General features: G+C 64.3%; 218 protein-coding genes, 1 other RNA gene and 2 pseudogenes (2 of these 221 only partly in view). 84 read left to right on the forward strand and 137 right to left on the reverse strand.

Annotated elements, in window-relative coordinates; translation table 11 throughout:
• Positions 1-37, forward strand: the end of a protein-coding gene (locus tag ABIB06_RS04715; protein WP_247343240.1) for a hypothetical protein. 257 nt of this gene lie to the left of the window's left edge; only the last 37 of its 294 coding nucleotides appear in the window; its start codon lies beyond the left edge, outside the window; its stop codon occupies positions 35-37.
• Between the two features lie 109 nt (positions 38-146).
• Here the strand turns inward: ABIB06_RS04715 and ABIB06_RS04720 are convergent, their stop codons facing one another.
• The gene (locus ABIB06_RS04720; RefSeq protein ID WP_354068590.1) at positions 147-704 is read right to left on the reverse strand and encodes a DUF4112 domain-containing protein; all 558 of its coding nucleotides are present in this window, start codon (positions 702-704) and stop codon (positions 147-149) included.
• Between the two features lie 63 nt (positions 705-767).
• Entirely contained in the window at positions 768-1,193 is a 426-nt protein-coding gene (locus ABIB06_RS04725) for a DUF5413 family protein (protein ID WP_247447536.1), read from the reverse strand.
• A gap of 143 nt (positions 1,194-1,336) precedes the next feature.
• On the opposite strand from ABIB06_RS04725, the gene ABIB06_RS04730 reads away from it, so the two are divergent.
• The 3 genes from ABIB06_RS04730 to ABIB06_RS04740 all read left to right on the forward strand — a co-directional run bounded on the left by ABIB06_RS04730 (position 1,337) and on the right by ABIB06_RS04740 (position 2,384).
• Complete coding sequence (locus tag ABIB06_RS04730) at positions 1,337-1,582, forward strand: hypothetical protein (RefSeq protein ID WP_354044991.1); 246 nt, start codon at positions 1,337-1,339, stop codon at positions 1,580-1,582.
• 36 nt (positions 1,583-1,618) lie between these two features.
• Positions 1,619-1,849, forward strand: coding sequence for a hypothetical protein (locus ABIB06_RS04735; protein WP_247447535.1), 231 nt, complete (start codon positions 1,619-1,621; stop codon positions 1,847-1,849).
• 259 nt (positions 1,850-2,108) lie between these two features.
• Positions 2,109-2,384, forward strand: coding sequence for a hypothetical protein (locus tag ABIB06_RS04740; RefSeq protein ID WP_247343230.1), 276 nt, complete (start codon positions 2,109-2,111; stop codon positions 2,382-2,384).
• Between the two features lie 81 nt (positions 2,385-2,465).
• Here the strand turns inward: ABIB06_RS04740 and ABIB06_RS04745 are convergent, their stop codons facing one another.
• Both ABIB06_RS04745 and ABIB06_RS04750 read right to left on the reverse strand, forming a co-directional pair.
• On the reverse strand, positions 2,466-4,085 hold the full coding sequence (locus ABIB06_RS04745) for a hypothetical protein (protein WP_354044989.1): 1,620 nt from the start codon (positions 4,083-4,085) through the stop codon (positions 2,466-2,468).
• A gap of 36 nt (positions 4,086-4,121) precedes the next feature.
• Positions 4,122-5,414, reverse strand: coding sequence for an adenylosuccinate synthase (locus ABIB06_RS04750; RefSeq protein WP_247343225.1), 1,293 nt, complete (start codon positions 5,412-5,414; stop codon positions 4,122-4,124).
• 426 nt (positions 5,415-5,840) lie between these two features.
• Between ABIB06_RS04750 and ABIB06_RS04755 the strand changes: the two genes are divergently transcribed.
• Positions 5,841-6,773, forward strand: a complete 933-nt coding sequence (locus ABIB06_RS04755; RefSeq protein ID WP_354044987.1) for a DMT family transporter — start codon at positions 5,841-5,843, stop codon at positions 6,771-6,773.
• Positions 6,774-6,786: 13 nt separating this feature from the next.
• Here the strand turns inward: ABIB06_RS04755 and ABIB06_RS04760 are convergent, their stop codons facing one another.
• Positions 6,787-7,176 carry a DUF1330 domain-containing protein gene (locus ABIB06_RS04760; protein ID WP_456649760.1) on the reverse strand — a complete coding sequence of 130 codons (390 nt, stop codon included), beginning with the start codon at positions 7,174-7,176 and terminating at the stop codon, positions 6,787-6,789.
• A 105-nt stretch (positions 7,177-7,281) separates the two neighbouring features.
• Between ABIB06_RS04760 and ABIB06_RS04765 the strand changes: the two genes are divergently transcribed.
• Both ABIB06_RS04765 and ABIB06_RS04770 read left to right on the forward strand, forming a co-directional pair.
• Positions 7,282-8,217, forward strand: a complete 936-nt coding sequence (locus tag ABIB06_RS04765; protein WP_247343218.1) for a DMT family transporter — start codon at positions 7,282-7,284, stop codon at positions 8,215-8,217.
• 98 nt (positions 8,218-8,315) lie between these two features.
• A complete protein-coding gene (locus ABIB06_RS04770) occupies positions 8,316-9,293 on the forward strand; it encodes a Bug family tripartite tricarboxylate transporter substrate binding protein (RefSeq protein ID WP_247447529.1) in 978 nt (325 codons plus the stop codon).
• A gap of 142 nt (positions 9,294-9,435) precedes the next feature.
• On the opposite strand, the gene ABIB06_RS04775 is transcribed toward ABIB06_RS04770, so the two are convergent.
• Entirely contained in the window at positions 9,436-11,121 is a 1,686-nt protein-coding gene (locus ABIB06_RS04775) for a methyl-accepting chemotaxis protein (RefSeq protein ID WP_354068592.1), read from the reverse strand.
• A 251-nt stretch (positions 11,122-11,372) separates the two neighbouring features.
• Here ABIB06_RS04775 and ABIB06_RS04780 point away from each other — a divergent pair, with 251 nt between their 5' ends.
• The 4 genes from ABIB06_RS04780 (at position 11,373) to ABIB06_RS04795 (ending at position 15,834) form a co-directional block, all read left to right on the forward strand.
• A complete protein-coding gene (locus ABIB06_RS04780) occupies positions 11,373-12,416 on the forward strand; it encodes a C-terminal binding protein (RefSeq protein WP_354044981.1) in 1,044 nt (347 codons plus the stop codon).
• A gap of 86 nt (positions 12,417-12,502) precedes the next feature.
• A complete protein-coding gene (locus tag ABIB06_RS04785) occupies positions 12,503-13,846 on the forward strand; it encodes an ABC transporter substrate-binding protein (protein ID WP_354068594.1) in 1,344 nt (447 codons plus the stop codon).
• A gap of 139 nt (positions 13,847-13,985) precedes the next feature.
• Complete coding sequence (locus ABIB06_RS04790) at positions 13,986-14,942, forward strand: carbohydrate ABC transporter permease (RefSeq protein WP_247343201.1); 957 nt, start codon at positions 13,986-13,988, stop codon at positions 14,940-14,942.
• Positions 14,935-15,834 carry a carbohydrate ABC transporter permease gene (locus ABIB06_RS04795; RefSeq protein WP_456661626.1) on the forward strand — a complete coding sequence of 300 codons (900 nt, stop codon included), beginning with the start codon at positions 14,935-14,937 and terminating at the stop codon, positions 15,832-15,834. Before ABIB06_RS04790 ends, ABIB06_RS04795 begins: the two co-directional genes overlap by 8 nt.
• Positions 15,835-16,086: 252 nt before the next feature.
• Here the strand turns inward: ABIB06_RS04795 and ABIB06_RS04800 are convergent, their stop codons facing one another.
• Positions 16,087-17,769: a mucoidy inhibitor MuiA family protein gene (locus ABIB06_RS04800; RefSeq protein ID WP_247343199.1), complete on the reverse strand. Its 1,683-nt coding sequence runs from the start codon at positions 17,767-17,769 to the stop codon at positions 16,087-16,089.
• Positions 17,770-17,948: 179 nt separating this feature from the next.
• Positions 17,949-18,569 (reverse strand): response regulator transcription factor, encoded by a 621-nt coding sequence (locus ABIB06_RS04805; RefSeq protein ID WP_247343196.1) that lies wholly within the window; start codon positions 18,567-18,569, stop codon positions 17,949-17,951.
• Between the two features lie 200 nt (positions 18,570-18,769).
• Here ABIB06_RS04805 and ABIB06_RS04810 point away from each other — a divergent pair, with 200 nt between their 5' ends.
• Positions 18,770-19,786, forward strand: coding sequence for an AraC family transcriptional regulator (locus ABIB06_RS04810; protein WP_354044977.1), 1,017 nt, complete (start codon positions 18,770-18,772; stop codon positions 19,784-19,786).
• 13 nt (positions 19,787-19,799) lie between these two features.
• On the opposite strand, the gene ABIB06_RS04815 is transcribed toward ABIB06_RS04810, so the two are convergent.
• Genes ABIB06_RS04815 through ABIB06_RS04825 form a run of 3 tightly spaced genes read right to left on the reverse strand, consistent with a single transcriptional unit; the run spans position 19,800 to position 21,835 of the window.
• Positions 19,800-20,435 carry a GNAT family N-acetyltransferase gene (locus ABIB06_RS04815; protein WP_354044975.1) on the reverse strand — a complete coding sequence of 212 codons (636 nt, stop codon included), beginning with the start codon at positions 20,433-20,435 and terminating at the stop codon, positions 19,800-19,802.
• Between the two features lie 23 nt (positions 20,436-20,458).
• Positions 20,459-21,109, reverse strand: a complete 651-nt coding sequence (locus ABIB06_RS04820; RefSeq protein ID WP_247343187.1) for a CoA transferase subunit B — start codon at positions 21,107-21,109, stop codon at positions 20,459-20,461.
• An 18-nt stretch (positions 21,110-21,127) separates the two neighbouring features.
• Positions 21,128-21,835 carry a CoA transferase subunit A gene (locus tag ABIB06_RS04825; protein ID WP_247447521.1) on the reverse strand — a complete coding sequence of 236 codons (708 nt, stop codon included), beginning with the start codon at positions 21,833-21,835 and terminating at the stop codon, positions 21,128-21,130.
• Positions 21,836-22,108: 273 nt separating this feature from the next.
• Here ABIB06_RS04825 and ABIB06_RS04830 point away from each other — a divergent pair, with 273 nt between their 5' ends.
• The 4 genes from ABIB06_RS04830 (at position 22,109) to ABIB06_RS04845 (ending at position 27,446) form a co-directional block, all read left to right on the forward strand.
• Entirely contained in the window at positions 22,109-24,037 is a 1,929-nt protein-coding gene (locus ABIB06_RS04830; protein ID WP_354044973.1) for an AsmA family protein, read from the forward strand.
• Between the two features lie 207 nt (positions 24,038-24,244).
• Entirely contained in the window at positions 24,245-25,630 is a 1,386-nt protein-coding gene (locus tag ABIB06_RS04835; protein WP_247447518.1) for an ABC transporter substrate-binding protein, read from the forward strand.
• Between the two features lie 95 nt (positions 25,631-25,725).
• On the forward strand, positions 25,726-26,598 hold the full coding sequence (locus ABIB06_RS04840; protein WP_354044971.1) for a carbohydrate ABC transporter permease: 873 nt from the start codon (positions 25,726-25,728) through the stop codon (positions 26,596-26,598).
• Complete coding sequence (locus ABIB06_RS04845) at positions 26,595-27,446, forward strand: carbohydrate ABC transporter permease (RefSeq protein WP_247343175.1); 852 nt, start codon at positions 26,595-26,597, stop codon at positions 27,444-27,446. Before ABIB06_RS04840 ends, ABIB06_RS04845 begins: the two co-directional genes overlap by 4 nt.
• An 81-nt stretch (positions 27,447-27,527) precedes the next feature.
• Here ABIB06_RS04845 and ABIB06_RS04850 read toward each other — a convergent pair whose 3' ends face one another.
• The 4 genes from ABIB06_RS04850 to ABIB06_RS04865 are packed head-to-tail and all read right to left on the reverse strand — an operon-like array spanning position 27,528 to position 30,656.
• Positions 27,528-27,737, reverse strand: coding sequence for a hypothetical protein (locus ABIB06_RS04850; RefSeq protein ID WP_354044968.1), 210 nt, complete (start codon positions 27,735-27,737; stop codon positions 27,528-27,530).
• An 18-nt stretch (positions 27,738-27,755) separates the two neighbouring features.
• Entirely contained in the window at positions 27,756-28,568 is an 813-nt protein-coding gene (locus tag ABIB06_RS04855; RefSeq protein WP_354045087.1) for an ABC transporter permease, read from the reverse strand.
• Between the two features lie 4 nt (positions 28,569-28,572).
• Entirely contained in the window at positions 28,573-29,487 is a 915-nt protein-coding gene (locus ABIB06_RS04860) for an ABC transporter permease (RefSeq protein WP_354044967.1), read from the reverse strand.
• Entirely contained in the window at positions 29,484-30,656 is a 1,173-nt protein-coding gene (locus ABIB06_RS04865; RefSeq protein WP_354044966.1) for an ABC transporter ATP-binding protein, read from the reverse strand. The genes ABIB06_RS04860 and ABIB06_RS04865 overlap by 4 nt, the downstream gene beginning before the upstream one ends.
• Before the next feature lie 123 nt (positions 30,657-30,779).
• Here ABIB06_RS04865 and ABIB06_RS04870 point away from each other — a divergent pair, with 123 nt between their 5' ends.
• Together ABIB06_RS04870 and ABIB06_RS04875 are read left to right on the forward strand one after the other, a co-directional pair.
• A complete protein-coding gene (locus tag ABIB06_RS04870) occupies positions 30,780-31,010 on the forward strand; it encodes a hypothetical protein (protein ID WP_247343162.1) in 231 nt (76 codons plus the stop codon).
• A complete protein-coding gene (locus ABIB06_RS04875) occupies positions 31,007-31,306 on the forward strand; it encodes a type II toxin-antitoxin system RelE/ParE family toxin (protein WP_354044964.1) in 300 nt (99 codons plus the stop codon). Before ABIB06_RS04870 ends, ABIB06_RS04875 begins: the two co-directional genes overlap by 4 nt.
• On the opposite strand, the gene ABIB06_RS04880 is transcribed toward ABIB06_RS04875, so the two are convergent.
• Positions 31,307-32,767, reverse strand: coding sequence for a glycerol-3-phosphate dehydrogenase (locus ABIB06_RS04880; protein ID WP_354045085.1), 1,461 nt, complete (start codon positions 32,765-32,767; stop codon positions 31,307-31,309).
• Positions 32,768-32,802: 35 nt separating this feature from the next.
• Positions 32,803-35,490, reverse strand: a complete 2,688-nt coding sequence (locus tag ABIB06_RS04885) for a sensor domain-containing protein (RefSeq protein ID WP_354044963.1) — start codon at positions 35,488-35,490, stop codon at positions 32,803-32,805.
• A 202-nt stretch (positions 35,491-35,692) separates the two neighbouring features.
• Between ABIB06_RS04885 and ABIB06_RS04890 the strand changes: the two genes are divergently transcribed.
• Positions 35,693-36,808 (forward strand): NAD(P)/FAD-dependent oxidoreductase, encoded by a 1,116-nt coding sequence (locus ABIB06_RS04890; protein ID WP_247447512.1) that lies wholly within the window; start codon positions 35,693-35,695, stop codon positions 36,806-36,808.
• Positions 36,809-36,900: 92 nt separating this feature from the next.
• Here ABIB06_RS04890 and ABIB06_RS04895 read toward each other — a convergent pair whose 3' ends face one another.
• Positions 36,901-37,080: a YdcH family protein gene (locus ABIB06_RS04895; RefSeq protein WP_247343151.1), complete on the reverse strand. Its 180-nt coding sequence runs from the start codon at positions 37,078-37,080 to the stop codon at positions 36,901-36,903.
• A gap of 335 nt (positions 37,081-37,415) precedes the next feature.
• On the opposite strand from ABIB06_RS04895, the gene ABIB06_RS04900 reads away from it, so the two are divergent.
• The 3 genes from ABIB06_RS04900 to ABIB06_RS04910 all read left to right on the forward strand — a co-directional run bounded on the left by ABIB06_RS04900 (position 37,416) and on the right by ABIB06_RS04910 (position 38,234).
• Positions 37,416-37,622, forward strand: a complete 207-nt coding sequence (locus ABIB06_RS04900; RefSeq protein WP_247343148.1) for a YdcH family protein — start codon at positions 37,416-37,418, stop codon at positions 37,620-37,622.
• A gap of 118 nt (positions 37,623-37,740) precedes the next feature.
• Positions 37,741-37,959 (forward strand): hypothetical protein, encoded by a 219-nt coding sequence (locus ABIB06_RS04905; protein ID WP_354044961.1) that lies wholly within the window; start codon positions 37,741-37,743, stop codon positions 37,957-37,959.
• Between the two features lie 23 nt (positions 37,960-37,982).
• Positions 37,983-38,234: a hypothetical protein gene (locus tag ABIB06_RS04910; RefSeq protein WP_354044959.1), complete on the forward strand. Its 252-nt coding sequence runs from the start codon at positions 37,983-37,985 to the stop codon at positions 38,232-38,234.
• Positions 38,235-38,236: 2 nt separating this feature from the next.
• Here ABIB06_RS04910 and ABIB06_RS04915 read toward each other — a convergent pair whose 3' ends face one another.
• Positions 38,237-38,974: a GGDEF domain-containing protein gene (locus ABIB06_RS04915; RefSeq protein ID WP_354044957.1), complete on the reverse strand. Its 738-nt coding sequence runs from the start codon at positions 38,972-38,974 to the stop codon at positions 38,237-38,239.
• Positions 38,975-39,115: 141 nt separating this feature from the next.
• On the opposite strand from ABIB06_RS04915, the gene purE reads away from it, so the two are divergent.
• Positions 39,116-39,604, forward strand: coding sequence for a 5-(carboxyamino)imidazole ribonucleotide mutase (gene purE, locus ABIB06_RS04920; RefSeq protein WP_354044955.1), 489 nt, complete (start codon positions 39,116-39,118; stop codon positions 39,602-39,604).
• The gene (locus ABIB06_RS04925) at positions 39,601-40,707 is read left to right on the forward strand and encodes a 5-(carboxyamino)imidazole ribonucleotide synthase (protein WP_354044953.1); all 1,107 of its coding nucleotides are present in this window, start codon (positions 39,601-39,603) and stop codon (positions 40,705-40,707) included. Before purE ends, ABIB06_RS04925 begins: the two co-directional genes overlap by 4 nt.
• 36 nt (positions 40,708-40,743) lie before the next feature.
• On the opposite strand, the gene aqpZ is transcribed toward ABIB06_RS04925, so the two are convergent.
• Positions 40,744-41,466 (reverse strand): aquaporin Z, encoded by a 723-nt coding sequence (gene aqpZ / locus ABIB06_RS04930; RefSeq protein ID WP_247343127.1) that lies wholly within the window; start codon positions 41,464-41,466, stop codon positions 40,744-40,746.
• A 261-nt stretch (positions 41,467-41,727) separates the two neighbouring features.
• Here aqpZ and rpsU point away from each other — a divergent pair, with 261 nt between their 5' ends.
• Complete coding sequence (gene rpsU / locus ABIB06_RS04935; protein ID WP_007614218.1) at positions 41,728-42,042, forward strand: 30S ribosomal protein S21; 315 nt, start codon at positions 41,728-41,730, stop codon at positions 42,040-42,042.
• 126 nt (positions 42,043-42,168) lie between these two features.
• Positions 42,169-42,819 carry a tetratricopeptide repeat protein gene (locus ABIB06_RS04940; protein WP_354044950.1) on the forward strand — a complete coding sequence of 217 codons (651 nt, stop codon included), beginning with the start codon at positions 42,169-42,171 and terminating at the stop codon, positions 42,817-42,819.
• 27 nt (positions 42,820-42,846) lie between these two features.
• On the opposite strand, the gene ABIB06_RS04945 is transcribed toward ABIB06_RS04940, so the two are convergent.
• The 10 genes from ABIB06_RS04945 to ABIB06_RS04990 all read right to left on the reverse strand — a co-directional run bounded on the left by ABIB06_RS04945 (position 42,847) and on the right by ABIB06_RS04990 (position 53,249).
• Positions 42,847-43,827, reverse strand: a complete 981-nt coding sequence (locus ABIB06_RS04945; RefSeq protein ID WP_354044948.1) for a hypothetical protein — start codon at positions 43,825-43,827, stop codon at positions 42,847-42,849.
• Between the two features lie 92 nt (positions 43,828-43,919).
• On the reverse strand, positions 43,920-44,207 hold the full coding sequence (locus ABIB06_RS04950; RefSeq protein ID WP_354044947.1) for a cupin domain-containing protein: 288 nt from the start codon (positions 44,205-44,207) through the stop codon (positions 43,920-43,922).
• Between the two features lie 35 nt (positions 44,208-44,242).
• A complete protein-coding gene (locus ABIB06_RS04955; protein ID WP_354044945.1) occupies positions 44,243-45,340 on the reverse strand; it encodes a calcium:cation antiporter in 1,098 nt (365 codons plus the stop codon).
• Positions 45,341-45,479: 139 nt separating this feature from the next.
• A complete protein-coding gene (locus tag ABIB06_RS04960; RefSeq protein ID WP_354044943.1) occupies positions 45,480-46,961 on the reverse strand; it encodes a sodium:proton antiporter in 1,482 nt (493 codons plus the stop codon).
• A complete protein-coding gene (locus ABIB06_RS04965; RefSeq protein ID WP_354044941.1) occupies positions 46,915-47,712 on the reverse strand; it encodes an alpha/beta hydrolase in 798 nt (265 codons plus the stop codon). The genes ABIB06_RS04960 and ABIB06_RS04965 overlap by 47 nt, the downstream gene beginning before the upstream one ends.
• A 173-nt stretch (positions 47,713-47,885) precedes the next feature.
• Positions 47,886-49,286, reverse strand: a complete 1,401-nt coding sequence (locus ABIB06_RS04970) for an NAD(P)(+) transhydrogenase (Re/Si-specific) subunit beta (protein ID WP_354044939.1) — start codon at positions 49,284-49,286, stop codon at positions 47,886-47,888.
• Between the two features lie 39 nt (positions 49,287-49,325).
• A complete protein-coding gene (locus ABIB06_RS04975; protein ID WP_247447502.1) occupies positions 49,326-49,643 on the reverse strand; it encodes a proton-translocating transhydrogenase family protein in 318 nt (105 codons plus the stop codon).
• A gap of 11 nt (positions 49,644-49,654) precedes the next feature.
• Positions 49,655-50,782, reverse strand: coding sequence for a Re/Si-specific NAD(P)(+) transhydrogenase subunit alpha (locus tag ABIB06_RS04980; protein ID WP_354044936.1), 1,128 nt, complete (start codon positions 50,780-50,782; stop codon positions 49,655-49,657).
• Positions 50,783-50,919: 137 nt separating this feature from the next.
• Positions 50,920-51,072 carry an aa3-type cytochrome c oxidase subunit IV gene (locus ABIB06_RS04985; protein WP_354044935.1) on the reverse strand — a complete coding sequence of 51 codons (153 nt, stop codon included), beginning with the start codon at positions 51,070-51,072 and terminating at the stop codon, positions 50,920-50,922.
• Between the two features lie 239 nt (positions 51,073-51,311).
• Positions 51,312-53,249 (reverse strand): M3 family oligoendopeptidase, encoded by a 1,938-nt coding sequence (locus ABIB06_RS04990; protein ID WP_354044933.1) that lies wholly within the window; start codon positions 53,247-53,249, stop codon positions 51,312-51,314.
• Positions 53,250-53,376: 127 nt separating this feature from the next.
• Here ABIB06_RS04990 and ABIB06_RS04995 point away from each other — a divergent pair, with 127 nt between their 5' ends.
• From ABIB06_RS04995 to mepK, 3 genes are all read left to right on the forward strand, one after another.
• Entirely contained in the window at positions 53,377-54,873 is a 1,497-nt protein-coding gene (locus tag ABIB06_RS04995) for a sigma-54-dependent transcriptional regulator (RefSeq protein ID WP_247447500.1), read from the forward strand.
• Positions 54,874-55,220: 347 nt separating this feature from the next.
• The gene (locus ABIB06_RS05000) at positions 55,221-57,413 is read left to right on the forward strand and encodes a L,D-transpeptidase scaffold domain-containing protein (RefSeq protein WP_354044931.1); all 2,193 of its coding nucleotides are present in this window, start codon (positions 55,221-55,223) and stop codon (positions 57,411-57,413) included.
• Between the two features lie 288 nt (positions 57,414-57,701).
• Complete coding sequence (gene mepK / locus ABIB06_RS05005; RefSeq protein ID WP_354044929.1) at positions 57,702-59,324, forward strand: peptidoglycan L,D-endopeptidase MepK; 1,623 nt, start codon at positions 57,702-57,704, stop codon at positions 59,322-59,324.
• A 1,017-nt stretch (positions 59,325-60,341) separates the two neighbouring features.
• On the opposite strand, the gene ABIB06_RS05010 is transcribed toward mepK, so the two are convergent.
• The 4 genes from ABIB06_RS05010 to ABIB06_RS05025 all read right to left on the reverse strand — a co-directional run bounded on the left by ABIB06_RS05010 (position 60,342) and on the right by ABIB06_RS05025 (position 63,481).
• On the reverse strand, positions 60,342-60,767 hold the full coding sequence (locus tag ABIB06_RS05010; RefSeq protein ID WP_354044927.1) for a DUF1801 domain-containing protein: 426 nt from the start codon (positions 60,765-60,767) through the stop codon (positions 60,342-60,344).
• Between the two features lie 47 nt (positions 60,768-60,814).
• On the reverse strand, positions 60,815-62,578 hold the full coding sequence (locus ABIB06_RS05015; protein WP_354044925.1) for an adenylate/guanylate cyclase domain-containing protein: 1,764 nt from the start codon (positions 62,576-62,578) through the stop codon (positions 60,815-60,817).
• Between the two features lie 116 nt (positions 62,579-62,694).
• Positions 62,695-62,967 carry a DUF2312 domain-containing protein gene (locus ABIB06_RS05020; protein ID WP_247343070.1) on the reverse strand — a complete coding sequence of 91 codons (273 nt, stop codon included), beginning with the start codon at positions 62,965-62,967 and terminating at the stop codon, positions 62,695-62,697.
• Between the two features lie 211 nt (positions 62,968-63,178).
• Positions 63,179-63,481 (reverse strand): DUF1244 domain-containing protein, encoded by a 303-nt coding sequence (locus ABIB06_RS05025; protein WP_247343067.1) that lies wholly within the window; start codon positions 63,479-63,481, stop codon positions 63,179-63,181.
• 178 nt (positions 63,482-63,659) lie between these two features.
• Between ABIB06_RS05025 and ABIB06_RS05030 the strand changes: the two genes are divergently transcribed.
• Positions 63,660-64,253, forward strand: a complete 594-nt coding sequence (locus tag ABIB06_RS05030) for a DUF1036 domain-containing protein (RefSeq protein WP_247343064.1) — start codon at positions 63,660-63,662, stop codon at positions 64,251-64,253.
• On the forward strand, positions 64,250-65,686 hold the full coding sequence (gene pyk / locus ABIB06_RS05035) for a pyruvate kinase (RefSeq protein ID WP_247343062.1): 1,437 nt from the start codon (positions 64,250-64,252) through the stop codon (positions 65,684-65,686). Before ABIB06_RS05030 ends, pyk begins: the two co-directional genes overlap by 4 nt.
• 151 nt (positions 65,687-65,837) lie before the next feature.
• Here the strand turns inward: pyk and ABIB06_RS05040 are convergent, their stop codons facing one another.
• Complete coding sequence (locus ABIB06_RS05040) at positions 65,838-66,518, reverse strand: TetR family transcriptional regulator (protein WP_247343058.1); 681 nt, start codon at positions 66,516-66,518, stop codon at positions 65,838-65,840.
• Positions 66,519-66,983: 465 nt separating this feature from the next.
• On the opposite strand from ABIB06_RS05040, the gene ABIB06_RS05045 reads away from it, so the two are divergent.
• From ABIB06_RS05045 to ABIB06_RS05055, 3 genes are all read left to right on the forward strand, one after another.
• Positions 66,984-67,715, forward strand: coding sequence for a hypothetical protein (locus ABIB06_RS05045; protein ID WP_354044921.1), 732 nt, complete (start codon positions 66,984-66,986; stop codon positions 67,713-67,715).
• 120 nt (positions 67,716-67,835) lie between these two features.
• Positions 67,836-68,750 (forward strand): hypothetical protein, encoded by a 915-nt coding sequence (locus ABIB06_RS05050; protein ID WP_354044919.1) that lies wholly within the window; start codon positions 67,836-67,838, stop codon positions 68,748-68,750.
• A 67-nt stretch (positions 68,751-68,817) separates the two neighbouring features.
• Positions 68,818-70,311 (forward strand): hypothetical protein, encoded by a 1,494-nt coding sequence (locus ABIB06_RS05055; protein ID WP_354044917.1) that lies wholly within the window; start codon positions 68,818-68,820, stop codon positions 70,309-70,311.
• Between the two features lie 567 nt (positions 70,312-70,878).
• On the opposite strand, the gene ABIB06_RS05060 is transcribed toward ABIB06_RS05055, so the two are convergent.
• Complete coding sequence (locus ABIB06_RS05060) at positions 70,879-71,043, reverse strand: Flp family type IVb pilin (protein WP_354044915.1); 165 nt, start codon at positions 71,041-71,043, stop codon at positions 70,879-70,881.
• 284 nt (positions 71,044-71,327) lie between these two features.
• On the opposite strand from ABIB06_RS05060, the gene ABIB06_RS05065 reads away from it, so the two are divergent.
• Positions 71,328-72,821 (forward strand): hypothetical protein, encoded by a 1,494-nt coding sequence (locus tag ABIB06_RS05065; RefSeq protein WP_354044913.1) that lies wholly within the window; start codon positions 71,328-71,330, stop codon positions 72,819-72,821.
• Positions 72,822-72,886: 65 nt separating this feature from the next.
• On the opposite strand, the gene ftsH is transcribed toward ABIB06_RS05065, so the two are convergent.
• From ftsH to tolQ, 10 genes are all read right to left on the reverse strand, one after another.
• Positions 72,887-74,809 carry an ATP-dependent zinc metalloprotease FtsH gene (gene ftsH / locus ABIB06_RS05070; protein ID WP_247343042.1) on the reverse strand — a complete coding sequence of 641 codons (1,923 nt, stop codon included), beginning with the start codon at positions 74,807-74,809 and terminating at the stop codon, positions 72,887-72,889.
• Positions 74,810-75,089: 280 nt separating this feature from the next.
• Positions 75,090-76,175, reverse strand: a complete 1,086-nt coding sequence (gene tilS / locus ABIB06_RS05075; protein WP_354044910.1) for a tRNA lysidine(34) synthetase TilS — start codon at positions 76,173-76,175, stop codon at positions 75,090-75,092.
• 76 nt (positions 76,176-76,251) lie between these two features.
• On the reverse strand, positions 76,252-77,310 hold the full coding sequence (gene ybgF, locus ABIB06_RS05080; RefSeq protein ID WP_354044909.1) for a tol-pal system protein YbgF: 1,059 nt from the start codon (positions 77,308-77,310) through the stop codon (positions 76,252-76,254).
• Between the two features lie 187 nt (positions 77,311-77,497).
• On the reverse strand, positions 77,498-77,986 hold the full coding sequence (gene pal, locus ABIB06_RS05085; RefSeq protein WP_247319754.1) for a peptidoglycan-associated lipoprotein Pal: 489 nt from the start codon (positions 77,984-77,986) through the stop codon (positions 77,498-77,500).
• Between the two features lie 262 nt (positions 77,987-78,248).
• Positions 78,249-79,013 (reverse strand): N-acyl amino acid synthase FeeM domain-containing protein, encoded by a 765-nt coding sequence (locus tag ABIB06_RS05090; protein ID WP_247343032.1) that lies wholly within the window; start codon positions 79,011-79,013, stop codon positions 78,249-78,251.
• 160 nt (positions 79,014-79,173) lie between these two features.
• A complete protein-coding gene (locus tag ABIB06_RS05095) occupies positions 79,174-81,504 on the reverse strand; it encodes a putative bifunctional diguanylate cyclase/phosphodiesterase (protein WP_354068599.1) in 2,331 nt (776 codons plus the stop codon).
• 254 nt (positions 81,505-81,758) lie between these two features.
• Positions 81,759-83,123: a Tol-Pal system beta propeller repeat protein TolB gene (gene tolB, locus ABIB06_RS05100; RefSeq protein WP_354044905.1), complete on the reverse strand. Its 1,365-nt coding sequence runs from the start codon at positions 83,121-83,123 to the stop codon at positions 81,759-81,761.
• A gap of 23 nt (positions 83,124-83,146) precedes the next feature.
• A complete protein-coding gene (gene tolA, locus ABIB06_RS05105; RefSeq protein ID WP_247343022.1) occupies positions 83,147-84,106 on the reverse strand; it encodes a cell envelope integrity protein TolA in 960 nt (319 codons plus the stop codon).
• A gap of 3 nt (positions 84,107-84,109) precedes the next feature.
• The gene (tolR, locus tag ABIB06_RS05110; RefSeq protein WP_354044903.1) at positions 84,110-84,559 is read right to left on the reverse strand and encodes a protein TolR; all 450 of its coding nucleotides are present in this window, start codon (positions 84,557-84,559) and stop codon (positions 84,110-84,112) included.
• A gap of 43 nt (positions 84,560-84,602) precedes the next feature.
• A complete protein-coding gene (gene tolQ / locus ABIB06_RS05115) occupies positions 84,603-85,319 on the reverse strand; it encodes a protein TolQ (protein ID WP_354044901.1) in 717 nt (238 codons plus the stop codon).
• A gap of 474 nt (positions 85,320-85,793) precedes the next feature.
• On the opposite strand from tolQ, the gene ABIB06_RS05120 reads away from it, so the two are divergent.
• Positions 85,794-86,312, forward strand: coding sequence for a DUF2231 domain-containing protein (locus ABIB06_RS05120; RefSeq protein ID WP_354044899.1), 519 nt, complete (start codon positions 85,794-85,796; stop codon positions 86,310-86,312).
• A gap of 35 nt (positions 86,313-86,347) precedes the next feature.
• On the opposite strand, the gene ABIB06_RS05125 is transcribed toward ABIB06_RS05120, so the two are convergent.
• Positions 86,348-87,115 (reverse strand): serine acetyltransferase domain-containing protein, encoded by a 768-nt coding sequence (locus ABIB06_RS05125; protein ID WP_354068630.1) that lies wholly within the window; start codon positions 87,113-87,115, stop codon positions 86,348-86,350.
• Between the two features lie 314 nt (positions 87,116-87,429).
• On the opposite strand from ABIB06_RS05125, the gene ABIB06_RS05130 reads away from it, so the two are divergent.
• Positions 87,430-88,593 (forward strand): acyl-CoA desaturase, encoded by a 1,164-nt coding sequence (locus ABIB06_RS05130; protein ID WP_354044897.1) that lies wholly within the window; start codon positions 87,430-87,432, stop codon positions 88,591-88,593.
• A 192-nt stretch (positions 88,594-88,785) separates the two neighbouring features.
• Here ABIB06_RS05130 and ABIB06_RS05135 read toward each other — a convergent pair whose 3' ends face one another.
• The 6 genes from ABIB06_RS05135 to ABIB06_RS05160 all read right to left on the reverse strand — a co-directional run bounded on the left by ABIB06_RS05135 (position 88,786) and on the right by ABIB06_RS05160 (position 91,997).
• The gene (locus ABIB06_RS05135; protein ID WP_247343004.1) at positions 88,786-89,277 is read right to left on the reverse strand and encodes a DUF2852 domain-containing protein; all 492 of its coding nucleotides are present in this window, start codon (positions 89,275-89,277) and stop codon (positions 88,786-88,788) included.
• 120 nt (positions 89,278-89,397) lie between these two features.
• Positions 89,398-90,138, reverse strand: coding sequence for a TetR/AcrR family transcriptional regulator (locus ABIB06_RS05140; RefSeq protein ID WP_354044895.1), 741 nt, complete (start codon positions 90,136-90,138; stop codon positions 89,398-89,400).
• Between the two features lie 88 nt (positions 90,139-90,226).
• Entirely contained in the window at positions 90,227-90,592 is a 366-nt protein-coding gene (locus ABIB06_RS05145; protein WP_354044894.1) for a hypothetical protein, read from the reverse strand.
• A 58-nt stretch (positions 90,593-90,650) separates the two neighbouring features.
• Entirely contained in the window at positions 90,651-91,058 is a 408-nt protein-coding gene (locus ABIB06_RS05150) for a YciI family protein (protein WP_354044892.1), read from the reverse strand.
• A 96-nt stretch (positions 91,059-91,154) separates the two neighbouring features.
• A complete protein-coding gene (locus tag ABIB06_RS05155) occupies positions 91,155-91,520 on the reverse strand; it encodes a nuclear transport factor 2 family protein (protein ID WP_354044891.1) in 366 nt (121 codons plus the stop codon).
• A 96-nt stretch (positions 91,521-91,616) separates the two neighbouring features.
• Positions 91,617-91,997 (reverse strand): cupin domain-containing protein, encoded by a 381-nt coding sequence (locus ABIB06_RS05160; protein ID WP_247342989.1) that lies wholly within the window; start codon positions 91,995-91,997, stop codon positions 91,617-91,619.
• Between the two features lie 93 nt (positions 91,998-92,090).
• On the opposite strand from ABIB06_RS05160, the gene ABIB06_RS05165 reads away from it, so the two are divergent.
• The 3 genes from ABIB06_RS05165 to ABIB06_RS05175 all read left to right on the forward strand — a co-directional run bounded on the left by ABIB06_RS05165 (position 92,091) and on the right by ABIB06_RS05175 (position 94,221).
• Complete coding sequence (locus ABIB06_RS05165) at positions 92,091-92,879, forward strand: SDR family NAD(P)-dependent oxidoreductase (protein WP_354044888.1); 789 nt, start codon at positions 92,091-92,093, stop codon at positions 92,877-92,879.
• A gap of 25 nt (positions 92,880-92,904) precedes the next feature.
• Positions 92,905-93,342 carry a hypothetical protein gene (locus ABIB06_RS05170; RefSeq protein ID WP_247342984.1) on the forward strand — a complete coding sequence of 146 codons (438 nt, stop codon included), beginning with the start codon at positions 92,905-92,907 and terminating at the stop codon, positions 93,340-93,342.
• Between the two features lie 525 nt (positions 93,343-93,867).
• The gene (locus ABIB06_RS05175) at positions 93,868-94,221 is read left to right on the forward strand and encodes a hypothetical protein (RefSeq protein ID WP_354044886.1); all 354 of its coding nucleotides are present in this window, start codon (positions 93,868-93,870) and stop codon (positions 94,219-94,221) included.
• Positions 94,222-94,330: 109 nt separating this feature from the next.
• Here ABIB06_RS05175 and ABIB06_RS05180 read toward each other — a convergent pair whose 3' ends face one another.
• The 4 genes from ABIB06_RS05180 to ABIB06_RS05195 form a co-directional block, all read right to left on the reverse strand.
• On the reverse strand, positions 94,331-94,744 hold the full coding sequence (locus ABIB06_RS05180) for a VOC family protein (protein ID WP_354044884.1): 414 nt from the start codon (positions 94,742-94,744) through the stop codon (positions 94,331-94,333).
• 60 nt (positions 94,745-94,804) lie between these two features.
• Complete coding sequence (locus tag ABIB06_RS05185) at positions 94,805-95,341, reverse strand: SRPBCC family protein (RefSeq protein ID WP_247447476.1); 537 nt, start codon at positions 95,339-95,341, stop codon at positions 94,805-94,807.
• Positions 95,342-95,561: 220 nt separating this feature from the next.
• Positions 95,562-96,863, reverse strand: coding sequence for an RNA polymerase sigma factor (locus tag ABIB06_RS05190; RefSeq protein WP_354068601.1), 1,302 nt, complete (start codon positions 96,861-96,863; stop codon positions 95,562-95,564).
• Positions 96,860-97,228: a YciI family protein gene (locus tag ABIB06_RS05195; protein WP_211394665.1), complete on the reverse strand. Its 369-nt coding sequence runs from the start codon at positions 97,226-97,228 to the stop codon at positions 96,860-96,862. Before ABIB06_RS05195 ends, ABIB06_RS05190 begins: the two co-directional genes overlap by 4 nt.
• 144 nt (positions 97,229-97,372) lie before the next feature.
• Here ABIB06_RS05195 and ABIB06_RS05200 point away from each other — a divergent pair, with 144 nt between their 5' ends.
• Together ABIB06_RS05200 and ABIB06_RS05205 are read left to right on the forward strand one after the other, a co-directional pair.
• Positions 97,373-98,338, forward strand: a complete 966-nt coding sequence (locus ABIB06_RS05200; protein WP_354044880.1) for a 2-hydroxyacid dehydrogenase — start codon at positions 97,373-97,375, stop codon at positions 98,336-98,338.
• Between the two features lie 117 nt (positions 98,339-98,455).
• The gene (locus ABIB06_RS05205) at positions 98,456-100,423 is read left to right on the forward strand and encodes a methyl-accepting chemotaxis protein (protein ID WP_354068603.1); all 1,968 of its coding nucleotides are present in this window, start codon (positions 98,456-98,458) and stop codon (positions 100,421-100,423) included.
• A 32-nt stretch (positions 100,424-100,455) separates the two neighbouring features.
• Here the strand turns inward: ABIB06_RS05205 and ABIB06_RS05210 are convergent, their stop codons facing one another.
• On the reverse strand, positions 100,456-101,100 hold the full coding sequence (locus ABIB06_RS05210) for a TetR/AcrR family transcriptional regulator (protein WP_247342966.1): 645 nt from the start codon (positions 101,098-101,100) through the stop codon (positions 100,456-100,458).
• A gap of 105 nt (positions 101,101-101,205) precedes the next feature.
• On the opposite strand from ABIB06_RS05210, the gene ABIB06_RS05215 reads away from it, so the two are divergent.
• On the forward strand, positions 101,206-101,850 hold the full coding sequence (locus ABIB06_RS05215) for a glutathione binding-like protein (RefSeq protein WP_354044876.1): 645 nt from the start codon (positions 101,206-101,208) through the stop codon (positions 101,848-101,850).
• 110 nt (positions 101,851-101,960) lie between these two features.
• Here the strand turns inward: ABIB06_RS05215 and ABIB06_RS05220 are convergent, their stop codons facing one another.
• The 11 genes from ABIB06_RS05220 to ABIB06_RS05270 form a co-directional block, all read right to left on the reverse strand.
• Positions 101,961-102,728: a substrate-binding periplasmic protein gene (locus ABIB06_RS05220; RefSeq protein WP_247342959.1), complete on the reverse strand. Its 768-nt coding sequence runs from the start codon at positions 102,726-102,728 to the stop codon at positions 101,961-101,963.
• A gap of 37 nt (positions 102,729-102,765) precedes the next feature.
• Positions 102,766-103,116 carry a c-type cytochrome gene (locus ABIB06_RS05225; RefSeq protein WP_354044874.1) on the reverse strand — a complete coding sequence of 117 codons (351 nt, stop codon included), beginning with the start codon at positions 103,114-103,116 and terminating at the stop codon, positions 102,766-102,768.
• Positions 103,117-103,204: 88 nt separating this feature from the next.
• Positions 103,205-104,923: a pyrroloquinoline quinone-dependent dehydrogenase gene (locus ABIB06_RS05230; RefSeq protein ID WP_247342953.1), complete on the reverse strand. Its 1,719-nt coding sequence runs from the start codon at positions 104,921-104,923 to the stop codon at positions 103,205-103,207.
• Between the two features lie 421 nt (positions 104,924-105,344).
• On the reverse strand, positions 105,345-106,649 hold the full coding sequence (locus ABIB06_RS05235; protein WP_354044872.1) for a TRAP transporter large permease: 1,305 nt from the start codon (positions 106,647-106,649) through the stop codon (positions 105,345-105,347).
• A gap of 31 nt (positions 106,650-106,680) precedes the next feature.
• Entirely contained in the window at positions 106,681-107,274 is a 594-nt protein-coding gene (locus ABIB06_RS05240) for a TRAP transporter small permease subunit (protein ID WP_354044870.1), read from the reverse strand.
• A 9-nt stretch (positions 107,275-107,283) separates the two neighbouring features.
• Positions 107,284-108,282: a TRAP transporter substrate-binding protein gene (locus ABIB06_RS05245; RefSeq protein WP_354068605.1), complete on the reverse strand. Its 999-nt coding sequence runs from the start codon at positions 108,280-108,282 to the stop codon at positions 107,284-107,286.
• Positions 108,283-108,321: 39 nt separating this feature from the next.
• A complete protein-coding gene (locus ABIB06_RS05250; RefSeq protein WP_354045081.1) occupies positions 108,322-109,980 on the reverse strand; it encodes a hydantoinase B/oxoprolinase family protein in 1,659 nt (552 codons plus the stop codon).
• A 2-nt stretch (positions 109,981-109,982) separates the two neighbouring features.
• The gene (locus ABIB06_RS05255; protein ID WP_354044866.1) at positions 109,983-112,067 is read right to left on the reverse strand and encodes a hydantoinase/oxoprolinase family protein; all 2,085 of its coding nucleotides are present in this window, start codon (positions 112,065-112,067) and stop codon (positions 109,983-109,985) included.
• Between the two features lie 141 nt (positions 112,068-112,208).
• Entirely contained in the window at positions 112,209-113,015 is an 807-nt protein-coding gene (locus tag ABIB06_RS05260; protein WP_354045079.1) for an NAD-dependent protein deacetylase, read from the reverse strand.
• Positions 113,016-113,156: 141 nt separating this feature from the next.
• Positions 113,157-113,993: an SDR family oxidoreductase gene (locus ABIB06_RS05265; RefSeq protein ID WP_247342933.1), complete on the reverse strand. Its 837-nt coding sequence runs from the start codon at positions 113,991-113,993 to the stop codon at positions 113,157-113,159.
• Between the two features lie 72 nt (positions 113,994-114,065).
• Positions 114,066-115,385, reverse strand: coding sequence for a solute carrier family 23 protein (locus ABIB06_RS05270; RefSeq protein ID WP_354044864.1), 1,320 nt, complete (start codon positions 115,383-115,385; stop codon positions 114,066-114,068).
• A 126-nt stretch (positions 115,386-115,511) separates the two neighbouring features.
• Here ABIB06_RS05270 and ABIB06_RS05275 point away from each other — a divergent pair, with 126 nt between their 5' ends.
• Complete coding sequence (locus tag ABIB06_RS05275) at positions 115,512-116,840, forward strand: dicarboxylate/amino acid:cation symporter (protein ID WP_354044862.1); 1,329 nt, start codon at positions 115,512-115,514, stop codon at positions 116,838-116,840.
• A 169-nt stretch (positions 116,841-117,009) separates the two neighbouring features.
• Here the strand turns inward: ABIB06_RS05275 and ABIB06_RS05280 are convergent, their stop codons facing one another.
• From ABIB06_RS05280 to ABIB06_RS05325, 10 genes are all read right to left on the reverse strand, one after another.
• Positions 117,010-118,593, reverse strand: coding sequence for an ABC-F family ATP-binding cassette domain-containing protein (locus tag ABIB06_RS05280; protein WP_354044860.1), 1,584 nt, complete (start codon positions 118,591-118,593; stop codon positions 117,010-117,012).
• A 171-nt stretch (positions 118,594-118,764) separates the two neighbouring features.
• Complete coding sequence (locus ABIB06_RS05285; RefSeq protein ID WP_354044859.1) at positions 118,765-119,112, reverse strand: RidA family protein; 348 nt, start codon at positions 119,110-119,112, stop codon at positions 118,765-118,767.
• Positions 119,113-119,127: 15 nt separating this feature from the next.
• A complete protein-coding gene (locus ABIB06_RS05290) occupies positions 119,128-120,249 on the reverse strand; it encodes an NAD(P)/FAD-dependent oxidoreductase (RefSeq protein WP_354044858.1) in 1,122 nt (373 codons plus the stop codon).
• The gene (locus tag ABIB06_RS05295) at positions 120,246-121,664 is read right to left on the reverse strand and encodes an FAD-dependent oxidoreductase (RefSeq protein ID WP_354044856.1); all 1,419 of its coding nucleotides are present in this window, start codon (positions 121,662-121,664) and stop codon (positions 120,246-120,248) included. Before ABIB06_RS05295 ends, ABIB06_RS05290 begins: the two co-directional genes overlap by 4 nt.
• On the reverse strand, positions 121,661-121,957 hold the full coding sequence (locus ABIB06_RS05300; RefSeq protein ID WP_354044854.1) for a (2Fe-2S)-binding protein: 297 nt from the start codon (positions 121,955-121,957) through the stop codon (positions 121,661-121,663). Before ABIB06_RS05300 ends, ABIB06_RS05295 begins: the two co-directional genes overlap by 4 nt.
• 19 nt (positions 121,958-121,976) lie before the next feature.
• Positions 121,977-123,113: an NAD(P)/FAD-dependent oxidoreductase gene (locus ABIB06_RS05305; protein ID WP_354044852.1), complete on the reverse strand. Its 1,137-nt coding sequence runs from the start codon at positions 123,111-123,113 to the stop codon at positions 121,977-121,979.
• 8 nt (positions 123,114-123,121) lie between these two features.
• Positions 123,122-123,928, reverse strand: a complete 807-nt coding sequence (locus ABIB06_RS05310; protein WP_247447454.1) for an ABC transporter permease — start codon at positions 123,926-123,928, stop codon at positions 123,122-123,124.
• Positions 123,925-124,800, reverse strand: coding sequence for an ABC transporter permease (locus ABIB06_RS05315; protein WP_354044848.1), 876 nt, complete (start codon positions 124,798-124,800; stop codon positions 123,925-123,927). The genes ABIB06_RS05310 and ABIB06_RS05315 overlap by 4 nt, the downstream gene beginning before the upstream one ends.
• The gene (locus ABIB06_RS05320) at positions 124,797-125,837 is read right to left on the reverse strand and encodes an ABC transporter ATP-binding protein (RefSeq protein ID WP_354044847.1); all 1,041 of its coding nucleotides are present in this window, start codon (positions 125,835-125,837) and stop codon (positions 124,797-124,799) included. Before ABIB06_RS05320 ends, ABIB06_RS05315 begins: the two co-directional genes overlap by 4 nt.
• Positions 125,838-125,860: 23 nt before the next feature.
• Positions 125,861-126,895 carry an ABC transporter substrate-binding protein gene (locus tag ABIB06_RS05325; RefSeq protein WP_247342899.1) on the reverse strand — a complete coding sequence of 345 codons (1,035 nt, stop codon included), beginning with the start codon at positions 126,893-126,895 and terminating at the stop codon, positions 125,861-125,863.
• Positions 126,896-127,170: 275 nt separating this feature from the next.
• On the opposite strand from ABIB06_RS05325, the gene ABIB06_RS05330 reads away from it, so the two are divergent.
• Complete coding sequence (locus tag ABIB06_RS05330; RefSeq protein WP_354044845.1) at positions 127,171-128,088, forward strand: LysR substrate-binding domain-containing protein; 918 nt, start codon at positions 127,171-127,173, stop codon at positions 128,086-128,088.
• Here ABIB06_RS05330 and ABIB06_RS05335 read toward each other — a convergent pair.
• From ABIB06_RS05335 to ABIB06_RS05370, 8 genes and pseudogenes are all read right to left on the reverse strand, one after another.
• A pseudogene (locus tag ABIB06_RS05335) lies at positions 128,078-128,469 on the reverse strand (amidohydrolase family protein); the annotation flags it as partial. The gene ABIB06_RS05330 and the pseudogene ABIB06_RS05335 sit on opposite strands and share 11 nt — an antisense overlap.
• A gap of 145 nt (positions 128,470-128,614) precedes the next feature.
• The gene (locus ABIB06_RS05340) at positions 128,615-129,082 is read right to left on the reverse strand and encodes a nuclear transport factor 2 family protein (RefSeq protein ID WP_354044843.1); all 468 of its coding nucleotides are present in this window, start codon (positions 129,080-129,082) and stop codon (positions 128,615-128,617) included.
• Between the two features lie 77 nt (positions 129,083-129,159).
• Positions 129,160-129,564: a tol-pal system-associated acyl-CoA thioesterase gene (gene ybgC / locus ABIB06_RS05345; protein ID WP_354045077.1), complete on the reverse strand. Its 405-nt coding sequence runs from the start codon at positions 129,562-129,564 to the stop codon at positions 129,160-129,162.
• A 110-nt stretch (positions 129,565-129,674) separates the two neighbouring features.
• Positions 129,675-130,595, reverse strand: a complete 921-nt coding sequence (locus ABIB06_RS05350) for a metallophosphoesterase (protein WP_354044841.1) — start codon at positions 130,593-130,595, stop codon at positions 129,675-129,677.
• 129 nt (positions 130,596-130,724) lie between these two features.
• A complete protein-coding gene (gene ruvB / locus ABIB06_RS05355) occupies positions 130,725-131,783 on the reverse strand; it encodes a Holliday junction branch migration DNA helicase RuvB (protein ID WP_247341745.1) in 1,059 nt (352 codons plus the stop codon).
• Positions 131,780-132,397 (reverse strand): Holliday junction branch migration protein RuvA, encoded by a 618-nt coding sequence (gene ruvA / locus ABIB06_RS05360; protein WP_354044839.1) that lies wholly within the window; start codon positions 132,395-132,397, stop codon positions 131,780-131,782. The genes ruvB and ruvA overlap by 4 nt, the downstream gene beginning before the upstream one ends.
• Positions 132,394-132,921 (reverse strand): crossover junction endodeoxyribonuclease RuvC, encoded by a 528-nt coding sequence (gene ruvC, locus ABIB06_RS05365; RefSeq protein WP_247446351.1) that lies wholly within the window; start codon positions 132,919-132,921, stop codon positions 132,394-132,396. Before ruvC ends, ruvA begins: the two co-directional genes overlap by 4 nt.
• A 70-nt stretch (positions 132,922-132,991) precedes the next feature.
• Positions 132,992-133,738: a YebC/PmpR family DNA-binding transcriptional regulator gene (locus ABIB06_RS05370; protein WP_247341753.1), complete on the reverse strand. Its 747-nt coding sequence runs from the start codon at positions 133,736-133,738 to the stop codon at positions 132,992-132,994.
• A 205-nt stretch (positions 133,739-133,943) separates the two neighbouring features.
• Between ABIB06_RS05370 and ABIB06_RS05375 the strand changes: the two genes are divergently transcribed.
• On the forward strand, positions 133,944-135,689 hold the full coding sequence (locus ABIB06_RS05375; RefSeq protein WP_354044836.1) for a methyl-accepting chemotaxis protein: 1,746 nt from the start codon (positions 133,944-133,946) through the stop codon (positions 135,687-135,689).
• A 109-nt stretch (positions 135,690-135,798) separates the two neighbouring features.
• Positions 135,799-137,223, forward strand: coding sequence for a methyl-accepting chemotaxis protein (locus ABIB06_RS05380; RefSeq protein WP_354044834.1), 1,425 nt, complete (start codon positions 135,799-135,801; stop codon positions 137,221-137,223).
• 128 nt (positions 137,224-137,351) lie between these two features.
• On the opposite strand, the gene ABIB06_RS05385 is transcribed toward ABIB06_RS05380, so the two are convergent.
• Positions 137,352-137,510, reverse strand: a complete 159-nt coding sequence (locus ABIB06_RS05385; RefSeq protein WP_354044832.1) for a hypothetical protein — start codon at positions 137,508-137,510, stop codon at positions 137,352-137,354.
• A 294-nt stretch (positions 137,511-137,804) separates the two neighbouring features.
• On the opposite strand from ABIB06_RS05385, the gene ABIB06_RS05390 reads away from it, so the two are divergent.
• Genes ABIB06_RS05390 through ABIB06_RS05400 form a run of 3 tightly spaced genes read left to right on the forward strand, consistent with a single transcriptional unit; the run spans position 137,805 to position 141,795 of the window.
• The gene (locus ABIB06_RS05390) at positions 137,805-138,269 is read left to right on the forward strand and encodes a (2Fe-2S)-binding protein (protein ID WP_354044830.1); all 465 of its coding nucleotides are present in this window, start codon (positions 137,805-137,807) and stop codon (positions 138,267-138,269) included.
• Between the two features lie 8 nt (positions 138,270-138,277).
• Positions 138,278-140,455, forward strand: coding sequence for a xanthine dehydrogenase family protein molybdopterin-binding subunit (locus ABIB06_RS05395; protein WP_354068610.1), 2,178 nt, complete (start codon positions 138,278-138,280; stop codon positions 140,453-140,455).
• Positions 140,452-141,795, forward strand: a complete 1,344-nt coding sequence (locus ABIB06_RS05400; protein ID WP_354044826.1) for a c-type cytochrome — start codon at positions 140,452-140,454, stop codon at positions 141,793-141,795. The genes ABIB06_RS05395 and ABIB06_RS05400 overlap by 4 nt, the downstream gene beginning before the upstream one ends.
• Positions 141,796-141,875: 80 nt before the next feature.
• On the opposite strand, the gene ABIB06_RS05405 is transcribed toward ABIB06_RS05400, so the two are convergent.
• From ABIB06_RS05405 to ABIB06_RS05430, 6 genes are all read right to left on the reverse strand, one after another.
• Complete coding sequence (locus tag ABIB06_RS05405; RefSeq protein ID WP_354044824.1) at positions 141,876-142,775, reverse strand: DUF5677 domain-containing protein; 900 nt, start codon at positions 142,773-142,775, stop codon at positions 141,876-141,878.
• A gap of 34 nt (positions 142,776-142,809) precedes the next feature.
• Positions 142,810-143,634 (reverse strand): TIGR00282 family metallophosphoesterase, encoded by an 825-nt coding sequence (locus tag ABIB06_RS05410; protein WP_247446345.1) that lies wholly within the window; start codon positions 143,632-143,634, stop codon positions 142,810-142,812.
• Positions 143,612-144,208, reverse strand: a complete 597-nt coding sequence (locus tag ABIB06_RS05415; RefSeq protein WP_354044821.1) for a 5-formyltetrahydrofolate cyclo-ligase — start codon at positions 144,206-144,208, stop codon at positions 143,612-143,614. Before ABIB06_RS05415 ends, ABIB06_RS05410 begins: the two co-directional genes overlap by 23 nt.
• A 189-nt stretch (positions 144,209-144,397) precedes the next feature.
• Positions 144,398-144,557, reverse strand: a non-coding RNA gene (gene ssrS / locus ABIB06_RS05420) — 6S RNA.
• 48 nt (positions 144,558-144,605) lie between these two features.
• Positions 144,606-144,989, reverse strand: coding sequence for a cell division protein ZapA (locus tag ABIB06_RS05425; RefSeq protein WP_354044819.1), 384 nt, complete (start codon positions 144,987-144,989; stop codon positions 144,606-144,608).
• Positions 144,986-145,306 carry a DUF4164 domain-containing protein gene (locus ABIB06_RS05430; protein ID WP_026232773.1) on the reverse strand — a complete coding sequence of 107 codons (321 nt, stop codon included), beginning with the start codon at positions 145,304-145,306 and terminating at the stop codon, positions 144,986-144,988. The genes ABIB06_RS05425 and ABIB06_RS05430 overlap by 4 nt, the downstream gene beginning before the upstream one ends.
• A 311-nt stretch (positions 145,307-145,617) precedes the next feature.
• Between ABIB06_RS05430 and tkt the strand changes: the two genes are divergently transcribed.
• From tkt to ABIB06_RS05470, 8 genes are all read left to right on the forward strand, one after another.
• Positions 145,618-147,603 carry a transketolase gene (tkt, locus tag ABIB06_RS05435; RefSeq protein WP_354044817.1) on the forward strand — a complete coding sequence of 662 codons (1,986 nt, stop codon included), beginning with the start codon at positions 145,618-145,620 and terminating at the stop codon, positions 147,601-147,603.
• Positions 147,604-147,774: 171 nt separating this feature from the next.
• Positions 147,775-148,782 carry a type I glyceraldehyde-3-phosphate dehydrogenase gene (gap, locus tag ABIB06_RS05440; RefSeq protein ID WP_247341786.1) on the forward strand — a complete coding sequence of 336 codons (1,008 nt, stop codon included), beginning with the start codon at positions 147,775-147,777 and terminating at the stop codon, positions 148,780-148,782.
• A 141-nt stretch (positions 148,783-148,923) separates the two neighbouring features.
• Positions 148,924-150,120 carry a phosphoglycerate kinase gene (locus ABIB06_RS05445; RefSeq protein ID WP_354044815.1) on the forward strand — a complete coding sequence of 399 codons (1,197 nt, stop codon included), beginning with the start codon at positions 148,924-148,926 and terminating at the stop codon, positions 150,118-150,120.
• A 66-nt stretch (positions 150,121-150,186) separates the two neighbouring features.
• Positions 150,187-151,254, forward strand: a complete 1,068-nt coding sequence (gene fba, locus ABIB06_RS05450; protein ID WP_247341794.1) for a class II fructose-bisphosphate aldolase — start codon at positions 150,187-150,189, stop codon at positions 151,252-151,254.
• Between the two features lie 198 nt (positions 151,255-151,452).
• Positions 151,453-152,478: a class I fructose-bisphosphate aldolase gene (locus ABIB06_RS05455; RefSeq protein WP_354044813.1), complete on the forward strand. Its 1,026-nt coding sequence runs from the start codon at positions 151,453-151,455 to the stop codon at positions 152,476-152,478.
• A 3-nt stretch (positions 152,479-152,481) separates the two neighbouring features.
• Positions 152,482-153,186 (forward strand): thiamine phosphate synthase, encoded by a 705-nt coding sequence (locus tag ABIB06_RS05460; protein WP_247341800.1) that lies wholly within the window; start codon positions 152,482-152,484, stop codon positions 153,184-153,186.
• Between the two features lie 8 nt (positions 153,187-153,194).
• Positions 153,195-154,259, forward strand: coding sequence for a tetratricopeptide repeat protein (locus ABIB06_RS05465; RefSeq protein ID WP_247341804.1), 1,065 nt, complete (start codon positions 153,195-153,197; stop codon positions 154,257-154,259).
• 97 nt (positions 154,260-154,356) lie between these two features.
• The gene (locus tag ABIB06_RS05470) at positions 154,357-155,142 is read left to right on the forward strand and encodes an inositol monophosphatase family protein (protein WP_247341807.1); all 786 of its coding nucleotides are present in this window, start codon (positions 154,357-154,359) and stop codon (positions 155,140-155,142) included.
• Positions 155,143-155,588: 446 nt separating this feature from the next.
• On the opposite strand, the gene ABIB06_RS05475 is transcribed toward ABIB06_RS05470, so the two are convergent.
• From ABIB06_RS05475 to ABIB06_RS05490, 4 genes are all read right to left on the reverse strand, one after another.
• Positions 155,589-156,713: an AAA family ATPase gene (locus ABIB06_RS05475; RefSeq protein ID WP_354044810.1), complete on the reverse strand. Its 1,125-nt coding sequence runs from the start codon at positions 156,711-156,713 to the stop codon at positions 155,589-155,591.
• Positions 156,714-156,842: 129 nt separating this feature from the next.
• Positions 156,843-160,001 carry a multidrug efflux RND transporter permease subunit gene (locus tag ABIB06_RS05480; RefSeq protein ID WP_247341812.1) on the reverse strand — a complete coding sequence of 1,053 codons (3,159 nt, stop codon included), beginning with the start codon at positions 159,999-160,001 and terminating at the stop codon, positions 156,843-156,845.
• A 6-nt stretch (positions 160,002-160,007) separates the two neighbouring features.
• Positions 160,008-161,201 carry an efflux RND transporter periplasmic adaptor subunit gene (locus ABIB06_RS05485; RefSeq protein WP_247341815.1) on the reverse strand — a complete coding sequence of 398 codons (1,194 nt, stop codon included), beginning with the start codon at positions 161,199-161,201 and terminating at the stop codon, positions 160,008-160,010.
• A 228-nt stretch (positions 161,202-161,429) separates the two neighbouring features.
• A complete protein-coding gene (locus ABIB06_RS05490) occupies positions 161,430-162,449 on the reverse strand; it encodes an SAM-dependent methyltransferase (RefSeq protein ID WP_354044808.1) in 1,020 nt (339 codons plus the stop codon).
• 211 nt (positions 162,450-162,660) lie between these two features.
• Between ABIB06_RS05490 and ABIB06_RS05495 the strand changes: the two genes are divergently transcribed.
• From ABIB06_RS05495 to ABIB06_RS05520, 6 genes are all read left to right on the forward strand, one after another.
• Positions 162,661-163,680 (forward strand): flagellar motor protein MotA, encoded by a 1,020-nt coding sequence (locus ABIB06_RS05495; RefSeq protein ID WP_247341821.1) that lies wholly within the window; start codon positions 162,661-162,663, stop codon positions 163,678-163,680.
• Positions 163,681-163,684: 4 nt separating this feature from the next.
• Positions 163,685-164,713 carry a peptidoglycan -binding protein gene (locus ABIB06_RS05500; RefSeq protein ID WP_007599914.1) on the forward strand — a complete coding sequence of 343 codons (1,029 nt, stop codon included), beginning with the start codon at positions 163,685-163,687 and terminating at the stop codon, positions 164,711-164,713.
• The gene (locus ABIB06_RS05505) at positions 164,713-165,159 is read left to right on the forward strand and encodes a GNAT family N-acetyltransferase (RefSeq protein WP_354044805.1); all 447 of its coding nucleotides are present in this window, start codon (positions 164,713-164,715) and stop codon (positions 165,157-165,159) included. The genes ABIB06_RS05500 and ABIB06_RS05505 overlap by 1 nt, the downstream gene beginning before the upstream one ends.
• A gap of 110 nt (positions 165,160-165,269) precedes the next feature.
• The gene (locus tag ABIB06_RS05510) at positions 165,270-165,491 is read left to right on the forward strand and encodes a hypothetical protein (RefSeq protein WP_354044803.1); all 222 of its coding nucleotides are present in this window, start codon (positions 165,270-165,272) and stop codon (positions 165,489-165,491) included.
• Between the two features lie 388 nt (positions 165,492-165,879).
• Positions 165,880-166,110, forward strand: coding sequence for a hypothetical protein (locus tag ABIB06_RS05515; RefSeq protein ID WP_354044801.1), 231 nt, complete (start codon positions 165,880-165,882; stop codon positions 166,108-166,110).
• 106 nt (positions 166,111-166,216) lie between these two features.
• Positions 166,217-166,798, forward strand: a complete 582-nt coding sequence (locus ABIB06_RS05520) for a hypothetical protein (RefSeq protein WP_354044799.1) — start codon at positions 166,217-166,219, stop codon at positions 166,796-166,798.
• 247 nt (positions 166,799-167,045) lie between these two features.
• On the opposite strand, the gene ABIB06_RS05525 is transcribed toward ABIB06_RS05520, so the two are convergent.
• On the reverse strand, positions 167,046-168,872 hold the full coding sequence (locus ABIB06_RS05525; RefSeq protein WP_247341834.1) for an ABC transporter ATP-binding protein/permease: 1,827 nt from the start codon (positions 168,870-168,872) through the stop codon (positions 167,046-167,048).
• Positions 168,873-169,097: 225 nt separating this feature from the next.
• Here ABIB06_RS05525 and rpmE point away from each other — a divergent pair, with 225 nt between their 5' ends.
• The gene (gene rpmE, locus ABIB06_RS05530) at positions 169,098-169,325 is read left to right on the forward strand and encodes a 50S ribosomal protein L31 (protein ID WP_247341837.1); all 228 of its coding nucleotides are present in this window, start codon (positions 169,098-169,100) and stop codon (positions 169,323-169,325) included.
• A 92-nt stretch (positions 169,326-169,417) separates the two neighbouring features.
• Here rpmE and rcdA read toward each other — a convergent pair whose 3' ends face one another.
• Together rcdA and ABIB06_RS05540 are read right to left on the reverse strand one after the other, a co-directional pair.
• Positions 169,418-169,927 carry a protease adaptor protein RcdA gene (gene rcdA / locus ABIB06_RS05535; RefSeq protein ID WP_354044796.1) on the reverse strand — a complete coding sequence of 170 codons (510 nt, stop codon included), beginning with the start codon at positions 169,925-169,927 and terminating at the stop codon, positions 169,418-169,420.
• A gap of 545 nt (positions 169,928-170,472) precedes the next feature.
• Complete coding sequence (locus ABIB06_RS05540; RefSeq protein WP_247341843.1) at positions 170,473-170,664, reverse strand: DUF1192 domain-containing protein; 192 nt, start codon at positions 170,662-170,664, stop codon at positions 170,473-170,475.
• 111 nt (positions 170,665-170,775) lie between these two features.
• Here ABIB06_RS05540 and ABIB06_RS05545 point away from each other — a divergent pair, with 111 nt between their 5' ends.
• Together ABIB06_RS05545 and ABIB06_RS05550 are read left to right on the forward strand one after the other, a co-directional pair.
• The gene (locus tag ABIB06_RS05545) at positions 170,776-171,774 is read left to right on the forward strand and encodes an NAD(P)H-quinone oxidoreductase (RefSeq protein WP_354044794.1); all 999 of its coding nucleotides are present in this window, start codon (positions 170,776-170,778) and stop codon (positions 171,772-171,774) included.
• A 153-nt stretch (positions 171,775-171,927) separates the two neighbouring features.
• Entirely contained in the window at positions 171,928-174,804 is a 2,877-nt protein-coding gene (locus ABIB06_RS05550; protein WP_247341849.1) for an EAL domain-containing protein, read from the forward strand.
• Positions 174,805-174,969: 165 nt separating this feature from the next.
• On the opposite strand, the gene ABIB06_RS05555 is transcribed toward ABIB06_RS05550, so the two are convergent.
• Positions 174,970-175,233 carry a DUF7662 domain-containing protein gene (locus ABIB06_RS05555; protein WP_354044792.1) on the reverse strand — a complete coding sequence of 88 codons (264 nt, stop codon included), beginning with the start codon at positions 175,231-175,233 and terminating at the stop codon, positions 174,970-174,972.
• Positions 175,234-175,377: 144 nt separating this feature from the next.
• On the opposite strand from ABIB06_RS05555, the gene ABIB06_RS05560 reads away from it, so the two are divergent.
• Positions 175,378-176,874, forward strand: a complete 1,497-nt coding sequence (locus ABIB06_RS05560) for a diguanylate cyclase (RefSeq protein WP_354068613.1) — start codon at positions 175,378-175,380, stop codon at positions 176,872-176,874.
• A 97-nt stretch (positions 176,875-176,971) separates the two neighbouring features.
• Here the strand turns inward: ABIB06_RS05560 and ABIB06_RS05565 are convergent, their stop codons facing one another.
• Positions 176,972-177,847 carry a UTP--glucose-1-phosphate uridylyltransferase gene (locus tag ABIB06_RS05565; protein ID WP_247343690.1) on the reverse strand — a complete coding sequence of 292 codons (876 nt, stop codon included), beginning with the start codon at positions 177,845-177,847 and terminating at the stop codon, positions 176,972-176,974.
• 202 nt (positions 177,848-178,049) lie between these two features.
• Between ABIB06_RS05565 and ABIB06_RS05570 the strand changes: the two genes are divergently transcribed.
• Both ABIB06_RS05570 and ABIB06_RS05575 read left to right on the forward strand, forming a co-directional pair.
• Positions 178,050-179,447 (forward strand): lytic murein transglycosylase, encoded by a 1,398-nt coding sequence (locus tag ABIB06_RS05570; protein ID WP_354044788.1) that lies wholly within the window; start codon positions 178,050-178,052, stop codon positions 179,445-179,447.
• A gap of 198 nt (positions 179,448-179,645) precedes the next feature.
• Complete coding sequence (locus ABIB06_RS05575; protein ID WP_354044786.1) at positions 179,646-181,340, forward strand: SGNH/GDSL hydrolase family protein; 1,695 nt, start codon at positions 179,646-179,648, stop codon at positions 181,338-181,340.
• A gap of 162 nt (positions 181,341-181,502) precedes the next feature.
• Here the strand turns inward: ABIB06_RS05575 and ABIB06_RS05580 are convergent, their stop codons facing one another.
• Both ABIB06_RS05580 and ABIB06_RS05585 read right to left on the reverse strand, forming a co-directional pair.
• On the reverse strand, positions 181,503-181,871 hold the full coding sequence (locus ABIB06_RS05580; protein ID WP_354044784.1) for a CsbD family protein: 369 nt from the start codon (positions 181,869-181,871) through the stop codon (positions 181,503-181,505).
• A gap of 60 nt (positions 181,872-181,931) precedes the next feature.
• A complete protein-coding gene (locus tag ABIB06_RS05585; RefSeq protein ID WP_354044782.1) occupies positions 181,932-182,669 on the reverse strand; it encodes an SDR family NAD(P)-dependent oxidoreductase in 738 nt (245 codons plus the stop codon).
• Between the two features lie 96 nt (positions 182,670-182,765).
• Here ABIB06_RS05585 and ABIB06_RS05590 point away from each other — a divergent pair, with 96 nt between their 5' ends.
• Positions 182,766-183,545, forward strand: a complete 780-nt coding sequence (locus ABIB06_RS05590; protein ID WP_354044781.1) for an SDR family NAD(P)-dependent oxidoreductase — start codon at positions 182,766-182,768, stop codon at positions 183,543-183,545.
• Positions 183,546-183,686: 141 nt separating this feature from the next.
• Positions 183,687-184,574 (forward strand): TauD/TfdA dioxygenase family protein, encoded by an 888-nt coding sequence (locus ABIB06_RS05595; RefSeq protein ID WP_247343709.1) that lies wholly within the window; start codon positions 183,687-183,689, stop codon positions 184,572-184,574.
• A gap of 169 nt (positions 184,575-184,743) precedes the next feature.
• Here ABIB06_RS05595 and ABIB06_RS05600 read toward each other — a convergent pair whose 3' ends face one another.
• Positions 184,744-185,388 carry a YqgE/AlgH family protein gene (locus tag ABIB06_RS05600; RefSeq protein ID WP_247343712.1) on the reverse strand — a complete coding sequence of 215 codons (645 nt, stop codon included), beginning with the start codon at positions 185,386-185,388 and terminating at the stop codon, positions 184,744-184,746.
• Positions 185,389-185,539: 151 nt separating this feature from the next.
• On the opposite strand from ABIB06_RS05600, the gene ABIB06_RS05605 reads away from it, so the two are divergent.
• The 3 genes from ABIB06_RS05605 (at position 185,540) to ABIB06_RS05615 (ending at position 188,910) form a co-directional block, all read left to right on the forward strand.
• A complete protein-coding gene (locus tag ABIB06_RS05605) occupies positions 185,540-186,379 on the forward strand; it encodes a protein-disulfide reductase DsbD domain-containing protein (RefSeq protein WP_354044775.1) in 840 nt (279 codons plus the stop codon).
• Positions 186,380-186,520: 141 nt separating this feature from the next.
• Complete coding sequence (locus ABIB06_RS05610; RefSeq protein ID WP_354044773.1) at positions 186,521-187,888, forward strand: flippase; 1,368 nt, start codon at positions 186,521-186,523, stop codon at positions 187,886-187,888.
• 197 nt (positions 187,889-188,085) lie between these two features.
• Complete coding sequence (locus tag ABIB06_RS05615) at positions 188,086-188,910, forward strand: sulfite exporter TauE/SafE family protein (RefSeq protein ID WP_354044771.1); 825 nt, start codon at positions 188,086-188,088, stop codon at positions 188,908-188,910.
• 46 nt (positions 188,911-188,956) lie between these two features.
• Here the strand turns inward: ABIB06_RS05615 and ABIB06_RS05620 are convergent, their stop codons facing one another.
• The 12 genes from ABIB06_RS05620 to cysG all read right to left on the reverse strand — a co-directional run bounded on the left by ABIB06_RS05620 (position 188,957) and on the right by cysG (position 200,177).
• On the reverse strand, positions 188,957-189,745 hold the full coding sequence (locus tag ABIB06_RS05620) for a 3-hydroxybutyrate dehydrogenase (protein WP_354068616.1): 789 nt from the start codon (positions 189,743-189,745) through the stop codon (positions 188,957-188,959).
• A gap of 2 nt (positions 189,746-189,747) precedes the next feature.
• The gene (locus ABIB06_RS05625; RefSeq protein WP_354044768.1) at positions 189,748-190,923 is read right to left on the reverse strand and encodes a DUF3734 domain-containing protein; all 1,176 of its coding nucleotides are present in this window, start codon (positions 190,921-190,923) and stop codon (positions 189,748-189,750) included.
• 79 nt (positions 190,924-191,002) lie between these two features.
• Positions 191,003-191,506, reverse strand: a complete 504-nt coding sequence (locus ABIB06_RS05630) for a CAP domain-containing protein (RefSeq protein ID WP_354044765.1) — start codon at positions 191,504-191,506, stop codon at positions 191,003-191,005.
• Positions 191,507-191,597: 91 nt separating this feature from the next.
• Positions 191,598-192,635, reverse strand: coding sequence for a sulfate/molybdate ABC transporter ATP-binding protein (locus tag ABIB06_RS05635; protein WP_354044761.1), 1,038 nt, complete (start codon positions 192,633-192,635; stop codon positions 191,598-191,600).
• Entirely contained in the window at positions 192,625-193,536 is a 912-nt protein-coding gene (cysW, locus tag ABIB06_RS05640; RefSeq protein ID WP_354044758.1) for a sulfate ABC transporter permease subunit CysW, read from the reverse strand. Before cysW ends, ABIB06_RS05635 begins: the two co-directional genes overlap by 11 nt.
• Before the next feature lie 9 nt (positions 193,537-193,545).
• A complete protein-coding gene (gene cysT / locus ABIB06_RS05645) occupies positions 193,546-194,382 on the reverse strand; it encodes a sulfate ABC transporter permease subunit CysT (protein ID WP_354044754.1) in 837 nt (278 codons plus the stop codon).
• Between the two features lie 33 nt (positions 194,383-194,415).
• Positions 194,416-195,417, reverse strand: coding sequence for a sulfate ABC transporter substrate-binding protein (locus ABIB06_RS05650; RefSeq protein ID WP_354044750.1), 1,002 nt, complete (start codon positions 195,415-195,417; stop codon positions 194,416-194,418).
• A gap of 124 nt (positions 195,418-195,541) precedes the next feature.
• On the reverse strand, positions 195,542-196,273 hold the full coding sequence (locus tag ABIB06_RS05655; protein WP_354044747.1) for a phosphoadenylyl-sulfate reductase: 732 nt from the start codon (positions 196,271-196,273) through the stop codon (positions 195,542-195,544).
• Positions 196,270-196,785, reverse strand: a complete 516-nt coding sequence (locus ABIB06_RS05660) for a DUF934 domain-containing protein (RefSeq protein WP_354044744.1) — start codon at positions 196,783-196,785, stop codon at positions 196,270-196,272. Before ABIB06_RS05660 ends, ABIB06_RS05655 begins: the two co-directional genes overlap by 4 nt.
• Positions 196,772-198,427 (reverse strand): nitrite/sulfite reductase, encoded by a 1,656-nt coding sequence (locus tag ABIB06_RS05665; RefSeq protein ID WP_247446310.1) that lies wholly within the window; start codon positions 198,425-198,427, stop codon positions 196,772-196,774. The genes ABIB06_RS05660 and ABIB06_RS05665 overlap by 14 nt, the downstream gene beginning before the upstream one ends.
• Positions 198,428-198,438: 11 nt before the next feature.
• Positions 198,439-198,756, reverse strand: coding sequence for a DUF2849 domain-containing protein (locus ABIB06_RS05670; protein WP_247343749.1), 318 nt, complete (start codon positions 198,754-198,756; stop codon positions 198,439-198,441).
• Positions 198,753-200,177, reverse strand: a complete 1,425-nt coding sequence (gene cysG / locus ABIB06_RS05675; protein ID WP_354044737.1) for a siroheme synthase CysG — start codon at positions 200,175-200,177, stop codon at positions 198,753-198,755. The genes ABIB06_RS05670 and cysG overlap by 4 nt, the downstream gene beginning before the upstream one ends.
• A gap of 245 nt (positions 200,178-200,422) precedes the next feature.
• Here cysG and cysD point away from each other — a divergent pair, with 245 nt between their 5' ends.
• From cysD to ABIB06_RS05690, 3 genes are all read left to right on the forward strand, one after another.
• A complete protein-coding gene (cysD, locus tag ABIB06_RS05680; RefSeq protein WP_247446358.1) occupies positions 200,423-201,217 on the forward strand; it encodes a sulfate adenylyltransferase subunit CysD in 795 nt (264 codons plus the stop codon).
• A gap of 19 nt (positions 201,218-201,236) precedes the next feature.
• The gene (gene cysC, locus ABIB06_RS05685) at positions 201,237-203,153 is read left to right on the forward strand and encodes an adenylyl-sulfate kinase (protein WP_354044734.1); all 1,917 of its coding nucleotides are present in this window, start codon (positions 201,237-201,239) and stop codon (positions 203,151-203,153) included.
• A 293-nt stretch (positions 203,154-203,446) separates the two neighbouring features.
• Positions 203,447-205,612: a malate synthase G gene (locus tag ABIB06_RS05690; RefSeq protein ID WP_354068620.1), complete on the forward strand. Its 2,166-nt coding sequence runs from the start codon at positions 203,447-203,449 to the stop codon at positions 205,610-205,612.
• Between the two features lie 68 nt (positions 205,613-205,680).
• Here ABIB06_RS05690 and ABIB06_RS05695 read toward each other — a convergent pair.
• A pseudogene (locus ABIB06_RS05695) lies at positions 205,681-205,824 on the reverse strand (Thivi_2564 family membrane protein); the annotation flags it as partial.
• Positions 205,825-206,109: 285 nt separating this feature from the next.
• On the opposite strand from ABIB06_RS05695, the gene ABIB06_RS05700 reads away from it, so the two are divergent.
• A complete protein-coding gene (locus ABIB06_RS05700) occupies positions 206,110-208,203 on the forward strand; it encodes a methyl-accepting chemotaxis protein (protein WP_354044728.1) in 2,094 nt (697 codons plus the stop codon).
• Between the two features lie 66 nt (positions 208,204-208,269).
• Here ABIB06_RS05700 and ABIB06_RS05705 read toward each other — a convergent pair whose 3' ends face one another.
• Positions 208,270-208,923, reverse strand: a complete 654-nt coding sequence (locus ABIB06_RS05705) for a DUF2865 domain-containing protein (protein WP_354044723.1) — start codon at positions 208,921-208,923, stop codon at positions 208,270-208,272.
• 16 nt (positions 208,924-208,939) lie between these two features.
• Positions 208,940-209,728 carry a L,D-transpeptidase gene (locus tag ABIB06_RS05710; RefSeq protein WP_354044721.1) on the reverse strand — a complete coding sequence of 263 codons (789 nt, stop codon included), beginning with the start codon at positions 209,726-209,728 and terminating at the stop codon, positions 208,940-208,942.
• Positions 209,729-209,937: 209 nt separating this feature from the next.
• Here ABIB06_RS05710 and ABIB06_RS05715 point away from each other — a divergent pair, with 209 nt between their 5' ends.
• From ABIB06_RS05715 to ABIB06_RS05735, 5 genes are all read left to right on the forward strand, one after another.
• Positions 209,938-211,053: an AI-2E family transporter gene (locus ABIB06_RS05715; RefSeq protein WP_354044718.1), complete on the forward strand. Its 1,116-nt coding sequence runs from the start codon at positions 209,938-209,940 to the stop codon at positions 211,051-211,053.
• 77 nt (positions 211,054-211,130) lie between these two features.
• On the forward strand, positions 211,131-211,502 hold the full coding sequence (locus tag ABIB06_RS05720) for an ElaB/YgaM/YqjD family protein (protein ID WP_247343768.1): 372 nt from the start codon (positions 211,131-211,133) through the stop codon (positions 211,500-211,502).
• A 91-nt stretch (positions 211,503-211,593) separates the two neighbouring features.
• Entirely contained in the window at positions 211,594-212,049 is a 456-nt protein-coding gene (locus tag ABIB06_RS05725) for a hypothetical protein (protein ID WP_247343771.1), read from the forward strand.
• A gap of 189 nt (positions 212,050-212,238) precedes the next feature.
• The gene (locus ABIB06_RS05730; RefSeq protein WP_354044712.1) at positions 212,239-213,381 is read left to right on the forward strand and encodes an OpgC domain-containing protein; all 1,143 of its coding nucleotides are present in this window, start codon (positions 212,239-212,241) and stop codon (positions 213,379-213,381) included.
• An 88-nt stretch (positions 213,382-213,469) separates the two neighbouring features.
• A complete protein-coding gene (locus ABIB06_RS05735; RefSeq protein WP_354045075.1) occupies positions 213,470-214,078 on the forward strand; it encodes a TetR/AcrR family transcriptional regulator in 609 nt (202 codons plus the stop codon).
• Between the two features lie 7 nt (positions 214,079-214,085).
• Here the strand turns inward: ABIB06_RS05735 and ABIB06_RS05740 are convergent, their stop codons facing one another.
• The 16 genes from ABIB06_RS05740 to urtA all read right to left on the reverse strand — a co-directional run.
• Entirely contained in the window at positions 214,086-215,744 is a 1,659-nt protein-coding gene (locus ABIB06_RS05740) for a CHASE domain-containing protein (protein ID WP_354044708.1), read from the reverse strand.
• 299 nt (positions 215,745-216,043) lie between these two features.
• Positions 216,044-216,667 (reverse strand): urease accessory protein UreG, encoded by a 624-nt coding sequence (gene ureG / locus ABIB06_RS05745; protein WP_247343779.1) that lies wholly within the window; start codon positions 216,665-216,667, stop codon positions 216,044-216,046.
• A gap of 51 nt (positions 216,668-216,718) precedes the next feature.
• On the reverse strand, positions 216,719-217,447 hold the full coding sequence (locus tag ABIB06_RS05750) for an urease accessory protein UreF (RefSeq protein ID WP_354045073.1): 729 nt from the start codon (positions 217,445-217,447) through the stop codon (positions 216,719-216,721).
• A complete protein-coding gene (locus tag ABIB06_RS05755; RefSeq protein ID WP_354044703.1) occupies positions 217,428-218,003 on the reverse strand; it encodes an urease accessory protein UreE in 576 nt (191 codons plus the stop codon). The genes ABIB06_RS05750 and ABIB06_RS05755 overlap by 20 nt, the downstream gene beginning before the upstream one ends.
• An 11-nt stretch (positions 218,004-218,014) precedes the next feature.
• Positions 218,015-218,314, reverse strand: coding sequence for a putative quinol monooxygenase (locus tag ABIB06_RS05760; protein WP_247343784.1), 300 nt, complete (start codon positions 218,312-218,314; stop codon positions 218,015-218,017).
• Between the two features lie 24 nt (positions 218,315-218,338).
• Positions 218,339-218,638 carry a putative quinol monooxygenase gene (locus tag ABIB06_RS05765; protein WP_247343788.1) on the reverse strand — a complete coding sequence of 100 codons (300 nt, stop codon included), beginning with the start codon at positions 218,636-218,638 and terminating at the stop codon, positions 218,339-218,341.
• Positions 218,639-218,767: 129 nt separating this feature from the next.
• Complete coding sequence (gene ureC / locus ABIB06_RS05770; RefSeq protein ID WP_354044695.1) at positions 218,768-220,483, reverse strand: urease subunit alpha; 1,716 nt, start codon at positions 220,481-220,483, stop codon at positions 218,768-218,770.
• Positions 220,484-220,520: 37 nt separating this feature from the next.
• On the reverse strand, positions 220,521-221,060 hold the full coding sequence (locus ABIB06_RS05775; protein ID WP_354044692.1) for an HD domain-containing protein: 540 nt from the start codon (positions 221,058-221,060) through the stop codon (positions 220,521-220,523).
• 57 nt (positions 221,061-221,117) lie between these two features.
• The gene (locus ABIB06_RS05780) at positions 221,118-221,423 is read right to left on the reverse strand and encodes an urease subunit beta (protein ID WP_354044689.1); all 306 of its coding nucleotides are present in this window, start codon (positions 221,421-221,423) and stop codon (positions 221,118-221,120) included.
• A 10-nt stretch (positions 221,424-221,433) separates the two neighbouring features.
• Positions 221,434-221,736, reverse strand: a complete 303-nt coding sequence (locus ABIB06_RS05785; RefSeq protein ID WP_247446297.1) for an urease subunit gamma — start codon at positions 221,734-221,736, stop codon at positions 221,434-221,436.
• Between the two features lie 37 nt (positions 221,737-221,773).
• Positions 221,774-222,604, reverse strand: a complete 831-nt coding sequence (locus tag ABIB06_RS05790; RefSeq protein WP_354044684.1) for an urease accessory protein UreD — start codon at positions 222,602-222,604, stop codon at positions 221,774-221,776.
• Between the two features lie 36 nt (positions 222,605-222,640).
• Positions 222,641-223,336: an urea ABC transporter ATP-binding subunit UrtE gene (gene urtE / locus ABIB06_RS05795; protein ID WP_354044682.1), complete on the reverse strand. Its 696-nt coding sequence runs from the start codon at positions 223,334-223,336 to the stop codon at positions 222,641-222,643.
• Between the two features lie 3 nt (positions 223,337-223,339).
• On the reverse strand, positions 223,340-224,101 hold the full coding sequence (gene urtD / locus ABIB06_RS05800; RefSeq protein ID WP_247343809.1) for an urea ABC transporter ATP-binding protein UrtD: 762 nt from the start codon (positions 224,099-224,101) through the stop codon (positions 223,340-223,342).
• A gap of 4 nt (positions 224,102-224,105) precedes the next feature.
• Complete coding sequence (gene urtC / locus ABIB06_RS05805; RefSeq protein WP_247446295.1) at positions 224,106-225,275, reverse strand: urea ABC transporter permease subunit UrtC; 1,170 nt, start codon at positions 225,273-225,275, stop codon at positions 224,106-224,108.
• Positions 225,272-226,879, reverse strand: a complete 1,608-nt coding sequence (gene urtB, locus ABIB06_RS05810) for an urea ABC transporter permease subunit UrtB (protein WP_354044675.1) — start codon at positions 226,877-226,879, stop codon at positions 225,272-225,274. Before urtB ends, urtC begins: the two co-directional genes overlap by 4 nt.
• A gap of 82 nt (positions 226,880-226,961) precedes the next feature.
• Positions 226,962-227,129: the final stretch of an urea ABC transporter substrate-binding protein gene (gene urtA / locus ABIB06_RS05815; protein WP_354044672.1), read on the reverse strand. 1,155 nt of this gene lie beyond the right edge of the window; 168 of the gene's 1,323 nt are visible here — the last part of the coding sequence; its start codon lies off the right edge, out of view — the gene reads right to left on this strand; its stop codon occupies positions 226,962-226,964.

Below are 227,129 nucleotides of genomic sequence, written 5' to 3' on the forward strand. Positions count from 1 at the left end.
TGAGCCCGTCGAGAACGCCGACGCCGACGCCGCGTAAGCTTTCTCGCAAGCCTGCTTTATCGCAAGCCTGCTATATCGCAAGCCTCCGATGTGCGCTGAAGGCGCGATGGCCATAAGCCGTCGCGCTTTTTGCGTTTTGGGGAGTGTCAGGTGCGCGGCTGCTTGTCGAGCCAGCGGCGCAACAGGCGCACGTTGCGCATATTGGCGCGGAACATGACGTCGAAGGCGTCGCCTGCGAACGGGACGATGCCGACCACGCCGTCGACGGCGACATTTCCGAGCATGCGCGCGGTGAGGTACCAGGGCGCGCCGAGCGCGCGGGCCTCACGCACCAGCCACAGCGAGATCGCGGTCGTGATGATGTCGCCGACGATGGGGATCAGTCCGATCAGCCCGTCGATGCCGTAGCGGATATTGGTGCCGGGCAGGACGAAAGCGACGTCGAGCAGCTTTGCGATCGCCTCGATCCGCGCGATCCGCTGCTCGCGCGTCAGATTGCCGAACGGGCTGCCAGCAAATGGATTATCTTTGCCGAATTCGAAGCGAAATTCGCGAAAGCCTTGCTCCAGCGTTTCGGGCCGGATCTCGCGACCGTCCTGGTCGATGATCGGCCCACGCCCCTCGGTGCCCGAAGAGGCCGCACCCGAGCGGCTTCCCGAACGGGATCGGCGTGGAGCAAGAATATCGTCATCGGACATGGTCATGATCTCAAGGCAACGCGCCAGCGCGGCGGAGGTTGCTGCGGCCCTGATCAAGGGGTTGTGCGCTCAGCTCCGCGCCGCCGCTGGCAGCGGCTCCTCGACATATTTATGCACGAGCCAGGATGAAATCACCGCCGGCACGAACCCGACGAGGCCGTACAGGATGAACTGCACCGCGCCCGAATCCGGCCCGCGCGAACTGTAGGTCAGGGAGGCCAGGATGAAAGCGAACACGCCGACCAGCAGCATCCGCAGCACCGGGCCGATCCGACGGACGTGGACCAGAATATCGTCGACCGCGCCGAGCATCAGCGAGGGCAGGAAGCCGAACAGATAGCTGTATTGCAGCGATTTGAAGAATACTGCGAACAGCTTGCCGACCTCGCCGAGATTGGTCTGGGCCCAATAGCCGGACTGATAAGTCGTCGTCAGCAGCAGCAGGAACCCGCCCACGAACGGGCCGACCAGCGCAAACACCAGATAGCGTTTCATCAACCACCCCCATCCTTCGCCCTGTTATAGCAGTGCCGCGGGAACCTTGAATAGCGGGGTGCGGGCTCTGCCTTTGGGAACAAGCGGCATAGCGACGAGTTCAGACAGGACTTGAAACTCACCTGTCAGATTTGGAGCCGCCGATGTCCCGCGAACTGTTCTTTCTGACGACGATCGCGTTGTCGGTCCTGACCGGCCTGTCGAGCCTGCCTGCGCGCGCGCAAGGTCATGGCGGCACCCCGCAGGAACAGCAGGCCTGCTCGCGCGATGCTTCGCGACTGTGCCGCAAAGACCTCGGCAACGACACGGCGGTACAAGGCTGCTTGCAGGCCAACAGAGCCAAGCTGTCGCGCTCTTGCAAGAAGGTGTTTCAGAGCCACGGCATGTAAGGACCGGACCATTCCGCTCGAACGGAGAGTGAAGCCATGTTGCGCGACGAACAGCTCTCGATCCTCAGGGACATCAGTCAGTCCGTTGCCTTCGCCGACGATCGGCAAGGCAAGGTGGGACAGCTGATCGCCGACGGTTACGTGATGAAAGACGGCGATCTGTTCGAACTCACAGCAAGAGGCGTCACCGCCGTCGAGGAACACGCCGCAGGGCTTGGCGCGGGCGACGCGGAACAAGCGAGCGTATCCTCCGATCGGTTGATCTGATCGCGCGCGCCGTTTTGTGCGTGACGTGCACGCAACAATTGCGAATTCCTTTTTGCGTCCCATTGCGGCCGCGTGACAATGGCGCATACTTGGCTCGGGCGGCGCAGCACTTTTCGATTCGCACATCACGAGAGATCGAGCGACCACATGCGGGATTGAGGTCCCGGCGTGAAGGCTGTGACATGCGGCAGATCAAGCCGCGTGCGGCGCCCCAAAAACCAAGTGGCACAAGCCCACGGAACTCGGGGACGCATTCTGCATGACACGCTATCAGACAATCGCAACTCTCTTCGCCATCGCCACCACCGCCGTCGCATTCCAGACATCGCCCGGCCTCGCCTTCTCGTCCGAAGCGCAACAGATGTGCTCCGGCGATGCCATGCGGCTGTGCTCGAGTGAAATCCCCGACATCCCCAGGATCAGGGCCTGCATGGTTCACAAAAAGGCGCAGGTCAGCCCCGGCTGTCGTGCCGTGATGGACCGCGAGCACGCAGCCGCAACAGGATCGCGCAAACGAGAAGCTGCTGCTCAATAGCGCCGGTTCAATTTCGGTTGGATCGTTGAATGCCCGGTTCACCTCTCCGGAGGGAAAGGTGAACGACAGTCAGGCGCGACCTCAGTCGCCCCACTGCGCGAAGGCGTCGTTGAAGGCGCGCTCGCCGGGAGCGCCCTTCTCGATGGCGATGATGGCGCGGCGCTGGTTGGCGTAGACCAGGGGCACGTCGAACCAGGAGCGCTCCTTCAGGAGCTGGACGTTGCGGCTGCGGTCGGCATCGACGTTGGAGAGGCCGACCAGGAAGAAGCCGTCGGTGACCTTGACCGCGAGACCTGCGAGCGGCGTGCCGCGGGCTTGCTCGTTCGACTTCATCAAAATGCCGGGCACGTTGGAGACGCTGCCGCCCGGGAAATCCGGCGGCAGGATGAAGGTCAATTCCGCGGTGTGACTCGCCGGCAGCGACGAGTCGGTGTTGCGGCGGAACGACATCGTCATCTTGAACTTGCGATCGGGGATCTCGATGTCGGCGCGCACGGCGACGTCGGCCTTCTGGTTGCCGGACGCCTTGATCGGCTCGAGCCGCCACACCACCGAGCCGACATATTGCTTGCCCTTGGGGTCGGACGGATCCTCGTCATAGAGCACCACCTTCTGCGCCACCGGCGCGACCGGCTGGTCGCTGGCTGAAGGCTGGCCGACGCGATCCGGAATCTTCGGCTTGCTCTGCGGCTGCGACGAATCCCTCGGCGCCTCCACCACCTGCGTCGGCGAAGACTTGAACAGGCCGCTCGCGGTCTGGACCAGTTGCTTGCCCCAGAGGATGCCGGCACCGACCAGGATCAGCACGATGCCGACGGCGATTGCGCTCTTGAACGGAAAGACGGAGCCGGTGCGGGCGCGCTTCTTGTTGGTATTGCGGTCGAGAACCGGGATGTGCGGACGCTGCGATGGCGACTGCGACTGCGGCGCGTAACGCTCGGCTTCCTCGATCGATTCGTCGTAGGAATAGGGCGCCTCCCCGGCGGCGCGATTCTCCAGGCTCGGCTCGAGCCGGTCGAATTCCGGCGAGGGCGAGGGCACGTTGGCGTAGGTGCGGCGCGCGGCACGGTTGGCCTGCGCGGCGGCGCCGCCGAGATCATTGGCGTCGGCCGTGATGTCACGGAAGCCGCGTACGCCCGGTGCAGGCGGCAACGGCGGCCCAACGTCCGGCTGACGGCGCCCACTGGCGCGATCACGTCCGGCCGGCGGAGGCGGTTCCGGCATCGGCGGCGGTGCCGACGGACCCGACTGGCGCGGCGCGTCGAAACGCGGGGCCCGCGGCGCACGCGGGGCGTCGCCCTGGTCATCGACGTTGAAGGACGGCCGGTCGGCGCGCGGCGGCGGCGGAGCCGGACGGGTGCGCGGCGGGGCAGCGGTTTGGGGCGCGGGCGAGTTGCCCTCGGTGGCGCGGGTGCTGGCGCGACGGAAGGCATCGCCGCTGCCGCTGCTGCGGGCGCCGCCACCGGGGCGCGAGGCCTCGCGGGCACGCTGGGCAGCTTCCGATTCGACCTTGCGGACGGCCTCTTCGAGCGACAGCCGTTCGCGGGTGATCTCGGATTCGGAGAGCGGCGGCTGCACGCTGCGGAGCTGCGCGATCAGCGCCGTGCGCGCCCGCTCGTAGAGCGCGCGACGGCTCTCGCCGGGAGCGTTGGGGTCCAGGGCTGCAATAGCGCGGGCGATCAGCGGATAATAATCAGCCATTTCAACTCAACTAGCGCACGTCCCGGTAAGATATCGTTAAGCCTCAAACGGATTTTGCACCAGAATAGTATCCTCGCGTTCGGGGCTGGTGGAAAGCAGCGCGACGGGGCACCCCACCAATTCCTCGATCCGGCGGACATATTTGATGGCCTGGGCCGGCAGGTCGGCCCAGGAACGGCCGTTTGCGGTCGGCTCCTTCCAGCCTTCGATGGTCTCGTAGATCGGCTCGACCCGGGCCTGGGCGCCTTCGCCCGCCGGCAGATGGTCGATTTCCTTGCCGTCCAGCATGTAGCCGGTGCAGACGTCGATCGAATCGAAGCCGTCGAGAATGTCGAGTTTCGTCAGCGCCAGACCGGTGATGCCGCAGGTGCGGACAGTCTGCCGGACCAAGACGGCATCGAACCAGCCGCAGCGGCGCTTGCGGCCGGTGTTGACGCCGAATTCCTTGCCGCGGCGACCGATCTCCTCGCCGATCTCGTTGTTGAGTTCGGTCGGGAACGGACCCTGGCCGACGCGCGTCGTGTAGGCTTTGCAGATGCCGAGCACATAGCCGACCGCGCCCGGGCCCATGCCGGTGCCGGTCGCCGCTTGCGCCGCCACCGTGTTGGACGACGTCACATAGGGATAGGTGCCGTGGTCGACGTCGAGCAGCGCGCCCTGCGCACCCTCGAACAGGATGCGTTTGCCCTCGCGCCGCTTGATGTCGAGCAGCCGCCACACCGTCTCGGCATAGGGCAGCAGCTGCGGCGCGAACGCGGTCAATTCGTCCTGGATGGCCTTGCCGTCGAACTCCGGCAGATTGAGGCCGCGGCGTAATGCATTGTGGTGAGCAAGCAGCCGGTCGATCTTGTGCGGGAGCGTGTCGAGATCGGCGAGGTCCATCAAGCGGATGGCACGGCGGCCGACCTTGTCTTCGTAAGCCGGCCCGATGCCGCGACGGGTGGTGCCGATCGCGGTCGCGGCGTTGGAGGATTCGCGCAGGGCGTCGAGCTCGCGATGCAACGGCAGGATCAGTGTGACGTTCTCCGCGATGCGCAGGTTGTCCGGGCTGATGGCGACGCCCTGTCCCTTCAGTTTTGCAACTTCGTCGAGGAAAGCCTGCGGATCGAACACCACGCCATTGCCGATGACGGCGAGTTTCGACGGCCGCAGCACGCCGGACGGCAGCAGCGCCAGCTTGTAGGTCTCGCCGTTGATCACCAGCGTATGGCCGGCGTTATGGCCGCCCTGGAAGCGGACCACGATGTCCGCCTGCTCCGACAACCAGTCGACGATCTTGCCCTTTCCCTCGTCGCCCCATTGGGCGCCGACGACGACAACATTGGCCATTCGCGGGTAATCCTTCGAAGATTTCTCTGTAAGCGGCATGATCCAAACGGAAAACCGGTACCCACTTTTCCGGGACCATGCCTGCGCCCAGCCTGATTCCCGGCCAGAGGCCGTTCGCACGCGAGGCAGCCCAACCGGATAAAGGAAGCAGCCTCTCTAGGCAAGCTAGAACGGGGCTTTTTCGGGGCCCGAAGCCCATCCCAAGCCTTTGATATCCCCTGAAAATCCAGAAATATTCCAAGGCTGTGCGATAGCTTCGACCAAAGCGTAAGGCGCCGCATCTGCCGCTGCATGGTCGCGATGCATCCGCCCCCCGTTGATGCAGCCCCGATTTCCGTGTCTTTGAGAGGAGCCGGGCCACGCGCCGGCCCGGACAACGCCGGGCCGGAAGGCTTCGGCGCATGACGCGGGGCCATAACAATCACAATGTCCGCCACCGGCCAGACCACAAGCGCGGAGACATCCGGTCACGGCTGGATCGCCAACCAGCCTTACCTGCTGCTCAGCATCACCGCGCTGTGCTGGGCCGGCAATGCCGTCGTCGGGCGGCTCGCCGCCGGTCATATCCCGCCGGTCACGCTGTCCTTCCTGCGCTGGTTCTTCGCCTTCCTGCTGGTGCTGCCGTTCGCCTGGAAACATCTGGCGCAGGACTGGCCCGCGATCCGCGGCAAGCTCGGCCTGATGGTCACGCTCTCGATCACGGGCATCGGCGCCTTCAACACTCTGCAATATTGGGCGCTGGAGCATACGCAGGCGCTCAATACTCTCCTGCTGCAATCGGCCGCACCGCTTGTCGTGGCGCTGTGGTCGCTGGCCATCCTCGGTATCAGGCTCACCGCGGCGCAGGCTTTTGGCGTGCTGCTCTCGATGTGCGGCGTGCTGATCATCCTGTTGCATGGCGATTTCACCACGCTGTCGAACATCGATTTCAACAAGGGCGACCTCATCTTCATCGTCGCGCTCATCATCTTCGCGCTGTATTCGGTGCTGACACTGAAGCGGCCGCCGATGCACGGCCTGTCGTTCCTCGCCTTCACTTTCGGCTGCGGTGCGGCCTGTCTCATTCCGCTGGAGATCTGGGAGCTGTCCGCACGTCCCCTGATGAAGCTCGACGGACCAAATCTCCTGACCCTGTTCTATGTCGCGGTGTTCCCGTCGACGCTCGCCTATCTCTGCTTCAACCGTGGTGTCCGCCTGATCGGCGCCAACCGCGCCGCACCGTTCTTCCATGTCGTGCCGGTGTTCGGCTCGATCATGGCGATGGCGTTCCTCGGCGAAAACCCGCGGGCGTTCCACTTCATCGGTTTTGCGCTGGTCCTGGCCGGCGTGTTCGTGGCGTCGCGGAAGCAGGCGACATAACTGACGCCCAACGTCAGCCGATCTTGAACTTGCTGTACGCTTCGCTCGTCGCAATGATGACGTGCTCCGCGCAGCCGTTGACGCGATGCGGGTCGGCCTCCGTCTCATAGGCTTCTGACGTCATCATGGCGAGGAAAGCCGCGACGGTGGGATAATAGACCAGCGCCGCGAAATCCCAATCGTTTCCCTGCTGCGCGCCGAGCGCGACCGCCTTGGCGTCGCCGGTCCAGAGCAGCGTGCCGCCGCGCGCCTTGATCATGGGCACTGTGACGGCGCTGTAGCGCAAATATGCGTCCCAGCCGGATCCGTCGCCGTCGCGCGAACGCTCGTGGAAGCGCATCAGATTCAGCATCACCACCGGGGCATCCTGATCGAGCCGCCCCAGGCCGTGGATGTTCAACATATTAACCGCCAATGCCGCCTCCTCTGGTCATGCCTGCATTGTAGCATTGCGGCGACGTGACTTGTGTCACGACGCAAATCCGGCGCAAGCTTGTATCCAACGCCAATGACGATCGCTTCGCCCGCGCCAAAGCCCCCCAATCCGGCCAGTTGGCTCAACAACCAGCCTTATCTGCTGCTCAGCCTGAGCTCACTGTTCTGGGCCGGCAACATCGTGCTCGCGCGCCATGTCGGCGCGCATGTGCCGCCGCTGACGGTGACCACGATCCGCTGGTTCGGCGTGTTCCTGATCCTGTTGCCGTTCGCCTGGCCGCATCTGAAGCGCGATTGGCCGAATTTGCGCAAAAGCCTGCCGCTGATGCTGTTCCTGTCGCTGGTGGGCTTTGCCTTCAACAACGCGATTTCGTACTGGGCGATGCAATACACGGAAGCGCTGAACGCGCTGCTGATCCAGTCGGCCGGACCGCTGTTCGTGGCGCTATGGTCGCTGGTGCTGTTCGGCGTCCGGCTGACGGGTGCGCAGCTCGCCGGCATCGCGATCTCGCTGCTCGGCGTGCTCGTCATCATCCTGCACGGCGATTTCGCGGCGCTCGCAAGCATCAGCTTCAACCGGGGTGACATCATGTTCGCCTCCTCGCTGGTCGCGTTCGGGATCTACTCCGCCTTCATTCCGCGGCGACCGAAGATCCACCAGCTCTCGTTTCTCTCCTTCACCACCTGCTGCGGCGCGACGATGCTGCTGCCGACCGCGATCTGGGAGGCCTGGAGCGGCCATGTCATGCAATTCGACACGGTGACGCTGGCGACGCTGGGTTACATCCTGATCTTTCCCTCGACGCTGGCCTATCTCTTCTTCAACCGCGGCGTGGCGTTGATCGGCCCGAACCGCGCCGCGCCGTTCTTCCATCTGGTGCCGGTGTTCGGCTCAGCGATGGCGATCCTGCTGCTCGGCGAAAAGCTCCAGCCTTTCCATTTGATCGGCTACCTGCTGGTGCTCGCCGGCGTCGTGATCGCCTCGCGCCAGGGCTCTGCGGTGAAGTAATTCCGCGGTGCGGAGACAAGGCGACAAACTCGCGCCTTCCGATTTCAACGAGGAGACGCTAGGTTCCCCGCCAACGAAAAAAGAGGGAACGACCAGACATGCTTTCAGCGTTGATCCGAAACCTGCGTGCCGTCGGCACCGCCGCTCTTTGTCTCGCCGCCGCATCCGCTGCGCAGGCCGACAATTATCCGAGCCGCAACATCACGCTGGTGCTGCCGTTTGCTGCCGGCAGCGGCACCGACACCACGACGCGGCTGATCTCGCAGCATTTGTCGCAGGCGCTCGGCGTCGGCATCGTCATCGAGAACAAGGCGGGCGCCAACGGCATGATCGCCGCGACCTATGTCGCGCGCGCCGCCCCCGACGGCTACACGCTGCTGGTGACCACCAACACCACGCATTCGGCCAATCCCTATCTGCTCAAAAGCCTGACCTACGATCCGGTCAAGGACTTCACCCCGATCGCGCGCACCGGGGACCTGCCCTTCATGCTGGTGATCCACCCGGAAGTACCGGCCAAGACCGTCGGCGAGCTGGTCGCCTACGGCAAGGCCAATCCCGGCAAGCTGAGCTACGCCTCGGGCTCGTCCTCGGCGATCGTGTCAGGCGCGACCTTTGCGCACAATGCCGGGCTCGACCTCCTGCACGTGCCCTACAAGAGCTCGCCGCCGGCGCTCAACGACGTCATGGGCGGCCGCGTCTCGATGATGTTCGTGGATATCCTGACCGGCCTGCCCCACGTCCAGGGCAACGCGCTACGTGCGCTCGCCGTGACGACGAAGGATCGCTCATCGCTGGTGCCGACCCTGCCCTCGATGCAGGAGGCGGGCGTGCCGGACTTCGACATCTCGTCGTGGCAGGGCTATTTCGGTCCCGCCGGTATGCCCAAGGACATCGTGACGCGGCTCAACGCCGAGATCCGGAAGATCGTCGAGAAGCCGGAAATCAAGACCCAGCTCGCCACCCTCGGCATGGACGCATTTTCGGGCACGCCAGAGCAGCTCGGCACGTTCGTCAACGAACAGCTGGTGTTGTGGGAGAAGCTGATCCGGGAAGCGGGGATCGAGAAGCAGTAGGACGGTCTCGTGTCCCGGACGCGGCGCAGCGCGACGCGGTGCGACGCAGAGCCGGGACCCAGAATGCGACAGGCATGGGCCCCGGCTCTGCAGCGCACCGCTGAAGAAGCGCTGCGCTGCGTCCGGGGTACGAGAACCTGTCTTACGCCGCGCGCACCTTGGCGAGGAAGCCATCCACCGCGCTGCGCAGCGCGCCGGACTGGTTGTCCAGCTCGCGGGCGTTGGTGAGCACGTCGGAGGCGGCCGTACCGGTGGCTTCCGCGGCCGAGGCGACGCTGCCGATATGGGTGTTGATCTCGCTCGAGCCGGCCGCGACCGACTGGATGTTGCGGGCGATCTCGCGGGTGGCCTCGCCCTGCTGCTCGATCGACGCGGAAATGCCCGCGGTGATCTCGCTCATCTCGGCGATGGTCTGAGTGATACCGCCGATGGCTGCGACCGCATCGCTGGTCGAGGTCTGCATTGCCGCAACCTGGGCGGAGATTTCCTCGGTCGCCTTCGCGGTCTGGTTGGCAAGCGCCTTGACCTCGGAGGCGACGACGGCGAAGCCACGACCGGATTCGCCTGCACGGGCCGCCTCGATGGTGGCGTTGAGGGCGAGCAAATTGGTCTGCGCGGCGATCGAGTGGATCAGCTTGACCACCTCGCCGATCTTCTCGGCGCCGGTGGAGAGCCCCTGCACCGTGGCGTTGGTGCGCTCGGCGTCATTGACGGCGCGGCTCGCCACCTCGGTCGAGCGCGTCACCTGGCGGGAGATTTCCGCAACCGAGCTCGACAGCTCTTCCGCGGCCGCAGCAACCGTGCCGACATTGCCCGACGCTCTCTGTGAGGCCGCGCCGACAGTCGCCGCACGCGTAGAGGCGTCGCTGGCGGTCGCGGTCATCGACTGCGCCGTGGCTTGCATGCCCGTCGCGGCCGAGGAGACCGAGCGGACGATGCCGTTGACGCTGCGTTCGAAGTCGCTGGCAATACCCTCCATCGTGCTGCGACGTTCCGCCGCGGAGCGATCCTTGGCATCCGCTTCGGTCCTTTCCAGACCGCGAATGCGAACGGCGTTGTCCTTGAATATCTGGACGGTCGAAGCCATCGCGCCGACCTCATCGCTGCGGCCGACACCGGGGATGTCGCCCTCGAGCTTGCCGTCGGCGAGATCCTTCATGCGGGTACCGAGCAGCGCGAGCGGACGGCTGATGCTGCGGCCGATCAGCCAGGCAACGCTGCCGGCGACGATCATGATGCCGAGCATGGCGAAGCCAAGCAGCCAGTAGACCGGGCCCATCTTGGCGTCGATATCGTCGAGATAGGCGCCCGTGCCGATGAACATGTCGAGACCGGGGACTGCCATCGCATAGCCGATCTTGCGGATCAGCGTGTCCTGACCGGGCTTCACATATTCATAATACAGCATCGTGTCGCCGTTGGCCTTCACGCCTGCCATCAATTCGCGGTTCAGCTTGCGGCCGTTGGTTTCAACGTCCATGCGATCGATACCGATCTGCTTGGGATCGGGCGCGAGCTGCGTGATGCCATCATAGGAGGTGCCGAACAGATAGCCGGCGCCCTTGTCGTAGGTCATCGCGTTGCCATAGCGCCGAAGCTCCGTCATCGCGGCGTCCTTCGTCAGCTCGCCGGCGTCGATGCGCTTCTTCAGCGTAATCGCATAGTTGCGACCCATCTCGACGATGGCCTTGGCCTGGTCGATGCGCGCATTCACCATCTCGCGCTTCATCAGATAGCCGGCAAGAACCCCGGAAATACACAGGCCAAACAAGGTGACGCCGACAAGAATGCCGAGCTTGGGGGCGATCTTCAGATTGCTCAATTTCACGGGAGGCTCCGGCAACAAAGGGATAAGGACGCGCGAGTGAGTCGGTCGAAATTAAATCAAGTTTTAGTGGGGACCCCTTAGCAACCTGTTACGGGACGCCCCGTAGAAGCCCGGAGAAGGCGTCGAACCGGTCGTATAAATCACCTCAACGACAACTGGGAATTGTACGCGACCTGCCCGATTTCGCGTAAAAGGCGCGAAGGCCCGCGCGAAGGCCGGGTCCCAACAAGAAACCAAATCGGGAGCAGGACATGCCGAAATACAGGGTGGTGACGCCGAAAGGCGCGAGCTTCACCGTCGCGAGCAGCGATTATTCCTACGAGCGCGAGGCGCTCGATCCGATCGATGCCGAGATCGTCGAGGCTCCTGCCGACGAGGCCGGGTTCATCGCCGCCGCGAAGACCGCCGACGCCATCTACGCCAAAGGCATCCCGATCACCAAGACCATCATCGACGCGCTGGAGACCTGCAAGGTCATCACGCTCGGCTCCGTCGGCGTCGACAGCGTCGACATCAAGGCCGCGACGGCGCGCGGCATTCCCGTCACCAACATCCCCGACACCTTCATCGAGGAGGTCGCCGACCATGCCATGATGCTGCTGCTCGCCGGCTTCCGCCGGCTGGTCGAGCAGGACCGGATGGTGCGCAGCGGCCGCTGGGCCGAGGGCCGGCCGGCGCTGTCGAAGATTCCGCGGCTGATGGGCCAGACGCTCGGCTTCGTCTCGTTCGGCCGCGTCGCGCGTGCGGTTGCGAAGCGCGCGGCGCCGTTCGGCCTCCGCATGATAGCCTACGATCCGTTCATCCAGGAAACGCTGATGTCCGACCACGGCGTGATCCCGGCAACGCTGAACGAGGTGTTGTCGCAATCCGATTTCGTCTCGATGCATGCCCCCGCCCGGCCGGAGGTGCATCATATGCTCACCGAGAAGCACTTCCGGCAGATGAAGAAGGGCTCGATCTTCATCAACACCGGCCGCGGCGCCACCGTGGACGAGGAAAGCCTGATCAAGGCGCTCCAGGAGGGCTGGATTGCCCATGCCGGCCTCGACGTGCTGGAGAAGGAACCGCCCTCGCACAACAATCCGCTGCTCGGAATGGAGAACGTGACCCTGACCGCCCATGTCGCCTCGGCCTCGGCACGGTTCGACGAGGCGCGCAAGCGCCGGGTGGGCTACGAATTGTCACTGGTGCTTCAGGGCATGTGGCCGGTAAGCTGCGTCAATCCGTCGGTGCTGCAAGACACCGCGCTCCGCCGCTGGCAGCCTGTCAGCATGGACCGCGGTCCGAACAGCTAGGCGGCCGGCCGCCAGGCGCGCCGGAAACCGAAAAGACCCTTCACCGGCGATTAACGCCGGGAAGGGAAACATATAGGGAGAAATCGATGAGGAACGACATCACACGTCGTGATGCCTTGGCGCTGGGCCTGTCCGCTGCCGCGATCGCGGCAACCGGTGCTCCGGCGAACGCCCAATCCGCGATCAAGGCCGCCGACCTCCCCGCACCGAAACTGCCGATCGAGAAAGGCGCAACCCTGCGCATGCTGCGACCGGTACGCTTCGTCCAGGCCGACGAAGACGTGTTCCGCGCCAATGCGGCAAAATTCACCAAGGAGACGGGTGTCGAGGTCAAGGTCGATTTCGTCGGCTGGGAAGACATCAACCAGCAGACTGCGGTGACCTCGAATTCCGGCGCCGGTCCCGACATCATCATCGGCTTCTCCGACGCACCGCACATCTATGTTGACAAGCTGGTCGAGCTGACCGACGTCGCCGACTATCTCGGCAAGCGCTACGGCGGCTGGCTGCCGCTGGCGCAGCGCTACGGCAAGAAGAACAAGAGCCCCACCTGGATCGGGCTGCCGTTTGGCGCCACCGCGGGGCCTCTGATCTACCGCAAATCGATCCTGCAATCGGTGGGCTTCGACAAGGTGCCGGAAGACCATGCCGGGATCCTCGACCTGTGCCGGAAGCTCCAGAAGGCCGGCAAGCCGGCAGGCTTCGCGCTCGGCAATGCCAAGGGCGACGGCAACGGCTTCGCGAGCTGGGCGCTGTGGTCGCACAACGCGGCCCTGCTCGACGAAGAAGGCAACGTCGTCATCAACAGCAAGGAGACGATCGCCGCACTGAACTGGGTCAAGCAGCTCTACCCGACCTTCATCGCCGGCACGACCTCATGGAATGACGTCAGCAACAACCGCGCCTACGCCGCGCAGGAGATCGCGCTGACCGCCAACGGCGTCTCGCTGTATTTCTCGCTGAAGAACGATCCCGCGACCAAGGCGATCGCCGACGACAGCGAGCATCAGTTGCTGCCGAAGGGCTTGGCCAAGGTCTCTCCGATGGCGGGCCTGACCCTGAACGCCATGGTGTTCAAGCACAGCCAGTACCCCAACGCCGCAAAGGCCTTCCTGCAATACATGCTGGAAAAGGACCAGTACGAGCCTTGGCTCAACGCCAACTCCGGTTACTGGTCCCAGCCGCTCGCCGCCTATGGCGAGGCCGGCGTGTGGGCGCAGGATCCCAAGGTGAAGCTGTTCAAGGACACAATGAACAGCACCTATTATGACGGCTACGCCGGCCCGATCTCGACGGCGACGGGTGCCGTCAGCGCCGACTACGTGCTGATTCAGATGTTCGCGTCCGTAGCGACCGGCGCTGCCACGCCGGAAGCCGCGGCCGCGGAAGCCGAGCAGCGCAGCAAGCGGTACTTCCGGCGCCAGAAATAACGCCCGACGATAAAGCGACCGTCATTGCGAGAGCGAAGCGACTGAGCAATCCAGACTGTAACTGCGGAGACAGACTGGATTGCTTCGCTTCGCTCGCAATGATGGATGTGGTGACAGCCTAGAACAGGACGCCTGACCGATGTCCGTGACCACCCTCTCCTCCCCCGTACTCGCACAGCGGCAGCCATCCTGGCTGGTACGCCTGTTCGACTACAAGCCGTTCCTGATCGTGATGTGCCTCGCACCCGCGATCGGGCTGCTCGCGGTGTTCCTGACCTATCCGCTGGGCCTCGGCATCTGGCTCGCCTTCACCGACACAACGATCGGCAGAAAAGGCGTCTACGTCGGCCTGGAGAACTTCCAGTATCTGCTCACCGATTCCCTGTGGTGGAACGCGGTGTTCTACAGCGTGGTGTACACGGCGATCGCAACGTTCGGGAAGTTCGCGCTCGGCTTCTGGCTCGCGCTGCTGCTCAACAACCATTTTCCGCTCAAGAGCCTGTTGCGTGCGATCATCCTGATGCCCTGGATCGTGCCGACGGTGCTGTCGGCGCTGGCGTTCTGGTGGATCTACGATCCGCAGTTCTCGATCATCTCCTACCTCCTGGTCGACGTGCTGCATTGGCGCACGACCAATATCGACTTCCTCGGCTCGCCCTGGCCGGCGCGCTTCTCGCTGATCGCCGCCAACATCTGGCGCGGCATCCCCTTCGTCGCGATCTCGCTGCTGGCTGGCCTGCAGACCATCTCGCCCTCGCTCTACGAAGCGGCGATGCTCGATGGCGCCACCGCCTGGCAGCGCTTCCGCTATATCACCTTCCCGATGATGATGCCGATCCTCGCCATCGTCATGACTTTCTCCATCATCTTCACCTTCACCGACTTCCAGCTCGTCTATGCCATCACCCGTGGCGGCCCCGGCAACTCGACCCATTTGCTGGCAACGCTGGCCTTCCAGCGCGGCATTGCCGGCGGCGAACTCGGTGAAGGTGCGGCGATCGCGGTGTCGATGATCCCGTTCCTGGTGTTCGCGACGCTGTTCTCATATTTCGGCCTGGCGCGCCGCAAATGGCAGCAGGGAGAGAACAATGACTGATATTGTCGCTCAACCGGCCACCGCCGACGCGAAGGCCGCGCCCGACACCATGGCCTGGGATTCCGGGCTGCGGCGGCTGATGATGATCTACCTGCCGCTCGGCTGCTTCGTGCTGATCCTGCTGTTTCCGTTCTACTGGATGGCGATCACGTCGTTCAAGCCGAACGCCGAACTGATGAACTACAAGGAGCACAATCCGTTCTGGATCTCCTCGCCGACGCTTGCCCATATCAAGCATCTCTTGTTCGACACCGCCTATCCACGCTGGCTGTGGACGACAATGCTGGTCGCGATCGGCTCGACCACGCTGTCGCTGATCGCGAGCACGCTTGCCGCCTATGCAATCGAACGCCTGCGCTTCCGCGGCAGCGCCTATGTCGGTCTCGGCATCTATCTCGCCTATCTCGTGCCGCCGTCGATCCTGTTCATTCCTCTCGCAACCGTGGTCGTGCAGTTCGGCCTGTTCGACAGCCCGCTTGCCCTGATCCTGGTCTATCCGACCTTTCTGGTGCCGTTCTGCACCTGGCTGCTGATCGGCTATTTCAAGTCGATCCCCTACGAGCTCGAGGAATGCGCGCTGGTGGACGGCGCCACGCGGCTGCAGATCCTGCGCCGGATCACGCTGCCACTGGCGGTACCCGGCCTGATCTCGGCCGGCATCTTCTCCTTCACGCTGTCCTGGAACGAGTTCATCTACGCGCTCGCCTTCATCCAGAGCGGCGCCAACAAGACCGTGCCGGTCGCGATCCTGACCGAACTCGTCACCGGCGACGTCTACCAGTGGGGGGCGTTGATGGCGGGATCGCTGCTCGGCTCGCTGCCGGTCGCGATCTTCTACTCGCTGTTCGTGGATTATTACGTGTCGTCACTGACCGGCGCGGTGAAGGAGTAACCGCGGCGGCGGCGTTGGGCCCGGTTTCACAAAACTGCAACACGCGATCTGCATAAGACGGCATCCGCTAACAGGAGACGCATAACAATCTGCCGTTCTCGTCCAGCCGCGATCCCAACAAGGCCGACGACGACGAGTTCATGCTGCTCGACGTCGCGGATTTCCTGAAGGCGAAGCAGGGCTCGGCTCTCTCGAAACCGAACCGGCTGGACGTGACCTGTCGATGCGCGCGGCGCCGCCAGTGGCCGGACTCTAGCCAGCCGGCACGATCACCATGCTCTTGTCCTTTGGCCAGCGGATGCGCCAGACGAAGTTGATGTCCTTGACCTCGGCGGGTTTGGCGTCGAACGACCATTCCAGCACGCCGCGCCGGTCGCGGATATTGCTTGCGGTCGGCGGCGTGGTCGCCGGCAGCATCTCCACCACGATGTCCTCGTTCTCGCTGACCGGCAGCTGATCCTCGATCGCAACCCTGATCGGGAAGTCGTGGCCGTTGCGGACGGTGGTTTTGAATGCGCGCTCGTCGGTCTTCGACGTTGTCACCAGGAGACCGGCCGAACCTTCGTTGCGCTTGAGCACGGCGCGCTCGACCTTGATCTTGTCGTCGGCGCCGAAGCCGAGCCGCACGATGTCGTCTTTGGCGGAGGCCGAGAGCTTGCCGCGGCCGACGAAGACGCCGTCGCGATAGATCGCGACCTTGCCCGGCAGCAGTGTCGCGTCATCAGTCTGCTTGAAGCTCGCTTCGAGGAAGGCGGTCGGGTCCATCACCGGTGCCGCGCGCACCATGAGATCGGCGGGCACGTTCATCGAAGCGACGCGCAGGCTCTTGGCGCCCTCGGCGGCGCCGAGGCTGACGCGGCCGGGAATCCTGAAGGTGGCCTGGAAATCGCCGATTTCGGCAACGGCCTGCTGTTCTTCGGCGCGTTCCGCAAGATCTTCCCTGGATCTGCCAGCGTAGGCGGGGGCTTCCACCTTTCGCTGCATCGGTGCCGCCGCAGGCATTGCCGTATCGGAGACTGAACCCAACGCGCGCGGCTTCGGCACTTGCAAATACTGCGCGACCAGCGAGTTCAGCTCCGGCGCGCTGCCGCCACGACCGAGGCGAACCGTGGAGACGCCAAGCGTCACGTTCGACCAATCCTCGCCGGTCGATTGCGTGACCTCGGCGCGGCGGACCAGTTCGAGTTGCGGCTTGCGGTCCTTGGCGCCGGTATCGAGCCGGGCGTCGTAGAGCGGCAGCCAGCGCGCGTTGCGCACGGCATAGGTCACACGCAGCGTTGCCTTGGTCGCGGCCGCCGAGGCGACGTCAATGCGCACCTCGAGCTTGCTCGGCGGTTTGGCCGAGCGCTCGGCTTCGAGTTGCGCGATCTGGCGATCGATCTCGCGCTGTTTCCGCGTGGCATCTCGGATCGCGGTGTCGGCGGTCGCGATCTCCTCACCGACCGCGCCAAACGCCGCCCGCCATTCGGTGATCGGGCGCGCTTCGCCCTTTTCACCGAGCCCGGCGGGGGACGCTTCGGCAAACCGCTGCGCGAATTTGCGCCGCGCAACCGCCGCATCGATTGCTCCTTGCAAATCGGAGCGCTCGTCCTTGAGCGTTTCGATGCGCTTGTCGAGTTCGGACAGGTTGACCGGCGGCGCCGCACGCGGCGGCCGCGCATCGATCGTGCCGATGGTGAGTTTTGCGCCCGCCTCGCCTTCGACGCGGAGGGAGGACGGATCGAGCGAGAGCGGAAAATCCTTGGCGACCAGCGTGCTGTCGCCGGAGGCAACGTCCAGCGCGATGATACGGGTGACGGTGGCGCCATCGGGATAGACGGTGACGGTGTCGATCGCCGATGTGGCGTCGACGTCTGCGGCCCATGACGGCAACGCGGCCGCACTGGTCACCAGCACCAGACTCGTCGTCGCCAGATATTTTGCGATGATGCGCATAAATTTCCTCCCTGCCGATATCGCCGCGCCGCAGCCGGACGCGCGAAAAGATGCCGCGCCATGTGATGAGACGCGGCAGGGAAGGAACTGGTTCGATTGGGGTTTCCGTGGGGCGCGGCCGCGGCGGCACCAAGGCCGCGGAACGTGGCGTCCCGCGGCGAAGCTTTTGACTTGAGACTTTAGACTTGGGTGGGCGAACCCTGGCCGAAGATGCGGCGGAGCAGATCGGTGACGTTCTTGGCTCCGGCCTTTTTCAGGATGCCGGCGCGATAGCCCTCGACCGTCCGTGCGCTCAAATGCATGCGTCGGGCGATCTCCTTGTTGGTGAGGCCGGCGGCGAGATGTTCGAGCACGTCGCCTTCACGGCCGGCCAGGGGTTCGCAGCCGGGCAGCCAGCGCTGTCGGTGAGAGCCGGGCTGTGCGAATTCGTCGATGGCGGCATCGATCCGGTCGACGATATCGTGGGTGCGGAACGGTTTTTCGATAAAATCGGCCGCGCCGCTCTTGATGGCGTCAACCGCCATGGCGATGCTGCCATTAGCCGCAGTCACCAGCACCGGCGCCATGCAGTTTTCCTCACGCAGGCGCTTGAGCACGTCCAGGCCGGAGCGATCGGGTGGCATTTCCAGCAGCACGCAAGCCGGCATCCGCGCCTTGGCTTCCGACAGCAGAGACGCACCGTCGGCGAAGCAGATCACGTCATAGGCGCTGTGTTGGAGCGCGGTGGAAAGTTGTTCTCGGGAGGCGGCGTCGGTGTCGATGACGAATACCTCACCCTTGGAAAGCATGTTTCCCGGCATGATCCCGATCCAATAATGTCTTGCTCAAATGATCCGAGACGGCCGAGGGCCTCATAGCGCCCCGCGTCGTGAGCACGGCATCCGCGCCAGTGCTTCGGTTTCACTTATGTATGTTCCACCCTGTTTCCGGATTTGACGGATCGGGACAGAAACTTTACATTTCGGGACATCTGCGGGAATGGCTGACTGGAACGGGTCGCATGACCGACCTCATTCGCAGCGCAGGCTTGAGCTATTACCCGGAGGTCGCCCGGTCGGTCGGGCTCGACCCCAAACAGATGATGCGCAAGGTTAGGCTGCCGCTGGCCTGCCTCGAAAAGCCCGACACGCCCATTGCCGTCACCGGTCTCCGCCGCCTGCTCGAATTGTCGGCAGAAGCTTCCGGGGCCGAAGATTTCGGCTTGCGGCTCGCCGAGCGCGGCGGGCTGACCAATTTCGGCGCGGTCGGCCTGATCGTGCGCGAACAGGCGACCGTCGGCGAGGCCATCGAAGCCTTCTCCCGCTTCATCCCCATCCATCACGACGGCATGAAGCTCGACGTCACCCGCAACAAGCAGACCGTGACCGTCACGCTGCATCTGCGCGGCCGGCAACCGACCGCGCCGCGCCAGTCGATCGACATGGCGCTCGGCAGCGTTCACCGCATCGTCCAGTCATTGTTCGGAAGCGATTGGCGGCCGCAGGAAGTGCACCTGCATTATCCGCCACCGCGCGACCGCAAACGCTACCGCGAGTTCTACGGCTGCCGTGTGACTTTCAATGCAGAGGACGATTCGATCCTGTTGTCGGCACACGATATGGAGCGCCGGATCCCGAGCGCGCATCCGCTGATCGCGAGCTATCTGCGCAAGCGGATCGAGGCGATCGAAACGCGGCCGGCAAGCTGGGAGGAAAAGGTCGACGAGGTCGTGCGTCTCCTGCTCGCCAGCGGCGACTGCACGGTCGAGCGCGTGGCCGAGCACCTCGCCTGCACCCGCCGCACCATCCACCGCCACCTCGCCGAAGCCGGCACCAGCTTCTCGGCCATTCACGACACGCAGCGCGCCGATCTCGTGGTCCAGCTGATCGACGACCCTGACCGGCCGCTGGCCAACATCGCCGTGCAGCTCGGCTTCTCCGCACAGAGCGCCATGGCCCGCTGGTTCCGCGGCCGCTTCGGCTGCACCATCACCGCATGGCGCAAAGGCGTTCGGCCACCGGCGGCGGCCGCAGCCTGAATTTCAAGGCCGATCACATCGTCCGCACGAACATGCGAAAGCCCGGCGCGCCGATGATCGCCTCGAAGGCGGGATCGCGCTTCTCTTCCGCAAAGACAAATCCGGCCTTGGCGTAGGCGCGCTCGGCGGCCTCGTTGCCGATCAGGAACGAGATTGTCGCCCGGGCAAATCCAGCCGCACGGCCCTTCTCCAGCGCATGCGCGATCAACGCCTGCACCACGCCGCGGCGGCGATAGGCGGGATCGGTCGCGACATACTCGATCATCCAATCGCCCTCGCCGCCCTGAACCCAGCAGGCCCGCGTGTAGGCGCCGCGTTGGCGGATGGCGTCCAGGTCCGAAGCGGGGAGCCCGGTCGCAGCACCGACCTCCTCGATCGCACGCCACGCCGCGGGTCCCGTGCCCACCGCAGGCACGGCGCAGAGCGCGGCGCCCGGCTGCCCGTCGATCTCGGCGACCAGAAATTGCGAGACGTGCCACATCGACGCCGCGCGGGCGGTTGCGACGCGGGCGATGAAATCGCGGCACTGTGTTTCAGGCCAGCCGAGCGCAACGTCGAACCAGCCGCGCGGCCGGCAGCCGCGCTGCGATGACAGGATGGTTTGTGCGATAAAATCGGCGTCTTCAGGACGCGCAGACCTTATCGTCATGCGCGCCCCCTTTTGCCAAGATCTTACGTGTTCTTCAGCGCGACGCGGAATTCGGCTTCGGTCTTGGCCTTGACCTCGTCGAGCGAGACGCCGTCGGCGAGCTCGATCAACGCCATGCCGCCGTTGCCATGCTTGTCGATGGTGAAGACGGCCAGATCAGTCACCACCATGTCGACCACGCGCTCGCCGGTCAGCGGCAGATTGCACTGCTTCAGAAGCTTCGAGCCGTCCTTGGCCGAATGCTCCATCACCACGACGACGCGCTTGACGCCGGCGACGAGATCCATCGCGCCGCCCATGCCCTTGACCATCTTGCCGGGGATCATCCAGTTGGCGAGATCGCCGTTCTGGGCCACCTGCATGGCGCCGAGGATCGACAGGTCCATGTGGCCGCCGCGGATCATGCCGAAGGAATCAGCACTCGAGAAATACGAGGTCGAGGGCAGCTCGCTCACGGTCTGCTTGCCGGCGTTGATGAGATCGGCGTCCTCTTCGCCCTCGTACGGGAACGGTCCCATGCCGAGCATGCCGTTCTCGCTCTGCAGGCTGACATCGACGCCATCCGGGATGTAGTTCGAGACCAGCGTCGGGATGCCGATGCCGAGATTGACGTAATAGCCGTCACGCAATTCCTTCGCGGCGCGCGCAGCCATCTGTTCACGGGTCCAGGCCATGTGTATCTCCTGATACGCTTAAGCGGCGGTGCGCGGGCGGGTGTTGCGGAATTCGATGCGCTTCTTGGCCGTTCCGACCTCGACGATGCGCTTTACGAAAAGACCGGGCGTGTGGATGTGGTCGGGATTGAGTTCGCCGGCCGGAACCAGATGCTCGACCTCGGCCACCGTGACTTTGGCGGCGGTTGCCATCATCGGGTTAAAGTTGCGCGCGGTTTTGCGGTAGATGAGGTTGCCGGCGGTGTCGCCCTTCCAGGCGTGGACGATGGCGAGGTCGGCGAACAAGCCGCGCTCCATCAGGTATTTCTGTCCGTCGAATTCCTTCACTTCCTTGCCTTCGGCGATCAGCGTGCCGACGCCGGTCTTGGTGTAGAAGGCCGGAATGCCGGCGCCGCCCGCGCGGATGCGCTCGGCCAGCGTGCCCTGCGGGTTGAATTCGAGTTCCAGCTCACCGGCGAGGAATTGCTGGGCGAACAGCTTGTTCTCGCCGACATAGGACGAGATCATCTTCTTGATCTGGCGTGTTTCCAGCAGGCGGCTAAGCCCGATGCCGTCGACGCCGGCATTGTTGGAGACGACCGTCAGGCCCTTGACGCCGGACTCGCGGATCGCGTCCGACAGCGTCTCGGCAATGCCGCAGAGGCCGAAGCCGCCCGACATGATCATCATGCCGTCTTTCAGAACGCCCTCGAGAGCCGACCTGGCGTCGGGATAGACCTTGTTCATGCAAATAACCTTCGAGTGAACCTTCGGCTTGCAGGCGTCGCGCCTTATTGGCGGCGATTATTAGGCGAAATCGTCCGAAGCCGTCAATGATACGGGGTTCTCCGCCCGGTAGCCTGGTGGTAGAAGCTTGCCCACGCCGTGGGCAGAACCGTCCGCGGCCTTGAAAGCGACAAGAAAACCCATCAAGTTGCGGGGGTTGGGTGTGGGCACGCAGGTTTACCGGCCCGCCCTTCTGGCTCCAACGACCAACCCGATCGGGACATGCCATTGACCATGGCCCAAGGAATAAAGCGCCTCGGGACGCCGATCGCGGCGCTGCTCGGCGGCGCGCTGATCGCCCTGATCGCGACTTCCTGGCTCATCAACCGCGACGCGCTGCGTAAGGCGGTGGAAGCGCAGATCCGCGTTGTCACCGGGCTCGAGCTCAGCGTCAACGGCGCGATCGACATTTCGGTGCTGCCGGCGAGCTACATCTCCTTCCATGACGTCGGCCTGAAGGGCGGCGGCACCAGCGATCCCGCGCTCCATGTCGACGTGCTCACCGCGAACCTGCGGCTGCTGCCGCTGCTGCTGCAACGGTTCGAGATCGCCGACCTGACGCTGCTGCGGCCGCGCATCCATGTCAGCCTGAAGCCGGACGGCGAAAGCAACTGGACGCCCTTCATCCAGACCATCGCGCGCACCATGAAGCCCGGCGCCGAGAATCAGGTGTCGTTCTCCGAAATCCGGATCCAGGACGGCGTGCTCAATTACGAGAACGCTGCCACGCACGGCATCGAAAAGTTCGAGGACATCGACCTGTCGCTGGCGTGGCCCTCGATCTCGCGCTCCTTCGCCGCGACCGGACAATTCGACTGGCGCGGCGAGCGCGTCGACGGCTCGATCAGCTTCGCCGATTTCGTCGCCGCCCTTTCCGGCGACCGTTCGGGGTTGAAGGCGCGGATCGCGAGCGCCCCGCTCAAGCTCGCCTTCGACGGCAGCGTCGCCAACCGCACCAGCCCGATGATGGAGGGCACGCTCACCATCGACAGCCCGTCCTTGCGCAACGCGCTGCGCTGGACCGGCCAGCCGCAGCCTGCCAGCGGCGGCTTCGGCCGCTTCGCGCTGAAGGCGCGCGCCAATGTCGTCGGCGCCTCGATCGCGCTCACCAACGTCAATATCGAGCTCGACGGCAACAGCGCCGAGGGCGTAATGACCTACGCCAATAACGGCCGGCAGACGCTGCAGGCGACGCTCGCCGCCGACGCGCTCGACTTCACACCTTATATCTCGACCTTCCGCCTGCTCGCGAGCGGCGCGCGCGACTGGAACAGGCAGCTGTTCGATCTCAACGCCCTGTCGACCACCGACCTCGACATGCGCCTGTCGGCAGCCAAGCTGACGGTCGGCGCGTCGAAACTCGGCCGCACCGCGATCGGCGCGAATCTGCGCAATGGCACGCTGGCGCTCTCGGTCGGCGAGGCCCAGGTCTATGGCGGTATCGCCAAGGGCTCGTTCGGCATCGCGCGCTCCGACACCGTCGCCGACATCAAGGCGCAATTCCAGTTCACCGACGTCGACCTCCAGGCCTGCGCCTCCGAGCTGTTCGGCATCACCAAGCTGTCCGGCCGCGGCAACATCAACGTCTCGCTCCTCGCTTCCGGCTCGAGCCCGTTCGGCCTCGTGCAGTCGCTCGACGGCAGCGCCACCGTGACCGGACATGACGGCGCGATCTCGGGCTTCAATGCCGAGCAGCTCCTGAAGCGGCTGGAGCGCCGGCCGCTGTCCGGCGGCGGCAATTTCCGCAACGGCACCACCCCTTACGACAATCTCACCATCGCGGTGAAGTTCTCCGACGGCGTCGCCACCGCCGAGGACATCCGCGTCGAAGGACCTGCGGCGAAGATCACGATGACCGGCACCGCCTCGGTGCCGACGCGTGAATATGACATGAAGGGCGTGGCCAGCCTCAATAGCGCGTCGGGCTTCGAATTGCCCTTCGTGGTGCAGGGCCCGTGGGACGATCCCCTGGTCTTCCCCGATCCGGAAAGCCTGATCCGTCGCTCGCCGGCTTCAGCGCCGCTGCTCGACTTGCTCAAGGACCGCAAGCCGGGCGACGCGGTGCGCTCCGCGATCGAGCGCATCACCGGCAGCGGAAAACGTTCCGCACCGGCCGAATCGCCGACGGCGGAGAACGCCAAGCAAGGCGCGAAGTCCAACTAGGAACAGCGATCAAGCGGCTCCAGCCGATCGGCGCGAATTGATCAGGGCGAATTGATGCGGCGATTGGATTGATGCGCACATTAAGCATCTTCTCTCGCCCGACACCCACGACCTATGTCTGACAAGATGCCGCTAGATCGGCTGACGGCCATGGGCTAGTGTTTTATACGACCGGTTAAAAACACCGGCCGTTTGAGGGAGATAAACGTGAAATCCAAGGTTATTGGCGCAGTATCATTGGCGGTCGCTGCGGCCGGGCTGCTTGCAGCCGCTGCACCCGCATTTGCGCAGCAGAAGACGATTACGGTCTGGTGGGGCAAGGGCTTCTACCGTTCCGAAGACGACGCGCTGCTCGAAACGATCAAGAAGTTCGAAGCCAAGACTGGCATCAAGGTCGAATTGTCGCAGTACGCGATCCAGGACATGATTCCGAAGACGGTCGCCGCGCTCGATGCCGGCACCGTGCCCGATGTCGCTTATTCCGATTCCTATGACGTGCAGGCGCAGGGCAAGTGGGCCTATGAGGGCAAGCTCGAGGATCTCACGGATGTGATGGAGCCGATCAAGGGCCGGTTCGTGCAGAACACGCTGGATGCGTCGATCCTCTATAACGACGTCACCAAGAAGAAAGCCTATTACGGCTTCCCGCTGAAGCAGCAGAGCATGCATGTCGAGATCTGGAACGACATGCTGGAGAAGGCCGGCTTCAAACTCGCCGACATCCCGACCGACTGGGCAGGTTACTGGACGTTCTGGTGCGACAAGGTGCAACCGGGGATCCGTAAAGCCACCGGCCAGCGCATCTATGGCGTCGGCCAGCCGATGGGCGTGGAATCCACCGATGCCTTTCAGTCGTTCTACACCTTCATGGACGCCTACCACGTCAAGCTGGTCGACGACGACGGCAAGCTCACGGTCGACGATCCCAAGGTTCGCGAGAACCTGATCAAGGCGCTTAAGGACTACACCGACACCTACATCAAAGGTTGCACGCCGCCGTCCTCCACGACCTGGAAGGATCCGGACAACAACGTCGCCTTCCACAACAAGACCATCGTGATGACCCACAACTTCACGATCTCGATCGCGGCGAAATGGTACGAAGATTCCCAGAACCAGGCTCTCACGCAGGACCAGCGCGACGCCGGCAAGAAGGCTTACGAGCAGGACATCGTGACGGCGTCCTTCCCCAAGGCACCGGATGGTTCAACCATTCGCTACCGCTCCGACGTCAAGACCGGGCTGGTCTTCACCGCGGCCAAGAACAAGGCCGAGGCCAAGCAGTTCATCAGCTTCCTGCTCCAGGAAGAGAACGTTCGCCCCTATATCGAGGGCGCGCTCGGCCGCTGGTTCCCGGTGACGAAGGAAAGCCAGGCCAGCCCGTTCTGGCAGGCCGACAAGCACCGCAGGGCGGTCTATGCCCAGTTCACGGGCGGCACCGCGCCGTTCGACTTCACCAAGAACTGGAAGTTCACGATTCTGAACAACGAGAACGTCTGGGCCAAGGCTATGAACCGGGTGGTCAGCGAGAAGGTGCCGGTCGACAAGGCCGTCGACGAGCTGATCGTCCGCATCAAGCAGGTCGCGGGTTAATTCATCCCACCCCTCTCCCCGCTCTGCGTGGGAAGGTATAAGAACAACACCGGCCGCGTTTCGCGGCCGGCAACTCTTTGAAGAGTCCGAAAAGAATGGCGATTACGCTCTCTGGCGATCAGTCGATCCCCGCACCGCCCTTGTCGTCGCGGCTGACCCCGGCGCAAATCTGGGGCATCGTGCTGCTCGCACCCTATTTGCTCGTTTTCCTCGCCTTCGTCGTCTACCCCGTCGGTTACGGGCTATGGCTGGCGCGGGCCCCGTCCAATTATGTCGCGCTCTACAACGACCCGATCTTCGCGCGCGCAGCCGTCAACACGCTGATCTTCCTGCTCATCGGCATCAACATCAAGATGCTGATCGCGCTGTTCCTGTCCGGCTTCTTCGCGCAGCAGCGCACCTGGATCAAATGGCTCTCGGTGATCTTCATCCTGCCCTGGGCAGTGCCGTCGATCCCGACCATTCTGTCGGTGCGCTTCATGTTCAACCCCGAATGGGGCATGGTGAACCACTTCATCTTCTCCTTGACTGGCGATGACGGCCCGAACTGGCTGAACGACCCGACCGTGGCGCTGACCATGGCGATCGGCGTCCACATCTGGAAGTCGCTGCCGTTCTGGACGCTGATTCTGATGACCGGACGCCTTGCGATCGCGCAAGATCTGTTCGAGGCCGCAGAGGTCGACGGCGCAAGCTGGTGGCAGAAATTCCGTTACATCACCTGGCCGTCGCTGCAGACGCTCTACATCACCTGCACGCTGCTCTCGATGATCTGGACGCTCGGCGACTTCAACAGCGTCTATCTGCTCACCGGCGGCGGTCCGGCCGACCTCACGCACGTGTTGTCGACGCTCGGCATCCGCTATCTCCGGCTCGACCAGCTCTCGCTCGCGATGGCCTCCATCGTCTGCGCGGTACCGTTCGTCCTCCCGCTGATGTATTTCATGATGAAACGGTTGTCGCGATGAAGCTTCCCTCTCTACGCGATGTCGCGACCGAATCGCGGCTGCTCCTGATCGGCATTCCCGTCTTCCTGTGGACGATGATACCGATCTATCACATGTTCCTGTTCGCGATCTCGCCGAAGGAGGACGCGTTCTCGGGCAAACTGTGGCCGGATCATCCGACGCTGCACAACTTCGAAATCGTGTTCAAGCAGCAGCATTACTTCCTGCGCGACTTCTACGTGCAGTTCTGGAATTCGCTGGTGATCGCGGCGGCCGTCGGCGTGCTGACACTGGTCATCGCGACCGCGGCGGCGTTCTCGATCTCGCGCCTGCGCGTGCCCGGCGGACGCATCGTGATGAACCTCGCGCTGTTCACCTACTTCATCCCGGCGGCCTTCCTCGCCGTGCCGATGTACCGCACCATGGGCAATTACGGCCTGCTCAACAATCATTGGTCGCTGATCCTGGCCATGGTGACGATCGCCAGCCCTTACGCGATCTGGGTGCTCAAGCAGGCCTCCGACAAGCTGCCGGTCGAGTTGGACGAGGCCGCCGTGATGGACGGCGCGACCACCCTCCAGATATTCCGCCTGGTCTATTTGCCGCTGATGATGCCCTCGCTGGTCGCGATCGGCACCTATGCGGTACTGCTCGCCTGGAACGAATACCTCTACGCGTTCCTGCTGCTCTCGAACGACCGCGAGATCACCCTCCCCGTCGCGCTCGGCAACTTCCTCGCCGCCGACGACTCGCCGTGGGAGCTGTTGATGACGACCGGCTTCATCTACGCGCTGCCGCCGGCCGCGATCTACTACGCCTTCCGCCGCTACATGGTGGGCGGGCTCACGGCGGGTGCGGTGAAGTCGTAATCTCGATCCCGCGCGATCATCAACCCGAATACCTGTCGTAGCCAGCGACTACGACAGGTCGATATTCATCGTTGCCGCCAATCACTGAATTTCAAGTTGCTGGCCCGAAGAGGGCCGGAGATCATTTCCTATGATTGACGAGTGCAGCCATTCCAGCGCGACGCCAAATTCTCGATTCTCGATAAACTCAGTCAGTAACTCACGGCCTCGGCGAGAGAGTTGAGATGATATCGACCCAACCAGATTTGTCAGAGCCTCCTCAAGTTGACGCCATTTTTCCGCGCGGTTCATCGTCACTCTCCTATGAGACTACAATGGCGCCGCGCTCTCGCCCTGCGAGCTCGACAGTTTCGAGGCGAGCGAGGCGATGACGATGACCACCGCGATCAGGGCGATCACCAGCGTGCAGATGGCATTGATCTCGGGCTTCACCCCCAGCCTCACCTCCGAGTAGATCCGGATCGGCAGGGTCGCCGAGCCCGGGCCGGTGGTGAAGCTCGCGATCACGAGATCGTCCAGCGATAGCGTAAAGGCCAGCATCCAGCCGGCGACGATCGCGGGGGCGATCAGCGGCAACGTCACCGCCAGAAAAGCGCGGACGGGATCGCAGCCGAGATCCATGGCGGCCTCTTCCAGCGAGCGATCAAGTGAGCCGAGGCGGGACTGCACGACGACGGCAACGAAGCACATCGTCAGCGTGGTGTGCGCGATCGTCACGGTCCAGAAGCCACGCTCGGCGTTCAGCGCCACGAACAGCAGCAGCAGCGACAACCCGGCGATCACCTCCGGCATCACCAGCGGCGCATAGAGCATGCCGGAAAACAGCGTGCGGCCGCGAAAACGCTCGCCGCGCGACAGCGCCACAGCCGCGAGCGTGCCGAGCAGGGTCGCAATGGTCGCCGAGGAGACCGCGACCCGCAGGCTCATCCAGGCCGCCTCGATCATGGCGCGGTCGTTGAAGAGCTCCTGATACCAGCGCAGCGACCAGCCGCCCCACACCGTCACCAGCCGCGAGGCGTTGAAGGAATAGATGACGAGGATGAGAATCGGCAGATAGAGGAACGCCAGACCCAGTGCGAGCGAGGCGATGTTGAAACGGGACAGGCGGGAGATCTTGCGCATCATCTCACCGCGCCTGTTCCAGCTGCCGCTTCTGGAACCGTTCGTACAGCAGCAGCGGCGCCAGCAGCACCACCAGCAGCACGATGGCTGCGGCGGAGGCGACCGGCCAGTCCTTGTTGGTAAAGAATTCGAGCCACAACGTCTGGCCGATCATCAGCGAATTGGAGCCGGCCAAGAGATCAGGGATGACGAACTCGCCGACGATGGGGATGAAGCACAGCAGCACGCCGGCACCGACGCCAGGGAGCGACAGTGGGAAGGTGACGAGCCAGAACACCTGCCAGGGCGGCGCGCCGAGATCGGAGGCGGCCTCCTCCAGCACCGGCTCCATCTTGGCGAGCGTGGCGTAGAGCGGCAGGATCATGAAGGGCAGGTAGGAATAGACGATGCCGATATACATCGCGCTGTCGGTGGAGAGCCATACCACCGGCTGGCTGACCAGATGCAGCGCCAGCAGGATCTGGTTGAGCAGGCCGTCATGCTGGAGGATGTTGATCCAGGCATAGATCCGGATCAGGAACGAGGTCCAGAACGGCACGATCACCAGCACCATCGCCACCGCCTGCCAGCGCGTCGGCAACCGCGCCATCCCGTAGGCGATGGGATAGCCGATCAGGAGCAACAGCGCGGTCGCGGTGACGGCGACGGTGAGGCTACGCACATAGGCGCACATGTAGATGTCGTCGGAGGCGAGCAGCCTGAAATTGTCGACAGACAGCGCGGCAAAGGCGGCCTTCAGCGCCTCCCATCCCTGCGTCAGGTCGAACACCGGCTCGTAAGGCGGCTGCGCGATCGCCGTCTGCGACAGGCTGATCTTCAGCACGAAGCCGAACGGCACCAGGAAGAACAGCACCATCCAGACATAGGGCATGATGGCGGCAAGGCGAGCCGGTCGCGCAAAAATGCGGCGCGCGCTCATGACGGCAGCACCACACAGTCGTCGGGCGTGAACCAGGCGACGACATGCTGGTTCAGGCTGTAGGCATCGATGTCCAGGCGCGCGCTGTTGGCGACTGCAGCCTGCATCATCCCACCGGCGTCGAGCTTCACCTTGTAAGTGGTGGTGCCGCCGAGATAGCAGATGTCGGCGATCACGCCGTCCAGACTGTTGATCGCCACCGCATGGCCGATCTCGCCCACCGGGCCGCGGCGGGACAGCTTCACCTTCTCGGGGCGAATGGCCACCGACAAATGGCTCTCGCCCACCCGTTCCCGCGGCTCGGCGACCACCAGCGTGCCCGCACCTTGCGTGGCGATCACCAGTCGATGACCGTCGCGCAGCTTGAACTCACCGTCGAACAGATTGACGTCGCCGACGAACTCCGCGATCCAGCGCGAGTGCGGAGCCTCGTAGAGCTCGCGGGGACTCGCGACCTGCGCGAGCTTGCCGTCCCTCATCACGCCGATCCGGCTCGCCATCGTCATCGCCTCCTCCTGATCGTGGGTGACGATGATGAAGGTCATGCCGAGCCGACGCTGAAGCTCCATCAGCTCGCCTTGCGTGTTTTCGCGCAGCTTCTTGTCGAGCGCCGCGAGCGGCTCGTCGAGCAGGAGGAGCTGCGGGCGTCGCGCCAGTGCACGCGCCAACGCCACGCGCTGGCGCTGGCCGCCCGAGAGCTGATCGGGCTTGCGCTTCTCCAGCCCTTCGAGCTTCACCAGCGCGACCATCTCCGCCACACGCGTGGCGATCTCGCCGCGCGCCATGCCGGCGCGCTTCAGGCCGAAGGCGATGTTGTCGCGCACCGCGAGATGCGGAAACAGCGCGTAGTTCTGGAACATCATGTTGATCGACCGCTCATGCGGCAGCGCCTGTGCGATGTCCTTGCCGCCGAGCAGGATGCGCCCTTCGTCCGGGGCCTCGAAGCCGGCGAGCATGCGCAGCAGCGTGGTCTTGCCGCAGCCGCTGGGTCCGAGCAGCGCGAAAAACTCGCCGGCCTTGATGTCGAGCGACACGCCGTCCACGGCGCGGAACGTCCCGAATGTCTTGGCAACGCCCTCGATGCGCAGCAGCGGCTCGCCGGCCGCCGGGTGCGCGTCCCCGCGGGCCGCCTTGGCCGTGGCATTCGTTCTGGGCAACTTGTCAGTCATGGTCTCCGCCAACCCCGATTCCGCCGCACGCTAGCGGCCGATCACCCCTACCTCAACCGGGTCGGGGCGGATCGGCCCGAATTGGTCTTCATGCTAGCCCCCAAATGGCGTAAGGTTACAGAGATGACAAAGCTGCTGGATCAAGCCCTGAAAATCGCGCGCAGTCTGCCGGCGGACGCGCAGGATAACATCGCCCGAATTGTGATGCAGCTCGCCGGCGCGGAAGGGGCCGCCCCCGTCATCCTCTCGGATGACGAGCGGTCGGCGATTGCCGCGTCCAAGGAGGCTGCAAAGCGAGGCGAATTCGCAACCGAGGCTCAAGTCCGCGCGACCTGGGCCAAACACGGCCTGTGAAGATCCGCTATACGCTTCCGGCGCTGACCGATCTCGATTCGATTCTAACCTACATCTCAGCGACGTCACCGCGGGGAGCAGCACGTGTCCAAAAGCGCATTCAGGACGTGGTCGGCCTGCTGCTGGCGCATCCTGAGATCGGCCTGCGAACTGACGATCCGGATATCCGGAGGCTAACCACAACGCCCTACCCGTTTTCTCGTTTTCTACGAGATTCGGAGCCAGGAGATCATCATCCACGCCATCCGCCATGGTGCTCGCGATCCCGGCAGGATGCCCGGCACGCGCGGCTCTGATTAGTTCAGGTTCGCCATGAACGCCGCCAGCGCATCGCGGTCCGCCGCGGGCATCGTCAGGCCGAGCTTGGAGCGGCGCCACAGGATGTCCTCGGGAAAGCGCGCCCATTCGTGGGTCATGAGATAGCGTACCTCGGCCCCGGTCAGCTCAGAGCCGAAAGCCGGGCCGAGATCGTCACGGCTTTTCGCTCCGCCGAGCACCGCTGATAGGCGCGAACCATAAGCCGCCACCAGGCGCTGGGTCTGCGGCTCCGAGAGAAAACGCCAGCGGTCACGCGCGAGATCGACCTCGGTATCGAAACGATCCCAGGCGAAATCTCCGCCCGGCAGCGCCTCGCCTGCGGTCCAGGGCGGCGACATCGGATAGAACGGCGTCAACTTCGTCACTGCCCGCTCCGCGCGCAGGCGCGAGGTGGTGACGTCGCCGCCGAACATCGTGATCAGCGGCGCCTTGCGCCGCCGCGCGTGGAACAGCGTCGTGCCGTCACGCCGGCGCGCGGACGCCAGCGTCAGGTTGACGCCGGAGACCACGCGCACCACGTCGGTCGGGGCGACCTGCTCGCGGAAATAGCGACGGGCCGCTTCGCAGAGATAGCCGACGTCGGCCCCCGGCATCGCGACGATCGCGGGATCGCCGATGAAATCGTGCGTGATCGTGCCGATCAGCGTGAAGTCGCGCTCGAAGGGGCTAGCGAAGATCAGCCGGCCATCGCTGTTCTGGAAAACGTAGACGTTATCGGAATCAAACAGCCGTGGGACGACGATCTGGCTCATCTGCATCGCCGCCATGGCGGGTTGCGGCTGCCGCAGCACGGTCTCCGCGACCATCGAGGTCCAGCCGCCGGTGGCGTTGGCCAGCGCCCGGGCCGTGATCGTGCGGCGATGACCGCGATCCACCACCGCGAGTCGCCATGTGTCGGTTCGATCGGCACGCACGCAGCGTGCCCCGGTCCGGATCGCAGCGCCGCGCTCGGCCGCGTCCAGGGCCGTGAGCACCACCAGGCGGGAATCGTCGACGACGCAGTCCGAATATTCGAAGGCCGTGCCGAACGGTCGTTTCAGCGCGTTGCCGACCGGATGATGCGTGATGTCGAGCGTGGTTGCTCCCGGCAGGCCGCTCCGGCTGGTAAGGCTGTCGTAGAGGAACAGGCCGGCGCGCAGCAGCCATGGCGGACGCTCATCGGAATGCGCCGGGATTACGAAGCGCATCGGCCGGACCAGATGCGGCGCGATCCGGAGCCAGGTCCGGCGCTCGGCGAGCGCCCGGCGCACCCGTCGGAAGCCGCGCCGTTCCAGGACCGACAGATCGCCGTGGATCAGCCGCGGCGTTGCCGACGATGCCGCGCCGCCCAGATCGCCCTGCTCCAACAGGATGACCTGCAGGCCGCGGCCGGCGGCATCGCGCGCGAGGCTGACACCGTTCAGCCCGCCACCGATGATCGCAAGGTCGTAATCCGCCATGAAGCCGTCGAGAAGGAGCGAAACGCTCGCCATCTCTAGCCGGTCTTGAGCGCAAGCTCCATGACTTCAGCGCGGCCGACGAGGCCGGCATATTTCCCGATCGGCAGGGGCTTGCCGAGCAGATAGCCCTGCACGCCGTCACATCCTTCCTCGGCGAGAAAGGCGAGCTGTTCGAGCGTCTCGACGCCCTCGGCGACGATCGACATTTCCAGGCCATGGCCGAGATCGATCACCGCGCGCACGATCGCCGCCGATTGCGGGTTGCGGCCGAGATTGATGATGAAGGCGCGATCGATCTTGATCTTGTCGAACGGGAACGCCTGGAGATAGCTCAGCGAGGAATAACCGCTGCCGAAATCGTCCATCGAAATGCGTACGCCAAGCGCTTTGAGCCGCCGCAGCAGCGCAAGTCCGCGATCAAAGTCCTCGATCAGCACGCCCTCGGTGATCTCGAGCTCGAGCCGGCCGGGTGCGAGACCCGTCTCGATCAGGATCGAATGGACCAGCCCGACCACGTCGCCGTGCATGAACTGCGCCGGAGACAGATTGACCGCGACCTGGAGCGGCTTCGGCCAGGACGCTGCCTCGCGGCAGGCCTCGCGCAGGATCCACTCGCCCATCTCGACGATGAGGCCGCTTTCCTCCGCGATCGGGATGAATTCGGCCGGGGAGACCTGGCCGCGCACCGGATGCTGCCAGCGCGCCAGTGCCTCGAAGCCGATGATCTCGCTCTCGGCGACGCTGTGGCCCGTGGCGCCCTGCGGCTGGAACGCCAGCGAAAGCTCGCCGTTCTTGATCGCCATCGAGAGGTCCTGATGCAGCACGCGGCGATCGCGGATCTGCTGGTCCATCTCCGGCTGGAAGAGGCTGATCGTGCCGCGCGACTTCTGCTTGGCGCGGAACAGCGCCGCGCCGGCATTGGCGAGCAGCGAGGCGCCGTCGGTGCCGTTGTGCGGGAAGATCGACATGCCCGTGGTGACACCGGCGCGGACCGGGCGGCCGTCGATCTGGAATTCCTTGGCGACGGCATCACCGATCTGCTGCGCCAGCGCGAGACCTGCCTCAGGTTGTTTGCCATCGATGATCAGGCCGAACTCGTCGCCGGACAGACGTGCCACCACGCCGCCGCGCGCGGAGTCCTGGAGCCGCTGGGCCACCTCGACCAGAAGCTTGTCGCCGTGCGCATGACCGAAGACGTCGTTGACCTCCTTGAGACCGTCGAGGTCGACGCACAGAACGGCAAACTCCTCGCCGGTGCCTTCGCAGGCCTCGATCATCTGGGTCAGCGCCTGCAAGAAAGCGGCACGGTTCGGCAAATCGGTGAGGCCGTCATGATAGGCCATGTGCGCCATGCGCGACTCGGTCTGCCGGCGATCGGTGACGTCCTCGTGGGTCTTGATCAGATATTGCGGCTCGCCGGCGTCGCTCAGCACGGTGGCGCGGCGGGTGAGGAACAGTCGCAGGCCGTCCTTGGTCGAGATCGGATGCTCTTCGGTGATCATCCCGCGCTTCTTGATCGCGGCTTCGTCGCGCGCGATGATCAGCTTGGCTTCCTTGGGATTGAAGATGTCGGACGCGGTCAGGCCCGTGGCGTCCTCGCGTCTGCGGTTCAGGATCGTCTCCGCGCTGCGGTTGGCGAGCAGATAGCGGCCGTCCTTGACCTGCTCGACGATCAGCGCCACCGGGATGTTGTCGACCACGAGCTCCAAGAACTTCTTCGTGCTCTCCAGCTCCTGCGACAGCGAGCGGCGGTCGGTGATGTCCTCGAACACCACCAGCAGGAATTCAGGCTTGTTGCTCTCGTTGCGGACCACGATCCGGATCGAGGCCACCATGCGCTGGGTCGCGCCGCGCTCGACCTCGAATTCGTTGCGGTACTGGCCAGCGGGCGCGATGAGCGCAGCCCGATCGGTCGCCTCGATGCTGGCCGCTGAATTCGGCCCGAACAGCTCGCGCGCGTTCTTGCCGACAACCTGGTCCCGCGAAAATCCCCAGAAGCGCTCATAGGCGCTGTTGGCGAAGATGTAGCGGCCATCCTCGATGCTCTTCGCGGCCACGCAGGCCGGCACGTTGTCCAGCACCGTTTCCAGGAACTGCTTGGTGGAGGCGAGCTGCCGCGACAGCCTACGCTGCTCGCTAACGTCCAGATGCGTCGCCACCGAGCCGCCGTTGGGCAGCACGAAATATTTTACCAGGATGGCCCGCCCGTCCGGCAGTTCGGTGATCAAGCCGTTGGTGCTTGCCGCCTTTTCGTAGAACTCGTCGTCGGAGGCGACGCCGAGGACGCCACGCTTGCGCCGCAACGCGAGGATGTCGGGTCCCGTCATGCCCGACCAGAGCTCTGAGCGGCCGAGGCTGTAAATCTCGAGATAGCGGTCGTTGCAGAAGATGACGCGCCGCTGCGCATCCGTCATCACCACGCCCTGGTTGAGATTGTTCATGGCGGAGGAGATGAAGGCATTGCGCCGCAGCTGCAGACGCCTGGTCCGGCGCAGCGAGGAATGGATCCACAGCGCGATCGCGGCGAGGAACGAGCAGATGACGACACCCGCGATCAAGGCTTCCCAGATCACGTTGGGATTGAGCTCGCCGAGATAGCTCGGCGGGGCGAAGCTGTCGGAGAGGGCAAAGGCGCGCGCAGGCGCGACGGCTGCGGCCAGGCACACGACGGCCTGCACCGCAATCGGAAGCGTGCTGCCCACGTGCCAGTTCTTCTCAGCCATCAGCCACCCGCGATTTCAACGTCGGATTGTCTGGCCTCGCCGGTTTGGATCGGGTAAACGCCTGTACGTGCAACGGAAAAATGTGACGCCAAATACGGCAATTGCCCTGACATGATAAATGCCTCCTTAACGGAAAACGCCCCCGCGCCGTCCTCCCCAGGCCTGAGGCCTCCTTCGCTTCGAGCGGACGTCCTGCGCAGCCATGGATAGGGTCGACTGCGTCGTCATCGGAGCCGGCGTGGTCGGGCTCGCGGTGGCTAGAAAGCTGGCGCAAGCCGGGCGCGAGGTGATCGTGCTCGAGGAAGCCGAGGCCATCGGCACCATCACCTCCTCGCGCAACAGCGAGGTGATCCATGCCGGCATCTACTACCGCGCCGGGAGCTGGATGGCGCGCATGTGCGTCGACGGCAAGCACGCGCTCTACCGCTACTGCTCCGAGCGCGGCATCCCGCACAGAAATTGCGGCAAGCTGATCGTCGCGACCAATCCGAAAGAGACCGAGAAGCTGCAATCGATCAAGGCGCATGCCGAAGCCAATGGCGTGCTCGACATGCAGCTGCTCACGGGCGAGGCGGCATGCGCGCTGGAGCCGGCGCTTGCCTGCGACGCCGCGCTGCTGTCCCCGTCGACCGGCATCATCGACAGCCACGCCTACATGCTCTCGCTGCGCGGTGAAGCCGAGGACGCGGGTGCGGCCTTCGCGTTTCACACCCCGCTGATCCGCGCCAAGGCGACCGCCGGCGTCATCGAGATCGAAGCGGGCGGCGAAGCGCCGATGACGCTGCAATGCAGCCTCCTCGTCAACGCCGCGGGGCTCTCGGCGACCACGGTAGCGCGCAACATCGACGGCATGCCGCTGGACCGGATTCCGCGGGCCTATCTCGCCAAGGGAAACTACTTCAGCTGCAATGCGAGGGCGCCGTTCTCGCGCCTGATCTATCCGGTGCCCGAGCCCGGCGGGCTAGGGGTGCACCTGACGCTGGACATGGCAGGGCAGGCACGCTTCGGCCCTGACGTCGAATGGATCGAGACGATCGACTACGAGGTCGACCCGTCACGCGCCGAGCGCTTCTACCCGGCGATCCGCAAATACTGGCCGACGCTGCCTGACGACGCGCTCATGCCGAGCTATTCGGGCATCCGCCCGAAGATCGTGCCGCCGGCGGTGGCCACGCAGGATTTCTTGATGCAGGGCCCGCGCGATCACGGCGTCGAAGGCCTGGTCAATCTGTTCGGCATCGAGTCGCCCGGATTGACGTCATCGCTCGCGATCGCGGATCACGTCGCCGAACTCGCAGGGCTCGGTCTCGCGCAATGATTGCGCGGCGCGCGCCTTGCCGCAAGGATGAGCGCAAAGGCTCTCACCCCTGCGTGAAAGGGTACGATCAACTTTACGCTATTACGGGGTTACTAGTGGAGCGTGTCGCCGTGCCTGAGACGCTCGATCTGGTCCTTGACCATCAACTTCCGGCGCTTCAACTCAACAATTTGCAGGTCGTCTGTTGAAAGGTGCACGAGAGCTTCGTGCAGTTCGTTTTCGAGAACTTTGTGCTTCCGCTCCAATTCAACGAGATGTGCCTGAATTGTCATTCGAAACCTCCTCGGTAGTTTGAACCTTTAGGATTCGATCCGGACAAGGAAGTCTACATCACCGATTCGTTCTGTCGATGGGGTATCCGTCGTCGCACCGTCATTTTTGAAAATTCATATGTAACGAAGCGTGAGCAAGGGAACCACGCAGGAAAAATCCATGATATCAACGTGCTTGCGCAGCGCCGTCGCAAGCCGCAGAAATATGTTGCGGGAGATCGGCGAGCGATGGTCGCAGATCGCTTGCGATCACGCCGCGCAAGGACGATAATTTCCACAGGGCATCCACAGCCTTAATCTCTCTCACGCCTATCGGTTTTTCGGCCACCGCAAACATGACCAATGAAGACGAGCGCGAACTCGAATCCGAGCTCGCCCGGTTGCACCAGGAACACCGAGATCTCGATGCGGCGATCGATGCACTGCATCAATCGCCCGCCCCCGACCTGTTGCGGTTACAGCGGCTGAAGAAGCGCAAGCTGTTGTTGCGCGACCGTATCGCGTTCATCGAAGATCAGATCACGCCGGACATCATCGCCTGATCCACCGGGGATGGCTTTGCGGTAGCCCGCCGCACGAGAATCCGCTTGACTCCAAAAGAACAAAATAAGAACATTTGGGCACCGAGCGCCCCCAGGAAAATGCCCAAGGAAAACGCAGATGTCGGCAACCGCCCTTCTCGACAACAGCCATTATGAACAAGCCTGCGATCAGGCGATCGCCATGTGCGACGGCAATCTGCGCAGCACCATCAAGGCGCTGATCATGGCCAATGAATATCTGGAGGCCGAGCTCGAGGAATTGCGGGCGGCGATTTCCGCCGGCTGCATTCCGGAGTCCTCACGCAGCACGATGCGGAGCAAGAGCGGCGCCGCCTGAGCTGCCAGCTATCGGAGCCGACCATGTCCGATGTCACCTATTACGTTGCATTACCCTTCCTGACCGACGACGACGGATCGCCGGTCGCAGGTGCGGCCGAAGAATGTCAGACCTCGGCGGCCGCGTTACGGCGCGCCGAGATTATGTCGCACAGCGCGGGCCACATCGGCGCGGTCGCGTTCAGCCGCAGCGGCGATCCCATGACCGGCGAATTCGGTGACGCCAAACTGCTCCGCCGCTTCGGCAACGTACCGGAAGACCTCGGCACACTCTGAAATCAGCTGCTGACGAGCCTGATGCGCGGTTCATGCCGCCGGTGCGCCTTGCGCACATACATGGCGGCGTCGGCCTCCTCCAGGGCGCGCGCGGCGTCGGACTGCATCCCTAGCAGGGCGACGCCGGCAGAGGCGCCCGCGCTCACGTGCTGACCGTGAAACACAAAGGACAATTCGTCGATGGCCTCCTCGAAGGCCGCGGCCTTTGCCTTGGCGTCGGTCTCGCTGAGATTCCAGAGCAGCAGCGCGAACTCGTCGCCGCCGAGCCGGCCGACCACGTCCGAGGCGCGGATCTGCCGCGCCAGCGTTGTGGCAATCGCCTTCAGCACCTCGTCGCCGGCGGCATGGCCGAAGGAATCGTTGATCGGCTTCAACCGATCGACATCGAGCACGATCAGCGCGCCGCTGGCGCGGTAACGCTTCATGTAGGCGACGGCGCGCGCGAGCTCGCGCTCGAAGCCGCGCCGGTTCGGAATCTCGAGCAGGAAGTCGGTGTCGGCGGCGGCTTCGAGTTCCGCGACCCGCCGCAGCGCCCCCTTGAGCTTGCTCCGGAGGTTGCGGATGGCCGTCTTGATGGCCGTCTTGGCGCCGTCATCGGCCGACGCTTCGCGCCGCGACGGTTTGATCGAACGCCCGGCCGGGCGCTTGGCCGGGCTTTTGGAGGCAGCTTTGGAGCGGCTGGCGCTGGTCTTCAGGCCCTTTTTGGCCTTCGCAGCGCTCGCCGTTTTTGGTTTCTTCATGGGCATCCTGCTCAATGAAGGCTTGCGGGGATTCACCAAGACAGGATAGTGCATTCGCTTCTCCTTGCCACCGCCTTGCGAGCCGCCGGCCGGAACCGTTAATCTGGCCTATCTTTCTGTTTTTCGAGCACAATTGACGTCATGACCGCGCCGATCGCCGTTATCATGGGAAGCCAGTCGGACTGGGACACGATGCGGCATGCCGCCGACACGCTTGCAGCGCTCGGCGTTGCCGCCGATACCCGCATCGTTTCGGCGCACCGCACCCCCGACCGGCTGTTTGCGTTCGCCAAGGGCGCCAAGGTGGCCGGTTACAAGGTCATCATCGCCGGCGCGGGTGGCGCTGCGCACCTGCCCGGCATGGCGGCGGCGCTGACGGAACTGCCCGTGTTCGGCGTTCCCGTCGAATCCAGGACGCTCAGGGGCATCGATTCGCTCTATTCGATCGTCCAGATGCCTGCGGGCATCCCGGTCGGAACCCTCGCCATCGGCAAGGCCGGCGCCATCAATGCGGCGCTGCTCGCGGCTGCCGTGCTGGCCTTGTCCGACCCGGCCTTGGCCGATCGCTTGGCCGCCTGGCGCAAGGCGCAGACCGAGGCGGTTGCCGAGCACCCGGAGGACAAGGCGTGACTGACGCAAAGCAGGTGAAGCTGAAGCCCGGCGACACCATCGGCATCCTCGGCGGCGGACAATTGGGGCGGATGCTGGCCATGGCGGCGGCCCGGCTCGGCCTGCGCTGCCAGGTGTTCTCGCCCGATCCGGATTCGCCGGCCTTCGACGTCGTCCTGAACGCGACCTGCGCCGAATATGCCGACGTCGAAGCGCTCGAGCTGTTCGCCAGCGACGTCAATGTCATCACCTATGAATTCGAGAACGTGCCGTCCGCGGCCGCGATGGTGCTGGATGCGCGCCGCCCCGTGCTGCCCAACCGCAAGATCCTCGAGACCACCCAGGACCGGCTCGCCGAGAAGGATTTCGTGACGCGGCTCGGCATCGGCACCGCAGCCTATGCCGACGTCACCTCGGTCTCGTCGTTGCGCGAGGCGATCGTCAGGATCGGCCTTCCGGCGGTGCTGAAGACCCGCCGCTTCGGCTATGACGGCAAGGGCCAGGCCATCATCCGCGAGGGCGACGACATCGCGAAAGTGTGGACCAGTCTCGCCACCAAATCGGCGATCCTGGAAGCCTTCGTGCCGTACGAGCGCGAGATTTCCGTGATCACCGCCCGTTCGGCCACAGGTCAGGTCGAGTGTTTTGACGTCACTGAAAACGAGCACCGCGATCACATCCTGAAGATTTCCCGTGCGCCCGCCCGGATCCCGGACGTGCTCGCCGAGGAAGCGCGCAGCATCGCCGGCAAGATCGCGAGCGCGCTCGATTATGTCGGCGTGCTCGCCGTCGAGATGTTCGTGCTCGCCAACGGCACCGGACCGAAGGTGCTGGTCAACGAGATCGCTCCGCGCGTGCACAATTCCGGACACTGGACGCTCGACGGTGCGTCAATTTCGCAGTTCGAGCAGCATATCCGCGCCATTGCCGGCTGGCCCCTCGGCAAGCCCGTGCGCCACGGCGAGGTCGTCACCATGACCAATCTGATCGGCGACGAGATCAAAGACTACGACAAGTGGCTGAGCGTGCCGGGCGCGACCGTGCACATCTACGGTAAGGGCGCGCCGCGCCCCGGCCGCAAGATGGGCCACGTCACCGAAGTGCGACCCACGACCGGCAAGTAACGGGACCGCGGCGCATGCCGCGATCCCGCTTTGCCGTTACGCCGTCTTCGCGCCCGCGACGACGCCGGTGGGCTCGTCGCTGAGCCAGCGATAGATCACCCCGCCCAGCGCGCCGCCGATCAGTGGCGCAACCCAGAACAACCAGAGCTGCGCTGTCGCCCAGCCGCCGACGAACAATGCGGGACCCGTGCTGCGCGCCGGGTTCACCGAAGTGTTAGTGACGGGGATGCTGACGAGATGGATCATCACCAGCGCGAGCCCGATCGCCAGCGGCGCAAAGCCCACGGGCGCACGGCCATGGGTGGCGCCCATGATGATGAACAGGAACATCATGGTCATCACCACTTCGGTGAGGAAGCACACGATCATGCTGTACTGGCCGGGCGAATGGGCGTCGTAACCGTTGGACGCGAATCCTTTGCTGACGTCGAAGCCGGGAGCTCCACTTGCGATGACGTAGAGGAGCCACGCGGCCACGATCGCGCCGGCCACCTGCGCGATCACATAGGGCAGGATCTGTCCGGCCGGAAAACGCCCGCCGGCAGCAAGACCGACCGTGACAGCCGGGTTGAGATGGCAGCCGGAGATGTGGCCGATCGCATAGGCCATGGTGACCACGCTCAGCCCGAATGCGAGGGAAACACCGACCAGACCGATACCAACCTGCGGAAAGCCGGCTGCGATCACCGCGCTCCCGCAACCTGCGAATGTGAGCCAAAAGGTGCCTATAGCCTCGGCCGCGTATTTTTTCATATCCATGTGTCGTCCCCTGCTTTCAAGGATTCCGGAACAAAGCTCCGGAGACGGCCCCGCCCTTGGCGTCAAATCTCCCAAATCAGGGCCGCACAGTGGTATTTTGCCTCATTTGATGGCTGAACTTGGCCCGAAAACGCGGTTGGTCGGTGGACATCCCCAGTTTTGTCTGATACATCCGCGCCCTCAAGGTTAAGGGCTTGCGCGTCTTCGCCATCCCCTTTGACTTACCAGAATTCAAATCCGATCCACTGAAGAGGATGCCGCGTGCAGGTTCTCGTCCGCGATAACAATGTCGATCAAGCCCTCAAGGCGCTGAAGAAGAAGATGCAGCGCGAGGGTATTTTCCGCGAGATGAAGCTCCGCGGTCACTACGAGAAGCCCTCCGAGAAGAAGGCCCGCGAAAAGGCCGAAGCCGTGCGCCGCGCGCGCAAGCTGGCCCGCAAGAAGCTGCAGCGCGAAGGCCTGCTGCCGATGAAGCCGAAGCCGGTGTTCGGCGCTGGCCCCGGCGGTGATCGTGGCGGTCGTGGCGGCCCGGGTGCTGGCGCTGGTGCAAGTGCTGGTCCGCGCGGACCGCGCTGATTTACCAGACCTGAAAAGACTACAGTTTTCGATGACGCGGGCCCCTGGTCCGCGTTATTGTTTTGTGAGCGGTGCCTTTCTGGGACGGGGCACTACCGATGCGGCACCAGCGCGAGCGAACCGTAGATGGCCTCCCCTTTCCCCAAGCGCCGCTTGGCGCGGTTCCGCCAGATCTGGCAGCAGCCGCTCGCGCTGGCCTTGACGGGGATTGCACTCTGCGGCTGCTCCTTCGATCTGGGATCGCTGATGCCGGAGAAGGAGAAGCCGCAGGAGGCGCCCAAGACTGCCACGATGGCTGAGAACGTGGTCAGCGCCAACAACGTCAGCGAAGCCCAGGCCCATACGGCAAAGGCCCAGGCCCTGGCAAAGTCCGGCGAGACGGCGGCCGCGCTCGATGAATTCAATCTCGCGGTCGGGCTCGATCCCTACAATGCGCAGGCGCTCTATGGCCGCGCCCTGATCTACCAAAGCAAAAACCAGCACGACTTCGCGATCGCCGATTTCAGCTCCGCGAGCGGACTAAACCCGCAGAAGGTCGAGCCGCTGCTCGGCCGCGCCAACAGCTATCTCGCCCTCGGCAAGGTCAAGGAAGCTGCGGCCGATCTGGATGAGGCTTCCGAGGCCGATCCGCACAATGCCCAGGTCTGGAGCACACGCGGACAAGCCTATGAAAGGCTGGGCGACAGGACCAAGGCGGCGGCGTCCTACACCAAGGCGGTCTCGCTTCGTCCGCGCGACGATGCCGCCCGCAGCGGCCTCGCCCGCGTCGGCGGCTGACGATACTGGCGCAACGCAGGCCCCGTCTTAATCCGGGGTGTCGCTCTTCGGTAGAACGGAATGGAACATGGACTTGACGCCCGACAGCATGTCGTCGGCGACATTGGTCTTCGGCCGCGGCATGGACGCGCCCGCATCGGCGCGCAGATCGAGCGGGGGCGCTATCATCGGGACTGGAATATCAGCCGGCGGCGTCAACCGATTCGGGTTCTCGTTGCCGACCGAGGCCGTGTAGGGCGGGCTCGCCTGCGAGCCACCATTGCCATAGGCCTCGGGTGCGGGCGTCGAGACCGTGATCGGCGGCGGCAACGGCCGTACCATCGACGGGTCCATGGGGATAATACGCGGGGCTTCCGGGGTGCGGGCGGCTTCCCGCACGGCAGGCTCCTGGGTCCTCTCGACCGACTTGGTTTCGGAAGACTTGGTCTCGGAAGATTTAGTTTCGGAAGGCTTGGTCTCGAAGGACTTGGCCTCAATCGCTTTGCCCTCAGGCGACTTGCGCAGGCGCTCGATCGCAGCGCGCACAAGATCGTTGGCATCGGCGGTTGCAGCCGGAGCGGCAGCAGCCGGCGCCGAATTGGCCTCCACCACCGGGGCGGAGGGAGCGGGTGCCGTGACAGCCGGGTTGGACTTGGCGACCGCCTTCTCGCGCGCGGACGTCTTACCGCGCGGGGCGGGCTCGGCCGGCGCTACGTCCGCAGTCGCCTTCTCAGTGGTCTTCTCAGTCGTCTTGGGCTCAGCGCCCGGCTGCTCGGCAGTCTTCTCGGCCGCCGGCTTGTCCGTCACGCTCTTCTCGGAGATGCCCTTGGCTTTGACGCCGTGCGCCGGGAGGTTGGCCACATCGGCGGGCTTGCCGTTCTTGCCGGCCTCGGCAGGCGCCATCACGGCCGACGGCGCATCCGCCGCCGGCTTGGCGTTGATGTAGTGATTAACGATGTATGCCCCGATGATCGTTGCGAGCACCGAGGGGAAGATGTCCATCGAAATTTTAGCGACGTATTTCAGCATTCCGGCCACTCCCCGCGCGATCTGATGCGGGAACTTTGAGGCATAGTGAGGGATCAACTGCGACGGATCAATGGCAAAGAAGTACGCCGGACTTACGGCTTCAGCTCGATCTCAAGGAACACGATCTCGGTTGCGGTTTCGTTAAGCACGTCGTGTCGGACGCCCGCCTTGCGAAAGTAGGATTTTCCAGCCGCAAGCTGCTGCGCCTTGGACCGCTCGTCATTTGGCGCCACGATGGTCATTTCCCCCGCGACGATGGGAACAATGACGTAGTCCATGCCGTGGGTGTGATGCCCGGTGGCGCTGTTTGGAGCGAGCCGCCACTCCGTCACCCGAACCTGCTCATTGTCGACCTGAACCTCGGACTTGGCGGCAAGCATCGGAACTCTCCTGGGGCATGATCCCGAAAACCGGTTCAGGGCACGAAAACCATGAACACGTAGACGGCAAATACCACCATATGGACCAGCCCGAACAGAACATTGGTCCTACCCGTACCGAAGGTCAGCATACTCAGGAAGAAGGTCAGGAGCAAAAGGACGCTGCCCTGGGCGCTAAGACCGAGCTTGAGTTCCTTGTCGAGCGCATAGGTAGCGACACCGACGGCCGGGAAGGTCAGCCCGATGGTGGCCAGCGACGAGCCCAGCGCGAGATTGATGCTCTTCTGGAGGTCGTTCTTGCGGGCCGCCGAGACGGCCGCGACGCCTTCCGGCAGCAGGATCAAAAGCGCGACCAGAAGTCCGGCAAAGGCAGGCGGCGCACCGATCCTGGCCGCAACGGCGTCGACCACCAGCGAGAATTTCTTGGACAGCAGCACGACCGCCAGCAGCGCAATCAGCAGCAGCACGACGCTGAGCACCAAGGTCCGGCCCGACAGATGCGCCTCGCCGATCCTGCCATCCTCCCGTTCGTGAACGAAGTAATCCTTGTGCAGCACGGTCTGGGTGTAGAGAAACACCCCATACAGCGCGAGCGTAACCACGTCGACGAAGCCGAGTTGAATCGCCGAATAGACCGGGCCCGGCGTGGTGGTCGTGTAGTTCGGCATGATCAGGGTGATGGTCGCGAGCGCGAACAGCACGCTGAGATAGACGTTGGCGCCGGAGAGCTGAAAGCCCTGCTCGCGATAGCGCAGGCCGCCGATGAAGATGCAGAGCCCGACAAGGCCGTTGCAGACGATCATCACCACGGCGAACACGGTGTCGCGCGCCAGTTCGGGGGCAGGCTTGTCGCCCAGCATGATCGTGGTGATCAGCGCCACCTCGATGATGGTCACCGAGAGAGTCAGCACCAGCGTGCCATAGGGTTCGCCGACCCGTTCGGCGATCACTTCGGCATGATGAACCGCGGCAAAGACGGTGCCGAACAGGATGACGAGGAGCACGATGGCGAAGAAGAGCCCGCCAAACGACAGCGTGAACACATAGCCCGTCGCGCTGACGGCTACAAACAACAGCACAGCCAGGGCCGGAAAGATCCAGGCCGACCGGGGCATCGGACTATGCGCGCTCATCTATCGGCTCCAACTGCTTCGCGCACGATCCGGAAAAATGTATCGCGGCTTTCCGAAAGGATCATGCTCAAACGAAAAGCCCAGGGTGCGACGATATTCATCGCACCTTGGGCGAGCAGTGGCAAATCGGTCGGCAGATTCAAAGCAAGTGCAGGATCGGCGCGAGCGGCAGCAGCGTCAGCAGCAGGAACAGCGGGATCAGCACCGCGCTGGCGCGCACGAAATAACCGAAGAAGCTCGGCATCTCGATGCCGTTCTCGCTGGCGATGCTGCTCACCATGAAGTTCGGCGCATTGCCGATATAGGTGAGCGCGCCCATGTAGACCGCGCCCATGGAGATGGACGCAAGCGTGCCCGAGAGCTCATGCATCAGCACCTGCGGCTCGCCGCCGGCGAGCTCGAAGAACAACAGATAGGTCGGCGCATTATCGAGGAACGCCGACATCAGGCCGGTGAACCAGAAATAGGCAACCTCGCGCGGCGTGCCGTCCGGCGCCGTCACGGCCGACAACAGCCAGGCGAAGGCACCGTGATGGCCGGCATCGAGCATAGCGATGACCGGGATGATCGCGACAAAAATGCCGGCGAACAGTTTTGCGACTTCGCGAATCGGCTCCCAAGTGAAGCCGTTGGCTTGCCTGTGCTCGTCCGGCGTCAACCACACCGACAGGGCCGCTATCGCCAGCAGCGCCGCGTTGCGGGCGATGTCTTCCAGCTCCAGCCTGGTTCCGAAAATGTCGAAGGCAATGCCGGGCTTCCACATCGCCGAGACCAGCAGGCTCGCGACGATGGCTGCGATCAGCACCAGGTTGACGAGGCCGCGGATGCGGACCGGCTTCGCGGCGCCGACGCCGCCGGGCAAGGGTTCGCTGCGGAAGCGCCAGACGTCGATGGCAACGAAGATCGCGAGCAGCAGTCCGGCAACGATCGCCGTCTGTAGCCAAATGGTCCGCGTGGTCCAGAAGAAGTCGACGCCATGCAGGAAGCCGACGAACAGCGGGGGATCGCCGAGCGGGCTCAGCGCACCGCCGACATTGGCAACCAGGATGATGAAAAAGATGACGACATGGACGTTGTGGCGCCGCGGCCGGTTGGCGCGGATCAAAGGCCGGATCAGGATCATGGCCGCCCCCGTGGTGCCGACGACACTCGCCATCAACGTGCCGAGCGCGAGGATGCCGGCATTCGCCGCCGGCGTCGCCTTGATGTCGCCCGTGACGAGAACTCCCCCGGCCACGACATAGAGCGAGAACAGCAGCACGATGAAACCGAGATATTCGGCGAGCATGGCGTGGACGAGTGCCGCCAGCGCCGCCATGCTCCCGGCCAAGACGACGAGCGAGGCGAGTGCCAGCAGCGACCAGGCCGCGGCGATCTTGCCGTAATGATGGTGCCAAAACCGTGCAAACAGCAGCGGGCCGAGCGCGATCGACAGCAGGAGGCCGCAAAAGGGCAGCGCATAGGGCCAGCGCATCGCCGCGCCGTCGAGTCCGGTCGCCGCCCATGCGTGCTGTGGCAACAACACGACCAGGATCGCGGCGATGAACCCGCTCCCGCACCGAACAACAAGCCGTCTAGGAAGCAATGAAGCGCCTCGCCGTTTCGATCGCACCGAAAGCATCGAGATTGTCGTGTCCGCCGCCCGCAAAGCGAACGAACTGCTTCGGTTCATGCGCGAGCGCGAACAGACGCTCTCCGAACACGATCGAAATGGCAAGGTCATTGGTGCCATGCATCACCAATAGCGGCACAGTGACGCGCGGGATGCGCTCATCGGAATGAAATGGATCTCGCATCAGCAGGCGCACCGGAACGAACCAGAATGATGAAGCAGCAATGTCGACCGTCGACGTATAGGGAGCTTCCAGGATGAGTTTTCCAACCCGATGCTGCGAGGCGATCGCGACCGCCACGCCGGTCCCGAGCGAAAAGCCCCAGCCGACGATTCGTTCCGCCGCATAGCGTGCAGTGGTGAAGGCGTAGGCGGCCGCTGCATCCTGCAGCAGGCCCTCCTCGCTCGGCGCACCGCTCGAGCCGGCATAGCCGCGATAGGACAGCGCGACGAGACCGGTGCCGTCCGCCGTCATGGCCTTGAAGCGGCTGACGCGACCGGCGAGATAATCGCCATTGCCCGGGAAATACAGGATCACGGGGCGGCCGGGCCTCGCCGGCACGTGCCAGACGATGACCTTCTCGCCGTCGGAGGTGGTCAGGACGTGCTCTTCGGCCTCGGGCAAGCCTGCGGCATCCGGCGCGGTGCGACCGACGGACGGAATCGGAAACAGCATCTCGCGCTGCCTGACATACAGCACGAGGACACCGCCGAGATAAACGGCCGCGAACAGGATGGCGATCCACTTGACGATGGTCATGATGACGCGGCCCCGTCCCCGTTCAGGACTTGCGACAACTCCGCAGCAATTTCATGACATCGCGTTGGAGGCTCGCCGGAACGTCGCGGCAACCGTAACGTCGCCTTGTGAGCGGCGTGCCAAGCGACGCGCTGCCCGCGCGTCGCTTTGGCCACGGCCCATTTCCTTCCGCGCTACATCGATTTGACGATGCTTTCGGTGACCTTCTTGGCGTCGCCGAGCAGCATCATGGTGTTGTCCCGGTAGAACAGCGGATTGTCGATGCCGGCATAGCCCGAAGCGAGCGAGCGCTTGATGAACATCACGGTGCCGGCCTTCCAGACCTGGAGCACCGGCATGCCGTAGATTGGCGAGGTCTTGTCGTCTTCGGCTGCCGGATTGGTAACGTCGTTGGCGCCGATCACGAAGGCGATGTCGGCCTGCGCGAACTCGGAGTTGATGTCCTCGAGCTCGAACACCTCGTCATAGGGCACGTTGGCTTCGGCAAGCAGCACGTTCATGTGGCCGGGCATGCGGCCGGCGACCGGGTGAATGGCGTATTTCACCTCGACGCCTTCCTTCTTCAGGATGTCACCCATTTCGCGCAGCGCATGCTGGGCCTGCGCCACTGCCATGCCGTAGCCGGGCACGATGATGACCTTCTGAGCGTTCTTCATGATGAAGGCCGCGTCGTCGGCCGAGCCGAGCTTGACCGGCTTCTGCTCGCCGCCGCCGCCACCGCCGGCCGCAGCGGTCTCGCCGCCGAAGCCGCCGAGGATGACCGAGATGAAGGACCGGTTCATCGCGTGGCACATGATGTAGGACAGGATCGCGCCCGACGATCCGACCAGCGCGCCGGTGATGATCAGTGCGGAATTGCCGAGAGTGAAGCCGATGCCGGCAGCCGCCCAGCCGGAGTAGGAGTTCAGCATCGAGATCACGACCGGCATGTCGGCGCCGCCGATCGGGATGATCATGAGCACACCGAGCGCCAGCGCGATAATGACGATCAGCCAGAAGTCGAGCGCGCTGCCCGACATCACCAGCCCGACGACGAAGACGACGAGCGCAATCGCGAGCGCGATGTTGATGATGTGGCGGAACGGCAGGATGATCGGCGCACCGCTCATCCGCGCGGACAGCTTCAGGAACGCGATCACCGAGCCGGTGAAGGTCAGCGCGCCGATGGCGACGCCGAGCGACATCTCGACCAGGCTCTGTGGGTGGATGTTGCCGGGGGTGCCGATGTCGAAGGCTTCGGGCGCGTAGAACGCGCCGGCAGCGACGAGCACCGCGGCCATGCCGACCAGAGAGTGGAAGGCGGCGACCAGTTCCGGCATCGAGGTCATCGGCACGCGGCGGGCGATCACCGCGCCGATCGCGCCGCCAATGGCGACACCTGATATCACGAGGATCCAGGCGACGCCGTCCGCCGGCGGATGGCTGGCGAGCGTGGTTGCGACCGCGATCCCCATGCCGATCATGCCGAACAGATTGCCCTGGCGCGACGACGCCGGGCTCGACAGCCCGCGCAGCGACAGGATGAACAGCACCCCCGCCACGAGATACAAGAATGCAGAGAGATTGGCGTTCATCTCAGGTCCCCATTGATCCCTTCAGCCCGAGGTGGCCGCTTACTTCGACTTCTTCTTGTACATCCCCAGCATGCGCTGGGTGACAAGGAAGCCGCCAAAGATGTTCACGCAGGCAAAGATGAGCGCGACGAAACCGAAGCCGCGCGCCCAGCCGGAGCCGCTCGAGATCATGCCGACGCCGACCGCCAGCAGCGCACCGACCACGATCACCGAGGAGATCGCGTTGGTCACGCTCATCAGCGGCGTATGCAGCGCCGGGGTCACCGACCACACCACGAAATAGCCGACGAAGACGGCGAGAACGAAAATCGACAGCCGGAAGACGAAGGGGTCAACGACCTGTGCAACATGCTCCATGGCGGCTCTCCTTACGCTTTCGGCTGGAAATTCGGATGAATCACGGCGCCGTCCCTGGTCAGCGCGGTCGCCTTCACGAGTTCGTCGTCCCAATTCACGGCCAGCGCCTTGTTGGTCTTGTCGAACATCGTTTCGATGAAATTGAACAAATTGCGCGCGTAGAGGCTGGAGGCCGACGCCGCGACGCGGCCGGCGACATTGGTGTAGCCGACGATCTTGATGCCATCGACGTCGGCGACTTCGCCCGGCCTTGCACCCTCGACATTGCCGCCGCGCTCGACGGCGAGATCGACCAGCACCGAACCCGGCTTCATCGACTTGACCATGTCGGCCGTGACCAGCTTCGGCGCCGGCCGGCCCGGAATCAGTGCCGTCGTGATCACGATGTCCTGCTTCTTGATGTGCTCGGCGGTCAGCGCGGCCTGCTTGGCCTGATACTCTTTCGACATTTCCTTGGCGTAGCCGCCGGCGGTCTGCGCGTTCTTGAATTCCTCGTCCTCGACGGCGAGGAATTTTGCGCCGAGCGATTCCACCTGCTCCTTGGTCGCCGGCCGTACGTCGGTCGCGGTGACGATGGCACCGAGCCGGCGCGCGGTCGCGATCGCCTGGAGGCCGGCGACGCCAACGCCCATCACGAAAACCTTGGCGGCAGGCACGGTGCCGGCCGCGGTCATCATCATCGGGAAGGCGCGGCCGAAGGCTTCGGCGCCCTCGATCACGGCACGGTAGCCGGCAAGATTAGCCTGCGAGGACAACACGTCCATTACCTGCGCGCGCGTGATGCGCGGCATCAATTCCATCGCGAAGGCAGAGACGCCGGCATCGGCGATCGTCTTCAGCGCGGCCTCATTGCCGTAGGGGTCCATGATGGCGATGACGAGCGCGCCGCGCTTGTACTGCGCCAACTCGGAGGCTTCAGGGCGCTTCACCTTGATGATGATGTCGGCGTCCTTCAGCGCGTCGGCGCTGACGGTGGCCCCCACGGCGGTGAATTCGGAATCCGGCAGGCCCGACTTGAGGCCGGCGCCCGGCTCAACGGCGATCTCGGCGCCCAACGCCTTGAACTTCTTCACCGTATCCGGCGAAGCGGCAACGCGCGGCTCCGACGGATCGATTTCCTTGGCAACGGCGATCTTCATAGGCCCTCCGGCGACGCGGGAAAAGCGCGCACGCGAACTTAGCGTTACTCCCGCAACGTTGGATACCGGTTTTGGAACCGGATTGTGTGCAAATTTTATGAGCAGCCGCCGGCGCTGGCGGATGCAGCCGGCGATAGTCAGGTCAGGAAGATCGCCATCAGGATCACGATGAGCGCGACCGAGATCGTGCCGTACTTCACCAGCTTGATGAAGCCCTCGTAGGTCTGCTCGTGGGCAACGTAGTCGTTGCCGTCGGCGGTGCTGTACGCCACTTTGCTATGATCAGCCATCAATTGTCCCCAGTCGAAAGTCGAATTTCATCGCTGGGATACCGCAAACCTTCGGGCAGGGCAACGGCAGGCAGGCGCGGTTTTGCGGCAAATCAGGTCATTTGGAATTCCGATTGGCGGGAAAGCTCGGCGCGAGAGCCGCACAGCCCTGATCGATCATCGTCGCCACAACGCTCGCCCTCCGTCACCGGTCCACGCACGACCGGGCGCCCTGTATCGAGGTGACTCGTCCGCCCGCCTCAGCCCATTGCTTCCAGCTCGTCGATCATGGCGGCGATGACCGAGAGGCCGCCGTCCCAGAACTTCGGGTCCTTGGCATCGAGCCCGAACGGCCGTAGCAGCTCGGAATAATGCTTGGTGCCGCCGGCGGCGAGCATGTCGAGATAGCGCTCGGCAAAGCCCTCGGCCGCGTTCTCGTAGACGGCGTAGAGCGAGTTCACGAGGCAATCGCCGAACGCGTAGGCGTAGACGTAGAACGGCGAATGGATGAAGTGCGGGATGTACATCCAGTAGTTCTCGTAGCCCGCCTTGATCTCGATTGCCGGCCCCAGGCTCTCGCCTTGCACCGACAGCCAGATCTCGCCGAGCCGCGTCGCGGTGAGCTCGCCGTTCTTGCGCTCGGTGTGGACCGCGCGCTCGAACGAATAGAACGCGATCTGCCGCACCACGGTGTTGATCATGTCCTCGACCTTGCCGGCGAGCAGCGCCTGGCGCTGCTTTGGGTTCTTGGTCTGCGCCAGCAGCCGCCGGAAGGTCAGCATCTCGCCGAACACGCTTGCGGTCTCCGCCAGCGTCAACGGCGTCGGCGCCATCAGCGCGCCGTTTCTGGCCGCCAGCACCTGATGCACGCCGTGGCCGAGCTCATGGGCGAGCGTCATCACGTCGCGCGGCTTGCCCTGGTAGTTCATCAGTACGTAAGGGTGCGCCGATGGCGTGGTCGGATGCGAGAACGCGCCCGGTGCCTTGCCCGGGCGTACCGGCGCGTCAATCCAGCGATCGGTGAAGAAGCGCTCGGCGATATCAGCCATTTCAGGCGAGAAGCCACGATAGGCCGTCAGCACCATGTTCCGCGCGTCGGGCCAGCCGATGACGTCGGTCGCCGCGAAAGGCAGCGGCGCATTGCGGTCCCAGGAAGCCAGGCGCTTCTTGCGGAACCAGCGTGCCTTCAGCGCGTAATAGCGATGCGACAATTTTGGATAGGCCGCGCGCACCGAGGCGACCAGCGCATCCACCACCTCGCGTTCGACGCGGTTGTTCAAATGGCGGGAATCCGCGACGTCCTTGAAGCCGCGCCAGCTGTCGGAGATGTCTTTGTCCTTGGCCAGCGTGTTGGTGATCAGCGCAAAGATGCGCTCATTGGCCTTGAAGGTCTTTGCGAGCGCCTCGGCCGCGGTCTTGCGCTTGGCGCCGTCGCGGTCCTGCAGCAGATTGAGCGTCGGCTCGATTGCGAGCTCCTTGGTCCCGATCTTGAAACGCAGGCCCGAGATGGTCTGGTCGAACAGCCGGTTGAAGGCGGAATAGCCGGTCTGCGACTTCTCCAGAAAGAGCTGCTCGAGCTTGTCGTCGAGCTGGTACGGCTTCTCCTTGCGCAGATCCTCGATCCAGGGACGGTAGTGCGCGAGCTCGGCGGCCTGCATCGCGCGGTTCAATATATCGTCATCGACACGATTGAGCTCGAGCGCGAAGAACAGCAAATGCGTCGATGCAGCCGTCAGCCGCTCGGAAACGTCGCCGTAAAACTTTGAAATCTTGGGGTCCACGCTGTCGCCGGCATGGACGAGACCGGCGTAGGAGCCGAGACGGCCGGCGAGGTCGTCGATCGCCTCATAGCGTCGCACGGCTTCAGTGAGCCATTTTCCGCCATCTTCCTTTGCTGTTCCTGTTGCGAGCTTGCCCTTGTAGTCCGTCTCGAACGCGACGCAATCGGCATCCATTTTTGCGAGATCGCGCGCCACTTCCGGCGCATCGATCCCGGTATAGAGATCGGCGAGGTTCCACTCCGGAAGCTTGCCGGTCTTGCTCGCAGGCTTGGCGGGTGAAGACTTGGCGAGCGAGGGCTTGGCAAGCGACGGCTTGGAGGACTTGACCTTGGCTGCTGATTTCCTGGTGTTCGGCTTGCGGAGAGCGGGCTTGCTAGCGGCGGACTTCTTAACTGCAAACTTGGAGCGCGAATTCATTGTGTGGGAAACCTGTGTTCAACAATCGCGACAGCGGGCGGGGGCATCAAGGTTTAAGAGTGCGTTAATCGGCTTCGGCCAGAGTGCCCCGATTCGAGACAGATAGTAGTAGCGTGCGGGGAACACCATGGCTGCCAGTATTTTGATCGCCGACGACGACGCTGTAGCCCGCCGGCTGGTCGAAAACATGGTGCAGAAATGCGGCTATGAGACGATCGTCGTGGATTCCGGCGACGCCGCGATCGCCGTCCTCACCGCCCCCGATGCGCCCGTTATCGACGGCGTCATCCTCGATCTCGTGATGCCCGGCCTCGACGGCATGGGCGTGCTGGCGAAAATCCGCGAAGCGGGCCTCAGCATTCCCGTCATCGTGCAGACCGCCCATGGCGGCATCGACAATGTGATCTCGGCAATGCGCGCGGGCGCGGCCGATTTCGTGGTCAAGCCGGTCGGCCTGGAGCGGCTCCAGGTCTCTCTTCGCAACGCGCTCAATTCGTCCGCGCTCAAGGGCGAATTGCAGCGCATCCGTCACAGCCGCGAGGGCCGGCTGACCTTCTCCGACATCATCACCCGCGCCGAGGCGATGGCGGACGTGATGCGCGCAGCGCAGAAAGCAACAAACTCCTCGATCCCCGTGCTGATCGAAGGCGAGTCCGGCGTCGGCAAGGAGATGTTCGCGCGCGCCATCCATGGCAGCGGCGAGCGCAAGGCAAAACCGTTCGTCGCAGTCAATTGCGGCGCGATCCCCGACAACCTCGTCGAGTCCATCCTGTTCGGTCACGAGAAGGGTGCCTTCACCGGCGCCACCGAACGCCACACCGGCAAGTTCGTCGAAGCCCATGGCGGCACGCTGTTTCTGGACGAGGTCAGCGAGCTGCCGCTGACCGCGCAGGTCAAGCTGCTCCGCGCGCTCCAGGAAGGCGCGGTCGAGGCGGTCGGCGGCCGCAAGCCCGTGAAGGTCGACGTCCGCATCATCTCGGCGACCAACCGCAGGCTGCTGGAGCGGGTCAAGCAGGGACACTTCCGGGAAGATTTGTTCTATCGCCTTCACGTCCTGCCGCTGACGATCCCCTCGCTGCGCTCCCGGCGCGAGGACATCCCGCATCTGCTCAGGCATTTCCTGGCGCGCTTTGCCGCCGAGGAAAACCGCTCCATCACCGGCATCAGCGGCGAGGCCGTTGCGCACCTCGCCCAGCTCGATTGGCCCGGCAACATCCGCCAGCTCGAAAACGCGGTCTACCGCGCCGTGGTGATGAGCGAGGGCGACCAGCTTGGCCTTGACGACTTCCCCCTGCTCGCCTCGCAGCCGCATCCGGGAACAGACATTCCGACCGCGCCGCTGATGCTGGAGCCGATGGCGGCCCCCTCCCTCGTGTCGGGTAATGAAATACCGATCGCGCCGCTGCCCCTGGCGGGTGCCCTCTCCATGCTGACCGCGACCGGCGAGGTCCGACCGCTGGAGGACATCGAGAACGAGATCATCCGCTTCGCGATCTCCCATTACCGCGGACAGATGTCCGAGGTCGCCCGCCGCCTCAAAATCGGCCGGTCCACCCTCTACCGCAAACTCGACGAAGCCGGGGTTCCCGGCCATGGCGGCAAAAGCGGTGAGGAGACGCACTGAGCCTGACGCGAACGGGGGTTCGTGCGGGCGGAGCGAGACGACTGTAAGCCGTTCGCATGACGATGGAATTCGACTGCACGGTGAACCGTGACTTGGAAGTGACAGACACAGGGAAAAGCGCGTGGCAGAAGCGCACAATCCGTTGCCAAAAGGCTTCCTTGAAGTCAGTTTGTCGTGAGTTGTCCCGGGTAGCGCTGGCTGCGAAATCGGGGCCTGTATATCGTCTGCGTAAGAATCGTTGCGTGCAGGCGTGCAACTTTCGAGAGGCCGGCGCGGTTTAGCCGAAGCTCATTAGGCGATAACAAAGCTGTTCCACGAGGGACAGCTCACCCGAGGGGTGCGACACAATGCGTGACTGTTTGAACCACCGTGCAGGCTTTGACCGTGTCTTGATGACGGTCGCTGCGACCTTCCTCACGGTATCGGCCAGCTCAGCCTTGGCGCAGGATCAGGCGCGCAGCAGCGCTGCCGAGCTTGCGATCGAAGCTGCGATCCCGCGCCCCGAACCCGCAAACGTCCCGCCCCCGACCGCATCCGACATCAAGCTCGACACCACCGCCGCTATTCAGGAACCGGCCAAGGAGGCCGTGAAGGCCGAAGCTGCACCGGCCCCCGACAAGGTTGAGAGCAAGCCTTCCGATGTCGCCGCCACGCCCCCGCCAGAGGCGCCGAAGAGCGAGACGGCCAAGTCTGAACCCGCGAAGTCTGAACCCGCGAAGACTGAACCCGTCAAGGCCGACACCGCAACCGCAACGCCGACCGCTCCCTCGGCACCTGCGGTCGCAGCAACCCCGGCCTCAGAGCCGGTGAAGGCCACGAGCAACGTTCCCGCCGCCGATCAGCCGGTCGCCGACAAGCTCAAGGACATCATCGGCGCCAAGACCTCGCGCCATTTCGACCGCAAGAACGAGCGCGCGGCGATCGAGAAGTTTTACGGTGCACGCGACTTCGCGCCGGTCTGGACCCAGGGCGGCAGCCTGACCCCTGCAGCCAAGGGCGTGATCGCACGGCTGAAGGATGCGGCGTCCGACGGTCTCAATCCCGCCGATTACCAGCTGCCGGATTTTGCCGCCGCCACGACGCCCGATGCACTCGCCGATGCCGAGCTCAAGCTCACCGCCAGCATGTTCGACTATGCGCGCCAGGCCCAGAGCGGCCGCATGCACTGGTCGCAGGTCAGCGGCGACATCCTCTATCCGGAGCACCCGACCGATCCGAGCGACGTGCTCGCCAAGGTCACGAGCGCGACCGATGCCTCCGCAGCCCTCGACAGCTATAACCCGCCGCAGAAGCTCTACAAGGAGCTGAAGGCGAAGCTCGCGGAGCTCCGCGGCCAGGGCAACAGCCCGGTGATCGAGATCGCCGACGGTCCGGCGCTGAAGTACACCCCGGCCGGCAAGAAGCGGGCTGAAATCGTCGTTGAAGATCCGCGCGTGCCGCAGCTGCGCGCCAAGCTCGGCCTCGCCGAGAACGCCAGCGACACCCGCTATGACGCTGCGGTCGCCGAAGCCGTGCGCAAATTCCAGAACGATGCCGAGATCAAGGCGACCGGCATCCTCGATGACAAGACGGTCAAGGCGATCAACACGCCGAAGCGCGACAAGCAGATCGACGTGGTGCTGGTGAATATGGAGCGCTGGCGCTGGCTGCCGCGCGACCTCGGCGTTCCCGCGCTGGGCGACGCCTATGTCATCCTCAACATCCCCGACTACACGCTGAAGGTGATGCAGCGCGGCCAGCAGGTCTGGACCACCCGCGTCGTCACCGGCAAGCCGGGCACGCATGCGACCCCGCTGCTCACCGAGACGATGAAGTACATCACGGTCAATCCGACCTGGAACGTGCCGCCGTCGATCGTCTACAACGAATATTTGCCGGCGCTTCAGCAGGACCCGACCGTGCTCCAGCGCATGGGCCTCAAGCTCGAACAGAACCGCGACGGCTCGGTGCACATCTCGCAGCCGCCGGGTGAAGCCAACGCGCTCGGCCGCATCCGCTTCAACTTCCCGAACAAGTTCCTGGTCTATCAGCACGACACGCCGGACAAGAACCTGTTCGCCAGGGACGAGCGTGCCTTCAGCCATGGCTGCATGCGCGTGCAGAACCCGGATCAGTACGCCGCCATCCTGCTCAACATCGCGCTGCCGAACGAGAAGTACACGCCGGAGCGCGTGCGCAGCATGTACGGCAAGGGCGAAGTCGACTTGAAATTCCCGACCCCGATCCCGGTCAACATCACCTACCAGACCGCATTCGTGGACGATGGCGGCAAGCTGCAATTCCGCAAGGACGTCTATGGCCGCGACGCGACCATGATCAACATCCTGAAGAACGGCCGCGGCAAGGATCTCGAGAACGTCGTCGCGCATTCCCAGCCGAGCTATTCACGCCCGGCAACGACGCTGCCGAACGGCGTGTTGGCAGCCAACAATGGCGGCTCGTCCGGCCTGAATTTCTTCGAGCGGCTGTTCGGAGCTCCGACTCCGCCGCCGGCTCCGGTCGGTCGCCGACCGCAGCAGCAGCGGGTATTCACCCGCTGAGACCGGCCCAGACTGGGGCCTAACTCCTGAAATTCTGCAACAAAATCAGCGACCTCATTCTCTGGATGGGGTCGCTTAACGTTAACCATTCTCCACCCGACCTCAGGCAGCGGGCGTTTTTTTGCCACACTCACCCCGTTAGGATTGTAGTCTGACTTGGTTTGGGGGCAGGAAGGTCAACCTCAAGTTAACCTTCTCGCTTTAAGAAAGCGTTCACCCTCTTTCGCGTGCTAACGGGGTTAGCGGGAGAGTCCATTTTGAACGCTGGTCGACTGGGTGGGCTCTAACGTGCTGACTGGTATCGCACGCCAATTCGCTGCGCTGTCGTTGTCCCATGCGGGAGTGAAGGCCGGCTCTCGGATCGGCCTCGCTGCCGTATTGCTGCTTGCTGCCGCAGGTTCAGTTCACAACGCCGCCGCGCTGAACGAGACCAAGACGCTCTCCTTCCACCACACCCATTCCGGCGAAGACCTCACCGTCACCTTCAAGCGCGACGGGCGTTACGACGAAGCGGCGCTGAAGCAGCTCAACCACTTCCTGCGCGACTGGCGTACCCAGGACGAGACGGTCATGGACCGTCACCTCTTCGACATCCTCTGGGAAGTGTATCGCGACGTCGATGCCAAGCAGCCGATCCAGATCATCTCCTCCTACCGCTCGCCCGCCACCAACGCCATGCTCCGCCGCCGCTCCTCCGGGGTGGCGCGCTTCAGCCAGCACATGCTGGGACATGCGATGGACTTCCACATTCCGGGCGTGCCGCTGGAGCAAATCCGCTTTGCCGGCCTGCGCCTTCAGCGCGGCGGCGTCGGCTTCTATCCGACCTCCGGTTCGCCCTTCGTGCATCTGGACACCGGCAGCATCCGGCACTGGCCGCGCATGACGCATGACCAGCTCGCCCGCGTCTTCCCGGACGGCCGCACCGTCCATGTCCCGACCGACGGCACGCCGCTGAAGGGTTATGAGCTCGCCAAGGCCGACATCGAGCGCCGCGGAAGCGGCGACGACGCCGGCAGCAAGCCGAATTTCTTTGTCGCATTGTTCAAGGGCAAGCCGGCCCCGGCCGCCACGAGCAGCGACGAGGATGACGAGGGCGCGCCCGCCCCGGCCGCGAAGCCCGCCGCGCCGACCGTGGTCGCCTCCGCAGTCAAGCCGGCCGATCCGGTGCCGACGCCGCGCGCCAAGCCGTCGATCGCCGCGACGTTCCAGCTCGCTTCGGCCGATGCGCAGCTCCTGGCGCCGCCCAAGCCGAAGCCCGCGCCCGTGGTTGAAAAGCCGGCCACCGGCAAATCTGCCGACGCAAAGCTCGAGACCCCGGCCGACATCATCAACGCCCGCGGCTTCTGGGACGCCCCGGCCACGCCGCAACAGGCAACGCCGGCCCAAGTGGCTGCGCTGAAAGCCCGCCAGGCACTTGCCGCTGCCACCGATCCGCAGCCGACCGCGAGCGTCTCCAACGCCGCCTATCAGGCGCTGGCCTATGCGCCGGCGTCCGCGGCGCCGGTCGACCGCGCCAACGTCGTCGCCGCCTCCGCTCCGATCCCGCGCTCCGCCCGTCCCGCCTCCGCGGCGCGCAACCTAGCGCCCGCGACCGAGATCAACACGGTTGTCGGCAAGCGCATCGATGGCATGGTCGCGACCGCGACCCGGCTCTCCGCCGCCAAGGGCGAAAGCATCTGGCTCAAGATCGTGATGCTGTCGCCGAGCGCCAGCCGCGCGATGTCGGTCACGCTGATGGGCGAGCTCGACATGGCCGCAATGCGCGCCTACTTCGTCAAGCCGCAGGCCGTGATCGCTATGGGTTTTGCCGACGATCCGATGCAAGGCCTGTCCTGCGACAGCTTTACGGGCAGTGCGACCGCGAAACTCGAGACGACATCATTCGTGGTCCGCACCGCCTCGCTGCGCTGAGATCTTTCCCCTCACACAGTTCGGATTTTCAAAATCTTGGTGCGCATCTGCACTAAGGAGGATTCCTCCACTTCCAACGGGTAATCACCCGGTATCGCTGCGCATTCCAACCGCGCATTGTGGCCTTCGCGCTTGCCTTGTGCCGGTGTTTCCCGCGTTTCCGAAGTGGCCGCGTGACGCAGATTCTATACACGAGCTCGGATCCAAAATACGAAGGCAGCGGCTGCCATGAGCCCGGCGGCGACTATTGAGTACGAGCTTGCTGCAGGTCTCGAGGAAATGTCGCTACAGCGAAGTAGGAGCGTGCGATGTCAGTTCCATGCAAGTCTGAGCTCAGCCTTCTGAACCCCGACGAGCGCGAAGTCATATTGAATACGCACCATCCAATGGTTGGAGAGATGGAGCGCGAAGGACTTGAGGGCCTTCGCGCCCGCCTTCGGGATCTGCGTGACAGGGAGCGTACATTGTCGCGGCATCGACGCCGCGAAACAAAGGGAATGGCCGACCCCCGCGGCAAGAGTTTCTCCGGAACGACAGAGCACGCAAATCGGCGCCAATCGGTTTTCGCTGCTGCCACTAAGCGCGTTAAGAACGAGCTGAGGCGCATCCGAAAGTTTGAAGCACGACGGGAACTCGGGGAAGCGGCGAGACGGGCGTTGGCACTCCGTCGGGCACGTCAGTTTTCTCGACCGCAGACAACTCCAACTTCGCATGACGGCATGCGGTCCATCCCAAGCCGTCACCGGATCAAGAAACTTCCACCGGAAACAATCGGAAGAGTCTCGCAGGCCAACAAGCGGCCGCAGGCCCGACGAGACTCCCAACGCAAGCGCAGCAATTGAGACGGAGACCGACAATCCTGCGGATTGAGGCTGCGTGCCAGCAGCAACCGCGTTGCCCCCAGCGCAATCCGGGAATGCAACGCTCGCTGCGAGATCCCGGATTTCGCGGAGCTTGTCATCGGGCGCCGCTTCGCGCCGACCCGTTGGGTCCATCCGGACTACAAGTCCGCGGTTTCTATCTGGCTTTCCTGGCCCGGCGATCCAGATGATACGTCAACGCCAGCGACAGGCAGACGGATAGCGGCCGCTTCGGCAGCGCGCCCGATGCCGGCAACAGCAAAGCCCTGGTTTGCCGATACTCGAACTGATCGGCAAAGCGCTCGCGGAACGTATCGATCAGCGTCGTCTTGCAGTTGAACAAAATGGCGGCGTGCTCGGACTCCTTGATGCGCCCGAGCCGGATCGTGCTGCCGCTGCCGGTCTCGTCGGTCAGATAAGCAGGCTCCCCCCATTTGAGGGTTTCGCTGAGCCGACCGACCTCCTCTTGCGCCGCGGCGGTCGCGAAGATCAGCGCACGCACCTGGAGCAGCCGCTTGCTGATCGGCGCCGGGAAGGCGTCGAAGGCACGGCTCACCTCGCGCGGCAGCGTCGGCGCAGTCACAGTCTCACCCTCGATGGATCACCAATCGGTCTCCGCTGTGCCCCAGATCAAGCCGGCAGGCCTGCCCGGAGAAGGCCCGCCTGATAGCGCTGACGATCAACGTCTCGCTTATAATGCTGGGTAGAGAGATGATTGGCCACCGAAAATGCCGGTTCACGCTTGAGAACTTCGGCCGCGTGCGCGCCAGCAGCAATCGCGTTGCCCATTTGCGCGAAGATCCCCGCAAGGAACGCATGATGGGTGTGATCGGGGCGTGTGATCCGTGAGAAGGCCTCGGCGGCTTCGGCGTATTTCTCGGCACAATAATAGGCGCGCCCGAGATGGCTCCAGAAGCGTTCCGGGTGATACGGGTTGAGCCGCATCGCCTTCTTGATCCAGTCGATGCCCTCTTCAGGCCGGTCCAGCCAGGTCAGCAGTTCGCCCTGTTGCACCACCACAAGATCGTAGTTCGGGTTGAGGGCGAGCGCCCGCTCCTGATGGTAGGTGGCCCTGTCATGGTCGTCGCGGTTCAGATTGAGCGCCGCGAGGATGCGGTGGACGTCGCTGTCATTGTCGTCGAGGCCCAGCGCGGTCTCCAGCTCTGAAGCCACCTGTTGGAAGGTGGCGTCGCGATCCGCGCACCAGCTATAGACCCAAGTCTGGCCCAGGACGCACGCTTTCCACGCGTGTGCGTGAGCATAGTTTGCATCGAGTTCGAGCGCCCGGTCGAGCAGAAGTTGCGCCCGCGCATTGTCTTCGCGATTGGAGCGATGGTGTAAGACCTTGGCGGCCAGCACGCATTCATAAGCCGCCATGTTGTCCGTGGGCTTGCGATTCGCCCGATCGTGCGTCGCCGCCTCGACGCGGCCGGGCAACGTGGCGGCGATCGCCCGGGTCATCTCGTCCTGGATGGCGAAGATGTCCATGAGCTCGCCGTCGTAGCGTTCGGCCCAAATGTGCCGGTCGGTTTCCGCATCGATCAGCTGCACTGTGACGCGGACGCGACCTCCGGCCTTTCGCACACTGCCCTCGATGACATAATCGACGCCGAATTCGCGGCCGACGTCCTGCACCTTGACCGCCTTGCCCTTGTACACGAAGGTCGAGTTGCGGGAGATCACCAACAGGTCGTGGAAGCGTGAAAGCTCGGTGATGATGTCTTCGGTCAGACCATCCGCAAAGAACTCCTGCTCCGGGTCGCCACTCATGTTGGCGAAGGGCAGCACGGCAATGGACGGCTTCTTCGACTTGTCCGTCGCCTTTGCAGTGCCCTTCGTGCCGTCTGATGCGCTTGCCGGACTCTCCAGTCGAATCCGGTAGACGCGGATTGGACGGACGATGTTCTTGACGTTCTGCTCGCCGATATCCTCGAACGCAACACCATCAAGGCGCAGGCCGAGCTGGTCGCGCACCGCGCTCGAGATGCAGATACCTCCGGGCTCGGCCAGTGCCTCCAACCGTGCCGCGACGTTGACGCCGTCGCCGAAAATGTCGTTCTGGTCGACGATCACGTCGCCCAGATTGATACCGATGCGGAATTGCATCCATCGCGGCGGCGGGACGTCGGCATTGCGTCGCCCCATCCGGCTCTGAATCTCAGCAGCGCACAGCACGGCGTCGACGACGCTATGGAATTCGACGAGCATGCCGTCGCCCGTCGTTTTGATGATGCGGCCGTGATTTTTGGCAATGGCCGGATCGATGAGCTCGATCCGGTGGGTCTTGAGGCGTGCGAGCGTACCAGCCTCGTCCACCTCCATGAGCCGACTAAAGCCGACCATGTCAGCCGCGAGGACCGCTGCGAGTCTGCGCTCAGGTCCAGGCACATCCATTGCTCGGTCCCTTCGCCGAGCACTCTAGCAGACGAGCGGATTTTGCCCAAGCTGGGTGCGCTGCAAATTGGGGCGGGACGAGGTACCCCTACTGGTGGCGCCGCGGCCTCATCTGCTCAGATCATCCCCAGCGCCTGCATGTAGGTCTCAAGGATCGTCTCGGCCTCGGCGCGCTCGTTCGGGTCCTGCTTGCGCATCCGCACGATGGCGCGCAGTGCCTTGACGTCGTAGCCATTGCCCTTGCTCTCGGCATAGACGTCGCGGATGTCGTCGGAGATCGCCTTCTTCTCTTCCTCCAGCCGCTCGATGCGCTCGATGATGGATTTGAGCTGGTCCTTGGCAAATTTCGTCGCGGGTTCGTCGTCGCGGACGGCGGCGGTGGTGGCCATCTTGGTACTCCAAATGGAACTGGCAAAACGAGGTGACGCCGGCATCCTCACCGCGCGTGCTGGTTAGACCCTTAGGGTCCGTACCTCTCGCGTTCAAGGCGGCATCGCGCTCGTCCACAGCGCGCCCACACCTTCCTGCGGCGTGTCGAAGAAAGCTGTTGTGTGATGCGACTCAGGGGCGGCGTGTCGGCCCGGCCGAGGACGCGGCCGTTCAGTGCCCGGGATGAACCTTCTTCATGGCCTCGAGTTGCTCGGGCGTGGCCCCGCCCTGGTATTTCGACTTCCAGGTCTCGTAGGGCATGCCGTAGACGGCTTCCCGGCTCTCGTCCTTGCTCAAGGCGACGCCTTGGGCGTCGGCGGCGTCCTTGAGCCAGTTGGACAGGCAGTTGCGGCAGAAGCCCGCGAGATTCATCAAGTCGATGTTCTGGACGTCCGTCCGCGTCTTCAAATGATCGACCAGGCGCCGGAAAGCGGCGGCCTCGAGCTCCGTTCTGGTTTTGTCGTCGATTGCCATGGCTGGATCCCCTCGGCTTGCGAATTGGCTCTGACCCGGATGGGGTCACCCTTACGAGATCAGGTGGGCCCTGTCACAGATTTTGCCATATCGCGGCGCAAACGGGCGCCAAGCTGGCTTCGGGCCGTTCCCGGGCCCTACGCCAAATCGTCAATGATCTGATATAGCTTCCGCGACAATGATCGCCGAATCTCCCCGCTCCCCCCTTCACCTGCTCGCCCGGTTGGTCCCGGTGCTGGTGGTTGCCCTGCTGTGCCTCTGCGCCAGCCCGGCCTCCGCCGATTTCCGGCTCTGCAACAACACGTCGAGCCGGGTCGGGATCGCGCTGGGCTACAAGGACGCCGAGGGCTGGACCACCGAAGGCTGGTGGAACATCTCGTCCCGCTCCTGCGAGACCCTGCTGCGGGGAACGCTGGTCGCCCGTTTCTATTACATCTACGCCATCGACTATGACCGCGGCGGCGAATGGTCGGGCCAAGCCTTCATGTGCTCGCGCGACAAGGAATTCACCATCCGCGGCACCGACGATTGCCTCGCGCGCGGCTATGACCGGACCGGCTATTTCGAGGTCGATACCGGCGAGCAGCGCGCCTGGACGGTGCAGCTCACCGACACCAACGAGCAGCCGTCAAAACAGCAGCGTGTACCCGGCCTGCCCGGGCCGGTCGGCCCGGGGGTTCCGGGTTTGCCCAATGGGCCGCCCGGTGGTACGCCCCCCGCCGCGCCTGGCCTCCCGCCAGCTCTCTCGCCCCCGTCTGGAAATAAGCCATGAGGCGTCTTCGCCGTATCAAGATACTCGCGACCCTGGGACCCGCGTCTTCGGACCTCGCGATGATCCGCCGCCTGTTCGAGGCCGGCGCCGACCTTTTCCGCATCAACATGAGCCACACCCCGCATGACAAGATGCGGGAGCTGGTGGCGACGATCCGCAATGTCGAGAGCAGCTATGGGCGGCCGATCGGCATCCTGGTCGATCTCCAGGGGCCGAAGCTTCGGCTCGGCGCCTTCGCCGAAGGCGCGGTCCAGCTCCAGAACGGCCAGGCCTTCACGCTGGATTCCGACAAGACGCCGGGCGACGCCACCCGCGTCCAGCTTCCGCATCCGGAGATCCTGGCTGCGCTGCGGCCGGGCCATTCGCTGCTGCTCGACGACGGCAAGGTGCGGCTGATCGCCGAGGAGACCTCGAAGGAGCACGCGGTGACCCGCGTCGTGGTCGGCGGCCGGATGTCCGACCGCAAGGGCGTCAGCCTGCCCGACACCGACCTGCCGGTCTCGGCGATGACGCCGAAGGACCGCGCCGACCTCGAGGCGGCGCTGGTCACCGGCGTCGACTGGATCGCGCTGTCCTTCGTGCAGCGCGCCGACGACGTGATCGAGGCCAAGAAAATGATCCGCGGCCGCGCCGCGGTGATGGCCAAGATCGAGAAGCCGCAGGCGATCGATCGCCTCGCCGACATCATCGACGCCTCCGACGCGCTGATGGTGGCGCGCGGCGACCTCGGTGTCGAGCTGCCGCTGGAGCGCGTGCCGGGCCTGCAGAAGCAGATGACGCGCATGGCGCGGCGCGCCGGCAAGCCGGTGGTGATCGCGACCCAGATGCTGGAATCAATGATCCAGTCGCCGGTGCCGACCCGCGCTGAAGTCTCCGACGTCGCCACTGCCGTCTACGAAGGCGCGGACGCCATCATGCTGTCGGCGGAGTCGGCGGCCGGCAAATTCCCGGTCGAGGCCGTCTCGACCATGAACCGCATCGGCGAGGAGGTCGAGCGCGACCCGATCTATCGCTCCGTCATCACCGCACAGCGCCCCGCTCCGGAATCCACCGCCGGCGATGCCATCGCGGACGCCGCGCGGCAGATCGCCGAGACGCTCGACCTGCCGGCGCTGATCTGCTGGACCAGCTCAGGCTCGACTGCTTCGCGCGTGGCGCGAGAGCGGCCGAAGCCGCCGATCGTGGCGATCACGCCCAACATTTCCGCCGGACGCCGGCTCGCCGTGGTCTGGGGCGTGCATTGCGTGGTGGCGGAAGACGCGCGCGACCAGGACGACATGGTGAACCGCGCCGGCCAGATCGCGTTTCGGGACGGCTTCGTCCGCGCCGGCCAGCGCGTGCTCATCGTCGCCGGCGTGCCGCTCGGCATCCCCGGCACCACCAACATGGTGCGCATCGCCTCGGTCGGCCCCGAGGGCGAAGCGGATATCTAGGTCCGCCAGCACAGGGCCAACAAAAAAGTCGAAAACAACCCCATGCACAGTAGCCGGCCGGTCCGGCGGATATGCTGGGGATCCCCGAAAAAAGCGTCCCGGAACAACGGCCTGAGCGCGATCAGGTCCCCACGGCGATCAGGCGGACGTTTTAAGCCCCAACCAGCGCTTTCGCCGTCGGTAGCAGCGTCTGCTGCACCACGAGACCCCTGGCGCGGGCGTCCATGACGCCGACCGCGCGCAGCGCCAGCAGCGTCACGGTCTGCACGGCATCGCGCATCCTGGCGGGATCTTCGAGATTATCCGGCGCGAGCGGTCCGACCAGAGCCTCGTGCAGCGCGCCGAGCAGCGCAGTAGCGGCGAGGCCGGTATCCTGCGCCGGCAGATGGCCCGCACGCACGGCGGCGTCGATCCGCGAGGCCATCTCGCCCGCAATCTCCCGCCGGCTGGCGAGGCGCGAGGCGCTGACATCGACATCGACCGGCTCGGCCAGGATGCCCCAGGCGAGCCGGCGCTGCGACAGGGTATGGACCGCCACGGTGGTCACGGCCGCCGCCAATGCCGAGGACGGCCCCGGCGCGGCATCGGCCGCTCGCCGGATCGCCGCGAGCTCGTCGCGCGAGACTTCAGCGATCAATTCGGAGATCAACTCGGCCTTGGAGGGGAAGTAGCGGTAGACCGTACCCGCAGCGACGCTGGCGCGAATCGCGACCGGCGCAATCTGCACCGCCGCCATCCCGCCTTCCGCCGCCGCCTCCCGCGCCGCCGCCAGTATCGCACTGCGCCTTGCCGCAAGGCGCTTCACCACTTGATGCGTCCGCCGATAAACCATGGCGCGCTTCCTGTCCCACACGCCAGCCGCACGCCCTGCGGCCGAACGCTTCGTCACTGATGCCGCAAATCGCTCCGCAAGGACTGAACAACTATTCAGAGTGGATGACAAGGTGCAAATGCATGAAGCGTCACGCGACCGGACTGGAGCGCCAGCCCTGATTGTGAGGGCTCGCCATCGAACTTGATGGCTAAGGAGCCAAAAATGCCGCCCGTGAGGGCATCGAATCCCCATTGGCCGGAACTGCCCCAAGGGGACTGGCGAGTGGCTGGGATTCGGGAGATGAGATGCTATTGCGCGACGTCCACCTGGAAGGACCGCCGCTCGATCTCGGCACCTTTTCGGCGAAGAATAAAAGTTGCCCTATAGGTGCCAGGCGGCCAGACGGAATGTTAAGAGTTCCAACTGCCCTTCGCTGCTGTCAAGCCACGGTGAAGGGTCTCATGTGCCAACGGAGCGTGCGACATGAAGCGGCTCATGGGCTTCGCTCTCACTCCCATTCTCTTTCTCGCGTTAACGCCAGATCGCGCAGCAGCCACCGAGTTATTTTCGGTGCGGTGTGAAGGTGGCGCTCCGGTCCGCCCTTACTTCGCGACGTTCGACATCGATGCAAAAGCAGTCGTCATTGAAACGCCCCCGATAAACGTCGAAACGAATTTCGGTATCAATGCACTCTCAGGAGAGATCATTCCCACGAACGATGGAAAGATCGAATTTGTGCTGCGCGTCCGTCCAGGACGGCTCGACCTGATCTTTGATCGCAATCAAAAGACCATGACTTGGCCGGGATTGGATGACCCCACCTTTCGGCCGGCATTAGCTCATCAGTGCACCGTCATCCCTCCGAGAAGCATTTTGAGCTTCCGGGTTCGCGATCCAATTCAGCACCCGATCTCCGTCCGTTGTGAAGACGCAGGAAACACGTATTTCACGATGGATGCAGCTTCGAAACAAGCGCTCTTCGAGCGCGGCAAGGAGGGAAGAGGGTATCGCGGTGAGGTGACGGATGCCGGTCAGGATGAGGTCGCGCTGTCCATGAATTTTGATGTCCCTCGCCGGGTCGTATGGAGCAAAAGTCGCCAGACCATCACGATCGAAGGCATTGAGGGCGATGCAGTGCGGCCTCGCACTGTCATGCAATGCCAAGAAGTCGCGCCTCGAACAATGATCGAATTTCACAGGGACTTACCGCGGTAAGAGCGCCTCTCTCGAATGAAGGCGATAATGATCCGCTTCCAATGAAAATAAATCGATGCGCCGGCTGGCCGCCAGCCAGCCGATGAATGTCGCCACTAAACAGCTACTTGGAAGAGTGACATGGAATACTATACAGTCAAGCCGCCGGAGTCTTCGAAGATCGATGAAGCACTTCGCGACTTCCTGGACGGTACTCTTGATCCTCTCCTCCAGACCGACCAGGGCTCGCCGCCGATCAAGTTTCTCTACAAGTATTTTGGTCCAGGCAGCGTTGCAAATGAACTCAACAAGGTGATTACCAGGCAAGACGGCTTTTTCTTTTTGGACGGAGTTCAAATCATCGCGGACTCCGGGCCTAAGGCCGAGATTGCCGCGGCATTGACACTTGCTCTCAGGGCAGCCGTGCTTGGAATATTTGGCGCCACGACACTGCCAATCGCCATCGAAGTTGTGCTGGCAGGTGCTGCTGCCGCGGGTGCAAGGTGGGTCTACCAGTCGTTTGTTCAGCCGGTCCTGGGGCAGTTTTTCGAAGTATTTGGCGCTGCATCGACAAGGCTCGAGATCACGGATAGTTTCGGCCAAAGCGTGACCTGCGTTGTCTACCGCAACGGGCTTGCTGCGGAAGGAAAGTCGTCCATCGACGCGGCTCTGAGCCTTCTCAATTTTTCGGCTGGCGAGTTCAACGTCAACTCTCATGTCGCGGTTTACATCAACGGCAGGGACGACGAGAGTACCGGATATGACGTTCTTTCCGGCAATCATCTCGTCCAGATTGCCGGCGCGCTGGGAGTTGCGACGACCATCATCGCGAACGGCTCCGGGCTCAACGCCGATGGTGTCCGGCGAAAAGCTCGGCCGCATGCTCCTTCACTGTCTTCGCCCAAATCGCCCTCAAGAACTGAACAACTATTCAGGGCGGATGACAAGACCGCAAATGAGCATATGTGCGCCACGCAAATGGAGCAAAGGCGAGCAGGTAAATGCATCCTTGCACGGCGCGGCCGCGGCGTGACGATCCGGTTTACCCCAATTTAAAAGCAATCATGCTCAGGTGCTGATGCTTGCGCGCTGTTGCGCGCTGTCGTTCAGCCCCGAGAGTCCAATGTCGATTTCCATGACAAGCAGCGTACCCGTCCGCGGTGTTGCGCGCTGGCTTTTGCCATTCTGCATCGGCGCCGGTGTCTACCTGTTCTTCCTGGGCATCGGCGACATCATGCTGCGGGATTCCGATACGCTGTGGCAGATCAAGATCGGGCAGTGGATTCTCGAACATCGCGCGCTGCCCTATACCGACATCTATTCGTTCACGCGAGCTGGCGAGCCCTGGATCTCGAGCTCCTGGCTATCACAAGTCCTGTTCGCGCTGGCTTACGAGCCGTCGAACTGGTCGGGTGCAGTTATCCTGACGTCGCTCGCGATCGGAGCAGCCGCGGCGATTTTCGTCTACCTGCTTGAGCCCTATCTGGAGCCTGTGCGCGCTTTTCTGCTCGTCACCCCGCTCCTCTTCATGTCGATAGGCCACTTTCTCGCCCGCCCGCACATGTTGGCGCTGCCTGTCATGCTGGCCTTTGTCGGCGGGCTGCTGGCGGCCGCCGATCGGCGCACCGCGCCCTCGTGGCTGTTGCTGCCCTTGATGGCACTATGGGCCAATCTTCACGGCGGCTTCGTCATGGGGCTGGTGCTGATTGGGCCCATCGGCCTCGATGCGATCGCGTCCACCGATCGCAAGGACCGATTTGCACTGGCATCGCGCTGGGCCTTGTTCGGGCTTGCTGCGCTTGCCGCAAGCTGCTGCACGCCCTATGGCTGGAATACGCCGCTCGCATCGACGAAAATCCTCAGCCTCGGCAAGCTGCTCTCGCTGATCTGGGAGTGGATGCCCGCCGATTTCAGCTCGTTCGACTTGTTCGGAGCCAGCCTGCTCGGACTGATCGCCCTCGGCTACTACAGAGGATTGGTGCTGCCGTGGACCCGCATTCTTCTGCTGCTCGGCCTGGTCTGGGCGGCACTCAACCACGTCAGAAACATCGAGGCCTTTGCACTCTTGACCCCGCTCGTGCTGGCGAAACCCTTCGCCGAACAATTGGGCGCGACCAGAGCGGTCGCGCTTGCGCGGGCTGAAGCACGGTCCTCCTTTGCAGTGACCGCTATCGCGGCGCTCGTGATCGTTGCGGCCAGCTGGAGTATCACGCGGTCCTATGCCACGCCGACCCGGTATGACTTCATCGGCAATCAGCGCCCTGTGGCTGCAGTCGACCTGCTCGAGCGGCGGCACGCGCAACGTATCTTCAGCACCGCTCCTATCGGCGGCTATCTGATCTCCCGCAACGTCAAGACCTTCATCGACGGCCGCGCCGAGCTGTATGGAGAGCAGTTCGTGCTCGACTATTTCGAGGCTGTCGAGGGCAAGAACGCAGAGACTCTGCTGCGTCTGCTCGATACCTACCAGATCGACGCCACACTGCTGAACGGCTGGATTCCCGCCGCAAGGATCATGGACCATCTGCCGGGCTGGAAGCGGCTCTATACGGATGATTTTTCCGTAATCCACGTCCGCGACGACGCACCGGCGAAGCCGCCCTCAACATCACCGTGAGCCACGGATCAGGTGTTTAACCTTCGCCGCCCTTATATGGGCGCGGCGGCTTCGGCGCGTCGTTGTGGTCAATCGGGTTCAGGACGGAGACTTGCAGAGTCCAGTTTGCCGCGCCGGACCATGGCCAAGCGGGTGATCAAGAGCGCCGATAAGCTCAAGATTGTTTCGCGAGAAGCTCGAGCGACATGCGGGTCCGCACCGGGTGGTTCGGGAAGTTGGGGTGTCATGGAGACCCCGTGCTCTCCAATCTATGCCGCGGGGACGAGCTTCGTCGCTGTCCGGGCCACACGCGGATTCACCGCGTCCTACCCCGGGCCGCCCTGCTGACGCAGGCATCTGACGCAATGCTCGCCACATCGACATGGTGTTGAACACGCCCCTCGTTCGGCCCTTCGCCTGCGGGTCGGCTTCCCGCCGCCTCGCTCGCCCTCATGCAGTTGCGCTTCGCTTCGCTCGTTGTGATCAACTCGCGACGGGACTTGCACCCGAGTGCGCCCATGCCGGGCGCACCAAAAGGAAAGAGCCTTGTCCAGGACAAGGCTCTTTCCACTCTCATTGCGTCCAGTCTTACTTGAGGCTGGTCGAGATCGAGGTGAACTTGGTGTTCAGCGTGCTGCCGAGGTTGTTGACGACGGTGATGATCGCCAGCGCGATTCCGGCAGCGATCAGGCCGTATTCAATGGCGGTGGCGCCGGATTCATCCTTCACGAAACACGCAACGAGGTTCTTCATAGAAAGCTCCAAATGAGTACACGAGGCTACAACTGATCTGGTCTTTTCGGCTTCCCAGCGCCGCCCGATCATGGAACCGAACGTAGTGGCAAAGAATTGCGCCGCAGTTAATTGGACTGTGTAAACATCGAGCGGTTTGTGCGTATTCGCTGATGGTAAATCGAAATTCAAAACAACCGGTTAAATTATCCGGACATGAAGCCGGCCCAACCGCGATTTACCCGAAGTTATGATCGCCGTGGTCCACTGCCGCCCAACGCGACATAACGGAACGACGAGGCGGAATGTCCCTCTCCTTTGCCAACAGCATCGCGATGCAGAGCCGCGCGCGAGCCCTAGTGCCGCTATGCGTCGGAGCGGGCGCCTATCTGTTCTTCCTCTATGTCGGCGACACCCTGCTCCAGGACTCCGATTCGTTCTGGCAGATCAAGATCGGGGAATGGATTCTCGATCACGGCGCTATGCCGTACACGGACATCTATTCCTTCACGCGGACGGGCGCGCCGTGGATTTCGACGTCGTGGCTGTCGCAGGTGCTGTTCGCTTTCTCTCATGCGCAATGGGGCTGGGCAGGTCCCGTCATTCTCACCGCGATGGGAGCCGCACTCACGGCCGCGATCTTCGTCTATCTGCTCGACGCGCAGATCGAGGCACCGCGCGCAGTGCTGTTTGCGATGCTGGCCCTGCTGCTGTCGCTGCATCACGTCCTGGCGCGTCCGCATATCCTGGCGCTGCCTGTCATGGTGGCGTGGGTCGGCCTGCTGATGGCGGCTGCCGACCGCAGGAGGGCGCCGTCCTGGTACTGGCTGCCGATGATGGCGCTGTGGGCGAACTTGCATGGCGGCTTCGTGCTCGGTCTGGCGCTGATCGGCCCGATCTCGCTCGAAGCCGTCGAGCACGCCGAGAAAGAACGGCGGCTTCAGCTGTTCCTGCGCTGGGTGCTGTTCGGCATCGGCGCACTGGTGGCGAGCTGCTGTACGCCGTACGGCTGGAGAACGCTGCTGGGCGCGACCAGCATCCTGAGCCTCGGCGAGTTGCTCTCGCTGATCTTCGAATGGATGCCGGCGAACTTTGCCACCTTCTCCTCGTTCGAGGGCGCCCTGCTCGGTCTGATCGCATTCGGCTATTATCGCGGCGTCGTGCTCTCGGCGCCCAGGATCTTCCTGATCCTGTTCCTGACATGGAGCGCGCTGACCCACGTCAGGAGCATCGAGGCGTTCGCATTCCTGGTGCCGCTGGTGCTGGCGAAGCCGCTCGGCCAGTTGGTCCAGCGCCCGCAAGCTGACACCGCCGGCGCCGCCCGCTCGCCGGCCCGCCATGTCATCGCGCTTGGCGCGCTGATGATCGTGGTGGCGAGTTGGACGTCGACTTCGCTCTACATGGGGCACCACCGCTTCACCTTCACCATGACGCAGACACCGGTCGCGGCAGTCGACCTGCTCGAACGACGCAAGGTCCAGCGCGTCTTCAACGCCTATCAGTTCGGCGGTTATCTGATCTCGCGCGACATCCCTGTTTACGTCGACGGCCGCGCCGAGCTCTATGGCGAGAAATTCGTCATGGACTTTTTCAAGGCGACCGAGGGCAAGAAGCCCGAGCTGCTTCCGCGCCTGCTCGACGAGCACAAGATTGACGCAACGCTATTGGTCGCCGATGCGCCGGGACCGCAGATCCTCGACCACCTCAAGGGCTGGAAGCGGATCTATACGGACGACATCGCGGTGATCCATGTGCGGGACAACGCGGAAGGTGGGGCGGCGGCGAGCGCCAAGCCATAGCGCCACCGGCCAACAAAAAACGCGGCGTTGCCGCCGCGTTTTTCAATTCATTCTGCCGTTCGCGTTTATGCCTGCGGCTGCGGCTCCAGGCCGGGATCCGGATCGGGCCGCGGGCGGGGCTTGCCGGCAGGCGGCACCGCGGAGGCGCGCGGCGTGGTCGGCTCGAGCACGGATTCGCGGTTTGGCTTTTTGCCCTTGAGCAGGTCGATGATCTCATCGCCGGAGAGCGTCTCGAACTCGAGCAGGCCCTTGGCGAGAGCTTCGAGATCGGCGCGCTTCTCGGTAAGAATGCGCGTCGCTTCGTTGTAGCCCTCTTCGACGAAACGCCGGATCTCGTTGTCGATCTTCTGAACCGTCGCTTCCGATGCGTTCTGGGTGCGCGACACCGACATGCCCAGGAAAACTTCGTCCTGGTTCTCGCCATAGGACACGGTGCCGAGCGCCTCGGACAGGCCCCAGCGCGTCACCATCATGCGCGCCAGACGCGTCGCCTGCTCGATGTCGGACGACGCACCCGAAGTCACCTTCTCGCGGCCGAAGATCAGCTCTTCGGCGACGCGGCCACCCATCATGATGGCAAGACGCGAGGTCATCTGCTCCAGCGACATCGACAGCTTGTCGCGCTCGGGCAGCTGCATGACCATACCCAGCGCACGACCGCGCGGAATGATGGTCGCCTTGTGGATCGGGTCGGTCGCGACGACGTTGAGGCCGACGATGGCGTGGCCGCCCTCGTGATAGGCCGTCAGCAACTTCTCTTCCTCGGTCATGACGAGCGACTTGCGCTCGGCGCCCATCATCACCTTGTCCTTGGCTTCCTCGAACTCGGACTGCGTCACCATCCGCTTGTTGCGGCGGGCTGCGGTGAGCGCGGCTTCGTTGACGAGGTTCATCAGGTCGGCGCCGGAGAAACCCGGGGTGCCGCGCGCGATGGTCTTGAGGTTGATATCCGGCGCCAGGGGCACCTTGCGGACGTGAACCTTGAGGATCTGCTCGCGGCCGACGACGTCGGGATTGGGCACCACGACCTGACGGTCGAAGCGGCCGGGACGCAGCAGCGCGGGATCGAGCACGTCGGGACGGTTGGTTGCGGCGATCAGGATCACGCCCTCGTTCGCCTCGAAACCGTCCATCTCGACCAGCAATTGGTTCAGCGTCTGCTCGCGCTCGTCATTGCCGCCACCGAGGCCGGCGCCACGGTGACGACCGACGGCGTCGATTTCGTCGATGAAGATGATGCAGGGCGCGTTCTTCTTCGCCTGCTCGAACATATCGCGGACGCGGCTTGCGCCGACGCCGACGAACATCTCGACGAAGTCAGAACCCGAAATGGTGAAGAACGGCACGTTGGCTTCGCCCGCGACCGCACGCGCGATCAGGGTCTTGCCGGTGCCGGGAGGGCCGACCAGCAGCACGCCGCGCGGAATGCGGCCGCCGAGGCGCTGGAATTTGCCGGGATCGCGCAGGAATTCGACGATCTCCTGCAGGTCCTGCTTGGCTTCGTCGACGCCGGCGACGTCCTCGAAGGTGACGCGGCCATGCGCTTCAGTCAGCATTTTTGCGCGCGACTTGCCGAAGCCCATCGCCTTGCCGGCGCCGCCCTGCATCTGCCGCGACAGGAAGATCCACACGCCGATCAGCGCGATGAAGGGCAACCAGGAGACCAGCAACGAGACGAACCACGGCACGTTGTCACCGGGCGGCTTCGCGGTGATCTGCACCTTGCTGTCATAGAGGCGCTTCACCAGCGTCGGATCGCTCGGCGCATAGGTCTGGAAGCTCGAGCCGTTGGTGAAGGTGCCGTGAATGTCCGGCCCCTGGATCACGACGTCGCGCACATTGCCGCGGTCAACCTCGCTCAAGAGCTGGGAGAAGGCGATGTCCTGCGAGGAGGCGCGCTGACCCGGATTCTGGAAGAGCGTGAACAACGCCAACAGCAGCAAGACAATGATGACCCAGAGGGCGAAATTGCGCAGATTGGCGTTCATCGATCTTCCTTCGTGGTCGCGCGGATCGCGGCCTGATCCTTGGGCGGTATCTTGGGGTAGCTATTTGGGCAGTGCGAGGAAATCCCCAAGGAATCCTCTTCGTTTGATGCATACAATTTAGGTGCCGCCCCGGTCGCTGCCAAGGGAACGAGATGGGACTATTTATCCCATCTTAGAGCGATTCCCGCTGAAATAATGGCGGTCGGACAGGGGTTTTTCCCGCCTGGTTAAGGTGACCTGACGCCGCGCGGCCGAAACGCCCGGTGTCATGGTCCGCGGCTCAGCTCCCTTTGCGCCGCCGGGCCGGCGCTGGCGCGATGTGGATACGCCCCCCGGCAAGGCTGATCAAGGCTCCCGCAAGGGTCTGCTTCAGCACCGGCCGGCCATTTGCAGCCGCGCGCCCTGCCGCCATACGCCCTGCAGCCACACCCCCTGCAGCGATGGCCTGATCGAGCGCGGCCACCAGGGTTTCGATCTTGCCGAGTTCCGCCGGCCCTTCATGGCCGAAGGCATTGACCGCCCGCAGAAGGAGCCGCAGCCGGACCTCCTCCGGCAGGACGGCAAAGCTCGATGCTTCGAAGCTTCGACCGCCCGCCTGCGGCGCATCGCCGCGCGCCCGGAATTGAAGGAAGCGCTCGGCACCGTCGACCATCACCTCGACCGCCGCATTGGCCCGCGCCAGCCTGCCTGCGAGCCGAACCAGAGTGCGGGCATCGCCGCCCTCGGCGGCAAGCTGCGGCAGCAGCGCGCGCAGCCGCGGACGGGTGAAGCCGGTGTCGCGGTTGGTGGGATCGTCGGCAAAGCCGATCTTTGCCCGCTTCAAGGTCGCGATCAGCTGCGACTTCGGGACATCGAGCAGCGGGCGCGCAAGAACGACGCCGCCGCGTTCCGTGAGGCGGGCCATCGCCGACAGCCCGGCAAGTCCGCTGCCGCGGACAAGACGCATCAACAGGGTCTCGGCCTGGTCGTCGCGAGTGTGGGCGGTCAGCACATGGCTCGCACCGACGGCACGCGCGGCCTGCGCAAGCAGGCGGTAGCGGGCTTCGCGCGCAGCGGCCGGCAGTCCCGTTTTCGGCTTTGCGCCGCGCCAGCGCAGGGTCCGGTGCGACAAGCCAAGCCCGGCGGCCAGCCGCTTGACCTCACGCGCCTCGCGCGCCGCTTCGGGGCGCAGGCCGTGGTCGATGGTGACGACGGTGAGACGTGGGCCGTGCGCGAGGCTGCGCTGCCAGCGCGCCGCGAGCCACATCAGCGCGACCGAGTCGGGCCCGCCGGAGACCGCGAGCACCAGCGCGGGCGCGCTTTTCAGGTCGGCGAAGAACCGCTTCGCCTCGCGCGCCGAGATCGGAGAATTGTCGTCGTCTGACATGGCGCTGCAACCGTCCGCGGATGGACCGACTGTTTAGCGCAGCACCATCCGTCTTGTCAGGATCGATCGCCGCGCCTCAGCACTTCACCCGCTTCTGCTCGCGGTCCACCGCGGCTTTGACGCCGGCGGAGGCGCGCGGATATTTGCGGCCGATCTCGCCGAAGGCGGCGCAGGCAGCCTCCTTCTCCTTCAGCGCGGCCAGCGACTGGCCGAGCCGCAGCAGCGCATCCGGCGCCTTGGCGGACTTGTCGTATTTGGTGGTGACGGCGAGAAAGGCTTCCGCGGAGTCGCGATATTGCTGGCGCTGGAAGTAGCTCTCGCCCAGCCAGTATTGCGCGTCGCCGAGCAGCGGGTCGCTCGGATATTTCTGCGAGAAGTTCTTCATGGTCTGCTCGGCAAGCGCATAGTCCTTGCGCTGCATGTAGCCGATGCCGAGGTCGAACTCGTCGCGCGGCGTTGCCGAAGGCGGCAGCGTCGTTAGGCCAACGCCGCCTGATGGCGCGGCATTCCCTTGCTGGGCCGGCGGATAGCCGGGCTGCGCCGCCGGGGGCGCGGCCTGCTGCTGATAACGAGGGCCGGTGTTGGCAAGATCGAGCGGTTCGCTCGCGCCACGACCGCCGGGTGCGCCACCAGGGGTGCCTGCCGGCATCGGCTGCTGCCCGCCGCCGAGCGCGCGCGGCGCACCCGGCGCATTCGGGCTCTGGTTGGGGTCGAAGGCATCGCCGCGGCGGCGCGTGCCCGGCGCGCCGGGCGCAGGCTGCTCCTGAACGATCGGCGCGGGAGAGGCAATCTGCGGCTGCTCGTAATTCGGCCGGGCCGGCTGCTGTTGCGGCTGCTGCTGGCGATAGGCCGGCGCGGCCTGCGCGGGCGGCATGGCCGCGACATTGGGCTGGACCGGCGCCTGGCCGGGCGCACCTTGCGCGCCGCCCTCGAGCGCCCGCAGCCGGTCCTCGAGCTGGCGGTTGCGATATTGCAGCTCTTCGTTCTGGCCGGTGAGCTGGCGCAGCTGGTTCTCCAGCCGCTCGATCCGCATCTCGGGATCTGCATCGTCCGACTGCGCGAGGGCGGGCGAGCACAAAGAGAGCAGCGCGGCGATCGCCACGGTGCCGGTAAAGACCTTAAATCTGGATGACATCTTGCCCTGACGACGAAAGCGAAATGGCCTGCGACCGAACACTCGACGCGCCACACATTGAAGGGGAGTACGCCAAAACTGTGGCTGGAACAAACGGGTTTCGGTCACAGATCGCTGAAACGAAACCGGCGCCCGAGAGGGCGCCGGCATAATCGGTTTCTGAAGATGAACGGCGCCTGACTGATCGTCAGGAGCTCGCGTTCAGCACGGTGACGGCGCGGCGGTTCTGCGACCAGCACGAGATGTCGTTACAGACGGCGACCGGCCGCTCCTTGCCGTAGGAGATCGTGCGCATGCGGTTCGGATCGATGCCGCGCGAGGCGAGGAACGAGCGCACCGACTGGGCGCGGCGGGCACCGAGCGCGATGTTGTATTCGCGGGTGCCGCGTTCGTCGGCATGACCTTCGACGGTGAAGCTGTAGCGCGGATAGCTCTGCAGCCACTGCGCCTGCTTCTCCAGGGTCACGATCGCCTGGGGGGTCAGATCGGTCTGGTCGCTTTCGAAGAACACGCGGTCTCCGACGTTGACGACGAAGTCTTGCTGGCTGCCCGGCGTCGCCGCGTTGGCCATCGCATCCGTTGCAGAGTTCTTGTTGGCGCAGGCGCCCATCGACAACGCGACGGCGAGCACCGCGACCAGCTTCAATCCCTGGAGGATACGCATAGGATGTTTCATTCCGGAGCCTCCACGCTCACGTTTCGTCCACTGCTGTCCGGTCTACAGGGGGTTGGTTAAGCGAACGTTCCGTCAACCTTGATGGAACCTTGCCACAGCCGGTCAAATGCCCCCAACCAGCGAAAAGCAAACGTCATGGTTAATGGGTTGTAAATGTGGCGCGAGGGTGAAGGCAAGCCGTGCCGAGAAGCAAACGGCGGCCTTTTGCCGGAATTTTTGACCTGCCAGGCGGACAAGCGAGGGATCGAGAGCACAAACGACGCTAGCGGGGCGTCCCGACCGTCGAGGCCACCGCATCCAGATTCCGCGGAGTGGCCAACAACACGGGCCGCGGGGCAGCCTGGCGCGGGCTGCTGCGTTCGAACAACATGCGCCGCTCAAAAGCGCTGGAGCGCATGATCGGAAAGCGGGTCAGAACCTTGTCGCGTTGGTTCCGGAAGTCGGATGCCATCAACACCGCCTTCTTGGTGGGCCAGCCCGGAAATCCACGCGGTTCCGGTGAAATGGTCTCGTGCAGAAATACGCGGCGATAAAATGCCTGATGGTCAGTCCGGATCATGGCAAGCCCGGTGTCGGCATTGAAATGGTCGCAAGCCAGAAAAGCAAGCCGCACCGTCAGATAGGGCAGTTCCGGAAAACGCTGATGCTTTTCGGGATCAGCAACAAACCGACATGGATCGACAAGGACCTCGCCACGATCGAGGCGCGGATGCAGGACATCGCCAAACACTTCGGTCGTATAGGACATTCGCCAGTCCGACGTCAGGACGTGAATACGGACGGAGCTGCACAGATCTCCATCGACATAGATCCCGAAATTCCAGGTGTTGGGCGCATCATCGAAGCGATCGGTCACGCGCATCGACTCTGACGGCACGATCAGTCCGGCTTGCAGATAAGCCCGGTACCGCATCAAGTAGAGGTTGTCTCTATCCTCTGGAGTTTCGATGAGGCGGTAATCGATTCGGTCAAACAGCGCGGCTCCGCGCGGAAGGAGCACCGTGTGCGGTTCGGCTCCGGACTTCATCTAGTGCCCCTAAACTCCAAGCAACTTCTGCGAGTGGGGCGAGATTAATGGTTCGTTAATGGAATTGCAAAGCCTTAGAATCGTTAGGGTTAACCATTGGGTCCGAAAAAATACGGGCAAAAACCGAGCTTAGCTTGCTGAAAGAGAAGGCGAAGAAGGATCAAGCGATGGATCGCGACGACACCATGACGATCTGATCCTCCGTCCCGCGACGGCCGTGCGAAGCATTGAGCAACTGGCGAATCCGGATTGCCGGAACCGGCCGGCTGAACAGGTAGCCCTGCCCTTCGGTGACGGTGCCGTCGGCGCTGATCAGCTCGAGCTGATCATTGGTCTCGATGCCCTCGACCACGACCGCCATGCCGAGATCGGCGGACAGCCGGGCCACGCCGCGCAGCAGCGTCAGCGGCCGATCGGTGTCGATGCCTTCGAGGAAGGAGCGATCGATCTTGACCTTCTGCATCGGGAAATTGTGCAGATAGCTGAGGCTCGAATAGCCGGTGCCGAAATCGTCGAGCGAGATGCGCACACCGAGCGCATGCAATTGCGACAGGATGTCGTGCGTGAGCTGGGTATTCCGCAGCAGCGAGGATTCCGTGATCTCGATCTCGAGCCGGTGGGCCGGGAGCCCTGAGACCTCCAGCGCGTAGCGGATTTCGCTCAAGACGTCGCGCTGGTGGAATTGCTGCGGCGAGAAGTTGACGGCGACGCTGACGCCGTCCGGCCACTTCATGCATTCCATGCAGGCGCGGCGCAGGATCCAGCGGCCGAGATCGACGATCAGCCCCATATCCTCGGCGACCGGGATGATGTCAATCGGCGAGACCGTGCCGCGCACCGGATGATTCCAGCGCAGCAGCGCCTCGCAGGTGCTGATCTTGCCCGACTTCAGATTGACCAGCGGCTGGTAGAACAGCTCGAACTCCTCGTTGGCGAGCGCCTTACGCAGATCGAGCTCGAGGATGCGGCGCGCGTCGACGGTCGCCGCCATTTCGTCGCGGAAGAAGCAGAAGGTGCCGCGACCGTCGGCCTTGGCGCGGTACAGCGCCATGTCGGCGTTCTTGAGCAGCGTATCGGCGCTGACACTATCCGGCGAGGTCAGCGCGATGCCGACGCTGGCGCCGATCTCTACCAGATGACTGTCGATGCGGTAACGCTCGCTCAGCCGCTCGACGATGCGGCGCGCAAGCGCAGCGGCATCCTCGGGCGAAGAGATGTTCTGCTGGAACACGACGAATTCGTCACCGCCGAATCGGGCGACGAAATCCTCGGGACGCAGCATCTCGCGCATGCGGTTGGCGACCGCGCACAGGAGCTGGTCGCCACAGGGGTGGCCGAGCGTGTCGTTGACCTGCTTGAACTGGTCGAGATCGACGAACAGCAGCGCCGAGAGGCGCTCCGCATGATGCGAGGTCGCCAGCAGGTGCTCGATCTCGTCCCGGAAATGTACGCGGTTGGGTAGCGCCGTGAGATCGTCGTAGCGCGCCAGATGCGCGATCTTCGCCTCGGCGCTGCGTCGCTCGGTGATGTCCTCGAGCAGCACCACCGCGCCACCGTCCGCCATCGGCTGGACGGTCCAGGACAGCGAGCGGTTTCGCTGCGCGTCGGGATCGGCGGTGATGATCTCTTTTGCCTGCGAACTTTCGATGTCCGCGACGATCCATTCGCCGCTCGCGGTCGAGATGGATCCGGCGCGGACGCACGCCGCGACAATGTCGCGCGCGGTGGTGCCGCTCTGCGCGATATCCGCAGGCAGGTTCATCATCGCGCCGAAGCGGTGGTTCATGACCGCCAGCTGTCCGTCGACGCGGAACATGCAAAGCCCGTGCGGCATGTTGTTGAGTGCCGTATCGAACTGGCCCGCGAGCGCGGCCTCGCGCTCCCGGGCCACGACCGCCCCCATGAAGATTCGGTGCAGGTTCACCGAGAGCTGCATGATAGCCATCAGGAACGCCCCGCTGACCACCGCCATCGCGATGTAGTAGGGCGTCCCACGCAGCGCCAACGCGAGCACGGCCGGGCCGAAAATCAGCACGGCCTGGAGGTGGAAGATCGCGGGCCGGCCATACGCCCTGCCGGCGCCGCCCGCCGCGATTCCGGTGGTGACCGACAAGGCTATCATGTGAGCCACGGCGTCGTCCGTGGCCAACAGCGCGGTGGCGCACCAGATGCCGATCGCAGCCGCCTGGATCTTTGCTCCGATCTGATAACGCTTCTGCCAGCGTTCGGCCGCCTTGACGGTCATGACCGCCTTACGTGCCTGATAGAGGCGCAGGTCGATCGCCCGCGCGGTGCCGGCCAGGATAAGAAGCGCCACGCACGCCCAGATCAGCGGCTCGCCCGTCCTCAGCGCGGTGAGGGCGGCGCCGATCGACACGAAAATGAGACCGGCCAGCAGCGGACCGGGCGCTTCGAACAGCGAATCGATTTGCGCCGCCGACGTTTTCGGCGGCCGCTGTTCCGACTCTCCGCTCTGGCTTGGGAACTGCATCGGGTTGTACGCGGGTCCTGTTTGACGCGCAGTTTTACCCAACCCAGGTGAAGCCTTTCTGAGCGAACATCCTTAAAGTTGAGTTGTTTTTCGGCAATAGCGAACCTGTTTTCGCTGAAATATCAAGCAACTAGGCAAGCGTTGCCGAGCACAAGGTGAAGGAAACCTTGCCTTCCCCACCGAACGCGAAAAAAATCGGCGCGTTTTTTCGGAAACATCGCGCGCCTCAACACGCGATGTTAGCCGCACGATCTTTAACCGCCCGATGTCGAGGACAATAGCGGCGACCATGCCGGGTCGGAGGCGAAACCCGGCGTCGGCACCTTCAGCTCGTTGCGGCCCGAGATGTCGACGGAGAACAGCGACGGCCCGCCGCTGCCGCCGGGATCGCGGAAGAACATCAACACGCGGCCGTTCGGCGAGAAGGTCGGGCCTTCGTTGTGATAGCCGGAGGTGAGCAGCCGCTCGCCGGAGCCGTCCGGCTTCATGACGCCGATCGAGAACTGCCCGCCACCTTGCCTGGTGAAGGCGATGTAGTCGCCGCGCGGCGACCACACCGGCGTCGAATAGGTGGCGTTGGTGTCGTCCTTGGAGAAGGAGATGCGTTGCGCCGCTCCGCCGCCCGCCCCCATGACATAGATCTGCGACCGGCCGCCGCGATCGGACTCGAAGCAGATGCGGGTGCCATCCGGCGAGTAAGAAGGAGACGTGTCGATCGCCGGCGTGTCGGTGAGGCGCGTGGTCGAGCGCGAGCGCAGATCCATCACGAACAGGTTGGAATTGCCGCCCTGCTGCAAGCTCATGATGACGCGCTGGCCGTCCGGCGAGAACCTGGGCGCAAAAGTCATGCCGGGGAAGTTGCCGACGGTCTCGCGCTGCCCGGTCTCGATGTTGAAGAGATAGACCTTCGGGTCGCCCTGCCCGAACTCCATATAGGTGATCTCTTGCGAGTTCGGCGAGAAGCGCGGCGTTAGGACGAGGTCGGAGCCGCGGGTCAGATAGCGCACATTGGCACCGTCCTGGTCCATCATCGCGAGCCGCTTGACGCGGCGCTCCTTCGGCCCGGACTCGTCGACGAACACCACGCGGCTGTCGAAATAGCCTTTCTCGCCGGTCATCCGCTCGTAGATCTGGTCGGAGATGATGTGGGCGATGCGGCGCCAATATTCCGGCGAGGTGAAATATTGCTGGCCCGCGAGCTGCTGGCCGGAGACCACGTCCCAGAGACGGAATTCGGCCTTGAGCCTTCCGTCCGGCTGCCGCGTCATGCGGCCGGTGACCACCGCCTGTGCGTTGATGGTCTTCCAGTTCTGGAATTGCGGCGCGACGTCGATATTGTTGATGCGCTCGATGAAGGCGGCCTGGTCGATCGGGGCGAACAGGCCCGAGCGCTTCAGATTGTTGGTGATGACCTGCGTGACGCCGTTGCCGACGTCGGCGTCGGCCGGCGAGCCTGGCAGGAAATTGGTGATCGCGATCGGGACCGGCTGGAATTCGGTCGGATCGATGCGGATGCGCGGTTGGCCCTGGGCGAAAGCGTGTCCGCCTCCGAGCATCGCCACCGCCGAGCCGGTGACGGTCATGAAGCGGCGGCGGGTGATCGAGCGAGCGTCATTCATCGGAAAATTCTTTTGTTCGGATGTCACAACATATCTTTCAGACCGAAAGTCATCGGAATGAGCTTCCAGCTCTCGTACTGCGGCTTCGGCATGAACGAATAGACCTGACACTGCACGATGGCGCGCTTGGCGCTTTCGGCAATTGCCTGAGCAATCGACCGGGACGGTCCCCTCACCCCAACGATGACCGGCTCAGACGCCAGCGATCCATCGATTTTCATGGAGATGTCGATGTCGGCTTCGTACTGGTCGGCGTCCTGCCCGTTATAGGTCGGCGTGAAGCAGCGCTTGACTGCGCCCTGGAACGCACCTCGCCAGGTCGCGACGTTGTTGGCGGCAGTTCCAGTCGTCGAACCCAGCGAGGCCGACGCATTCAGCGCCGCGCCGGCGAGCTCGTGCCGGGTCGCAGCGCGCTTGTCGAGATCGCGCTGGATCTGCGCGGGATCGAAGCTGCGCTCCTTGGGCTTCGGCTGCTGTTGCGGCTGTACCGCCGCGACCTTGGGCTCGGGAGGCTTGGGCGGCGGCTTCTTGGTCTCGAGCTTTTTCTGGAGTTCGGCGATCGGATCTTCCTTGGCCGGATCAGGTTTCTTTTCCTGCGGCTTCGGTTCCTCTTTGGGCTTGGCCTCGGCCACGGGCTTGGGCGGCTCGGGCTTCTTCTCGACCGGCTTCTCGACGGGTTTCGGCGGCGGCTCGGGCGTTGAGTTGGTCTTGATCAGCTCTTTTTTCTCGGTGACCTTGCCGACGGCGTCTTCATCTGGCTTGGCCTCGGCGATCTTCTCGACCTTGGGCTTCGGCTCTTTCTTGTCGCCGGTCTTCTGCCCGTTGGTCATCTGCGCGAGCTGGTCAGTGGAGATGATGTCGATCGGCAGCGACTCTTCCGGCACGACGAAGGCCCTGCTGCTAAAGGTGACCAGCCCCCATCCAAGCACGAGGACATGGAGGGCAATCGACGCAACGAGTGTCTTGTCGACCTTCACCTTCACGGCTTACCCCTGATCCGCTTCCGTGACGAGGGCCAGCTTCTTGAAGCCTGCACCGGACAACAGGCCCATGACCCTGGCCACCGTGCCGTAATCAGCCTTCTTGTCGGCGCGCAGATAGATGCGCTCCTCGAGCCCGCCGCGCGCGTCCGTGATCGCCTTCAGCTTCGGCACCAGTTCGTTGATCGCGATCTCGGCGTCGTTGATGAACACCTTGCCGTTGATGTCGACCGACATCTGGATCGGCTTCTGGTCGCTGGTCTCGAGGCTCTTGGCCTGGGTCTGCGGCAGGTCGAGCGGCACGCCAACGGTCAGCAGCGGCGCCGACACCATGAAAATGATGAGCAGCACCAGCATCACGTCGACCATCGGCGTGACGTTGATCTCGGCCATGACCGGCTTGCGCCGGCTGCGACGGCCGCCGCCTCCGGACGAACTGGCTGCGTTCATGCCCATGATCTGGTGCCCAAATTGCCCTTCACACTATACATGCCGTCCGTCAGCCCCGCTCGTCGATCTGGCGCGACAGGATGGCTGAAAACTCGTCGGCGAAGCCCTCGAGCCGCTGGGCCTGCCGGTTCACCTCGGAAGTGAACTTATTGTAGAAAATAGTGGCAGGAATGGCGGCGATAAGGCCGACGGCGGTCGCAAACAGCGCCTCCGCGATACCGGGAGCCACCACCGCCAGGGAGGTATTTTTCGACGCCGCGATCGACTGGAAGCTCGACATGATGCCCCAGACCGTGCCGAACAGGCCGACGAAGGGGCCGGCCGAGCCGACGGTCGCGAGCACCAGCAACCGGCGCTCCAGCCGCTCGATCTCGCGCGAGATCGAGACGTTCATGACCTTGTCGATGCGCACCTGAAGCCCCGCGACCGAGCGCGCCTGGCTCTCGAACGAACGCTTCCACTCGCGCATCGCCGCGACGAAGCAGGCCGCCATGGAATGGGTCGGCTTGGCCGAGAGCGTGCGATAGAGGTCCTCGATCGACTCGCCGGACCAGAAGGCCTGCTCGAAACGGTCCATCGAGCGGCGCGTGCGGGCAAACAGGAAGATCTTGTCGATGGCGATTGCCCAGACCCAGACCGAGCAGGACAGAAGTCCCAGCATGACCCCTTTCACGATCCAGTGAGCCTGCCAGAACAGCGCGATCAGCGACACGTCCGCGGAAGCGGCAACCGGAAGGGCTGACTGAGCCACGTCGGCCGGATTCATAAGCAGTATCCTCTCAAGGCGATCATTACCTAATGTCCCGGCCAGCAAATGGCCGCCGGCTCCCCAATAGCCGCGCTAGATCGGCGCGGCCGGCAAGCCCGCTCAAAGCCATATCTTTCTGGGGTGCAGGGCTCGTCCAAAGCCGGCCGCCTGCATTCCCTGCCAAGATGTCAAAACTATGGGCCATGGGCCCAAGGTCCTGACCAAGGTCCTGACGTCGGGCCTCGGGCGCGATTGTCCGCAATTACCAGAGCCCGGCGATGGTTAATGCCGGGTTACCGATGGCGAATTTGGCTGCGGGAAAGGGAGGCCGCGCAGAGGGTTGGGCGGCGCCGGGAAAGTTCCGTGTCGCTACGCACCGCAACGCCCATAGGGCGTCGAGATGCCCGTGAAGAGCGGAGCCTGCGCTGCGTCGGAGGAACCAGCCCTCGCCCGCAAAATTGTCCCGAGCATCACTTCTCGCGAGGTTTTGCCATGAGCATCAACCCAAAGACGACCGCCGCCATCGGCGATCATCCGCTCCACCCTATGATCATCCCGTTCCCCGTCGCCTTCCTGGTCGGCGCGCCTATCGCCGATCTCGCCTTCATCGGAACCGGTGACGGCTTCTGGGCCAGGGCCGCGATCTGGCTACTCGGCGCCGGCATCGTCATGGCGCTCGTTGCCGCCGTGGCGGGCTTTACCGACTTCCTCAGCGAGCCTCGTATCCGCCGCCTCAACGATGCCTGGTATCACATGGCCGGCAATCTCGCGGCGGTCGTGCTGGGCGTGATCAATTTCTGCCTCCGCTACGCGCAAGGCGCGGAGGCCGCGATCAAGCCGTGGGGCGTGGCGCTCTCTCTGATCGTGGTCGGCATCCTCCTGTTCACGGGATGGAAGGGCTGGGAAATGGTCTACCGGCATCATGTCGCGGTGCTGGACGCGCCGGGCCAGACCAGTTCGGAGCCGGTCACCCCGCATCATGGCGGCGAGAGCCACCGCCGTGCGGCCTGAACGACGGGCACGTCGCCTGATGACGTGAGGGCGAGTCAGGCCGCCGACGCTGGCTCGGGACAATTGGTCAACCGCGCGGGATTGCCGATTGCGGTGCAGCCGCCGGGCACGTCCGATGTCACGACCGTGCCGGCACCGATCTTTGCAAAATCGCCGATCCTGACGTCGCCGAGAATTGTCGCGCCGGAGCCGATGAACACGCCGCGACCAATGCGCGGCGAGCGCGTCGGCAGTTCACCGTTGCGGCCGATGCTGACGTTCTGAAGGATGGTGGTCCCGTCGCCGATCACCACGTTGGCACCGATCACGATGCCGGTGGCGTGGTCGAGATACACCGACGATCCGACGCTCGCTGTCGGATGAATGCTGACCTGCAGGACGTTCGAGGCCTCGTTCTGAAACAGCAGCGCCGCGTCTCGATGGTCATGATGCCAGAGCCAGTTCGAGACGCGCCAGGCTTGCAGCGCGACGTAGCCTTTGAAATGCAGCAGCGGCGGCAGCAAGCCGGCGATGGCGGGATCGCTGCGCACGATGGCCTGCAAGTCGCGGCCAGCCGCCTCGATCAGATCCGGGTGCCTGCGAAAGGCGTCGCGGGAAAATGTCGCGAAGCGCTCACGTTCGATGGCGCGACCGCCAAGCCGGCGCCCGATCAGGTCGGCCAAGGCGGCGGTAAAATCGTCATGTGCGAGGATGAGGCCGACAAGAGCCCTGCCGAACACGGGGTCCGCGGCTGCTGCGCGCTGCGCCTCGGCGCGGATCTCCTGCCAAAGGTTCTCGCTCGTCATGATCGCCGCTTCCGCCATCGTTACCGCCTGCGGTGTTTTGACGCGTCTTTCTTGCTGCCGGATATAGGCCATCCGCAGCCCGCGCACCACGCTCCCCGTGAGGCTACGAGCTTGCATGCCAGACAACCGCACTCATATAGTCGGTTGAGTTCGCGGCCGAAGTCTTGGCCTCAGGTTGGCCTTGCCGCGTACTGCGGCCTTGGGCAGGGTTGCCCGAGCATCTCGTTCAGGACCCCGCGGTGGTCCGCCATCCCCGGGTTTGTGGTACGCGGCGGCTTTCAGTGCTGCCGAAGCGAATCCCGAAATCCCGTTATCCAAGGTCACGCTAATACATGTCGCCCAACGCCCCCGCCGACGACCATCACGACGACATCATGTATCCGTCCGCCCTGCCGTTCCTGCTGGTCCATCTCGGCTGCTTTGCGGCCATCTGGTCAGGCGTCACCTGGCAGGCCCTCGCGATCTGCGCGTCATTGTATGTCGTGCGCATGTTTGCCATCGGAGCAGGCTATCACCGCTATTTCTCCCATCGGGCTTTTGCGACTGGCCGGGTGTTTCAGTTCGTCCTGGCCTGGCTCGCCCAAAGCACCGCGCAGAAAAGCGTTTTGTGGTGGGCGGCCAAGCATCGACACCATCATCTCCATTCCGACACCGAAGACGACGTGCATTCGCCGCGTCACCGGGGCTTCCTCTACAGTCATCTCGGCTGGATTTTTTACCGGGAGCACGATGGGACCGACCTCGTGAAGGTCGGCGATTTCGCCGCCTATCCGGAACTGATGTGGCTGCATCGGCTGGAACTCCTGCCGGCCGTTACGCTGGCGGGGCTCTGCTTCCTGGTTGCCGGATGGTCCGGCCTCGTCGTCGGCTTCCTGTGGAGCACCGTGCTGGTCTATCACGCGACGTTCTGCATCAACTCCCTCGCCCATGTGCATGGACGCAAGCGGTACGTGACCGGCGATGATTCCCGCAACAACTGGCTGCTGGCGCTGTTCACCCTCGGTGAGGGCTGGCACAACAATCACCACGCCTACCAGAGCAGCGTGCGACAAGGTTTTCGCTGGTGGGAAATCGACGTGACCTATTACATCCTGAAGGTGCTGTCCTGGTTCGGCGTCGTCTGGAACATGAAGACGCCGCCCGAACAGGTGCTGCGCAACGAGCAGCCGCTCGGCGCGCGGGTCATCCATCGGGCGGCCCGCGAGCTTGCCGGACGGTTCGATGCGCAGACTCTGGCGCACGCGATCTCGTCGGCGCTACGCCGGCCCGATTTTGCCCAGTTGCAGCTGCCAACGCTGCACGACATCCTGAATCGCGCCCATGATGGCGTCGATGCGCTGACGCATCTGCATTTGCCAAAGATTCCGACCCGCGACGAGTTTCTCGCCGAGGCGAGGGCGATGTTCGCGCGAACGCGATCACTCAACGAGATCGTGGACTCCGCCTACGAACACTTCCTGGAGTCGCTGCGCGCGCAACTCGCCACGGTGCGCTGACCAAGGCAGTCCAGACCAAGGCGCTCCAGACGTCGCGGCTGCCAGCCGTGCATTCCCCAAAACCAAACCGCCCGCCTGCGGGTTGCGCAAGCGGGCGGCTCGGGGCCATCAGGACTTTGGGGGCTTGCGCCTGAAGGCTTTGAGAGGCGTCAGTCCAAGATCAACCCTGCCCGAGATCAACCTTGCCCGAGATCAGCCTTGCTGCTGGTCGGTCGGCGGCGGGGTCGGGCGCGTCTTGTGCTGGGACATGAACTGGTCGAACTCTTCCTTGTCCTTGGCGTGACGCAGACGGTCGAGGAAGTTCTTGAACTCGACCTGCTCCTCCTCCAGCCGCTGCAGTGTCTCGGTGCGGTACTCGTCGAAGGCGCGGTTGCCGCTCGAGGGCGGGCCGAAGCCGAAGCCGAAGCCGCGGCGCTCCATGCGGCCGCGCATGCGGTCCATCTTGTACTGCATCCGCTCCATCTTGTTCTGCCAGCGGTCCTGATTGCTCCAGCACGACATTCTTCTGCTCCCGAGTGTGAAAAAGAGAAGGGCAAGTCCGATCGGCCACCAGATGATGAAGCCGAGGATCGTCACGGCAATCCAGCCGGGATGCCAGGGCGTCTCAAGCATGCGAGGACGCTCGTATTGTTGCTGTTGGTCCGACGGGCCGCGCCATCGATTGACATCAGCTGTGTAGGCCATTTCCATCTCCGTCACGGCATCAGCGCCGTTGTGAATGTAAATAACATTTACATAGCTAGATCATCCCGCGATTTTGTCAAGTCGACCGCCAGACAGGGCGGCCAAATTATTTGCGCAACTTTATTTCGGCTTGCCCCAGGGACCGCCGGGCGGCACGCCGGATCCGGAGGATGCCTCAGGCGGCACTGGCGGCGGCTCGGCGCTTTTCGCCGGAGGACGGCGGTCGGTGGGGAAGCCGAGACCGCGCAGATAGATCAACACCTCGGCTTCGAGCAGCTCATCCGGCGACATCGGCAGTTTGCGCCGCGCAGCGTCGCCGCGGGAGAACAGCGAGGCCACGCCGTGCGCCATCGACCAGATGTGCAGCGCCATCATCATCGCCGGCGGACGGGGCGTGCCAGGCGGTGCGAGTGCGGCAAGCCGCTCGGCCGCGGCACGAATGACGTTGAAAGCGCGCTCGCTGGCGGCCTGCAGCGCCGGATTGACATCCACCGGCACGCCGGATTCGAACATCGCGTTGTAGAACGCGGGCTCCTCGCGGGCGAAGGCGAGATAGGCCCTGCCGACGCGCTCGAACGCCGTGACCGTATCGGGCCGTCCGTCGTCCCAGGCCGCGGTCAGGCGCGCCTCGAACTGCTCGAAGCCGCGCTGCGCGATCGAGGACAGTAGTTCCTCGCGGTCGCGGAAATGCCGGTAGGGCGCCGCCGCGCTGACGCCGGCCATGCGTGCTGCATCGGCGAAGGTGAAGCCGGCCGCGCCCTTCTCGGCGATCAACCCGAGGGCGGCCTGTAACAGGGCTTCCTTCAGATTGCCGTGGTGATAGCCGCGCTCGGCGCGGCGCGTCTCCTTGCGCCAGCTCATGTGAACGAGCTTTACATGAGCCGGGCGTGAAGGTCACTAGCAGGAAGCGGGTCGTGATTAACCCCGTACTCTCACGGTCGTCCGTGACCTAGCGGCCGGGGATCGGCAGCACCGGCATGACCTCGATGGCCTCGCCCGGGAAGATCGCAAAGTGCGGGTGGTTCTCGAACAGTTTTGCCGCGTCCTCTTGCGAGGCGGCGCGCACCACCGTGAAGCCGGTCAGCGCATTGCTCACCTCGGTGATTCCGTTGGCATCGATCTTCCGGGTCTTGCCGAGCGGGCCACCCATCTCGACGATGACGGCCTTATGCTTCTCGACCCAGCCGTGCCAGGCGGCCATGCCCTCCTGCTCCTTCGCCTTCCGTTCGGCCTCGGGCAGCGCTTGCCAGGCCGTCATTTTTGGGCCGGTCTTGCTGCCGAGATAGACGGCGAGGAATTTATGTTCGGTGCTCATGGGTATCTCCTCAGGTTGATGGGTTAGAAAGGCAGTGCATTGCCCGCGGGCGAGGCCCCTATCGCTTCTTCAGATCGGCGAAACCGGCGGCGGCCTCCTGCACGTCGGGCGGAAAGTCGCTCATCTCCTGCACCTGCCGGATTTCGATGATTTCGTTGGCCGAGGCCGGACACTTCTTGGCCCAGGCGATCGCCTCGGCACGCGAGGCGACTTCGATCATCCAGTAGCCGCCCAGAACTTCCTTGGCCTCGGTGAAAGGCCCGTCGGTCACAACAGGCTCACCGGTCGCAAAGGAGACGCGCGCGCCCATCGACGGCGGATGCAGGCCGTCGAGCGTGATCAGTACGCCGGCGTCCTTTAGCGCCTCGTTGTAGCGCATCATCGCGGTAACGCGTTCGGGATCGAGTTGGACATCGGGCGGAGCAGTCTCGTAGCCGAGCGGGATCATCAGCATCATGAATCGCATGGAGGTTCCTTGCTTTGCGCTCACTTCCAAGACGAACGAGCTTTTATCGAACCGACAGGGTGACGAAAATTATTCCGGAGGTAATTGCGCTGGCCGCTAGCGCGGCTGCGGCAGGAAACGACCATCCTGCCGGGCGGCGCCGAAATAGACTTCGATGCGGCGGACCTTGCCACCGGCGAAGGTGAAGAACTCCGTGTTCCGAAAGCTCCTGCCATCTGTCGCCAGGCAGAGATAGGTGACGAAGGCCTCGTCGCCCCGGACGAAAATCCGCTCGATGTCGTGCCGCGCGATCCAGCCGGTGTCCTTCCAGCAGCGCTCGAAGTAGGCAGCCTTGTCGAGGTCGTCGTCGAACGGGCTGGTGAAGCGGAACTCGTCGGCTAGCACGGCGCTGACTTGTTGCCGGTCGTTGGCGAGATAGGCGGCGAACAGACTTCGAATCAGGTGCTCGTGATGCTCGGGCACGGTCGCTCCTCCTCAAATCATTTGAAGCTCCGATGGAAGACGAACCGCGCGCAGGCCTGCCGACATCGCACCCCGATTCCCTGCGGCAAAATCGTCCTAGTCCGCCGTCCATCGCCGCGTCGCCTCGCTCGCTCCCTCCGGCAGCGCCTCGAAGACCGGCGAGGCCAGCACGGCATGGACGTGTAGCGCGGTCGTGCCCGAATTACGAAAACCGTGCTTGCGGCCGGCGGGAACCAGCAGCGATTGGCCGGCCGTCACCGTGACGCGCTCGGCCTCGATCCACATATCGGCCTCGCCCGCACGCACGGCCAGCACCTCCTCGACCGGATGACTGTGCGTCGGCGCCCCGGCGCCGGGCGCGACCCATTGCTCGAAGATGCAGAGCGCAGTGGCGCCGTTGCGCGCGGATGTCAGCATCCGAGTCGTCACACCTGGCCGCCATTCCTCGAGCGGGATCGCACTGGGATCGATGGGCATGAACAGAGGCCCTTTCTTGCCGGGACGAAAGCGAAGTAAAAGGAGCGGGCGCTCGCGCGCGACCGAACTTTCGGACACAGGACAGATTAGCAAATGCCGCAAACTCCGCAAAAACTTGCCCTCGTCACCGGAGCCGCGCGCGGCATCGGGCTTGCGACCGCGAAAAAATTCCTGGTTGAGGGCTGGCGCGTGGCGCTGCTCGACATCGAGGGCGAGCTGCTCGGCCGCGCGGTCGCCGAGATCGGCCAGGACGAGGCCACGCTGGCGCTGACCTGCGATGTCTCGGACGCAGTCTCTGTCGCCGCCGCGATGACGACGATCGAACGGCGGTTCGGCCGGCTCGACGCGCTCGTCAACAATGCCGGCATTGCCGTGTTCGCACCGCTGATGGAGACGTCGGAGACCGATTGGCGGCGGGTGCTCGAGATCAACCTCACCGGTCCGTTTCTCTGCACCAAGGCGGCGGTGCCACTGATGCGCGATGGTAATGGCGGGGCCATCGTCAACATCACCTCGATCTCGGCGGTGCGCGCCTCGACGCTGCGCTCGGCCTACGGCACCAGCAAGGCGGGCCTCGCGCATCTCACCAAGCAGCTCGCGGTCGAACTCGCCTCGCTCGGCATCCGCGTCAACGCGGTCGCGCCGGGGCCGGTCGACACCGCGATGGCGAAGCAGGTGCACACCAGGGAGATCCGCGCCGACTATCACGACGCCATCCCGCTCAACCGCTACGGCCTGGAAGAGGAACTCGCCGAAGCGGTCTACTTTCTGTGCTCGGAACGATCGAGCTACATCACCGGCCAAATTTTGGCCGTCGATGGCGGCTTCGATGCGGCGGGTATCGGCCTGCCGACGCTGCGCGGCGAGCGGAGGAACGGGTAGGCACGGGAAGAGTTCGGAGAGTGCCATGCGACACGTCATCTCCCTCAAGGCCTTGATGCTCGCATCCGCGCTGCTCGCGTCCGCGCCCGCCGTGGCCGAAATCCGCATCATCCAGTCGCCAGGCGGACAGGTCGGGCCGTTCCTCGATTTGTTCGAGAAGGTGCGAGAGAGCGGCGAGCGCGTGGTGATCGACGGTCCCTGCCTGTCTGCATGCACGCTGGTGCTGAGCATCGTTCCGGGCGAGCGCATTTGCGTCACCCGACGCGCCGTGCTCGGCTTCCATGCGGCGCGCTCGGCCGACCGGCGCGGGCGCTTCTATGCCGAGCCGGAAGCATCCGACGTGGTGCTTGCCGCCTATCCCGGCCCGGTGCGCGACTGGATCAGCCGCCGCGGCGGTCTCTCGTCCAGATTGCTTTTGTTGAAGGGCCGCGACCTCGCCGCGATCTATCCGCGCTGCCGGTGAGGATGATGCGGCCGCGAAAGGTGTGACCAGGTTAAATCCGCCGCTGTCCTGCTGATCGCGGGCGTCAGCTTCACGCTCATCGCCTTGCTCGTGAGCTAGCGGACAACCGCGTCGGCAAAATTCCGCCGGTCAGGCGCTTCGTGAGGTCTAGTAAAACCTCTGGATCATCTGCGTCAGTTCCATGGTCGCGCAGATGAGCATACCCCAGAGTGCAAAGTTGATCTGTAGCGCCGTCGCCATCGGTCGCTCCCCTTCCAAGTCCGCCCGCCCCAATTTGTAGCTTTTTATGAAGCAATAATTAGCGATTCTGTCACGGAGTTACAGCCTAATATTGCGCCAGTTGTTGTGCGATGCAGTCCGCGTCATTTCACGAAGTGGCCTCACTGCCCTCGCAATGTGGTGCGAGAGCAAAAGTCCTTATTCGGCCATGCGGGCCACACGTTTCCCTTAGGTTCCATTTTAGCGGCGTGACGCGAGTTTCCGCATGCGGAGCTAGCGTGTCGCGTATGACACCGAGGGTCCGGCATGATGCGACACGGCTTTGTCTTGCTCACTTTTTGCATAACGCTGATGGGATGCGCTGTCGCGCCTGCGCAGGAACGCCGCCCGATCGCATGGGACGGCCTCGGTCAGGATCCGAACCGCCCCTCTGCTACAAGGCGTCGTGTGGCGAACCAAGCTCCCGCACAGAGCGATCCGAATCAGGAGCGGGAAAGAGTGCTCGGTACCTTGCACCCGTACTCCGCGGCGTGGTGGGCCATCCGTGACGAAATCGAAGCGGAGAATGACAGGCAGCTCGGCACCAAGCTCGTGATCTGCCCTCGCTGCGTTCCGTCGTCCTCACCACCGGGCAACGACGTGACCGGATCGATCCGCTGAGAGGGCACGCGGCCGATCTGCATATGACGTGGCGTCCTTGTGCGTGTCCCCTCTCCCGCATCGACAGGAAGAGGGGATCGCCGCTTGGCGCATCAGGCTGTCGCGCCTGTCACATTCCATTGGCCGGGCAGTTCACCATCCAGGGAATGCCGAACTTGTCGACGCACATGCCAAAGCCCTTGGCCCAGAACGTCTTGCCGTAGGGCATGGTAACGCTGCCGCCATCGGCGAGCGCGTTGAACTTGCGCTCACCCTCCGCAGGGTCCGCGACCGTGAACGAGATCGAAAAGCCCTGCGGCTTGTGAAATTGCTCGCCCGGTGCATCGGAGGCCATCAACACGCTGCCGTCGGGCAGCGACATCCGCGCATGCATGATCGTCTTCTCCCGGCCGGGCGCGGCGGCCATGTCCGCCGGCGCATCCGATGCACGCATCATGGCGTCGACCTTGCCGCCGAGGACCTTGGCGTAATAGTTGAACGCCGCTTCGCAGGTGTCCTGATAGAACAGATAGGCATTGAGCATGTTTCTCTCCTCTTCGTTTGCTTGAGCCGTTGCTTGACCGTTCCTTCGACGAGGACGGCGTTATTTCTCCGTGAGCTTCTTGAGGCTGGCAAGGCCGGCCTCGAAATCCTTGCCGATCATGCTGTCCATGTTCATGAACACCTGCATCAGCTTGGACATGAAGGGGGCCGGACCAGACATCGCCCATGTGACCATTGTGGCATCGCCTTGCGGCACAAACGTGAACTCGGCGGTGTTGTGGCCTTCGAAGGGGCGCTCGAAATCCAGCTTGATGCGAAGTTTTGACGACGCATTCGCCTCGAGGATCTCCATATGGCCGGCGCCGACATTATTGTCGCCGTCCCAGGCATAGGTCGCGCCCTTGCCTTGCGCGGTGCCGCCAAACGTCCGCTTCATGGCAGGATCGCGGTTCTCGTAGGGTGACCAGGCCGTCCAGCGATGGAAATCGGCGACCTGCGGATAGATCGCATTGGCCGGCGCTTTCACGGCGAGGCTGCGCTCGACCCGGAACGTGTCGGGCTTCGTCAGGGCGAAGACGAGGACGCCAACGATTCCGGCCGCGAGCAGGACGGCGATGACGGCAATGGCTTTCAGCATAAAGAACTCCTTGGATGCTCGCTAAGGACGAAGGGGGATGGCCGGGGCCGACAATTCGGAAACAATAATTTGGACGACCGTCATGGCCGGGCATAGCAGTCCAAAGGACGGCGTCGCTTCCGCTCGCCTATGTCCCGGCCATCCACGTTCTCGGGGCCGATCGGAAGGACGTGGGTGCCCGGGACAAGCCCGGCATGACGGCGAGAGATGGGGTTGCTCCCTACGTGACCTTCGCACCCTGCCTGGCGCCGCCATTGGCGCCCTTCGGCTGGCTGTCCCGGATCAGGCGATCGAGATGCATGCGGATGTGGGCGGCTTCTGCGGACGTGTTGGCGAGGGCGATGGCGCGGTCGAAGGCGATGCGGGCTTCGTCATTGCGGCCGAGCTGCATCAGGAAGGCGCCGCGCACGCCGAAGAAATGGAAATAATTGGCGAGCTTTGGCGCCAGCGGCTCGATCAGGTCGAGCGCGGCTTGCGGTCCGCGCACCTTGGAAACCGCGACCGCGCGATTGAGTGTCACCACCGGTGAGGGTTGCACCACCTCCAGCGCACCATAGAGCAGGTCGATCTGGGCCCAGTCAGTCTCCTCCGGCGCCGATGCGCGGGCATGCAGCGCGGCGATCGCGGCCTGGATCTGGTAGGGCCCGCTGCGACGATGGCGCATCGCCTTGTCGATCAGCGCGAGGCCTTCCGCGATCAAGGTGCGGTTCCACAGCGAACGGTCCTGGTCGTCCAGCAGGATCAGCGAGCCGTCCGCGGCAAAGCGCGAAGCACTGCGCGCATGCTGCAACAGGATAAGTGCCGTGAGCCCCATGATCTCCGGCTCGCTCTGGAACAGCCGCAGCAGCAGCCGCGCCAGCCGGATCGCCTCCTCGCACAGCGGCTTTCTGATTTCGGCGGTGTCGCCGCTCGCCGAATAGCCCTCGTTGAAGATCAAATAGATCATCGCGGCGACACCGGCGAGCCGCTCGGAGCGCTCGACCGCGCCCGGCGTTTCGAACGGCGTCCCGGCTTCGGCGACCTTCGCCTTGGCGCGCGTGATGCGCTGCTCCATCGCCGCGTCCGACACCAGGAAGGCGCGTGCGATCTGCTTCACCGTGAGACCGGAGACGATACGGAGCGCCAGCGCGATCTGCTGCGTCGCCGGCAGCCCTGGATGGCAGCAGATGAACATCAGCCGCAAAATGTCGTCGCGATAGTGCGAGCCGTCGAGCCGCTCGGCGAGCGCGCCCTCGGCGTCGTCGAGATCGGAGATCGCTTGGTCGTCCTCCGGCAGCGGCTGCTGCTTCCGGGTACGGCGCACCTCGTCGATGGCAACGTTGCGGCCAACCATGATCAGCCAGGCCGAGGGAACGCGCGGCGGTCCGTTCTGCGGCCAGGTCTTGAGCGCGCGCAGGCAGGCGTTCTGGAAGGCCTCCTCGGCGGTGTCGAGATCGCGGAAATAGCGCAGCAGCGCGCCGACCGCCTGGGGGCGCGCCGAGGTCAGCGCGGTCTCGATCCAGGCGGTATCGGCCTCGCTCACGTCAGATTCCCTCCGGGCCTGAACACGCCGACCGGACGCACCTCATAGGCGCCGCCGGGATTCGCCGATCCGAGGTCGCGCGCAACATCGAGAGCCTCGTCGAGGTTCTTGCAATCGACGATGTAGAAGCCGAGCAACTGCTCCTTGGTCTCCGCATAGGGGCCGTCGAGCACCAACGGCGGATCTTCCTTGCGCAATGTCGCTGCCGCAGTGGTCGGCAGCAGCCGCGCCACGGGGCCGAGCCTGCCCTGCTTCGCGAGATCTTCCTGCACCACGGCGAGCTTCTTCATCACGGCCTCGTCCTGGTCCTTGCTCCAGGAGCCGACGAAGTCCTCGTCGTGATAGCAAAGGATCGCATAAAGCATGGGCAGCACCTTCTCTGAACGCTTGTTTTGAAGACGATCCACTATGCCCCGCCCCGACATGGCTGCGGAAAAAAACTGCAAGAAAAATCCGGCAGATCGTGCCAAGGAGAGGCACCAAAAGCGGAACCTTGTGAGGCACTTCGAATGACCGTGGGCATACTGGCCGTCCTGATCAACAGCACGCAGCAGAACTGGCTGCCGGAGCGCTGGAAGGCCCGGTTCGACGCGGTCTGCGGCGGGCGCCGCGTGGTGCTGCTGCCCGATGCCGGGCTCGATCCGGCCGAGGTGCACTATGCCGCGGTGTGGAAGCCGGTGCCGGGTGATCTCAGCTCATTCCCCAATCTGCGGGCGATCTTCAATCTCGGCGCCGGCGTCGATGCACTGATGGCGGACAAGAGCCTGCCGAACGTGCCGTTGGTGCGCGTGGCCGTGCCTGATCTGACCGGCCGCATGACCGAATACGTCGTGCAGCACGTGCTAATGCACCACCGCCAGGATCTTTATCTGCGCGAGTCGCAGCACGAAAAGCGCTGGGAGCCGACATATCAATGGCCGGCCAGCGCCGTCACAGTCGGTGTGATGGGACTGGGCACGCTCGGCACTGACGCGGCCGACGTGCTGCGGCGGCTTGGCTTCCGCGTCGCCGGCTGGAGCCGCAGCCCGCGCAGGATCGAGGGCGTTGAATGCTTCCATGGCGCCGAGCAGATCGAACCGTTCCTGCGTACGACCGATATCCTCGTCAGCCTGTTGCCGCTAACGCCTGAAACAAACGGCATCCTCAACCGCGACGTCTTCACCAAGCTCGACCGCAAAAGCCCGCTCGGCGCGCCCGTACTGATCAATGCCGGCCGCGGCGGCCTGCAGAACGAGGCCGATATCCTGGCCTGCCTCGACGACGGCACACTGGGCGCCGCCTCGCTCGACGTCTTTGTGCAGGAGCCGCAGCCGAAGGACAGCAGGTTCTGGACCCATCCCAAGGTGCTGCTGACGCCGCACAACGCCGCCGACACCGACGCAGACGCGATCTCGGCCTATGTCGCCGAGCAGATCGCGCGGTTCGAGGCGGGTGGTGTGCTGGAGAACGTGGTGGACCGGGCGCGGGGGTATTAAGACCTCACGTGCCACCCGCGCCGTAAGATCCCTGATCCTCCGCCGATATCCCGTTCACCCTCTCTTAGCGGGAAGTTGATAGGCGTTGTTAATCAGCGCTCAACGAACGAGTCGGACGTGCGGGCGAGCCTCGGCCTCAGGATGCGGATCACGGTTGCGCTGGCGGTGACCGCGGCGGCGACCGCCCTGTTCGCCGTGCTCGGGGCGATGTGGATCATTTCCGGCATCATCGACCGGGCCGACCAGCGCGAGCTTCGCAGTCACTACGACGCGCTCCAGTCGCGAATTGCCGAGGAATCCCAGCGCGCCGCCGCCATGAGCGCCGTCGTGGCCGCGATGCCAGCGACGCAGGACGCCATGGCCAGACAGGATCGCAACGCTTTAATCGGCCTGTTCGGGCCGGTGTTTGCCGCGACCAAGTCGGAGTACGGCGTCGAGCAGTTCCAGTTCCACGTGGCGCCCGCGACCTCGCTCCTGCGCGTGCACCAGCCTGCTAAATTCGGCGACGACCTCTCGGGCTTCCGCAAAACCGTGATCATCGCCAACCAGGAGCACAAGGTCGTGGTCGGCCTCGAGGGCGGCGTGGCCGGGCTCGGCATCCGCGGCGTCGTGCCGATCGCGCAAGGCGGCAAGCATCTCGGTTCAGTGGAGTTTGGCCTGACCTTCGGCCAGTCCTTCCTGGACGACTTCAAGAGCAACCGCCATGTCGACATCGCCTTCCATCTCGCGGACGGCGGCAGCTTCAAGCTGTTCGGCGGCACGCTAAACGGCAAGAGCTTCTTCGACGCGGCCGATTACAGCCGCGCTGCCGGCGGCGACTTCACGGTACGCCAGGCCAAGCTCGACACCACGCCGGTGGCCGCGCTGCTCGGACCGATCAGGGATTTTTCCGGCAAGCCGCTCGGCGCGGTCGAGCTGGTGATGGACAATGCCGACTATGTGGCCTCCGCCGACCGTGCCTGGCTGCTGGCATTCGGCATCGCCGCGTTCGGGCTCGTGCTCGCCGTGATCGTCGGCTGTCTCATCGCCCGCAGCATCTCGCGTCCGATCATCTCCATCACGAGCGTGATGCGCGAGCTGGCAGCCGGACACCTGGACGTCGCCATCCCCGTCAGCAAAGCGAATGACGAGGTCGGCGCGATGGTGAAGGCGGTCGCAGTGTTCCGCGACAACGCGATGAGCTTCAACCAGCTCCAGACGGACCAGCTCGAGGCCAAGGCGCAATCCGAAGCGGAGAAACGGCGTACCTTCGCCGCGCTCGCCGACAATTTCGAGGCCAGCATTCGCGACGTCGTCACCACGGTCTCCTCGTCCGCGGTCGAGATGGAGCACACGGCGCGCTCGATGTCGGCCATCGTCGAGCAATCGCGGCAGCAGACCGGCACGGTGTCGTCGGCATCGGCGCTCGCCTCCGAGAATGTGCAGACAGTTGCTGCCGCCGCGGAAGAGCTGTCGTCGTCGATGAGTGAGATCAGCCGACGCCTTGCGCACGCGACCGCCGTGGTCGGCAAAGCTGCGAGCGACGGAAGGCGGTCGAATGAGCGCGTGCAGAGCCTGGCAGACGCCGCGCAAAAAATCGGTGACGTCGTCTCCTTCATCAACGGCATTGCAGGACAGACCAATCTGCTGGCGCTGAACGCCACGATCGAGGCGGCGCGCGCGGGCGAAGCCGGCCGCGGCTTTGCGGTGGTCGCCTCCGAAGTGAAGGCGCTGGCAACCCAGACCGCCAAGGCGACCGAGGAGATCGGCGCGCAGGTGACGGCGGTACAAGGAGAGACCACCGGCGCAGTGGAAGGCATCCAGTCGATCTGCGCGACGATCCAGGAGGTCGACGAGATCTCCGCCGCGATTGCCGCGGCCGTCGACCAGCAGGGCACGGCGACGCAGGAAATCGCGCAGAACGTCCAGCAGGCAGCGGCCCGCACCGGCGAGGTGTCGCAAAACATCGCAGGCGTCACTGCCGGCATCGCCGCGACGGGAACTGCGGCTGAGGAAGTGCTGGGCTCGGCGATCGAGCTGTCAAAACAATCGCAGCGGCTGCGGGACGAAGTGGATCGTTTTCTCGCGCATATTCGCGCGGCGTAGACGCGATATCTCACTGTCGTCCCGGCGGCGGCTCAACTTTTAGCTCCGATCATCACGTCGATCGCCCCGTTCACGATCGCCTCCAGCTCTTTCCGCGATACCCGCGCGCGGGAGCGGATCGCGATTGAGTGTACGGTTGCGGATGCGATCTGTGCCAGCACGACGGGATTGGCGCTCTCGGGCAGTTCGCCCTTCTCCTTGGCGCGGCGAAAGCAACTCGCAAATGCCTTGTCGAGCTCGTTAAGCCCGTCGAGCACCATGGCGCGGATATCAGGATCGCCGACCGCTTCGGAGGCCGCCGTGACCACGGTGAAGCAGCCACGCGGGCCGGTTTCGCCGGAAAGATAGATGTTCAGCGCGGAAGCGAAGATGCGCTCCAGCCGCAGGCGCACGGGCATCTCCTGGCGAAAGATCTCCACCATCGATGCGCGCGCCTCCTCGCGGTAACGCTGGTAGCTCTTGATGTAGAGCTCGCGCTTGTCGCCGAAGGCACCGTAGAGGCTCGGGCGATTCATGCCGGTGGCTTCGCTGAGATCGTCGAGCGAGGTCGCAGCGAAACCCTGCGTACGGAACAGGTCGAGCGCTTTGCCAAGCGCGACGTCGGGCTCATAGGCGCGCGGACGGCCCCGGCGTTTGGGTTCACTGGCGGCAGCTGGCGGCTTCGATTTTTGTACCATTTCGCAAATTAATCCTTGACCGCGAATATAATATGCAAGATGGTACAAAAATCAATCTGGCCAGGTTGAGCAAACACCACAGGGAATTGCCCAAGGAGGCTCAAGATGGATCTTTATTTCTCGCCGCTCGCCTGTTCGATGGCGACCCGCGTCGCGCTGTATGAAGCCGGCGCCGAGGCGAATTATCTCGAAGTCGATCCGCCGACCAAGAAAGTGCTGAGCGATGGCACTGACTTCCGTACCGTGAACCCGATCGGCCTGGTGCCGACGCTGCGTACCGACGAGGGTGTGGTGCTGACCGAGAACGCGGCCATCCTGCAATATATCGCCGACCGCTTCCCGCAATCGGGCCTCGGCGCCGCAGCGGGCATCGATCGCACGCGGCTGCATCAATGGCTCTGCTTCATCGGCACCGAGCTGCACAAGGGCCTGTTCATCCCGGTGCTCGACCGCAAGGCGCCGCAGGAGACGAAAGCCTATGCGCTGGAGAAGAACCTATCGCGGCTGGACTATCTCGACAATTACCTGAAGGGGCGCGACTTCCTGCTCGACCATTTCAGCGTCGCCGACGCCTATCTGGTCACGGTCATCAACTGGACTATGGCGACGCCGCCGATCGAGCTCGCCAAATGGCCGAACGTTAAGGCCTATTACGAGCGCCTGCGCCAGCGGCCGTCGGTCGCACGCGCGATCGCGGAGGAGTTCGAGCTGTACAAGGCCGAGCAGGCGCGGAAGAAGGCGGCGGCGTAGTAACACTCGGAATGAACCAGTGAGAGATCGCCCCGGCTACCTCGGCCGGGGCGGCACCCGCCGCGATGCTTGCGAATATATCGCGTCTGCTCCCGACCTGGCACCCGTAGCTATCTCGGCGCTTGCAGTACGACCCCGTAGCGGCCGTATATCCGATCGATCGTTCCGTCGTTTCGCAACCGTTCAAGCGCTCCATCGATGGCTTCGCGCAACGCATCATCCGGACGGACCATACCGACGGCAACGTTCCAGTTGAGATCGGCCACGCTCTCGTCGCGATCCAGAATGCGGAGTGCCTTGCCTGGATGCGTCAGATTGAAATAGCTCGCCGCTGTGGGTGTAACCGCAGCGGCATCGATCTCATGGTTCAACAGGGCGTCGAGGCTGTCGCTCTCGAAGCCGAAGGTCGACGTAGGCACGTGCCGTTGACCGATGATCATGGCTGCGACGGATCCGACCTGCACCCCCACCTTGGTATGCTCATTGAGGCCCTGGAACGAAGCGAGCGCGCTGGATGACGGCACGGCGAGTGCGACTCCCGTGCGATAATACGGTTTTGAGATCCTCAAGCGGGTTTCGCCTTGCGCCGAGTGGTCGGCGATCACATCCAGAAGAATGTCGCAGCCGGCGCTCCGCAGCTGGTACTGGGTGATGATCCAGTCGAGCCGGAGCGAGACGCCGAGTTCGCGTGCCAGCGCCTGGCCCAATTCAACCTGAAAGCCGGGAGGATCGACGGCCTTGCTCGCGAAGGGAAGCGAGTTGGGATGGGCGCATAACCCGAGCGCGCCGGACGAGCGGATCGCGTCCAGGGTTCGCGCCTGCGCCGGACCCAACAGTCCGATGATGGCGCCGACCATAAGCGGGAGAATTGACTTCATTCCGCGTTCTCGTATCGATGGATCGGGCCTCGGCGATTCAACCGTCGCGCGGCTTCAGGGCGCGGATATATTTGACGATCTGGTCGATCTGCGCATCGGTGAAAGCCCCGCCGAATGCCGGCATCGCGCCAGACTTGCCGCTCTTGATGCGGCTGCGCAGAAAATCGTCATCGCGTGGCGAATTCATCAACTGCGGTCCCTTGCCGGCGGCCCGGCCGCCGTCGGAGTGACAAAAGCCACAAGTCCCCGCGAACAACTGCTCGACGTCGAACGCCCCGTTGTCGGGTGCAGGGGTGGCAGACTGCGCGTGAACCGGTGCGGCACAGAGCGACGAGGCGCCCAGCACCGCCAATAGCAGCGCGGTGATCTTCTTCAAATGCAATTTCAAGGTAACCAGCTCCATGTCCTGAAGCGCGCCCGCAACTTCAATACACGGGAAGCAAGCTTGCGCCTGCTCCCCGGCAATTTGCGATGACCTATTTCAGGCTGAAGACGACGAGCGCCCCGTCGTCACGCGGCATGCTCTTGTAGACGCCGCCGAAGTTTGGCGCGTACTCGTCTGCCAGCATGCCGCCAAAGCCTGCGGCCACGGCAATGTATTGCTTGCCGTTGACGGAATAGCTGACGATGCCGCCCTGATGGCCGGTGCCGTTGTTGTGATTCCACAGCTCGGTCCCGGTTTCAGCATCGTAAGCATGAATGATGCCGCGGGAGTCGGGCACGAACACGAGATTGCCCGCGGTCGACAGCACGCTCCCAAGCGGCGGCTCGGGATAACGAACCTCCCACTTCTTGGCGCCGGTGATGGGATCGCGCGCGTCGAGATGTCCATAAATCTCGCCGCCCGGAGGAGGTGCCATCTTGAAATCGGCGCCGATGTTGAGCTGGACCTGTGGCGCCGTGACCGGCGTCGTCTTCTGGACGTCGAGCGTCATGCACCATTCCTGGCCGATCTTGTAGTAGAGCCCCGTCTTGGGGTTGTATGAGCCGGCGTTCCAGCTGATCCCGCCACCAATGAACGGGCACAGCGGCGGTTCGGTGACTTTCCCCGCGGAGAAGTCGCGACGGCCGATCAGAGCACCCGTCTTCGGATCGATATCCTTGACGAAATTGATGTTCTCAACGAGCCGCCAGACATTCTTCACGGCGAGATTGCGGTCGTAGACGAAGACGAAACCGCCTTTGTTCGGATGCACCACGTACTTCTGGCCATCGCGTTCGAGCATCACAAACTCGCCGACAGCGCTGTCGAAGTCCCAAGCGTCGTGCGGCAATTCCTGATGATAGAATTTCAGCTTACCGGTATCGATGTCGAGACCGATCACTGAACTCGTATGGAGATTGTCGCCGGGCCGCGCACCTTGCGTCTTGTAATCGGCGCCCGACCAATCGTAGAGCGGCGCCGGGTTTGCGGTGCCCCACAGGATGGTGTTGGTCTCGGAGTCGTAAGTGCCCGGCATCCAGCCGCCGCCCCCGCCCGTTCGCCAGGACTCGTTGCCCCACGTCTTCATGGCCTCGTCGGTGCCGGCGACCGTCAGGAACTCCCACTTCTTCTTCCCGGTGGTGGCATCCAGGGCGAAGATCGGGCCGCGGCCCGGCCATTCACCGCCTTGCGCTCCGATGATCACCGTACCCTTCGCGTACAGCGGAGCACCGGTGAAACCGACTGTGAGCTTCTGCGAGTCGATCAGCCGAGTTTCCCAGAGGACTTTCCCCGACTTCATATCCAGGCCAAGCGCCCTGCCATCCATGGTACCGACGAAGACCTTGCCCTCGCCGAGCGCGACGCCGCGATTGTAGGGAGAATGGGTCTGGCGGGCGATCAGCGTCTCGTCCAGTTCCGGAAAATGCGACCAGATCACCTCGCCCGTCGCGCCGTTAAGCGCGAAAACCCGGCTGTAAGAACCAGTGTAGTAGAGTATGCCATCAGCCACGAGCGGCATTGATTGCAGGCCACGGGTCGAGCGTCCGGGAATATGGAGCCAGGCAACGCTCAAATTGCCGACGTTGCTTGCATTGATCTGCGCCAGAGGGCTGTAGTGATAGGATTTGTACGAACCGTGATAGGTCAGCCAATCGTTCTGACCGGCGCTCTCGATCCGCCCAGTATCCACGCTTTGGGCCAACGCCGACGACACGATCAGCGTCGCGCCGGCAACAAGAGGTAGAGCAGACTTACACCAACGCTTCTTCATCCGTTCCTCCCGCTTTTGTGTTTGTTGAACTTGCGTCTTACAGACGGCGCCGCGAGGGATGTTTGCAGCTCGCTATGTGTCGGTTCTCTCCATCGCATATGAGTTGCCAACAGCTCTTGCTCTCTCGGCGGACATCGCCAAAAGAGCTACGTTCACTGGACTGGTTGCTGTTGCACTCCTGCTCGCTCTCATAGAGTACGCCGGATGATAGGGAGCGCAAAGATGGAATGCGCGCGCGGCGCGAATTTGACGCGCAGCGCGCGCTTGAAGCGTCAGCTGCGCTGACCGTTTCGTCCCCCAACTCTCAGACTGAAGCGGTTATCCGGACAGCGCGAAGCTGTCGCCGGAGGGCGTCGTCGCGGACAAGCACGACCGGGATGACGCAACCGCTGCGCGCTGGTGCCAGTGCCCGAGGATGGACTTATCCGTACAGCACTCTTGGCAGGATCGTGACGATGCCGGGCCAGAGCGTCAGCAGCAGCACGAAGCCCACCATGATGAGGAGATAGGGCATCGTGACGCGCGCGATGTAGCCGAGGCCGTCCTCAGTCAGGCCCTGGATGACGAAGAGGTTGAAGCCCACCGGCGGGGTGATTTGCGCCATCTCGACCGCGAGCACGAGGAAGACACCGAACCAGATCTCGTCGAAGCCCGCGCCCTTCACGATCGGCAGCACGATCGGCAGCGTCATCACGATCATTGAGAAGCCGTCGAGAAAGCAGCCGAGGATCAGGTAGAAGATAATCAGCACGACGATCAGCATGAAGGGCGACAGGCCAAGGCCCTTCACGAAGGCGGCGACCGCCTGCGGGATGCCGAGGAAGGCGGCCGCATTGCCGAGGATCGAGGCGCCGAGCACGATCAGCGCGATCATCGAGCAGGTCACGACCGAGCCGATCAGCACGTCGCGGATCACCTGCTGCGACATCGAGCCCTGCGCCCAGGCGACCAGCGCGGCGCCAAGCACGCCGACCGCGGCGGCCTCCGACGGCGTCGCGAGTCCGCCGTACATCGAGCCGAGCACGCAGGCGATCAGGAACAGCGCCGGCGCGAGATCCTTCAGCGCCGCAAAACGCTCGCCCCACCGCACCTGCGAGAGTTTGGCTTCGGTCTCCGGTACCATGCCGGGGTTGAGGGTCGTGTGCAGCATGACCCACCCCATGAAGGTGGCTGCCAGCAGCAGGCCGGGCAGCACGCCCGCCGTGAACAGTTTCAGGATCGAAACGTCGCCGAGCACGCCATAGATGATCATGATGTTGGACGGCGGAATCAAAAAGCCAAGCGTGCCGGCGCCGGCGAGCGAGCCGATCGCGATGTCGCGCGAATAGCCACGGCGCAGCAACTCGTTGAGCGACATGCGGCCGATCACCTGAGTCGTCGCCGCCGACGAGCCGGAGATCGCAGCGAAAATGGTGCAGCCGATCACGTTCACATGCAGCAGCCGGCCCGGCAGAAGCCCCGCCCACGGCGCCAGCCCCTGGAACAGCGAACGTGACAAGCGGGTGCGAAACAGCAGCTCGCCCATCAGGATGAACAGCGGCAGCGCCAGCAGTTCCTGCGTCGTCAAAATGTTCCAGGCGTATTGCGGCAGCAGCTTGTCGAGCGGGATCGAGCGGAACATCGCAAGCAACAGCGTCGCGGTGAGCGCAAGCGTCAGGCCGATCCAGACGCCGCATGCCAGAAGCGCGAACAGGATCACGAACAGGCTGACAACTTCGATGGTCATGCGATCTTGAATCCGATTGCGAGCGAGGCGGTCATTCGACGGGCGAAGCCTTCATGCGGTGATCCTCTAGCGGCAAGCCGAGCACCGCCTGGATCGCGCGCGCCAGGAACTGGAGGGTCAGCAGCAGCATGCCGAAGGTGACGACGGCCTCCGGAAACCACAGCGGGGTGTCGCTCGAGGTCGAAACCTGGCCGCGCACATAGGCGCCGAAGGCGAACTTCGCCATCGACGATGTCAGGAAAGCCATGAAGCCGAAGCCGGCGGCGGCCGACAAGATTTCGATCGCGCGCTGAAAGAGGACCGGGACGTTCTTCAGGAGCAGCACGACACGGATATGGCCGCCGACGCGCAGGGTCATGGCGGCGCCGAAGGTGAAGGACGCGGCCATCAGATAGGAGGAATACTCCCACGCGATCGAGATCGTGGGCGGAAAGAACGGCAGGAAGTTCGAGAGGAAGCGCGTTGCGACCTCGCACAGCATCAGCAGCGTCAGCATCAAGAGGCAGCCGCCACCGATCCAGCCGTCCAGCCGGCCAAGACGGTCGATGCCGTCGAGCAGGATGCGCAGCGGCGCCGGCGCCGCTGCATTGAGACTATGCGGAGCCGCGGGCGAAACGCTGACCATGACCTGGCCTCAGCGCTTCATTTCAGCGAGATAGGCCCGCACCGGCTTGTCGGCCGCCGGCACGCGCTTGAGGAAAGCGTCAAGCTGCGGCGCGGTCTTGGCGCGAATGTCCGTGATCATGGCCCCCGAGACCGGCACCACCTCCATGCCGCCTTCCTTGAGCCGGTTGAGGCTGTCAACGTCCGCCTTGAGCGAGTTCGCCCAGAAGCCCGGCTCCATCTTCTCGGCAATTGCGGTGACCTGTTGCTGCTGACCGCTCGATAGCGCCTTCCAGGAATCGAGATTGACGGTGAGCATCTGCGACGACCAGACGTGGTTGGTCGGATAGATGTACTTCAAGAATTCCCAGAATTTTCCGTCGACGCCCGATACGGCCGAAGTGGAGACGCCCGAGACCGCGCCGGAGGCCAGCGCGGGGATCGTCTCGCCCCAGGGGATCATCACCGGCGCCATACCGACAACAGCCAGCATATCGACGGCGTTCTTGTCGGGCACGCGGATCTTGATGTTCTTCAACCCGTCGACATCGGCGACCTTGACCTTGAGGTGCAGATACTGCGTCGGCCACGGCACGATGTAGAGGATCTTCTGGTTGTTGCGCGCGGCGACCTTCTCGTATTCGGGCCGCACATATTTGTGCAGCACCTTCAATTCGTCCATGGAGCCGCAGAGGAAGGGAATGCTCTCGACACCCATGAACGGCTCGTCGCCGACCTGCTGGATGTTGAGGACATCGGCGAGCGGCACCAGGCCGTCGCGCACGGCGCGCAGATGCTCGGGGCCCTTGAAGCCGAGCTGGCCACCGGCCTTTACGGTGATCGCGACCGAACCGCCGGTCTGCTTCTTCACTTCCTCCGCGAAAGCAAACGCGTTCTGGGTGTGGAAATTGCCGTCGGGCCATACCGTCGACATGTCCCAGCTCACCGTCGCCGCCCGCGCGCGGGTCGAGATGTGGCCGGCTGCGACCAGCGTCGCCGCGCCCGCAGTAAAATTCCGTCGCGTGATCATTGAGCCCCTCCGTTCGCTACGCGCACAACGCCCGAGGCGTCATCGCGTATACCCATAAACTGCAACCGCGTTGTCGGCAGACACGAGGCCGCTTTCGATGTCGTCGCTGACGGCTGTCGGCGCGCGCTCCCGGGGATCGCCGATGCCGGCGCCGCCCGGCGTCAGCACCACCAGCCGGTCGTCCGGTGGCACCTGCTGAAAGCCTTTTCCACGCAGCTTCTTGCCGGACTTCAGGCCGACATAGCCGGCCTCGCCGTTCTTGCCGCCATCGCGTCCGCGCGGCGGATGATCGATGCGGTCGAACGCCGCCAGGATGTCGAACGGCGCATCGACGCCGCTGCCGACCTCGATGATCTGACCGAGGCCGCCGCGGGTACGCCCCGCCCCGCCGGAATCCGGGCGCAGCTCCTTGCGCCAGAAGATCAGCGGCGTCTGTGTCTCGGCGATCTCGACCGGCGTGCCGCGCACGCCGCTGGGATAGGCGGTCGCCGACAGCCCGTCCTTCGCGAAGCGCGCGCCGGTGCCGCCATTGGAGGTCACGGCCATCGAGAATCCGTAATTGCCGCCGGCGCCCGAGCGGGTCTGGCCGCGCACGTTGAGATTCCACAGGCACGAGGTGCCTTCCGCAGGCACGCGCTCGGGAATGATCTGGCGCAGGCAGCCGAACACGACGTCGGGCAGCATCTGGCCGATGATGTGGCGCGAGGCGACCGGCGCCGGCTTCGGCGCATTGAGGATCGCGCCTGGGGGAGCCGACACCGTCAGCGGCGAGAGCGAGCCGGCATTGTTCGGGATCTGCGAGGCGACCACGCAGCCGAGACCGAACACGGTGTAGGCGATGGTGTAGGACAAGGGCACGTTGATGCCGAACCTGGACGCGGCCGAGGTGCCGTCGAAATCGACGTGGATGCCTTCGTCCGAGATCGTCAGCGTGGCGACCAGCGTGACCGGCGCGTCATAGCCGTCGACCACCATGGTGTTTCGCCAGGTGCCCTTCGGCAGTTTGGCGATCTCGGCCAGCACGGCCTCGCGCGAGCGGTCGCAAATGTAGTCGCCGAGCTCGTCGAGCGTGTCGATGTCGAACTCGGTCATCATCTCGACCAGGCGCTCGCAGCCGACGTCGTTGCAGCCGGCGAGCGAATAGGTGTCGCCCTCGGTGTCGATCGGCAGCCGCGTGTTGGTGCGGATCATCGCCATCAGCGTCTCGTTGACGACGCCCTGGTCGATCAGCTTCAGCATGGGGATGTAGAGCCCCTCCATGAACACGTCGGTGGCATCAGGCCCGAAGCCGATGCCGCCGATGTCCATGAGGTGGCTGGTGCAGGAGAACAGCGCCACCGGCTTGCCGTCCTTGAAGCAGGGCGTGGTGACGACAAAATCGTTGAGATGGCCGGTGCCCATCCAGGGATCGTTGGTGATGTAGGCATCACCCTCCTTCATCGTCTCGATCGGGAACTGGGCGATGAAGTGCTTGACCGATTCCGCCATCGAATTGACGTGGCCGGGCGTGCCGGTCACCGCCTGCGCCAGCATTCGCCCCTTGAGATCGAACACGCCGGCGGAGAGGTCGCCGCATTCGCGCACGATCGGGCTGAAGGCGGTGCGGAGCAGCACCTGCGCCTGCTCCTCAACCACGGCGATCAGCCGGTGCCACATGATCTGAAGATCGATCAGGCTCGCGCCGCTTGCCTTGCTCATCATCAGGCTGCCTTCCGTTCCATGACGATGCTGCCGGCACCGTCGATATGGGCGTCGAAACTGGTGGAGACGAAGGTGGAGGTTTCGTCCTCCGCGATCACGGCGGGACCCGCAATGGTCGCGCCGGGCGCCATGTCTTCGCGGCGATAGAGCGGAATCTCGATCAGCTCCCCGGCCCGGCCGTCGAAGAATTTGCGGCTGCCCGACGCCTTGCCGGCGGGCATGCGCGCCACATCGGCGACGCGCGGCGGATTGCGCGCCTCGGTGGTCGCGAGCACCGACCAGCTCAAGACCTCGATCGCAGCGCCCGGGATCGGCCGTTCGAACATCGCCGCATAATCTGCTTCGAACTTCTGGCGCAGGCCGGCCAGATCGGTCGTCGCCAACCGCCGGTTCGGCAACTCGATCGAGATCTCGTGGCCCTGGCCGACATAGCGCATGAAGGCGGCGCGGCGCTCGCGCACAGGCGCGCCTGCTGCACCCGTCTCGACCAGCGCACGCGCTTCGGTCACCATCTCCTGGAGCAGGTCGGAAACACCATCGGTGTCGAAATCATCGAGCCGGACATGACGGCTGCGCACCAGCTCATAGGCGATCGGAGCCGCAAGGAAGCCAACGGCCGAACCGACACCGGCATTGGAAGGTACGATCACGCGGGAGACGCCGATCTTCTCGGCGACGCGCGCCGCATGCAGCGGTGCGGCTCCGCCGAAGGCGATCAGCGTATGCTGACCGACAATCTCGCCGCGCTCGACCGCATGCACGCGCGCCGCACTCGCCATGTTCTCGCAGACGACCTCGTGCACGGCATAGGCCGCGGTTTCCGCCGACAAGCCGAGCGGCTCGCCCACGGCGCGCAGCAGCGCCTGTTTCGACAGCTCCGGATCGAGCTTGATCGTTCCACCCGCGAAGTCGTCGGGATCGATCATGCCGAGTGCAACGTCGGCATCCGTCACGGCCGGGCGCAGGCCGCCGCGACCGTAGCAGGCGGGCCCCGGCTCCGACGAGGCGCTCTCGGGGCCGACGGTGACGCGCTTCATCGCGTCGACATGGGCGATCGAGCCGCCGCCGGCGCCGATCTCCACCATCTCGATCACGGGAATCCGCACCGGCAGCCCCGAACCTTTCAGGAAGCGCGCGGCGCGATCGACCTCGAACACGCGCGAGGTCTCGGGCTGGTATTTTTCGATCAGGCAGATCTTTGCCGTGGTGCCGCCCATGTCGAAGGACAGCACCTTGCTCTCGCCGAGACGCGCCGCGATCTGCGCCGCGAAAATGGCGCCACCTGCAGGACCGGATTCGACGAGACGCACCGGAAAGCGCCGCGCCGTCTCGATCGATGTGACACCGCCGCCGGAGGTGACAAGATAGATCGCGCCGCGGTACTGCTCGACCTGCAAGGCGTCGGACATGCGGGCAAGATAGCCGTCGATCAGCGGTTGCACATAAGCATTGGCCACCGCAGTCGATGTGCGCTCATATTCGCGGATCTCCGGACACACCGCGGACGATACGGTCACGGAAATACCGGGCATCTCCTCGCTGATGATCGCAGCCGTGCGGCGCTCGTGCTCGGGGTTGGCGTAGGAGTGCAGGAAGGCGATCGCGACACTCTCGACCTTCAGCGCGCGCAATCTTGGCGCCAGCGCGCGCACTGCAGCTTCGTCCAGCGGGAGGCGGACGGCGCCATGGGCGTCGATACGCTCGGGCACGGTGAAGCGCAGGGATCGCGGCGCCAGCGGTTTCGGCTTGTCGATGGAGAGGTCATACTGGTCGTAGCGGCTCTCGGTGCCGATATCGAGTACGTCGCGAAAGCCGTCGGTCGCGATCAGTGCCGTCTTGGCGCCGCGGCGCTCGATGATGGCGTTGGTCGCGAGCGTCGTGCCGTGAATGAAGACGTCGATGTCGCTGATATGCGCGCGCGCATCAGCGAGAATGAGCCGCATGCCATCGAGCACCGCCTGTTCGGGCCGCTGCGGCGTCGTCAGCAACTTGCGCGTTTTGCGATCCTGCCCCACGTCCAGCACGATGTCGGTGAACGTGCCACCGATATCAACGGCAAGCCGCACCTCGGCTCCCTCAACCATTCCAAATTCTCCGTGCTGATCGTCAAGACTGAGGACAAAAGCGCAGCAATTTCCATGCCAATGGATGACGAGGACATGCGGCGTTCGGCTATTCTGCTTGGCACCTATGCAATAGGCAAGGCGTGTTCGCAGCCTGCGCGATCAGAGCAGGAATGCAAGCGCCGCTTCGCAGCGCTCCTCGACCTTCAGCGTCAGGAGATCATCGGCGCGGGTGCGTCCGAGATTGACCGCAGCGATCGGGATTTGCCGGTGCGCGGCAGCCTGCACGAAGCGGAAGCCGGAATAGACCATCAGCGAGGAGCCGACGATCAGCATGGCGTCGGCCTGCGCCAGATGATCCTGCGCGGATGCGACGACGTCGCGCGGGACGTTCTCGCCGAAGAACACGACGTCGGGCTTGAGAATGCCGCCGCAGGCGTCGCAGGCCGGGACCTTGAACGACGAAAAATCCGCATGCTCCAGGTCGGCGTCGCCATCGGGTGCATCGGCGGCATCGAGCGTCAGCCATTCCGCATTGGCGCGGCCGAGCGTCTCCTGAAATTCGCTCCGCGGCGCCTTTTGGCCGCAGCCCATGCAGCGGACCAGATCGAGCCTTCCGTGCAGGTCGATCACCTGGCGATGACCGGCGGATTGATGCAGCCGATCGACGTTCTGGGTCAGCAGCATCCCGCAACGCCCGCTGGCCTCGAGCCGGGCGAGTGCGTGATGCGCAGCGTTCGGCCTCGCCTGGCCGAACCTGCGCCAGCCGATCAGGCTGCGCGCCCAATAGCGCCGGCGCGTATGCTCTTCCGACATGAAGGCCTGGAAGTTCACCGGCTGGGTCCGCTTCCAGTTGCCGTGGCTGTCGCGGTAGTCGGGAATGCCGGAGTTCGTGCTGCACCCGGCGCCGGTCAGCACGAACAGTTTTTCGTGCCGGCCGACGAAATCCTGGAGCGGAGGGTTTGCCATGGCGCAGATGTAGGGCGCTCCGCCGGCTTTTGCCAGATCACCGCCGATCGGACAGGTCAAATCGCGATCAGCTCCACGTGCTCGACCTGATCGAGCAGCCCGTCTCCGGTTGATCCGCACCCGAAACTTGGAGGCGCACGCCTAGCTCGCCCAGTTCTCGCGAAACTCGGGAAACAGGGTCAGGCCTCCACAAGCATAGATGGTCTGGCCGGTGATGTAACTGGCATCATCCGACGCGAGGAACGCAAACACGGCGGCGATCTCTTCCGGCGTGCCCACGCGACCGAGCGGAATGTGGCTGGAGACGAGGCCGCGCTTTTCTGCGTCGCCGGTCCATGCCGCATTGATCGGCGTATCGATCGCGCCGGGCCCGACCGCATTGACGCGAATGCCACGGCCGGCAAATTCGAGCGCCAGCGTACGCGTCAGATTGGCCATGCCGCCCTTGCTGATCGAATAAGCGAGATAGCCGGGTTTCGGGATGATCTGGTGCACGCTGGAGCAGTTGATGATGCTGCCGCCTGCGCCGCGCGCGACGAAATGGGCGAGCGCCTTCTGCGCGCAAAGCACGGCGCCGTTGAGATTGACTTCGATGATGCGGCGATAGGTTTCGACGTCGAGCGCCTCGCTCGGGGATTCCCGCTGGAAGCCGGCATTGTTGACGAGGCAATCGAGCCGTTTCCAGCGCGCCAAAATCGTCTCGAACATCGCGGCGATGTCCGGCTCATTGCCGACATCGGCCTTGACGATGACGTGGTCGAGCTTGCCATGGCCGCGGTCACCCGATGCCGTCCGCGCGAGCGCGAGCGTCTCCTCGGCCCCTTCAGGGTGACCGAAATAGTTGATGGCGACGGTCGCGCCTTCCTGGGCGAGCCGGATCGCGACCGCGCGGCCGATGCCTTGCGAGGCGCCTGTTATCAGCGCGTATTGGCCGACAAGGCGCGAGTGAAACGAGGTCGAACGATCGGTTTGTGGCATGGGTTCTCTCCGGGACGCCTGATCATCGACGGAACCGGCTTTTTGTTCCATCCCTCAGCGCATCGCTGCGATTCATTTAGCGCGCTGGGCCAGTGGCGAGCTTAGGATCTGGTAGAGGATGATGGCGCCGAAGGTTGCGGTGCCGATCCCGCCGATCGTGAACGCGCCGAATTTGAGCGTCAGATCGCCCGCGCCTGCGGTGAGCGCGACCGCGACGGTGATCAGGTTTGCCGGACTTGAGAAGTCGACCTTGTTCTCGACCCAGATCCGGCCCGCCATCGCGGCGATCAATCCGAACAGCACGATCGAGAGCCCACCGATGACGGGACCCGGGATCGAGAGGATCAGCGCGCCGAATTTCGGCGAGAAGCCGAGCACGATCGACACAATGGCCGCGAAGGCAAACAGCAAGGTCGAATAGACCTTCGTCGCCGCCATGACGCCGATGTTTTCGGCGTAGGTGGTGACGCCGGTGCCGCCGCCACAGGCCGCCACGATGGTCGCGAGGCTGTCGGCGAGCAAGGCGCGGCCGAGATAGCTATCGAGGCTCCGGCCTGTCATGGCGCCGACGGCCTTGATGTGACCGAGGTTCTCGGCGACGAGGATGATCGCAACCGGCGCGATCAGGACGATCGCATCGACCTGGAAGGTCGGCGTGGTGAAGCTCGGCCGGCCGATCCACGGCGCAGCCGCAAGCTGGGTGAAGTCAATCGGCTTGCCGAAACCGAGGCCGTTCGCGAACAGCAAGTACAAAAGATATCCACCGATCGCGCCGAGGATGACCGGCAGGCGGCGCCACAGGCCCGGAGCGGCAACGGCAACCACGCCGATCATCAGAACGGTCGCGAGCCCGATCCAGGTGTCGAACGCGCCCGCGCTCACCGCCTTGACCGCCACGGGCGCGAGGTTGAGGCCGATCGCGGCGACCACAGCACCGGTGACGGCCGGCGGCAGCAACCTCTCGACCCAGCCAACCCCCGACAACATCACAATCAGCGCAATCGCGCCGTAGAGGACGCCGGCCCCGACGATGCCGCCAAGCGCAATCGACAGGTTCGGGTTCGGCCCGTGCCCGGCATAGCCGGTGGCAGCGATGACGACCGCGATGAAGGCGAAGCTCGATCCGAGATAGCTCGGCACGCGCCCTGCGACAATGACGAAGAAGATCAGCGTGCCGACGCCGGAGAACAGGACCGCAACATTGGGGTCGAACCCCATCAGCAGCGGCGCGATGATCGTCGAGCCCGACATTGCGACGCAATGCTGGAGACCGGAGACGACGGTCTGGCCGAGCGGCAATCGCTCCTCGGGCATGATCACGCCGGAGGACTTCAGCGTCCAACGCGGAAAATAGCCTTGCGCTCGCTCTTCGGAGCCCGTTGCAGTCGACATGTTCCCCCCGAGTTGCGGTGCAGCTATCAATCTTCGTGCGAACAGACAAAAATGTGATTGTCGCTTCTGCGGCGGCCATCACATGATGCAAATCAAACAAGATCAATACGTTCCGGGGCCCACTCTATGACACAAGTCGCGATCCAGCCAGCCATCCACCGCCGGCACCAGCCCTGGTACAAGGTCCTCTACGTCCAGGTTCTGATCGCGATCGTGCTCGGGGTGCTGATCGGCTATTTCTACCCCGATCTCGGCAAGGCCCTGAAGCCGCTCGGCGACGGCTTCATATCACTGATCAAGATGATGATCGCGCCTGTGATCTTCTGCACCGTGGTGCACGGCATCTCCTCGATGGGCGACCTCAAGCGCGTCGGCCGGGTCGGACTGAAGTCACTGATCTATTTCGAGACGGTCTCGACTGTCGCGCTCGCGATAGGCCTCCTGGTCGGCGAGGTGCTGCAGCCCGGCAACGGCTTTAACATCGATCCCGCCACGATCGATCCGAAGTCGGTGGCGACCTACGTCACCAAGGCCAAGGAGGAAGGCATCGTCGCCCATTTGATGGCGATCATCCCCGACAGCTATCTTGGCGCCATCGCACGCGGCGATCTCTTGCAGGTGCTGCTGATCTCGATCCTGTCGGGCTTCGCCATTGCCTTTCTCGGCAAAGCCGGCGAGCCCATTGCGGAAGCGATCGACAAGGCCGCGAAGATGTTCTTCGGCATCATCCGCATCATCGTGCGTGTCGCCCCTATCGGTGCATTCGGCGCGATGGCGTTCACCGTCGGCGCCTACGGCCTCGGCTCGCTACTCAATCTCGCCGCCCTGATCGGCACGTTCTATCTCACCAGCATCCTGTTCGTGTTGATCGTGCTCGGCGCAATCGCACGGCTTGCCGGCTTCTCGATCCTGCGCTTCATCGCCTACATCAAGGACGAACTGCTGATCGTGCTCGGTACCTCGTCGTCGGAGACGGTGCTGCCGCAGATGATCCAGAAGATGGAGCATCTCGGCGCGTCGCGCTCGGTGGTCGGCCTCGTGATTCCGACCGGCTACAGCTTCAACCTCGACGGCACCAACATTTACATGACGCTGGCGACGCTGTTTTTGGCGCAGGCGACCAACACCCATCTGACCATCTGGCAGGAACTCGGCATTCTCGGCATCGCCATGATCACCTCGAAGGGGGCATCGGGCGTGACCGGGGCGGGCTTCATCACGCTCGCCGCGACGCTCTCGATCGTGCCTGACATTCCGATCCAGTCGATCGCGATCCTGGTCGGCATCGACAAGTTCATGAGCGAGTGCCGCGCGCTGACCAATCTGATCGGCAACGGCGTTGCCTGCGTCGTCATCAGCCTCTCGGAAGGCGAACTCGACCGCGACGCCTTGCACGAGACCATGGCCCATCCGCTGGAGATGGGCGAAGCGCTGGAGCCCGGTGGAGGTGCGTAAGACCGCGCCCGGTTCCGACGCGGTAGTTTCCCGGAGTGGAAAATTGATGCGGCACGCCTCACAATACCGGTGTTGGGATCACGGATTGATACTCATTTTTTCCACCCGACGCGCTGGGGGCAGAGCGTCGGGTTTTTGTTGTTAGGACGACAGGCCTTGGCGAGCCGAATTATCCGGCCAGCTCGACCCTGCGCGTGATCCCTATCGCTTGCAAGAACGCCTCGTCATGGCTGACGACGAGAAGCGCGCCGTCATAGGCATTCAAACCTGCCTCGATGGCTTCGATGGAATCGATGTCCAGATGATTGGTCGGCTCGTCGAGGATCAGCAGGGACGGCGGCGTCGCCCCGCCCAGCACACAGGCGAGGCCCGCGCGAAACATTTGCCCGCCGCTCAGGTGTCCGACGATTTGCAAGGCCGCATCGGCGCGAAACATGAAACGCGCCAGCGCGGCATGGCACTCATTCGGACCCGCTTTCGGATTGAGACGCCCAAAATTGTCCAGGATGGAGATCGCGGGATCGAGCAGGCTGACCTTCTGGTCAAACAGCGCAAAGTCCGGCCTGACCCGCACGATGCCGGAGAGCGCATGCAGCTCGCCGGCGATGAGTTTCAGCAGCGTCGTCTTGCCGGAACCGTTGGGCCCGACAATGGCCACGCGCTCCGGTCCGGCGATCGTGAGCGATAGATCGTGCAGGATTATCCGGTCCGGCTGATAGCCAGCACTTGCCCGATCGAGCCAAACCATCTCCCTCCCCGCCGGCAGGTGGGTGGAAGTTAGTTTCACCGACATTGGCTGAAGAATCTCGATGCGCCGGCGTGCGGTATCGACGGCCTCAAGCGCTTCCGCGCGACGCCGCTCGGCGATCTGCGCATTCTTGCCGCCGCTGTCTTCGCTGCGATCCTTGCGCGCGCCGGCGAGGATGCGCGGCATGTCGCCTTTGGCGCGCTTCTTCTTACCCCCGCTGTCCTTGCGCGCTTTCTTCTCTGCAGCTTCCTGCGCCTTTCCGTTGATCCCGGACAGGCGCCTCTCGGCATGTGCGAGATCGTGCCTGACAGCCGCAAGCGCGACGGCCTTCTGCTCGCGGTAACTGCTCCAATTGCCGCCGTATCGCGTGGCTCCGAGCGACGTCAGCTCGACAATCGCATCCATCGTTTCGAGCAGGCTCCGATCATGGCTGACGACAATCGCCCCACCGCGCCAGGACGCAAGGAAATCGATCACGGACGCGCGCCCCTCCCGATCGAGATTGTTGGTGGGCTCGTCGAGCAGCAGGAAGTCCGGCTCCGCGAAAATCAGCGCGGCGAGACGAACCCGCGTGATTTGCCCGCCCGACAAGCGATCAAGCTCGATCTCCGGAGCGACGCCGAATCCGACAAGCGCAAGGGCAGATGCAAGCCGTGTCTCAAGGGTCCAATCGACCTCGGAGACCACCTCGGCCGAGGCTTCCCCGCGTTCAGCCCGGCGAAGCAACTCCAGCGCTGGTCGCGCACCGAACAGGTCGATCACCTTCGCCCCCGCAAGGAGCTGGACGTCCTGGCGCAGCAGTCCGGCGGTTCCGTTGACGGCAACACGCCCCGATTGGGGGACGTGCTCGCGCGAGATCGACGCAAGCAGCGTCGTCTTCCCAACGCCATTGCGGCCGACAAGGCCGGTCCGCTCGGCGCCGAACGTCAGATCGATATTGGAAAAAAGAGGGCGGCCGTCAGGCGTGGACAGCGACAGATTCGACAGGATGATTGAAGCAGGCATGGAATTCCCCGTGAGCAAGGCAGGTCGGCTTTGCGGTCGGGGTAAAATCCATGGCTGCGAATATCCTGATTGGAGACTGTCTAACTAGTCCCATTGAAGGGCGAGATCAAGGCGAGGCTCGCAGGGACGACAGCGCGAGGGAGCGCTGACGTCCGCCGCCGGCCTGCGCGATCAGCCCTTGAGTGCGGTCACCACGACTTCGACCAGCGCGCTGCCGCCGAGATCGGCGACGCCGACGGTGGCGCGGGTCGGCAGATTGTCGCCGAAGAACTCGGTCCAGACCGCGTCCATCTCCTTCTTCTTGGAAAGGTCCGTGACGAAGATCGAGGTGCTCACGACGCGCGACTTGTCGGTGCCCGCTTCCTTCAGATAGCCGGCGATCTTGCCGAGGATGTTGCGGGTCTGCTCGCCCATCGACACCGAGGTGTCGTCGGCGATGGTGCCGCCAAGGAAGACGAAGCCGTTGGCCTCGACGGCGCGGTGCATGATCGGCGTGCGGATGCTGCGGGTGATGCTCATGATGTCCTCTTGTTGCTAGAGCGTGGGGGAATAAAAACGGTCGATGCCGAGATCGCGAATGCGGGTCTGGCTGCCGCCATTGACAATCAGCTCCGCCATCACGGCGCCGGCGCCGGGGCCGAGCTGGAAGCCGTGCAGCGAGAAGCCGAACTGGTGATAGAGGCCCTTGTGTCGGCTGCTCGGCCCGAACACGGGCAGATCGTCCTTCGTCTTGGCCTCGATGCCGGCCCAGGCGCGGACGATCGTCGCGCTGCGCATCACCGGAAACAGCTCGAACACGGTGCGCGCGCTGGTCGCGAGGCTCTTCCAGTCCAGCACCGTCTCGTTGCGATCCAGATAGGGCGTGGCCAGATAGCCGCCACCGATCAGCACCGTGCCATTCTTGAATTGCTTGAATGAGAGCTTTCGGCCGCGCAGGATCACGACAGGATCGATGAAGTGAGGCACGCGTGAGGTGATCATCAGCATCGGTGCGACGGTCTCGACCGGAACGGGCTCGCCGAGCGCGGCCGCAATATTTCCCGCCCAGGCACCGGCCGCGTTGACAAGCACCGGCGCGGCAAAGCTCTCGGCGCCGACATCCACATGCCAGAGGCCGTCGCTCTGCCGGATGTTGCTGGCGGCGACGCCCTCGCGCACGGTGGCACCGAGCTGCTCCGCCTTGCGCCGGAACGCCGTTGTCGTCTGCGCCGGATTGGCGGCGCCATCGCGGCGCGAGACCACGCCGCCGGGACAGGTCTCGGCGACCGCCGGCACGAGGCGGCGCAATTCAGTCGCGTCGATCAGCTCCTCGTGGGTGAAACCGAGCGCGTTCAGCTCGGCGACGCGCGCGCGGCAGATCGCGAGTTCTTCCTCGCTCTCGGCGACCAGCACCTGGCCGTAGTTTTCAAAACTGCAATCGTCGTCGACGAGGTCCGAAATCTTCTCCCAGATTCCCATCGAGCGGATCGAGAGGGGGATTTCCGGGATGTGCCGCGCGAGCTGGCGCACACCGCCGGCATTGACGCCGGAGGCGTGGCGGCCCGCATAGTCCTTCTCGATCAGCACCGGCTTCAGGCCGGCGAGGCACAGATGCAGCGCGGTCGAGCATCCGTGGATGCCGCCGCCGACGACGATCGCATCCACGTTTTTGGTCATCCGCGCACCACCGCCTTGATGTCGTCTTCGCTCTTCGGAACCGCGGCAAGCTCGGCGAGCGTGATCGGCTTGACCGGCGCGCGCAGCCGGTAATAGCCGATCTCCTGCGGAGTCTTGGCCCGCGCCTGCGCCATCAGCTCGGTGACGGTGAGGCCGCAGAGCCGGCCCTGGCACGGACCCATGCCGGTGCGGCGATAGGCCTTGAGTTGATTGGGCCCGGTCGCGCCGATCGCGACGGCATCGAGAATGTCCTTCGCGGTCACCTCCTCGCAGCGACAGACGATGGTGTCGCCTGCGGGAATGCGAAACTGCGGCGCTGGGCGGAACAGCGTGTCGAGGAAGCTGCGACCACGCTCGGCCTTGGCGAGATCGGAACGGAGCGTCGCCATCGCGGGAAGCTTCGCGGCAGCCGCAGGCGCCAATGCTTCCACCGCTGCCCGCGCCGCGATGCGGCCACGTACCACGGCTGCACTCGCACCGCCGATGCCGGCACCGTCGCCGGCGATCGCAATGCCGGCGACCGACGAATTGCCGCTCGCGTCGAGCACCGGCGACCAGCACAATTGCAGATCGTCCCAGCGATGATCGACGCCGGCCGCCATCGCCAGATTGACATTGGGCACGACGCCCTGATGCAGCAGCAGCAGATCCGCCGGAATGGTCTCGCGCTTGCCACCGGCCACATAGCTCACGCCCGCGAGCTGGCCGTCGCCGGATGCCGCAAGCTCGGTGACGCCGGAGACGACCTGAACCTTCGCCTTCACTTCGCGCATCATCGACAGGCCCTTGCTGAAATAGGGCGAGGCCAGGAAGGCGAAAGCATGAGGCAGAGCGGCGAAGTAGTTGCCACGCTCGGTGGTGTCGAGAATGCGATCGATGCGGCCACCGAGCCGCAAAATCTGCGCGGCGAGCAGCCAGAGCAGAGGCCCCTGCCCCGCGATCACCGTGCGTCCGTCCGGCACCAACGCTGACGACTTCAACATCGTCTGCGCCGCGCCCGCGGTCATCACACCCGGCAGCGTCCAGCCGGGAATCGGAAACGGCCGCTCCAGCGCACCGGTCGCAAGGATCACGCGCTTCGCCTTGACAAAGGCGGAGGCGTCGCCGATCGAGACGGCGATCTCCAGGTTGCGGTCGAGGCTCCAGACCGTGGCACGATGGATGACTTCGGCGTTGCTCGCGCGCAACGCTTGCACGAGATCGGCACCCACCCAATAGTCCGCGCCGAGCTGATTGCGCTCGGTCACCGGCGTCGAGGCGATGGCGCGAAACACCTGGCCGCCGGGGCCGATGTTCTCGTCGAGCAGCAGGGTCGACAGACCGGCTTCGGCGGAGGTCGCAGCGGACGCGAGGCCCGCAGGCCCGGCGCCGATCACCACGACATCATAGTTTTCGCGCTTGGGAGCCACAGTCATTTCCCGATCTCCCGTTTGCCCTTCTGAATCTCGATCTGCATGCCCTCAGTGACCGGCACGAGGCAACCCTGGCGGTTGCCGACGCCATCGACGGTGACGAGGCAGTCGAAGCACACGCCCATCATGCAGTAGGGCAGACGCGGTGCACCGCTGACCGCGGTCGACCGGCGCACGTCGCGGCTCGAGGCCAGCAGCGCCGCTGAGACGGTGTCGCCCTGCCGCGCCGCGACGGCGATGCCGTCGACGAAGATCTGCACCGGCGGCCGTTGGTCCTGTTCGGATCGTTTGAACATCTTGGCTCCTTCAATATCTCTAGTAGCCGCTGTTGTTCGCAGCGCCAGCGGCGCCAAAACGGCTGGCCGAGAACGCGCCGACCAGCCCCGGCTCGAGCGAACCTTGCGCGACCATCCGCGCGATCTCGAAAGCGTGGTTGGAGGCGAGCGTCACGCCGGAATGGCAGCAGGCGACGAAAGCGCCGGGATGGGTCTCCGACTGGTCGTAAATCGGAAAACCGTCCTCCGGCATGACGCGGATGCCGGCCCAGCTCCTCACCACGTTGAGCCGTGACAGATGCGGAAACATCCGTTGGGCGCGATCGGTCATCACAGCGCTGATCGAGTGCTTCAGCGCGCGATCGTCGAGCTCGTCTTCCTTGCTGTCGCCGATCATCACCGTGCCCTCGTCGGTCTGGCGGATCGTGGTCAGGGGATGCGGCAGGAACGGCATGGTCCGCTCGGTCACCACGATCTGGCCGCGGGTCGGGCCCATCGGGGCGTAGAGACCGACCATCGGCGCGAGCGTCTGGTTGGCGTTGCCGGCGGCCAGCACGATCTTGGCGGCGCGAAGCTCGCCCTTCGGCGTGGCCAACTTGAATTCACCACCGCTTTTGCTGATAGCCGAAACCGGGCGCTCCGGAAAATAGTCAATGCCGAACGCCTTGAAGCCGGTGTGGAACGCTCGGAACGTTCGCAGCGAATTGACGTGGCCGTCGAGCGGGCAATAGCTGCCGCCGGACACCTCGGGGCCGATCAGCGGCAGCGACTTCTTCACCTCGGATGCGGAGAGCATCTCCATCTTGTAGTCGGCAGCACCAGTCTGGTTGTGCATGCGCTTGACCAGCTCGGTGCGCTGGCCGAACTCGTCCTCGCCGAGCGTAAGATGGAAGCCGCCATTTTGCTGAAGCGAAACATCGAGACCGGTCTGCTGCTTCAACTCCGAAGCAAGCCTTCCCCATGCTTGTGACGCCTGCACAGTCCACACCGTATACGCCGGCATGCCCAAGCCCTTGCTCTGAACCCAGACCAGGGCAAAGTTGGCGCGCGAGGCGCGCTTGGCGATGTCGCCCTCGTCAAGCACGGCGACGCTCTTGCCGAGCCGGCCGAGGCCCCAGGCAATGGCGGAGCCGAGCAATCCGCCGCCGACAACGGCGACGTCGTAATCCCCTGACATGAGTTCTCCTATCGTCCCGTATCGCCCTTGCCGGCGAGCACGCGGTCGAGCCCGTAGAAGCGGTCGAGCAGAATGAGGGCGGTCATGGTGATCGCGATCACGCAGGCCGAGACCGACGTCACCAGCGGATCGATGTTGTCCTGGATGTACAGAAACATGCGCACCGGCAGCGTCTCGGTGCCGGGTGCCGCAAGGAAGACGGTCATGGTGAGATCGTCGAAGGACTGGATGAAGGCGAGCGCCCAGCCGCTGATGACGCCTGGCAGGATCAGCGGCAAGGTGACTCGGCGGAACAGCGTCCAACCGCCGGCGCCGAGCGAGACCGCGGCCATCTCGACCGAGAGATCCATGCCGGTTGCGGCCGCAAGCGTCAGCCGCAGCGCGAACGGAAACACGATGATGACATGCGCGATGATCAGCGCCGCGAAGCTGCCGCCGAGGCCCGCCGAGGTGAAGAAGCGCAGGAAGGCGATGCCGAGCACGACATGCGGGATCATCAGCGGCGACAGGAACAGCGCGGCCAGCGCATCGCGACCGCGGAAGCGATAGCGCGCGATCGCCAGCGCCGCCGGCACCGCGAACAACATCGCCACAAAAGAAGACAGCGCGCCGAGGCCAAGACTGATCCAGAAGGCGTGAATGAATTCGGGATAGTTGGCGATCGCCCTGAACCAGCGCAGCGAAAAACCATTGGTCGGCAACGACAGGAAGCCTTCGGGCGTGAACGCGACGAGGCAGACCACGAGGATCGGCGCCACCATGACGATGACGAAGATGGTGTGGAAGATCAGCGCGAGCGGGCCGTTCCGGCTCATCGGAACACCTCCGCGTAACGGCGCTCGATCAGCGCGTTGCTGCCAACGACGATCAAGACCAGCGCGGCGAGCAGCAACGTGGCGACCGCTGCGCCCAGCGGCCAGTTCAGCGTGTTGAGGAACTCGTCATAGGCGAGCGTCGCCGCGACCTTGAGCCGGCGCCCCCCGATGATCGCGGGAGTCGCAAACGCGCTGGCTGAGAGCGAGAACACAATGATTGCGCCCGACAGCACGCCCGGCATGATCTGCGGCATGATGATGCGGCGGATGATGGTCACAGGGCCGGCGCCGAGCGACAGCGCGGCATTCTCGATCTGCGGATCGAGCCGCTGCAGCGTGGCCCACACCGAGAGCACCATGAACGGCATCATCACATGCGCGAGCGCAACCACCATGCCGGTTTCGGTGAACATGAAGGGAATGGGTGCGCGGATCACACCGGCCGACATCAGCAGCTTGTTGACGAGGCCGTTGTTGCCGCCGAACAGCAGCGCCCAGCCGAGCGTCCGCGCCACCACGGAAATCAACAGCGGCCCGAGGATCACGAGGAGGAAGACACTCTTCCAGCGTCCGCTCATGCGGTTGAGGATGTAGGCTTCGGGCGCGCCGAGCACGGCGGTGAGCAGCGTGGTCAGGATCGCGATGCGAAACGTCCGCCAGAACATCTCGGCGTAATAGGGGTCGGTTACGATCTCGTGCCAGTTCTTGAGGATGAAGACCGGCTCAATGCCCTTGTACTGACCCCAGTCGTGGAACGACAGCATCACGGTCATTGCCAGCGGGATCAGCAACACGCCGACGAACAGCATCAGGGCTGGCGCGGTCAGCGCCCAGGGCGCGCGTGCGTTCCGCTCCTCAGCAGCCACGCTCATGCGGAGGCTCCTCCGCGCACACCCATATCCTCCGGACGCCAGACGAGACGAACGGCCTCACCCTCGACCGGCTGTCTCTCGCCGTCATTCTGGCGGATCACGGTCGCCGGGCCGCATTCGCTGTCGCACTGGAACAGCCAGTGATTGCCCTGGAAGATGCGGGTAACGATCTTCGCGCCGAGTCCCGTATCGCCAAAGCCAATCCGCTCAGGGCGGATGCTGACGGTCACGGGACCGCTGAGCCCGGCAGGCGCGGGCGCGCTCCACGAGCCGGCGATCAATCGCGCAGGCGCACTCGTCCGATCAATCGTCGCGGCAAAGTCGTTGGTCTTGCCTAAAAACTGCGAGACGAAGGCCGAGGCCGGCTTCTCATAGGTCTCCTGCGGCGTGCCGATCTGCTCGATGCGGCCCTGGCTCATCACCACGATGCGGTCGGACAGCGACATCGCCTCGTTCTGGTCGTGGGTGACCAGGATCGTGGTGGTGCCGATGGTGCGCTGGATCTGGCGCAGCTCGATCTGCATCTCCTCGCGCAGTTTTGCGTCAAGATTGGACAAGGGTTCATCGAGCAGCAACACGCTCGGCTTGATCACCAGCGCGCGCGCCAGCGCCACGCGCTGCTGTTGCCCGCCCGACATGCGGCGCGGATGGCGGTCCTCGTAGCCGGCGAGACCGACCATCGCGAGCGCGGCGCGGACGCGCTCGGCCCGCTCCGAGCGCGCCACCTTACGCATCTCGAGGCCGAAGGCGACATTCTCCGCCGCGGTCATGTGCGGAAACAGCGCGTAGCTCTGGAACACGATGCCGAGCCCGCGTTTGGCCGGATGGATCGCGGTCAGGTCCTTGCCCTCCAGCCGGATCGCGCCGCGGGTGGGATCGAGGAAGCCGGCGATCATTTGCAGGGTCGTTGTCTTGCCGCAGCCGGAGGGGCCGAGGAAGGAGATGAACTCCCCCTTCCCCACCGCGAGACTGAAGTCGTCGACGACAGTCTGCGCTCCGAATTGCTTGGCGATCCCTTCGAGTTCGAGATAGGCCATGGCACTGTCTCCGGTATGACCGATCAGCGCTCGACTTCGCGATTCCAGCGCTTGGTCCACTCCTCGCGCTTGTCGTTGATGACGGTCCAGTCCGGATTGTAGAGCTTTGCCGCACGCTCGCCGATCGGCGCCATCTTGCCGAGCTCCGGCGGGACCACCAGCGATTTCAGCACCGGGCCGTAGCCGTAGTCCTTCAGCAACACGAGCTGGATTTTTGGGTCGAGCAGCTTCTTGATGAAGCTCGAGGCGAGCGGCGAGACGTTCGGCTTGGTGATTGGACATGCCGTCGTCAGCAGCGTCGCAGCGCCCTCCTTCGGGTAGACGAAGTCGACGGGGAAGCCGGTATTGGCAAAGCTCTGCACGCGTCCCGTGCCCCACACCGCGATCACGGCCTGACCGGACTGAAACAGCTCGGTCATTTTGCCTGGCGACGGCTCATAGGCCAGCACGTTCGGATTGATCTGCTCCTTGAAGATCTTGAAGCCGGAATCGACATTGGACTCGCCGCCGCCGTTCATCTTCGACAGCATCACCAGCGCTTCGAGGCCATAGGTGTTGTTGATCGGCGGGATCACGAGCTGTTTTGCGTATTTCGTGTCCTTCAAATCGTTCCAGGAAGTCGGCGGCGCCCAGCCCTTCTCCGCAAACACCTTGGTGTTGTACATCAGGCCGGTGGCGACGATGCCGATCGCGACAGCGCGATCGTCCTTGAAGCGGGCGGTGTCGTAGAGATCGGCCGGCAGGCCATCAAGCTTGCCGCAGAAGCCGAGCTGGATCGCCTGGTACATCGGGCCGTCGTCGACGATGGCGACGTCGATCTGCTGGTTGCCCTTCTGCGCCTGAAGCTTTGCCAGCGTGTCGGTGGAGTTGCCAGCGACGTATTCGACCTTGACGCCGTTCTCCTTCTCGAAGGTCGGGATCACCTCGTCACGGATGGTCTTCTCGAACGAGCCGCCATAGCCGGCAACATAGAGCGTCTTTTGCTGGGCCGAGGCGACCGAGGGCGCGGCCATGAGAGCCGCGATGCCGACCGCTGTCAGAAGGCGAAAAGTCTTCATGTGGTCCGATCTCCATACCGGGATGAGGTGTGACGTGCCGACGAGTCTCGTGGGCTGAACCTGCCGCATTTCCTTCCGCGCGAATCCCGTATCCGACCAGGGCTCCGGTCCCTGCTCGGCGGGCTTTGGCGCGATCCGGAGGTCTAAACCCCTCCAATCTGCCGAAAAAGCGGGCTGTCTCCAGCTCTGATGAAAAAGATCGCAAACTCTGGCTTCCATCGTCCAATGAATAATGACACCGTCTGCATGCCAAAATGTTATGAATGGAATTCGGGATGGCGCGCATCAATTCGCGGCAGGTGGAGGCCTTCCGGGCGACGATGCTGACGGGCAGCGTGACAGAGGCGGCGGCGCTGATGACCGTGACGCAGCCGGCGGTCAGCCGGTTGCTGCGCGACCTTCAGGCGCTGCTGAAGATGGAGCTGTTCGAGCGGCGCGGCACCGGGCTCGTGCCGACCGCCGCAGCGATGGCGCTTTATACCGAGGTCGAGCGCTCCTTCGTCGGCCTCGAACGCATCACGGCGGCAGCCGAAGAAATCCGTGGCCGCCGCACCGGCTCGCTGCGGATCGCTGCACTTCCAGCGCTGTCGAATGGCTATCTGCCGCGGCTTGCCGGACATTTTTTGAAAGAGCGGCCGAACCTCAACCTCGCCTTCTTCGGTGTGATCTCGCCGATCGTGGTCGACTGGGTGCTGAACAATCAATGCGACATCGGCTTTGCCGAGGTGCCGATCGCCCATTCCGGCCTGCCGAGCCAGCGGCTACCGTCACTGGCGCGTGTCGCGGTGCTGCCGACCGGACACCGGCTTGCAGAAAAGGAAGTGCTGGAGCCGGGCGATTTCGAGGGCGAGACGTTCATCTCGCTATCGGCGGGATCGTCGAGCCGGCACCTCGTCGATCAGGTCTTCCACCGCAGCGACGTCCGCCGCGTGCTCAGGGTCGAGACCACACTGTCGGAGATCATGTGCGGCATGGTGTCATCAGGCCTCGGGGTCGCGATCTGCGATCCCTTTACCGCGCAGGAATTTTCAACCCGCGGCGTCATCGCGCGCCGCTTCCTGCCGCGCATCGACTTCGAGTTCTCAGCCGTTTTCCCCGCACAGCGCAGCCCCTCGCCGGTGGCACTGGATCTCGTCGAGACCATGCGCAAGTCGCTCGCCGAATTCGAGGACGAAGCGATGCTCAGCCGTTGAACGCGGCCTGGGCCTCGGGCAGGTCCCAGATCTTGCCGATCGCAGCGTTGCCGGCGGCCATGATCGCCGCCTCGTCGGCGCCGAGATAACGGCCGGCATCGATCAGCATGCGGCCGTCGACCATGACCTGATCGATATTGGCGCGGTTGGCGAGCGCGATCAGTGCGCGGCGCGGATCGAGCAGCGGCTGAAGATCCGGATGGCTCAGATCGACGACGGTGAGATCGGCGGTCGCCCCGGTTCGATGCGGCCTAGATCAGGCCGCTTGATGACGTCAGCGGCGACCGCCGTGTTCGCCTCGATCAGTTCGGGCGAGTTCGCGACATCGGCGCGCGCTGAGGTGATCTTGGCGATCAGCGAAGCCGCATTGAGTTCGCCGAGCGGTTTCTGGCGCGCAAGTCCATCCCCTCATCCTGAGCAGCGCGCCATTTGCGCGCGTCTCGAAGGATCGAGCCCGCGCTGCAGCAGCAGGGCCTGGGTGGTTCGAGACGCCGCTTCGCGGCTCCTCACCATGAGGGTTGAAATCTCAGAACGGATCGGTCCCTAACCCCGGCACATCCGCCGGCCTCGACCCCGGCGCCGGCCAGTGAAACCGCCGGTCCTTCTCCGCAATCTCGATGTCGTTGATCGAGGCCTCGCGCCGCCTCATCAAGCCGTGCTCGTCGAACTCCCACTGCTCGTTGCCGTAGGAGCGATACCACTGGCCGCCCGCGTCGTGCCATTCGTACTGGAAGCGCACCGCGATACGGTTGCCGTCGAAGCCCCAGAGGTCCTTGATCAGGCGGTACTCGTGCTCCTTCTCCCATTTGCGGGTGAGGAATGCGACGATGGCCTCGCGGCCCTGAAACACTTCCGAGCGATTGCGCCAGCGGCTGTCCTCGGTATAGGCGAGCGAGACGCGCACCGGGTCGCGCGAATTCCAGGCGTCCTCGGCCATGCGGGCCTTCTGCGCGGCGGTCTCACGGGTGAAGGGCGGAAGCGGCGGGCGCGACATGATGGCCTCATCGGTTGACGGGAGCGCAATCTACGCCTGCATGCCGCGGAGTCGAGAGGCCGTCCGCTACCGCCCGATCACGAAATCAGATCGGCCTTCATCATGGCGCGGATCGACTTCGGGATCGGCTGGGCGCGGCCGCCGCTGATGAAGGCGACGCGCACCTCGGCTTTCACCAGCACGTCCTCCGCGCGCCGCACCTCCTGCGCCAGCATGATCGAGGCGCCCTTCACCGCGACCGGCCAGGTCACGACGTCGAGTACGTCGTCCATGCGCGCGGGCTTGAGGAAATCCAGATGCATTGAGCGAACGACGAAGGCGAAGCCAGCATCCTCTGTCGCGGGCTGCTCGAACAATGCCTGTTGCTCGGCGCCCATCAGCCGCAGATGATTGGTCCGTCCGCGCTCCATGAAGCGCAAATAATTGGCGTGATAGACGATGCCGGAAAAATCCGTGTCCTCGTAGTAGACCCGGACCTGCATATGGTGGCGGCCGTCGCGGATCTCGCCGTCGAGATGAGCTGTCACGTCGCGAACCTCTTCTTTCAGATAGAGGCCGTTTTGCGCAAAAATGGCCGGACGCGCAAGCGCGGCTAGGACACAGCCGCCCCCGTCCGCCCCAGCGTCACTTCGACGATCTCAGGCGGCACGCCGACGCGGAGCGGCAGGATGCTGCAACCGAGGCCGCCGGAGATGATGACGTCGCATTTCAGCCGGACATGACCATAGGCGAGCCGGAGGCCGTGCTGCGGCGGAACGGCCGGCGACCAGCCGAGCAGACGGACCTGGCCGCCATGGGTGTGGCCAGACAGTTGCAACGCGACGCGGGCGGGCACGCGCGGCGCGATGTTGGGCTCATGCGCGAGCAGGATGATCGGCGCGTCGTCGGTGACCTTGGCAAGCGTCGCGGCGAGATCGTCGGCGCCGAAGTGTCCCGTGCTCCGGAAGCGTCGCGCCGGCAGAAAGGCGAGCTGATCGCCCAGCCCCGCGAGCCAGAACGTGCGGCCGTCCTTGGTGAGCCGCACCGCGTCGTTTTCGTAGACGGGGATACCGGCCGCCTCCAGCGCGCGATGCGCCACCGTCAGGCCATGGCCGGCTTGCTGCACGGTTCTGTCGGCCCAATAGTCATGATTGCCCATGACGGCATGGACGCCGAGCGGCGCTTTCAGGCCGGCCAGCACCTTGGCCCATTCCTTCGCCGGAATGATGCGCGTGACCTGGTGCAGACCGGCGACATAGTCGCCGAGCAGCACGATAATATCCGCGTTCAGGGCGTTGGTGCGATCGACGATGGCCTCGATCCGCTCCAGCGACATCCAGGGATCGCAGGCATGGATGTCGGCGATCACGGCGATCTTCAGCGGGAAATCCGCCGGCCATTGCCGCGGGGCCGGATGATAGCGGGTGACGCTCAGTCGCACCACCGGTTCGACGGCAAAGCCATAGGCAGCGGTCGAGAGGCCGAGGGCGGACAGACCACCGATGGAACGGATGAGGCGACGACGCGTGATCATGGAAGCCCGATCGTGATGCAGCTTCTTGATGCGATCCGATTGGAGCGAAAATGGGGTGCGTTTGTGCAGACCCTCTGCACGAGATTACCGGAAATTCATGATGGCCCGAGCACTCAGCACTTGCGCAGGTCAGTCGTCGCTTTCATCGGTGCCGAACAGGCCGAACTGTGCCGCCGCATCGCGCGAGGGCTCGCTGATGCCGAGATGGCGGAAGGCGTGCGAAGTGAGCAGGCGGCCGCGCGGGGTGCGCTGCAGATAGCCGCACTGGATCAGATAGGGCTCGATGATGTCTTCGATCGCATCGCGCGGCTCGGACAGAGCGGCTGCCATCGTCTCCACGCCGACCGGGCCGCCGCCATAGTTCTGCGCGATGGTCGTGAGGTAGCGGCGGTCCATGGCGTCGAGGCCCGCGGCGTCGACCTCGAGCGCGCTCAGCGCGTGGTCGGCAATCTTGCGATCGATCCTGTCGGCATCGGCCGCCGAGGCGAAATCGCGTACGCGGCGCAACAGCCGGCCGGCGATGCGCGGCGTGCCGCGGGCGCGGCGCGCGATCTCGTTGGCGCCATCCGCGCTCATGCCGACCTTGAGCACGCGCGCACCACGGGTGACGATGCTCTCGAGCTCTTCGATCGTGTAGAAATTCAACCGGATCGGAATGCCGAAGCGATCGCGCAAGGGATTGGTGAGCAGGCCGGCACGCGTGGTGGCGCCGACAAGGGTGAATTTCGACAGTTCGATCTTCACCGAGCGCGCCGCCGGGCCCTCGCCGATAATGAGGTCGAGCTGAAAGTCCTCCATCGCGGGATAGAGCACTTCTTCCACCGCCGGGCTCAGGCGATGAATCTCGTCGATGAAGAGCACATCGCGCTCTTCGAGATTGGTGAGGAGTGCTGCGAGATCGCCGGCCTTGGCGATCACCGGGCCCGACGTCGCGCGAAAGCCGACGCCGAGCTCCTTGGCCACGATCTGTGCCAGCGTGGTCTTGCCGAGGCCGGGTGGGCCGACGAACAGCACATGATCCAGCGCCTCGCCGCGCTTGCGTGCCGCCTCGATGAAGATCGAGAGGTTCTTGCGCGCCTGCTGCTGGCCGACGAAGTCGGACAGCGATTGCGGGCGCAGCGCGGTATCGCCGACATCATCGCTGCGGCGCTCGGGCGTGACCATGCGGTTGGCCTTCGGGTCGCTCACTTCGACAGCTCCTTCAGGCCTAGCCGGATGAGCTGCGCGGTCTCGGCGCTCTCGCCGGCGCTGCGCGATGCCGATGCAATCGCCGCCGCCGCCTGCGGCTGGCCGTAGCCGAGATTGACCAGCGCGGAGATCGCATCCGCGACGGGCCGCGGCGCGCGCTGGTCGTCAACGGCACCGGCAAGATGCACCACGGCCGGGTCAATAGTTGCGAAGGCCGGCGCCTTGTCCTTCAGTTCGGTGACGATGCGCTCGGCGACCTTGGGGCCGACGCCGGGCGTGCGCGCCACCGCGGTCTTGTCGCGCAACGCGATCGCGTTGGCGAGGTCGGAAGGCTGCAGCGTGCCGAGCACGGCGAGCGCGACCTTGGCGCCGACGCCCTGCACGGTCTGGAGCAGGCGAAACCATTCGCGCTCGTGGTCGCTGCGGAAGCCGAACAGTTTGATCTGGTCCTCGCGGACATAGGTCTCGATCGACAGCACGGCGGCCTCGCCCGGCGACGGCAGATGCTGCAGCGTGCGCGAGGAGCAATGCACCTGATAACCGACACCGCCGACGTCGAGAATGACGAAATCCTCGCCGTAGGAATCGATCAGGCCCTTGAGCTTGCCGATCATAACCCCACCACCTTCAGCCTGAGCGCCGTGCTCGTGCGATGATGGGCGTGGGTGATGGCGATGGCGAGCGCGTCGGCGGCGTCCGCGGACGGCGGATCGGACTTGGGCAGCAAGATCTTGAGCATCATCGCGATCTGGTGCTTGTCGGCATGGCCGGCGCCGACCACCGTCTTTTTCACCTGGTTCGGCGCGTATTCGGCAACGCTGATGCCGAATATTGCGGGCGCCAGCATGGCAACGCCGCGGGCCTGACCAAGCTTCAGTGTCGCAGCGCCGTCCTTGTTGATGAAAGTCTGTTCGACCGCCGCTTCCATCGGCTTGTGAACGGACAAGACCGCCGCGAGCCCTTCATGGATCGCGAGCAACCGGCTCGCGAGCGGCAAATCGTCCGGCGGTTCCACCGAGCCGCAGGCGACGTAGATCAGGCGGTTGCCCTCAGCCTCGATCACGCCCCAGCCGGTGCGGCGCAGGCCGGGGTCGATGCCGATGATGCGAACGGGGACGCGAATCGGGAGCGCAGTCATAGGCCAGTGATAGCGGCTGGCTGCCGTGGGGGAAACAGAAACAGAACGGAAGTAACAGGGGAAGTGGGCCCTACCCGCCCATCTTCGCCAGCAGCGCGTCCGACACCTCGAAATTGGCGTAGACGTGCTGGACGTCGTCATGCTCGTTGAGCAAATCCATCAGCTTGATCAGCTTCTCGCCAGTCTCGTCGTCCACCGCGATCGTGTTCTGCGGCTTCCAGATCAGCGCCGCCTTGCGCGGCTCGCCGAACTTGGCTTCGAGCGCCTTGGCGACGTCGCGATAGCCTTCAGTCGAGGCGTAAATCTCGTGGCCGCCTTCGCTCGATATCACGTCGTCGGCGCCGGCTTCGATGGCGGCGTCCAGCACCGCATCGTCGGAGGCGACGCTGCGGTCGTATTCGATGATGCCGGTGCGGTCGAACATGAAGGAGACCGAGCCGGTTTCGCCGAGATTGCCGCCGGACTTGGTGAAGAAGGAGCGGATGTCGGAAGCCGCACGGTTGCGGTTGTCGGTCAGCGCCTCGACGACGACGGCGACGCCGCCGGGGCCGTAACCCTCGTAGCGGATCTCATCATAATGCTCGCCGTCATTGCCGAGCGCCTTCTTGACGGCGCGCTCGATATTGTCCTTCGGCATGTTCTCCTGGCGCGCCGCGATGATGGCCGCACGCAGGCGCGGATTCATGTTGGGGTCTGGCGTCCCGAGCTTGGCCGCGACGGTGATTTCCCGCGCCAGCTTGCCGAACAGTTTCGACTTCTGGGCATCCTGCCGCCCCTTGCGGTGCATGATGTTCTTGAATTGGGAATGTCCGGCCATGCGTGATCTTCTCTAGGGAATCGTGCGCCAAGATGAGCGTGGGAAGCGCGGCGTTATAGGCCGCCACCCCACTGGAATGAAAGAGGCTCTACGACTTTAAGGTAATAGCGTAGTGGCCCCTGCCTAGATGTCAGGCATCGTTAACCCTGATTTCATTCCAGCCTGCGAAAATAGCGTCCGACCGTTCCCCGACAAGAGAGACCTGATGGTGTTCGGACTATTTCGGAAGCGTCTGCCGGACATGGCTGCGCCTGCGGCAACCCCGCAGGCTGCGCAGCCGGTCAATTCCGAGCCCGCTCCGGCCGTTGAGGGCGATTCCGCCAAGGAAATCCTGGAACTGTTGGAACTCGAGCTGGGAGCGATGATTCGCCAGCTCGAGCGCGCCGCCAATTCGGTGGCCGGCGGCGCCGAGGCGACCGCCACGACGCTTGCCGCCATCCGCGACCGCACCGACGCCCTGACAGGCCGGACCAATGCCGCGCAATCGAACGCCTCGACCTTCGCCCATGCCGCCGACAAGTTCACCCAGTCCGCGCACGGAATCGGCGCGCAGGTTCGCGAAGCCGGCAAGCTTGCCGACGAGGCCAGCGCCGCGGCTCAGGAAGCCCGCGCCAATGTCGATCGCTTGCGCGAGTCCTCGGCCGCCATCGGCAACGTGGTCAATCTGATCGCACAGATCGCGCGGCAGACGACGCTGCTCGCCCTCAACTCGACCATCGAGGCTGCGCGTGCGGGTGATGCGGGAAAAGGCTTTGCGGTCGTCGCCACCGAGGTCAAGGCACTCGCGGTGCAGACCCAGGGTGCCACGGAGGAGATCACCAGGAAGATCGACGCGCTGCAGCGCGACGCCGCCGGCTCCGCGGATGCGGTGCACCGCATCTCGCAGGCGATCGAGGCGATCCGCCCGGTATTCGAGACCGTCAACGGCGCGGTCGCCGAACAGAACGCCACCACCAGCGAAGTCTCCGGCAACGCGACAAGTGCGTCGGAGTTCATCGTCTCGGTCGGCGAAAGCGCGGCCGAGATCGATGCTGCGACCAAGGCGGCCGAGACCCACGGCGAGAACGTCGCCAGCGCCGGCAAGGCCGTGACCGCCTTCGCACAGAAACTGAAATCGCGTTGCGCCGTGCTGCTCCGCCAGAGCGAGCATGACGACCGCCGCAAGACCGAGCGGCTGCCCTGCCATCTCAAGCTCGAAACCGCTCGCGGGGTGCTGCCGGTCTACGAGCTATCGATGGACGGCGTGCTGATTGGCGGCGCGGACGCGGGCCGCCTTGCACCGCAAGCAATGATTGAAGGCACCCTCGAAGACGTCGGGGCTTGCCGCCTGCGCGTGGTCGAGCAATCCAAGGCCGGCGCCCGCGCGCAATTCGTTGCTCCCAACGCCGCGCTCAACGAAAAGATCGAGGACCGGCTCTGGTCGATCCACGAAGAAAACACGGAGTTCGTCACCCGCGCCATGGAGGCGGGTAACGCGCTGACCGCAATCTTCGAGCAGGCGGTTGCACGCGGCGATGTCGGGATCGACGACCTCTTCGACACCGATTATGCCGAAATCGCCGGGACCGATCCGCAGCAATACCGCACCAGATATCTGGACTGGGCCGACCGCGCGTTGCCGCCGTTCCAGGAAGCGTTTCTGGCGAAGGATCCGCGCCTGGCGTTCTGCGCCATGGTCGATCGCAACGGTTTCCTGCCGGTGCACAACAAAATCTATTCGCATCTGCAGCGACCGGGCGATGTCGCCTGGAACACCGCCAACAGCCGCAACCGGCGGATCTTCAACGATCCGGCGGGGTTGGCCGCCGCGCACAACCTGCGCTCGTATCTGGTCCAGAGCTATGCGCGCGACATGGGCAATGGGAATACCGTGATGATGCGCGAGATCGACGTCCCGATTCGCGTGCAGGGCCGGCACTGGGGCGGATTCAGGACGGCCTACAAGCTCTAGTGCGCGCTCAGGCAAGACATCAAAGCGCGAATCACCTCTTAAGATCGAAATTGGAATGGGAATGCCGCGGAGAGCCGGCGAACGGCTCTGACTGGAGGACTCTCAAGACATGTCCGTCGTACAATTTGCAGTACTGGACACCGGCTCCAACCGAACGCTTGCCGAACGGCTGATCGATCAGCTCGCCGACCGCATCGGCGGCCTCGGCGTGGAACTCGCCGACATTGCCGGCAACGTCCAGGAAGTCGCACACCGCGTCGCGAACCAGTCGGAACGATTCCATCACCTCCAGGAAACCGCCGAGACGATGGTGTCGGCCAACCACGACATCGCCAATGCGTCACAGGCGGTGCAAACGACCACGTCAGCGGCGGTCGGCGAGATTGCGCAGTCGCGCAATGCCGTCGACACTGCGGTCAACCACATTTCCGAGCTCGTCGCAGCCGTCGAACGCATCGAGGCGCGGCTCAGCGCGGTCGGCTCCGCGCTGGCACAAGTCGCAAAGGTGTCCGGCTCGATCGAGGCGATCGCGAAGCAGACCAATCTGCTCGCGCTCAACGCCACCATCGAGGCCGCACGTGCCGGCAATGCCGGCCGCGGCTTCGCGGTGGTCGCAAGCGAGGTGAAGAACCTCGCGGAAGCCACCCGCCAGGCCACGCACCAGATCTCCGAGACCGTGCGCGATCTGGACGGCCAGATCGAAGGCCTGATCGGGGAGAGCAGCGACGCCTCGCAGCGCGCAAAGACTGCCGGCGAAGGCGCCCAGCAGATCTCCGGCATCATCTCGCGGGTCCAGCAGGGCTTCGCCTCCGTGGAAGCGGAAATCGGCAGCGTCACGCGCGCCGCGACCTCCAATCTCGGACACTGCGACACCGTCATCAGCGAGCTCAACGAGCTTGCCAAGGGCGTTGACCTGTCCTCGCGCGATCTCAAGAACGCCGATCAGCGCGTGACCAAACTGCTCGACACGTCCGAAGGCCTGATCGCACTGATCGCCGACAGCGGCGTGGAGACATCGGATGCGCCGCTGATCCGCGTCGTCGTCGAGACCGCAAAGCGGATCTCGGATGAATTCGAAGCCGCAATCGGCCGCGGCGAGATGACGCTCGATCGGTTCATGGACGAGAACTACCGGGAAATCTCCGGCACCGATCCCAAGCAGTACAATACCAGCTATGTCGAGTTCACCGACCGCCTGCTGCCCGCGATCCAGGACCCGATCCAGAAATCCGATTCCCGGATCGTGTTCTGCGTCGCCTGGGCCAAGGGCGGCTATCTGCCGACGCACAACCCGAACTACCGCCTGCCGCAGGGCAAGGACCCGGTCTGGAATAACGCCAATTGCCGCAACCGCCGCCTGTTCACCGATCGCGCGGTGCAGAAGGTCGCGGCCAACACCAAGCCGTTCCTGCTGCAGACCTATCGCCGCGACATGGGCGGCGGGCAGTTCGTGCTGATGAAGGATCTGTCCTCACCGATCATGATCCGCGGCAAGCACTGGGGCGCCTTCCGGATGGGCTTTCGGCAGAGCTGACGGTCGTCGCGACGCGCCTGCCGCGACGGCGCTCTGGCGTCCCTGAATCGAAAACCTCGAAAACAACCCGATGCACAGTAGCCGGGGCAAGCGGAATCAATGGCTTAAGCGTCTGACGAAACCGTGGGTTAGGCGCCCGCCTGGTGAAGTCGTTGCGCCGTCGGGCAAAACAGGCGCACGATGGCATCATCGCGGATGTTGGCTATCGCATCGTTGATCCGGCGGCTGGCCGTTGCGATCGATCGCGTCAGAACTGCACCGTGCTCGCCGTCGATCGACTTCCACAATCGCACGACTTTCGTCATCGCATGATTTTGCGCATTTGCACGATCATCTGCGGCGATCGATGACGCACGCGACGAAAACGCGTCAGAAAATGACGCTTATCATATCAATTAGCCCAAAATCACTGCAGCGATCGCCGCACAAATTCGTGAACGTCATGGCCTGACGCGCTCGTTGCGCAAATATGCATTGCCGGAAATGTCGACGCTTCATCGTTTCGCATCGATATGATTATTGTCGCGCGCAAATTCGCTGACTAGATCGCCGTAAGCGATCGAGCGAGCAAGGGGATGCATATGGCAACTGTTCTCACCATCAACGGCGAAACGAAATCGTTCGACGCGCCACCTGAAATGCCGCTGCTGTGGGTGCTGCGCGACGTCCTCGGAATGACCGGCACCAAGTTCGGCTGCGGCATCGCGCAGTGCGGCGCCTGCACCGTGCACGTCGACGGCAAGGCAGTGCGCTCCTGCGTATTGTCGGTCAGCGCGGTCGCGAACCGCGCCATCACCACGATCGAGCATGTCGGAAGCACGCCAGCGGGCGCAAAGGTGCAGAAGACCTGGCTCGATACCGAAGTGATCCAGTGCGGTTACTGCCAGTCCGGCCAGATCATGGCGGCCGCGGCGCTGCTGGCGGCAACGCCAAACCCCGACGACTCCGACATCGACGCCGCGATGGCCGGCAATATCTGTCGCTGCGGCACCTATGTGCGCATCCGCGAGGCCATCAAGCAGGCCGCCTCCGGCCGGCAGTCGTGAGGTCCGCCATGATGATAGACAAGACACTTCCCGCCGTTTCCCGCCGCTCGCTGCTAACTGGCGGTCTCGCCACCGGTTTCCTGCTCTCCTTCCATCTGCCGCTGCGCGCCGCCGTCAACGAGCCGGTGCAGCCGGTTGACACGACCGACGGCAAGTTCGCACCGAACGCCTTCATCCGCATCGACGAGACCGGCCGCACGATCCTGATCATGCCGCAGGTCGAGATGGGCCAGGGCACCTACACCTCGATCTCGGCGGTGCTCGCCGAAGAGCTCGACGCCGACTGGAGCAAGGTCGAGGTCCAGCACGCGCCGCCGAACGACAAGCTCTACGGCAATCCGGCTTTCGGCCTGCAGGCGACCGGCAACTCCAACTCGATCCGTGCCTGGTGGACGCCGCTGCGCAAGGCCGGCGCTACCGCGCGCGCGATGCTGGTGCAGGCCGCGGCCAGCCAATGGGGTGTCGAGCCCGCAAGCTGCTCGGCCGCGAAGGGCGAGGTCGCGCATGCCGCGAGCGGCCGCAAGCTCGGCTATGGCGCGGTGGCGCTCGCCGCGCAGCGCCAGACGCCGCCGAAGGATGTCGCGGTCAAGAACCCCAAGGACTTTGTTATCATCGGCCAGCCCCTGAAGCGGCTCGACACACCTGACAAGGTCAACGGCAAGGCCGTCTACGGCATCGACGCGATCCTGCCCGGCATGAAGTTCGCAACCGTCGCTGCCTGCCCGGTGTTCGGCGGCAAGGTCGGCAAGGTCGACGACAGCGCCGCGGTCAAACTCCCCGGCGTGCGCAAGGTCGTCGTGCTCGACGACATGGTCGCCGTGATCGGCGATCATATGTGGGCGGCGAAGAAGGGCCTCGAAGCGCTCCAGATCGAGTGGAACGAGGGCCCGAACGCCAAAATCACGACCAAGGACATCTGGGAGGATCTGCGCAAGGCCAGCGAGAAGGACGGTGCGGTCGCGAAGTCCGACGGCGATATCGTCAAAGCGCTCGCGAGCGGCGACAAGTTCGAGGCGGCCTACGAGTTGCCGTTCCTGGCGCACGCCTCGATGGAGCCGATCAACGCCACCGTCCACGTCAAGTCGGACTCTTGCGAGATATGGACCGGCACGCAGATCATGACGCGCGTGCAGTCCGAAGCGGCGAAGGCCGCGGGCCTTCCCATTGACAAGGTGATCGTCAACAATCATCTGCTCGGCGGCGGCTTCGGCCGCAAGCTCGAGCCGGACATGGTGATCGCGGCGGTCAAGATCGCCAAGCAGGTCGACTACCCGGTGAAGGTGGTGTGGACCCGCGAGGAGGACATCCAGCACGACGTCTACCGCCCGGTCTATCGCGACCAGATCACGGCATCGCTGGTCGACGGCAAGGTCGCGGCCTGGAAGTACAAGGTCGCGGGCTCCTCGGTAATGGCACGCTGGTTTCCGCCGGCGTTCCAGAAGGGGGTCGACATAGACGCCGTCGACGCGGCGATCGATACGCCGTACGACTTCGCCAACTTCCATGTTGAATATGTCCGCGCCGAACCGCTGTCGGTGCCGACTGGTTTCTGGCGCGGCGTCGGCCCGAACAACAACGTGTTCGCGGTCGAATGCGCGATGGATGAGCTCGCGCGCAAGGCCGGCAAGGATCCGATTGAATTCCGAAGGTCCATGCTGACCAAGAACCCGCGCATGCTTGCGGTACTCAACCACGTCGCTGAAAAATCGGGCTGGGGGCAACCACTGCCACCGCGCGTCGGCCGCGGCGTTTGCGTGCAGCCGTCGTTCGCAAGCTTCATTGCGACCGTGGTGGAAGCGGAGATCGACGATATCGGCGAGATCGTGCTCCGCCGCATCACCTCGGTGGTCGACACCGGCATCGCGGTCAATCCCGACACGGTGAAAGCGCAGATCGAGGGCGGCCTGGTGTTCGGCCTCACCGCCGCGCTCTATGGCGAGATCACCATCGAGAAAGGCCGCGTGCAGCAGTCGAACTTCCACGACTACCGCATGATGCGCATCAACGAGACACCGAAGATCGAGGTCATCGTGGTCAAGAGCGGCGAGGCGCCCGGGGGCATTGGTGAGGCCGGCGTCAATGCCGGCCCGCCGGCGCTGCGCAACGCCATTTATGCGGCAACCGGCATCGCGCTGCGGCGCCTGCCGATCGACCGGAAACTGCTGGCTGCGGGGAAAAAGGCATGAGCGGCAAGATGCGTATCCTCACGAGCCTGGTCGTGATCGCCATTGTCGTGGTGGCGCTCGGCGTCTGGATCATCCGCGGGCCCGGCCCGCTCGACTTCGCCGGCGGCCCCAAGGTGGCGCTGGCGGACTACCGTGCCGGCAAGCCGACCGGCGTGCCGGCGAGGCTGGAGAAGGCCAGCCTGGTCGAGCGCGGCGAATATCTCGCGAAGGCGGCCGACTGCATGGTCTGCCACTCCAAGCCCGGCGAGAAGGACTATTCCGGCGGGCTCGGCTTCAAGCTGCCGTTCGGCACCCTCTATTCCACCAACATCACGCCGGACAAGGACACCGGCATCGGCAATTACAGCGACCAGGATTTTCTCAACGCGGTCCAGCGCGGCAAGCGCCATGACGGCGCCCGGCTCTATCCGGCGATGCCGTACACGTCCTACACCACCATGACCGACGAGGACGTACTGGCGGTGAAGGCGTATCTGTTCAGCCTGCCGGCGGTGCGCGCGAAGCCGCCGGAGAACACGCTTTCGTTCCCGTTCAACCAGCGCTGGGCCATGATCTTCTGGTCAGCCGTGTTCAATCCGGACACGCGCTTTGCGCCCGACACCTCCAAGAGCCCGGAGTGGAACAGGGGTGCGTATCTCGCGGAGGCGCTCGCGCATTGCGGTGAGTGCCACACCCCGCGCAATCTCGGCTTCGCGCTGGACAACCGCAAGAAGTTTGCAGGCGCGATCACGGCCGGTTGGCGCGCCTTCAACATCTCCTCGGACAAGGCCACCGGCCTCGGCAATTGGCGTGATGAGGATTTGATCTCCTATCTTTCCGTAGGCCATGCGCCGGGTCACGGCTCGGCGTCGGGGCCGATGGGTGAAGCGGTCGACCACAGCTTTAGCCAGTTCGCCCCCGAAGACATCCACGCCGTTGTTGCTTACTTGCGTAGCGTGCCGCCGGTGCCCTCGCCCGACCTGCCCGCAACCACGGCGCCCGTCGCGCCCGCCTCGCACAAGGACGGTGTCACGGCGGACGCGCGCGGCAAGCAAATGTTCGCCAGCGCCTGCGCCAGTTGCCACGGCTGGAGCGGCGAGAGCCCGGTCTCGCCGATGGCAACGCTGACCGGCACCTGGGCCGTCAACGACCCCGCCGCCACCAACGTCGCGCAGATCGTGCTGTCAGGCACCAAGCGCCACACGCCGGACGGGGCGCTGTCGATGCCGCCGTTCGGCAATGCGTATAGCGACGACGAGATTGCGGCCGTTGCGAACTATGTCACGGCACGGTTCGGGACCAAGGGATCGAAGCTTACGGCGAAGGACGTCGCGGAGTTGCGGGAGCAGACGGCGGAGTAAATCTCTTGCTGCGAACGCTATGCCCCTTCAGCGCGTCGGTGTACAGAAGGTATAAGAAGCAGATTTTTTGCTCATGCGCGTTAGATCGCGGGCCACGCCTTTGCTGATAGATAGGATTCGTGGGCTTGGTCCACCGACTCGATGCGTACGCCGAGGTCGGCCAATTGTTGGCGCAACTGATCGAATGTAGCCTCACCTCCAATAAAGATCAGATACTCTGCTACTGCGGAGAGGGCGAGATGTCCGAGCGCGAAGAGTGGTTGTGGGCGCGGCCGACCCCAGTCGAGGTTCGGTGTGAACGCGCCGGCTTCATCCGTTTCCAAGTGGAAATGATACAGGTCGTGCCAAGAGCCGTGAACATTGTGGGACATGCCTCCGAAGACGGCCAGATATGGCTGCTCCAGTCCGACAGCCGCCGCCTTCTGGCGTAGATCTTTGCCGCCCCAAGGTGTTCGATCCTTAAGGTCAACGCTGTCGAGCATGACACCAGCAATCCGCGATGCCCGATCAATAGAATTCAGCATGCGCTGCTCGATGTGAAGGACGTCTCCGCCGCGCTCTCGGACGTTGGCTTGGATTGTGTCGTGCAGCCTGCGCTCGTGCTTCAGCGAATGACGGACGAGGGAATTAACGAGTTCTGGGGAGAAGTTCGCGATCAGGTAGCGGACATTGACGATGGTCTCGAACGCTAATCGGCTCAGGATCGTTCCGGTCTCCATCTTCTTCTCTACGATCTGGTCGAGGAAGGCAGAGAGCAACTTGGAGAGCCGCACCATGTTGCCACCAACCGCAGCCTGATCGCGTGTCCATACAGGCGCCGATCCGAGAACACATGCCGCCACGCTGACGTAGGATGTCACTTCTCGCAATAGCTCAGACGCGAGAACCGTGAAGTCCCATTCGCGTGTAAAGGCGGCAATTGCGACCGGATCTACGGTCACCCGCTCGACGGCTGGTAACGGCCCTTTTGATGCAGTCATAAGTCTAGGTCCGTCGCGAATGCCGCTCGAAAATTCAACTCAACCAAAATCTCGGTGTCGTCGGCTCCAGCCTTCCGCCCGCACGCACCGGCGCGATCCGCAGCGCAAGGCCCGTCGCGTCATCCGTCTCCACCGCGACGCCGCTCAGCGTCGCCGCCCCTGCTGCCGGCTCGAACCGGCCCGACGGAATGCCCGAGGTGAACCTCCGCAGCGGCTCCTCCTTCTGCATACCGATGATGGAGTCGTAGTCGCCGGTCATGCCGGCATCGGTCATGTAGGCAGTGCCGCCGGACAGGATCTGGTGGTCGGCGGTCGGCACATGGGTGTGCGTGCCGACGACGAGGCTGGCGCGGCCGTCGCAAAAGAAGCCGATGCCCTGCTTCTCGCTACTCGCCTCGCAATGGAAATCGACGACGATGGCGTCTGCGGCAACGCCGAGAGGGCAGGCGCCGAGCTCGCGCTCCAGGGCTGCGAAGGGATCGTCGAACGGGGTCATGAAGACGCGGCCGAGCGCGTTGACGACGAGCGCGTGCTTGCCGTTCTTGGTCTCGACCAGCGCTGCGCCGCGGCCGGGCGTGCCGCGCGGATAGTTCGCCGGCCGCACCAAACGCTCCGCGCGCTCGATGAACACCAGGGCTTCACGCTGGTCCCAGGAGTGATTGCCGAGCGTCACGGCGTCGGCGCCGGCGTCGAGAAATTCGTGATAGATCGCTTCCGTGATGCCGAAGCCGCCGGCAGAGTTTTCGCCGTTGACGACGACGAAATCGAGCGACCAGTCCTTGACCATGCCGGGCAGATATTCGGCGATGGCGTTGCGCCCCGCACGGCCGACGACATCACCCACGAAGAGAATGCGCAACTTCAGAACTCCGGAAATCGAATACGTCGGATTCCGTTAGCACATAATCCAGCGCGACGTCGTGGGATAGTGCCGGAACCGCCTTGATCTCCTGCGCCGCAAAAGCGAGGCCGACAGCGATGATGTTGTTGGCTTTTCGCAAATGCGCGAAGGTGTGGTCGTAGTGCCCGGCGCCATAGCCGATGCGATGGCCGAGACGGTCGAAGGCAGCCAGCGGCGTCAGCATGATGTCCGGAATGACTTCGGCGGCCCCGGGCGACGGCTCGGGAATGCCGAGCGGACCGAGCATCAGCCGATCGTTCGGATGGAAGATGCGGAAGATCAGCGACTGGCCGCGCGCGGTGACACAGGGCAGCGCGAGCCTGGCGCCCTCCTCGGCCAGCTTCTTCATCAGCGGCATCGGATCGATCTCGCTGCGAATCGGCGAATAGCCGGACACGATGCTGCCGGGCAAGAGCGGGAACGGCAGCCCGCGCTTGGCGAGCTTGGCGGCGGCGGCGGTGCGTTTCTTTTCGCTCAGCGCATCGCGCGCCGCGAGCGCCTTGGCACGGAGTTCGGCTTTCGAATTCGACATGCGCAGGGTCCCCACGTCATCACCCGCCTTGTGCGCCCTTGCGCAATGGAGCGGGTGATCCAGCGTTCCAGAGGCGGTGGTGATTCACACAAAGGCCGCTGCGTACTGGTTGCCCCGGTCAAGCCGGGGCATGACATCTGTTGAACCAGCCGCAGTCGTTTCAACAAGCACAAATCGAGCAAACAAAAGTGCGAAGCCGCGAACGCCGTTGAAGCACTCGATCCCGGAGTTCCCTACGAAAGTAGGTGGGCACCATATGTCCGAGCCCACGGGCCCGGCCAGGGACAGTTCCCTAAAGGATCGATAAGGCCCCGGGGATTATGGCTCCTGACGCGCGTCGCAGCCTCGCTTGGGCAATGTAACAACGATGCTGACGAATCGCCAGCCCGGTGAGGGGTCAGCCGATCGCGATCCCGTTGCCGACGGTCCGGTTCAGGACCTGGGTCGATTTCTCGATGCGCTCGGCGGCGGCGTTCAGTGCGTTGACGACCGCGGTCTGGCTCAACCGGGCGCGCTCGACAGCGGCATTGCGGAAATCCCGCAATTCGGTCAGCTCCTGCTCCATGGTGCGGATGCGGTTGCCGGCGTCGACCAGCTCGTCGCAAACGGTCAGCGCCGCCATCACCGTGAGCCGTGCGTCGCCGATCTCGCCGAACTTTCCGCGCAGGGACTGGATCCGCGTCTCCAGGCTTTCGGCGAGCTTGAGCAGCCGCACCTCCTGGCCCTCCTCGCAGGCCATGCGGTATTGCCGGCCGTTGATGGTGACGTTGATGTGGCTCATCCGTCCTCTCCGGTATCGAGCACCGAGCGTATCGTGACGATCGCGGAATCCAGCCGATCGGAGATCTCGCGGCTGGAGCGCTCGAGCTTGCGCGCCTTCACCAGCGCGCCGTCGAGCTCGTCGGCAAGCCGTGAGCGATCCGCGCCCAGCGCCTGGATCCGCGCCGCGAGCTCGTTCTCGTCGCGGTCGGCATCGCGCCGCCGCTCCACCGCGCTTTCGAGCGAGTCGAGCGCCGCCATGAGCCTGCGGGTCGCGATCTCGATCTCGACGGCAGAGGACTCGGTCATGGCAGAGCTGTTGGAAACGCGATCGTTCATGCAGTCAGCGGCGAAACCTGTGGCCTTGCCCATGGGCTTTTCCTTGGGCTTTTTCTGGGGCTTGCCGCCCGGCAAAAGACTCGGTTCGGCAAGCGGTTAGAAGCAGAAATTTACGTGGCAAGCCAGGGAAGCGCAACGCCGCCGCGAAACTATGCACCGCTAAGCAACTTTTACGGCCAAACCAGCGTTTGATTGCCTTGGACTCCCGGAACCGAGGTGCTATTTCAGCCCCCGACCTTCAGTGGCCGCCAGGCTCCTCCCATACGGCTCGCACCCGCCGCCAAGCGCCTCATTTCAGACGGATTTCAGACATGACGCAAGTCGACCACACCCGTATGGCCAACGCGATCCGCGGCCTCGCAATGGACGCCGTCGAGAAGGCGAAATCCGGCCATCCCGGTTTGCCGATGGGCGCGGCCGACATGGCCACGGTGCTGTTCACGCAGTTCCTGAAATTCGATGCGGCAGCGCCCGCCTGGCCCGACCGCGACCGCTTCGTGCTCTCGGCCGGCCACGGCTCGATGCTGCTGTATTCGCTGCTGTACCTGACCGGCAATTCCGACATGACGCTGGACCAGATCAAGCAATTCCGCCAAGTCGACTCGCTGACTCCCGGACATCCCGAAAATTTCCGCACCAAGGGTATCGAGACCACCACAGGCCCGCTGGGCCAGGGCATCTCCACCGCCGTCGGCATGGCGCTCGCCGAAAAGATGCTCGCCGCCGAGTTCGGCAAGAAGATCGTCGACCACCACACCTACGTGCTCGCCTCGGACGGCGACCTGATGGAAGGCGTGTCGCAGGAAGCGATCGCGATGGCCGGGCACTGGAAGCTCAACAAGATGATCGTTCTCTACGACGACAACGGCATCTCGATCGACGGCCCGACCTCGATTTCCGATTCCGTGGACCAGGTGAAGCGTTTCAAGTCGGCGGGCTGGGCCGCCGAGAAGATCGACGGCCACGACCAGGCCGCGATATCGGCCGCGATCACGCGGGCGCAGAAGTCGAGCAAGCCGACGCTGATCGCCTGCCGCACCACCATTGGCTTCGGCGCGCCGCATAAGGCCGGTACGGCGAAGGCCCATGGCGAAGCGCTCGGCGCCGACGAGCTCAAGGCCGCCAAGGAAAATCTCGGCATCTCGCTCGAGCCGTTCGCGGTCCCGGACGACGTGCTGAAGGCGTGGCGCGCAGCCGGCAGCCGCGGCGCTGCAGCTCGCCAGGAATGGGAAGGCCGTCTCGGTGACCTCGGCAGCCGCAAGCGCGCCGAGTTCGAGCGCCGCCTGCGCCATGAGCGTCCGGCCTCGCTCGTGAAGGCAGTGCGCGCCTACAAGAAGGAGCTGCTGGAAAAGCCGATGACAGCGGCGACCCGCAAATCCTCGGAAGCGGTGATCGAAGTCATTGCCGGCGCCATGCCGATGGAATTTTTGGCAGGTTCGGCCGACCTCACCGGGTCCAACAACAACAAGGCGAAGTCGGCGACCGCCTTCTCGGCCAAGACGCCGAAGGGCCGCTTCATCCATTACGGCATCCGCGAGCACGGCATGTGCGCGGCCATGAACGGCATCTTCCTGCACGGCGGTTTCGCGCCGAACGGCGCGACCTTCCTGGTGTTCACCGACTATGCGCGCCCTGCGATGCGCCTTGCCGCGTTGATGGGCGCCGGCGTCGTCTACGTGATGACGCACGACTCCATCGGCCTCGGCGAAGACGGCCCGACCCATCAGCCGGTCGAGCATCTCGCAGCGCTCCGCGCCATCCCGAACATGCGTGTGTTCCGCCCCTGTGATTCCGTCGAGGTGGCCGAATGCTGGGAGCTCGCGCTGAACCGCCTCGACGGCCCGACCGTGCTGGCGCTGACACGGCAGAACCTGCCGCAGCTCCGCACCACCGCGCCGAACGACAGCCCTTGCGCCCAGGGTGCCTACGAGCTGGTGGCCGCCCAGGGCGAAGCCAAGGCAACGCTGTTCGCCTCCGGCTCCGAGGTCGAGATCGCGGTCGCGGCCCAGAAGCAGCTCGCCGAACGCGGCATCCCGTCGCGGGTGGTCTCGGTGCCCTCGCTCGAGCTGTTGTTAGCGCAACCAGAGGCCAAGCGTGCCGCCATCATCGGCAACGCGCCGGTGAAGGTCGCGATCGAGGCGGCGGTACGCTGGGGCTGGGATGCCGTGATCGGCCATGATGGCGAATTCATCGGCATGCATTCCTTCGGCGAAAGCGGTCCGGCGAAGGAGCTTTACAAGCATTTCGGCATTACCGCCGAGGCTGCGGTGAACGCCGTGCTGAAGCGCGTTTCGTGAGAGTTGAGCTTGCCAAAAAAAGGGATTACCTAAGTTCTCATATGATCAAGCACCGCCCGGATGAACCGGGCGTCCGCCCTAAAAAAACCCTCGCAGGCGCGCTAAGCGCGTTGTGCGGGAAGATCGGCGTTATCGAACACCCGTCATTGAACGGTCATAAGGAGACGAAACATGGTGGTCCGCGTCGGAATTAACGGTTTTGGCCGCATCGGCCGCAACATCCTGCGGGCCATCGCTGAGTCCGGCCGCAAGGACATCGAGGTCGTCGGCATCAACGACCTCGGCCCGGTCGAGACCAACGCCCATCTGCTTCGCTTCGACAGCGTCCATGGCCGCTTCCCCGGCGCGGTGACCGTCGAGGGCGACACGATCAGCCTCGGCGGCAACAAGATCAAGGTGACCGCGGAGCGCGATCCCTCGAAGCTGCCCTGGAAGGACCTCGGCATCGACATCGCGATGGAGTGCACCGGCATCTTCGCCTCGAAGGACAAGGCCTCTGCGCATCTGACCGCCGGCGCCAAGCGCGTGCTGGTCTCCGCGCCCGCCGACGGCGCTGATGCCACCATCGTCTACGGCGTCAACCACGACACGCTGACCAGGGATCATCTGGTCGTCTCCAACGGCTCCTGCACGACCAACTGCCTCGCTCCGGTCGTCAAGGTGCTGAACGACCTCGTCGGCATCGAGACCGGCTTCATGACCACGATCCACGCCTACACCGGCGACCAGCCGACGCTCGACACCATGCACAAGGATCTCTACCGCGGCCGCGCCGCTGCGATGTCGATGATCCCGACCTCGACCGGCGCCGCCAAGGCGATCGGTCTCGTGCTGCCGGAGTTGAAGGGCAAGCTCGACGGCGTCGCGATCCGCGTGCCGACCCCGAACGTCTCGGTCATCGACCTCAAGATCGTCGCCAAGCGCGCCACCGATCCGAAGGAAATCAACGCGGCGATGAAGCGCGCCTCCGAGCAGCAGCTCAAGGGCATTCTCGGCTACACCACGGCGCCAAACGTCTCGATCGATTTCAACCACGACCCGCACTCCTCGACCTTCCACGAGGACCAGACCAAGGTGCAGAACGGCACGCTGGTACGCGTGATGTCCTGGTACGACAACGAATGGGGTTTCTCGAACCGCATGGCGGACACCGCCGTTGCGATGGCGAAGGTGATCTAAGAACGTAGGTCCCATGTCCCGGACGCGGTGCAGCGCGCGTGCGCTGCTCCGCAGAGCCGGGACCCATGTTCCCCGCGTAGGTCCCGGTTCTGCACAGCGGCACTTCGCGCCGCAGTGCGCCCGGGACAAGAGAGCCCAGAGATGACCAACAAATTCCGCACCCTCGACGACGTCGACGTGAAGGGCAAACGCGTGCTGCTGCGCGTCGATCTCAACGTGCCCATGGACAACGGGCGCGTCACTGATGCGACCCGACTCGAGCGCGTCGCGCCGACCATCACCGAGATCTCCGACAAGGGCGGCAAGGTCATCCTGCTCGCGCATTTCGGCCGGCCCAAAGGGCGCGATCCCAAGGACTCGCTCAAGCCCGTCGCCGAGGCGCTCGCCAAGGTCGTGAAGAAGCCCGTCGCCTTCGCCGACGACTGCATCGGCGAGCCCGCGGCCGCGGCCGTTGCCGGCTTGAAGGACGGCGACATCCTCTGCCTGGAAAACACCCGCTTCCACAAGGAAGAGGAACAGAACGATCCCGCCTTCGTCGCGGAGCTGGCCAAGCTCGGCGACATCTGGGTCAATGACGCGTTCTCGGCCGCGCACCGCGCCCACGCCTCGACCGAAGGCCTCGGCCACAAGCTGCCGGGCTATGCCGGCCGCACCATGCAGGCCGAACTGATTGCGCTGGAGAAGGCGCTGGGCTCACCGGCCAAGCCCGTCATCGCGATCATCGGCGGTGCCAAGGTCTCGACCAAGATCGACCTGCTCGAAAACCTCGTGACCAAGGTCGACGCGCTCGTGATCGGCGGCGGGATGGCCAACACCTTCATGCACGCCCAGGGCGTCGGGATCGGCAAGTCGCTGGCCGAGAAGGATCTCGCCGCGACTGCACTGCGCATCATGGAGAAGGCGGAAGCCGCCAACTGCGCGATCATCCTGCCGGTGGACGCGGTCGTCGCCTATCATTTCGCCGCCAACGCGCCGTCGCATGCCTATGGCCTCGACGCGATCCCGGCCGACGGCATGATCCTCGACGTCGGTCCGCAGTCGATCGCACGTGTCCATGCCGCTATCGACGACGCGGCGACGCTGGTCTGGAACGGACCGCTCGGTGCCTTCGAGATGCAACCCTTCGATCGCGGCACGATGGCGGCCGCCAAGCATGCCGCCGAGCGCACCAAGGCCAAGAAGCTGATCTCGATCGCGGGCGGTGGCGACACCGTCGCGGCCCTCAACCAGGCCCATGTGGCCGGCCAGTTCACCTATGTCTCGACCGCCGGTGGCGCATTTCTTGAATGGATGGAAGGCAAGCCCCTGCCCGGCGTCGAAGTTCTGCGCATCAAATAATCAGTCGCGAATAATTAGCGGCCTTCAAGAAGTGGCCTTGCAGGCCCAAACGGGAGAAGAAGACACATGGCTCGGATCACGTTGCGTCAATTGCTCGACCATGCGGCAGAGAACGATTACGGCGTACCGGCCTTCAACATCAACAATATGGAGCAGGCGCTGGCGATCATGGACGCGGCCAATCAGGTCGACGCGCCTGTCATCATCCAGGCCTCGCGCGGCGCGCGGTCCTACGCCAACGACATCATGCTCAAGCACATGATGGACGCGGTGACCGAGATCTATCCGCACATCCCCGTCTGCGTGCATCTCGACCACGGCAATGAAGCCGCAACCTGCATGACCGCGATCCAGGCCGGCTTCACCTCGGTCATGATGGACGGCTCGCTCAAGGCTGACGGCAAGACCCCCGGCGACTGGGGCTACAATGTCGGCGTCACCAGGATCGTGACCGACATGGCCCATCTCGGCGGCATCTCGGTCGAGGGCGAGCTCGGCGTGCTCGGCTCGCTCGAGACCGGCATGGGCGACAAGGAAGACGGCCACGGCGCCGAGGGCAAGCTAAGCCACGACCAGCTCCTGACCAATCCGGACGAAGCCGTGAAATTCGTCCAGGAGACCCAGGTCGACGCGCTCGCGATCGCGATGGGGACTTCTCACGGCGCCTACAAATTTACCCGCAAGCCCGACGGCGACATCCTCGCCATGAATGTGATCGAGGAGATCCACCGCAAGCTGCCGAACACCCATCTCGTCATGCACGGCTCCTCGTCGGTGCCGCAGGACCTCCAGGACATCATCAACGCCTATGGCGGCAAGATGAAGCCGACCTGGGGCGTTCCGGTCGCCGAAATCCAGCGCGGCATCAAGAACGGCGTTCGCAAGATCAACATCGACACCGACAACCGCATGGCGATGACCGGCCAGATCCGGAAAGTGCTCAAGGACAATCCGGAAGAGTTCGACCCGCGCAAGTACCTGAAGCCCGCGATGGAAGCCATGACCAGGCTGTGCAAGCAGCGGCTCCAGGAGTTCAATACCGCAGGCCAGGCCGCCAAGATCAAGAAGGTGCTTACGACGGCCGAAATGGCCAAGCGCTACGCCAAGGGCGAGCTCGCCCCCCGCGTCGCCTAGCGATCGCGCGGTGGCGTAACCAGCCCCCACTTTCTCCGTCATTCCGGGCGCCGCAAACCGGCGAGCCCGGGATGGCGACCTTGTTGCCGGTACCAAAGCCCCTCCCCCCTTGCCCTGCGACGAACGTTAACTCGGCATTTGCCCGAGAACGGTCTATTTTCACAGGCAAGGGCAGAATCGTTTTGGGAGGACCTCTCGATGAATCTGACTGAGCTCAACAGGATCGCGACCGCCATGGTCGCACCCGGCAAGGGCATCCTTGCCGCCGACGAATCCTCCGGCACCATCAAGAAGCGTTTCGACGCGATCGGCGTGGAATCGACCGAAGAGAACCGCCGCGACTATCGCGAGATGCTGTTCCGCTCGAAGGAAGCCATGAGCCGGTACATCTCCGGCGTCATCCTCTATGACGAGACGATCTGGCAGGACGCGAAGGACGGCACGCCCCTGGTCAAGCTGATCGAGAGCAGCGGCGCCATTCCCGGCATCAAGGTCGACGAAGGCACGCAAGCCCTGCCGATGTGCCCGGGCGAGCTCGTCACCGTCGGGCTCGACAAGCTCGCCGAGCGGCTGAAGAAATATTACGAGCGCGGCGCACGCTTCGCCAAATGGCGCGCGGTGATCGACATCGGCAGCGGCATTCCCTCGATGACCGCGATCAGCGTCAACGCCCATGGGCTGGCGCGCTATGCGGCGCTGTGCCAGGCTGCGCAGATCGTACCGATCGTCGAGCCGGAAGTGCTGATGGACGGCGATCACGACATCGATCGCTGCTATGAGGTGACAAACCGCGTGCTCAACAAGACCTTCCAGGAATTGCGCGTGCAGCGGGTCGCGCTCGAGGGCATGGTGCTGAAGCCCAACATGGCGGTCTCCGGCAAGAAGTCCGCGAAGCAGGCTTCCGTCGAGGAGGTCGCGGAGAAGACGATACGGCTGCTCAAGGCCTGCGTGCCCGCGGCGGTGCCCGGCATCGCCTTCCTCTCCGGCGGCCAGTCGGATGAAGAGGCGACCGCGCATCTCAACGCCATGCACAAGCTCGGTCCGCTGCCCTGGGGCCTGACCTTCTCCTACGGCCGCGCGCTCCAGGCCGCGCCGCAGAAGGCCTGGTCTGGCAAGGCCGAGAACGTCGCAGCCGGACAAAACGCATTCAGTCACCGCGCGCGTATGAATGGGCTCGCCTCCAGAGGCGAATGGCAAAGCAGCCTGGAACAGAAGGCAGCCTAGATCTTGTCGAACAAATCTCCTCCGCCGCGCCCTGCGCCGCGCCTTTATCTCGCGACGCCTGTCGTCGATGATCACGCTTCGCTTCTGGCCGAGCTGCCCGGCCTGCTTGCTTCCGCCGACGTCGCGGCCGTGCTGCTGCGGCTGAAGGAGACCGACCAACGCACCATGATCTCGCGGATCAAGGCTCTGGCGCCGCCGGTTCAGAAAGCGGGCGCCGCGCTGCTCATTGAAGGCCATGCCGAACTGGTCGCGCGCGGTGGCGCCGACGGCGCGCATCTTGCGAGCCTCGCTGCGCTGGAAGAGGCCGCACCCTCGCTCAAGCCCGATCGTATCGCCGGCGTCGGCGGGCTTGAGACGCGCCACGATTCCATGAGCGCGGGCGAGCTGGGCGCCGACTACGTGCTGTTCGGCGAGCCCGACGAGAAAGGCCAGCGGCCGTCGTCCCAGGCGATTGCCGAGCGGCTGGATTGGTGGGCCGAGTTGTTCGAGCCGCCCTGCGTCGGCTTTGCCATGTCGCTGGAAGAGGCCCACGAATTCGCCGCCAGCGGCGCCGATTTCGTGCTGGTCGGCGAGTTCATCTGGGCCGATCCGCGCGGACCCAAGGCCGCGCTGATCGAGATCGACGCTGCGATCAGGAAGGCCTATGCGACAGCGCTTGCCGGCCAAGATCCTGCGGGCCGGAAGCCTGCGGGTCGAGAGCACGGCTAGCGCCCGACATGAAGCTCCCGCGCATCACCATCCTGGCCACGTTGCTGCTCACGGTGCCTGCGGCCGCGCAGCTCCAGATCACGCCGCCTGCGGCGACGCCGAGCCCGCCCGCCGAGAAACAGAAACCCAAGCCGCCCCCGGTCGCCAAGAAAAAGGAGGCCGCGCCGGCTCCCAAACCTTCGGCGTCCCCCAAGCCGGCCCCGGCAGCAACCGTGATCCCGGCGCCTCCGACCGACAATTCCAACGTCGATCTGGTGTTCGGCGCCTATCAGCGCGGCCAGTACAAAACCGCCCTCGATCTCGCCACCGCCCGTGCCGCGACCGGCGATGCCAAGGCGATGACCATGCTGGGTGAACTCTATTCCAACGCCATGGGCATCCGGCGCGACTACGCCAAGGCGCTGCAATGGTACAAGCGCGCCGCCGATGCCGGCGACCGTGAGGCGATGTTCGCGCTCGCCATGCTCAGGATTTCCGGCCGCGGCGGCGCGGTCGATAAGGGCGAGGCGGTCAAGCTGATGGCCTCCGCCGCCAAGCTCGGCGAGCCCAAGGCGGCCTATAACCTCGCGCTGCTCTATCTCGACGGCCAGACCCTGCCGCAGGACGTCAAGCGCTCCGCCGAGCTGCTGCGCCAGGCCGCCGATGCCGGCCTGCCCGAGGCGCAATACGCGCTCGCGACCTTCTACAAGGAAGGCACCGGCGTGCCCAAGGACCCCGAAAGGGCGGTGCGTCTGCTCCAGGCCGCCACGCTGACGGACAATGTCGATGCCGAGGTCGAATACGCCATCGCGCTGTTCAACGGCACCGGTACGCCGAAGAACCAGCCGGCGGCCGTGGCCCTGCTGCGCAAGGCCTCCCGCCAGGGCAGCGCGATCGCTCAGAACCGGCTGGCCTGGGTCCTGATCAACGGCATGGGTACATCGGTGGACAAGGTCGAAGGCTTTAAATGGCATCTTGTGGCCAAGACCGGCGGCAAGGGCGATCCGGAGCTGGACAAGCAATTGTCCGATTTGCCGGCCGAGGAGCGCGCCAAGGTCGAGGCCGCCGCCAGGAAATGGCTCGGGACCAAATGACTTGACGCAATGACTTGACGTTGGGCCCCTCGCAGGGCACCCAATCTCTCAAACAGGCGCGATTTCGCGCCATTTCCCCCGTTCAAGACCAGAGCTCATGCTGTATTCCGCAACTATCAACGTCATGGTCAAGGCCGCGCGCCGCGCCGGCCGCAGCCTCAAGCGCGATCTCGGCGAGATCGAGCATCTCCAGGTCTCGCTGAAGGGACCGGCGAATTACGTCTCGCTCGCGGACAAGCGCGCTGAGGAAATCGTCTACCAGGACCTCGCCAAGGCCCGCCCCGGCTACGGCTTCATCGGCGAGGAAGGGGGAACGCGCGAGGGCTCCGACAAGAGCCACACCTGGATCGTCGATCCGCTCGACGGCACCACCAACTTCCTGCACGGCATCCCGCAATTCGCGATCTCGATCGGGCTTTCGCGCGAGGGCACGATCATCGCAGGCGTGATCTACAACCCCGCCAATGACGAGCTCTATATCGCCGAGCGCGGCAAGGGTGCCTTCCTCAACGACCAGCGCCTGCGCGTTGCCGGCCGGCGCCAGCTCAACGAATGCGTGGTGGCCTGCGGCCTGCCCCATATCGGCCGAGGCGACCACGAGGAATTCCGCCGCGAGATGACCGCGATCCAGGACCGCGTCGCCGGCCTCCGCCGCTTCGGCGCCGCCTCCCTCGATCTCGCCTTCGTCGCCGCCGGTCGTCTCGACGGCTACTGGGAGCGCAATTTGCAATCCTGGGACATCGCGGCGGGTATGATCATGGTGCGCGAGGCCGGCGGAACGGTCACCGACATCGACACGCCCGGCGATGCCCTGGTGACGGGCAATGTCGTGTGCGGGAATGAGTTCGTGCACGGGGAATTGGTGAAGGTGTTGAGGAAGTAGGCGTAGGCCGAGGTCGCGCCTTACACACCTCTGTCATCGTCCGCGAAGGCGGACGATCCAGTATTCCAGAGAGTTCAGTTGGATATGGAACGGCCGCGGCGTACTGGATGCTCCGCCTGCGGCAAGCTATCGACTTGAGAAGTAAAGCCCGGCGACGATGAGAGCAGCAAAGATTGCCCATGGAACGGCTAAGTCTCGCAAGACACCGCCCCGGCAGGCCGCAGACAACGTTCCGGGGAGCCAATAGAGCACGATAAACAGCTTGGTCCTTATGCCGCCCCACTTGACATAGCTGGGCTGCTCATCGACCGGCCTTCGGAAATCGCGCCAAATGTAAAGAGCGCCCGTAAGTATATAAGCGATTGCTATGGCGGCCACCATTCTTATGGATCGCCTGCTCCTTCCCAAGCCGCTGGGTGGCAGCTCTGCGGCTTCATCTGAACCAACTAAGCGTCATCCTCGTCGGATTCGTCGCGATATTCACCGCCGATGGTCAGGCCCTCGATAGCCGTGGCGCCTTTCGACTTGATCACCCGGCGAAGTGGGACCGAACTCTCGCTTCGCAGTGCATCCATCAGCTGTTCCGAATGGGTGACAATCCAGATGTCGGCGCGGCGTGATGCCTTGGCGATCAGCCGGGCCAGCGGTGCCAGCAGCGACGGATGCAGGCTTGTCTCGGGTTCGTTCAGCGCGATGAACGGCGGCAGCCGGTAACCCATGAACACCGCGAGCAGGCAGATGTATTTCAGCGTGCCATCGGATAGTTCATGAGCCCTGAACGGCCGCGGCATATCCGCCAATTGCAGATCAAATTGACAGAAGCCGTTTTCCTCCCATGCGCGGAGTTCGGCGCCCGGGAATGCATCCTGGATTGCGTCCTGCAGGTCGTTGGCGTCTTCCCGAATGACATAGAGGGTCGCGAGGGCGGCAGCCAAATCGGTTCCATCGGCGCTGAGCGAGGGCGTTGCGATCGCCAGACAAGGCTTTCGTATCGGTGACGCCGGATCAGTGCGAAAGTCATGATAGAATCGCCAGCCCAGCATCGCATTTCTGATCAGGTCGATTTCCGGGCATTGCTTGCCATTGGAAAAAGCCGCAAGCGCGGTCTCTGACGGCAGCACCGCATCCTTGTGAGCGTTCCAGGCGCCGCTCTCGCCGCGGACGCTGATGAGCGAATTAATCCGCTCCATCAGCTTGACCGTTCGTTTGCCGTGCGTCGCCTCGATACCTTCGGCCTTGATCATCGGCTCGCCGGAAAACGCGGCCTGAGCCGGGCTTGGAAACCCCAGCTCGATGGAATACCTTATGCTGTCGAATGTGGCCGAGAGGCGCAGCCGCCCGTCTTCGCCTCGCTTGCGAATGCCGGTCCAGCAGACCGAATTCAATCCGCCTTCATCGGCGATCGTGCGGGTGATTTGACCGGTCGCCGCGTCGCGCAACAGCGACAAGGACTTGTAGAGATTGGATTTGCCGACACCATTCTCGCCCACAAACACGGATAAGGGGTGGATGGGTATGGAGAGCCGCCGAATGGAGCGATAGTTCGAGATCGCAATTTCAATCGGACGCATCGCATGCTCTCAATCGGCAGGCTACCGTGCATTCGCGGTGCAGCGCGAATGCCCTTTTTTTCAATCCAGGGATGCAGTCTGGATTGACGCTCCCAAGAAAGCAAGCCGAAGGCAAAACCGATCTGGCGTTCAGTGGCCGGCCCTTGCCGGCGCGGGCGGCCCATACATCTCGGCCTCCTCCGCCACCTTCTCCCGATCCCCGCCCAGCACGCGCTGCACGGAGACGAAGAACACCGGCACCATCAGCAGCGCCAGGATCACCACCGCGATCATGCCGCCCATCACGATGGAGCCGAGCGATTGCTGGCTGGCGCCGCCGGCGCCGTGGGCGATGGCCATCGGCAGCACGCCGCAGATGAAAGCGAGGCCGGTCATCAGGATCGGGCGGAAGCGCAGGCGGCAGGCCTCGATGGTGGCGTCCACCAGCGGCTTGCCTTCCTTCCGCAGATCCTTGGCGAATTCGATGATCAGGATCGCGTCCTTTGCCGCTAGTCCGATGATGGTGATCAGGCCGACGGTGAAATAGACGTCGTTCGGCAGGCCGCGCAGCATCGCCGCGATCACGGCGCCGACGATACCGAGCGGCACGGTGAGCAGCACCGCGAGCGGAATGGTCCAGCTCTCGTACAGCGCGGCCAGGCACAGGAACACCACGAACACCGACAGCGCCAGCAGGAACGGCGCCTGCGAGCCGGACAGCTTTTCCTGCAGCGATTGTCCGGTCCATTCATAGCCGAAGCCGCGCGGCAGCTTGCCGGAAAGCCGCTCCATCTCGGCGATGGCGTCGCCCGAGGTGAAGCCGGGCTTGGCCTCGCCCGAGATGCGCACCGCCGGATAATAATTGAAGCCGGCGATCTGGGTTGGTCCGCGTGCCCATTCCACGGTGGTAAAGGACGAGAACGGCACGAGCTGGCCGCGGCTGTTCTTGACGTTGTAGTTGAGGATGTCCTCGGTCCGCATGCGGTCGCGGGCATCGGCCTGCACCACGACGCGCTGCATGCGGCCGCGGTTCGGGAAGTCGTTGATGTAGTTCGAGCCGAGATTGGTCGAGATCGTGTTGTTGATGTCCTCGAAGGTGACGCCGAAGGCGCCGGCCTTTTCGCGGTCGACCACGAGATTGACCACGCCGGCCTCGGGCAGGCCCTCGACATAGACCTTCTGCAGCACAGAGCTGGCATTGGCCTCCGCGATCAACTGGTCGGCGGCACGCATCAGGGCCGGATAGCCCTTCTGGCCACGGTCCTGAAGGCGGAACGAGAAGCCCGAGGAGTTGCCGAGATTGTCGATCGGCGGTGGCTGCAGCGCGGCGATCTTCGCGTCGCGGATTGACGACGACAGATCGCGGTTGATGTCCGCGACGATCGCCGCTGCCGAATCCTTCGGCCCGCGCTCCGACCAGTCCTTCAGGGTAATGAAGGCCTGCGCGGTGTTCATGCCCTGGCCGGAGAAGCTGAAGCCGGTGAGGAAGGTGACGTTGTCGACGCCCGGCCGCTCCGCCAGATATTTCTCCACCTTCTCGATCACCGCCTCGGTGCGGGCATAGGACGAATCCGACGGTGTCTGCACGTCGGTGGTGACGAAGCCCTGGTCGTCGACGGGCAGGAAGCCGCCGGGCAGGTTGACGAAGGCCCAGGACAGGCCGGCGAGCAGCGCGACGTAAACCAGCATCAAGCGGCCGGTGCGCTTGAGCGAGAAGCCGACAGTGCGCGAATAGCCCTCCTTGCTGCCGTCGAGCATGCGGTTGAACCAGCCGAACACGCCCTTCTTGGCGTGACCGTGGCCGGCCGCGACGGGCTTGAGCAGCGTCGCGCACAGCGCCGGCGTCAGCGACAGCGCCAGAAAGGCGGAGAAGCCGATCGCGGCGACCATGGTCACCGAGAACTGGCGGTAGATGATGCCGACCGAGCCCGGGAAAAACGCCATCGGCACGAACACCGCCATCAGCACCAGCGTGATGCCGATGATGGCGCCGGTGATCTGCGACATCGCTTTCCGCGTCGCCTCCTTCGGCGGCAACCCTTCCTCGGCCATGATGCGCTCGACGTTCTCGACCACGACGATGGCGTCGTCGACGAGGATGCCGACCGCGAGCACCATGCCGAACATCGAGAGCATGTTGATCGAGTAGCCGGCGAGCAGCAGCGTGGTACAGGCGCCCAGCAACGCCACCGGCACCACGATGGTCGGAATAATGGTGTAGCGGATGTTCTGCAGGAACACGAACATCACCACGAACACCAGCACGATGGCTTCGACCAGCGTTGTCAGCACCTTCTTGATCGAGGCCTCGACCACCGGCGTGATGTTGTAGGGAATCTCGTAGGAGATATTGGCCGGGAAGAAGCGCGACAGCTCCTTCATCTTCTCTTCGACGGCGCTCGCAGTCGCCAGCGCATTGCCGGTCGGCGACATCAGCACCGAGAGACCGGCGGTCGGCTTGCCGTCGAGACGCGTGTTGAACTGATAGCTGAGACCGCCGACCTCGATGCGCGCGACGTCGCGCAGACGCACGGTCGAGCCATCGGCATTGGCGCGCAGGATGATGGAACCGAATTCGTCCGGTGACGAGAGCTGGCCCTTGACCAGCACCAGCGCGGAGGTGCGCTGGCTCGACGTCGACGGCTCGGCGCCGATGCTGCCCGATGCCACCTGCGCGTTCTGCGCGGTGATCGCCTTGTTGACGTCGTCCGCCGTCAGCCCATAGCCGACCAGCTTTGCCGGATCGACCCAGACGCGCAAAGAACGCTCGGTCGAGTAAAGCGTGGCGCGGCCGACGCCGGGGATGCGGCGGATCTCGCCGAGCACGTTGCGGATCATGAAGTCGCCCAGGCCCACCTCGTCGAGGCTGCCGTCGGTCGAGTTCAGCGTGATGATCTGGAGCACCGCGCTGGATGCTTCCTCGATCAGGATGCCTTGCTGCATCACCGCGCGCGGCAGCCGCGCCTCGACGCGCTTGATGCGGTTCTGCACCTCGACCGAGGCGGCGCTGGTGTCGGTGCCCGGCTGGAAATTGGCGATGATCTCGACCTGGCCGAGCGAGTCGCTGGTGGATTCGAAATTGAGGATGCCGGAAGCGCCGTTGAGCTCCTCCTCAATCAGCCGCGTGACGCTGTTGTAGAGGTTTTCGGGCGAGGCGCCGGGATAGCTGGTCGAGATCGAGATCGAGGGCGGGGCGATGATCGGATACTGCGCGATCGGCAACAGCGGAATCGAAATTGCGCCGACCAGACAGATGAACAGCGCGACCACCCAGGCGAAGATCGGCCTGTCGATGAAGAAGCTCGCCATGGCCTATTACCGCGTGAGCTTCTGGGCGTGCCGATTGTCCGCGGTTGCATCCGCTTCCGACCAGGATTGCGGCTTGACCCTGTCGCCGGCGGCGAATTTCTGGAAACCTTCGACCACGACCTTGTCGCCCGCCTTCAGGCCGTCGGTAACGAACCAGATTCCGTCCTGTGCCGAGCCGGTACGCACCGGCTGCACCGCGATGTGGTTGTCGTCCTTGACGACGAACACCTCGCTGCCGCCGCCGCCGTTGCGCTGGATCGCCTGTTGCGGCACCGCGATCGCGTCGCTATCGAGGCCCTGGTCGATGCGGACCCGGACATACATGCCCGGCAACAGCTCGCGCTTGGGATTGCGGAACTCACCGCGCAAGGTCACCTGACCGGTGTTGGCATCGACCTTGGCGTCCGAGAACAGCAACTTGCCGTCGAGCGAGTAGAGGGTGTTGTCGTCGAGCACGAGATGCACCTTGGCCGCATCAGGCGCGATGCGCTCGAGGTCGCCGCTCTCGAAGGCGCGGCGGAGCTGGTTGAGCTCGTTCACCGACTGGGTGAAGTCGGCATAGATCGGATCGAGCTGCTGGATCGTGGCAAGGTTGGTCTCGTTCTGGACCGCGAGCGCGCCCTCGCTGACCAGGGCAGCACCGACGACGCCGTCGATCGGCGCGCGCACGGTGGCATAGTCGAGATTGAGCTTTGCGCGCGCGAGGTCGGCCTTGCGACCCTCGACCTCGGCATGGGCCTGGCGCTCGGCCGCGATCGCCTTCTCGTTCTCGGCTTCGGGCGCGGCGCGCTGGGCGGTGAGCGTGGCGATGCGGCGCGCCTGCTGCTGGGTCTGCATCAACGCAGCCTCGGCCTTGGCGAGCGCGGCGTCGTTGGCCATCACTTCGACCTCGAACGGACGCGGATCGATGCGGTACAGTGCATCGCCCGCCTTCACCTCGCTGCCCTGTCGGAACAGGCGCTCGACCACGATGCCGGAGACGCGCGGCCGCACGTCGGACACGCGCGTCGGCGCAATGCGGCCCGGCAGTTCGCGCACCACGGCGCGCGGCTGCGGCTTGACGATGACAATGCTGACGTCGGGGTCGTTGGGCTGGGCGGCTGATATGGCAGAGCTGGATTCGTCGCAGCCTGCCAACAGCGGCGTAAAGGCCGCGAGCATCATTGCAACGCATGCCGATCGCGCGCGAAGTCCTGACATGAAGTGGGGTGCCCCGATATTGTTGAAACCGATCACGCTCCGCGGGGCCTGTTCTGGGCGATTCCGCGCGGCCGATGTCGTCAACATAGAGGGGACTTGCTGCGACGCAACGCACGTTGCGGCGGCTCAATGTCACACGGCCTATCATGCTGAGGTCAGGGCGTTTTTCACGCCTCACCCGATTGTGAATCGGGTTCCATCGCGGCGTGCTGCGACAGAAGATCGCAATTACCCGGCGGCCTTCATCCGGTAGTGGCTGACACCCCACTCGGTTCCATCGGCGTGGCCGAACAGGCCCGACGTCGCGACGAAGAGCCAGCGCCAGCGTCGCAGCCACAGGCCGGTCTCCTCGCCATGGATGTTGCGCAAGGCCGTCTCGATGGAACCGCGATGCGCGTCGAAATTGGCGAGCCAGTCGCTGGCGGTGCGCTGATAATGCGTGCCGCTCCAGCACCATTCCTTCTCAATCGTGAAGATGTCGCCGAATTGCCTGACGAGGTGATGGCTCGGCATCAGCCCGCCCGTGAAGACATGCTGCGCGATCCAGTCTTGGCGATTGGCCCGGTCGAACCGGTGAGAGCCGGAGCGATGGGCGACGATGTGCATGAAGAACCGCCCCTCCGGCGCGAGCCACGCGCGCAGGCGCGTCATCAGCTTGCGCCAGTTCATCACGTGCTCGAACGTCTCGACCGAGACGATGCGGTCGAATTGCCCGTCGGGCGCGAACACGTTCATGTCCGCAGTGACCACGCACAGGTTGAGGAGACCGCGCAGCCGCGCCTCTTCCTCGACATAGGCGCGCTGCGCCTGCGTGCTCGACACCGCCGTCACCTTCGCGTGCGGAAACTGACGCGCCATCCACAACGACAGCGAACCCCCGCCGCAGCCGAGTTCGAGGATGGTCTGACCGTCGGCGAGAGCGGCATGCTCGACGGTCTGGCGCAGCGCCTCCTCCTCGGCCTCCCGCAAGGTGGTCGCGCCGGTCTTGTAGAAGCAGGACGAGTATTTGCGGTTGGGACCGAGCACCTTCGCAAGGAACGAAGCGGGCATCTCGTCATGCCCGGCATCCGCGTCCTCGGCGATCGGCCGCAGCATCATCCTTCCTGCGAAGGCGGCATCGTCGGCCGCGCCCAGCGCGGACAGGCGCGTCGCCGTGCGCGAACACAGGCGCTGGATCGCCGCGCGGATCACGACATCGGGCAGCGGCACCCGTTCGGCAGTCCCGATGATCGCGGAAACGACGCTCATGCGATCACTCCGTCTCTGGGCGGCAGGGGGCCAAAAATCCGAGCTAAGCCTGTGGAATACCGAAGTTCTGCAAGATGCGCGGGTATCAAAGCCCCGTTTCGGCATTGGGTTCCACAACCCTCCCCGAAATCGCCGCATCCGGCGCTTTTTTTGGGCTGGCGCTGTGCCATAGTGCGCCCGCAAGCAAGTTTCGTAACGGATGATACCGACCATGCCGTCAGGCGCCTCGCCTCGCTCCCCCATCGACATCGAATACACCAAGCTCTCCTCGCCCAGCGTTTTCCTGGTGCGGATGCTGGTCTTCCTGGTGCTCTGCACCCTGGTCGGCGTGGTGCTCTACAAGCAGATCATCCAGGCCTTCTTCGCCAATCCCGGCCTCAATGCGCTGATCGGCGGCGTGATGTTCATCGGCATCATCCTGGCCTTCCGCCAGGTGATCCGGCTCTATCCTGAAGTCTCCTGGGTCAACAATTTCCGCATCGCCGATCCCGGCCTGGCGCCCGCCCGCCACCCCAAGCTGCTGGCGCCGATGGCGATGATCCTCGGCGGCGAGCGCTCCGGGCGGATGTCGATCACCCAGACCACCATGCGACACCTGCTCGATTCGATCGCGACCCGCCTCGACGAGGCCCGCGACATCTCCCGCTACATGACCGGCCTTCTCGTGTTCCTCGGCCTGCTCGGCACCTTCTGGGGCCTGATCGAGACGGTCGGCTCGGTCGGCAAGGTTATCGACGGGCTCAAGGTCGGTGGCGATTCCGGCGCCCTGTTCGACACGCTGAAGGAGGGTCTCGCCGCGCCGCTCGGCGGCATGGGCATCTCGTTCTCGAGCTCGCTGTTCGGCCTCGCCGGCTCGCTGATCCTCGGCTTTCTCGACCTGCAATCGAGCCAGGCGCAGAACCGCTTCTACACCGACCTCGAAGACTGGCTCGCCACCACCGTGCGCGAGTACGGAAGCGGTGAGGTCGCGGCGGCCTCCGGCGGCGGCGGTGTTGCCAGCGGCGAACTTCAGGCCGCGGTCGAGCGGCTGCGCATCGTGCTCGAGGAGGGCACGGCCAGCCGCAGCACCACCGCGTCAATGGCAGGCCTTGCCGAAGCCATCCAGGCGCTGGTCTCCCATATGCGGACCGAGCAGCAGATGATCCGCGAATGGGCCGACGGCCAGGGCGAGCAGAACCGCGAGATCCGGCGCCTGCTGGAGCGCATCGCGCGTCAACCCGAGAAGGGCTAGCAACATGGCTCTGGCGCGCGGCCGTCGCGGCGACACCTCTTTCAACTATTGGCCCGGCTTCGTCGACGCGCTGTCGACGCTGGTGCTGTCGATCGTGTTCCTGCTGTCGGTATTCCTGGTCGTGCAATTCTTCCTGTCGCAGGAGGTCACCGGCAAGGACAAGGCGCTGGAGCTGCTCAACGCCAAGATCGCGCAGCTCAACGAGCTGCTGTCGCTGGAAAAGCTCGGCAAGCTCACGCTCGACGACCAGGTCTCGTCACTGAAAGCCGGCCTTGCTTCGGCCGAGTCCGAGCGCGACCGCATCAAGGGCCTCTATGAGGGCTTAGCCGCCGCCGGCAACGACGCGCAAGGCAAGTCCTCCGAACTCGGCAAGGCGCTGGACTCGGAGAAGGCGGTTTCGGCGCGGGCGCTGGCGCAGATCGAGGTGCTGAACCAGCAGATCAGCGCGCTGCGGCGGCAATTGGCGGCGCTGGAAGAAGCGCTCGACGTCTCCGAGAAGCGCGACAAGGAATCGCAAAATCGAATTGCCGATCTGGGGTCTCGCCTGAATGTTGCCCTGGCGCAGCGCGTGCAGGAATTGTCGCGCTACCGCTCGGAATTCTTCGGCCGCCTGCGCGCCATCCTCGGCAACCGCCCCGACATCCGCATCGTCGGCGACCGCTTCGTGTTCCAGTCCGAAGTGTTCTTCGACACCGGACAGGCGGTGCTGTTGCCTGAAGGCCGCGCCGAGCTCGACACCCTGGCGACCGCGCTGATCGACCTCGACAAGAAGATCCCGAACGAGATCCCCTGGGTGCTGCGCGTCGACGGCCATACCGACGTGCGTCCGGTCAACGGGCCGAACTTCAAGTCGAACTGGGACCTCTCGGCCGCCCGCTCCATCTCGGTGGTGCAGTATCTGATCTCGCTCGGCGTGCCCGCCCAGCGCCTGGTCGCCGCCGGCTTCGGCGAATTCCAGCCGCTCGACACCGCCAACACGGAAGAAGCCTATAAGCGCAACCGCCGCATCGAGCTGAAGCTGACGGAGCGGTAGTGAGCGCCGTCCACCTCCGCCCTTACCGTCCCGAGGACGAGGCAGCCTCGATCGAGCTCTGGCATCGCACCTGGCAGCAGGCCTATCCGCAGATCGACTTCGCCGCCCGCCTGGAATGGTGGCGCGAGCGCTGGCGCACGGATCTGGTGCCGAAAGCCTCGATCGTGGTGGCGGAGCAGGATGGCGCGCTGACCGGCTTCGTCACCATCGACGGCGACGGCTATCTCGACCAGCTCGTGGTCGATCCCGGTCACTGGGGCTCGGACGCCGCAAGGCTGCTGGTGGATGAGGCCAAGCGCCTGTCGCCGGCGGGCGTGACGCTGCTCGTCAACAAGGACAACACCCGCGCCATCCGCTTCTACGAACGCAACGGCTTTGCCCATGCCGGCGACGAGCTGAACCCGACCTCGGGCCGGCCGGTGCTGAAGATGGCATGGCGGGTTTGATTCTGGCGGCCTTGATTTTGGCGGGCGTGACCCCCGTCACCTCGGGATCCCAGGACGTCACCTATTCGTTGTGCCCGAAAGTTGGGCCGGCAAGCGGATGGAGATGGCCGATGAAACTGAGCGATCTGGCCAAGGGGTGTTCGGTCCTGCTGGGCGTCATCGTCGCCGGATATGTCTCGACGAATTATGTCGACCAGCGCTTCGCCATGCCGGTCAAGACGACGAGTGCTCCGGCGAACGGGCCCGCGCCATCGGCCTGCGTCGAAGAGGACGGTAGCTGGAAGAACTGGTTCTGGCCGAACGTGCCGGCGCTCTCGCCGAAGTGCAAATGATCGGGACGGCCAGCAAGGGTGTGGTCGAGAAATAGCGCAGCCTGCCAGATCCAGCCGCCGATACTCCGGAGCGGACGAGCTGCCCTATCCGAAGTTCCGGAAGCCTACGAAGAGCAAGCCGAAACTCTCAGGGCGATCGAGCCTGTGCCTGCGACAACAAGCAGGGCCGCTTTCCACCCCGCAAGGCCGCAGCCTTCGGCTTGCAGCCGACGTGACACGGGTTACCCAACGCCAAGGATCATAGCCGATCGATCCCGCCGTGGTGAGTAGGCTGCACAAGGGTAAACGCGAGTCGCAGCGCCCGTGATGTGGGTCACTGAAGGTTCAAAGCAGTTGCAGCACTGTGCATCGTGGTCGCAACCCGTCGGCCAAAACAGGAGGACCTCACATGAAAACCGCTCGCTTTGCTCTCTTCGCTGCCCTCGTTGGGCTCGGCTCTCTGCTCGGATCCGCACACTATTCACCTGCTGCAGCAGGCTTCGGCTCGCAATACGGGTGGATGGGAAACAAGCCATACATGGACTGCCTGAAATACGTGGGGGCCTTCGGTGCCGACTACCCGAACCGAAACAAGAACATCGAAAGCTGTAAGCGCAACTACCTTCCGGGCGGCCGCTGAGGTGACTGTCTCGACGGTGTGTTGCCGGCATCCACTGCTGGGTGCGCAAAATTCGCACCCAGCGCACGTTCGGATTTGAAGCCTACTCGAAGGCAAAGGAGCAGTTATGCTCAAGGTCGAACCCACGCTTGAAAATCTGGCATCGCATATCCAGCGGCAGGAGCGATCGCTGAAGGCCATGAGATGGAGCGTTCTAGGGGCTACAATCATGGCGGCTGCGGCGATCATTGCATCCCAATGGCACGCGACCGTTAATGCCGGTACCGTCAAGGCCAAGACCCTGTCTGTTGAAACAATAGCCTTGCGCAATGACACCGGCAAAATCGTCGCCTTGATCTCATCCACTTCCGACGGAACGCCGCATATTTCGCTATTCGATAGCCGCCAGAAGGTGCGTCTCAGCATCGGGCTTCGCCAGGATGGCGCACCTTCGGTGTCGCTCCTCGACACGGAGCAAGGTCAGCGGGCAGTGCTGTCTCTGAACGATCATCAGGATGCGTCCTTGACGATGTTCAATGCTGCAAAACTTCCCCGTGCGACGCTCGCCGTCGACGCCGCCAGCTCGGGTCACATGGTTCTCTTCGGGACCGGCGGTGGTCTAAACCTCTCCGCTTTGGATGGTCGGGTGCAGTGGAATCCGGTGGACGGAGCCGCTCAGAACGTCCAAACGAAAAGCGAATCCAAATAAATTCAACCGTAAGGGTCATGCCGCCTTCAACCAAAGCTCTGGTGCGATCCGAGGCTGAAGTTCTCAGGTGACTTGGAAGGAAAGCTTGGACGAGCGCTCGGTCTCGAGAAGCAGTTCATGCGCCCAGGTCAGCTTCGGGTCCACTTGCGGTGATTTTGCGGTCCGGCGCTGATGTCCGATAAGCCCTTACGGACTTCAGCGGTGCGCGGGCGATGACACATGAAGCGGCAGCCCGACCTACTCGGCCTCACGCCCCCTCGAACTGCAATCTCGCCAGCCTCGCATAGAGTCCGTTCGCAGCGACGAGCTCGGCATGTGTGCCCTGCTCGACGATCTTGCCCTGGTCCATCACCAGGATGCGGTCGCAGGACAGCACGGTGGCGAGGCGATGCGCGATGACGAGCGTGGTGCGGTGGCGCATCAGCTCTTCCAGCGCGGTCTGCACCAGCGTTTCGCTTTCGGCATCGAGCGCGGAGGTGGCCTCATCCAGCAGCAGGAGCGGCGCATCGCGCAGGATCGCGCGGGCGATCGCGATGCGTTGACGCTGGCCGCCTGATAGCGTCACGCCGCGCTCGCCGAGCGGCGTCTCGAAACCTTCGGGCAGGCGGCGGATGAACTCGGCGGCGTGCGCGAGCTCGGCGGCGCGCTCGACCTCGGCGTCGGTCGCATCGGGCCGGCCGAAGCGGATGTTGTCGCGGGCGCTTGTCGCGAACACGTTCGATTCCTGCGGCACCAGCGCGATGCGGGAGCGGAAATCGCGCGGATCGGCGGATTTGACCGGCACGCCGTCGAGCGAGATCGCGCCGCTGCGCGGATCGTAGAAGCGCAGCAGCAGATGAAAGATCGTGCTCTTGCCGGCGCCGGACGGACCGACGATCGCGACCTTCTCGCCGGGGCGCACGGTGAACGACACGGCATCGAGCACATTGACGTCGCGCCGCGCCGGATAGGCGAAGCTGACCTGGTCGAAACCGACTTCGCCGCGTGCCGGCACCGGCAGCGCGCGCGGCGCCGCGGGCGCCTTGATGTCAGGCTGCACATGCAGGATCTCAAACAGCCGCTCGGCAGCGCCGGACGCTGCCGAAACCTCGCCCCAGACCTCGCTGAGCTGGCCGAGGCCCGCCGCTGCGAAGGCCGCATAGAGCACGAACTGGCCGAGCCGGCCCGGCGAGATGGCGCCGGTCAGCACGTCGTGCGAGCCGATCCAGAGGATCGCGACCACGCTTGCGAACACGATGAAGATGATGATGGCGGTCAGCACGGCGCGGGCCTGGGTCGAGGTGCGCGCAGCTTCATAGGCCTGCTCGACCTCGCCGCCGAAGCGCTTCGCAGCCAGCCCTTCGCTGGTATAGGCCTGCACGGTACGGATCGCACCGATCAGTTCGCCCGCATAGGCAGAGGCCTCGGCCAGCGTGTCCTGCGCGTTGCGCGACAGACGCCGCACCCAGCGCCCGAAGGCGACCAGCGGCAACACGATCAGGGGAATGGCAAGCAGCACGAAGCCCGATAGCCGCGGGCTGGTGAACACCATCATAGCGGCGGCGCCGAAGAACATCATCAGATTGCGCAGCGCGATCGAGACGGAAGCACCGACGGCGGATTTGATCTGGGTGGTATCCGCCGTGAGACGCGACACCAGTTCGCCACTGCGCGCGGAATCGAAGAAGGCCGGCGAGAGCGACAAGAGATGGGCGAAGACGTCGCGCCTGAGATCGGTGACGATGCGCTCGCCGATCGTCATCACGAGGTAGTAGCGCGCGGCGCTTGCGAGCGCGAGCACGGCGACCACCGCGATCATCACCGAGAAGTAGCTGTTGATCAGCGCGATGCCCTCGGGCGTCAGGCCGAAATCGATCATCCGGCGCACGGCCACCGGCACCAGCAGCGTGGTCAACGCCGCAACCGTCAGCGCGACGAAAGCGAGCGCCGCCCGGCCGCGGTAGCGGGCCACATAGGGCGCGAGCGCCAGCAGCGGCCGCAGCTTCGCGCGGCTCTTCGCCGGCGCCTCCATCAATTCGGCTTCGATCGACGGGGCTTCTGCGGGCCCGGTTTCAAGCCGTTCTACTGCGCTCATGAGATCTGACCAAAAAGAGAGGAGTACGCTCCAAATAGGCCGGGCGAGCCGGAGTGGCAAATCCGGGATGTCCCTTAGGAGGACCGCCGGTCCTTCAGGCACCGCGAAAGCGCTCCCAAAGCGGTCCGGTGGCTTGTTTTACAGGGGCTCGTGGGGTATAGACCCGGCCAAATCCGTCATTCGATAGCCACTCAAGCGAGGCGCCGGGGCGCCCTAGGAATTGCCATGAAAGCCGAAATTCATCCGGATTATCATACGATTAAGGTCGTGATGACCGACGGAACCGAGTATCAGACCCGCTCGACCTGGGGCAAGGAAGGCGACACGCTGAACCTCGACATCGACCCCAAGTCGCATCCGGCCTGGACCGGCGGCAACGCCCAGCTGATGGATCGCGGCGGCCGCGTCTCGCGCTTCCAGAAGAAGTTTTCGGGCTTCCTCAAGAAGGATTGATCCGGCCCTCGAGGCTGGAGATGAAAAACGCCCCCGGAGAGCCGGGGGCGTTTTTGTTTGTGGGGGTCTGTCGCGTAGCTGCCAGCTGGACCTTACCGCTCGAACGCCGCTTTCAGCGCGTTGAGGTGCGGCACCAGCGGGTTGCCGATCGAGGGATGATCGACCGGCGGGGTGTGGATGGTGGTGTCCAGGCGGCGCACGCGGGTCTGGAGGCTCATCGAGCGATGGATCAGGTCCTGGAGCTGCGAGGGCAGCTTCTCGACGGTATCGGTGGGGCCGGGATCGGCGGCCGAGAGCTTCACCTTCGTCTTCTCGCGGCTGGCCTGGCCCAGCGTCATCTCGCCTTCCTTGACCGCGCGGTGCAGCAGCAGCCACGAGGCGAGCTGCATCAGGCGGGTGGTGAGGCGCATGCTCTCGGTCGCGTAGGTGAGGCTGGCGGCGCGATCGAGCGCCTTGGCCTCGGTGCGGCCGGCGCCGTCGAGATAGGCGGCGGTCTCCTCGACCAGATCCATACCCTCCCGGAACAGGACGCCGAACGCCGCAGAATTGGTGAACCGCTCGCTGAGTTGAACGAGAGCGCCGTCGGCTTGCAAACGTTCCATGGTTAACGCCCCTTACGCAACTGTCTGACTGCCCGGCTTGGCGCCGGCTTATGATGAATAAATCATTGCGCGGGCGGGACGCCGAGTCCAGCGACAAGCGCGGATATGGTTTCCGCGGGTCTTTCCTCGGAATTCAACCGAAACCAGTCTCTTTTTTGACGCGTTTTCTTCACGCGAACCGGTACCCACTTCGCTCGAAAACGCTTTCGAAGCAAAAAAAGAGCCGCCGGAAAACCGGCGGCTTGAAAGTTGATAACAGGGAGGCGTCAAACAGAGTGGACAGGAGCCACTCGGTGTCCAAACGAGGACAGTTCCAGTCATAAACTCGAAAGCTTAATGTGGAGTAAACGAGCGATTATTTTGAGGGTTCATTAGCCATGTCGGTCAGTGGCCGAGGGGCCACCGTGCCCCGGACGCAGTGCGGCACGAAGTGCTGCACTGCTGAGCCGGGGCCCTTCTCTTGAGCTCGACGTATTCGGAGGCATGGGTCCCGGCTCTGCGGAGCGTCACTGCGTGCCGCACCGCGTCCGGGACACGAGATCTCACTATGACTTGAAAACGCTATTCGCCGCATCGCGCGAGGCGCGTTTTTTGGTGGCGGCTTCCTCCAGCCTTGTGATCTCGCCCTTGAGCAGCGCGATGCGCTCGGTCAGTTCCTCGACTGACAACAGTGAGAGATCCTGTCCGATCTCGTGGCTGATCTTCTTGCGCGGACGGTCGTCGTCTTCCATCGCCATCCTTGTTCCTCCTGCGTTCGCACGGCGAGCCAAGCCGAGGTTGCCAGCGTGGACCGCGCTGGCTAAGCAATGGCCTCGTTTCCATCCCGCACCTTTGCTCAAGGACACATCATGGACAAGCTGCCCGCGCAAATGACGGTGGTCGCCATCTCCAAACCCGGCGGACCGGAAGTGCTGGTGCCGGAACAGCGGGCGCTGCCGCAGCCCGGCCCCGACGAGATCCTGGTCAAGGTGCAGGCCGCGGGCGTCAACCGGCCCGACGTCGCGCAGCGCTCCGGCGCCTATCCGCCGCCGCCCGGCGCGAGCGACCTGCCCGGCCTCGAGATCGCGGGCGAAGTGGTCGCCGTCGGCAGCAACGCCAAGCGGCACAAGATCGGCGACAAGGTGATGTCGCTGGTCGCCGGTGGCGGTTATGCGCAGTACTGCATCGCCCAGGACGCCCAGGCGATGAGCGTGCCGCCGTCGCTGTCGATGAAGGAAGCCGGCGCGCTGCCGGAAACCCTGATGACGGTCTGGCACAATGTGTTCGAGCGCGGCGGCCTCAAGACCGGGGAGACGCTGCTGATCCATGGCGGCTCGTCCGGCATCGGCACCATGGCGATCCAACTCGCGAAAGCGTTCGGCGCGAAGGTGATCGTCACCGTGGGATCGCAGGACAAGATCGACGCCTGCCTCAAGCTCGGCGCGGATCGGGCCATCAACTACAAGGACGAAGACTTCGTCGCCGTGATCAAGGCGGAGACGAACAATACCGGCGCCAATCTGATCCTCGACATGGTCGCCGGCGACTATGTCGACCGCAATTATGATGCCGCCGCGGTCGACGGACGCATCGTGCAGATCGCGACCCTCAACGGGCCCAAGGTCACCGTCAACATCGCCAAAGTGATGGTCAAGCGCCTCACCCATACCGGCTCGACGCTGCGCCCCCGTAGTAATGCGGACAAGGCGGCGATGGTGGCCGCGATCGAGGCGAAAGTGATGCCGCTTTTGCGCGAAGGCCGGGTCAAGCCGCTGATGGACAGCACTTTCCCGCTGGAAAAGGCATCCGATGCACACCGGCGGATGGAAACCTCGGCACATATTGGCAAAATTGTGTTGGAGGTCTAGGCCAGCGACCCACAGGCGGGCCGGAAACCCTTTGATTTTCCTCGCTTTCGTGGCATCTATCGCGACGCACCGAACTATCTTGTTCCGTTCGGAAAACGCCGTGCACCGAAGAGCCTGCACTGAAGAGTTTGCGTCGAACGCGGAGAACTGACCTTGCGTCTGATCAGGCGCCTCGCGCCCATAGCGCTGGGCCTCATGATTCTCGTCTGCGCGTTCCCGGCGCGCGCGCTGGACGCTGTCAGCGTCCGCGGTGACGCGCCCGCGATCGACCTCACCGGCGTGCTCGAGCATCAGCGCAGCGACGCCGACCGCATTCAGGTCTCTACCGCGCCCGGAACCGACGGCATCGTCCGCCGCATCGAGGTGCGCGCCCGCGAAGGCGGCCAGAACTGGGTGGTGTTCGCGCTCGCCAACAACACCGACGACCAGCTCGACCGCCTGATCGTCGCCCCGCATTACCGCATCGTCTCCTCGGGGCTGTTGTGGCCCGACCTCGGGCTGTCGCGCATCGCAACCATCACCCCCTCGACCGGCGACCGGCCGGAGCGGCAGGAGAGCCCGACCGCCGACGTCTTCCGCGTCACCCTCGACCCCGGCGCCGTCGTCACCTTCGTCGCGGAGCTGCGCACCGACAAGCTGCCGCAGCTCTATCTGTGGGAGCCGGAAGCCTACAAGGACAAGGTCAACTCCTTCACGCTGTACCAGGGCATCGTGATCGGCATCTCCGGCTTGCTCGCGCTGGTGCTGACCATCCTGTTCGTGGTCAAGGGCAGCATCATGTTCCCGGCCGCCGCGGCGCTGGCCTGGGCGGTGCTGGTCTATATCGGCGTCGATTTCGGCTTCTGGGGCAAGGTGCTGGACATGTCGAACAACGCCGAACGCATCTGGCGCGCGGCGGGTGAGGCGATTTTGGCGGCAACGCTGCTGGTGTTCCTGTTCGCCTATCTCAACCTCAGTCGATGGCACGTGCGCTATTCGCACATTACGGTGGGCTGGCTCGCGTTCCTGGGCTCGCTGGTTGCGCTCGCTCTGTTCGACCCTGCGGTCGCCTCCGGCATCGCGCGCATCTCGCTGGTGCTGATCGCTTTCGCCGGCTTCGCGCTGATCGTCTATCTCTCCACCCACGGCTTCGACCGCGCGGTGCTATTGATCCCGACCTGGTTCCTGCTGGTGATCTGGGTGATCGCGGCCGGCATGGCGGTCGCGGGCTCCGTCACCAACGACATCGTCGGCCCGGCGCTGCTCGGCGGTCTCGTGCTGATCGTGATGCTGATCGGCTTCACGGTGATGCAGCACGCGTTCGCGGGCGGCGGCGCCACCACCGGCGTGGTCTCCGACATCGAGCGGCGCGCGCTGGCACTGGCCGGCTCCGGCGATCTGATCTGGGACTGGGACGTTTCCGCCGACAAGGTGTTCACCAGCCCGGAGACCGAAGCCCTGCTCGGTCTCAAACGCGGCACGCTGGAAGGCCCGGCCGCGTCCTGGCTGGAAGTGCTGCACCCGCTCGACCAGGACCGCTTCCGCGCCGCGCTCGACAGCGTGCTGGATCAGCGCCGCGGCCGCCTGGTGCAGGATTTCCGTCTGCGCACGCCGGACGGTCACTTCATGTGGTTTGCGCTGAAGGCGCGCCCGGTGGTCGGCTCCGACGGCGAGGTCTCGCGCGTCGTCGGCACCCTCACCGACGTCACCGAGCTGCGCAATGCCGAGGAGCGCCTGCTGCACGATTCCGTGCATGACAACCTCACCGGCCTGCCCAACCGCAAATTGTTCATGGACCGGCTCGGCGCGGTCGCGCATTTCGCCAAGACCATGCCGACGCTGCGGCCGACGCTGATGGTGATCGATCTCGACCGCTTCAAACAGGTCAACGATTCCGTCGGCATCGCGGTCGGCGACTCGATTCTGCTGACGCTCGCCCGCCGCCTCACCCGCATCCTGAAACCGCAGGACACGCTGGCGCGGCTTGCCGGCGATCAGTTCGGCCTGATCCTGCTATCGGAGCAAGACCCCGCGCGCATCACCGCCTTCGCGGAGACCATCCGCAAGACCATCCGCGCGCCGATCGCCTTCAACGAACGCGAGATTTTTCTCACCGCCTCGATCGGTCTCGCCTTGTCCGATCCGCAAGTGCAGCTCACGGACGAGATCATCAAGGACGCCGAGCTTGCGATGTATCATTCCAAGCGCATCGGCGGCGACCGCATCGACGTCTACAAGCCCGCGATGCGCGCGCGAAAAACCGACCGGCTGACGCTGGAGAGCGAGCTGCGCCGCGCCATCGAGCGGCAGGAGCTGACGATCCTGTACCAGCCGATCGTGCGGCTGGAGGATCGTTCGATCGCCGGTTTCGAGGCGCTGGTGCGCTGGGATCATCCGAAGCTCGGGCGCATGGCGCCGTCGGAATTCATCGCCATCGCGGAAGAGACCGGCCTCATCATCGACCTCGGCATGTTCGTGCTCGACCAGACCGCCAAGCAGCTCTCGATCTGGCAGCGTGCGATGCGCTCGCGCGAACCGATCTTCGCCTCCGTCAACGTCTCCTCGCGGCAATTGCTGCGCCACGACCTCATCCACGACATCCGCACCGTGCTGTCGCGCTCCTCTGTCGCGCGCGGCACGCTCAAGCTGGAATTGACGGAATCGATGGTGATGGAAAATCCGGAGCACGCGGCGCAGATGCTGACGCGCATCCGCGAGCTCGGCACCGGGCTCTCGCTCGACGATTTCGGCACCGGCCATTCGTCGCTGGCCTATCTCCAGCGCTTCCCGTTCGACACCATCAAGATCGACCAGTCGTTCGTGCGCACCACCAATCGCGGCACGCGGCCGGTGATCCTGAAGTCGATCATCGCGCTTGCGCACGACCTCGGCATGGACGTGGTCGCCGAAGGCGCCGAGACCGATTCCGACGCGGTCGAGCTCTACCAGATGGGCTGCGAATACGCGCAGGGCTTCGCCTTCGGCGAACCCATGGACGCCGACGCCGCGATGCGGCTGCTCACGGAAGTGCGGCTGGAAGCGGCCAGCTAGCTCCTCTTTCCCTCTCCCCTTGTGCGAGACGGTCCGCTCGTAAAGCGAGCGGGGTGAGGGGTATCTCTCCCCGAACGCTACTCTCTCAATTGCGGATGCAACCCCTCATCCGGCGCTTCGCGCCACCTTCTCCCGCAAGGCGAGAAGAGAAGAACGCGCACGCCGCTACCGCCGCCGGTCGCTCTTCCGCTTCGTGAACCGCACGCTCTGGCCATCCGGCATTCGCATTGCCACGAAGCCCGCGGCGAGGCAGGCTTCGCGCTGCGGCATCTTGAGGTCGGGGCTGCGCAGGCTGTCCCACCATGAGGCACGATTCGCGGCGCGCGGCAGGGCCGCGCCGATGATCTCCTCGATCTGTTCATAGGTCAGCACGAATTCCGCCTGCTTGTGCCGCATCAGATAATCGCGCAACGCGTCGTAATCGTTCACCGCTGTCCTCTTCGCTGGTCGAAGCCCCGCTTTGCCAAAAAACGTCAGCCGCGGAAACCAATTTTTAACTCATTACGGCAGCGCCGTCCCGGCTTAAACACTACTCAAGCTTTCGGGCGCATTCACTGATGTCGGGAGCGAATGATGTTGTCTGGATGGCGCGAAGTCACGGCCCGCCGGCCGTGGCGGCTTTCGGCGAAGCTGCTGATCATCTCGTCCGTGGTGACGGTGATCGGCTTTTCCGCCATTTGCGTCAACGTCATGCTGGATATGCGCCGCGGCGAGGAGGCGCTCGCCCGCCAGACGCTGGAAAACCTCGCAACGACCATCGAGTCCGACGTCACCCGCAACATCGAGATCTACGATTTGTCTCTGAAGGCGGTCGCCGGCAACATGCTGCTGCCGGAGATCGCGACGGTCTCAAGGCCGATCCGGCACCTGATCCTGTTCGACCATGCGACCACGGCGAGGCATTTCGGCGCGATCCAGGTGTTCGATGCCGAGGGCAGGCTGACCATCGATGCCTCCACGCTCGATCCCCTGCCGGAGAACCGCAGCGAGGAGGACTACTTCAGGATTCATCGCGACAATCCTGGAGCCGGGCTCTACATCAGCCGTCCCATGCTGTTCCGCGGCGCCTACGCGATCGTGCTGAGCCGGCGCATCAGCGACACTGACGGCGGCTTTCTCGGCGTCGTCGCCGGCTCGATCCGCTTCAGCTATTTCCACGAATTGTTCGAGCGGCTGAACCTCAACCCCGATGACACCATCACCGTGCTCAAGCGCGACCGCACCATCATGATGCGGCGGCCGTTCGACCTCGACGTGATCGGCACGAACCTGAATGATCGCCGGACCTGGAGCGCCGACAATCTCCGGGCCGGCGCCTCCTATGCAGGCCAGGGCCCGGTCGATCCGACGCCGCGGCTCTATGTACGCAGCACCGACAGCGGTCCGCTGTTCGTGGTGGCAGGCAAGCCGCTGAACGCCGTGTTCGAGCTCTGGCAGAAGGAAGCCTACCGCATCGGCGCCGTGGTCCTGGCGCTGATCCTGTTCATGCTGGCCTCGACGCTGGTGCTCGCGCGCGAGATCGGCCGGCGCGCCGAAGCCGAGCGCAAGCTCGAGGAGATGGCGACGACGGATGCGCTCACCGGCCTGAGGAACCGCCGCAAGTTCGACCAGGTCATCGACGTCGAATGGCGCCGTGCCATGCGCCAGAAGACGCCGGTCGCGCTGCTGATGATCGATGCCGATCACTTCAAGGCCTACAACGACACGTTCGGCCATCAGGCCGGCGACCAGGTGCTGGTCGGCATCGCCATCTGCATTTCCGACTCGGTGAGCCGCGCCGGCGACTGCGCCGCGCGCTATGGCGGCGAGGAATTCGCCGTGCTGCTGCCGGGCACCTCGGTCACCGACGCCTTGGAGGTCGCCGAGGCGATCCGCATCAAGGTGCAGGGCTGGTCCGACGACCAGACAGCCTCGACGGTATCCTGCGGCATCGCGAGCTTCGTTCCCACCACCGGCATGGACTGGCCGATCCTGGTCGCCGCCGCCGACAAGGCCCTCTATGCCGCGAAAGCCGGCGGCCGCAACCAGTCGGTGGTCGCGAGCTTGCCGAAGCTGTCGCTGGTGGCGTGAGGGCTACGCTGCTTACCGCCGTCATTGCGGAAAGCTCTTGCGACGAAGCATTCCGGATCGCTTCGCTTCGCTCGCCGTGACGAGTAGAAACCGACGTCTATTCCCCCAGATACTTCTTCATTTCCGCGATCAGGCCATCGCGCAGTTCGGGCCGCTTCAGGCCGTAGGCGATGTTGGCGCGGAGGAAGCCGGGCTTGGAGCCGCAATCGTGGCGCTCGCCCTCGAATTCGACGCCGTAGAATTTTTGCGATTTGGCGAGCCCGATCATGGCGTCGGTGAGCTGGATCTCGCCGCCGGCGCCGCGCTCCTGGGTCTCCAGGATCTTGAAGATCTCCGGCTGGAGGATGTAGCGGCCGGTGATCGAGAGGTTGGAGGGCGCGGTGCCCTTGGCCGGCTTCTCGATCATGCCGTCGACCTCGAACATCTTGCCGGTGCGCTTGCCGACGCCGCAGATGCCGTATTGATGGGTGAGATGGTCGGGCACCGCCTCGACCGCGATGATGTTGGATTTTTCGCCGAGCTTGCTGGCGGTCTCGATCATCTGCTTCAGGCAGCCGGGCGAATTGAGCACGAGTTCGTCGGGCAGCACGACCGCGAACGGTTCGTTGCCGACGATGTCGCGCGCGCACCAGACCGCATGACCGAGGCCGAGCGGCGCCTGCTGGCGGGTGAAGCTGACGGCGCCGGCTTCGGGCTGGTTCTGCGCCAGAACGTCCTGCTCGGTCTTCTTGCCGCGCGCGGCCAGCGTCGCATCGAGCTCGAACATCCGGTCGAAATGATCTTCGATGACACTTTTGTTGCGGCCGGTGACGAAGATGAAGTGCTCGATGCCGGCTTCCCTGGCCTCGTCATAGACATACTGGATCAGCGGCTTGTCGACGATCGTCAGCATTTCCTTCGGCATCGCCTTGGTGGCGGGCAGGACGCGGGTGCCGAGGCCGGCAACGGGAAATACGGCTTTGCGGATTTTCATGGGATTGATCGAATACCTGAGGAACACGTGAAGGAAGCAATGGCATCTTGCTAGCTTGTTTGCAGCCGCCAACAAAGGCGGATGTGGGGCCTCGTCCTCACAGAGTTAAGAAAAAGGCCACCATCAAAATTTCACCTTTGTTAAGCAGTTGGCAACCGTAACCAGGCCTCCTGAGGGCGGATTTGGCCGGACAGGTGAGGACATGATGCAATCAATGGCAGGGCTGGCAAAACGGGGCGGGTCCGTGACCGGTGCGATGACGATTGCGACCGTCCTGCTGTTCCCGCTCCCCGCCGGCGCGCAGACTCAGAACGGTCTGTCAAATCTGTTCGGCGGCATTTTTTCCGGTCCGAACCCGGCGCCCTCGCAAGCAACGCCCGGCCCCGGGGGCGCTCAAACGGGAGCTCAACCTTGGAGCGGCGAGGACGGCGCCTCCGGTCATCCGCTGATGACGGCCGCCGCGATCCGCGAGGCCGCGGGTAACTTCAACAATTGCGTCGCAGGCATGTGGCCCGATGCCGCACGGCGCAACATCACGCAGGAAAATTTCCAGCGCTTCACAGCAGGCCTTGCGCCCGACCTGCGCATCATGGACCTCATGGACTCGCAGCCGGAGTTCACCAAGTCGATCTGGGACTATCTCGACATCCTCGTGAACGACAACCGCCTCGCCAAGGGCCGCGAGGTCGTCGCCAAATACAAGGCGCAGTTCGACGCCACCGAAAAGGCTACCGGCGTAGATCGCTATATCATCGCGTCGATCTGGGGCATCGAGTCCAACTACTCGACCCAGATGGGCGACCGCAGCGTGCTGCAATCGACCGCAACGCTCGCCTGCATCGGCCGCCGCCAGGCCTATTTCAAGGACGAGTTCCTCTCGGCACTGGAGATCCTGAACCGCGGCGACCTCAGGCCCGAACAGTTGCGCGGCTCCTGGGCCGGCGCCTTCGGCCCGACCCAATTCATGCCGACCGCGTTCAAGCGCTTTGCCGTGGACGGCGACGGTGACGGACGGCGCGACGTCGTCGACAATCCCTCCGACCTGATCGCCTCGACCGCCAACAATCTGAAGAAGGACGGTTGGCAGGCCGGCCAGACCTGGGGCTACGAGGTCGTGGTGCCGGAGGGATTCAACTACATGCTGGCCGATCGCGCCAAGGCGATGACGATGGCGCAATGGGAGAAGCTCGGCCTCAAGCGCCCGGCCAACCAGCCGTTGCCGCACCCGGCGGAGAAAGCCTATCTGCTGGCGCCCGCCGGCGCGCAGGGGCCGGGCTTCCTGATGCTGCAGAACTTCCGGGTCATCATGAAGTACAACCCTGCCGAGGCCTATGCGATGGCGATCGGCCATTTCGCCGACCGCCTGCGCGGCGGCCAGCCCTTCGTGCAGCCCTGGCCGCGGCAGGAACGCGAGCTGTCCCGCACCGAGCGGCTGGAACTCCAGCAGCTGCTGGCCCAGCGCGGCTTCTACAAGGGCACCCCCGACGGCCAGTTCGGCGGCCAGACCCGGGAAGCCCTGCGCAACTTCCAGGCCTCGATCGGGGTCCCCGCGGACGGATTTGCCTCCTCCGACGCGCTGGACCGGCTGCGCGGGCGGTAAAATCGCGCCGAAAGTAACCCTGAACAGGGATTCTGGCAGGTAGCCTTGACGGGGGCGGCTGTTCCCCGTGTATGGGCCAAGAGAATATGGGCCAAGAGAATCTGAAGAGAATCTGAAAAGAGAATCTGCCCGTTTGGCGCCTGATTCCGTTATTATATTGAACTAGTCCCGATCCCCATTGCGCGTGCCCGAGATCGCATGTCGAAGAAGTCCCTGTTCAAGGCGCTGACCGAGACCGGCCCGCTGATCGCGCTGGGGACGGCGCTTGCGATTCTGGTCTTGATCGCGGGGCCGGCCTCGGCGCAATTCTTCAATTTCCCTGGCTTCGGCGGCCCGCCGCAACGCCAGGCCCCGCCACCACGAAGCGGCGGTGAACGTGGCGGATGGTTCGGCGGCGACTTCTTCGCGCCGTTCCAGCAGCAACCGCAGCAGCAGGCGCCGCGCCAGGATTTTTCGCGCGCACCGGCGCCGGCCAAGCACGACACGACGCCTGACAAGAACGTGCTGGTGATCGGCGACGCCATGGCCGACTGGCTCGCCTACGGCCTCGAAGACGCCTACACCGAGCAGCCCGACATGGGCGTGATCCGCAAGCACAAAACCACGTCCGGCCTGATCAAGTACCAGCCCAAGGGTGAGCCTTCGGACTGGGCGGCAGCCGCGAAGGGCATCCTCGAAACCGAAAAGCCCGACGTGATCGTGGTCATGCTCGGCCTCAACGACCGCATCGCCATCCGCGAGGCAGCAGCCCCCGATAAGTCGGACAAGGCGACGGACAAGGACAAGAAGAACGACAAGGGCGCGCGTGGCAAACCACCGGCCAAGCCCGGCGATGCCAAGCCCAACGACAGCGCGGCCAAGCCGGACGACGCCGACCTGCCGCAGGATGATGCCGACAACGCTGACACACCGGCGGTCGCAACGCCCGAGAAGAGCGCACGCAACCCGAACGGCCTCTACGAATTCCGCGACGAGCGCTGGGTCGAGCTCTACGGCAAGAAGATCGAGGAGCTCGCCAACGTGCTCAAGAGCAAGGGCGTGCCGGTGCTCTGGGTCGGCCTGCCCGCGATCCGCGGCCCCAAGGGCACCGCGGACATGCTGTTCCTGGATTCGCTCTATCGCGAAGGCGCGGCCAAGGCCGGCATAACTTACGTCGACGTCTGGGACGGCTTTGTCGACGAGGCCGGCCGTTTCCTCCAGAAGGGCCCGGACTTCGAAGGCCAGATCCGTCAGCTCCGCAGCTATGACGGCGTCTATTTCACAAAACCCGGCGCGCGCAAGCTCGCTCACTATGTCGAACGCGAGATCACGCGCCTGCTCGCCGGGCGCTCCGGCCCGATCGCGCTGCCGAGCGAACCCGCAACGCCCGATACCAGTGCCGAACCCGGCAAGCCCGCGCCGCGGCCGCTGGCCGGCCCGATCGTGCCGCTGGTTGCGGCCTCGATCTCGACCGATCAATTGCTGGGCGGACCGGGCTCGCGTCCTGCCGCCGTCGATGCGCTCGCTGCGAGGACAATGGTGAAGGGCGAGCCATTGGCTGCGCCCGCGGGCCGTGCCGACGATTATGCCTGGCCGCGCCGCGAAGTCGGCCGCGAGCAGGCCAAAGGCGATACGCCGATGGCCGCGACGTCGCCCGAGGGCAATGCTGCTCCGGGTTCACCCGGCGCCGCCGCAGCGATCGCGCCGCAAAAGCTCGCGCCGAAAAAGCCGTCGGTGCCGCAGCAGCCGGCACAGGCAACGCCGTCAATTCGTGATTTCTTCGGCTTCGGCTCTCCGCAAGCACCGCCGCGTCAATTGACGCCCGCGCCAGGGCCGCGCAATCCCAATCAGAACCCCGCCGCGATCCCGCGGCCGCCGGGCAACGTCGGGCGGTCGGCGGAAGTGGCTCGGTAGTTTACCGAGCTGAGCCCTCGTGTCCCGGACGCGTTGCAGCGTGTAACGCTGCTGCGCAGAGCCGGGACCCAGCTCTTGACTCACAAAAATGGACCCCGGACGCAATGTGGCGCTTCACGCCGCATTGCGTCCGGGGCACGTTGGATGGCGTTTAGCTGAGCCCTAATAGCGCCAGCGCGGCGGCGGGCGGCGCGAAGGCCGCGCCATCAACAGCGCGAGTGCAAAGCCGATGCCGCCGGCGACCAGCAGCGCGCCGAGCGGGTTGTCCTGCACCTTCTGGGCAATCGCCTGCGAACCATCGCGGAATGTGTCGCCGCTGTTCTCGTAGGCATCCTTGGCATAACCCGCCGCCGTTTCGCCAGCGTCACGGACGGCATCCTTGGCTTGGCCGTAGAGATTTTGCACGGTGCCTGCGGCTTCCCGCGCGTTGCCCGACGCCTGTGTCTGCGCATCGCCTGCGAGATCACCGACAGCGCCTTCCGCGCGTCCGGCGAATTCCTTGGCCGATCCGACAATCCGATCCTTATCCATGATGCTCCTCCTCGGGGGTCAGCCCAAGTAACCGATCAGGAGCGGCACGGTTCCTTCGCGCTAGAGAATAAGCCCGCCGTCGACGACCAATGTTTGGCCGATGATGTAGGACGACAGCGGCGACGCCAAAAACAGCGCCGCGCCCGCCATGTCAGCCGGGGTACCCAATCGCCGCAGCGGAATGCGTGAAAGTGCACCTTCGAGCCGCTTGGGATTGTCGGTCGTCACCTTGGTCATCTTGGTGTCGACGAGACCGGGCGCGATGCCGTTGACGCGGATGCCGTCCTCGGCCCAGGCCTCGCCCAGCGTCCGCGTCAATCCGACCGCGCCGGTCTTCGACGCGTTGTAAGCGGGATTGCCCATCGTGGAATGATAGGCCGCGGTCGAGGACACCATGATCAGCGACCCTTGCGAGTCCTGCAGCATGGAATGAAACCGCGTGGCGCAGGCCATCAGGCTCATCAGATTGACCTCGACGACCTTGCGGAAGCCGGCCATCTCGAACTCACCGCGGCGATAGAGCACCGCGCCTTGCGCGAGCACCAGCACGTCGAGCCTGTCGAACGACGGCTTGAAGGCTTCGACCGCTCCGGTATTGCCGACGTCGAGCTGCGCGTAGGAGAGACCGGCGAGATCCGAGCCTTCCTCCTGCGAATATTCCTTGGCGTGAGCACGCGTACCGCAGACCGCAACTTGCGCGCCCCTGACGCGAAAGGCTTGCGCGATGCCGTTGCCGATGCCGCTGGAGCCGCCGATGACCAGCACCTGCTTGCCTGAGAAATCGAGTTCGTTCGTCATCGCCACCTCCCCTTTTGCTTTGCTTGTTTGACCTGTCTGCGGATCGATGCCAGCCTTGTCAATCATAACAAGAACAAGCAGGCGCGAGGAAACAGCATGTCCGATTTCAAACAGCTCAGCCGGTCCGTGAAGGGTCTGACCGTTCTCGTCACCGGCGCGGCCAGCGGCATGGGGCGCGCGACGGCGCGTGTGTTCGCCACTGAGGGCGCGAACGTCGCCGTCACCGATTATGACGAGCAAGGCGCGCAAGCCGTCGCGAGGGACATCGCGACAGCCGGCGGATCGGCGAAAGCCTGGAAGCTCGACGTTGCCGACGGCGCCGAGATCAAGCGCGTGGTTGGCGACGTCGCCGCGCATTTCGGCGGGCTCGACATCATCGTCAACAATGCCGGCATTTCCGTGCGCGTCGCGATCGACGACGAGGCCTATGAAGACGCCTGGGCCAGGGGCATCGCGGTGATGCTGACGGCGCATCCGCGCATCGTCCGCGCCGCGCTGCCTCACTTGCGCAAGTCGAACAGCCCGCGGATCGTCAACATCGCTTCCACCGAGGCGCTCGGCGCCACCGCGTTGCACAGCCCTTATTCGGCGGCGAAGGGCGGCGTCGCCAGCCTCACCCGCTCGCTCGCGGTGGAGCTCGGCCGCGAAGGCATTACCGTCAACTGCATCTGCCCGGGTCCGATCCGCACAGCCATCACCGACCGGATATCGGAAGAGCACAAGACGATCTACGCCAAGCGCCGCACCGCACTGGGCCGCTACGGCGATCCCGAAGAGGTCGCGCACATGACGCTGAGCCTGTGCCTGCCGGCAGCGTCCTTCCTCACCGGCGCGGTCATCCCCGTCGACGGCGGCCTGATGGCGCGCAACGCGTAAGAGCTGTGGCCCGGATGGAGCGCAGCGCAATCAGGGCTACGGGCAGCTATGCGTAGCGAGCGTTGACAACGCCGGTTACGGGAGTAGTTTTTTCAGCGACAGAGCGGGACCAACCGCTCGCGGCTCGCGGGAGAAAACGTCATGACGATCGCCATCCGGCAGCTTCAGAAGCATTTTGTCGGCGAGGTCTCGGGCCTCGACCTGAGACAGCCTCTCACACAGGACCAGGCGCGCGAGGTCGAGGCTGCCATGGACAAATATGCGGTGCTGGTCTTCCACGACCAGGACATCACCGACGAGCAACAGATGGCTTTTGCGCTGAATTTCGGCCAGCGCGAAGACGCGCGCGGCGGCACGGTGACGAAGGAGAAGGACTACCGGCTCCAGTCCGGACTGAACGACGTCTCCAATCTCGGCAAGGACGGCAAGCCGCTGGCGAAAGACAGTCGGGCGCATCTGTTCAATCTGGGCAACTGCCTGTGGCATTCCGACAGCTCGTTCCGCCCGATCCCGGCAAAATTCTCGCTGCTGTCGGCCCGCGTGCTCAACCCGAAGGGCGGCAACACCGAATTCGCCGATATGCGCGCGGCCTATGACGCGCTCGACGACGACACCAAGGCGGAGATCGAGGACCTCGTGTGCGAGCACTCGCTGATGTATTCGCGGGGATCGCTCGGCTTCACCGAATACACCGACGACGAGAAGAAGATGTTCAAACCGGTGCTGCAACGTCTCGTGCGCACCCATCCCGTGCATCGTCGCAAGTCGCTTTATCTCTCATCGCATGCCGGCAAGATTGTCAGCATGAACGTGCCGGAGGGCCGGGTACTGCTGCGCGATCTTAACGAGCACGCGACCAGCGCGGAGTTCGTCTACGTCCACAAATGGAAGCTGCATGATCTCGTGATGTGGGACAACCGCCAGACTATGCACCGCGTCCGCCGCTACGACCAGTCCCAGCCCCGCGACATGCGCCGCGCGACCGTGGCGGGGACCGAGCCGACGGTGCAGCAGCAGGCGGCGGAGTAGGGATACAGCCACACATTCCACCGTCGTCCCGGCGAAGGCCGGGATCCATAACCACTGAATGTAGTTTGACGAAGGCTAGTGGCGTCAGCTCGCTTCAACAATCACTTCCTGTGGGTATGGGTCCCGGCCTTCGCCGGGACGACACCGGAGGGTGTTGCGATACCAACAGCTACGCGTGGCCCGCCTCGTTCGAGAGCATGCCGGGATCGATGCCGATCTTGCGCAGCGCGCGGCCGTATTTTTCATCGACGTCATCGCCGAAGATCAAATCCGAATCGGCGTCGCAATGCAGCCAGCCATTGCTCTGGATTTCGGTCTCGAGCTGGCCCGGTGCCCAGCCGGCATAGCCGAGCGCGAGGATGGCGTGCTTGGGGCCGGAGCCGTCGGCGATCGCGCGCAGGATGTCGACGGTCGCGGTGAGGCAGACGCCGTCGTCGATCCGGAGCGTCGCGTTCTCGATGTAGAAATCGCTGGAGTGCAGCACAAAGCCGCGGCCGGTATCAACCGGACCGCCGCGCAGCACCTTCATGCTTTCGGCGTTCTCCGGCAGCTTGATGTGCTCGCCCTTCTTGATGATGCCGAGCTGTTGCAACAGCTCTGGGAAGTCGATGCTGCCGGCCGGATGGTTGACGATGATGCCCATGGCGCCTTCGGCGGAGTGAGCGCAGAGGTAGATCACGGAGCGCTCGAAGCGTTCATCGCCCATCACCGGCATCGCGATGAGGAGGCGGCCGTCGAGGTAACCCGCCGAACTGGGGAGCGCGGGGCCGGGCTTGCGGGTGCTTTCGCCCATCCTCTTTCCTGTGGGAGCCATCGGTGAAGCACTCCGGTTTCAATTCCTATCCTGATGTCGGGCCGGTCCGCTGTCAAATCAAGGCTTGCAAGGTCAAGACTTGCAGGACTTGATTCAAGTCATCACAAGCAATTCAATGGTTTGCCCCGGGGTGACCCTGTAAAGACGTATCATGCTGACAAGAGTTCCCCTGCATGCGGCGATTGGCGTCGCGACAACCCTGCTTGTGTTATCGCTAGCGCTTGCGGCCCATGCCGACGACGCATCGCCGTGGCAGCGCGACGGACATTCCGCGGTGCGGTTGCTCGCGGGATCGCGCAGCGGCGCCGTCCTGCTCGGCGGTATCGCCTTCCAGATCCAGCCCGGCTGGAAAACCTATTGGCGCATGCCGGGCGATTCCGGCGTTCCGCCGCGCTTCGATTTCTCGAAGTCTGACAATGTCGAAGCGGTGACGGTGATGTGGCCGGCGCCGCTGAAGTTCGACGACGGCGCCGGCGGCCATTCGATCGGCTATCACGACCAGATCGTGCTGCCGCTGCGCATCATCGCCAAGGCGGCCGACAAGCCGGTGACGCTGCGCGCCGAGATCAATTACGCCGTGTGCGAAAAGCTTTGCATTCCGGTCGAGGCCAAGGCCGAGCTTGGCTTCAACAGCGTCGCGTCGACCGAGGACGCCAATCTGCGTGCAGCGCTCGACACCGTGCCCAAGCCCGCCAATATCGGCGATCCCAACCCGATCACCATCCGCGACGTCAAGCGTGACGGGCCCAAGAATGTGGTGGTCGACGTGGTGACGCCGGATGCGGGCAACGTCAATTTGTTCGTGGAAGGCCCGACGCCGGATTGGTCGTTGCCGATCCCCGCGCCGGTCGAGCCCAGCCCGCCGGGCGTGAAGCGATTTTCTTTCGAGCTCGACGGACTGCCACCGGGCGCCAAGCCCGACGGCGCCGCGCTGAAGTTCACGCTGGTCGGGCCGCAGAAGTCGTACGAGTTCAATACGAATTTGGAGTAGTCGTCGTCCTCCCCGTGCGCAATTGCGCACGGGGGAGACGACGGAAACACCCAACCGAATCTTAACGAATGGTTGCTAATCCCCAAGGCTACTGCAGCAAGGCTGCCGCAGCATGCGCGTGCGCCCCGGGGATCCTTCGAATTGGCCGTGATGGATGCAGAACCCGCAACGACCGGACCTGCCGGCCTGATCGCGCGGCTGCGCGAAAAATTGACGGGCGGATCGAGCGAGGCGTCGCTGACGCGGCGGCTGGCGGGCACCATCTTCATCATCCGGGTGATCAGCGCGGGCCTTGCATATTTCTCGCAGGTCCTGCTCGCGCGCTGGATGGGCACGTCCGACTACGGCGTCTACGTCTATGTCTGGACCTGGGTGCTGCTGCTCGGCAGCATGATGGATTTTGGCATCTCGGCCTCCGCACAAAAAATCATTCCGGAGTACCGCACCAGCGGCGAGCAGGCGCTGCTGCGCGGCTTTCTCTCCGGCAGCCGCTGGCTGACCTTTGCCGTCTCCGCGCTTGCGTCGCTCGGCCTTGCCGGCATCGTCAAATTGCTGTCGCCCTGGATCGATCCGGCCGAGGTGCTGCCGCTCTATATCGGCTGCATGACGCTGCCCGCTTTCGTCGTCGCCAACACCCAGGACGGCATCGCGCGCTCGCATGACTGGATGCAGCTCGGCCTGATGCCGCAATTCATCATCCGCCAGGCGCTGATCATCGGCATCACGGCCTGCGCCTTCCTGCTCGGGTATCATCTCGGCGCGGTCGCCGCGATGGTCGCGAGCGCCGGCGCGGTGTGGATCGCGATGACCGGGCAGATGATGGTGCTGAACCGCAAGCTTGCCAATCACATCGAGCCGGGCCCCAAGGCTTATGATATCGGCGGCTGGCTCGCCGTCTCGCTGCCGATCCTGCTGGTCGAAAGCTTCTACTTGCTCTTGTCCTATACCGACGTGCTGGTGCTTCAGCAGTTCCGCCCCTCCGACGAGGTCGGCGTCTATTTCGCCGTGGTGAAGACGCTGGCGCTGGTCTCCTTCATCCACTACGCGATGTCGGCGACCACCGCGCATCGCTTCGCTGAATACAACGCAGCTGGCGACAAGGTGCGGCTGTCGGGTTACGTGGCGCATGCCATCAACTGGACGTTCTGGCCGTCGCTGGCGGCGACCATCGTGCTGCTCGCGCTCGGCAAGCCGCTGCTCTGGCTGTTCGGGCCGCAATTCGTGGTCGGCTACGACATCATGTTCATCGCCGCGATCGGGCTCGTGGTGCGCTCCGCGATCGGCCCGGTCGAACGCCTGCTCAACATGCTCGGGCAGCAGAAGATCTGCGCGCTGGCCTATGCGCTGGCCTTTGTGATGAACCTGGTACTCTGCATCGCGCTGGTGCCGCGCTACGGCGGCCATGGCGCCGCGGCCGCGACCTCGATCTCGCTCTGCTTCGAGACGGTGCTGCTGTTCTGGATCGTGCGACAGCGCCTCGGCCTGCACGTGCTGGCGTTCGGTAAATAGGCGCTTCACACCTGCCCTCGCATGCTGCCCTCGGGGAACGGCTGTTTCGCAGCAGGCCCGGGAACAAAGAGAAATGCCTACTTATCGTCGGCATGCAGCACGATTTTTCTTATTGCTCCCAATCGGTTGCGCCGTAGGGAAATTTTATTCTACGTCATATTGCCCAACTGACGAGATAAACCTAAGCTTCCCTGGACATGATCGATCCACTCTACGTCGCCTCCGGTTTCGGCGTCGGCCTGCTGGTCGGGATGACCGGCGTCGGCGGCGGTTCGTTGATGACGCCGCTGCTGATCCTGCTGTTCGGCATTCATCCATCGACCGCGGTCGGCACCGACCTGCTCTATGCGGCCGCCACCAAGACCGGCGGCAGCGTGGTGCATGGCTGGTCGCGCAGCGTGCACTGGCCGGCGGTGCTGCGGCTCGCCTGCGGCAGCCTTCCGGCGAGCGCGCTGACGCTGCTCGTGCTGTGGGAGCTCGACCTCAAGAGCGATTCCGAGCGCAGCCTGGTCAATCTGGTGTTGTGCTTTGCGCTGCTGCTGACCGCGACCTCGCTGATCTTCCGCAAGGCGATCATGGAGCGTTATCGTCGACGCCTGGAGCAGGTCGATGACCGCACCACGGCGATCGCGACGGTCATCACCGGAATCGTGCTCGGTGTGCTGGTCTCGATTTCATCGGTCGGCGCCGGCGCGGTCGGCGTCACCGTCCTGCTGCTGCTCTATCCGCGCCTGCCGATGGCGACCATCGTCGGCTCCGACATCGCCCATGCGGTCCCGCTGACGCTGATCGCCGGAATCGGGCACTGGGCGCTTGGCGACGTGGATTGGGCGCTGATGGGCGTGCTGCTGATGGGCTCGCTGCCCGGCATCATCGTCGGCAGCTTCAGCGCGACGCGCGTGCCCGAGACGGTACTGCGCCTGACACTTGCCAGCGTGCTGTTCGTGGTCGCCGGCAAGATCATGTTCGCCGAGCTGAACCTGTCCTCGGCATTCGTGACGGCGCTGGCCTGGACACACTGAACGAAAATGGCGGAGCTCGGCTCCGCCATTCGCCAGCCGTAGTCCCCTACTCCGCGGTCCAGCCGCCGTCGATCGAGAGGTTGGTGCCGGTGATCTGCGCGGCATCGTCGCCGCACAGGAACAGCGCGAGTGCCGCGACCTGCTCGGAGGTGACGAACTCCTTGGTCGGCTGCGCATCGAGCAGCACGTCGTTGATCACCTGCTCGCGCGTAAGGTTGCGCGCCTTCATCGTGTCGGGAATCTGCTTCTCTACCAGCGGCGTCCAGACATAGCCGGGGCTGATGCAGTTGCAGGTGATCTTGCTGGTCGCGACCTCCAGAGCCACGGTCTTGGTCAGGCCGGCGATGCCGTGCTTGGCCGACACATAGGCCGACTTGAAGGGCGAGGCGACCAGCGAGTGCGCGGAAGCGGTATTGATGATGCGGCCCCAGCCCTTCTTCTTCATGCCGGGCACGGCGGCGCGAATGGCATGGAAGGCCGAGGACAGGTTGATCGCGATGATCTGGTCCCACTTCTCCGGCGGGAATTCCTCGATCGGCGAGACGAACTGGATGCCGGCATTGTTGACGAGGATGTCGACCGAACCGAAACTCTTCTCGCCGAGCGCGATCATCCCGGCGATTTCCGCCGGCTTGGTCATGTCGGCGGGCGAATAGACCGCCTTGACGCCGAAATCGCATTCGATCTTGGCGCGCTCCTTCTCGATGTCCTCCGGCGAGCCGAACCCGTTGATGACGACATTGGCGCCGGCGGCGGCGAAGGCGCGCGCATAAGCGAGCCCGATGCCGCTGGTCGATCCGGTCACGACGGCATTCTTGCCTGACAGACTACCCATATTCATTCGCTCCTTTTTGGCGGGGGCGCGGTGACGTCCCCCGTGAGATCGTAGGTCACCATGGTCTCGCCGGATTGCGGCCGCTCGAGCCAGTCCTTGTGGCGCATCGACAGATGCACGTCGCGCACGCCGGCTTCCCAATGCTCGACCATGGCGACATGCGAGAAATCGTAATCCTTGGACGAGGATTCGTAGTTCTTGCTGCGGTAGATCAGGTGCACCACAGTAACAGTGCTTTCGCGCGATACCTTCGCAAGGAATTCCACGGAAGGGTCGTTCTTGAGATAATCGGGCAATTTGGAAATCAGGTCGCGCACGGCCCTGCGGGCGTTATGCACCTGCTTGTTCTTGTCGGTGTTCATCCGCGTGCGGCTGGAGAAGCGGATGTCCTTCTCGCGCTCGGTGGCCTCGAGCAGCGAGGTCGGCAGATCGCCGCGGGCGCTGAACAGGTCGATCTGGAAGATCAGGAGGTCGCGGTCGACCTCGGCGTCCAGCACGTAGTCGAGCGGCGTGTTGGAGGCGATGCCGCCGTCCCAATAATGCTCGCCGTCGATCACGACGGACGGAAAGCCCGGCGGCAACGCGCCGGAGGCCATGATGTGCTCCGGGCCGATTTTCTTGCCACGCTTCTTGAATTCGTAATTGTCGAAATACTTGAAGTTGCCGGAGGTGACGCCGACCGCACCGACCGACAGCCGTGTCTTCAAGTCATTGATGCGGTCGAAATCGACAAGGCGCTCCAGTGTCTTCTTCAGTGGCGCGGTGTCGTAGTAGCTCTGCGCCTGTGGGCTGCCCGGGGGCCAGAGCAGCGCGGGAGGCAGACGAGGCACGAAGAAGCCGGGCACGCCGAACGTTGCAATGAGCGCGGCGCTGCTGGAGTTGAACAGCTCGCGGCTGTGATCGCTCTTGCCGATCGGCTTCCACGGCACCGGCGCGGAGACCATCTCCCAGAATTCCTTGAGCCGCCTGACCCGCGTCTGCCCTTCGTTGCCGGCAATGATCGCGGCGTTGATCGCGCCGATCGAGATGCCGGCCACCCATTCCGGCTCGAAGCCGGCATGGCAGAGCGACTGATAGGCGCCGGCCTGATAGGAGCCGAGCGCGCCGCCGCCCTGGAGGACCAGGACGCGTTGCGCATTCGCGGGAACTGTTGCGATTTCCGGGCTATGATCTGTCATGTGGGAACAGTAGCAAAAGGCGAGCCACCGTGGCGACAGTTTCGCCGCGGCGTCAATGCATCCCGGGATCAAGTCTGGCTTATCGGGGGTCGGTCGAGGCCAGGATCATGGTCCAGAACACCTTGTATTTGGTGCCGGGAGCATAACCCGCCGCTATGCCCAATTTTGTGACACCGCTCTTGAGCATGTTGGCGCGGTGCGGGGGCGAGTCGCGCCAGCCGGAAAACGCTTCCGCCAGCGTATGATAGCCGGCCGAGACGTTCTCAACCGCAACATTCGCCGGATAGCTGCCGGCGCTGAGGCGCTTGGCCAGCGGCGCGCGGACGTCATGGTCCATCTTGTTGGCCGCCGCCATGGCCTGTGACTGGGATTCGGCGAGCCGCATCAGATCGGGGTCGATCACGACGGTGCCGAGCCCGTTATTCTGGCGGTATTGCGAGATCATGATCGCAGCCGCCTGCGCATCGAGCTTGGTGCCGGGGACGGACATATCGGCATACATGGACGGCTGCTGGACCGGCGCTTCGTTGCCGGCGCAGCCGGCGAGCAGCACAGTGATGAGTATCGCGGCCGCGGCGCGCATGAACAGAAGCCCCCAAAATCAGGGGCCGTTGTTGCATATCAACCGTGGCTGAAAGGTGAATATTGAAGAAAAATTGACCCCTTGAGCCGGCTCAGGCGCCCGCAAATATCCGGTAGCGGCGAGGCTCCAGGCCAATCGTGTCACCGGCGCGCAGTTCCCTGTCGCGGGGGGCGTCGATCTCGATGCTCTCACCGCCTGACAGGGCGACCTCGGCCCGCTGCACGGGGCCGAAATTCCGAACGTGCTGAACCGCGCCCTCGAAAGCGCCGCTGCCGGGCGGCCCGACCAGCATGTCATGTCGCCGCACGAACAGTCTTGACGCGCCAGGCGCAAGGCCGTCTGCCGCGAGCCGCAGCGGCCGATCGCCGAGCCTGATGACGCCACCTTCGATCTTGACCGGCAGCTCGATGGATTCACCGATGAAGCCGTGGACGAAGGCCGTCGCCGGAGTTTCGTAGACGTCGTCGGGCGAACCGATCTGCTCGATCCTGCCCTTGTCCATCACCACGACACGGTTGGCGACTTCCAGCGCCTCCTCCTGGTCATGGGTGACGAAGATCGATGTGACGTTGATCTCGTGGTGCAGCGACCGCAGCCATCTGCGCAGCTCTTTCCGCACTTTGGCGTCGAGCGCGCCGAAGGGTTCGTCGAGCAGCAGGATGCGCGGCTCGATAGCGAGCGCGCGGGCGAGTGCGATGCGCTGGCGCTGGCCACCCGAAAGCTGGCTCGGATAGCGGTCGGCGAGCCAGTCGAGCTGCACAAGATCAAGCAGCTCCTTGACGCGTGCACGAATGGTAGACTCATCCTTGCGGATGGCGCGCGGCTGCACGCGGAGGCCGAAGGCGACGTTCTCGAACACCGTCATGTGGCGGAACAGCGCATAGTGCTGGAATACGAAGCCGACGTGGCGTTCGCGCGCGCCCTGCGCCAGCGCGTCCTCGCCGTTGAAGGCGACGTCACCTGAATCAGGCCAATCGAGGCCGGCGATGATGCGCAGCAGCGTGGTCTTGCCGGAACCGGACGGGCCGAGCAGCGCCAGCAGCTCGCCGTTGTCGACCTTGAGGTCGACGCCATCGAGGGCTTTGAAGCTGTCGAACTTCTTGACGAGATTCCTGACTTCAATGCTCACTTGCGTCGTGTCCTTCGTCGAGATGATGTTCGAGAACGGTTTTCGCGATCAGCGTGATCAGCGCCAGCATCGCCAGTAGCGATGCGATCGCGAACGCCGCGACGAACTGGTATTCGTTGTAGAGAATCTCGACCAGGAGCGGCATGGTGTTGGTCTCGCCGCGGATATGGCCGGAGACGACGGACACTGCGCCGAACTCGCCCATCGCGCGCGCGTTGCAGAGCAGGACGCCATAGAGCACGCCCCATTTGATATTGGGCAGCGTGACACGGAAGAAGGTCTGCAGGCCCGAGGCGCCGAGCGAGATCGCGGCCTCCTCCTCCTGCGTGCCCTGCTCCTGCATCAGCGGAATCAGCGCACGTGCGACGAAGGGGAAGGTGACGAAGGTGGTCGCGAGCGCAATGCCGGGCACGGCGAACAGGATCTGGATGTCGTGATCGCGCAGCCAGCTCCCGAAATAGCCCTGCGCGCCGAACAGCAGCACGAAGACGAGGCCCGAGATCACCGGGCTCACCGAGAACGGCAGGTCGATCAGCGTGATCAGAAAGGTCTTGCCCCTAAACTCGAACTTCGCGATGGCCCAGGCCGCGACGAGACCGAACACGAGGTTGAGGCCGACTGAGATCGCGGCTACCACCAGTGTCAGCTTGATCGCGGACAACGCCTCCGGGTCGGCCAGCGCGGCGAGATAAGCGAGGATTCCCTTCGAGAAGGCCTGCGCGAACACGACCACCAGCGGCAGCACAACGAAGACAGAGAGAAAGATCATCGCCAGCGCGATGATAATGATGCGGACCGCGCGTGGTTCGGTGCGAAGGCTGTTCCGCGCAGCTGCCGCATGCGCGCGTGCCTTGGCGTCGGGGGCCGAGAGTGATACGGAATCAGCGATCTGCATCGTCATGATCCGCCCTCAGCGCGCCGGGATCCGGCTCCGCGCCCAGCGCTGGAGCCGGTTGACGGCGAAGATGATGACGAAAGACACGACGAGCATGACCACAGCGATGGCGGTCGCATCGGCGTAGCGAAATTCAGAGAGGCGGATCACGATCAGGAGTGGCGCGATCTCGGACACGTTCGGCAGATTGCCGGCGATGAAGATCACCGAGCCGTATTCGCCGACGGCGCGGGCGAAGGCGAGCGCGAGCCCGGTGAGCAGCGCCGGCCCGAGCGAGGGCAGGATCACGCGAATGATGGTCTGCCAGCGGCTCGCGCCAAGACTTCCCGCGGCCTCCTCGATCTCGGGGTCGAGATCCTGGAGCACCGGCTGCACGGTGCGCACCACGAACGGGATGCCGATGAAGATCATCGCGACGAAGATGCCGAGCGGCGTGAACGCCACCTTGATGCCGGCCGCCGCAAGTGGCGCGCCGAGCCAACCCTTCTCGGCGAACAACGCGGTCAGCGCGACGCCGGCGACCGCCGTCGGCAACGCGAAGGGCACGTCGACGATGGCATCGAACAGCCGCCTTCCGGGGAAGCGGTAGCGCACCAGCGCCCAGACGATGATGCTGCCCATCACCAGATTGACGCAGGCCGCCGCAAACGCGAGCCCGAAGGACACGCGAAGCGCGTTCAGGGTACGGCGGCTGGAGAGGATGTTCCAGAACTGCTCGGGACTGAGCTCGAGCGATTTCAGGAACAGGCCGGCGAGCGGAATCAGGATGATGATCGACAGCCAGGAAAGCGTCAGCCCCATCGTGAGACCGAAGCCCGGCAATGTCCGGCGTCGTGCTGCTAATGCGCTCACCAGGCCCCCTAAAGCCCCTCCGACAGCGCCCGATCAGTTCTTGTAGATCTGATCAAAGACGCCGCCGTCGGCAAAATGTTCCTTCTGCGCCTTGGTCCAGCCGCCGAACACATCGTCGATCGTGAACAGCTCGACCTTTGCGAAGGAGTTTTCATATTTTTTGGCGATCTCGGGATCGCGCGGACGATAGAAATTGCGTGCCGCGATTTCCTGACCTTCCTTGGTATACCAATATTGAAGGTAGGCGTCGGCGGCGTTGCGGGTGCCTTTTTTATCGGCAACCTTGTCGACGATGGTCACCGGCGGTTCCGCCAGGATCGAGAGCGGCGGCGCCACGATCTCGAATTTCTCCGGACCGAACTCCTTCAGCGCCAGATAAGCCTCGTTCTCCCAGGCGAGCAGCACGTCGCCGACGCCGCGCTCGACGAAGGTCACGGTCGCGCCGCGCGCGCCGGTGTCGAGCACCGGCACCTGCTGATACAATTTGCCTATGAAGTCCTTGGCTTTGTCGACTGAACCGTATTTCTTCTGCGCAAAACCCCAAGCCGCGAGATAATTCCAGCGCGCACCGCCCGACGTCTTCGGGTTCGGCGTGATCACCGCGACACCCGACTTGAGCAGATCGTCCCAGTCCTTGATGCCTTTGGGATTGCCCTTGCGGACCAGAAACACGATGGTCGAGGTGTATGGCGATGAATTTTGCGGCAACCGCTTCTGCCAGTCGGCCGCCGTGAGGCCTTTGCCCGCGATAGCGTCGATGTCGTAGGCGAGCGCAAGCGTCACCACGTCGGCCTGCAATCCGTCGATCACAGCGCGCGCCTGCGAACCGCTGCCGCCATGCGACTGCTTGATCTCGACGCTCTTGCCGGTTTCCTTCTGATAGGCATTCGCGAACGCCTTGTTGAACTCGGCATAGAGCTCGCGCGTCGGATCGTACGATACGTTCAGCAGATTGATGTCAGCGGCGAGAGCCGAGCTTGCCAGCAAGCCAGTAACGAGAAGTCCTGCAGCGAGCGGAACGATACGGCGCATCATGTCCATCTCCATTCACTTCGATGACGTCGGTGTCAGCGAAGACCTGCAGGCATAACTCGGACCCAAACGGGCTTAAGTCAACGGAACCGGATTTTCTTGTTCGTAGCCGGGCAGCGCGACTGTGCTACGAAATCTTCATCGTGTGGATGCCGCATTCTGTCTTGGCCCGGCCGCGCCACCGACCGGCGCGTTCGTCTTCGCCTTCAGCCGTTCTGCTCGTGCAAGGCATACACCCAACCGACAGGAAACCGGACTCCGCCAGAGGATGGCGCGGCAATTTGGCGCGGGCGAAAATTGCCTCGAGTTCCTCGCGCGAGACATTGGCGAAGGGATTGAACTTCAACCGCGCGCCGTCGTCCTCGACCACCGGAATGTCGGCGCGCGTGCTGCCCTGGAAGCGCTTGCGGCCGTTGAGCCACGCATCGAACGGTTTCAGCGCACGCGCCAGCGGCTCGACCTTGCGGATACGGCAGCAAGCGTCGGGATCCGAGAACCAGAGGTCGCGGTCGGGATCTTCGCGCGACAGCGTCTCTTCGGCAGGTTTGATCGAGCGGACGTCCGTCAGGCCCAGCGTCGCGATCAGCGTGTCGCGATAGGCCAGCGTCTCCTCGAACAACCAGCCTGTATCGAGGAAGATCACGGGGATCGCCGGATCGACGTCAGCCATGACTTTCAGCAGCGTCGCCGATTCCGTGCCGAAGGATGACACCAGCGCCAGCTTCTCGCGCCCGACCGTCTTCAGCGCAGCGGCAATGATTTCAGCGGGCGAGGCATCGCGTAGGGCATGATCGAGCTCCTCCGCTGAGGACAGCGCAGAGACGGACATCGACGGAACCTGAGGCGCGATTGCGTTCACGTGCCGACACCCTCGGAGTGACGCAGCTGCATGCGCCGGTGCAGCGCCGTGATCCGGCCGTCGCCGGTCGGCTGGTAGAATACCGAATAGCGCTTCGCGGTCTGCATGAAGGCTTCCGCGTCGGTCTGCTTCTTGACGTCGAAGGAATCGAAGCCGGCGCGGAGCATGAACACGAACTGGTCGCGCAGGATCTGGCCGGTGGCACGCAGGTCGCCGCGATAATTGTAGCGCTCGCGCAGCAGCCGCGCCTGACTGTAGGCACGTCCGTCGCGGAAGGTCGGGAACACCAGCGCGACGACGGCGATCTTGCCGAGATACGGCACCAATTCGGCGATGTCGCGGTTGTTCGGCCAGATCACGCCGACCTTGCCGGTCCGCTTGAGCAACGCATCCGCCTCGCCGACGAAGCGCTCGGCCGGCACCAGGATGTCGCCGCCCTCGGGCAGCGGCGTGTCGACGGCGAGCTTGACGAAGCTGTCGTCGACGATCTTTCCGCCGTTAACGAGTGGCATAAACGCGCTCCTTGAAGGGTTCGACGCCGAGGCGCTTTACGGTGTCCATGAACAGCTCTTCCGGCCGCTCGCGCAGCGCCAGATAGGCCTCCACGATGTCCTCGACGACGTCGGCGACCTCGTCGAACTTGACGCCAGGACCGATCAGATTGCCGAGTGCGGCGCTCTCGTCGGCGCGGCCGCCGATGGTGATCTGGTAGACTTCCTCGCCGTTCTTCTCGACGCCGAGAATGCCGATATGGCCGACATGGTGATGGCCGCATGCATTGATGCAGCCGGAGATGTTGATGTGGAGACGGCCGATCAGATTGGCGAGCTCGTGATTGGCGAAGCGCCGCGTCAATTCCTGCGCGATCGGGATCGAGCGCGCATTCGCCAGCGAGCAATAGTCGAGCCCCGGGCAGGCGATGATGTCGGTGATCAGATTGACGTTCGGTGTCGCCAGCCCGAGCTTGTCCAGCGCCTTCCACAAGGCCGGCAGGTCGCGCTTGGCGACGTGCGGCAGAGCAAGGTTCTGCTCGTGGCCGACGCGGATCTCACCGAATGAGTATTTGTCGGCGAGATCGGCCAGTGCATCCATCTGCTCTGCGGTGGCATCGCCCGGAGGCGCGCCGATCGGCTTCAGCGAGATCGTGACGATGGAATAGCCCTGGACCTTGTGCGGGGCGACCGAGTTCTTGCGCCACGCCTCGAAATCAGGATCGGCCGCGGCCTGGCGCAGCTGGTCCGGCATGTGCGGCAGCTTCTCGTAGGACGGATAGGCGAAGCGCGAGCGGATGTCCTCGATCACCTCGTCGTCGATCTGGAGCGAGGAGTTGCGGATGTGCTGCCACTCTTCCTCGACCTCGCGCGAGAATTTCTCGATGCCGAGCTCGTGCACCAGGATCTTGATGCGCGCCTTGTAGATGTTGTCGCGGCGGCCGTACTGATTGTAGACGCGCAGGATCGCTTCGATATAGCTGAGGATGTCGCGGCCATGCACGAAGTGCTTGATGGTCTTGGCGATGAACGGCGTGCGGCCGAGCCCGCCACCGACCAGCACCTCGAAGCCGGTCTCGCCCTTCTCGTTCTTGATCAGGCGCAGGCCGATATCGTGGATCTTGATCGCCGCGCGGTCATGGTCCGACGCGGTGATTGCGATCTTGAACTTGCGCGGCAGGAACGAGAATTCCGGATGCAGCGTGGTGTGCTGGCGGATCAACTCCGACCAGATGCGGGGGTCTTCGATCTCGCCGGGCGCGACGCCGGCCCACTGGTCCGAGGTGACGTTACGCATGTTGTTGCCGGAGGTCTGCATCGCATGGATGCCGACCTCGGCGAGATCAGCCAGCGCATCCGGCAATTCGGCGAGCTTGATCCAGTTGAACTGGATGTTCTGCCGCGTGGTGAAATGGCCGTAGCCGCGGTCGTATTTGCGCGCGACATGGGCGAGCGCCCGCAACTGGTTCGATGCCAGCGTCCCGTAGGGGATCGCGACGCGGAACATGTAGGCGTGCAGTTGCAGGTAGACGCCGTTCTGAAGCCGCAGGATCTTGAACTCGTCCTCGGTGAGCTCGCCGGAGAGGCGGCGCTTCACCTGGTCGCGGAACTCCGAGACGCGCTCGTTGACGAGCGTGCGGTCGATTTCATCGTAAGCATACATAAGAAAACGCCTTAAACCTGTACCGGCTGTCCGATGGTCACGCCGGTGCGGCGGATCTGTTCGCGCAGATTTCCGGGTTCGATCTTGCCGTCCGCACCGACCTGTACTGGTGCGATATAGGGACCGATCGCGCCGACATCATCGGCAACGGACTCCGCAAGCAACGCTTTCGCCTCGTCGGAGTTGCGCACGATCGCGGCTTCCGACAGGTCCGCGGACCAGCTCATGGCGGCGGTGCGGTAAACGACGATGCCGTCCCAGGTACGGTTGGCGGTTACGACCGAGGGGCCGGCGATTTTGATCTTCTTCTGTTCAAGCGGGGAGGTCATTCGGCTGCATCCAATAGGTCAGAGATGATTTGCTTTGGGGTTTGGCGGCGAAGCGAGCCGGCATGCCGGACCACATCGCCGATGATGAGAATGGCGGGGCCGCCGTTGGTCCGCCGCACCAGTTCGGGCAGGTCGCGCAGCGTGCCGATCGCGCCTTGCGCATCGGGACGCGTGACGCGGGCGAACACGCCGACCGGCGTCTCCGGCGAACGGCCGGCGGCAAACAGGCCGGCGCGGATCGCGGGGGCAGCCGTCATGCCCATGTAGACCACGACGGTCATCTTTGCGTCGGTCAACGTCGACCAGTCCACCGTCTCCGCGTCGCGCGCCTTGTGCGCGGTGAGGAAGGTGATGCGGGTCGCTTCATGACGGTAGGTGAGCGGCACCTCGAAATCGGCGGCGCCGCCGAGCCCTGCGGTGATGCCGGGAATGATCGAATAGGCAACGCCGGCTGCACGCAGGGCTTCGACTTCTTCGCCACCGCGGCCGAACACGAAGGGATCGCCGCCCTTCAGCCGCACCACGCGCTGGCCGGATTGCGCGGCCTCGATCATGCGCTTGTTGATCGCGTCCTGCCCGATGCCGGGCTTGCCGACGCGGCGGCCGACCGGCACGCGCGTGGTGTCGCGGCGGATGCGGTCGAGAATTTCGGGCGAAACCAGTTCGTCATGGAAGACGGTATCGGCGTCCTGCAATGCGCGCAGCGCCTTGATGGTGAGCAAATCCGGATCGCCGGGTCCGGCGCCGACCAGTGCAACGGAGCCTTCCGGCTTGTCGGCGCGCGCGAACGCGGACGGATCGGTGATCCTGTTCAGCGCCGCTCCAGCCTCGCCCTTGCGGCCGGCCAGAACGGCGGCGCCGATCGGGCCGTCGATGACGCGCTCCCAGAAGCGGCGGCGCAGCGGAAACTCGGCAATACGTTCGTTGATGGATTTGCGGAAGCCGCCGATGAACTCGGCAAGCTCGCCGATCCGCGCCGGCAGCAACGCCTCGATCTTTTCGCGCACGCGCCGCGCGACGACCGGCGACGTTCCGCCGGTACCGACAGCGACCACGACATCGCCGCGATCGACGATCGCAGGGAAGATGAAGCTGGAATGTTCGAGATCGTCCATGACGTTGACGGGCAGGCCGAGCGCCTTGGCGCGGGCCGACATCGCCACACCGATATCCTCCGCGCCTGCGCAAACGATGGCGATGACGCCGGCGAGATCGGCGGCGAGCGGATCGCCGGCCACAACTTCGATACGCACCGCGTCCGCAGGGCTCAAACCCAAGTCCTGATTGCCGTCGATCGTATGCACGCGAATGCGCGCACCGGCAGCGGCGAGCACGCGCAACTTGGCGCGCAAAAGCTCACCCGCGCCGATGAGGACCACCGGGCCGGCCTTGAGATCGAGAAACACCGGCAAGAACCGCATGCGATACTCGCTTCCCCCACATCCGGGGTTGACTGGAATTATTTTCTATATATGTGTCGTTTCGAGCGAGCAAAGAGAAAATTTTTTCTTCTCTCCCGCACCGCAACTATAGAATTTTCGCCTCCAAACGCAAAGTGGCAGAGATGCATCTTCTCAAGGACGATTCCGCAGCAAACGGACTGAGCAGCCCCGCATTCATCGTGCGCGCGCCCGCGAAAGAATTTTTTGCTGACCTTGCCCCGAGCATGGACCATCTCGACCAGCTCGAAGCCCAGAGTATCTATATCTTCCGCGAAGCCTTCGGTCGCCTCAAGAAGATTGCCCTGCTGTGGTCGCTCGGCAAGGACTCCAATGTCATGATCTGGCTGGCGCGCAAGGCGTTCTTCGGCCGCCTGCCGTTCCCGGCCCTCCATGTCGACACCGGCAAGAAGTTTCCGGAGATGTATCGCTTCCGCGATCACTACGGCAAGGAGTGGGAGCTGGATCTGCGCGTCGAGCCCTGCCCGCCCATCGATGCCGTCGACCCAACGCTGCCCCCCGCCGCCCGTTCCGCCGCGCGCAAGACCGAGGGTCTCAAGATGGCGCTCGGCAAATACGGTTTTGACGGCCTGATTGCCGGCATCCGACGCGACGAGGAGGCGACGCGCGCCAAGGAGCGCGTGTTCTCGCCGCGCGGTCTGGAGGGCAATTGGGACGTGCGCGACCAGCCGCCGGAGTTCTGGGATCATTTCAACGCCTCGCCGCCGCAAGGCGCGCATCTGCGCATTCACCCGATCCTGCATTGGACCGAGTCCGACATCTGGGCCTACACCAAGCGCGAGAACATCCCGATCATTCCGCTGTATCTCTCGCAAAACGGCAAGCGCTACCGCTCGCTGGGCGATCAGGACATCACCAATCCAGTCGCTTCGACGGCGTCGAACATCGACGAGATCCTGGTCGAGCTCGAGCAGACCAAGGTGCCGGAACGTGCCGGCCGCGCGCTCGACCACGAGACCGAGGACGCTTTCGAACGCCTCCGTGTCGCCGGCTATCTCTGATCAAGGACGCGAGCGCCGTATGAACATGATCGTCACCCCCGCTTCGCCCGCCACGCCGAACGGCACCACGCGGCCCCAAGTCCGCATCGTCATCGTCGGCCATGTCGACCACGGCAAGTCGACGCTGGTCGGCCGCCTGCTGCACGAGACCGGCAGCCTGCCCGACGGCAAGCTCGAGATGCTCAAGGCCGTCAGCGCGCGGCGCGGCATGCCGTTCGAATGGTCGTTCCTGCTCGATGCGCTCCAGACCGAGCGCGACCAGGGCATCACCATCGACACCACGCAGATCCGCTTCCGCACCAATTCGCGCGACATCGTGCTGATCGACGCGCCCGGCCACGCCGAATTCCTGCGCAACATGATCACCGGCGCCTCGCAGGCCGACGGCGCGGTGCTGATCATCGACGCGCTCGAAGGCGTGCGTGACCAGACCCGGCGGCACGGCTACCTCCTGCATCTGCTCGGCGTGAAGCAGGTCGCGATCGTCGTCAACAAGATGGACCGCGTCGACTTCTCCGCCGAGCGCTTCAACGAAATCAGCGACGAGATCTCGGCGCATCTGCTGGGCCTCGGCGTGAAGCCCACGGCCGTGATTCCGATTTCCGCCCGCGACGGCGACGGCGTCGCCGAGCGCACCGACCGGATCGGCTGGTACAAGGGCCCGACCGTGGTCGAGGCGCTGGACAGGCTCGAGCCGGCGCGGCCGCTGGAAGCGCTGGCGCTGCGGCTGCCGGTGCAGGCGATCTACAAATTCGACGACCGCCGCATTGTGGCTGGCCGTATCGAATCCGGCAGCCTCATCGCCGGCGACGAGATCGTGATCATGCCGGCCGGCAAGATCGCCAGGATCAAGACGGTCGAGAGCTGGCCGGTGACGCCGGTCGCGGGACGCCAGGGTGCGGGCCGATCGGTCGGCATCACGCTCGACCGCGAGCTGTTCGTCGAGCGCGGCGATATCATCGCGCATGCCAACAGCGCCCCGCGTGAGACGCGGCGATTGCGCGCGCGGATCTTCTGGCTGCACGACAAGCCGCTGGCCAAGGGCGACCAGCTCCTGGTGCGCTGCGGACCGAAGGAAAGCCGCGCCACCGTCGTCGCGATCGAGAAAGCCGTCGATCCGGGCGAACTGTCGAGCGTCGAGAACAAGGCGATCGGCCGTAACCATGTCGGCGAGATCGACATCTCTCTTTCGAATTCGATTGCCACCGACCCCTACACCGAAAACCCGCGCACCGGCCGCATCGTGATCGAGGTGTCTGGGCGCATCGCGGGCGGCGGCCTCGTGCTGTCGGTCGATGCCGGCCAGCGCGCCCTGCCCGTGGACATCGTGCCGGTGGAATCCGCGCTGCGGCCCGACGAACGGTCTGCGCGCTATCAGCACAACGGCGCCGTGGTCTGGCTTACGGGCCTGCCGGCGTCCGGCAAATCGACGCTGGCCAAGGCGCTGGAGCGGCGGCTGTTTTCGAATGGCGGCTCGCCGATCCTGCTCGACGGCGACACGCTGCGCGCCGGGCTCAACAGCGATCTCGGCTTCTCGGCCGCCGATCGCAGCGAGAACATCCGCCGGCTCGCCGAAGTGGCGACGCATCTCGCGCGCAACGGCCACATCGCCATCGTCGCCGCGGTCTCGCCCGCCCGCGAGGACCGCGCCACCGCGCGCCGCATCGCCGACACTTCGTTCCGCGAGATACATGTCGCGACCCCGGCCGGCGTGTGCGAAGAGCGCGATCCCAAGGGCCACTACAAGAAGGCCCGCGCCGGCGCGCTCGCGTCGTTCACCGGCATCGGCAACGATTACGAGACACCGCAGGCCGCCGAGCTCGTGATCGACACCTCGACGCGGACGGTCGCCGAGGCGGCCGACGAGATCGAGCAGATGCTGAAGACGACCGGCGTGCTGTTCGACGAAGTCGTGGACCTCGCCGCGAATATTTGAAGCCGGGCTGCTGCTCCGCTGTCGTCGCCCGGCTTGACCCGGCGACCCAGTATTCCACCGACAGCAGTGATTCAGCCAGAGGCCGCGGCGTACTGGATTCCCGCCTTCGCGGGGAATGACGCCGGTGCGTGGGCCGCCCACCGCGCCTTGACATTTTGACAGACGTCGGGGGCCTTCTCACGGCCCCGATTTTGGGGCTAATAAGGCCCCGAAAGCTGCTCCCTTGGGGCGCATTTTGCTGCTGTCTGGTCAAAAGCAGCCAAAAACATCGATTTCCAACGAGAAAGCCCATCATGGAACGCGTCGACGCCCACGGATTGAAGATCGCTCCCGTCCTGTTCGATTTCATCGCCAAGGAAGCGGCCCCGAAGACGGGAATCGCGCCGGATGCGTTCTGGGCCGGGCTCGCCGCCATCATCAAGGAGCTGGGGCCGAAGAACCGCGCATTGCTGGCGCTGCGCGACACGCTGCAGGCCAAGATCGACGACTGGCACCGCGCCAACAAGGGCAAGGCGTTCGACCTCAATGCCTATACCGCTTTCCTCAAGGAGATCGGCTATCTCGTCCCTGAGCCGGTGACGCAGAAGGTCGAGACGACCAATGTGGACGAGGAGATCGGCAAGATCTGCGGCCCGCAGCTCGTCGTGCCCCTGACCAATGCGCGCTATGCGCTGAACGCGGCGAATGCGCGCTGGGGCTCGCTCTATGACGCCTTCTACGGCACCGATGCGATCCCGCACGATCCTTCCGAGAGCGGCAAGGGCTACAACAAGGCGCGCGGCGACAAGGTAATCGCGAAAGCAAAAGCGTTCCTCGATGCCGCCGTGCCGCTGGCGACCGGCAGCCACACCGACATCACCGCCTATAGCGTCGTCGCGGGCCAGCTCGCGGTGAAGCTGAAGAGCGGCAACGCGACCGCGCTGAAGAACGCCGCGCAATTCGCGGGCTTCCAGGGCGATGCTGCCGCACCGAGCGCGGTGCTGCTCGTCAACAACGGCATGCATGTCGAGGTGAAGATCGACCGCGGCAGCACGATCGGCAAGGACGATCCGGCCGGCGTCGCCGATATGATCATGGAGTCCGCGGTCTCCACCATCCTCGACATGGAGGATTCGGTCGCCGCGGTCGATGCCGAGGACAAGGTGCTGGTCTATCGCAACACGCTCGGCCTGATGAACGGCACGCTGACGGCCGATTTCGAGAAGGGCGGCAAGACGCTGACGCGCTCGCTCAATGCCGACCGCAGCTACAAGACGCCGGATGGCAAGGGCGAGGTCAAGCTGCACGGCCGCAGCCTGCTGCTGATGCGCAATTGCGGTCACCACATGTTCACCGACGCGGTGGTGGACAAAAAGGGCGAGGAGATTCCCGAAGGCCTGCTCGATGCCGCCGTGTCCGGGCTTCTTGCCGTTCACGACCTCAAGGGCAACTCCAAGGTCAAGAACAGCCGCACGGGATCTGCCTATATCGTCAAGCCGAAGATGCACGGCCCCGACGAGGTGTCGCTGACCTGCGAGATCTTCGACCGCGTCGAGAAGATGCTGTCGCTGCCCGAGAACACGCTCAAGGTCGGCATCATGGACGAGGAGCGGCGCACCACCGTCAACCTCAAGGCCTGCATCCAGCGCGCCTCCAAGCGCATCATGTTCATCAACACCGGCTTCCTCGATCGCACCGGCGACGAGATCCACACCTCGATGGAAGCGGGTCCGATGATCCGCAAGAACGAGATGAAGGCGCAGCCCTGGATCAAGGCCTATGAGGACTGGAACGTGGATATGGGCCTGACCTGTGGCCTGCCCGGCCACGCCCAGATCGGCAAGGGCATGTGGGCCGCGCCGGACAAGATGGCGGACATGCTGGCGCAGAAGCTCGCCCATCCGCAGGCCGGTGCCACCACCGCCTGGGTGCCCTCGCCGACCGCCGCGACCCTGCACGCGCTGCACTACCACCAGGTCAACGTCGCCGCGCGCCAGCAGGAGCTCACCAAGGGCGGCCCGCGCGCAAAACTCTCCGACATCCTCACTATTCCGGTGTCGAAGTCGAACTGGGCGCCCGACGACGTCAAGCAGGAGATCGACAACAACTGCCAGGGTATTCTGGGCTATGTCGTGCGCTGGATCGACCAGGGCGTCGGCTGCTCCAAGGTGCCCGACATCCACGACGTCGGCCTGATGGAAGACCGCGCCACCTTGCGCATCTCCAGCCAGCACCTCGCCAACTGGCTGCACCAGGGCGTCATCACCGAAGCGCAGGTGATGGAGTCACTCAAGCGCATGGCGGTCGTGGTCGACAAGCAGAATGCCGGCGATGCCATCTACAAGCCGATGGCGCCGGCGTTCGACGGCTCAGCCTTCAAGGCCGCCTGCGACCTCGTCTTCAAGGGCCGCGAGCAGCCGAACGGCTACACCGAATACATTCTCACCGCCCGCCGCCGCGAGGCCAAGGCCAACGGCTGAGCCCGATCGGTCTCATGCCAAAGCCCCGGCTCGCGCCGGGGCTTTCTTGTTTGCGGTAGCACCGTCCGCTAGAACACTGCGAGATATTTCAGCAGCGACACGATACCGATGATGATGACGACAACGCGCGCGATCTGCTTGGCTCGGCCATCCATCGGCAACATGTTGATGAGGTAAAGCACGAGAATGACGACGAGAAAGGTGACGAGTACGCGACCAGCATCGCTGGGACCCCCCTTTAGGCAAAGTTGCTGACGGTTTCACAACGCGCAACTCCCGCACCGGTTCCATCGCCGCAACCCTCTGCAACTTCTAGTAAATACGTACTTCTACGATCCGCCGGCCTGCCTAAAACTTTACCCTTTTCCTTTCAGATGCAGAAACCGTTTGGGTCCTGAGCCGCAAACGGCATGCGATTGCCGATTCTTGCGTGCCCCTCTTTTCCGATGTTGCCCGGGGCGACGTCACGAACTTTGCAACGGGAATTGGGGACTTCGATGCTGAATCGTCTGACCGTATCCGCGCTGCTGAAGGCGGTGATCGCGATCACGTCGGTCTGTGTGGTGATCTCGCTCTCGCTTACTGCCTACGAGTCGTGGGATCGCCTCAGGACCGCCAACCGCATCTCGCAGATCGCCGACGCCTCCGCCGATTTGTTCAAAGCGATGCACAATCTGCGCACCGACCGGTCGACCACGTCACGGCTGCTGAATGCGACCGAGTCGATGGACCCCGAAATCGAGAAATATCTGCGGAGCCTGCGCGATGCGCAGATGCCGGCGATGGCTCGCGCGCTCAAGCTGCTGCCTAGCATCGACTTTCCGCAATCGGGCACGATGGTGCCGGAGCTGGCTCGCCTCTACAAGCTGCTGATCGAGGAGCAAACGCAGTTCTGGGACGACGTCGCCAAGGCCAAGGATCAACGCCGGGCCGGCCTGACCAAGGAATACATGGAGACGACCCAAGGCCTGCTCGATGTGCTCGACAGGCTGTCGAACACGCTAGCCGGCACTGTCAACCACCAGGACGCCACGATCGACCAATTGCTGTCGATCAAGCAGAACGCCTGGCTGCTGCGCAACACCGCAGGCGAAGCCTCGCTGATCGTCTCGACCGGCCTGGCGGCGGGGAAGATCACGCCAGAGGGCCGCTACAACTACACCCAATATGTCGGCGGCACGGCGGCGATGTGGAAGGCGCTGGAATTGTCGACGTTTGGCATGCAACTGGCACCGGCGCTGACCTCTGCCGTGGCTGCTGCCAAGACCGCCTATTTCGAGCCGCAATATTTGGGCTTGCGCGACCGCCTTGCGGACGCGCTGGTAAAGAGCGAGAAGCCCGAGATGACCGCCAACCAGTGGAGCCCGCTCACGGTCGGCCGCATGGCAAGCGCGGTCGCGGTAGCGGAAGCCGCACTCGACGCCGCCAGGACGCATACGCTGGAGCAGCGCAGTGGCGCGCAGCGCGCCCTGATCGTGCAGCTCACGCTGCTAGCGCTAGCCATGGGGCTTGCCGTCGGCGCGATCATGCTGGTCAGCCGCCGCGTCATCACTCCGCTCAACACCATCCGCGATGCCATGCTGAAGGTCGCCGGCGGCGACCTCGCGGTGGACAGCGGCTATCTCGATCGCCAGGACGAGATCGGCGCGCTTGCCGGCGCACTGGAGACCTTCAAGCAGCAGGCCAACGAGAAGCTCAAGATCGAGGCGCACGAGCGCGAGCGCAATGTGGGCGCCACCGCGCGCCAGCGCGCGGTCGAGGCCTATGTCGGCGAGTTCGAGGGCGCGGTGCGCAAGACGCTCGGCGAATTGAGCGAAGCCTCCGGCGAAATGCGCAAGACCTCGGGCGATCTGTCCGCGGTGTCGCGCCAGACCAACGACCGCGTGCAAATCGCCGGCAAGGCCTCCAACGACGCCTCGATGAGCGTCGACAGCGTCGCTGCCGCCGCCGAGGAGCTTTCTGCATCGATCAACGACATCAGCCAGCAGGCCGCACACGCCGCAGGCATTGCCAGCCGCGCCGTCAACCAGGCCCGCGAAACCGACAGCACCGTTCAGGGGCTAGCACAATCCGCGGGACGCATCGGCGAGGTCGTAGGCCTCATCAACACCATCGCGGCACAGACCAATCTGCTGGCGCTGAACGCCACGATCGAGGCCGCGCGCGCCGGCGAAGCGGGGCGCGGGTTTGCGGTTGTGGCATCCGAGGTGAAGTCACTGGCAAGCCAGACCGCCAAGGCAACCGAGGAGATTTCGGAGCAGATCGCCGACATCCAGAAGGTCGCCGGCGATGCCATCAACGCGATCCAGGCGATCGGCGGCATCATCGGCGAGGTCAATGAAGTCGCTACCGCCATCGCCGCCGCCGTACAGGAGCAGGGCGCGGCGACCCAGGAGATCACCCGCAGCACGCAATACGCGGCGCAGGGCACCAAGAACGTTTCGGAGAATATTTCCGGCGTAAAGGCCGACGCAGATACCGCAGCCGGGGCCGCCGAGAACGTCAAGCAAGCCTCCGAAACGCTGGAAACGCAGAGTCGCCAGCTCGGTCATCAGGTCAGCGACTTCCTGGGCAAGATCCGGGCGGCGTAGGGCTGCGGGCGCTATCCGCTCACAGTCATCCTGGAGAAAGCCAGGACGACGTGGAAAGAGCTCCCCCTACTCCTTCGCCACCACCGGCACCTGGCGGAATCTTGCGCGCACCGAGTCCGGCAGCGGAGAGAAGTTCATCGCGACGCCGCGACGGTCGTTGGCATTGCGGCTGGCGACCACCAGGCCGTCCGCGCCCGCGACGATGTCGCCCTTGCGCAAGGTGGGATCGTCGTCGACCTTGACCTGAGCGAGCCCGGCCGGATCCTTGCCATTGCAGGTGCAGCCCGTCACGATCTCGTTGCGGTACCGGAAGGCGTTCGGCAGCTCGGAATAGGATTTTCCCTTGTCCGTCGTGGCGTCGTCGATATTGCCGCCATAGACCAGCGAAGTCTCCGAGGCCGGGCAGAAGCTCTTGCAGGACTGCGCCTTGCTCTCGGCATCGTTTCCCTGCGCCGGGAAATAGCGACCGTCGCAGCCGCGCACGCAATAGGCCGTGCCGCCGCCATAGGAGGCCCGCTGGCGCGGCGCGTCGTATCGCGGCATGTCATCGCCGGGGAACGGCATGCGGATCTCCGGCGCCGGCCGCCCGCGGAAGCCGCCGAACAGCGCCGAGAAAAAGTCCTCCGCGTGCGCCGACGGCGTCAGCGCGAGGCCGAAGGAGGCGACGGCGAAGAACGCCGCCGCGCCACCTGCCAGTTTGCCGATCGAACGTCTCTTCATGTAACCTCGCTCAACTCTAATTCACGGCCGACGTCGAAATGTTCAGCGCCTGCCTGCCTGAAGGCAACGTCGTCGGTGCCGGGCGCTTGCGCAGGGAATCTCCGCCTCTCGCCATCAGCGGCGCGTTCTTCGGCAGCACCACGACCTTGGCGCCGACATTGACGCGGCTAAACAGGTCGGTGACGTCCTCGTTGGTCAGGCGGATGCAGCCGGACGAAACGAACTTGCCGATCGTGGTGGGATCGTTGGTGCCGTGGATGCGGTATTCGCTCGAACCGAGATACATCGCGCGCGCGCCGAGCGGATTGCCGGGACCGCCAGCGACGAAGCGCGGCAGATAGGGCTGGCGTGCGATCATCTCCGCCGGCGGGTGCCAGTCCGGCCATTCCGCTTTGCGGCTGACGCTCTGCACGCCCGACCAGGTGAAGCCCTCGCGGCCGACGCCGACGCCATACCGGATGGCGCGGCCCTGGCCGAGCACATAATAAAGATAGGTGTTGTTGGTATCGATGACGATTGTACCGGCCGGCTCGCTCCGGTCGAAACTGACGATCTGCTTGCGCAGGCGATCGGGCAATGCGGCATCCTCGTCGGAGGTCTGCGACTCCTGACTCGCATAACCCGGCCTGGCATAGCCCTGCGAATAACCCTGATCCTGCGGATAGGCCTGCTCCTGCGGGTACGTATAACCCAGCGTCTGCGCGCTCGCGGCGCCGAACGGCACTGCCAGCAAAGCGGTTGTGAAGGCGAAAGCGGCGATGCGGCGCGGCGAAAAGCGGCGTCGGACTGCAGAGAACTTGGTCATGTGCTGCCCCGTTGGATGCCTGCATCAGGGTGATGCGGTGATCCGATAAACGCAGTCGAGCCGCTATAAGTTCCGCGGCAGGATGCGGCCTCCAAGTCACAGTCAAGCGAGCGTCTCTTCACGAAGCGGCGATGGAACCGGTGGCGCGTTGGTACGTTTCTCATTTCATAGGGCACGCGGACCGAAGCCTTCCGTGCCGGAGAGGTATTGTGCGCGTCCTTCCCAGTGAACGTATAATTCCCGGCAACAGCGAAGGCACACCGCTCCCCGAGCGCCACGGCGAACTTCCGCCAGTGATCCGGCGCACCGAATTCGTCGCATTCGCGCTTGCGGGGCTGCTGCTGATCGCGGTGATCGCCGTTCTCTATGTCGGAAAGGCGTTCTTCCTGCCTGTCGTGATGGCGTTCGTCACCGGCACGATGCTGTCGCCGGCGGCAACCTTCCTGGAGGAGCGGAAGGTGCCGCGCGGGCTCGCGGCCGCGTCGATCGTGATCGCGGTGACCGCCGTGGTCGGCTTCATGGTCGCGCTGATCGCCTCACCGCTGATGGAATGGAGCTCGCGCCTGCCCGAACTCGGCGCGCAATTGAAGGACAAGCTGCACGTGTTCGACCGGCCGCTGGCGCTGTGGCAGGAGCTGCAGACGATGGTCGGCGGCGGCTCGGACGGCTTGCACAGCTTCCAGATGCCGAAATTCGAGTGGGTGCAGCCGACGCTGGAATTTTTGTCGCCAACCTTCACCGAATTCCTGCTGTTCTTCGTCACCCTTATCCTGTTCATCGCGAGCTGGCGCGACCTGCGCCGCGCGATGATCATGACCTTCGGCGATCGCGACGCACGGCTGCGCACGCTTCGAATCCTCAACGAGATCGAGGTCCATCTCGGCAACTATCTTCTGACCGTGACTGTCATCAATATCGGCGTCGGCGTCGGCGCGGGCATGGTCTGCGCGCTCATCGGCATGCCCAATCCCGCCGGCCTCGGAGCCCTCGCGGCCACCCTCAACTTTATCCCGATCATCGGGCCGGTTGCGATGTTCGCCATTCTGGTCGTGGTCGGACTGGTCACTTTTCCGACCATTGGAGGTGGCCTGATGGCGGCGCTTGCCTTTGGCGGCCTCACCTTCCTGGAGGGGCACTTCGTCACACCAACCATCATCGGCCGGCGGCTGGAGCTCAATGCGCTCGCCGTGCTGCTGGCGCTGGCATTCTGGACATGGCTGTGGGGCCCGATGGGCGCGTTCCTGTCGTCGCCGCTTCTGATCGTCGCGCTGGTCCTGAAGGAGCATCTGCTGCCGACGGATTCGCCGCAGCTCCCACAAGGTTGAGAGGTTTCGATGACGGAACTTCCGTCACGACGAAACGTTCTCCGCCCATCTCAACCGCCAACAGTTCGGAGCTCCCGATGTCAACGTCCGACGGCGAAGCCAGGATGAGAGACTGGACTGATAAGGCCACCGCAGAACGCCTCGAGAAGGATGTAGCAGCCGTGAAAAACGATATCGCCGCCCTCACCGACCAGATCACCGACGCGCTCAACGTCTTTGCCAATTCTGCCGGCAAGCAAGCCCGCCGCGGCTACCGCCAAGCGCGCGAAAACGTGGATTCGACCTTCGACGACATGTCGGAGCGCGGCAGCGCCATGATGGGCGCAGCGCAAGATGCCTACGGCTCGATCGAGGAGAGGCTGGAAGACGCGATCACGCAGCGACCGCTCGCGACCGTGGGCATCGCGCTCGGCATCGGCTTCCTGATCGGTGCCGCCTGGCGCCGCTGAGGTCGTGAACGGGTTTTGAAATGGCGGCGCTGCGGCGCCGTCGGTGCCGGCATGTGACGATTCGGCTCGTGGGGGTTTGAGGAGCAAGGCCATGTTTCAGCGCATCATCGACGGGATCAGCGCATCCACCGGCACGACTGTGCGGCTGACCTCGTTGGCGGCGGGCGCGGCGCTCGCGCTCTTCATCACGACATGCTTCCTGTGCGCGGCGGCATTCATCTCGGTGCTGGAAAAATATGGTCCGGTGCAGGCTTGCCTCGCCGGTGCCGGCGTTTTCTTTCTGCTGACCCTGACTGCTGCAGTGAGCTATTGGGCCTACAAGCGGCAGTTGCGCAAGCAAGCCCATATCGCGGCCGAGCGCGCCGCGAAGTCGACGGCCGCGAGCATGCTCGCGGACCCCATGCTGCTCGCCACGGGACTCCAGATCGTTCGCGCCATCGGGATCAAGCGGCTGTTGCCGATCCTGGCGATCGGCGGCGTCGCCCTCGGAATCATGGCGAGCCGCGCCGGCGTGCCCGACGAGACGTCGGCTGAACCTGCCGAGTGACGGCTCAAGCGGGTTAGAAAATTTCGTCGTAAGTCTCACGAGCGCATTTATCGGAATTGGGCACGGACGCCGCCGCGCAATTTTGCGCCATTTGGCACCAATGCCCCCTTCATCACGCAATCGCTACTCGGATAGGCAGGAGGTTGCCGCTACAAGCAGCGCCCCTGATTCCAAAAGCTATTTTTTTCGATGAAACCGTCCGTCAAGGCGAACCTCGCCGCATTCAATCACGACGCCCGGCTCTATTTGACGCTCGGCATCGCCAACTGGTCGATCTTCGTCGACCACATCCCGAACAATGTCGTCAACTTGCTGACGCTGCGAAACTTCGGCTTCAGCGGCGCCGCAGACCTGTTCGTGTTCGTGGCGGGCTATGGCATGGCCATCATTCATGGCAAGATGGCGCTGGAGCGTGGTTACGTCGTCGCAGCGACGCGCATCTTCCAGCGCGTTTGGCGGCTCTACGCCGCTTATGTCGTTCTGTTCGTGATCTACATCGACACCATCGCCTATGTCGCCTCGCAATCGATGGCGCCAGAGATCATCCACGAATACAACATTTCCGGGATCATCGAGCATCCGCTGCGCATCCTGGTACGCGGACTGGTGCTGCAGGAAGAGCCGCTGAACCTCGATCTCCTGCAACTGATGATCCCGCTGATGGCGTTTCTTCCGTTCGCGCTGTGGGGGCTGTTGCGGCGTCCGAACCTGACGCTGGCGGCATCGGTCGCCCTGTACTTCGCGGCGCGCTGGTTCGATTGGAATTTCCGGGTCTATCCGGACCAGGAGTGGACCTTCAACCCGTTCTGCTGGCAGATGCTGATGGTGCTGGGCGGCTGGTTCGCCGTCACCGGTACGTCGGGCCGCGCCCTGCACGGCCTGACCTGGCTGCGCGTCCTTGCAGGCGCTTATCTCGTATTCGCGATGGCGATCACGCTGATGCGCCACTCGCCGACGCTGGCCGTCTACTTGCCGGATATCGTGCTCAACAATATCACGCCGACCGACAAGGAAAACCTCGCACCCTATCGCGTGGTCCACTTCCTCGCGCTCGCTTTCCTCGCGACCCATCTGGTCCCGGCCGATCACCCCGGTCTGCAATTGAGGCCGCTCCAGGCGGTCATCAGATGCGGCGAGGAATGGCTCGCCGTGTTCTGCGTCGGCGTGTTCCTGTCCTTTGCCGGACATCTCATCCTGATCACCGGCGCCAATCTGGTGGTGATGCAGATCTCCGTGAGTCTGGCCGGCTTCGCGGCGATGGCCGCGGTCGCGTATTACATCGCTTGGTCGAAGCGGCAGGACCTGCCCGCGGCCTTACGCCAGCAGGCCTAGCCCGGCACCTTCCGATTCCGCTAGGCCGACCATCACGGCTGCGCTATGCGGAGCGGGAGCGGATTGCGCGAGGAGGCCGGGCGTGGCGATGGCGAAAGGCGGGGGTGAGGGAGCCGACAGCGCGCCCCGGCGCGGCCGGCCAAGGTCGATCGAGACCACCAACGCCATTCTCCAGAGCGCCTATGCGCTGATGGCCACGACCGGCCTTGCCGCCACCACCATCGACGCGGTCGCGCGGCGTTCCAGCGTCTCCAAGATGACGATCTACAAATGGTGGCCGTCTCGCGAGGCGTTGCTGATCGACGCCTTCCTCCAGCATGCCGCGCAGATGCTGCCGCTACCGCCTGCAAGCTCCGGCAGTGCCGCCGCGCGCGCACGCCGCCACGCCGCGGCCTATGCCGAAGCGCTCCAGGGCGAGTTCGGCAAGGTCCAGCTCGCCGTGATCTCCGAATGCATTTCCAAGACCGGCTCAGCCGAGCTGTTCTACGCCCGTTATCTGCAATTCCGCCGCGACGCCCTGGTCGAGATGATCGCCGCCGGCCAGAACGACGGCAGCATTCTGGCGGAAGCACCGCCGGAGGATCTCTACGACGCGATCTATGGCGGCCTGTTCTACCGCTACGTCTTCCGCATTGCGCCGATCACGCCGGCCTACGCGCGCAATCTGGTTGACCTCGTGCTCCGGCCGAAGAGCTAGCCTCGCATTACCGCGCCGGCCGGATCGGTGCTGAAAGCTTGTCAGTGCGGTCGCGCTCGGTCATGTCCTCGACCGTGTCCATCGGCGCGGTCAGCTCGTAGACATAGGAGACGTCGGTGAAATAGCGCTTGGCGGCGCCGCCGAGCGCCTCGGGCGCGACCCGGTCGAGCAGGATCAGGCCGAAATCGGAATCGGGGCGGCGCGTCGCCTCGCTGGTGTTGAACTCCTCCCAGCGGAAATGAAAAACCTCGCCAGTCCCCTCGCTCGTCACCGTCCAATTGGCGGTGATGTGCGGATGCTTGCCGACCAGCGACAGGCCCTCGTCGGAGTGCGAGGCCAGTTCGAAGAACAGCAGCGACAGGCTCTGCGCCGCGCGCGCGCTGACTGCGATGTCCGGACCGGTGACGGCGATGCGGTCGGCGTGCGGGATGGCGCGCGCCTCGAACAGGCCCTTCAGCTTGACGCCCTGCCACTGGCTCTCGCTGAGCAGCGAGACGACGTTGGACATGGCGTGAATGCGGCCAATCAGGAGTTCACGCGCGACATCGATGTCGGAGCCATGGCGCAGCGTGCGCGTCACGATCGACTGGATCACCGCCAGGATGTTCTTGACCCGGTGGTTGAGCTCGTCGATGACGGCCGTCAGCCGACGCTCGAAGCCGATTCTGACCTGGATTTCCCGGCTGAGCCGCAGATTGTTGTAGGCGACATAGCCGAACAGGCCACACACCATCGCGGTGATCGCAAAGCCGATCGCCGCCACGATGATCGCAGTCTGCTCGGCGCGGCGCGCCGAGTTGGTCTTGGCGTAATAGCCGAGCTGCCAGTCGCGACCGCCGAAGCTCACCGTTCGCGTCGCCGATGGCGCCGGCCCATCCGCCGCCGTCGTGCGGGCCGAGACCACGCCTTGATCGTTGGCGACAAGCTCGCCACCCTCCCTGCGCGGATCCTTCAGCGCGACCGCGAACAGCGACATGTCGTCATTGGTCAGCATCAAGGAGGCGAGCTCGTAGGAAAATGTGATGAAGCCCACCGGCTCCGTGGCGCCCTCGGGGATGACCGGAGCGGCCACGATGATGCCGACCGGTCCGTCGCCGCGCAGGAGAGGAACCGGCTCGGAGGCAACCGACCTCTTCTCCACTCTGGCACGTGTCAGCATGGCGCTGCGCACCTGATCCTGGTCATAGCTGCGGCCGGGCAGCGCCTTGGTCTCATTGCTGCGCGGTTCGAGGTCCATCAGCACGTCGATCGGCTGAGTGACACGCGCCGGATCGATCGGCTTGTCGTCATAGCTGCGGATCTGCGGATTGGGGAAGCCGGCGCTGGCGATGGCGGCCTGCGCTGCGGCAAGCTCGTCCGGCTTCAGGCGGGCGACCCAGCCGGCCACCACGAAATCGGTCTTGAAGGCGTAGATCGCCGAGCGCAGCGGCTCGAGCATGTTCGGTTTGAGCACCGACGGCGTCCGGAACAGGCCGGAGGCAACCCGCGCAAGCAGTTCGCGCTCGGTGAGCCGGTCCTGGACCAGGCTCGCATGGACGTCGATCGCGCGCGCCAGCGCGATCCGGTCCAGCGCCAGCTCCTGGTCGTGGACGCGATAGGCCGCAAGCCCGGAGAGCAAGGCTCCGAGCAGGGCGATGAAGCCGATGATGAAACCCAGCCGGACCACGCGACTACTCAGGCGAAAGCGGGAGGTCGGCAATAAACAAGGAACATATGAACGCCGCTCGAACGGCCATGTGCCGAAACAGGGTGAACCCCGGTGGCCGAGATAATGAAGGAGGAGGCATCAGTACGCAACTTGGGTCGCCTGAAAAGCATAATCCGCTCGGCCGATGGTCCGGCCGGGATGGTTCGGCTCCCGGGCACCGGAGGTAGATAATCGCCCTGTCCGAAATTGGTTCCGCGGATGGCTCCGCCCACTGGGCGTTAACGGATAGAAACGCCTGCGTTAAGTCGTCGCGTCGGTCAGCTGTCCCGTTTCAAGCCGCCTTTGGCCTCGATAAAGCCGATGATGCGGTCGAGCCCCTGGCTCTTCTTCAGGTTGGTCATGACGAACGGACGCTCGCCGCGCATCCGCCTGGCGTCCGTCTCCATCTTTTCCAGCGAGGCGCCGACATGGGGCGCCAGGTCGATCTTGTTGATGACAAGGAGGTCGGACCGGGTGATGCCGGGGCCGCCCTTGGACGGGATCTTGTCGCCGGCCGCGACGTCGATGACGTAAATGGTGAGGTCGGCGAGCTCCGGGGAAAAAGTGGCAGCGAGATTATCACCGCCGGATTCGATCAGCACGAGATCGAGCCCGGGAAACTTGGCGCGCATGTCCGCCACCGCGGCGAGATTCATCGAGGCATCCTCTCGGATCGCGGTATGCGGGCAGCCGCCGGTCTCGACCCCTGCAATGCGATCCGGCGTCAGCGAGCCCGAGCGCACGAGGAATTCCGCATCCCATTTGGTGTAGATGTCGTTGGTGATCGCGGCGATGTCGTAGCGCTCGCGCATGGTCTTGCAGAGCAGGTCCATCAGCGCGGTCTTGCCCGATCCGACCGGGCCGCCGATGCCGACACGCAAGGGGCCGTGAGACGTAGCCATCGTTTCTTTCCTATCGTCGTCCTGGCGATTGCGGAATGTACTGGCCCGCAATCATGATCTGAACAGCCGCGTATATTGCGTTTCGTGCCGCAGGCTGGCGAGGTCGGCGCGAAACGTCGCGCTGCCGAGATCGTCCAACGTCGCATTCAGCGCACGATTGGCCGTCGCGGCAACCGCGGCTTCCAGCTTCACCAACACGCGCTGGCTGTCGGTCTGGCCGAGCGGGATGAGCCGGCTGGCCGCGGAAATCCAGTTCGAGACCAGCGCATGCAGGAAGCCGTGCAAGGTCGGCGCCAGCGGCACGCCATGCACGGCAGCGACGACGCCGACGGCGACGGGATAGACCAGCGGCGTTCGGCATGCCCCAACCATGGCATTCAATCCGTCGGCATCCCAAGCGGCGCGGGCGATGTCGATGAAGGCGCGGCCCTGCGACGTCGTCTCCAGCTGTCGCTCGCGCGACGGCACAAAGGCCGCGGCGAGCTCGGCGATATCGCTCAAGGTGGCGCCCTCGTCCGCTTCAGTGGCGCGATAGGCGTGGACCAAAAACGTCGCATCGCAGAAGCCCGAGCCGTCGCGGAGCATTGCGTCGAGCCAGTCCGCCAGCGTCGCTGTGTCTGCGATGTCTCCGGCTTCGACCGCCCATTCGATGCCGCTGGAGTAGGAAAAGCCGCCGACGGGAAACGCCGGCGACAGCCAGGTCATCAGCCGGTACAGCGCCGCCGCCTCGCGCTCCGCGAGATCGCCGGCGCCGACCGGCTCATTTGTGGTCGTGAGCATGCTTGTGGCCGTGGTGATGATCGGGGTGATCGCAATGCTCGTCGTGGTGATGATGATCGTGGCTGTGACCATGGTCATGCGCAACATGGTCATGCGCGTGGTTGTCGTGTCCACGTGCGTGACCGGCATCGGCATAGGCGCCGCCTTCGGGATCGAACGGCGCCTCGATCTCGATCACGCGCGCACCGAGGCCCTTCACCATGGCTTCGATGACGTGGTCGCGGCGAATGCGCAGCCCCTTGGCCATGATCTGCGTCGGCAGATGGCGATTGCCGAGATGCCAGCCGACGCGGATGAGGTGGTGCGGATCCTGGCCGCGGATCTCCAGCAGCGGCTCGGGCGCGGCGACCACCTCGACCAGCCGACCGTCCTCCAGCACCAGCGCATCGCCGCCGCGCAGCGCAACGGCATTCTCCAGGTCGAGCAGGAAGGCGAGCCCCCGCGTCCCCATCATCGCCATGCGGCGGCGGTGCCGATCGTCGAAATCGAGCACGACTGTATCCGCTGGCGCTTCTGTGAAGCGGTGTTGTCCCTTGACCTGCGTCGCCCGGATCATGCGCTGCTACCTCAGAGCTTCTCGACCTTGCCGTCGCTGATGATCTCGATCACCGTCGGCGCCGTCTTCATCTGCGCGGAATATTCGCGCCACACCTTCATGTGCGGCGCCTTGGCATGCGCCGTGAGATCGTCGCGGGTCTCCCAGCGTTCGACCACCACGTATTGATTGGGGTTATTGACACTGACACTACCGTCGTAGGAGAGGCAGCCCTTCTCCTTGAGCGTCTCGACGGTGCAGGCCTTGTGCCCCTTGATGAAGTCGTCCTTGTTTTCCGGCTTCATGGGCGTGGTGGCGATGACATAGATCATGAGGGTTATTCCCTGTTGTTCTTGTTAGCGTATGTCGACCTTCTCGGGCGTGATCACTTCGATCTTCGGCGGTGCCGTGAAGCACTTCACCGCGACGCGGCCGAACGTCTTCATGTGCTCCTGGCCGCGATGCGGCACCAGCGCCTCGGCATTCTCCCACTGTTCGACGAACACCATCTTGGCGGGATCGGTGACACTCTCGTGCAAATCATAGGCGATATTGCCGGGCTCTTTCCGGGTCTCCTTGATGCAGGCAGTGGCAGCTGCAATGAATTCGGCGCGCGTTTCGGGCTTGATGGTCAGGGTGGCAACGACGTAGATCACGAGAAATCCTCCCGGCTTTTCTTTTGGGTTCAAGATACCGGGCGGGACATTAGACCAGGCGGGATCGAACGCAACACCGTAAATCCGCTCCCCCGGGGGCGCGCCGGGGGCATGTGTCGAGGCGCTATTTCAGTACATGAAATATCGCTGCGCCATCGGCAGCACTTCGGCCGGCGCGCAAGTGAGAAGCTCGCCGTCGGCGCGCACCTCATAGGTCTCCGGATCGACCTCGATATTGGGCGTGGCGTCGTTGTGGATCATGCTCTTCTTCGAGATTTTTCCGCGGGTGTTCTGGACCGCATAGAGCTTCTTGTCGATTCCGAGTTTTCGCGCGAGGCCGCCGGTGATCGCGGCCTTCGAGGTGAACACCACGGAGGACGCGGTCCGCGCCTTGCCGAAGGCACCGAACATCGGCTGGTAGTGCACCGGCTGCGGCGTCGGGATCGAGGCGTTGGGATCGCCCATGGGCGCTGCGACGATCATGCCGCCCTTGACGATGCAGTCCGGCTTGACGCCGAAGAAGGCCGGCGACCACAGCACGAGATCGGCGAGCTTGCCCTTCTCCACCGAGCCAATCAGCTTCGAGACGCCATGGGCGATCGCGGGATTGATGGTGTATTTGGCGATATAGCGCTTGACGCGAAAATTGTCGTTGTCCTTGCCCTTGTCCTGCGGCAGCGAGCCGCGCTGCTTCTTCATCTTGTCGGCTGTCTGCCAGGTGCGGATGATGACTTCGCCAAGGCGGCCCATGGCCTGGGAGTCCGAGGACATCATCGAGAGCGCGCCGAGATCGTGCAGGATGTCTTCGGCGGCGATCGTCTCCTTGCGGATACGGCTCTCGGCGAAGGCCAGATCTTCCGCGATCGAGGGATCGAGATGGTGACACACCATCAGCATATCCAGATGCTCGTCGATGGTGTTGCGCGTGAAGGGGCGCGTCGGATTGGTCGAGGACGGCAGCACGTTCTTCAAGCCGGCAACCTTGATGATATCAGGGGCGTGACCGCCGCCGGCGCCCTCGGTGTGGAAGGCGTGGATGGTGCGACCTTTGAAGGCCTTGATGGTATCCTCGACGAAGCCGGATTCGTTCAGCGTGTCGGTGTGGATCATCACCTGGATGTCGTAATCGTCGGCCACCGATAGGCAATTGTCGATGGCAGCCGGCGTCGTGCCCCAATCTTCGTGCAGCTTCAGCGCACAGGCGCCGGCCTTGATCATCTCGACCAGCGCGGCAGGCCGCGAGGCGTTACCCTTGCCGGAGATGCCGAGATTGACCGGAAAGGCGTCGAACGACTGGATCATCCGCCCCATGTGCCACGGCCCCGGCGTGCAGGTGGTGGCGAACGTGCCGTGCGAGGGGCCGGTGCCGCCGCCGAGCATCGAGGTCACGCCAGACATCAGCGCGTGCTCGATCTGCTGCGGACAGATGAAATGGATGTGACTGTCGAATCCGCCGGCGGTGAGGATCTTGCCCTCGCCCGCGATCACGTCGGTGCCGGGACCGATGACGATGGTGACCCCCGGCTGGATGTCGGGATTGCCGGCCTTGCCAATACCGGCGATCATGCCGTCCCTGATCGCGACGTCGGCTTTCACGATTCCCCAGTGATCGACGATCAGCGCATTGGTGATGACGGTGTCAGCCGCGCCCTGCTTGTTGGTGACCTGTGATTGCCCCATGCCGTCGCGGATCACCTTGCCGCCGCCGAATTTCACCTCCTCGCCGTAGGTGGTGAAATCCTTCTCGACCTCGATGATGAGGTCGGTGTCGGCCAGCCGCACCCTGTCGCCGGTGGTCGGACCGAACATGTCGGCATAGACGGAACGCTTTATTTTGACGGACATCACAAGCCCCGTTTGCGTTTGAATTTCGGATTGGTGCTCACAGCGAGGCCCTCGCTGTGAGCACCATGTCGTCGAATGTCGTATCGAGCCAGGCGTTGTCGCCGCGGCAGCCCGCGACCACCTGCTCGGACCAGCCGACGTAGTCGGTGAGGTCGTCACGCTCTTCGGCGGCTGGATCGGAATGAATGCGCGCGCCGATGTTGCTGATCTTGTCGGCGATCTTGATCAGCCTGGCACCGGCCGACTTTTTCTGTGCTTCGATCACCTGCCGACGCCGTCGTTCGGCCTTCGGCAGGCTCATGTCGTCGGTGCACTCGACGACGAGTGACGCGACACGGTCGGAGAATTTTTGCGCGAGCTCCTCGCGCGTGGTGTCGGTGTCCTCGATCGCATCATGCAGCCAGCCGGCCGCAACGAGTTCGGCGTCGGTGCCATCGGTCGCGGTCGCAAGCAGGTTCGCGACCTCGGCGAGGTGGTTGATGTAAGGCTCATGACCGCGGCCCTTGCGCGCCATCCCGTTGTGGCGGCGCGCGGCGAGCTCGGCGGCTTCGGAGACGAGGCGGACGGGTGACAGCATGGCAAAGACCTCCGTTTTCGTCTCAACCGTGCCGTGCCGCGCTCGTTCCTGTGGAGCTCACAGCTTCCCCATCACGTCGCCGCGGAAGCCGTAGATGGTCTTCTTGCCGGCCACCGCGACGAGTTGGACGTCGCGGGTCTGGCCCGGCTCGAACCGGACGGCGGTGCCGGCGGCGATGTCAAGGCGCATGCCGCGGGCCTTCTTGCGGTCGAACTTCAGTGCCGGGTTGGTCTCGAAGAAATGGTAGTGCGAGCCGACCTGGATCGGGCGGTCGCCGGTATTGGCAACCGTCAGCGTCACGGTCTTGCGGCCAGCATTGAGCTCGATCTCGCCGTCCTTGATGAAGAGTTCGCCGGGGATCATGCTCTCGCTCCTACCTGATCGGCTCGTGCACGGTGACGAGCTTGGTGCCATCCGGAAACGTCGCCTCGACCTGGATGTCGTGGATCATCTCGGGGATGCCGGGCATCACCTGTTCACGGGTGAGGACCTGCGCGCCGGATTGCATCAGCTCGGCGACGGTGCGCCCGTCGCGCGCGCCTTCGAGGATGAAATCGGAAATGATCGCGATCGATTCGGGATGGTTGAGCTTGACGCCGCGATCCAGCCGGCGGCGGGCCACGATGGCCGCCATCGAGACCAGAAGCTTGTCCTTTTCGCGGGGAGACAGGTTCATGCGAAATCTCTTCCGTTCAACGCATCAATTCAGCTGGTCAGTTCAGCCAGAGCCTCGGCAGCGCCGCACCGCTGCGCGCCAGCACGGCCATCATGTCGGCACGCAGGCGCGCCGCATCTTGGGCACAGAACCGCGCCATTGCAAAGCCATTCCAGGCGGACATTCCGACCTCGCCGGAGAATGAGTCCGACGCTTCCCGGATGCGCTCGATCAATGCCTCGTCGCCGGGCACGATCAGCGCCGTGCCGATCGCCGCGCCGCTTTTGGCCATCGCGGATCGCGCGAGTTTTGCGCCGATATTGCCGTCGAGCCTGACGGTTTCCGCGAACACGAGCTTGCCGCCGCGGGAGAGCCGCCAACGGTCGACGAATTCGCCCTGCTCCACCCGCTCGCCCATGGCGGTGCGGCCGAACACGACGATCTCGCAAAGCAGGAGCGAGGCCGTCTCATCGAGAGCGATGTCGAAGCTACGATGGACGCGGGCGCGATCGAACAGAATCGTCTCTTGCGGCAGCCATCCGATATGCGCACCCGTGGCGACCTTCAAGGCGATATTGAGCTGCGCCGCCGCTCCGGGGGCACGATAGACCTTCTCGGCCGCCGCCGTGGTCAAGGTCAGGCGCGAACCCTCGCCCGCGGCAATATCGATATCAAAATTGTCCCCGCCGGCAACGCCGCCGGCCGTGTTGACGAACACGCCGGAGAGGCCCTCGCCTTCCGGAGAGGGAAAGCGGACGCGCAGGGAGCCGGATTCATGCAAGATCCCTCGCCGCGTCACGCCGTCGCGCGCGTGGACGTCGAAGCGCACTACGCCACGGGCGCGGTTGGCTTCAAACACCGAAGATGTCGTTAAAACGTCGCTGCGCATCCGTCTCCCCAGCCGGCCGCGGCAGAAATTTTGGGATTACAGCGCCATCTGGCGGCTGATTTCGGCCGGGTCGAGATTGGAGCGGTCGCAGGTGAACTTCACCGCGCCGCGATCCATCACCGCAAAACTGTCGCCGAGTTCGCAGGCAAAGTCGAGGTATTGTTCGACCAGCACGATGGCGATGTTGCCGAGGTTGCGCAGGTACGAGATGGCGCGGCCGATGTTCTTGATGATCGAGGGCTGGATGCCTTCGGTCGGCTCGTCGAGCAGCAGCAGCTTTGGCCGCATCACCAGTGCGCGGCCGATCGCGAGCTGTTGCTGCTGGCCGCCGGAGAGATCGCCACCGCGCCGGCCGAGCATGGATTGCAGCACCGGGAATAGCGAGTACACGTCGTCCGGAATGTGCCTGTCCTCGCGCCTGAGCGGGCCGAAGCCGGTCTTGAGATTTTCCTCGACCGTCAGAAGCGGAAATATCTCGCGGCCCTGCGGCACGAAGCCGATGCCTTTGCGCGCGCGCTCATAGGGCTTCAGGGCCGTGATGTCGCTGCCGTCGAGCACGATCGCGCCCGATGAGATCGGATACTGGCCGACCATGGCGCGCAAGAGCGAGGTCTTGCCGACGCCGTTGCGTCCGAGCACGCAGGTCACCTTGCCGGGCTCGGCCGCGATCGACACACCGCGCAGGGCCTGCGCCGCGCCGTAGAACAGGTTGATATCCTTGACCTCGAGCATCGTTCAGCGTCCCAGATAAACTTCGATGACCCGCTCGTTGGCCGAGACCTGGTCGATGGTGCCTTCGGCGAGCACGGTACCCTCGTGAAGGCAGGTGACCTTGACGCCGAGCTCGCGCACGAACGTCATATCGTGCTCGACCACCATCACTGTGTGGGTCTTGTTGATTTCCTTGAGCAGTTCGGCGGTGAGATGCGTCTCGACGTCGGTCATGCCGGCGACCGGCTCGTCGACCAGCAGCAGCTTCGGATCCTGCGCGAGCAGCATGCCGATCTCGAGCCACTGCTTCTGGCCGTGGCTGAGGCTGCCGGCGAGACGATTGCGGGCATCGGTGAGGCGGATCGTCTCCAGCACCCTGTCGATGCGCTCGGACTCGTCCTTGCTGCCACGCCAGAACAGCGTGCCCTTGACGCTGTGGTCGACATTGAGCGCCAGCAGCAGGTTGTCCTGCACGGTCTGGCTCTCGAACACGGTCGGCTTCTGGAATTTGCGGCCGATGCCGAGTTCGGCGATGCGGGTCTCGTCCAGGCGCGTCAGGTCGGTGACCCCGTCGAACAGCACCGTGCCTTCGTCGGGCTTGGTCTTGCCGGTGATGATGTCCATCATCGTGGTCTTGCCGGCGCCGTTCGGGCCGATGATCGCCCGCATCTCGCCGGGCTCGAGCGTCAGCGACAGGTTATTGATGGCGTGGAAGCCGTCGAAAGAGACGTGCACCCCGTCGAGATAGAGCATTGCGGAAGTGGCGCGGGTGTCCATGACGTTCATCGCGCTACTCCGCCATCCTGGGTTCGGTGATGCCGTCTTCGGCCGCGGCGCTCGCCGTCGTCGCAGCGGCGCGCTTTTCCTTCGACGAGTCCCACCATGCATTGAAGGTGCCGACGATGCCCTTCGGCAGCAGCAGCGTCACCAGGATGAACATCGCGCCCAGCATGAAGAGCCAGTAGGGCGCGAGCATGCCCGAGGTGAAGACCGTCTTGGCGTAGTTGACGACGACGGCGCCGAGCGCCGCGCCGACCAGCGTGCCGCGGCCGCCGACCGCGACCCAGATCACCGCCTCGATCGAATTGCCCGGCGCGAATTCGGACGGGTTGATGATGCCGACCTGCGGCACGTAGAGCGCACCAGCAACGCCGGCCATGCAGGCCGACAACGTGAACACGAACAGCTTGTAGGATTCGACCCGGTAGCCGAGAAACCGGCTACGCGATTCCGCGTCGCGGATTGCGATCAGCACCTTGCCGAGCTTGGAGGACACGACGGAGCGGCAGATCAGGAAGCTCGCGATCAGCGCCAGGCAGCTCAGCGCGAACAGCGCCGCGCGGGTTCCTTCCGCCTGGACGTTGAAGCCCAGAATGTCCTTGAAGTCGGTCAGACCGTTGTTGCCGCCGAAGCCGAAATCGTTGCGGAAGAACGCGAGCAGCAGCGCGTAGGTCATGGCTTGCGTGATGATCGACAGATACACGCCGGTGACGCGCGAGCGGAAGGCGAGCCAGCCGAAACAGAAGGCGAGCAGTCCCGGCACGACCAGCACCATCAGGGCTGCGAACCAGAACATGTCGAAGCCTTGCCAGTACCAGGGCAGGTTCGAATAGTTCAGGAACACCATGAAGTCCGGCAGGATCGGGTTGCCATAGACGCCGCGGCTGCCGATCTGGCGCATGAGGTACATGCCCATCGCATAGCCACCGAGCGAGAAGAAGGCGCCGTGACCGAGCGAGAGGATGCCGCAATAACCCCAGATCAGGTCGATCGAGAGTGCGAGAATTGCGTAGCAGACATATTTGCCCCAGAGCGCGACGAGATAGGTCGGCACCTGCAGGAACGAACCCGCGGGCAGCAGCAGGTTGGAGAGCGGGATGAGGATGCCGCAGGCCGCGACGACGGCAAGGAAGATCGTCGCGCCGCGGTCCAGCGACCGCGTCAGCATGTGAGGGGTCATGCTTCCACCGCACGGCCCTTGAGCGCGAACAGGCCGCGCGGCCGCTTTTGAATGAACAGGATGATGAGAACGAGGATCGCGATCTTGCCGAGCACGGCGCCGGCGACCGGCTCCAGGAACTTATTGGCGATGCCGAGCGTGAAGGCGCCGACCAGCGTGCCCCAGAGATTGCCGACACCGCCGAACACCACGACCATGAAGCTGTCGATGATGTAGCTCTGGCCGAGATTGGGACTGACGTTGTCGATCTGCGACAGCGCCACGCCGGCGATGCCGGCGATGCCCGAGCCGAGACCGAAGGTCAGCGCGTCGACGCGTGAGGTGGCGATGCCCATCGAAGCCGCCATGCGGCGGTTCTGCGTCACCGCGCGCATCTCGAGCCCGAGCGCCGTGTAGCGCAGCATCGCGAGCAGAATGACGAACACCGCAAGCGTGAAGACTAGGATCCAGAGCCGGTTATAGGTGATGGTGATCTGGCCGAGCTCGAACGCACCGCTCATCCAGGAGGGGTTGCCGACCTCGCGGTTGGTCGGACCGAACATGGTGCGCACCGCTTGCTGGAGCACCAGCGACAGGCCCCAGGTCGCCAGCAGCGTCTCCAGCGGACGGCCATAGAGGAAGCGGATGATGCTGCGCTCGATCAGCACGCCGAGGGCGCCGGCGACGACGAAGGCGAGCGGCACGGCGATCAGCAGCGAATAGTCGAACAGGCCGGGATAGCGGGTGCGGATCACGTCCTGCACCACGAAGGTGACGTAGGCGCCGATCATCACCATCTCGCCATGAGCCATGTTGATGACGCCCATCACGCCGAAGGTGATGGCGAGCCCGATCGCGGCGAGCAGCAGCACCGAGCCGAGCGAGAGGCCGTACCAAGCATTCTGCACGGTGGACCAGACCGCCAGCGAGCTCTGGATCGAGCCGATCGCGCTCGCGGCGGCCTTGGTCACCGAGGCCGGCTGGTCGCCCATGCCGGTGAGCAGCGCCAGCGCCTCCTGGTCGCCGCGCGCCTTGAGGGTGGCGACCGCTTCGAGCTTCTCGACCTCGGCGGCATCAGGCTTGAACAGCAGGATGCCGGCGCGGGCGTCGCCGAGCGCAGCCTTGACGGATTTGTTAGTTTCCTTGGCGAGCGCACCATCGACCGCCTCGAGCGCGGTTTCGTCGTGCGACTTGAACACGGATTGCGCAGCCTGGAGCCGCGTTCCGGCATCCGGCGACTGCAGCGTCAGGGTGCCGATCGCAGCGTCGACGCTGCGGCGCAGGCGGTTGTTGAGACGCACTGCGCTCGCGCTGTCGGGAACGCTGGCGACGGATTCACCGGTCGCCGCGTCGATCGACTTGCCGTCGGCGCCGGTGACGTAAACCTTCTTGCTATCAGGATCGGCCATGAGGCGGCCGTCCTGGAGCGCGCTGATGATGGGAAAGGCCAGCTTGTTGCCGCTGCTCGCGACGACGCCGATCGCTTCATCCGTGTCGGAAAAATCATCGTTGGCGAATTTGGCGACCGCATCCTCGAACGGACCGGCGAAGGCCGGCAGCGCGAACGCGATCAGGAACAACGAGAGCAGGAGCGAACAGAAACGGGCGGACAAATTGGCTGGCACTGTGAAAGACCCCGGCAGAATGGTGGAGAAGGCGGCGGGATCGCCGCCTTCTCCGATCGTGCAATGGAGCGTCAGATCCGGATCAGGAGCCCGAACCGAGGCACTTGTTGGTCTTGGTGTTGAAGTTGCCGCACTTCTTGCCGACCCAGTCGCCGACCAGGTCCTTGGAGCCGTCGAGCTCCTTCGACCAGGCATCGCCCGCGACAAGACCCGGGGTTTTCCACACCACGTCGAACTGGCCGTTGGCTTT

Source organism: Bradyrhizobium sp. LB8.2 (assembly GCF_040548035.1).
Classification (GTDB): Bacteria; Pseudomonadota; Alphaproteobacteria; order Rhizobiales; family Xanthobacteraceae; genus Bradyrhizobium.

Coding starts and splice junctions, on each gene's coding strand:
- ABIB06_RS04720 (WP_354068590.1), bottom strand. CDS start 704: ATGACCATGTCCGATGACGATATTCTTGCTCCACGCCGATCCCGTTCG.
- ABIB06_RS04725 (WP_247447536.1), bottom strand. CDS start 1,193: ATGAAACGCTATCTGGTGTTTGCGCTGGTCGGCCCGTTCGTGGGCGGG.
- ABIB06_RS04730 (WP_354044991.1), top strand. CDS start 1,337: ATGTCCCGCGAACTGTTCTTTCTGACGACGATCGCGTTGTCGGTCCTG.
- ABIB06_RS04735 (WP_247447535.1), top strand. CDS start 1,619: ATGTTGCGCGACGAACAGCTCTCGATCCTCAGGGACATCAGTCAGTCC.
- ABIB06_RS04740 (WP_247343230.1), top strand. CDS start 2,109: ATGACACGCTATCAGACAATCGCAACTCTCTTCGCCATCGCCACCACC.
- ABIB06_RS04745 (WP_354044989.1), bottom strand. CDS start 4,085: ATGGCTGATTATTATCCGCTGATCGCCCGCGCTATTGCAGCCCTGGAC.
- ABIB06_RS04750 (WP_247343225.1), bottom strand. CDS start 5,414: ATGGCCAATGTTGTCGTCGTCGGCGCCCAATGGGGCGACGAGGGAAAG.
- ABIB06_RS04755 (WP_354044987.1), top strand. CDS start 5,841: ATGTCCGCCACCGGCCAGACCACAAGCGCGGAGACATCCGGTCACGGC.
- ABIB06_RS04760 (WP_456649760.1), bottom strand. CDS start 7,176: ATGTTGAACATCCACGGCCTGGGGCGGCTCGATCAGGATGCCCCGGTG.
- ABIB06_RS04765 (WP_247343218.1), top strand. CDS start 7,282: ATGACGATCGCTTCGCCCGCGCCAAAGCCCCCCAATCCGGCCAGTTGG.
- ABIB06_RS04770 (WP_247447529.1), top strand. CDS start 8,316: ATGCTTTCAGCGTTGATCCGAAACCTGCGTGCCGTCGGCACCGCCGCT.
- ABIB06_RS04780 (WP_354044981.1), top strand. CDS start 11,373: ATGCCGAAATACAGGGTGGTGACGCCGAAAGGCGCGAGCTTCACCGTC.
- ABIB06_RS04785 (WP_354068594.1), top strand. CDS start 12,503: ATGAGGAACGACATCACACGTCGTGATGCCTTGGCGCTGGGCCTGTCC.
- ABIB06_RS04790 (WP_247343201.1), top strand. CDS start 13,986: ATGTCCGTGACCACCCTCTCCTCCCCCGTACTCGCACAGCGGCAGCCA.
- ABIB06_RS04795 (WP_456661626.1), top strand. CDS start 14,935: ATGACTGATATTGTCGCTCAACCGGCCACCGCCGACGCGAAGGCCGCG.
- ABIB06_RS04800 (WP_247343199.1), bottom strand. CDS start 17,769: ATGCGCATCATCGCAAAATATCTGGCGACGACGAGTCTGGTGCTGGTG.
- ABIB06_RS04805 (WP_247343196.1), bottom strand. CDS start 18,569: ATGCCGGGAAACATGCTTTCCAAGGGTGAGGTATTCGTCATCGACACC.
- ABIB06_RS04810 (WP_354044977.1), top strand. CDS start 18,770: ATGACCGACCTCATTCGCAGCGCAGGCTTGAGCTATTACCCGGAGGTC.
- ABIB06_RS04815 (WP_354044975.1), bottom strand. CDS start 20,435: ATGACGATAAGGTCTGCGCGTCCTGAAGACGCCGATTTTATCGCACAA.
- ABIB06_RS04820 (WP_247343187.1), bottom strand. CDS start 21,109: ATGGCCTGGACCCGTGAACAGATGGCTGCGCGCGCCGCGAAGGAATTG.
- ABIB06_RS04825 (WP_247447521.1), bottom strand. CDS start 21,835: ATGAACAAGGTCTATCCCGACGCCAGGTCGGCTCTCGAGGGCGTTCTG.
- ABIB06_RS04830 (WP_354044973.1), top strand. CDS start 22,109: ATGGCCCAAGGAATAAAGCGCCTCGGGACGCCGATCGCGGCGCTGCTC.
- ABIB06_RS04840 (WP_354044971.1), top strand. CDS start 25,726: ATGGCGATTACGCTCTCTGGCGATCAGTCGATCCCCGCACCGCCCTTG.
- ABIB06_RS04845 (WP_247343175.1), top strand. CDS start 26,595: ATGAAGCTTCCCTCTCTACGCGATGTCGCGACCGAATCGCGGCTGCTC.
- ABIB06_RS04850 (WP_354044968.1), bottom strand. CDS start 27,737: ATGAACCGCGCGGAAAAATGGCGTCAACTTGAGGAGGCTCTGACAAAT.
- ABIB06_RS04855 (WP_354045087.1), bottom strand. CDS start 28,568: ATGCGCAAGATCTCCCGCCTGTCCCGTTTCAACATCGCCTCGCTCGCA.
- ABIB06_RS04860 (WP_354044967.1), bottom strand. CDS start 29,487: ATGAGCGCGCGCCGCATTTTTGCGCGACCGGCTCGCCTTGCCGCCATC.
- ABIB06_RS04865 (WP_354044966.1), bottom strand. CDS start 30,656: ATGACTGACAAGTTGCCCAGAACGAATGCCACGGCCAAGGCGGCCCGC.
- ABIB06_RS04870 (WP_247343162.1), top strand. CDS start 30,780: ATGACAAAGCTGCTGGATCAAGCCCTGAAAATCGCGCGCAGTCTGCCG.
- ABIB06_RS04880 (WP_354045085.1), bottom strand. CDS start 32,767: ATGGCGGATTACGACCTTGCGATCATCGGTGGCGGGCTGAACGGTGTC.
- ABIB06_RS04885 (WP_354044963.1), bottom strand. CDS start 35,490: ATGGCTGAGAAGAACTGGCACGTGGGCAGCACGCTTCCGATTGCGGTG.
- ABIB06_RS04890 (WP_247447512.1), top strand. CDS start 35,693: ATGGATAGGGTCGACTGCGTCGTCATCGGAGCCGGCGTGGTCGGGCTC.
- ABIB06_RS04895 (WP_247343151.1), bottom strand. CDS start 37,080: ATGACAATTCAGGCACATCTCGTTGAATTGGAGCGGAAGCACAAAGTT.
- ABIB06_RS04900 (WP_247343148.1), top strand. CDS start 37,416: ATGACCAATGAAGACGAGCGCGAACTCGAATCCGAGCTCGCCCGGTTG.
- ABIB06_RS04905 (WP_354044961.1), top strand. CDS start 37,741: ATGTCGGCAACCGCCCTTCTCGACAACAGCCATTATGAACAAGCCTGC.
- ABIB06_RS04910 (WP_354044959.1), top strand. CDS start 37,983: ATGTCCGATGTCACCTATTACGTTGCATTACCCTTCCTGACCGACGAC.
- ABIB06_RS04915 (WP_354044957.1), bottom strand. CDS start 38,974: ATGAAGAAACCAAAAACGGCGAGCGCTGCGAAGGCCAAAAAGGGCCTG.
- purE (WP_354044955.1), top strand. CDS start 39,116: ATGACCGCGCCGATCGCCGTTATCATGGGAAGCCAGTCGGACTGGGAC.
- aqpZ (WP_247343127.1), bottom strand. CDS start 41,466: ATGGATATGAAAAAATACGCGGCCGAGGCTATAGGCACCTTTTGGCTC.
- ABIB06_RS04940 (WP_354044950.1), top strand. CDS start 42,169: ATGGCCTCCCCTTTCCCCAAGCGCCGCTTGGCGCGGTTCCGCCAGATC.
- ABIB06_RS04945 (WP_354044948.1), bottom strand. CDS start 43,827: ATGCTGAAATACGTCGCTAAAATTTCGATGGACATCTTCCCCTCGGTG.
- ABIB06_RS04950 (WP_354044947.1), bottom strand. CDS start 44,207: ATGCTTGCCGCCAAGTCCGAGGTTCAGGTCGACAATGAGCAGGTTCGG.
- ABIB06_RS04955 (WP_354044945.1), bottom strand. CDS start 45,340: ATGAGCGCGCATAGTCCGATGCCCCGGTCGGCCTGGATCTTTCCGGCC.
- ABIB06_RS04960 (WP_354044943.1), bottom strand. CDS start 46,961: ATGCTTTCGGTGCGATCGAAACGGCGAGGCGCTTCATTGCTTCCTAGA.
- ABIB06_RS04965 (WP_354044941.1), bottom strand. CDS start 47,712: ATGACCATCGTCAAGTGGATCGCCATCCTGTTCGCGGCCGTTTATCTC.
- ABIB06_RS04970 (WP_354044939.1), bottom strand. CDS start 49,286: ATGAACGCCAATCTCTCTGCATTCTTGTATCTCGTGGCGGGGGTGCTG.
- ABIB06_RS04975 (WP_247447502.1), bottom strand. CDS start 49,643: ATGGAGCATGTTGCACAGGTCGTTGACCCCTTCGTCTTCCGGCTGTCG.
- ABIB06_RS04980 (WP_354044936.1), bottom strand. CDS start 50,782: ATGAAGATCGCCGTTGCCAAGGAAATCGATCCGTCGGAGCCGCGCGTT.
- ABIB06_RS04985 (WP_354044935.1), bottom strand. CDS start 51,072: ATGGCTGATCATAGCAAAGTGGCGTACAGCACCGCCGACGGCAACGAC.
- ABIB06_RS04990 (WP_354044933.1), bottom strand. CDS start 53,249: ATGAATTCGCGCTCCAAGTTTGCAGTTAAGAAGTCCGCCGCTAGCAAG.
- ABIB06_RS04995 (WP_247447500.1), top strand. CDS start 53,377: ATGGCTGCCAGTATTTTGATCGCCGACGACGACGCTGTAGCCCGCCGG.
- ABIB06_RS05000 (WP_354044931.1), top strand. CDS start 55,221: ATGCGTGACTGTTTGAACCACCGTGCAGGCTTTGACCGTGTCTTGATG.
- ABIB06_RS05015 (WP_354044925.1), bottom strand. CDS start 62,578: ATGGATGTGCCTGGACCTGAGCGCAGACTCGCAGCGGTCCTCGCGGCT.
- ABIB06_RS05020 (WP_247343070.1), bottom strand. CDS start 62,967: ATGGCCACCACCGCCGCCGTCCGCGACGACGAACCCGCGACGAAATTT.
- ABIB06_RS05025 (WP_247343067.1), bottom strand. CDS start 63,481: ATGGCAATCGACGACAAAACCAGAACGGAGCTCGAGGCCGCCGCTTTC.
- ABIB06_RS05030 (WP_247343064.1), top strand. CDS start 63,660: ATGATCGCCGAATCTCCCCGCTCCCCCCTTCACCTGCTCGCCCGGTTG.
- pyk (WP_247343062.1), top strand. CDS start 64,250: ATGAGGCGTCTTCGCCGTATCAAGATACTCGCGACCCTGGGACCCGCG.
- ABIB06_RS05040 (WP_247343058.1), bottom strand. CDS start 66,518: ATGGTTTATCGGCGGACGCATCAAGTGGTGAAGCGCCTTGCGGCAAGG.
- ABIB06_RS05045 (WP_354044921.1), top strand. CDS start 66,984: ATGAAGCGGCTCATGGGCTTCGCTCTCACTCCCATTCTCTTTCTCGCG.
- ABIB06_RS05050 (WP_354044919.1), top strand. CDS start 67,836: ATGGAATACTATACAGTCAAGCCGCCGGAGTCTTCGAAGATCGATGAA.
- ABIB06_RS05055 (WP_354044917.1), top strand. CDS start 68,818: ATGTCGATTTCCATGACAAGCAGCGTACCCGTCCGCGGTGTTGCGCGC.
- ABIB06_RS05060 (WP_354044915.1), bottom strand. CDS start 71,043: ATGAAGAACCTCGTTGCGTGTTTCGTGAAGGATGAATCCGGCGCCACC.
- ABIB06_RS05065 (WP_354044913.1), top strand. CDS start 71,328: ATGTCCCTCTCCTTTGCCAACAGCATCGCGATGCAGAGCCGCGCGCGA.
- ftsH (WP_247343042.1), bottom strand. CDS start 74,809: ATGAACGCCAATCTGCGCAATTTCGCCCTCTGGGTCATCATTGTCTTG.
- tilS (WP_354044910.1), bottom strand. CDS start 76,175: ATGTCAGACGACGACAATTCTCCGATCTCGGCGCGCGAGGCGAAGCGG.
- ybgF (WP_354044909.1), bottom strand. CDS start 77,310: ATGTCATCCAGATTTAAGGTCTTTACCGGCACCGTGGCGATCGCCGCG.
- pal (WP_247319754.1), bottom strand. CDS start 77,986: ATGAAACATCCTATGCGTATCCTCCAGGGATTGAAGCTGGTCGCGGTG.
- ABIB06_RS05090 (WP_247343032.1), bottom strand. CDS start 79,013: ATGAAGTCCGGAGCCGAACCGCACACGGTGCTCCTTCCGCGCGGAGCC.
- ABIB06_RS05095 (WP_354068599.1), bottom strand. CDS start 81,504: ATGCAGTTCCCAAGCCAGAGCGGAGAGTCGGAACAGCGGCCGCCGAAA.
- tolB (WP_354044905.1), bottom strand. CDS start 83,123: ATGAATGACGCTCGCTCGATCACCCGCCGCCGCTTCATGACCGTCACC.
- tolR (WP_354044903.1), bottom strand. CDS start 84,559: ATGGGCATGAACGCAGCCAGTTCGTCCGGAGGCGGCGGCCGTCGCAGC.
- tolQ (WP_354044901.1), bottom strand. CDS start 85,319: ATGAATCCGGCCGACGTGGCTCAGTCAGCCCTTCCGGTTGCCGCTTCC.
- ABIB06_RS05120 (WP_354044899.1), top strand. CDS start 85,794: ATGAGCATCAACCCAAAGACGACCGCCGCCATCGGCGATCATCCGCTC.
- ABIB06_RS05125 (WP_354068630.1), bottom strand. CDS start 87,115: ATGGCGGAAGCGGCGATCATGACGAGCGAGAACCTTTGGCAGGAGATC.
- ABIB06_RS05130 (WP_354044897.1), top strand. CDS start 87,430: ATGTCGCCCAACGCCCCCGCCGACGACCATCACGACGACATCATGTAT.
- ABIB06_RS05135 (WP_247343004.1), bottom strand. CDS start 89,277: ATGGCCTACACAGCTGATGTCAATCGATGGCGCGGCCCGTCGGACCAA.
- ABIB06_RS05140 (WP_354044895.1), bottom strand. CDS start 90,138: ATGAGCTGGCGCAAGGAGACGCGCCGCGCCGAGCGCGGCTATCACCAC.
- ABIB06_RS05145 (WP_354044894.1), bottom strand. CDS start 90,592: ATGAGCACCGAACATAAATTCCTCGCCGTCTATCTCGGCAGCAAGACC.
- ABIB06_RS05150 (WP_354044892.1), bottom strand. CDS start 91,058: ATGCGATTCATGATGCTGATGATCCCGCTCGGCTACGAGACTGCTCCG.
- ABIB06_RS05160 (WP_247342989.1), bottom strand. CDS start 91,997: ATGCCCATCGATCCCAGTGCGATCCCGCTCGAGGAATGGCGGCCAGGT.
- ABIB06_RS05165 (WP_354044888.1), top strand. CDS start 92,091: ATGCCGCAAACTCCGCAAAAACTTGCCCTCGTCACCGGAGCCGCGCGC.
- ABIB06_RS05170 (WP_247342984.1), top strand. CDS start 92,905: ATGCGACACGTCATCTCCCTCAAGGCCTTGATGCTCGCATCCGCGCTG.
- ABIB06_RS05175 (WP_354044886.1), top strand. CDS start 93,868: ATGATGCGACACGGCTTTGTCTTGCTCACTTTTTGCATAACGCTGATG.
- ABIB06_RS05180 (WP_354044884.1), bottom strand. CDS start 94,744: ATGCTCAATGCCTATCTGTTCTATCAGGACACCTGCGAAGCGGCGTTC.
- ABIB06_RS05185 (WP_247447476.1), bottom strand. CDS start 95,341: ATGCTGAAAGCCATTGCCGTCATCGCCGTCCTGCTCGCGGCCGGAATC.
- ABIB06_RS05195 (WP_211394665.1), bottom strand. CDS start 97,228: ATGCTTTATGCGATCCTTTGCTATCACGACGAGGACTTCGTCGGCTCC.
- ABIB06_RS05200 (WP_354044880.1), top strand. CDS start 97,373: ATGACCGTGGGCATACTGGCCGTCCTGATCAACAGCACGCAGCAGAAC.
- ABIB06_RS05210 (WP_247342966.1), bottom strand. CDS start 101,100: ATGGTACAAAAATCGAAGCCGCCAGCTGCCGCCAGTGAACCCAAACGC.
- ABIB06_RS05215 (WP_354044876.1), top strand. CDS start 101,206: ATGGATCTTTATTTCTCGCCGCTCGCCTGTTCGATGGCGACCCGCGTC.
- ABIB06_RS05220 (WP_247342959.1), bottom strand. CDS start 102,728: ATGAAGTCAATTCTCCCGCTTATGGTCGGCGCCATCATCGGACTGTTG.
- ABIB06_RS05230 (WP_247342953.1), bottom strand. CDS start 104,923: ATGAAGAAGCGTTGGTGTAAGTCTGCTCTACCTCTTGTTGCCGGCGCG.
- ABIB06_RS05235 (WP_354044872.1), bottom strand. CDS start 106,649: ATGACCATCGAAGTTGTCAGCCTGTTCGTGATCCTGTTCGCGCTTCTG.
- ABIB06_RS05240 (WP_354044870.1), bottom strand. CDS start 107,274: ATGGTCAGCGTTTCGCCCGCGGCTCCGCATAGTCTCAATGCAGCGGCG.
- ABIB06_RS05245 (WP_354068605.1), bottom strand. CDS start 108,282: ATGATCACGCGACGGAATTTTACTGCGGGCGCGGCGACGCTGGTCGCA.
- ABIB06_RS05250 (WP_354045081.1), bottom strand. CDS start 109,980: ATGAGCAAGGCAAGCGGCGCGAGCCTGATCGATCTTCAGATCATGTGG.
- ABIB06_RS05255 (WP_354044866.1), bottom strand. CDS start 112,067: ATGGTTGAGGGAGCCGAGGTGCGGCTTGCCGTTGATATCGGTGGCACG.
- ABIB06_RS05260 (WP_354045079.1), bottom strand. CDS start 113,015: ATGGCAAACCCTCCGCTCCAGGATTTCGTCGGCCGGCACGAAAAACTG.
- ABIB06_RS05265 (WP_247342933.1), bottom strand. CDS start 113,993: ATGCCACAAACCGATCGTTCGACCTCGTTTCACTCGCGCCTTGTCGGC.
- ABIB06_RS05270 (WP_354044864.1), bottom strand. CDS start 115,385: ATGTCGACTGCAACGGGCTCCGAAGAGCGAGCGCAAGGCTATTTTCCG.
- ABIB06_RS05275 (WP_354044862.1), top strand. CDS start 115,512: ATGACACAAGTCGCGATCCAGCCAGCCATCCACCGCCGGCACCAGCCC.
- ABIB06_RS05280 (WP_354044860.1), bottom strand. CDS start 118,593: ATGCCTGCTTCAATCATCCTGTCGAATCTGTCGCTGTCCACGCCTGAC.
- ABIB06_RS05285 (WP_354044859.1), bottom strand. CDS start 119,112: ATGAGCATCACCCGCAGCATCCGCACGCCGATCATGCACCGCGCCGTC.
- ABIB06_RS05290 (WP_354044858.1), bottom strand. CDS start 120,249: ATGACCAAAAACGTGGATGCGATCGTCGTCGGCGGCGGCATCCACGGA.
- ABIB06_RS05295 (WP_354044856.1), bottom strand. CDS start 121,664: ATGACTGTGGCTCCCAAGCGCGAAAACTATGATGTCGTGGTGATCGGC.
- ABIB06_RS05300 (WP_354044854.1), bottom strand. CDS start 121,957: ATGTTCAAACGATCCGAACAGGACCAACGGCCGCCGGTGCAGATCTTC.
- ABIB06_RS05305 (WP_354044852.1), bottom strand. CDS start 123,113: ATGTCAGGGGATTACGACGTCGCCGTTGTCGGCGGCGGATTGCTCGGC.
- ABIB06_RS05310 (WP_247447454.1), bottom strand. CDS start 123,928: ATGAGCCGGAACGGCCCGCTCGCGCTGATCTTCCACACCATCTTCGTC.
- ABIB06_RS05315 (WP_354044848.1), bottom strand. CDS start 124,800: ATGAGCGTGGCTGCTGAGGAGCGGAACGCACGCGCGCCCTGGGCGCTG.
- ABIB06_RS05320 (WP_354044847.1), bottom strand. CDS start 125,837: ATGGCCTATCTCGAACTCGAAGGGATCGCCAAGCAATTCGGAGCGCAG.
- ABIB06_RS05325 (WP_247342899.1), bottom strand. CDS start 126,895: ATGAAGACTTTTCGCCTTCTGACAGCGGTCGGCATCGCGGCTCTCATG.
- ABIB06_RS05330 (WP_354044845.1), top strand. CDS start 127,171: ATGGCGCGCATCAATTCGCGGCAGGTGGAGGCCTTCCGGGCGACGATG.
- ABIB06_RS05340 (WP_354044843.1), bottom strand. CDS start 129,082: ATGTCGCGCCCGCCGCTTCCGCCCTTCACCCGTGAGACCGCCGCGCAG.
- ybgC (WP_354045077.1), bottom strand. CDS start 129,564: ATGCAGGTCCGGGTCTACTACGAGGACACGGATTTTTCCGGCATCGTC.
- ABIB06_RS05350 (WP_354044841.1), bottom strand. CDS start 130,595: ATGATCACGCGTCGTCGCCTCATCCGTTCCATCGGTGGTCTGTCCGCC.
- ruvA (WP_354044839.1), bottom strand. CDS start 132,397: ATGATCGGCAAGCTCAAGGGCCTGATCGATTCCTACGGCGAGGATTTC.
- ruvC (WP_247446351.1), bottom strand. CDS start 132,921: ATGACTGCGCTCCCGATTCGCGTCCCCGTTCGCATCATCGGCATCGAC.
- ABIB06_RS05370 (WP_247341753.1), bottom strand. CDS start 133,738: ATGGCCGGACATTCCCAATTCAAGAACATCATGCACCGCAAGGGGCGG.
- ABIB06_RS05375 (WP_354044836.1), top strand. CDS start 133,944: ATGGTGTTCGGACTATTTCGGAAGCGTCTGCCGGACATGGCTGCGCCT.
- ABIB06_RS05380 (WP_354044834.1), top strand. CDS start 135,799: ATGTCCGTCGTACAATTTGCAGTACTGGACACCGGCTCCAACCGAACG.
- ABIB06_RS05390 (WP_354044830.1), top strand. CDS start 137,805: ATGGCAACTGTTCTCACCATCAACGGCGAAACGAAATCGTTCGACGCG.
- ABIB06_RS05395 (WP_354068610.1), top strand. CDS start 138,278: ATGATGATAGACAAGACACTTCCCGCCGTTTCCCGCCGCTCGCTGCTA.
- ABIB06_RS05400 (WP_354044826.1), top strand. CDS start 140,452: ATGAGCGGCAAGATGCGTATCCTCACGAGCCTGGTCGTGATCGCCATT.
- ABIB06_RS05405 (WP_354044824.1), bottom strand. CDS start 142,775: ATGACTGCATCAAAAGGGCCGTTACCAGCCGTCGAGCGGGTGACCGTA.
- ABIB06_RS05415 (WP_354044821.1), bottom strand. CDS start 144,208: ATGTCGAATTCGAAAGCCGAACTCCGTGCCAAGGCGCTCGCGGCGCGC.
- ABIB06_RS05425 (WP_354044819.1), bottom strand. CDS start 144,989: ATGAGCCACATCAACGTCACCATCAACGGCCGGCAATACCGCATGGCC.
- ABIB06_RS05430 (WP_026232773.1), bottom strand. CDS start 145,306: ATGAACGATCGCGTTTCCAACAGCTCTGCCATGACCGAGTCCTCTGCC.
- tkt (WP_354044817.1), top strand. CDS start 145,618: ATGACGCAAGTCGACCACACCCGTATGGCCAACGCGATCCGCGGCCTC.
- gap (WP_247341786.1), top strand. CDS start 147,775: ATGGTGGTCCGCGTCGGAATTAACGGTTTTGGCCGCATCGGCCGCAAC.
- ABIB06_RS05445 (WP_354044815.1), top strand. CDS start 148,924: ATGACCAACAAATTCCGCACCCTCGACGACGTCGACGTGAAGGGCAAA.
- fba (WP_247341794.1), top strand. CDS start 150,187: ATGGCTCGGATCACGTTGCGTCAATTGCTCGACCATGCGGCAGAGAAC.
- ABIB06_RS05455 (WP_354044813.1), top strand. CDS start 151,453: ATGAATCTGACTGAGCTCAACAGGATCGCGACCGCCATGGTCGCACCC.
- ABIB06_RS05465 (WP_247341804.1), top strand. CDS start 153,195: ATGAAGCTCCCGCGCATCACCATCCTGGCCACGTTGCTGCTCACGGTG.
- ABIB06_RS05470 (WP_247341807.1), top strand. CDS start 154,357: ATGCTGTATTCCGCAACTATCAACGTCATGGTCAAGGCCGCGCGCCGC.
- ABIB06_RS05475 (WP_354044810.1), bottom strand. CDS start 156,713: ATGCGTCCGATTGAAATTGCGATCTCGAACTATCGCTCCATTCGGCGG.
- ABIB06_RS05480 (WP_247341812.1), bottom strand. CDS start 160,001: ATGGCGAGCTTCTTCATCGACAGGCCGATCTTCGCCTGGGTGGTCGCG.
- ABIB06_RS05485 (WP_247341815.1), bottom strand. CDS start 161,201: ATGTCAGGACTTCGCGCGCGATCGGCATGCGTTGCAATGATGCTCGCG.
- ABIB06_RS05490 (WP_354044808.1), bottom strand. CDS start 162,449: ATGAGCGTCGTTTCCGCGATCATCGGGACTGCCGAACGGGTGCCGCTG.
- ABIB06_RS05495 (WP_247341821.1), top strand. CDS start 162,661: ATGCCGTCAGGCGCCTCGCCTCGCTCCCCCATCGACATCGAATACACC.
- ABIB06_RS05500 (WP_007599914.1), top strand. CDS start 163,685: ATGGCTCTGGCGCGCGGCCGTCGCGGCGACACCTCTTTCAACTATTGG.
- ABIB06_RS05510 (WP_354044803.1), top strand. CDS start 165,270: ATGAAACTGAGCGATCTGGCCAAGGGGTGTTCGGTCCTGCTGGGCGTC.
- ABIB06_RS05515 (WP_354044801.1), top strand. CDS start 165,880: ATGAAAACCGCTCGCTTTGCTCTCTTCGCTGCCCTCGTTGGGCTCGGC.
- ABIB06_RS05520 (WP_354044799.1), top strand. CDS start 166,217: ATGCTCAAGGTCGAACCCACGCTTGAAAATCTGGCATCGCATATCCAG.
- ABIB06_RS05525 (WP_247341834.1), bottom strand. CDS start 168,872: ATGAGCGCAGTAGAACGGCTTGAAACCGGGCCCGCAGAAGCCCCGTCG.
- rpmE (WP_247341837.1), top strand. CDS start 169,098: ATGAAAGCCGAAATTCATCCGGATTATCATACGATTAAGGTCGTGATG.
- rcdA (WP_354044796.1), bottom strand. CDS start 169,927: ATGGAACGTTTGCAAGCCGACGGCGCTCTCGTTCAACTCAGCGAGCGG.
- ABIB06_RS05540 (WP_247341843.1), bottom strand. CDS start 170,664: ATGGCGATGGAAGACGACGACCGTCCGCGCAAGAAGATCAGCCACGAG.
- ABIB06_RS05545 (WP_354044794.1), top strand. CDS start 170,776: ATGGACAAGCTGCCCGCGCAAATGACGGTGGTCGCCATCTCCAAACCC.
- ABIB06_RS05560 (WP_354068613.1), top strand. CDS start 175,378: ATGTTGTCTGGATGGCGCGAAGTCACGGCCCGCCGGCCGTGGCGGCTT.
- ABIB06_RS05565 (WP_247343690.1), bottom strand. CDS start 177,847: ATGAAAATCCGCAAAGCCGTATTTCCCGTTGCCGGCCTCGGCACCCGC.
- ABIB06_RS05570 (WP_354044788.1), top strand. CDS start 178,050: ATGATGCAATCAATGGCAGGGCTGGCAAAACGGGGCGGGTCCGTGACC.
- ABIB06_RS05575 (WP_354044786.1), top strand. CDS start 179,646: ATGTCGAAGAAGTCCCTGTTCAAGGCGCTGACCGAGACCGGCCCGCTG.
- ABIB06_RS05580 (WP_354044784.1), bottom strand. CDS start 181,871: ATGGATAAGGATCGGATTGTCGGATCGGCCAAGGAATTCGCCGGACGC.
- ABIB06_RS05585 (WP_354044782.1), bottom strand. CDS start 182,669: ATGACGAACGAACTCGATTTCTCAGGCAAGCAGGTGCTGGTCATCGGC.
- ABIB06_RS05590 (WP_354044781.1), top strand. CDS start 182,766: ATGTCCGATTTCAAACAGCTCAGCCGGTCCGTGAAGGGTCTGACCGTT.
- ABIB06_RS05595 (WP_247343709.1), top strand. CDS start 183,687: ATGACGATCGCCATCCGGCAGCTTCAGAAGCATTTTGTCGGCGAGGTC.
- ABIB06_RS05600 (WP_247343712.1), bottom strand. CDS start 185,388: ATGGCTCCCACAGGAAAGAGGATGGGCGAAAGCACCCGCAAGCCCGGC.
- ABIB06_RS05605 (WP_354044775.1), top strand. CDS start 185,540: ATGCTGACAAGAGTTCCCCTGCATGCGGCGATTGGCGTCGCGACAACC.
- ABIB06_RS05615 (WP_354044771.1), top strand. CDS start 188,086: ATGATCGATCCACTCTACGTCGCCTCCGGTTTCGGCGTCGGCCTGCTG.
- ABIB06_RS05620 (WP_354068616.1), bottom strand. CDS start 189,745: ATGGGTAGTCTGTCAGGCAAGAATGCCGTCGTGACCGGATCGACCAGC.
- ABIB06_RS05625 (WP_354044768.1), bottom strand. CDS start 190,923: ATGACAGATCATAGCCCGGAAATCGCAACAGTTCCCGCGAATGCGCAA.
- ABIB06_RS05630 (WP_354044765.1), bottom strand. CDS start 191,506: ATGCGCGCCGCGGCCGCGATACTCATCACTGTGCTGCTCGCCGGCTGC.
- cysW (WP_354044758.1), bottom strand. CDS start 193,536: ATGACGATGCAGATCGCTGATTCCGTATCACTCTCGGCCCCCGACGCC.
- ABIB06_RS05650 (WP_354044750.1), bottom strand. CDS start 195,417: ATGATGCGCCGTATCGTTCCGCTCGCTGCAGGACTTCTCGTTACTGGC.
- ABIB06_RS05660 (WP_354044744.1), bottom strand. CDS start 196,785: ATGCCACTCGTTAACGGCGGAAAGATCGTCGACGACAGCTTCGTCAAG.
- ABIB06_RS05665 (WP_247446310.1), bottom strand. CDS start 198,427: ATGTATGCTTACGATGAAATCGACCGCACGCTCGTCAACGAGCGCGTC.
- ABIB06_RS05670 (WP_247343749.1), bottom strand. CDS start 198,756: ATGACCTCCCCGCTTGAACAGAAGAAGATCAAAATCGCCGGCCCCTCG.
- cysG (WP_354044737.1), bottom strand. CDS start 200,177: ATGCGGTTCTTGCCGGTGTTTCTCGATCTCAAGGCCGGCCCGGTGGTC.
- cysD (WP_247446358.1), top strand. CDS start 200,423: ATGGACCATCTCGACCAGCTCGAAGCCCAGAGTATCTATATCTTCCGC.
- cysC (WP_354044734.1), top strand. CDS start 201,237: ATGAACATGATCGTCACCCCCGCTTCGCCCGCCACGCCGAACGGCACC.
- ABIB06_RS05690 (WP_354068620.1), top strand. CDS start 203,447: ATGGAACGCGTCGACGCCCACGGATTGAAGATCGCTCCCGTCCTGTTC.
- ABIB06_RS05700 (WP_354044728.1), top strand. CDS start 206,110: ATGCTGAATCGTCTGACCGTATCCGCGCTGCTGAAGGCGGTGATCGCG.
- ABIB06_RS05705 (WP_354044723.1), bottom strand. CDS start 208,923: ATGAAGAGACGTTCGATCGGCAAACTGGCAGGTGGCGCGGCGGCGTTC.
- ABIB06_RS05710 (WP_354044721.1), bottom strand. CDS start 209,728: ATGACCAAGTTCTCTGCAGTCCGACGCCGCTTTTCGCCGCGCCGCATC.
- ABIB06_RS05720 (WP_247343768.1), top strand. CDS start 211,131: ATGTCAACGTCCGACGGCGAAGCCAGGATGAGAGACTGGACTGATAAG.
- ABIB06_RS05725 (WP_247343771.1), top strand. CDS start 211,594: ATGTTTCAGCGCATCATCGACGGGATCAGCGCATCCACCGGCACGACT.
- ABIB06_RS05730 (WP_354044712.1), top strand. CDS start 212,239: ATGAAACCGTCCGTCAAGGCGAACCTCGCCGCATTCAATCACGACGCC.
- ABIB06_RS05735 (WP_354045075.1), top strand. CDS start 213,470: ATGGCGAAAGGCGGGGGTGAGGGAGCCGACAGCGCGCCCCGGCGCGGC.
- ureG (WP_247343779.1), bottom strand. CDS start 216,667: ATGGCTACGTCTCACGGCCCCTTGCGTGTCGGCATCGGCGGCCCGGTC.
- ABIB06_RS05750 (WP_354045073.1), bottom strand. CDS start 217,447: ATGCTCACGACCACAAATGAGCCGGTCGGCGCCGGCGATCTCGCGGAG.
- ABIB06_RS05755 (WP_354044703.1), bottom strand. CDS start 218,003: ATGATCCGGGCGACGCAGGTCAAGGGACAACACCGCTTCACAGAAGCG.
- ABIB06_RS05760 (WP_247343784.1), bottom strand. CDS start 218,314: ATGATCTATGTCATCGCCACCACGCCCATGAAGCCGGAAAACAAGGAC.
- ureC (WP_354044695.1), bottom strand. CDS start 220,483: ATGTCCGTCAAAATAAAGCGTTCCGTCTATGCCGACATGTTCGGTCCG.
- ABIB06_RS05775 (WP_354044692.1), bottom strand. CDS start 221,060: ATGCTGTCACCCGTCCGCCTCGTCTCCGAAGCCGCCGAGCTCGCCGCG.
- ABIB06_RS05780 (WP_354044689.1), bottom strand. CDS start 221,423: ATGATCCCCGGCGAACTCTTCATCAAGGACGGCGAGATCGAGCTCAAT.
- ABIB06_RS05785 (WP_247446297.1), bottom strand. CDS start 221,736: ATGAACCTGTCTCCCCGCGAAAAGGACAAGCTTCTGGTCTCGATGGCG.
- ABIB06_RS05790 (WP_354044684.1), bottom strand. CDS start 222,604: ATGCGCAGCGACGTTTTAACGACATCTTCGGTGTTTGAAGCCAACCGC.
- urtE (WP_354044682.1), bottom strand. CDS start 223,336: ATGCTCGAGGTCAAGGATATCAACCTGTTCTACGGCGCGGCGCAGGCC.
- urtD (WP_247343809.1), bottom strand. CDS start 224,101: ATGAACGTCATGGACACCCGCGCCACTTCCGCAATGCTCTATCTCGAC.
- urtC (WP_247446295.1), bottom strand. CDS start 225,275: ATGACCCCTCACATGCTGACGCGGTCGCTGGACCGCGGCGCGACGATC.